This is a genomic window from Caballeronia sp. J97 (assembly GCF_905220305.1).
Lineage (GTDB): Bacteria > Pseudomonadota > Gammaproteobacteria > Burkholderiales > Burkholderiaceae > Caballeronia.
In genome coordinates this window covers 114806-338741 of sequence record NZ_CAJMZL010000002.1, presented here as the reverse complement: position 1 = coordinate 338741, position 223936 = coordinate 114806, and the positions used below count along the sequence as shown (strand labels likewise).

At 64.3% G+C, this 223936-nt stretch carries 216 protein-coding genes and 9 pseudogenes (2 of these 225 cut by a window edge); 94 read left to right on the top strand and 131 right to left on the bottom strand.

Translation table 11 applies throughout. From position 1 onward, the window contains the following. Positions 1–915: the 5' portion of a LysR family transcriptional regulator gene (locus U4Y90_RS05995; protein WP_321793200.1), read on the bottom strand. It extends 45 nt beyond the left edge of the window; only the first 915 of its 960 coding nucleotides appear in the window; the start codon lies at positions 913–915; its stop codon lies off the left edge, out of view. Between the two features lie 160 nt (positions 916–1075). Here U4Y90_RS05995 and U4Y90_RS05990 point away from each other — a divergent pair, with 160 nt between their 5' ends. From U4Y90_RS05990 to U4Y90_RS05980, 3 genes are all read left to right on the top strand, one after another. Next, complete coding sequence (locus tag U4Y90_RS05990; protein ID WP_321793198.1) at positions 1076–3163, top strand: FUSC family protein; 2088 nt, start codon at positions 1076–1078, stop codon at positions 3161–3163. A gap of 269 nt (positions 3164–3432) precedes the next feature. After that, positions 3433–4929 (top strand): acetyl-CoA hydrolase/transferase family protein, encoded by a 1497-nt coding sequence (locus U4Y90_RS05985; RefSeq protein ID WP_321793196.1) that lies wholly within the window; start codon positions 3433–3435, stop codon positions 4927–4929. Positions 4930–5052: 123 nt separating this feature from the next. Next, on the top strand, positions 5053–5409 hold the full coding sequence (locus U4Y90_RS05980; RefSeq protein ID WP_321793194.1) for a host attachment protein: 357 nt from the start codon (positions 5053–5055) through the stop codon (positions 5407–5409). Between the two features lie 51 nt (positions 5410–5460). On the opposite strand, the gene U4Y90_RS05975 is transcribed toward U4Y90_RS05980, so the two are convergent. The 5 genes from U4Y90_RS05975 to U4Y90_RS05955 form a co-directional block, all read right to left on the bottom strand. Then, complete coding sequence (locus U4Y90_RS05975) at positions 5461–6849, bottom strand: FAD-binding oxidoreductase (protein ID WP_321793192.1); 1389 nt, start codon at positions 6847–6849, stop codon at positions 5461–5463. Between the two features lie 410 nt (positions 6850–7259). Continuing rightward, positions 7260–7934 carry a DUF799 domain-containing protein gene (locus U4Y90_RS05970; RefSeq protein WP_321793191.1) on the bottom strand — a complete coding sequence of 225 codons (675 nt, stop codon included), beginning with the start codon at positions 7932–7934 and terminating at the stop codon, positions 7260–7262. Between the two features lie 9 nt (positions 7935–7943). Further along, entirely contained in the window at positions 7944–8306 is a 363-nt protein-coding gene (locus U4Y90_RS05965; protein WP_321793189.1) for a DUF4810 domain-containing protein, read from the bottom strand. A gap of 25 nt (positions 8307–8331) precedes the next feature. Further along, on the bottom strand, positions 8332–9006 hold the full coding sequence (locus tag U4Y90_RS05960) for a CsgG/HfaB family protein (protein ID WP_321793453.1): 675 nt from the start codon (positions 9004–9006) through the stop codon (positions 8332–8334). Positions 9007–9180: 174 nt separating this feature from the next. Then, positions 9181–14034 carry an NAD-glutamate dehydrogenase gene (locus U4Y90_RS05955; protein WP_321793187.1) on the bottom strand — a complete coding sequence of 1618 codons (4854 nt, stop codon included), beginning with the start codon at positions 14032–14034 and terminating at the stop codon, positions 9181–9183. A 219-nt stretch (positions 14035–14253) separates the two neighbouring features. On the opposite strand from U4Y90_RS05955, the gene U4Y90_RS05950 reads away from it, so the two are divergent. Continuing rightward, positions 14254–14679, top strand: coding sequence for a cupin domain-containing protein (locus U4Y90_RS05950; RefSeq protein WP_321793186.1), 426 nt, complete (start codon positions 14254–14256; stop codon positions 14677–14679). Here U4Y90_RS05950 and U4Y90_RS05945 read toward each other — a convergent pair. Then, on the bottom strand, positions 14676–15167 hold the full coding sequence (locus tag U4Y90_RS05945) for an LEA type 2 family protein (protein WP_321793184.1): 492 nt from the start codon (positions 15165–15167) through the stop codon (positions 14676–14678). The two genes, U4Y90_RS05950 and U4Y90_RS05945, sit on opposite strands and share 4 nt — an antisense overlap. Positions 15168–15194: 27 nt before the next feature. Further along, positions 15195–15710 (bottom strand): metal-dependent hydrolase, encoded by a 516-nt coding sequence (locus U4Y90_RS05940; protein WP_321793182.1) that lies wholly within the window; start codon positions 15708–15710, stop codon positions 15195–15197. A gap of 257 nt (positions 15711–15967) precedes the next feature. Here U4Y90_RS05940 and U4Y90_RS05935 point away from each other — a divergent pair, with 257 nt between their 5' ends. After that, the gene (locus U4Y90_RS05935; RefSeq protein ID WP_321793180.1) at positions 15968–16474 is read left to right on the top strand and encodes a M48 family metallopeptidase; all 507 of its coding nucleotides are present in this window, start codon (positions 15968–15970) and stop codon (positions 16472–16474) included. 16 nt (positions 16475–16490) lie between these two features. Here the strand turns inward: U4Y90_RS05935 and U4Y90_RS05930 are convergent, their stop codons facing one another. The 5 genes from U4Y90_RS05930 to nthA are packed head-to-tail and all read right to left on the bottom strand — an operon-like array spanning position 16491 to position 19739. Further along, positions 16491–17192, bottom strand: coding sequence for a 4'-phosphopantetheinyl transferase family protein (locus U4Y90_RS05930; RefSeq protein ID WP_321793178.1), 702 nt, complete (start codon positions 17190–17192; stop codon positions 16491–16493). Further along, positions 17189–17575: a tautomerase family protein gene (locus U4Y90_RS05925; RefSeq protein WP_321793176.1), complete on the bottom strand. Its 387-nt coding sequence runs from the start codon at positions 17573–17575 to the stop codon at positions 17189–17191. Before U4Y90_RS05925 ends, U4Y90_RS05930 begins: the two co-directional genes overlap by 4 nt. 22 nt (positions 17576–17597) lie before the next feature. Beyond that, positions 17598–18419 (bottom strand): nitrile hydratase accessory protein, encoded by an 822-nt coding sequence (locus tag U4Y90_RS05920; protein WP_321793174.1) that lies wholly within the window; start codon positions 18417–18419, stop codon positions 17598–17600. After that, positions 18403–19077 (bottom strand): nitrile hydratase subunit beta, encoded by a 675-nt coding sequence (nthB, locus tag U4Y90_RS05915; protein ID WP_321793172.1) that lies wholly within the window; start codon positions 19075–19077, stop codon positions 18403–18405. Before nthB ends, U4Y90_RS05920 begins: the two co-directional genes overlap by 17 nt. Further along, the gene (gene nthA / locus U4Y90_RS05910) at positions 19074–19739 is read right to left on the bottom strand and encodes a nitrile hydratase subunit alpha (protein ID WP_321793170.1); all 666 of its coding nucleotides are present in this window, start codon (positions 19737–19739) and stop codon (positions 19074–19076) included. The genes nthB and nthA overlap by 4 nt, the downstream gene beginning before the upstream one ends. 124 nt (positions 19740–19863) lie before the next feature. On the opposite strand from nthA, the gene U4Y90_RS05905 reads away from it, so the two are divergent. Further along, positions 19864–20058, top strand: a complete 195-nt coding sequence (locus tag U4Y90_RS05905) for a DUF1059 domain-containing protein (RefSeq protein WP_321793168.1) — start codon at positions 19864–19866, stop codon at positions 20056–20058. 16 nt (positions 20059–20074) lie between these two features. Here U4Y90_RS05905 and U4Y90_RS05900 read toward each other — a convergent pair whose 3' ends face one another. The 5 genes from U4Y90_RS05900 to U4Y90_RS05880 form a co-directional block, all read right to left on the bottom strand. Next, positions 20075–20905: a GNAT family N-acetyltransferase gene (locus U4Y90_RS05900; protein ID WP_321793166.1), complete on the bottom strand. Its 831-nt coding sequence runs from the start codon at positions 20903–20905 to the stop codon at positions 20075–20077. A gap of 202 nt (positions 20906–21107) precedes the next feature. Beyond that, positions 21108–21347, bottom strand: coding sequence for a hypothetical protein (locus U4Y90_RS05895; protein ID WP_321793164.1), 240 nt, complete (start codon positions 21345–21347; stop codon positions 21108–21110). A 297-nt stretch (positions 21348–21644) separates the two neighbouring features. Beyond that, positions 21645–22151, bottom strand: a complete 507-nt coding sequence (locus U4Y90_RS05890; protein WP_321793162.1) for a cupin domain-containing protein — start codon at positions 22149–22151, stop codon at positions 21645–21647. Between the two features lie 20 nt (positions 22152–22171). Then, on the bottom strand, positions 22172–22966 hold the full coding sequence (locus U4Y90_RS05885) for an alpha/beta hydrolase (RefSeq protein ID WP_321793160.1): 795 nt from the start codon (positions 22964–22966) through the stop codon (positions 22172–22174). Then, the gene (locus tag U4Y90_RS05880; RefSeq protein ID WP_415749298.1) at positions 22966–24000 is read right to left on the bottom strand and encodes a M14 family zinc carboxypeptidase; all 1035 of its coding nucleotides are present in this window, start codon (positions 23998–24000) and stop codon (positions 22966–22968) included. The genes U4Y90_RS05885 and U4Y90_RS05880 overlap by 1 nt, the downstream gene beginning before the upstream one ends. 231 nt (positions 24001–24231) lie before the next feature. Here U4Y90_RS05880 and U4Y90_RS05875 point away from each other — a divergent pair, with 231 nt between their 5' ends. Further along, positions 24232–24483 (top strand): DUF4148 domain-containing protein, encoded by a 252-nt coding sequence (locus tag U4Y90_RS05875; protein WP_321793156.1) that lies wholly within the window; start codon positions 24232–24234, stop codon positions 24481–24483. An 11-nt stretch (positions 24484–24494) separates the two neighbouring features. Here U4Y90_RS05875 and U4Y90_RS05870 read toward each other — a convergent pair whose 3' ends face one another. Together U4Y90_RS05870 and U4Y90_RS05865 are read right to left on the bottom strand one after the other, a co-directional pair. Then, positions 24495–25676, bottom strand: coding sequence for an acyl-CoA dehydrogenase family protein (locus tag U4Y90_RS05870; RefSeq protein ID WP_321793154.1), 1182 nt, complete (start codon positions 25674–25676; stop codon positions 24495–24497). A gap of 82 nt (positions 25677–25758) precedes the next feature. Next, positions 25759–26139 (bottom strand): nucleotide pyrophosphohydrolase, encoded by a 381-nt coding sequence (locus U4Y90_RS05865; RefSeq protein WP_321793152.1) that lies wholly within the window; start codon positions 26137–26139, stop codon positions 25759–25761. A 280-nt stretch (positions 26140–26419) separates the two neighbouring features. On the opposite strand from U4Y90_RS05865, the gene U4Y90_RS05860 reads away from it, so the two are divergent. After that, positions 26420–27625, top strand: coding sequence for an NAD(P)/FAD-dependent oxidoreductase (locus tag U4Y90_RS05860; protein ID WP_321793150.1), 1206 nt, complete (start codon positions 26420–26422; stop codon positions 27623–27625). 7 nt (positions 27626–27632) lie between these two features. On the opposite strand, the gene U4Y90_RS05855 is transcribed toward U4Y90_RS05860, so the two are convergent. Further along, a complete protein-coding gene (locus U4Y90_RS05855) occupies positions 27633–28616 on the bottom strand; it encodes a 2-dehydropantoate 2-reductase (protein WP_321793148.1) in 984 nt (327 codons plus the stop codon). 292 nt (positions 28617–28908) lie between these two features. Here U4Y90_RS05855 and U4Y90_RS05850 point away from each other — a divergent pair, with 292 nt between their 5' ends. From U4Y90_RS05850 to U4Y90_RS05820, 7 genes are all read left to right on the top strand, one after another. Further along, entirely contained in the window at positions 28909–29343 is a 435-nt protein-coding gene (locus tag U4Y90_RS05850) for an Hsp20/alpha crystallin family protein (RefSeq protein WP_321793147.1), read from the top strand. Between the two features lie 13 nt (positions 29344–29356). Beyond that, positions 29357–29761 carry an Hsp20/alpha crystallin family protein gene (locus tag U4Y90_RS05845; protein ID WP_321793145.1) on the top strand — a complete coding sequence of 135 codons (405 nt, stop codon included), beginning with the start codon at positions 29357–29359 and terminating at the stop codon, positions 29759–29761. 146 nt (positions 29762–29907) lie between these two features. Continuing rightward, positions 29908–30687, top strand: coding sequence for an ABC transporter substrate-binding protein (locus U4Y90_RS05840; RefSeq protein ID WP_321793143.1), 780 nt, complete (start codon positions 29908–29910; stop codon positions 30685–30687). Between the two features lie 232 nt (positions 30688–30919). Continuing rightward, complete coding sequence (locus U4Y90_RS05835) at positions 30920–31126, top strand: hypothetical protein (RefSeq protein WP_321793141.1); 207 nt, start codon at positions 30920–30922, stop codon at positions 31124–31126. Between the two features lie 41 nt (positions 31127–31167). Then, complete coding sequence (locus U4Y90_RS05830) at positions 31168–31833, top strand: H-NS histone family protein (RefSeq protein ID WP_321793139.1); 666 nt, start codon at positions 31168–31170, stop codon at positions 31831–31833. 3 nt (positions 31834–31836) lie between these two features. Next, positions 31837–32262 carry a hypothetical protein gene (locus U4Y90_RS05825; protein ID WP_321793137.1) on the top strand — a complete coding sequence of 142 codons (426 nt, stop codon included), beginning with the start codon at positions 31837–31839 and terminating at the stop codon, positions 32260–32262. A gap of 192 nt (positions 32263–32454) precedes the next feature. Then, a complete protein-coding gene (locus U4Y90_RS05820; RefSeq protein ID WP_321793135.1) occupies positions 32455–32715 on the top strand; it encodes a hypothetical protein in 261 nt (86 codons plus the stop codon). A 48-nt stretch (positions 32716–32763) separates the two neighbouring features. On the opposite strand, the gene U4Y90_RS05815 is transcribed toward U4Y90_RS05820, so the two are convergent. Next, positions 32764–34179 (bottom strand): PLP-dependent aminotransferase family protein, encoded by a 1416-nt coding sequence (locus U4Y90_RS05815; protein WP_321793134.1) that lies wholly within the window; start codon positions 34177–34179, stop codon positions 32764–32766. Positions 34180–34326: 147 nt separating this feature from the next. Here U4Y90_RS05815 and U4Y90_RS05810 point away from each other — a divergent pair, with 147 nt between their 5' ends. After that, the gene (locus U4Y90_RS05810) at positions 34327–35655 is read left to right on the top strand and encodes an aspartate aminotransferase family protein (protein WP_321793132.1); all 1329 of its coding nucleotides are present in this window, start codon (positions 34327–34329) and stop codon (positions 35653–35655) included. 54 nt (positions 35656–35709) lie between these two features. Here the strand turns inward: U4Y90_RS05810 and U4Y90_RS05805 are convergent, their stop codons facing one another. From U4Y90_RS05805 to U4Y90_RS05785, 5 genes are all read right to left on the bottom strand, one after another. Beyond that, on the bottom strand, positions 35710–36159 hold the full coding sequence (locus U4Y90_RS05805) for a PaaI family thioesterase (RefSeq protein WP_321793130.1): 450 nt from the start codon (positions 36157–36159) through the stop codon (positions 35710–35712). Further along, the gene (locus U4Y90_RS05800; protein ID WP_321793128.1) at positions 36156–37619 is read right to left on the bottom strand and encodes an efflux transporter outer membrane subunit; all 1464 of its coding nucleotides are present in this window, start codon (positions 37617–37619) and stop codon (positions 36156–36158) included. The genes U4Y90_RS05805 and U4Y90_RS05800 overlap by 4 nt, the downstream gene beginning before the upstream one ends. A 27-nt stretch (positions 37620–37646) precedes the next feature. Then, positions 37647–39221: a DHA2 family efflux MFS transporter permease subunit gene (locus U4Y90_RS05795; RefSeq protein WP_321793126.1), complete on the bottom strand. Its 1575-nt coding sequence runs from the start codon at positions 39219–39221 to the stop codon at positions 37647–37649. 11 nt (positions 39222–39232) lie between these two features. Then, positions 39233–40324 carry an HlyD family secretion protein gene (locus U4Y90_RS05790; RefSeq protein ID WP_321793124.1) on the bottom strand — a complete coding sequence of 364 codons (1092 nt, stop codon included), beginning with the start codon at positions 40322–40324 and terminating at the stop codon, positions 39233–39235. A gap of 158 nt (positions 40325–40482) precedes the next feature. Beyond that, complete coding sequence (locus U4Y90_RS05785) at positions 40483–41418, bottom strand: LysR family transcriptional regulator (RefSeq protein WP_321793122.1); 936 nt, start codon at positions 41416–41418, stop codon at positions 40483–40485. A 176-nt stretch (positions 41419–41594) separates the two neighbouring features. Here U4Y90_RS05785 and U4Y90_RS05780 point away from each other — a divergent pair, with 176 nt between their 5' ends. Continuing rightward, positions 41595–42131 carry a carboxymuconolactone decarboxylase family protein gene (locus U4Y90_RS05780; protein ID WP_321793120.1) on the top strand — a complete coding sequence of 179 codons (537 nt, stop codon included), beginning with the start codon at positions 41595–41597 and terminating at the stop codon, positions 42129–42131. Here U4Y90_RS05780 and U4Y90_RS05775 read toward each other — a convergent pair. The 3 genes from U4Y90_RS05775 to U4Y90_RS05765 form a co-directional block, all read right to left on the bottom strand. Next, positions 42128–42901 (bottom strand): slipin family protein, encoded by a 774-nt coding sequence (locus U4Y90_RS05775; RefSeq protein ID WP_321793118.1) that lies wholly within the window; start codon positions 42899–42901, stop codon positions 42128–42130. The two genes, U4Y90_RS05780 and U4Y90_RS05775, sit on opposite strands and share 4 nt — an antisense overlap. A gap of 26 nt (positions 42902–42927) precedes the next feature. Further along, positions 42928–44340 carry an NfeD family protein gene (locus U4Y90_RS05770; protein ID WP_415749297.1) on the bottom strand — a complete coding sequence of 471 codons (1413 nt, stop codon included), beginning with the start codon at positions 44338–44340 and terminating at the stop codon, positions 42928–42930. A 76-nt stretch (positions 44341–44416) separates the two neighbouring features. Beyond that, the gene (locus tag U4Y90_RS05765; RefSeq protein WP_415749296.1) at positions 44417–44998 is read right to left on the bottom strand and encodes a BON domain-containing protein; all 582 of its coding nucleotides are present in this window, start codon (positions 44996–44998) and stop codon (positions 44417–44419) included. A 26-nt stretch (positions 44999–45024) separates the two neighbouring features. On the opposite strand from U4Y90_RS05765, the gene U4Y90_RS05760 reads away from it, so the two are divergent. From U4Y90_RS05760 to U4Y90_RS05750, 3 genes are all read left to right on the top strand, one after another. Further along, the gene (locus tag U4Y90_RS05760; RefSeq protein ID WP_321793117.1) at positions 45025–45444 is read left to right on the top strand and encodes a secondary thiamine-phosphate synthase enzyme YjbQ; all 420 of its coding nucleotides are present in this window, start codon (positions 45025–45027) and stop codon (positions 45442–45444) included. A 33-nt stretch (positions 45445–45477) separates the two neighbouring features. Beyond that, on the top strand, positions 45478–46767 hold the full coding sequence (locus U4Y90_RS05755; protein ID WP_321793115.1) for an aspartate carbamoyltransferase: 1290 nt from the start codon (positions 45478–45480) through the stop codon (positions 46765–46767). Between the two features lie 94 nt (positions 46768–46861). After that, entirely contained in the window at positions 46862–47194 is a 333-nt protein-coding gene (locus tag U4Y90_RS05750) for a hypothetical protein (protein ID WP_321793113.1), read from the top strand. Between the two features lie 4 nt (positions 47195–47198). Here U4Y90_RS05750 and U4Y90_RS05745 read toward each other — a convergent pair whose 3' ends face one another. From U4Y90_RS05745 to U4Y90_RS05710, 8 genes and pseudogenes are all read right to left on the bottom strand, one after another. Then, positions 47199–47447 carry a hypothetical protein gene (locus U4Y90_RS05745; protein WP_321793469.1) on the bottom strand — a complete coding sequence of 83 codons (249 nt, stop codon included), beginning with the start codon at positions 47445–47447 and terminating at the stop codon, positions 47199–47201. 5 nt (positions 47448–47452) lie between these two features. Then, positions 47453–47641 (bottom strand): annotated as a pseudogene (locus tag U4Y90_RS05740) (BrnT family toxin); the annotation flags it as partial. 109 nt (positions 47642–47750) lie between these two features. After that, a complete protein-coding gene (locus U4Y90_RS05735) occupies positions 47751–48515 on the bottom strand; it encodes a CDP-diacylglycerol diphosphatase (protein ID WP_321793111.1) in 765 nt (254 codons plus the stop codon). A 135-nt stretch (positions 48516–48650) separates the two neighbouring features. After that, positions 48651–50114, bottom strand: a complete 1464-nt coding sequence (gene hydA / locus U4Y90_RS05730; protein WP_321793109.1) for a dihydropyrimidinase — start codon at positions 50112–50114, stop codon at positions 48651–48653. 33 nt (positions 50115–50147) lie between these two features. Continuing rightward, positions 50148–51635 carry an NCS1 family nucleobase:cation symporter-1 gene (locus tag U4Y90_RS05725; RefSeq protein ID WP_321793107.1) on the bottom strand — a complete coding sequence of 496 codons (1488 nt, stop codon included), beginning with the start codon at positions 51633–51635 and terminating at the stop codon, positions 50148–50150. Between the two features lie 67 nt (positions 51636–51702). Further along, positions 51703–52989 carry an NAD-dependent dihydropyrimidine dehydrogenase subunit PreA gene (preA, locus tag U4Y90_RS05720; protein ID WP_321793105.1) on the bottom strand — a complete coding sequence of 429 codons (1287 nt, stop codon included), beginning with the start codon at positions 52987–52989 and terminating at the stop codon, positions 51703–51705. Positions 52990–53011: 22 nt separating this feature from the next. After that, complete coding sequence (locus U4Y90_RS05715) at positions 53012–54346, bottom strand: NAD(P)-dependent oxidoreductase (protein ID WP_321793103.1); 1335 nt, start codon at positions 54344–54346, stop codon at positions 53012–53014. 85 nt (positions 54347–54431) lie between these two features. Beyond that, entirely contained in the window at positions 54432–55712 is a 1281-nt protein-coding gene (locus tag U4Y90_RS05710; RefSeq protein WP_321793101.1) for a Zn-dependent hydrolase, read from the bottom strand. Positions 55713–56096: 384 nt separating this feature from the next. Between U4Y90_RS05710 and U4Y90_RS05705 the strand changes: the two genes are divergently transcribed. Beyond that, a complete protein-coding gene (locus U4Y90_RS05705) occupies positions 56097–56804 on the top strand; it encodes a TetR/AcrR family transcriptional regulator (protein ID WP_415749295.1) in 708 nt (235 codons plus the stop codon). 179 nt (positions 56805–56983) lie between these two features. On the opposite strand, the gene U4Y90_RS05700 is transcribed toward U4Y90_RS05705, so the two are convergent. The 17 genes from U4Y90_RS05700 to U4Y90_RS05620 form a co-directional block, all read right to left on the bottom strand. Beyond that, positions 56984–57307 (bottom strand): DUF4148 domain-containing protein, encoded by a 324-nt coding sequence (locus tag U4Y90_RS05700; protein ID WP_321793447.1) that lies wholly within the window; start codon positions 57305–57307, stop codon positions 56984–56986. 332 nt (positions 57308–57639) lie between these two features. Beyond that, on the bottom strand, positions 57640–58446 hold the full coding sequence (gene hutG, locus U4Y90_RS05695; protein WP_321793097.1) for an N-formylglutamate deformylase: 807 nt from the start codon (positions 58444–58446) through the stop codon (positions 57640–57642). Between the two features lie 8 nt (positions 58447–58454). Then, complete coding sequence (locus U4Y90_RS05690; protein ID WP_321793095.1) at positions 58455–59834, bottom strand: formimidoylglutamate deiminase; 1380 nt, start codon at positions 59832–59834, stop codon at positions 58455–58457. A 31-nt stretch (positions 59835–59865) separates the two neighbouring features. Continuing rightward, positions 59866–60459, bottom strand: coding sequence for a HutD family protein (locus U4Y90_RS05685; RefSeq protein WP_321793445.1), 594 nt, complete (start codon positions 60457–60459; stop codon positions 59866–59868). 5 nt (positions 60460–60464) lie between these two features. Continuing rightward, a complete protein-coding gene (gene hutC / locus U4Y90_RS05680) occupies positions 60465–61160 on the bottom strand; it encodes a histidine utilization repressor (RefSeq protein WP_321793093.1) in 696 nt (231 codons plus the stop codon). Beyond that, entirely contained in the window at positions 61157–62686 is a 1530-nt protein-coding gene (gene hutH, locus U4Y90_RS05675) for a histidine ammonia-lyase (protein ID WP_321793091.1), read from the bottom strand. The genes hutC and hutH overlap by 4 nt, the downstream gene beginning before the upstream one ends. Before the next feature lie 125 nt (positions 62687–62811). Then, positions 62812–63285 carry a GNAT family N-acetyltransferase gene (locus tag U4Y90_RS05670; RefSeq protein WP_321793089.1) on the bottom strand — a complete coding sequence of 158 codons (474 nt, stop codon included), beginning with the start codon at positions 63283–63285 and terminating at the stop codon, positions 62812–62814. A gap of 174 nt (positions 63286–63459) precedes the next feature. Then, the gene (gene crcB / locus U4Y90_RS05665) at positions 63460–63837 is read right to left on the bottom strand and encodes a fluoride efflux transporter CrcB (RefSeq protein ID WP_321793087.1); all 378 of its coding nucleotides are present in this window, start codon (positions 63835–63837) and stop codon (positions 63460–63462) included. Between the two features lie 33 nt (positions 63838–63870). After that, on the bottom strand, positions 63871–64089 hold the full coding sequence (locus tag U4Y90_RS05660) for a hypothetical protein (protein ID WP_321793086.1): 219 nt from the start codon (positions 64087–64089) through the stop codon (positions 63871–63873). An 89-nt stretch (positions 64090–64178) separates the two neighbouring features. Then, entirely contained in the window at positions 64179–65003 is an 825-nt protein-coding gene (locus U4Y90_RS05655; protein ID WP_321793084.1) for a M55 family metallopeptidase, read from the bottom strand. Continuing rightward, positions 65000–66016, bottom strand: coding sequence for a P1 family peptidase (locus U4Y90_RS05650; protein WP_321793082.1), 1017 nt, complete (start codon positions 66014–66016; stop codon positions 65000–65002). The genes U4Y90_RS05655 and U4Y90_RS05650 overlap by 4 nt, the downstream gene beginning before the upstream one ends. Beyond that, positions 66013–66903 carry a glutathione ABC transporter permease GsiD gene (gene gsiD / locus U4Y90_RS05645; protein WP_321793080.1) on the bottom strand — a complete coding sequence of 297 codons (891 nt, stop codon included), beginning with the start codon at positions 66901–66903 and terminating at the stop codon, positions 66013–66015. The genes U4Y90_RS05650 and gsiD overlap by 4 nt, the downstream gene beginning before the upstream one ends. A gap of 7 nt (positions 66904–66910) precedes the next feature. Further along, the gene (gene gsiC, locus U4Y90_RS05640) at positions 66911–67831 is read right to left on the bottom strand and encodes a glutathione ABC transporter permease GsiC (RefSeq protein ID WP_321793078.1); all 921 of its coding nucleotides are present in this window, start codon (positions 67829–67831) and stop codon (positions 66911–66913) included. Positions 67832–67879: 48 nt separating this feature from the next. Beyond that, positions 67880–69427 (bottom strand): glutathione ABC transporter substrate-binding protein GsiB, encoded by a 1548-nt coding sequence (gene gsiB / locus U4Y90_RS05635; RefSeq protein ID WP_321793076.1) that lies wholly within the window; start codon positions 69425–69427, stop codon positions 67880–67882. 25 nt (positions 69428–69452) lie between these two features. Then, the gene (locus U4Y90_RS05630) at positions 69453–71351 is read right to left on the bottom strand and encodes a dipeptide ABC transporter ATP-binding protein (RefSeq protein ID WP_321793075.1); all 1899 of its coding nucleotides are present in this window, start codon (positions 71349–71351) and stop codon (positions 69453–69455) included. After that, entirely contained in the window at positions 71348–72322 is a 975-nt protein-coding gene (locus U4Y90_RS05625; RefSeq protein WP_321793072.1) for an isoaspartyl peptidase/L-asparaginase, read from the bottom strand. Before U4Y90_RS05625 ends, U4Y90_RS05630 begins: the two co-directional genes overlap by 4 nt. Further along, positions 72319–73308, bottom strand: a complete 990-nt coding sequence (locus U4Y90_RS05620) for a MurR/RpiR family transcriptional regulator (RefSeq protein WP_321793070.1) — start codon at positions 73306–73308, stop codon at positions 72319–72321. The genes U4Y90_RS05625 and U4Y90_RS05620 overlap by 4 nt, the downstream gene beginning before the upstream one ends. 208 nt (positions 73309–73516) lie before the next feature. Between U4Y90_RS05620 and U4Y90_RS05615 the strand changes: the two genes are divergently transcribed. Beyond that, a complete protein-coding gene (locus tag U4Y90_RS05615) occupies positions 73517–74782 on the top strand; it encodes a mechanosensitive ion channel family protein (protein WP_321793068.1) in 1266 nt (421 codons plus the stop codon). 187 nt (positions 74783–74969) lie between these two features. Continuing rightward, entirely contained in the window at positions 74970–75962 is a 993-nt protein-coding gene (locus U4Y90_RS05610) for a LysR family transcriptional regulator (RefSeq protein ID WP_321793067.1), read from the top strand. Positions 75963–75975: 13 nt separating this feature from the next. Here U4Y90_RS05610 and U4Y90_RS05605 read toward each other — a convergent pair whose 3' ends face one another. Continuing rightward, positions 75976–76272, bottom strand: coding sequence for a YciI-like protein (locus tag U4Y90_RS05605; protein ID WP_321793065.1), 297 nt, complete (start codon positions 76270–76272; stop codon positions 75976–75978). A 150-nt stretch (positions 76273–76422) separates the two neighbouring features. On the opposite strand from U4Y90_RS05605, the gene U4Y90_RS05600 reads away from it, so the two are divergent. Both U4Y90_RS05600 and U4Y90_RS05595 read left to right on the top strand, forming a co-directional pair. Next, complete coding sequence (locus U4Y90_RS05600; RefSeq protein WP_321793063.1) at positions 76423–76659, top strand: hypothetical protein; 237 nt, start codon at positions 76423–76425, stop codon at positions 76657–76659. A gap of 141 nt (positions 76660–76800) precedes the next feature. After that, positions 76801–78609 (top strand): OmpA family protein, encoded by a 1809-nt coding sequence (locus U4Y90_RS05595; protein ID WP_321793061.1) that lies wholly within the window; start codon positions 76801–76803, stop codon positions 78607–78609. A gap of 99 nt (positions 78610–78708) precedes the next feature. Here the strand turns inward: U4Y90_RS05595 and U4Y90_RS05590 are convergent, their stop codons facing one another. After that, entirely contained in the window at positions 78709–79197 is a 489-nt protein-coding gene (locus U4Y90_RS05590; protein WP_321793059.1) for a hypothetical protein, read from the bottom strand. Positions 79198–79401: 204 nt separating this feature from the next. On the opposite strand from U4Y90_RS05590, the gene U4Y90_RS05585 reads away from it, so the two are divergent. Next, positions 79402–79653: a GlsB/YeaQ/YmgE family stress response membrane protein gene (locus U4Y90_RS05585; protein ID WP_321793057.1), complete on the top strand. Its 252-nt coding sequence runs from the start codon at positions 79402–79404 to the stop codon at positions 79651–79653. 65 nt (positions 79654–79718) lie between these two features. On the opposite strand, the gene hutI is transcribed toward U4Y90_RS05585, so the two are convergent. From hutI to U4Y90_RS05570, 3 genes are all read right to left on the bottom strand, one after another. Next, a complete protein-coding gene (gene hutI, locus U4Y90_RS05580) occupies positions 79719–80939 on the bottom strand; it encodes an imidazolonepropionase (protein WP_321793055.1) in 1221 nt (406 codons plus the stop codon). After that, positions 80936–82609, bottom strand: coding sequence for a urocanate hydratase (gene hutU / locus U4Y90_RS05575; RefSeq protein WP_321793053.1), 1674 nt, complete (start codon positions 82607–82609; stop codon positions 80936–80938). Before hutU ends, hutI begins: the two co-directional genes overlap by 4 nt. Before the next feature lie 157 nt (positions 82610–82766). After that, a complete protein-coding gene (locus U4Y90_RS05570; RefSeq protein WP_321793051.1) occupies positions 82767–83231 on the bottom strand; it encodes an Lrp/AsnC family transcriptional regulator in 465 nt (154 codons plus the stop codon). A 129-nt stretch (positions 83232–83360) separates the two neighbouring features. On the opposite strand from U4Y90_RS05570, the gene U4Y90_RS05565 reads away from it, so the two are divergent. Next, positions 83361–83987 carry a LysE family translocator gene (locus U4Y90_RS05565; protein ID WP_321793049.1) on the top strand — a complete coding sequence of 209 codons (627 nt, stop codon included), beginning with the start codon at positions 83361–83363 and terminating at the stop codon, positions 83985–83987. 2 nt (positions 83988–83989) lie between these two features. On the opposite strand, the gene U4Y90_RS05560 is transcribed toward U4Y90_RS05565, so the two are convergent. Then, on the bottom strand, positions 83990–85213 hold the full coding sequence (locus tag U4Y90_RS05560; RefSeq protein ID WP_321793046.1) for an ROK family transcriptional regulator: 1224 nt from the start codon (positions 85211–85213) through the stop codon (positions 83990–83992). Between the two features lie 83 nt (positions 85214–85296). Next, on the bottom strand, positions 85297–85422 hold the full coding sequence (locus tag U4Y90_RS05555; RefSeq protein WP_321793044.1) for a hypothetical protein: 126 nt from the start codon (positions 85420–85422) through the stop codon (positions 85297–85299). Here U4Y90_RS05555 and U4Y90_RS05550 point away from each other — a divergent pair. Beyond that, positions 85421–85630: a hypothetical protein gene (locus U4Y90_RS05550; protein ID WP_321793042.1), complete on the top strand. Its 210-nt coding sequence runs from the start codon at positions 85421–85423 to the stop codon at positions 85628–85630. The two genes, U4Y90_RS05555 and U4Y90_RS05550, sit on opposite strands and share 2 nt — an antisense overlap. A 12-nt stretch (positions 85631–85642) precedes the next feature. On the opposite strand, the gene U4Y90_RS05545 is transcribed toward U4Y90_RS05550, so the two are convergent. The 3 genes from U4Y90_RS05545 to U4Y90_RS05535 all read right to left on the bottom strand — a co-directional run bounded on the left by U4Y90_RS05545 (position 85643) and on the right by U4Y90_RS05535 (position 90519). Next, complete coding sequence (locus tag U4Y90_RS05545; protein WP_321793040.1) at positions 85643–88612, bottom strand: putative bifunctional diguanylate cyclase/phosphodiesterase; 2970 nt, start codon at positions 88610–88612, stop codon at positions 85643–85645. Between the two features lie 154 nt (positions 88613–88766). After that, positions 88767–89543: an N-acyl amino acid synthase FeeM domain-containing protein gene (locus tag U4Y90_RS05540; protein ID WP_321793038.1), complete on the bottom strand. Its 777-nt coding sequence runs from the start codon at positions 89541–89543 to the stop codon at positions 88767–88769. Positions 89544–90096: 553 nt separating this feature from the next. Further along, entirely contained in the window at positions 90097–90519 is a 423-nt protein-coding gene (locus U4Y90_RS05535; RefSeq protein ID WP_321793036.1) for a hypothetical protein, read from the bottom strand. Between the two features lie 246 nt (positions 90520–90765). On the opposite strand from U4Y90_RS05535, the gene U4Y90_RS05530 reads away from it, so the two are divergent. Then, a complete protein-coding gene (locus U4Y90_RS05530) occupies positions 90766–92067 on the top strand; it encodes an EAL domain-containing protein (protein WP_321793034.1) in 1302 nt (433 codons plus the stop codon). A 3-nt stretch (positions 92068–92070) separates the two neighbouring features. Here the strand turns inward: U4Y90_RS05530 and pip are convergent, their stop codons facing one another. Beyond that, the gene (pip, locus tag U4Y90_RS05525) at positions 92071–93060 is read right to left on the bottom strand and encodes a prolyl aminopeptidase (protein ID WP_321793032.1); all 990 of its coding nucleotides are present in this window, start codon (positions 93058–93060) and stop codon (positions 92071–92073) included. Positions 93061–93219: 159 nt separating this feature from the next. Here pip and U4Y90_RS05520 point away from each other — a divergent pair, with 159 nt between their 5' ends. Further along, the gene (locus tag U4Y90_RS05520; protein ID WP_321793031.1) at positions 93220–93933 is read left to right on the top strand and encodes a lysophospholipid acyltransferase family protein; all 714 of its coding nucleotides are present in this window, start codon (positions 93220–93222) and stop codon (positions 93931–93933) included. 7 nt (positions 93934–93940) lie between these two features. Here the strand turns inward: U4Y90_RS05520 and U4Y90_RS05515 are convergent, their stop codons facing one another. Further along, complete coding sequence (locus U4Y90_RS05515) at positions 93941–94309, bottom strand: response regulator transcription factor (RefSeq protein ID WP_321793029.1); 369 nt, start codon at positions 94307–94309, stop codon at positions 93941–93943. Between the two features lie 203 nt (positions 94310–94512). Then, entirely contained in the window at positions 94513–95451 is a 939-nt protein-coding gene (pcaQ, locus tag U4Y90_RS05510; RefSeq protein WP_321793027.1) for a pca operon transcription factor PcaQ, read from the bottom strand. Between the two features lie 115 nt (positions 95452–95566). Here pcaQ and pcaH point away from each other — a divergent pair, with 115 nt between their 5' ends. From pcaH to U4Y90_RS05495, 3 genes are all read left to right on the top strand, one after another. Beyond that, the gene (pcaH, locus tag U4Y90_RS05505; RefSeq protein WP_321793025.1) at positions 95567–96268 is read left to right on the top strand and encodes a protocatechuate 3,4-dioxygenase subunit beta; all 702 of its coding nucleotides are present in this window, start codon (positions 95567–95569) and stop codon (positions 96266–96268) included. Between the two features lie 6 nt (positions 96269–96274). Next, positions 96275–96883 (top strand): protocatechuate 3,4-dioxygenase subunit alpha, encoded by a 609-nt coding sequence (gene pcaG, locus U4Y90_RS05500; protein WP_321793022.1) that lies wholly within the window; start codon positions 96275–96277, stop codon positions 96881–96883. Between the two features lie 86 nt (positions 96884–96969). Further along, positions 96970–97275: a DUF2288 domain-containing protein gene (locus tag U4Y90_RS05495; RefSeq protein ID WP_321793020.1), complete on the top strand. Its 306-nt coding sequence runs from the start codon at positions 96970–96972 to the stop codon at positions 97273–97275. 60 nt (positions 97276–97335) lie between these two features. Here U4Y90_RS05495 and U4Y90_RS05490 read toward each other — a convergent pair whose 3' ends face one another. After that, positions 97336–98424 carry an AI-2E family transporter gene (locus U4Y90_RS05490; RefSeq protein ID WP_321793018.1) on the bottom strand — a complete coding sequence of 363 codons (1089 nt, stop codon included), beginning with the start codon at positions 98422–98424 and terminating at the stop codon, positions 97336–97338. A 204-nt stretch (positions 98425–98628) separates the two neighbouring features. Between U4Y90_RS05490 and U4Y90_RS05485 the strand changes: the two genes are divergently transcribed. Continuing rightward, on the top strand, positions 98629–99129 hold the full coding sequence (locus U4Y90_RS05485; protein ID WP_321793016.1) for an OmpA family protein: 501 nt from the start codon (positions 98629–98631) through the stop codon (positions 99127–99129). On the opposite strand, the gene U4Y90_RS05480 is transcribed toward U4Y90_RS05485, so the two are convergent. Genes U4Y90_RS05480 through U4Y90_RS05470 form a run of 3 tightly spaced genes read right to left on the bottom strand, consistent with a single transcriptional unit; the run spans position 99119 to position 103926 of the window. After that, the gene (locus U4Y90_RS05480; RefSeq protein WP_321793014.1) at positions 99119–101122 is read right to left on the bottom strand and encodes an acetyl/propionyl/methylcrotonyl-CoA carboxylase subunit alpha; all 2004 of its coding nucleotides are present in this window, start codon (positions 101120–101122) and stop codon (positions 99119–99121) included. The two genes, U4Y90_RS05485 and U4Y90_RS05480, sit on opposite strands and share 11 nt — an antisense overlap. A 4-nt stretch (positions 101123–101126) precedes the next feature. Beyond that, positions 101127–102734, bottom strand: coding sequence for a carboxyl transferase domain-containing protein (locus tag U4Y90_RS05475; protein WP_321793012.1), 1608 nt, complete (start codon positions 102732–102734; stop codon positions 101127–101129). A gap of 10 nt (positions 102735–102744) precedes the next feature. Then, complete coding sequence (locus U4Y90_RS05470) at positions 102745–103926, bottom strand: isovaleryl-CoA dehydrogenase (RefSeq protein ID WP_321793010.1); 1182 nt, start codon at positions 103924–103926, stop codon at positions 102745–102747. 164 nt (positions 103927–104090) lie between these two features. Between U4Y90_RS05470 and U4Y90_RS05465 the strand changes: the two genes are divergently transcribed. Next, positions 104091–104825 carry a TetR/AcrR family transcriptional regulator gene (locus tag U4Y90_RS05465; protein ID WP_321793008.1) on the top strand — a complete coding sequence of 245 codons (735 nt, stop codon included), beginning with the start codon at positions 104091–104093 and terminating at the stop codon, positions 104823–104825. Here the strand turns inward: U4Y90_RS05465 and U4Y90_RS05460 are convergent. The 3 genes from U4Y90_RS05460 to U4Y90_RS05450 all read right to left on the bottom strand — a co-directional run bounded on the left by U4Y90_RS05460 (position 104815) and on the right by U4Y90_RS05450 (position 108041). Further along, on the bottom strand, positions 104815–105711 hold the full coding sequence (locus tag U4Y90_RS05460; protein WP_321793006.1) for a ferritin-like domain-containing protein: 897 nt from the start codon (positions 105709–105711) through the stop codon (positions 104815–104817). The two genes, U4Y90_RS05465 and U4Y90_RS05460, sit on opposite strands and share 11 nt — an antisense overlap. 85 nt (positions 105712–105796) lie before the next feature. Beyond that, complete coding sequence (locus U4Y90_RS05455; RefSeq protein ID WP_321793004.1) at positions 105797–107209, bottom strand: MFS transporter; 1413 nt, start codon at positions 107207–107209, stop codon at positions 105797–105799. A gap of 142 nt (positions 107210–107351) precedes the next feature. Further along, complete coding sequence (locus U4Y90_RS05450) at positions 107352–108041, bottom strand: TetR/AcrR family transcriptional regulator (RefSeq protein ID WP_321793002.1); 690 nt, start codon at positions 108039–108041, stop codon at positions 107352–107354. Positions 108042–108184: 143 nt separating this feature from the next. On the opposite strand from U4Y90_RS05450, the gene U4Y90_RS05445 reads away from it, so the two are divergent. From U4Y90_RS05445 to U4Y90_RS05435, 3 genes are all read left to right on the top strand, one after another. Then, on the top strand, positions 108185–109711 hold the full coding sequence (locus U4Y90_RS05445) for an MDR family MFS transporter (RefSeq protein ID WP_321793000.1): 1527 nt from the start codon (positions 108185–108187) through the stop codon (positions 109709–109711). 204 nt (positions 109712–109915) lie between these two features. Continuing rightward, entirely contained in the window at positions 109916–110710 is a 795-nt protein-coding gene (locus U4Y90_RS05440; RefSeq protein ID WP_061159973.1) for an ABC transporter substrate-binding protein, read from the top strand. Between the two features lie 220 nt (positions 110711–110930). After that, positions 110931–112046 (top strand): succinylglutamate desuccinylase/aspartoacylase family protein, encoded by a 1116-nt coding sequence (locus U4Y90_RS05435; RefSeq protein ID WP_321792995.1) that lies wholly within the window; start codon positions 110931–110933, stop codon positions 112044–112046. Between the two features lie 10 nt (positions 112047–112056). Here U4Y90_RS05435 and U4Y90_RS05430 read toward each other — a convergent pair whose 3' ends face one another. After that, the gene (locus U4Y90_RS05430; RefSeq protein ID WP_321792993.1) at positions 112057–112425 is read right to left on the bottom strand and encodes a nuclear transport factor 2 family protein; all 369 of its coding nucleotides are present in this window, start codon (positions 112423–112425) and stop codon (positions 112057–112059) included. A 238-nt stretch (positions 112426–112663) separates the two neighbouring features. On the opposite strand from U4Y90_RS05430, the gene U4Y90_RS05425 reads away from it, so the two are divergent. Further along, complete coding sequence (locus U4Y90_RS05425) at positions 112664–113860, top strand: porin (RefSeq protein ID WP_321792991.1); 1197 nt, start codon at positions 112664–112666, stop codon at positions 113858–113860. Positions 113861–114029: 169 nt separating this feature from the next. Here U4Y90_RS05425 and U4Y90_RS05420 read toward each other — a convergent pair whose 3' ends face one another. Both U4Y90_RS05420 and U4Y90_RS05415 read right to left on the bottom strand, forming a co-directional pair. After that, positions 114030–115091: an alkene reductase gene (locus tag U4Y90_RS05420; protein WP_321792989.1), complete on the bottom strand. Its 1062-nt coding sequence runs from the start codon at positions 115089–115091 to the stop codon at positions 114030–114032. 54 nt (positions 115092–115145) lie between these two features. Next, positions 115146–115451 (bottom strand): metalloregulator ArsR/SmtB family transcription factor, encoded by a 306-nt coding sequence (locus U4Y90_RS05415; RefSeq protein WP_321792987.1) that lies wholly within the window; start codon positions 115449–115451, stop codon positions 115146–115148. Positions 115452–115635: 184 nt separating this feature from the next. Here U4Y90_RS05415 and U4Y90_RS05410 point away from each other — a divergent pair, with 184 nt between their 5' ends. After that, positions 115636–116040 carry a DUF6232 family protein gene (locus U4Y90_RS05410; RefSeq protein ID WP_321792985.1) on the top strand — a complete coding sequence of 135 codons (405 nt, stop codon included), beginning with the start codon at positions 115636–115638 and terminating at the stop codon, positions 116038–116040. A gap of 110 nt (positions 116041–116150) precedes the next feature. Continuing rightward, positions 116151–116477 (top strand): hypothetical protein, encoded by a 327-nt coding sequence (locus tag U4Y90_RS05405; protein ID WP_321792983.1) that lies wholly within the window; start codon positions 116151–116153, stop codon positions 116475–116477. Positions 116478–116485: 8 nt separating this feature from the next. Here U4Y90_RS05405 and U4Y90_RS05400 read toward each other — a convergent pair whose 3' ends face one another. The 6 genes from U4Y90_RS05400 to U4Y90_RS05375 all read right to left on the bottom strand — a co-directional run bounded on the left by U4Y90_RS05400 (position 116486) and on the right by U4Y90_RS05375 (position 124649). Next, complete coding sequence (locus U4Y90_RS05400) at positions 116486–118939, bottom strand: glycogen/starch/alpha-glucan phosphorylase (RefSeq protein ID WP_321792981.1); 2454 nt, start codon at positions 118937–118939, stop codon at positions 116486–116488. Positions 118940–119194: 255 nt separating this feature from the next. Further along, positions 119195–120010, bottom strand: a complete 816-nt coding sequence (gene phnV / locus U4Y90_RS05395) for a 2-aminoethylphosphonate ABC transport system, membrane component PhnV (RefSeq protein WP_321792979.1) — start codon at positions 120008–120010, stop codon at positions 119195–119197. A 1-nt stretch (position 120011) separates the two neighbouring features. Further along, a complete protein-coding gene (phnU, locus tag U4Y90_RS05390) occupies positions 120012–120953 on the bottom strand; it encodes a 2-aminoethylphosphonate ABC transporter permease subunit (protein ID WP_321792977.1) in 942 nt (313 codons plus the stop codon). Further along, positions 120931–121992, bottom strand: coding sequence for a 2-aminoethylphosphonate ABC transport system ATP-binding subunit PhnT (phnT, locus tag U4Y90_RS05385; protein ID WP_321792975.1), 1062 nt, complete (start codon positions 121990–121992; stop codon positions 120931–120933). Before phnT ends, phnU begins: the two co-directional genes overlap by 23 nt. Before the next feature lie 11 nt (positions 121993–122003). Beyond that, entirely contained in the window at positions 122004–123077 is a 1074-nt protein-coding gene (phnS, locus tag U4Y90_RS05380) for a 2-aminoethylphosphonate ABC transporter substrate-binding protein (protein ID WP_321792973.1), read from the bottom strand. A gap of 813 nt (positions 123078–123890) precedes the next feature. Continuing rightward, complete coding sequence (locus U4Y90_RS05375; protein ID WP_321793443.1) at positions 123891–124649, bottom strand: DeoR/GlpR family DNA-binding transcription regulator; 759 nt, start codon at positions 124647–124649, stop codon at positions 123891–123893. 185 nt (positions 124650–124834) lie between these two features. Here U4Y90_RS05375 and U4Y90_RS05370 point away from each other — a divergent pair, with 185 nt between their 5' ends. Together U4Y90_RS05370 and U4Y90_RS05365 are read left to right on the top strand one after the other, a co-directional pair. Further along, complete coding sequence (locus U4Y90_RS05370) at positions 124835–125020, top strand: hypothetical protein (RefSeq protein WP_321792971.1); 186 nt, start codon at positions 124835–124837, stop codon at positions 125018–125020. 85 nt (positions 125021–125105) lie between these two features. Next, a complete protein-coding gene (locus U4Y90_RS05365) occupies positions 125106–125990 on the top strand; it encodes a DMT family transporter (RefSeq protein WP_321793441.1) in 885 nt (294 codons plus the stop codon). A gap of 31 nt (positions 125991–126021) precedes the next feature. On the opposite strand, the gene U4Y90_RS05360 is transcribed toward U4Y90_RS05365, so the two are convergent. The 5 genes from U4Y90_RS05360 to katE all read right to left on the bottom strand — a co-directional run bounded on the left by U4Y90_RS05360 (position 126022) and on the right by katE (position 134130). Next, complete coding sequence (locus U4Y90_RS05360) at positions 126022–127233, bottom strand: hypothetical protein (protein ID WP_321792969.1); 1212 nt, start codon at positions 127231–127233, stop codon at positions 126022–126024. 193 nt (positions 127234–127426) lie between these two features. Continuing rightward, positions 127427–127693 carry an RNA-binding protein gene (locus U4Y90_RS05355; protein ID WP_321792967.1) on the bottom strand — a complete coding sequence of 89 codons (267 nt, stop codon included), beginning with the start codon at positions 127691–127693 and terminating at the stop codon, positions 127427–127429. A gap of 227 nt (positions 127694–127920) precedes the next feature. Continuing rightward, entirely contained in the window at positions 127921–128454 is a 534-nt protein-coding gene (locus U4Y90_RS05350; protein ID WP_321792965.1) for a hypothetical protein, read from the bottom strand. Between the two features lie 124 nt (positions 128455–128578). Then, positions 128579–131821 carry an ATP-binding protein gene (locus U4Y90_RS05345; RefSeq protein ID WP_321792963.1) on the bottom strand — a complete coding sequence of 1081 codons (3243 nt, stop codon included), beginning with the start codon at positions 131819–131821 and terminating at the stop codon, positions 128579–128581. Positions 131822–131973: 152 nt separating this feature from the next. Further along, the gene (gene katE / locus U4Y90_RS05340; RefSeq protein ID WP_321793439.1) at positions 131974–134130 is read right to left on the bottom strand and encodes a catalase HPII; all 2157 of its coding nucleotides are present in this window, start codon (positions 134128–134130) and stop codon (positions 131974–131976) included. 633 nt (positions 134131–134763) lie between these two features. Here katE and U4Y90_RS05335 point away from each other — a divergent pair. Continuing rightward, positions 134764–135003, top strand: coding sequence for a hypothetical protein (locus U4Y90_RS05335; RefSeq protein ID WP_321792961.1), 240 nt, complete (start codon positions 134764–134766; stop codon positions 135001–135003). A gap of 130 nt (positions 135004–135133) precedes the next feature. Here U4Y90_RS05335 and U4Y90_RS05330 read toward each other — a convergent pair whose 3' ends face one another. The 3 genes from U4Y90_RS05330 to U4Y90_RS05320 form a co-directional block, all read right to left on the bottom strand. After that, positions 135134–136780 (bottom strand): S10 family peptidase, encoded by a 1647-nt coding sequence (locus tag U4Y90_RS05330; protein WP_415749303.1) that lies wholly within the window; start codon positions 136778–136780, stop codon positions 135134–135136. A 110-nt stretch (positions 136781–136890) separates the two neighbouring features. Beyond that, a complete protein-coding gene (locus U4Y90_RS05325; protein ID WP_321792957.1) occupies positions 136891–138465 on the bottom strand; it encodes a S53 family peptidase in 1575 nt (524 codons plus the stop codon). Positions 138466–138670: 205 nt separating this feature from the next. Beyond that, positions 138671–139093 carry a GFA family protein gene (locus tag U4Y90_RS05320; RefSeq protein ID WP_321792956.1) on the bottom strand — a complete coding sequence of 141 codons (423 nt, stop codon included), beginning with the start codon at positions 139091–139093 and terminating at the stop codon, positions 138671–138673. Between the two features lie 62 nt (positions 139094–139155). Here U4Y90_RS05320 and U4Y90_RS05315 point away from each other — a divergent pair, with 62 nt between their 5' ends. Both U4Y90_RS05315 and U4Y90_RS05310 read left to right on the top strand, forming a co-directional pair. Next, positions 139156–140487, top strand: a complete 1332-nt coding sequence (locus U4Y90_RS05315; RefSeq protein WP_321792954.1) for an inositol monophosphatase — start codon at positions 139156–139158, stop codon at positions 140485–140487. Positions 140488–140491: 4 nt separating this feature from the next. Further along, positions 140492–141007: an isochorismatase family protein gene (locus U4Y90_RS05310; RefSeq protein WP_321792952.1), complete on the top strand. Its 516-nt coding sequence runs from the start codon at positions 140492–140494 to the stop codon at positions 141005–141007. A gap of 25 nt (positions 141008–141032) precedes the next feature. Here the strand turns inward: U4Y90_RS05310 and U4Y90_RS05305 are convergent, their stop codons facing one another. Further along, a complete protein-coding gene (locus U4Y90_RS05305) occupies positions 141033–143069 on the bottom strand; it encodes a tetratricopeptide repeat protein (RefSeq protein WP_321792950.1) in 2037 nt (678 codons plus the stop codon). A 379-nt stretch (positions 143070–143448) separates the two neighbouring features. On the opposite strand from U4Y90_RS05305, the gene U4Y90_RS05300 reads away from it, so the two are divergent. The 4 genes from U4Y90_RS05300 (at position 143449) to U4Y90_RS05285 (ending at position 148042) form a co-directional block, all read left to right on the top strand. Then, positions 143449–144126: a 2Fe-2S iron-sulfur cluster-binding protein gene (locus U4Y90_RS05300; protein WP_321792947.1), complete on the top strand. Its 678-nt coding sequence runs from the start codon at positions 143449–143451 to the stop codon at positions 144124–144126. Positions 144127–144137: 11 nt separating this feature from the next. After that, positions 144138–145127 carry a xanthine dehydrogenase family protein subunit M gene (locus U4Y90_RS05295; RefSeq protein WP_321792945.1) on the top strand — a complete coding sequence of 330 codons (990 nt, stop codon included), beginning with the start codon at positions 144138–144140 and terminating at the stop codon, positions 145125–145127. Beyond that, the gene (locus U4Y90_RS05290) at positions 145124–147346 is read left to right on the top strand and encodes a xanthine dehydrogenase family protein molybdopterin-binding subunit (protein ID WP_321792943.1); all 2223 of its coding nucleotides are present in this window, start codon (positions 145124–145126) and stop codon (positions 147344–147346) included. Before U4Y90_RS05295 ends, U4Y90_RS05290 begins: the two co-directional genes overlap by 4 nt. A gap of 108 nt (positions 147347–147454) precedes the next feature. Beyond that, complete coding sequence (locus tag U4Y90_RS05285; protein ID WP_321792941.1) at positions 147455–148042, top strand: nucleotidyltransferase family protein; 588 nt, start codon at positions 147455–147457, stop codon at positions 148040–148042. Between the two features lie 16 nt (positions 148043–148058). Here U4Y90_RS05285 and U4Y90_RS05280 read toward each other — a convergent pair whose 3' ends face one another. Continuing rightward, positions 148059–148769, bottom strand: coding sequence for a glycosyltransferase (locus tag U4Y90_RS05280; protein ID WP_321792939.1), 711 nt, complete (start codon positions 148767–148769; stop codon positions 148059–148061). A gap of 188 nt (positions 148770–148957) precedes the next feature. Here U4Y90_RS05280 and U4Y90_RS05275 point away from each other — a divergent pair, with 188 nt between their 5' ends. The 5 genes from U4Y90_RS05275 to U4Y90_RS05255 all read left to right on the top strand — a co-directional run bounded on the left by U4Y90_RS05275 (position 148958) and on the right by U4Y90_RS05255 (position 153835). Next, positions 148958–150457, top strand: coding sequence for a UdgX family uracil-DNA binding protein (locus U4Y90_RS05275; RefSeq protein ID WP_321792937.1), 1500 nt, complete (start codon positions 148958–148960; stop codon positions 150455–150457). 120 nt (positions 150458–150577) lie between these two features. Then, entirely contained in the window at positions 150578–151066 is a 489-nt protein-coding gene (locus U4Y90_RS05270; protein WP_321792935.1) for a hypothetical protein, read from the top strand. 303 nt (positions 151067–151369) lie between these two features. Further along, positions 151370–151978 (top strand): glycosyltransferase family 9 protein, encoded by a 609-nt coding sequence (locus U4Y90_RS05265; protein ID WP_321792933.1) that lies wholly within the window; start codon positions 151370–151372, stop codon positions 151976–151978. A gap of 26 nt (positions 151979–152004) precedes the next feature. Then, a complete protein-coding gene (locus U4Y90_RS05260; protein WP_321792931.1) occupies positions 152005–152166 on the top strand; it encodes a hypothetical protein in 162 nt (53 codons plus the stop codon). A 127-nt stretch (positions 152167–152293) separates the two neighbouring features. Continuing rightward, positions 152294–153835 carry a methyl-accepting chemotaxis protein gene (locus U4Y90_RS05255; protein ID WP_321793437.1) on the top strand — a complete coding sequence of 514 codons (1542 nt, stop codon included), beginning with the start codon at positions 152294–152296 and terminating at the stop codon, positions 153833–153835. 25 nt (positions 153836–153860) lie between these two features. Here U4Y90_RS05255 and U4Y90_RS05250 read toward each other — a convergent pair whose 3' ends face one another. Beyond that, complete coding sequence (locus U4Y90_RS05250; RefSeq protein ID WP_321792929.1) at positions 153861–155057, bottom strand: M20 aminoacylase family protein; 1197 nt, start codon at positions 155055–155057, stop codon at positions 153861–153863. 122 nt (positions 155058–155179) lie between these two features. After that, the gene (locus tag U4Y90_RS05245; RefSeq protein WP_321792927.1) at positions 155180–156667 is read right to left on the bottom strand and encodes a PLP-dependent aminotransferase family protein; all 1488 of its coding nucleotides are present in this window, start codon (positions 156665–156667) and stop codon (positions 155180–155182) included. Positions 156668–156796: 129 nt separating this feature from the next. Between U4Y90_RS05245 and gabT the strand changes: the two genes are divergently transcribed. From gabT to U4Y90_RS05230, 3 genes are all read left to right on the top strand, one after another. Further along, positions 156797–158092 carry a 4-aminobutyrate--2-oxoglutarate transaminase gene (gene gabT / locus U4Y90_RS05240; protein ID WP_321792925.1) on the top strand — a complete coding sequence of 432 codons (1296 nt, stop codon included), beginning with the start codon at positions 156797–156799 and terminating at the stop codon, positions 158090–158092. 774 nt (positions 158093–158866) lie between these two features. Continuing rightward, a complete protein-coding gene (locus tag U4Y90_RS05235) occupies positions 158867–160327 on the top strand; it encodes an NAD-dependent succinate-semialdehyde dehydrogenase (protein ID WP_321792923.1) in 1461 nt (486 codons plus the stop codon). A 267-nt stretch (positions 160328–160594) separates the two neighbouring features. Next, positions 160595–161758 (top strand): metallophosphoesterase, encoded by a 1164-nt coding sequence (locus U4Y90_RS05230; RefSeq protein ID WP_321792921.1) that lies wholly within the window; start codon positions 160595–160597, stop codon positions 161756–161758. A gap of 179 nt (positions 161759–161937) precedes the next feature. Here U4Y90_RS05230 and U4Y90_RS05225 read toward each other — a convergent pair whose 3' ends face one another. The 6 genes from U4Y90_RS05225 to U4Y90_RS05200 all read right to left on the bottom strand — a co-directional run bounded on the left by U4Y90_RS05225 (position 161938) and on the right by U4Y90_RS05200 (position 166565). Continuing rightward, entirely contained in the window at positions 161938–162588 is a 651-nt protein-coding gene (locus tag U4Y90_RS05225) for a hypothetical protein (RefSeq protein WP_321792919.1), read from the bottom strand. Between the two features lie 40 nt (positions 162589–162628). Continuing rightward, the gene (locus U4Y90_RS05220; RefSeq protein ID WP_321792917.1) at positions 162629–163675 is read right to left on the bottom strand and encodes a patatin-like phospholipase family protein; all 1047 of its coding nucleotides are present in this window, start codon (positions 163673–163675) and stop codon (positions 162629–162631) included. 61 nt (positions 163676–163736) lie between these two features. Continuing rightward, positions 163737–164318, bottom strand: a complete 582-nt coding sequence (locus U4Y90_RS05215) for a hydrolase (RefSeq protein ID WP_321792915.1) — start codon at positions 164316–164318, stop codon at positions 163737–163739. A gap of 36 nt (positions 164319–164354) precedes the next feature. After that, positions 164355–164837: a peptide-methionine (R)-S-oxide reductase MsrB gene (gene msrB, locus U4Y90_RS05210; protein ID WP_321792913.1), complete on the bottom strand. Its 483-nt coding sequence runs from the start codon at positions 164835–164837 to the stop codon at positions 164355–164357. A 43-nt stretch (positions 164838–164880) separates the two neighbouring features. Next, positions 164881–165642, bottom strand: coding sequence for an ABC transporter permease (locus tag U4Y90_RS05205; RefSeq protein ID WP_321792911.1), 762 nt, complete (start codon positions 165640–165642; stop codon positions 164881–164883). Continuing rightward, the gene (locus U4Y90_RS05200; RefSeq protein WP_321792909.1) at positions 165639–166565 is read right to left on the bottom strand and encodes an ABC transporter ATP-binding protein; all 927 of its coding nucleotides are present in this window, start codon (positions 166563–166565) and stop codon (positions 165639–165641) included. The genes U4Y90_RS05205 and U4Y90_RS05200 overlap by 4 nt, the downstream gene beginning before the upstream one ends. 120 nt (positions 166566–166685) lie before the next feature. Between U4Y90_RS05200 and U4Y90_RS05195 the strand changes: the two genes are divergently transcribed. Beyond that, the gene (locus U4Y90_RS05195; RefSeq protein WP_321792907.1) at positions 166686–167165 is read left to right on the top strand and encodes a 2,4'-dihydroxyacetophenone dioxygenase family protein; all 480 of its coding nucleotides are present in this window, start codon (positions 166686–166688) and stop codon (positions 167163–167165) included. 114 nt (positions 167166–167279) lie between these two features. After that, positions 167280–168131 (top strand): 3-hydroxybutyryl-CoA dehydrogenase, encoded by an 852-nt coding sequence (locus U4Y90_RS05190; protein ID WP_321792906.1) that lies wholly within the window; start codon positions 167280–167282, stop codon positions 168129–168131. Here U4Y90_RS05190 and U4Y90_RS05185 read toward each other — a convergent pair. Together U4Y90_RS05185 and U4Y90_RS05180 are read right to left on the bottom strand one after the other, a co-directional pair. Further along, positions 168119–169087, bottom strand: coding sequence for a glutathione S-transferase family protein (locus U4Y90_RS05185; RefSeq protein ID WP_321792904.1), 969 nt, complete (start codon positions 169085–169087; stop codon positions 168119–168121). The genes U4Y90_RS05190 and U4Y90_RS05185 overlap by 13 nt on opposite strands. 55 nt (positions 169088–169142) lie before the next feature. Further along, positions 169143–170114: an alpha/beta hydrolase gene (locus tag U4Y90_RS05180; protein ID WP_321792902.1), complete on the bottom strand. Its 972-nt coding sequence runs from the start codon at positions 170112–170114 to the stop codon at positions 169143–169145. 107 nt (positions 170115–170221) lie between these two features. On the opposite strand from U4Y90_RS05180, the gene U4Y90_RS05175 reads away from it, so the two are divergent. From U4Y90_RS05175 to U4Y90_RS05145, 7 genes are all read left to right on the top strand, one after another. Further along, positions 170222–171136 (top strand): LysR family transcriptional regulator, encoded by a 915-nt coding sequence (locus U4Y90_RS05175; RefSeq protein ID WP_321792900.1) that lies wholly within the window; start codon positions 170222–170224, stop codon positions 171134–171136. A 108-nt stretch (positions 171137–171244) separates the two neighbouring features. Then, complete coding sequence (locus U4Y90_RS05170) at positions 171245–171577, top strand: YXWGXW repeat-containing protein (protein ID WP_321792898.1); 333 nt, start codon at positions 171245–171247, stop codon at positions 171575–171577. A gap of 191 nt (positions 171578–171768) precedes the next feature. Then, entirely contained in the window at positions 171769–172326 is a 558-nt protein-coding gene (locus tag U4Y90_RS05165; protein WP_415749294.1) for an RNA polymerase sigma factor, read from the top strand. Beyond that, the gene (locus tag U4Y90_RS05160) at positions 172323–172763 is read left to right on the top strand and encodes a hypothetical protein (RefSeq protein WP_321792897.1); all 441 of its coding nucleotides are present in this window, start codon (positions 172323–172325) and stop codon (positions 172761–172763) included. Before U4Y90_RS05165 ends, U4Y90_RS05160 begins: the two co-directional genes overlap by 4 nt. After that, on the top strand, positions 172760–173233 hold the full coding sequence (locus U4Y90_RS05155) for a periplasmic heavy metal sensor (protein WP_321792896.1): 474 nt from the start codon (positions 172760–172762) through the stop codon (positions 173231–173233). Before U4Y90_RS05160 ends, U4Y90_RS05155 begins: the two co-directional genes overlap by 4 nt. Positions 173234–173292: 59 nt before the next feature. Continuing rightward, positions 173293–174723 (top strand): DUF1800 domain-containing protein, encoded by a 1431-nt coding sequence (locus tag U4Y90_RS05150; protein ID WP_321792895.1) that lies wholly within the window; start codon positions 173293–173295, stop codon positions 174721–174723. 4 nt (positions 174724–174727) lie between these two features. Next, positions 174728–175876, top strand: a complete 1149-nt coding sequence (locus U4Y90_RS05145; RefSeq protein ID WP_321792893.1) for a DUF1501 domain-containing protein — start codon at positions 174728–174730, stop codon at positions 175874–175876. 3 nt (positions 175877–175879) lie between these two features. On the opposite strand, the gene U4Y90_RS05140 is transcribed toward U4Y90_RS05145, so the two are convergent. Continuing rightward, on the bottom strand, positions 175880–176236 hold the full coding sequence (locus U4Y90_RS05140; protein ID WP_321792892.1) for an ankyrin repeat domain-containing protein: 357 nt from the start codon (positions 176234–176236) through the stop codon (positions 175880–175882). 79 nt (positions 176237–176315) lie between these two features. Beyond that, positions 176316–177014, bottom strand: a pseudogene (locus tag U4Y90_RS05135) (PQQ-binding-like beta-propeller repeat protein); the annotation flags it as partial. A gap of 342 nt (positions 177015–177356) precedes the next feature. Here U4Y90_RS05135 and ydiK point away from each other — a divergent pair. Together ydiK and U4Y90_RS05125 are read left to right on the top strand one after the other, a co-directional pair. Continuing rightward, the gene (gene ydiK, locus U4Y90_RS05130) at positions 177357–178529 is read left to right on the top strand and encodes an AI-2E family transporter YdiK (RefSeq protein WP_321792890.1); all 1173 of its coding nucleotides are present in this window, start codon (positions 177357–177359) and stop codon (positions 178527–178529) included. Between the two features lie 191 nt (positions 178530–178720). After that, positions 178721–179263, top strand: a complete 543-nt coding sequence (locus tag U4Y90_RS05125; RefSeq protein ID WP_321792888.1) for a DUF6572 domain-containing protein — start codon at positions 178721–178723, stop codon at positions 179261–179263. A 92-nt stretch (positions 179264–179355) separates the two neighbouring features. On the opposite strand, the gene U4Y90_RS05120 is transcribed toward U4Y90_RS05125, so the two are convergent. From U4Y90_RS05120 to U4Y90_RS05100, 5 genes are all read right to left on the bottom strand, one after another. Continuing rightward, on the bottom strand, positions 179356–180063 hold the full coding sequence (locus tag U4Y90_RS05120) for a hypothetical protein (RefSeq protein WP_321792886.1): 708 nt from the start codon (positions 180061–180063) through the stop codon (positions 179356–179358). 115 nt (positions 180064–180178) lie between these two features. Next, on the bottom strand, positions 180179–181291 hold the full coding sequence (locus U4Y90_RS05115) for an enoyl-CoA hydratase/isomerase family protein (protein ID WP_321792884.1): 1113 nt from the start codon (positions 181289–181291) through the stop codon (positions 180179–180181). Continuing rightward, positions 181288–182058 carry an enoyl-CoA hydratase gene (locus tag U4Y90_RS05110; protein ID WP_321792882.1) on the bottom strand — a complete coding sequence of 257 codons (771 nt, stop codon included), beginning with the start codon at positions 182056–182058 and terminating at the stop codon, positions 181288–181290. The genes U4Y90_RS05115 and U4Y90_RS05110 overlap by 4 nt, the downstream gene beginning before the upstream one ends. A gap of 17 nt (positions 182059–182075) precedes the next feature. After that, positions 182076–183782, bottom strand: coding sequence for an AMP-binding protein (locus U4Y90_RS05105; protein ID WP_321792880.1), 1707 nt, complete (start codon positions 183780–183782; stop codon positions 182076–182078). A 29-nt stretch (positions 183783–183811) separates the two neighbouring features. Beyond that, the gene (locus U4Y90_RS05100) at positions 183812–184945 is read right to left on the bottom strand and encodes an acyl-CoA dehydrogenase family protein (protein WP_321793434.1); all 1134 of its coding nucleotides are present in this window, start codon (positions 184943–184945) and stop codon (positions 183812–183814) included. Positions 184946–185126: 181 nt separating this feature from the next. Here U4Y90_RS05100 and U4Y90_RS05095 point away from each other — a divergent pair, with 181 nt between their 5' ends. Together U4Y90_RS05095 and U4Y90_RS05090 are read left to right on the top strand one after the other, a co-directional pair. After that, positions 185127–186149: an AraC family transcriptional regulator gene (locus tag U4Y90_RS05095; RefSeq protein WP_321792878.1), complete on the top strand. Its 1023-nt coding sequence runs from the start codon at positions 185127–185129 to the stop codon at positions 186147–186149. Positions 186150–186212: 63 nt separating this feature from the next. Next, positions 186213–186374, top strand: coding sequence for a hypothetical protein (locus U4Y90_RS05090; RefSeq protein ID WP_321792876.1), 162 nt, complete (start codon positions 186213–186215; stop codon positions 186372–186374). On the opposite strand, the gene U4Y90_RS05085 is transcribed toward U4Y90_RS05090, so the two are convergent. Both U4Y90_RS05085 and U4Y90_RS05080 read right to left on the bottom strand, forming a co-directional pair. Further along, positions 186375–187046: a hypothetical protein gene (locus U4Y90_RS05085; RefSeq protein WP_321792874.1), complete on the bottom strand. Its 672-nt coding sequence runs from the start codon at positions 187044–187046 to the stop codon at positions 186375–186377. A gap of 250 nt (positions 187047–187296) precedes the next feature. Further along, the gene (locus U4Y90_RS05080) at positions 187297–188592 is read right to left on the bottom strand and encodes an MFS family transporter (protein ID WP_321792873.1); all 1296 of its coding nucleotides are present in this window, start codon (positions 188590–188592) and stop codon (positions 187297–187299) included. A gap of 382 nt (positions 188593–188974) precedes the next feature. Between U4Y90_RS05080 and U4Y90_RS05075 the strand changes: the two genes are divergently transcribed. Continuing rightward, positions 188975–189997: a DUF2891 domain-containing protein gene (locus U4Y90_RS05075; RefSeq protein ID WP_321792871.1), complete on the top strand. Its 1023-nt coding sequence runs from the start codon at positions 188975–188977 to the stop codon at positions 189995–189997. 6 nt (positions 189998–190003) lie between these two features. On the opposite strand, the gene U4Y90_RS05070 is transcribed toward U4Y90_RS05075, so the two are convergent. Next, complete coding sequence (locus U4Y90_RS05070) at positions 190004–190324, bottom strand: YnfA family protein (RefSeq protein ID WP_321792869.1); 321 nt, start codon at positions 190322–190324, stop codon at positions 190004–190006. A 90-nt stretch (positions 190325–190414) separates the two neighbouring features. Here U4Y90_RS05070 and U4Y90_RS05065 point away from each other — a divergent pair, with 90 nt between their 5' ends. Beyond that, entirely contained in the window at positions 190415–191779 is a 1365-nt protein-coding gene (locus tag U4Y90_RS05065; RefSeq protein WP_321792867.1) for an MATE family efflux transporter, read from the top strand. 1 nt (position 191780) lies between these two features. On the opposite strand, the gene U4Y90_RS05060 is transcribed toward U4Y90_RS05065, so the two are convergent. Then, a complete protein-coding gene (locus tag U4Y90_RS05060) occupies positions 191781–192788 on the bottom strand; it encodes an alpha/beta hydrolase (protein WP_321793432.1) in 1008 nt (335 codons plus the stop codon). Positions 192789–192984: 196 nt separating this feature from the next. On the opposite strand from U4Y90_RS05060, the gene U4Y90_RS05055 reads away from it, so the two are divergent. The 3 genes from U4Y90_RS05055 to U4Y90_RS05045 are packed head-to-tail and all read left to right on the top strand — an operon-like array spanning position 192985 to position 194547. Beyond that, positions 192985–193743 carry a DNA/RNA non-specific endonuclease gene (locus tag U4Y90_RS05055; RefSeq protein WP_321792865.1) on the top strand — a complete coding sequence of 253 codons (759 nt, stop codon included), beginning with the start codon at positions 192985–192987 and terminating at the stop codon, positions 193741–193743. A gap of 25 nt (positions 193744–193768) precedes the next feature. Further along, on the top strand, positions 193769–193996 hold the full coding sequence (locus U4Y90_RS05050) for a hypothetical protein (protein ID WP_415749302.1): 228 nt from the start codon (positions 193769–193771) through the stop codon (positions 193994–193996). A gap of 35 nt (positions 193997–194031) precedes the next feature. Further along, positions 194032–194547, top strand: coding sequence for a methylated-DNA--[protein]-cysteine S-methyltransferase (locus U4Y90_RS05045; RefSeq protein ID WP_321792861.1), 516 nt, complete (start codon positions 194032–194034; stop codon positions 194545–194547). Between the two features lie 80 nt (positions 194548–194627). Here the strand turns inward: U4Y90_RS05045 and U4Y90_RS05040 are convergent, their stop codons facing one another. Together U4Y90_RS05040 and U4Y90_RS05035 are read right to left on the bottom strand one after the other, a co-directional pair. After that, entirely contained in the window at positions 194628–195431 is an 804-nt protein-coding gene (locus tag U4Y90_RS05040) for an OmpA family protein (protein ID WP_321792860.1), read from the bottom strand. A gap of 109 nt (positions 195432–195540) precedes the next feature. After that, positions 195541–196158, bottom strand: coding sequence for a DUF2968 domain-containing protein (locus U4Y90_RS05035; protein ID WP_321792858.1), 618 nt, complete (start codon positions 196156–196158; stop codon positions 195541–195543). Here U4Y90_RS05035 and U4Y90_RS05030 point away from each other — a divergent pair. Next, positions 196158–196562, top strand: a complete 405-nt coding sequence (locus U4Y90_RS05030; RefSeq protein ID WP_321792856.1) for a hypothetical protein — start codon at positions 196158–196160, stop codon at positions 196560–196562. The genes U4Y90_RS05035 and U4Y90_RS05030 overlap by 1 nt on opposite strands. 139 nt (positions 196563–196701) lie before the next feature. Here U4Y90_RS05030 and U4Y90_RS05025 read toward each other — a convergent pair whose 3' ends face one another. Beyond that, positions 196702–196935, bottom strand: coding sequence for a hypothetical protein (locus U4Y90_RS05025; RefSeq protein WP_321792855.1), 234 nt, complete (start codon positions 196933–196935; stop codon positions 196702–196704). Here U4Y90_RS05025 and U4Y90_RS05020 point away from each other — a divergent pair. The 3 genes from U4Y90_RS05020 (at position 196927) to U4Y90_RS05010 (ending at position 199130) form a co-directional block, all read left to right on the top strand. After that, positions 196927–198438, top strand: coding sequence for an ATPase domain-containing protein (locus U4Y90_RS05020; RefSeq protein WP_321792853.1), 1512 nt, complete (start codon positions 196927–196929; stop codon positions 198436–198438). The two genes, U4Y90_RS05025 and U4Y90_RS05020, sit on opposite strands and share 9 nt — an antisense overlap. Then, the gene (locus U4Y90_RS05015; protein WP_321792851.1) at positions 198435–198791 is read left to right on the top strand and encodes a response regulator; all 357 of its coding nucleotides are present in this window, start codon (positions 198435–198437) and stop codon (positions 198789–198791) included. The genes U4Y90_RS05020 and U4Y90_RS05015 overlap by 4 nt, the downstream gene beginning before the upstream one ends. Before the next feature lie 84 nt (positions 198792–198875). Next, positions 198876–199130: a CsbD family protein gene (locus U4Y90_RS05010; RefSeq protein WP_321792849.1), complete on the top strand. Its 255-nt coding sequence runs from the start codon at positions 198876–198878 to the stop codon at positions 199128–199130. 69 nt (positions 199131–199199) lie between these two features. Here U4Y90_RS05010 and U4Y90_RS05005 read toward each other — a convergent pair whose 3' ends face one another. The 3 genes from U4Y90_RS05005 to frc form a co-directional block, all read right to left on the bottom strand. Further along, on the bottom strand, positions 199200–199877 hold the full coding sequence (locus U4Y90_RS05005) for a hypothetical protein (RefSeq protein ID WP_321792847.1): 678 nt from the start codon (positions 199875–199877) through the stop codon (positions 199200–199202). 11 nt (positions 199878–199888) lie between these two features. After that, positions 199889–200677, bottom strand: a complete 789-nt coding sequence (locus U4Y90_RS05000; RefSeq protein ID WP_321792846.1) for a fumarylacetoacetate hydrolase family protein — start codon at positions 200675–200677, stop codon at positions 199889–199891. A gap of 207 nt (positions 200678–200884) precedes the next feature. After that, positions 200885–202147, bottom strand: coding sequence for a formyl-CoA transferase (gene frc / locus U4Y90_RS04995; RefSeq protein ID WP_321792843.1), 1263 nt, complete (start codon positions 202145–202147; stop codon positions 200885–200887). A 457-nt stretch (positions 202148–202604) separates the two neighbouring features. Between frc and sucC the strand changes: the two genes are divergently transcribed. The 4 genes from sucC (at position 202605) to U4Y90_RS04975 (ending at position 205189) form a co-directional block, all read left to right on the top strand. Next, complete coding sequence (gene sucC, locus U4Y90_RS04990) at positions 202605–203798, top strand: ADP-forming succinate--CoA ligase subunit beta (protein WP_321792841.1); 1194 nt, start codon at positions 202605–202607, stop codon at positions 203796–203798. 10 nt (positions 203799–203808) lie between these two features. Then, positions 203809–204681 (top strand): succinate--CoA ligase subunit alpha, encoded by an 873-nt coding sequence (sucD, locus tag U4Y90_RS04985; protein ID WP_321792839.1) that lies wholly within the window; start codon positions 203809–203811, stop codon positions 204679–204681. A 115-nt stretch (positions 204682–204796) separates the two neighbouring features. After that, positions 204797–204979, top strand: a complete 183-nt coding sequence (locus U4Y90_RS04980) for a hypothetical protein (protein ID WP_321792837.1) — start codon at positions 204797–204799, stop codon at positions 204977–204979. Beyond that, positions 204980–205189 (top strand): hypothetical protein, encoded by a 210-nt coding sequence (locus U4Y90_RS04975; RefSeq protein WP_321792835.1) that lies wholly within the window; start codon positions 204980–204982, stop codon positions 205187–205189. Between the two features lie 74 nt (positions 205190–205263). On the opposite strand, the gene U4Y90_RS04970 is transcribed toward U4Y90_RS04975, so the two are convergent. The 5 genes from U4Y90_RS04970 to oxlT form a co-directional block, all read right to left on the bottom strand. Continuing rightward, entirely contained in the window at positions 205264–205995 is a 732-nt protein-coding gene (locus U4Y90_RS04970; protein ID WP_321793430.1) for a GntR family transcriptional regulator, read from the bottom strand. Next, on the bottom strand, positions 205985–206206 hold the full coding sequence (locus tag U4Y90_RS04965; RefSeq protein WP_321792833.1) for a hypothetical protein: 222 nt from the start codon (positions 206204–206206) through the stop codon (positions 205985–205987). The genes U4Y90_RS04970 and U4Y90_RS04965 overlap by 11 nt, the downstream gene beginning before the upstream one ends. A gap of 114 nt (positions 206207–206320) precedes the next feature. Continuing rightward, positions 206321–207334, bottom strand: a complete 1014-nt coding sequence (locus U4Y90_RS04960; protein ID WP_321792831.1) for a 2-dehydropantoate 2-reductase — start codon at positions 207332–207334, stop codon at positions 206321–206323. Between the two features lie 171 nt (positions 207335–207505). After that, entirely contained in the window at positions 207506–208441 is a 936-nt protein-coding gene (locus tag U4Y90_RS04955; RefSeq protein WP_321792829.1) for a LysR family transcriptional regulator, read from the bottom strand. Continuing rightward, the gene (gene oxlT, locus U4Y90_RS04950) at positions 208441–209787 is read right to left on the bottom strand and encodes an oxalate/formate MFS antiporter (RefSeq protein ID WP_321792827.1); all 1347 of its coding nucleotides are present in this window, start codon (positions 209785–209787) and stop codon (positions 208441–208443) included. The genes U4Y90_RS04955 and oxlT overlap by 1 nt, the downstream gene beginning before the upstream one ends. A gap of 475 nt (positions 209788–210262) precedes the next feature. Here oxlT and U4Y90_RS04945 point away from each other — a divergent pair, with 475 nt between their 5' ends. Together U4Y90_RS04945 and U4Y90_RS04940 are read left to right on the top strand one after the other, a co-directional pair. Beyond that, positions 210263–211207: a LysR family transcriptional regulator gene (locus U4Y90_RS04945; RefSeq protein WP_321793428.1), complete on the top strand. Its 945-nt coding sequence runs from the start codon at positions 210263–210265 to the stop codon at positions 211205–211207. Positions 211208–211304: 97 nt separating this feature from the next. Continuing rightward, complete coding sequence (locus tag U4Y90_RS04940; protein WP_321792825.1) at positions 211305–211643, top strand: hypothetical protein; 339 nt, start codon at positions 211305–211307, stop codon at positions 211641–211643. 105 nt (positions 211644–211748) lie between these two features. Here the strand turns inward: U4Y90_RS04940 and U4Y90_RS04935 are convergent, their stop codons facing one another. From U4Y90_RS04935 to U4Y90_RS04920, 4 genes and pseudogenes are all read right to left on the bottom strand, one after another. Next, positions 211749–213200 carry an aldehyde dehydrogenase family protein gene (locus U4Y90_RS04935; protein ID WP_321792823.1) on the bottom strand — a complete coding sequence of 484 codons (1452 nt, stop codon included), beginning with the start codon at positions 213198–213200 and terminating at the stop codon, positions 211749–211751. 214 nt (positions 213201–213414) lie between these two features. Continuing rightward, complete coding sequence (locus tag U4Y90_RS04930; protein WP_321792821.1) at positions 213415–213930, bottom strand: OmpA family protein; 516 nt, start codon at positions 213928–213930, stop codon at positions 213415–213417. Between the two features lie 32 nt (positions 213931–213962). Then, positions 213963–214112, bottom strand: coding sequence for a hypothetical protein (locus tag U4Y90_RS04925; RefSeq protein ID WP_321792819.1), 150 nt, complete (start codon positions 214110–214112; stop codon positions 213963–213965). Between the two features lie 109 nt (positions 214113–214221). After that, positions 214222–214518: pseudogene (locus U4Y90_RS04920) on the bottom strand (type VI secretion system baseplate subunit TssG); the annotation flags it as partial. 177 nt (positions 214519–214695) lie between these two features. Here U4Y90_RS04920 and tssK point away from each other — a divergent pair. The 6 genes and pseudogenes from tssK to tssC form a co-directional block, all read left to right on the top strand. After that, positions 214696–215655, top strand: a pseudogene (tssK, locus tag U4Y90_RS04915) (type VI secretion system baseplate subunit TssK); the annotation flags it as partial. A 5-nt stretch (positions 215656–215660) separates the two neighbouring features. Continuing rightward, on the top strand, positions 215661–216449 hold the full coding sequence (locus tag U4Y90_RS04910) for a DotU/TssL family secretion system protein (RefSeq protein ID WP_321792817.1): 789 nt from the start codon (positions 215661–215663) through the stop codon (positions 216447–216449). Between the two features lie 4 nt (positions 216450–216453). Then, positions 216454–217146, top strand: a pseudogene (locus tag U4Y90_RS04905) (EscU/YscU/HrcU family type III secretion system export apparatus switch protein); the annotation flags it as partial. Between the two features lie 9 nt (positions 217147–217155). Further along, positions 217156–217740, top strand: a pseudogene (locus U4Y90_RS04900) (type VI secretion system ATPase TssH); the annotation flags it as partial. Positions 217741–217799: 59 nt separating this feature from the next. After that, complete coding sequence (gene tssB, locus U4Y90_RS04895; RefSeq protein WP_321792816.1) at positions 217800–218333, top strand: type VI secretion system contractile sheath small subunit; 534 nt, start codon at positions 217800–217802, stop codon at positions 218331–218333. A gap of 27 nt (positions 218334–218360) precedes the next feature. Beyond that, positions 218361–219173: pseudogene (tssC, locus tag U4Y90_RS04890) on the top strand (type VI secretion system contractile sheath large subunit); the annotation flags it as partial. On the opposite strand, the pseudogene tssH reads toward tssC, so the two are convergent. Beyond that, a pseudogene (gene tssH, locus U4Y90_RS04885) lies at positions 219172–221319 on the bottom strand (type VI secretion system ATPase TssH); the annotation flags it as partial. The pseudogenes tssC and tssH overlap by 2 nt on opposite strands. 384 nt (positions 221320–221703) lie before the next feature. Here tssH and U4Y90_RS04880 point away from each other — a divergent pair. Continuing rightward, positions 221704–222423 carry a TagK domain-containing protein gene (locus U4Y90_RS04880; protein WP_321792814.1) on the top strand — a complete coding sequence of 240 codons (720 nt, stop codon included), beginning with the start codon at positions 221704–221706 and terminating at the stop codon, positions 222421–222423. A 42-nt stretch (positions 222424–222465) separates the two neighbouring features. Beyond that, a pseudogene (gene tssM, locus U4Y90_RS04875) lies at positions 222466–223936 on the top strand (type VI secretion system membrane subunit TssM); its annotated part runs 1982 nt beyond the window's last position; the annotation flags it as partial.

The following is a 223936-nucleotide window of genomic DNA, read 5'->3' as shown; positions in this document are numbered from 1 at the left end:
GAGCAGCGCTTCGTCGCGCGCGATCACGCCGGGCAAATGCTCGCGCAGAAACTCGACCCACGTGCGCGTCTTCGCATCGACGAACTTGCGCGACGCGTAGAGTGCGTAGAGATTCGTGCGCTGCAGCGTATGACGCGGCAGCACGCGCACGAGCGAGCCGTTGCGCAAGCCTTCGATCGCCGCATAGAGCGGCAACATGCCGATGCCCATGCCTTCGCGGATCGCCACGACGAGCGACTCGGCGATATTCACCTGCACCGTGCCGCTGATCTGCAAGGTCTCGCGGCCCTCGGGCCCTTCGAGCGTCCATTCGCGCGCGGGAAACGCGGGCGTCTGCAAGGTGAGGCAATCGTGCTGCGCGAGGTCGACGGGCTCCGCGGGCGCGCCGCGCGAGCGGATATATTCCGGCGATGCGCACAGAATGCTGAAGGTCGCGCCCAGTTTGTGCGAGATGACTTCCGAATCCGACAACGCACTCGCCGACACCACGGCCACGTCGCTGCTGCCCTCGAAAAGATCGGGCATGCGCTGCGACAAGGTCAGCTCGACTTTCACATCGGGATATAGCGCGCGATAACGTGCGATGGCCGGCAGGATGTAATGCTGTCCGACGCTCGCGAAGCTGGACATGCGCAAGGTGCCCGACGGATGTTCGTGTGCACAGCTCGCCTCTTCTTCCGCGCCGTCGATGTCGGCGAGAATCTGCCGCACGCGCTTCAGATAGCGCTCGCCCGCGGATGTCAGCGCGAGACGCCGTGTCGAGCGGTTCATCAGGCGCGTGCGCAAATGCGCTTCGAGTTCGGAGACGGCGCGCGACATCGCGCCGGTCGTCGAGTTCATCGACTGTGCCGCAGCCGTGAAGCTGCCGGCTTCGATCACGCGGGTGAAGACCCGCATGTTCTGTAGGGTATCCATCAAACTGTCACGATCGCTTCGGAAGCGCTATTGTCCGCCTTTGCGCGCGATCGATTGTTGTTGAATCAGGAAAGAATGTTCCCGGATTCCCACATTAATCCGGAAAGACGGCTTGCCTACAATCAGCGCCTTCATGACGAGAGGGTGATCGGCGGACCGCATGTCGTTCCTGGAAGCACGCCTGTCGATGCGCGACTGGGTCGCCACCGATGGCCACGTCTGGCTGCATCTCGCGAAGACGCTCTTCGCCGCGTTCATCGCGATGAGCATCGCGATGCGCCTGGAATTGCCGCAGCCGCGCGTCGCAATGACGACCACCTTCGTGCTGATGCAGCCCCTTTCCGGCATGGTGCTCGCAAAAAGCGTCTATCGCTTCGCGGGCACGGCGCTCGGCATGCTGGCCGCGCTCGTGCTCGGCGCCGTGTTCGTGCAACAGGCCGAGCTGTATGTGCTCGCGCTGACGACATGGGTTGCCGCCTGCACCGCGCTCGCGGTGCGTTATCGTCAGTTCCGCTGGTATGGTTTCGTGCTCGCGGGATATACGGCCGCGCTGATCGGCATTCCCGCCGTCAACGATCCGAACAGCCTGCTCATCGCAACGCTCACGCGCGGCGCCGAAGTGATGCTCGGCATCGTATGCTCCAGCGTGGTGAGCGCGCTGGTTTTTCCGCGTCATGCGAGCGCGACGCTCGCGCAGGCGCTCGATGCGCGTCAGGCACGGTTCGCCGCGTTCGCCGCCGATGTCTTGCGTGGCCGTCTTTCGCGCATCGCGCGTGAACGACGTTTCGCCGATTTCGTCGATGAGATCGTCGGCTTCGAAGCGACGCGCGGCTTCGCTGCATACGAGTCGCCCGCAATGCGACGGGGCAATGGCACACTCGCGCGACTGAACAGCGCGTTCATGGACGCCTGCGCACGCCTGCACGCGCTCGATCAGTCGATGAAGCGCCTGCGCATGAACGGCGATGCCCGCTCCGCACACGAAGCACTCATGCCGTTCCTCGACGAACTCGCTTGCATCTTCGAGCGCGAATCGCTGAAGGTGCATCTGGAACGCTGCAAGGCGACGTTGCCCCGGCGCCTGCGCAACGCGCAACGCGGGCTCGCTCACGCCGATCACGCGACGCAGCTCGATTTCACGACATCGGCGGAACTGCTCTATCGCTTCATCGCCGATACGATCCGCTATGTATCGATTCCGGTCGATGCGCCTTCGGGCGACCGCGCCTCCGCGCGCTACGAAGCGAAAACGAGCCGCTTCGTTCTCGTGGCGACCTTCGTACGCACGGCCATCGTCATCGGCGCGACCGCGTGGTTCTGGATCGTGACGGCGTGGCCGAGCGGCGGCTATGCGGTGATCGGCGCGACACTCGCGTGCGCGCTGTCGTCGGCATCGGCGCGGCCGTCGAAATTCATCGCGCAGATGGCCGCCGGCGCCGCGCTCGCGGTCGTCGTCGGCTATACGTATCTGTGTCACGTGTACCCGATCATCGACGGCATCGCGCTGCTGTGCGCGATGCTCGCGCCACCGCTCGCGGCCGGCGCGTTCCTGGCGATGCGCCCCGCGCGCGCGGGCTACGGCATCGGCTTTTGCGTGTTCTTCTGCCTGCTCGCCGCGCCCGATAACCGTATCGTCTACGATCCCGGCCTGCTGCTGAACAACGGCGTAGCCGTGCTCGTCGCGATGCTCGGCGCGGCCATCGCCTGCGCGGTCATCGTGCCGCCGCACACGTCATGGCTCGTCAGCAAGACGCTCGGCGAATTGCGCGCGCAAGCCGCGCTCGCGTGCGAAGGCAGGCTCGCGGGTCTCGGCGAGCGCTTTCATTCAGGCGCGCACGATTTGATGTCGCAACTGCGCGGCTTGCTCACGCGACGTTCGCGCGAACATCGTCATGCGCTTTCGTGGATGCTCGTCACGCTCGAAGTGGGACAGGCGATGATCGACCTGCGCCACGAAGCGCGCGCGCTGCATACACAGTGCTATCCCGATGCTTTGCGCATCGCATGGAGCACGGCGCTCGCGCGCGTACTGCGCGATGTCGCCGTGCTGTTTCGCGCGCCGGATAGCGAGACGCTGCGCCGCGCGATCGGTTCGGTCGTGGGTTCGATCCTGATCGCGCAGGACATGCTCGCGCTGGCGCGCGGCGAGCGCGATGCGCTGCACGACATGCAACGCGTGCTCGCGTGCCTGCACTTCGTCCGCACCGCGCTCGTCGATACCGATGCGCCGTTCGACGCACACGACTGAACGCATCCTTGCTTCGACTGGAAGGATCCCTTCCCGTTGCGGCGATTAATTCATGGCGACGCGCGCCTTATAGTGGATTCGCTTCATCGCCGGCGCGCTCTTTTGCCGCAGCTTCATGGCGAGCGGCAACGCTCGTATGCGCATCGAATTGGACGAATCGCAATGTCGCACGGCATTGGAACAATGTCTTTCAACGTTGCGATTTCGACGGCAAACCGCGCTACCTATAATCGCCTTCGGTTAAACGAAGCTCTTGAAGATAGACGTCGATGTACGAAGACCGTATTCGCTGTGCCGCGTTGCGCGGAAAAATCACCTCGGCCGCCGAAGCGGCTCAACTCGTGCGCGACGGAATGATCGTCGGCGCAAGCGGCTTCACGCGTGCAGGCGACGCGAAGGCCGTGCCGATGGAAATCGCGCGCCGCGCCCGCGAGGAAAACGATCCGTTGCGCATCACGCTCATGACGGGCGCATCGCTCGGGCATGACACCGACCGCATCCTGACCGAAGCCGGCGCGATCGCGCGGCGCCTGCCGTTTCAGGTCGATACGACCTTGCGCCGCGCGATCAATCGCGGCGACGTGATGTTCGTCGACCAGCACCTGTCCGAAACGGTGGAACTGCTGCGCGCGAATCGCCTCGGCAAGCTCGATCTCGCGATCATCGAGGCCGCCGCGATCACCGAGACGGGCGGCATCGTGCCGACGACATCGGTCGGCAATTCCGCGAGCTTCGCGATCCTCGCCGAACGTGTGATCGTCGAAATCAATCTGGCGCAGTCGGCCGCGCTCGAAGGCCTGCACGACATCTGGATTCCCGAGCGGCGCCCCACTCGCGAACCGCTTCCGATCGTGCGCCCGCACGACCGGATCGGCGCCGCGGCCATCGAGATTCCGGTCGAGAAGATCGCCGCGATCGTCATCACCGATACGCCGGACAGCGCATCCACCGTATTGCCTGCCGACGAAGACACGGCGTTGATCGCCGGCCATCTGATCGAATTTTTCCAGCATGAAGTTTCGCGCGGCCGTCTGCCGAAGCAGTTGCCGCCGTTGCAGGCGGGCATCGGCACGATTGCGAATGCGGTGCTGTCGGGATTCGCCGCGTCGCCGTTCGAAGCGCTGACGATCTATTCCGAAGTGCTGCAGGACTCGACCTTCGATCTGCTCGATTCCGGCAAGGCGACGTTCGCATCGGGTGCGTCTATTACGCTGTCGGCGCAACGGCAGGAGAAGGTGTTCAACGAGATCGAACGCTATCGCGACCGGCTCGTCTTGCGGCCGCAGGAAGTGAGCAACCATCCCGAAGTGATTCGCCGTCTCGGTCTCATCGCGATCAACACGGCGCTCGAAGCCGACATCTACGGCAACGTGAATTCGACGCACGTCGGCGGCACGCACATGATGAACGGCATCGGCGGCTCGGGCGATTTCGCGCGCAATGCGGCGTATGCGGTGTTCGCCACGAAATCCGTCGCGAAGGACGGCCGCATTTCCAGCATTGTGCCGATGGTGCCCCATTGCGATCACAACGAGCACGATGTCGATATTGTCGTGACCGAGCGCGGCCTCGCCAATCTCACCGGCCTCGCGCCACGCGAACGCGCGATGAGCGTGATTCGGCACTGCGCGCATCCGTCGTACCGCGATCTTTTGCGCGACTATTACCGCGATGCAGCAGCGCACGGCGGGCACACACCGCATCGTCTCGATCAGGCGTTCTCGTTCCACACGCGCTTTGCGGCGAGCGGCTCGATGCTGCCCTGAAGCGTATTCGCGCGTGTCATGCTGCGCCGCGAAAGCGAATCCGGCGCGAGAACAAGGCCGTTATCCGGCGATTAGGCGCACAATGGCGGGAGCCTGCTTGGGCTGGCGAACAGGAGGAGCACCATGACCGCCATCACCTGGGTTCTTGCCGCCGACGGCAGCCGCGCCCGGATCTTCGAGACGCAAGGACTGAAGCTGGATCTGCGGCAGGTCGAGGACTTCAGGAATCCGGCGCCGCGCACGGCGGAAACGGCGGAGAAAGATCGTGAGAGGTTCGCGCGGACCGTCGCCGATTTTCTCGAACGAAGCCGCTTGCATCAACGATTCGATCGCTTGCGCCTCGCGGTCGAACCCAGGTTTCTGGGCCTGTTGCGCGAACATCTGAGCAGCGAGACGCGCAAGCTGGTCTATGAGGAAGTCGACCGCGACGTGTCGAACATGGACGCGCGCGATATCGGCCGTCATCTGGACCGGCCTTGAACAACGTTACAGGCGCACCGTGTTCGAGCACGATACACGGCGCGCCGCGCCTCACGCCGCGGGCGTGATGTTCTGATTACTGCGGAACAGGTTGTCCGGATCGTAACGCCGCTTCACTTCGGCGAGCCGCTCGTAGTTCGGGCCATACGCCGCCCTCACGCGATCGCCTTCCTCACCCGTCATGAAGTTCACGTAGACGCTGCCGATTGCATGGGGCGTCATCGCGGCGAACATGTCGCGTGCCCACTTCGTGCATTTCTCGTCGTCCGCGGCTTCGCTCCATCGACCGTGAATGTTGATCGTGTAGATCGAATCGCGATTCGCGTAGGCAGTGGCATCGACGGGTACGCGGTTCGTCTGCCCGCCCATCGCGCCGATGAAGACCTCGCATTGCGTCGATGGAAGCGACTTCACTGCATTAGTCAGGATATCGAACGTTTCGTCGTTCAGGCTCGCGAAGTTGTGCGACTTCCAGTAGTTGCGCTCGCCCGGCGTGAGCAGCGGATCGAATGCCTTCTGCCATGCGGCGAAGGGCATCGGCCCGAGATGCTCGCCGTAAGGCGTGCCGAAACTCCGCACCGGCGCGATCGCTCTTTCACCGTTTTCGACGGGCCCGACATAGCAGCTCGCCAGTACCACGACCGGCTTGCCGTGCGCATCTTCGGGCAGAAACGGCAGCGGCGGCGCAAGGCGCAGCACGGCCCACACGGTGAGATCATCGGGGCTTTGCGCGACGAATTCGCGATACTTCGGCAGCACCTGGTCCGCCTGTTCGAGCGGGTAGACGACGAGGCCGCCGTAGATCTGCGGACCGACGTCGTGCAACCGATACTCGAACAGCGTCACGACGCCGAAGTTGCCGCCGCCGCCGCGCAATGCCCAGAAGAGTTCGGGCTCGCTGTCGGCGCTCACGCGGCGCCACGTGCCGTCCGCCGTGACGATCTCCGCCGCGACGAGATTGTCGACCGTCACGCCGAACTTGCGGCTGATCCAGCCGAAACCGCCGCCGAGCGTGAGACCGGCGACGCCCGTCGTCGAGTTGATGCCGAGCGGCGTCGCGAGACCGAATGCCTGCGCTTCGTGGTCGAAGTCCGAGAGCAGCGCGCCGGGCTCGACATAGGCGCGCTTCGCTTGCGGATCGATGCGCACGGACTTCAGCGCGGAGAGATCGATCATCAGGGCGTCGTCGCTGACTGCGCTGCCCGCGATGTTATGCGAGCCGCCGCGAATGGAAACGAGCACGCCGTGCTTGCGCGCGAACGCGAGCGCCGCGATCACGTCAGCCGCGCCCGCGCAACGCAAGATGAGCGCCGGACGCCTGTCGATGGTCGCGTTCCAGACCTTGCGTGCTTCGTCGTAGTCGGCATCCGACGGTGAGATGATCCTGCCTCTCACCGACGCCTTGAGAGTGTCGATCGCTTCGCCTGAGATATTCATCATTGTGAGACCTCGCTGCCAATTAAAGCGCTGCGACGTTTCCGACCCTGCCAGTTGGTACGCGAAAGCGCAAGGAACCCGCCATCGGATCGTGCGTGGCATGTCGATCGAATGCGCACCGGAGAGACCACGAGAACGGGAATGAAATGCGACGCGCGGAGGCTCCGCTCCGCCTCTTGATTTAATGCCTTGGATTACGCGATGTAAAGTGCCCGACCAGTTAAATCGTGCATGTGATCTAGCATGTATCGGACAAAGTTGCCGATGTGAATGGGGAGCGAATTCAGTGCTTCATGAGTTTCTTGTGTATTCCTTAATTAATGATGATCTATTAAAGAAGCGACGGCTTAACAGCACTAAAAAAAAGCGCGCCGATGATTCGGCGCGCTCACGCGTCTTGCGATCGTTACCGCTCAATCCGTTCCGAATTTAGGCGAGTGCGGACCATAGAGAAGACCGTTCGGTCCGCCGGTCGCCAGCAACCGTTGACTGGTCAGTCCCGCAACGGCCCAGGACTTGTCGCGGGTGACGTCGACAACATGCTGCGCGGCCGTTTGCACGAGTGCGCCGATGAGTCCCGAACCGACGCTGAAGTTAGCGCCTACTTCGTTGCCGTTCGCTGTTGCCGTCCCGCTCCACAGCGTCTCACCCGAGCGCAGATCGACGAGCTTCGCTTCCGCTGCCACGGTCGTCTTACTCGCGATGACCCGATACGAAGAGCCGTACTCTTTGATTTTGGTGTACAGCGCCGCGTCCGCGCCGAAGATGCTACGAAGCTTTTCGGCCGAAACGTTCTGGATGTCGTTGGCCGTCGTCAGTCCGTTGTACCGGAAGGTCTCTTCCATCTCGGCGACCGGCACCACGTAGTAGCCGGCTTCGGCGATCGGCATCGTCATCTGCGACAGCATGCCGTATGTAGCGCCAACTTCGTTCGTGTCGTTTGTCGGCGGCAGGACAAGAATCGAGCGTGGCTTGCTGTTGCGAAACGCCGTGTAGTCCATCTGGCTCGGCGAGCGCGAGGCGCATGCCGTCAACGACAGGAGAATCGACAACGCCGCGATGAGTTTGCGAGAGATAGTGAAGTTCATGGTCGGCTCTTACTGAAGCTTGCTCAACAAAAAGTCCATATAGGCGGAGGACTCGGGAAAACGCTCCTTCTCTTCCGTCAATTGCTGGCGAGCCTCGGCGCCCTTTCCGACGCTTGCGTACAAGATGCCCAGATGAGCCCGGAAGCCCGGCGGCAGCGTCTTGTCGTTCGCATAGACTTTCTCGCGCGCCGCTTCGAGCGCCGCGATTTGCCCGGGCACGCCCTCTTGCCCCTTGAAATACTCGTAGACCTGCGGCTGATAGCCGTCCCATTGATAGAGCGATGCGGTTTTCGTCGCACACCCCGTCAGCAGCGCGCACGCGACCGCGCCCGGCAGCGCGAGGCCGGCCAGCTTCTGAATCTTCATGATCATGTTGTTCGAATGAAACCGAGTGGAGTTACTTTTTTGCCTGCAACGCGCCCGCGTCGACTTGTTCGGCCAGGTGGTTGACCGCTTCACTGATCGCGAGATCGAGAACCTTGCCGTTGAGCGTGGAGTCGTAGCTCGACGTTCCGCCGAAGCCGATCACCTCCCGGTTCGACAAGCTATATTCGCCCGCGCCCTGGCTCGACGTCACGACTTCGGACGTGGCTGTGTCCACGATGTTCAGGCTGACCTTCGCATAGGCCACCTGGGTCTTTCCGCGCCCGAGAATGCCGAACAACTGGTGGTCACCGACTTCCTTGCGGCCGAACTCCGTCACGTCGCCGGTGATCACATAATTCGCGCCCCGGATCGACTGGGCCTTGTTCGCGAAGCCGGCCTCCTGTTTGGTTTCGCCGAGATTGTCGCGATCCAGCACGGTGAAACGCTGACTCTGCTGCAGCGCCGTCATGAGAATCGTCTTGGCCTGAGTGCCGACGCGATCGACACCATCCGAAAACACGCCGCGCATGTAACTCGAACGATTATCGAACTTGCCGATGGCCACCGGCACGGGTTTGCCGGCAAACGGCTTTTCAGCGCTGGCGACCGCTGGGACCGCCAATGTACGCGACGCTTCGGTCGCGCACCCGCTGAGCAGTGCCAACGATGCGACGACGATCGTCGCACGCCTTTTAGTAACGTTCATTGATTGCCTCCTATCCATCGATGTCCCGAAATCAACTGTCTTTGATCAGATGATTTCAGAAAACCGACGATTATTTGGCAATTCCGAACTTTCGAAAAGAAAGATAATTCCTAAAAGCGGGCTGGCGATGACCGGACCGTAGCGCCCGCGCCATCGCCATCGGGAGCCGCGAAGTCAGGCCCGCTCCAGCACCGCCATCTCCCTCACCACCACCAGCAGCATCGACAAACTCGCCCCGCCGCTCGCCCGCAGCTCCGCCAGCAGCCTCGTATAGCGATCCAGCGCGTCCTGGCGCTTCGCGCGCCAGCTCTCGACGATCACATCCGGCGCATCGATGCCGCGCGATTGCTCGAGCGCGCTCACCGTCAGCGCACGCTTCAGTCGCGCGAGTTCTTCCAGTGCCGCGGCGCGCGCAAGCAGATCCCAATGCGTCGTGATCGGCAGGGCCATCGCCCGTTCGGCGATGCCGCGATAGTCGAGCAAGGTGCCGATGCCAAAGTACACGCCCGCGACGAGTTCCAGACTGCGCCCCGAGCACGCCGCCACCTCCGCGCTATCGAGCACGGCAGTCGCGATCTCGCCGCTCGCGACGCGCGCCGCGAGACTGCTTTCGACGCCCGCATCCTCGAACTCGCGCCGGCGCGCGTACCACGCGTCGAGCTGCGTCGCGGGAAGCAACGCCGGCAATTGCGGCGCGAGACGCTGCGCGGCCTCGCGGCAACGCGCGAGCACGCCCCGCGCCTCTTGCGCGCCGGTGCCGTTGTGCTTCAGATGACGCAGGAACCAGAGCGACGTGTCGTCGAGCAGACGCACGACATCGACGAACATGCGCGCCTGCACCTCATCCGCGACGATATTGTCGAGACCGTCGATGCTGCGCCACAGATCGTCGAGATCGAAGACATCGCGCGACATCAGCGCCGCGCGCACGATGTCGCTCGGGCGTGCATCGGTCTCCTCCATCAGCCGATGCACGAACGTGCAGCCCACGCGATTCACAAGTGCATTCGTCAGATGCGTGGCGAGAATTTCACGCTTCAGCGGATGACGCTGCATCGTCTCGCTATAGCGCTGCTGCAAGGGCTTCGGGAAATACTCGGGCAGCAGGTCCGCGACGAGCGCGTCTTCCGGCACGTCCGATTCGAGCAGCTCGTCGTAGAGCCACATCTTGCCGTACGCGAGCAGCACCGCGCGCTCCGGCGAGGTCAGCCCCGACTTCGCCGCGGCGCGCTCGGTGATCTCGTCATCGTTCGGCAGGAACTCGATCCTTCGCTTCAGGCGCCCCGCGCGTTCGAGAAAGCGCATCATGCGCGCTTCGGCGTCGAGGGTCTCGGCTTCATGGCGCTTCGCGATCGACAGCGCCTGCGTCTGCGCATAATTGTCCTTCAGCACGAGCAGGCCGACTTCATCCGTCATTTCGGCGAGCAGCGCATTGCGTTGCTTCTCGGTCATCTCGCCATCCGCGACGACGAGGCCGAGCAGAATCTTGATGTTGACCTCGTGGTCCGAGCAATCGACGCCCGCGGAGTTATCGATCGCATCGGTATTGATGCGCCCGCCCTTCTGCGCGAACTCGATGCGCCCCAGTTGCGTCAGCCCGAGATTGCCGCCTTCCGCGACGACCTTCACGCGCAGTTCCGCGCCGTTCACGCGCACGGCGTCATTGGTGCGATCGCCGACCTGCTGATGCGTCTCCACGCTCGATTTCACATACGTGCCCACGCCGCCGTTATAGAGCAGGTCCGCTTCGGCAAGCAGGATCGCGCGAATCAGTTCGTTCGGTGCGAGCACCGATGCGCCGATGCCGAGCGCCGCCTGCACCTGCGGCGAAATCGGAATCGACTTCGCCGTGCGCGGATATATGCCGCCGCCCGTCGAGATCAGCGCGGCATCGTAGTCGGCCCAACTGGAACGCGGCAGCGCGAACAGGCGCGCGCGTTCCTCGAAGCTTGTCGCCGAATCGGGCGTCGGATCGAGAAACACATGCCGATGATCGAACGCCGCGATCAGCCGGATATGGCGCGACAGCAGCATGCCGTTGCCGAACACGTCGCCCGACATGTCGCCGATGCCGACGACGGTGAAATCGGTCGTCTGCGTATCGAAGTTCATCTCGCGAAAATGACGCTTCACCGATTCCCATGCGCCGCGCGCGGTGATGCCCATCTTCTTGTGGTCGTAGCCGACCGAGCCGCCGGACGCGAAGGCGTCGTCGAGCCAGAATCCGTACTCGTGCGCGATCGCGTTCGCGTAGTCGGAGAACGTCGCGGTGCCCTTGTCCGCCGCGACGACGAGGTACGGATCGTCGGGATCGTGGCGCACGACATCGGGCGGCGGCACGATGCCGTCGGGCGTGCGGTTGTCGGTCACGTCGAGCAGTCCGCGCAGGAACATCTGATAGCACGCGACGCCTTCGTTGAGGAACGCTTCCCGATCGGATATCGGCGGCGGATTCTTCACGACGAAACCGCCCTTCGATCCCACCGGCACGATCACCGTGTTCTTCACCATCTGCGCTTTCATCAGGCCTAGCACTTCGGTGCGGAAATCCTCGCGTCTGTCCGACCAGCGCAGCCCGCCTCGCGCGACGCGCCCGCCGCGCAAATGCACGCCCTCGACGCGCGGCGCATAGACCCAGATTTCGAACATCGGCTTCGGCTCGGGCAGTCCCGGCACCTTCGACGGATCGAGCTTGAACGACACATACGGGCGCGGCTGGCCTTGCGCATCGCGATGAAAATGATTCGTGCGCACCGTCGCCGTGATGACGCCGAGGAACTGGCGCAGAATGCGGTCTTCGTCGAGGTTGGGCACTTTGTCGAGCGCCGCTTCGATATCGGCGAGCACGCGTTCGGCAGCCTTGTCGCGATCTTCCGCCGATCCGCCGCGCGCCGGATCGAAGCGCACCATGAAAAGCTGCAGCAGCTTCTTCGCGATCAGCGGATTGCCGATCAGCGCACGCTCGACATACGCATCGCTGAAGGTCGATCCGACCTGTCGCAGATATTTCGCATAGGCGCGCATGATCGTCACGTCGCGCGCGGCGAACTCCGCGCGCAGCACGAGGCGGTTGTAGTCGTCGTTCTCGATCTCGCCCGACCACACGCTCGCGAACGCATTCTCGAAGAGCGGCTTCACGCGGTCGATATCGAATTCGACATCGTCCTGCAATTCGAGGCCGAAATCGTGAATCCACGCATTCGGCGCGCCGGTCGGCTCGATCAGGTACGGACGCTCTTCATCGACGCGCACGCCGAGATGTTCCAGCATCGGCAGGCTGTGGGACAGCGCGATCGGATCGCCGACGCGATACACCTTGAAGCGAAACGCGCGGCGTCCGGCTTCGATCGGCCGGTACAGGCTCATCGACAGACCGCCCGAGCGCGTATGCGTCGCCTCGATCAACTCGATGTCGCGCACCGCCGTGCGCGCCGGATAGTCCTCGCGATAACCGGCGGGGAACGAATCGGCGTAACGTTGCAGCAGACGATTGCCCGCTTCCTCGCCGTGACTGTCGATGAGCGCATCGGCGAGGTCGTCCTGCCAGCGGCGCGCGACCTGCACGATGCGCGCTTCGAGCTCGCGCGTATCGACTTCGGGCATCGCGCCCCGGTCGGCGCGCACGACGATATGAATCCGCGCAAGCGGCGATTCGGAAAGCAGCGGCGTGAACTCGATGCTCCTGCCGTTGAACGCCTCCATCAGCACCTTGCTGATGCGGCGGCGCAGGTCGGTGTTGAACTTGTCGCGCGGCACGAACACGAGACACGACACGAAGCGGTCGAAGCGGTCGCGCCGCACGAACAGGCGCGTGCGCTGATGTTCCTGCAGGCGCAGCACGCCGATCGCGATATCGAAGAGCACGTCTTCGTCGGCCTGAAACAGCTCGTCGCGCGGATACTGCTCCAGCACCGTGATGAGCGACTTCGCCAGATGCCCTTTCGCCAGAAAGCCCGCGCGCCGCACGATGTTCGCGCACTTGCGGCGCACGATCGGAATCTCGGAGGTGGGCACGAGATACGCCGTCGATGTATAGAGGCCGAGAAAGCGCCGCTCGCCGGTCACCTTGCCATCGGGCGACGTGCGCTTCACGCCGACATAGTCGAGATAGCCGGGACGATGCACGGTCGCGCGCGAATTCGCCTTGGTCAGAAAGATCGGCGCCGCGCCTTCGATGATCGCGGCCGCGCCCGGCGGCAGCGGCGTCACATCGCCCGCAGACGGCGCGCGCAAGGTTTCGCGCAGAATGCCCAGGCCTGAGCCCGGCACGCCGCGCAACGCGAAGCCTCCTTCGTGCTCGACCAGTTCGTAATCGCGGCAGCCGAGGAAGGTGAAATGATCCGCGACCATCCATTCGAGGAACGCACGGGACTCGATGCCGTCGGGCGTCGTGTCGCGCGCCTTCAGATCGCCGATCGCGACGCGGGCCGCCTCGGTGACCTTCGGCCAGTCCTCGACCGCCGCGCGCACGTCGCCGAGCACGCGCGCGATGTTGTCGCGCACTTCTTCCAGACGCTCGCCGTCGCCGCAGCGGTCCACTTCGAAATGAATGAACGATTCGAGCTCGGAATTGCCGTCGCCCGCTTCGGCATGACCTTGACCGATGCGTTCGATCTCGCCCTTGCCGCCGAGCCAGACGCGAAACACCGGATGAATCGCCGAATGCAGCGCGAGGCCGAGACGATTCAGCTCCATCGTCACCGAGTCGACGAGAAACGGCATGTCGTCGTTGACGATCTCGACGATCGTGTGATCCGAGTGCCAGCCGTGCTGCTCCAGATTCGGGTTGTAGACGCGCAGCACTTCGCGCCCGGGCACGAACTTCTGCGCCGTCTGCCAGTGCGCCATCGCGGCGCCGTAGAGATCGGCGACATCGCGGCTCGCGATATCCTCGACATCGACCTGCTCGTAGTAATAGCGAAGAAACGGCTCGATGATCTTGAAGGTGGGTTCCGGCAGTCGTCCTCTCGCGAACTCGAGAAGATCGTTGATGAGGTGTTCGACCCGCGCTTCGTTCTTGACCAGCATGGTGTCCTCCCGAGGCTTTCGGTTGCGGTGCGGTTGCGGCACGCTCTTCGAATCAAGGAGATTATGCGCCGGCCCGGGCCTTTGCTCGTCGGTCGGGCATGTGCGGTTGCACAAAGACGGTGCGCATGTCGGCTACGTTAGCCGCGCCGCGTGACCTTTGCGCGACACCGGCTTTCGGCTATTGTCGATAGCGGCGCATCGGCCGACGGAGGAATCGCCATGCAGGACATCACGCAGGAGTCTTCGCAGCAGACGGTTGTCACGGTGCGGCCTCGGGAGAAGCTCGCGTCGGTGCAGCATCTGCCCTATTTCATCGGGCTCTCGGCGGCGACGGCGGGCACGCGCGGCCTCGCGATGCATCTCGTCGTCGTACCGCCGGGCGGGCATGGCGAGCCGCACGTGCATGTCGGCTACGAGACGGGCATCTACATACTGGAAGGGCGCATCGAGACGCGCTACGGGCCGGGGCTGGCGGAATCGGTCATCAACGAGCCGGGCGACTTCGTGTTCATTCCGCCCGGCGTGCCGCATCAGCCGGTCAATCTGAGCGCGACCGAACCGGCTCGCGCGGTAATCGCCCGCAACGACGCCAACGAGGCGGATCGCGTCGTGCCCTACGATCCGAACGAAGCGCGCGCACCCTAGTCGCCGGAAGCGCCCAGTCCCGGAAGATCGACGTAGCCGCTGTCGCTGAAGCGCGCGCCGCCGAACGCGCCGCCCGCGAGCTTGCCGCGCGCGGTGTACGAGACCTTGCTGACGGTGTTGCCGCTCGCGAAGCCGAACGCCTGACGCGCGACGGAGAACGCCGACACCGTCACCGGCACGGACACCACCGTCTCGCCGAAACGCGGCACCGTCCCGCGCTGGTCGCTCACGCCGCTCGCGAATGCGCGGCCGTTGAGGTCGAGATCGAGCGCGACGCCGTCGAAGTCGACAGGCGCGTCGTTCGGATTCTGCACGCGCAGCTTCACGGCGAAGCGCATTTCCAGCCCCTGCCCTTCGAGCGGCTCGATGCCCGCGACGCTCACGCGCATCGCATCGCGGTTGAAGACCGCGCAGCCGCCGAGCGCGAGCATCGCGAAGCAAGTGACGAAGAAGAGGACGAGGCGATTGTGCATGTGGTTCGTTTGCATGAGAGAACGTGACTCCTTGCGATGTCGTCAGATGCGCAGCGCATTCAGCAGCATGCGGCCATAGGCATGATGAAACCAGACATCGTCGACGACGAAAAGCGCCGCGGCCCACGCAGCCGCCACGATGATCAGATCGCAATGCCCGCTCGTCCAAAGATTGAGTGAGTGGCGCGCGGCGATCCACGGCACGCCGAGCGGATTCGGCCAGTCCGCGAAGAGATGCATGAGACCGCCGCACGCGAAGCCGAACGCGACGGGCGCCGCCGGATGCCGCCCGAGAAAATGATACGAAAGCGCGAGCAGCGCGGCCCAGCCGATGCCCCAGTGCGTGAGCGTGCGATGCGTGATCCAGAGCCTGCGCGCGCGCGTCCACCACGCGACTTCGAGCCAGTCGGGCGCGGTCGCGCCGGCCACGCCCGCGAGCAGCGCGAGCACGCCGGAAAGCATGTTCGCGCTTCCCGCCGTTGCAGGGTGCGCCACGACCGCCGCCGCGATGATGCCTGCCGCCCACCCTGTCGCATGATGAGCCCTGCTCGATGCCATGAAGAAACCCGCTTTGTCGCCCTTGCCCGGAAAGCGCGCATGTTCGCACGGCGTCCGGGGCAGCAACCGGTCTGAAACATAAACTTACGCAATTGCGCACGGCGAAACACGCCTGTGCTCACTGTAGCGGCGAGGCGGCGCTGCGTTGACTAAAATGATTCGTAGAACGCGCACTCCACGCTGCGGACGCCGACCGATGCGCCCCACGCCCGCCTGCGCATACAGGCATCGAACATATTTATTTGAATCCGGCCGTCATGCAACACCTGAAATACCTGAGCGCCTACCCGAACGTGCTACAGGACAAGGTACGCCGACTGATCGCCCAGCAACAACTGGGTTCTTATCTCGACGCGCGCTATCCGAACAAGCACGCCGTCCAGTCGGACCGCGCGCTTTATGCATATTGCTCAGATCTGAAGCAGGAATTCCTGCGCGTCGCACCCGCGATCGACAAGGTCTTCTACGACAGCAAACTCGATGTGCTGCGTCACGCGCTCGGCCTGCACACGGCGATCTCGCGTGTGCAGGGCGCGAAGCTCAAGGCGAAGAAGGAAATCCGCATCGCGTCGCTCTTCAGGGACACCGCGCCCGAGTTTCTGCGGATGATCGTCGTGCACGAACTCGCGCATCTGAAGGAGAGCGATCACAACAAGGCGTTCTATCGGCTGTGCGAGTTGATGCAACCGGGCTACCACCAGATCGAATTCGACCTGCGGCTTTATCTCACCCAGCGCGACCTGCTGCGCACGAAGGTCGCCTGAACCTCGCTGCAATGCATCAATATGACCAGGCGAGCGCGGCAGCGTAGTCCCGAGGCGCGGTGAGCGAAACCGCGTCGAACTCGCCGGCGTTGCGCGTGACCGCATAGCGTGCGCCCTCGCGCGGAAGAACCGCGAAGCCGTGCATCGGAATCGCCGTGCTGCCGATGCCGTCGCCATGTGCTTTCAAGACAGCCTCTTTCGCGGTCCAGCAGTCGAAGAACGCGTGGCTTCTCGCCGTATCGTCGGGCAATGCCTCGATTGCGCGGAGTTCGCTGTCCGTGAGCACGGCGGGCGCCAGATCGCGCCACTGAAACGTCGCGCGCGCTTCCTCGATATCGACGCCCACGCGCCTCTCGCGCGATAGTGCGATCAATCCATACGCGCCCGAATGCGACACGTTGAAATCCGGCGCGTCGGGATGCACGAGAAACGGCCGGCCCCGCTCGCCGGCATCGAACGCGAGACGCGCGGGATCGTCGGCCGTTTCGGCGGCCAGCAGATAACGCAGCGCGCAACGCACGGCGGCGAAGCGCGCGGCGTCCGCATGACGCAGAAAGCGCGCGGCGCGGGCGCGCTCGCTCGCGATCATCACGCCGTAGATGGCGCTGTCGAGCGGCGCCGAAAAGTCGATATGGAGCAGCCACACGCGCACGTCGGCCGGCGCGTTGTCCGGAAGCAGCGTCGGCCGGATATCGAACGGAATCGTTGCTGCGGTCATTTGGGTGCGTACTGCGCCTCGCCGTTGCCGAAGGACCAGTTCTCCTTCTTCACTTCGACGAGACTGATGAACACGTCCTCGCGCCGCAGCTTCAGCCTTTCGTGCAGACCTTCGGCGACGGCCTTGTAGAACGCGCTTTTCTTCGCGAGGTCGCGGCCTTCGTTGAGCGTGACCTGAATCACGACGCAATCGTCGGTGCGGCTGATGCCGAGATAGGTGCGATCGACGATGAAATCCGTCGCGCCATGCTCCGCGACGATCTGAAAGCGATCGTTCTCGGGCACGTCGAGCGTCGAGCGCATCGCGTCGTACACGACATCGCCGATGGCCGTGCGATACGCGCTGTCCTTGCCCTTCTGCAGATCGATGCGAACGAGCGGCATGAGTTTCTCCTTGTGAATGATTTCAGCAATGGTCCGGATGCAGGAGCAAGCGCGGCACGCCCGCACGATCGACGTGCACGACGGCGTTCTGTTCGAACTCAATCATCAGCGCATCGGCGGTTTCGCGCGTCGCGCCGAGCACGAAGAGGCTCGCTTCGGCCACCCAGCCGTTCATCGGATCGATGCCCTCGCCCGGCAGCGCGCGCAAGCCCATCTGCCCGACATGCTCGACCAGCGCGCGCTGGCGAACCGCGTTCTCCTCGCGCGTGAGCACACGGCCGAACGGGTTGAACGCCGTGACGAACACCGCGCTTTCGACGCCGTGCTTATCGAGCAAGGACACGGCATCGGGATTCGCGACGCCGATCTTCATGGCGACATCCGGCTGCGCATCGATGCGATAGATCGCCGCGCGATACGCGTCGAGCGTTGCGGCGGCCAACGTCTGCGCGCGTTTCAGGACGATCGGCTGGCCATGCGGCGTGACGCGCGCAGCCTCGTCCCATTCGACGCGCCGGCGCGCGAGCAGCGCCGCGCTCACGCAACCTTTCTCGGCCGCGACGCGCTCCAGCGCGCTCAGCCAGTGGGCGTAGTAGGTATCGCCGTGATCGGGATCGCCCGCTGCCTGCGCGTCCTTGATCGCGACGCTCAACGCGTGTGCCCACTCCCTCCACGTGAACACGCCGCGCTCGTACAACGCGAGCGTCATCGCGAATGCCTGCGCTTCCCAGGGTGCGCGAAACACCGGACCGTCGTCGTCGAAAGGCAACTCGGGCAATGCGGCTCGCAGTTCATGCAGCTTCGGTTTCTGATCGTTCGATGTCATGTCATGCGCTTGCTGCATCGAGATAAGGCTCCCAGCAATCGACACACACCGACGACGCGGTCGTGTCCGATCCCCACAGTTCCTTCGCATCGAAACGCACGGTGTAGAGCCATTGCGGATGCTCGCCGCGGCCGAGCGCGTTTTCATCCGGAAACACATGCGTGCCGCGCACGGCGACGATGCGCCCGGGCTTGCCCCGGCAATAGCGCGGCAGACGCGTGTGCGTCGGCGGATTCATCAGCTTCGTGCGCACTTCGTCGCCGACGGCAAAGCGCGCCGCCGACGTCGCCGGCCGATCGACCGGCGCGCCGCGCAGAAGCGCCGCGCTCACGTCCGCCGCCTTCAGCACGCGCACGTTCGGCTTCGCGGCGGCTTGCGAACGGCCGCTCGCGATTTCCTCGGCGTTCGCGAGCCCTTTGGCCATCAGCAGCTTCTTCAAGCCTTCGAACCAGATTTCGTAATAGCTGCTGCCGAGATATCGCGCGGGCGGCAGGCTTTCGCGCGCCGCGCGCGACGTGTCGATGTTCCATTGGCCGGTCGCGCCCATCGCGAGCGTGACGGCCAGCACGCGGCGCTCCCATTGCGCATGAAAGGGCGATGCACCCGGCGCGTCGCAGGCGTCGATTTCGATGGGGCCGAAGGCCTGCATGCCGCCCATGTCGTGCGCCGCGTTCATGCCGTTGCTCCCGCCGTCTGCGATGGCGCCAGCGCGACACCCGTGCCGATCATCGAATCGCGCGTGACGAGGTCGGCGAGCGCGTCTTCGTCGAGATGATCCGTGCCGGCGGGACGCATCGGCACGACGAGATAGCGCACTTCGGCGGTCGAATCCCACACGCGCAAGTCGACATGTTGCGGCAACTCGACGCCGAACTCCTGCAGCACGCCGCGCGGATCGATCACCGCGCGCGAACGGTACGGCGCCGACTTGTACCAGACAGGCGGCAGCCCGAGCACCGACCACGGATAGCACGAGCACAGCGTGCAGACGACCATGTTATGTACGTCCTCCGTGTTCTCGAGCGCGACCATGTGCTCGCCTTGCCGCCCGGTGAAGCCGAGCGATGCGATGGCGGCGGTGGCGTCGTCGAAGAGCCACTTGCGAAACACCGGGTCGCGCCAGGCCTTCGCGACGACGCGCGCGCCGTTGCGCGGGCCGACCTTGTGCTCGTAGGTCTGAACGAAGACATCGAGCGCTTGCGGATCGATATAGCCTTTTTCGACCAGCAGCGATTCCAGCGCGCGCACGCGCAGGTCCATTTCCGGCAACGCGCCGCCGGCGTGATCGTGGTCGTGGTCGTGGTCGTGGTCGTGATGATCTGAATGATCGTGGCTCATGAGCGGGCTCGCGAGTGGCGCAGAGGTCACACGTTACCGGAGTGAGCGCGCGCGTGCAAACGACGCCCCGGCCACGCGGCGCGCCGCCTATACTGGAATGAGGGTCTCATGCAAGGAGGATGTCATGACACGCAAGTACATCGATTGCCGCGAGTGCCCGAGCGACGTGAAATGCAGCGTCGCCTTGTCCGCCGATACCGAGGACGAACTGATGGAAGCGGCCGTCCAGCACGCCGTCGCCGTTCATCAGCACACGGACTCGCCCGAGTTGCGCTCGCAACTGAAGACCTTCTTCCACGACGGGACGCCGCCCGCCTGATCGAGTCTTCCGGCCTTCAGCCGAGCTCGAAGGTCGTCACGCCGAATACCTTCGCGAGCGGCACGTCCGGCGCCGCCCGCGTGTACATGCGCGCCGTTTCGAATACGCTCTGCATGTCGTGCTCGACGGCGAGCGCGAGCGCCGCCGCGTTGCTTTCCGGCACGTCCAGAAACACGGTCTCGCCCGGCAGGACCGACACGAGTGCGCGATAGAGCGCCCGCGCGGTGGCCAGATCGTCGGCGAAGAGCGGACCGATCTTGTGGCCCGTGCCGCAACGGCGGATGACGGCGAGGCCGCGCACCGCGTCGCCATCGAGCGCGGCGAGTGCGCGTGCATGCGGCCGCGGCTGTGACAACCATGCACGCAGGAACGCGGCGCGCTCGCAGGCGAAGATGCGGCTGTCGTAGTCGAGGAGGCGATCGAAGGGAACGTTGATCGCATCGGTGACGGTGACGCCATCGACACTATCCCCGCCCGCCGATGCGACGCCCTCATAGCGCACGTTGCGATACGCGAGCACGAAGCCGGATTTCCGATAGTTGGGCTGCTGCGCGAGCACGCCGTCGAGCCCGATGTTGCGCGCGCCGAGATACGCCATGGCTTCGTTCCACAGACGCATGCCGAAGCCCTTGCCGCGCCACTCCGGACACACGATATAGAGGCCGATGAAACCGAACGCATCGCCGTATGCGACCGCGGAGATGCAGCCGACCGGCGCGCCGTCCCACGCGCCGACAAAAAATCCTTGTTCGTCGGCGGCGAAGAACGAACGGGCATCGTCGAGGCCCGGGTTCCATCCTTCGGTCGCGGCCCAGTCTAGCGCCAGGCCGACGTCGCGCTGCGTCATGCGGCGTATCGTGAAACGGGGATCGTCGGGCGTTGCGTGAGGCGGACAGGGAACGGGCGACATGGGGCGCGCCTTGTCGAAATGCAGGGATGTCCAGTGTCGCGCGTTTTCGGTGCAGGGGAAAGATACAGCGAGGAGTGGGTACGACCGGGAGATGAAAAGAACCGCTGGACTACATCGAGGCGAACCTGCGTCGCCCCGATCAGGAATACCCCTGGCGCCGCTCGCTGCGGCTGAAGCTTTGGCGCGAGCGCCAGTCCTCGGAGCGCAGGACATGCTCGCCGTCCTCGCGCGCCTCTTCCTCGGAACCGAAGCCTTCGTCGCTATACGCGACGACCTTCATTCCGCCTCCCGCTGCTCGCTCGACGGTGATGCCCCAATGCCACGCGCCTTCCTGATTGAAGATGTGAAGCGTCGGTTTCGACGATGTGGTCAGTTCCATATGTGCGGCTCCCTCAAGCGGACACCCTTAATGCTCATCGGCCCGCCCGATGAAACGCTCTGTGCTTGCCGGCGTTTGATTATTCGTGTCGATACTGTTCGATGCATGAAACGGCAGCCTCTACGGCCTGCGAGAAACAGCATACGCAATGCGATGCTGCGTTGCAACACGAGGTTTCCCTAGGCGTGGTGCGAACGGCACGGGATTAACAAGAATTAACAGGAAAGTCGTAACTGTTACGCGCAATAACCGGCGAGATGTCAACGACGATGGATTTTCGTCATCTTTGCGCCCGCTTCATTCGCCGTCCCAGTACCCCAGGGAATCGCTGGCGCGAAACACGGCGCGAAGCCCTTTCACGCCGGGTTCGTCGGCGACGAGCACGGCCTGGCGGCCCGTATCGGGGTACTCCACCACTTCGGGCGATTGCATCGTGCTGATCGCGAGATAGCGCAAGGCCTGCATCCCCGTGTTGACGATCTGATGCGCCGTGCCGGAATCGCCAGGCGGACACGCGATGACATCCCCCGCGCGAATCGCATGCTTTTCCTGGCCGATACGCACCTCGCCCTCGCCTTCGACGACGAAGAACATCTCCTCGTTCACGCGATGATGATGAAACGGAAACGCGCGCTTGCCCGGATCGAGCACGATCAGGCTATAGCCGAGCTTTTTTGCGCCGACAAGGCCGCCGATACGCGCGATCCGCGGCGCGTAGCGTTCCGCGGCGGCGCCCGTCGGGGCGAATTCGGGCGGCAGCGGTTGCGGATCGAGTGTATCGAGATTGACGATGGGCGGTTTCATGTTGCCTTCGAATGTGGATGTCACGGGTTTGCCACGCGAATGTCACGCGTGCGTTCATGTGCGTCGAGCCATGCAGCGATGGCTTCGCACGTCCAGTTTGCATCGTCGTGCGGCAAATCGTGGCCCGCCCACGGATGCACCGAATGCGACGCGCGCCACTGCTTCGCGATGCGCGTGGAGCATGCCGGATCGACCAGCCGATCGGCCGCCGACGATAGCAGCAAAACGGGACAGCGCGGCGCGTCGCGGCCCGCGCGAAAGCGTGCCGCAGCCGCGAGTTGCCGCAGCGCGTTCGCCGCGCTCGCGCCGTGCGTGCGCCGTAGATCCGCCCAGTGCGCGATGTCCGCATCGCGCGTGTCGTCGCGATTGCACGTGAGCGTGTGGATCAGCGCTTCGCATCGGTCGGGTCGCGTCCATCCCGTCGCGATGCGCGCGAGCATCGGCCATGCCGCGGGACGCAGGCGCTCGGTCACGCGTGCGAACGGACGCATGCTGGTGTTGATCAACACGAGCCGCTCGATCTCGTCGGGATGACGTTCGGCCCACGCGGTGGCGACCATCGCGCCGAGCGACATCGCGAGCACGCGGCACGGCATGCGCACGTTCAGCGACATGGCGCGTTCGCGCACGAAGTCCATCATCTCGATGACCGAAAGCGGCGCGGCATGCGCATGTTCGACGCCATTGCCCGGCAGATCGATGCACGCCGCGCGCTCGCCCGCGCCGACGAGCCCGTGCGCGACGAGCGCCGCATCGAATGCGCCCCAGTGGCGCGCTTCCCGCGTGAGTCCGCGCAACAGGATCCACTGGCTCATTACATGCCCGCGCGTTGCCAGTGTTCGCGCGCGCGCCGCAACACGTCCTCGCGGAATTCGCCGCTCGGCAGCCAGCGGCGCGACGAGAACGCGGCGCGCGTGAGGAAATCGAAAAAGTTCGGATGACGCCGAAGCACGCGTCGCGTGCGGTGCGCCTTGATCGGATTGAAGATGCCGAGGCGCGAGAACAGTTGCATCGGATTCTTTCGGATCCAGCGCCACGAGCCGAGTTCGAGTGTCATCGGCAAGAAGATGTTCGGCGCGCGCGAGCGGTCATACGCGAAATCCCACAGGTCGCCATGCAGGAGATATTGATGACTCTGCGGCTCGAACGCGTAGCCGTGATGCGGATACGACTCCTCGAACATGGTCTTCAACAGATACATTTCCGGCAGATGCGCCATCTGCCGCTCGGTGCACGCATATGGAAACCAGATGCTGTCGTCCCAGCCGAAGCCCGAATGACAATCGAGCGCGAAGCTGAGCGGCCGCGACATCAACTGTTCTTCGACGACCGACAGCAGCGCCGCGCTCTCCACTTCCATGCGGCCATCCACAGGCCCGCGATACCACGGCAGCCATGGCCCGATGCGCTGTCCGCCGGCGAGGAACGGCACGCGTCCCTCGGCGCTTTGCGGCGCGTTGCGCATCAGATCGACGCCGTTCGGATTCGCGCGGGTGCGCGCGAACATGCCGCCGGGATTGACGATCGGCATGAAGATGAGCCGGATCGCGCGCAATTGCTGATGCAGCGTGTCGTCCCATTCGAGCCGGTGCAACAGTGCGCGCATATATTCGAGCACGAGTTGCGTGCCGATGCATTCGAGCCCATGCACGCCGCCGAAAAAGCCGATGGCGGGCGCGTGCGGATCGTCCGATCCGATCGACGCGGTCAGGATCGGAAACGAATGCTGGCGCGCACGCACCTCTCCGATGGTGCGCCACGCGAAACGCTCGCCGCCCGCGACGCGAATCGCCTTCAGCTCGTCCATCTCCGGAAAACTGCTGGTGACGGCTACGCTCGACATGCTCATGACTGCGGCCTGTTTGTCGTATTTTCGTTGGCTCAGGCTGTGGCTCGGTGCTGCGCCGGAATTCCCCGCCCGAAACGATCGAGTATAGGGCGATTGGTCGATACACGGCATATCGAATATCACGCGGCGCGCATGGAATGCGATGCGGAAGTACGCGCAAACGTCTTCTGCGCGTTTGCGTTCTGTCACCTAGAATGAAATGACCGTGCTGCACGGTATGAGGCAACCGTCATGACATCCATCCCCCGCATCATTCTCGGCGCGCTCGCTCTTTGCTGCGCAGCGTCCGCGCTCGCGCAACCGCAGGCGCAAACCAGCGACCCGAACGCGCCGAAAACGCGCGCACAGGTCAAGCAGGAGTTCCTGCTATGGCGCTCGGTCGGCTACGATCCCAACGACTGGCTGAACTATCCCGACAACGCGATGCGCGCGAGCCGCATCATCGCGCAACGGCAGGCTCGTGGCGAAATCACCGTGCAGTGAAACGGCATTCGTCATGCAGGTTCGGCGCGCGGTTTCGGCCCGCGCAGAATGCGGCGCGCAATGCTCCAGCGATGCACTTCCGACGGACCGTCGTAGATCCGGAACGCGCGCATGTCCGCGAAAATCCGCGCGACGACGGTTTCATGCGTGACGCCCTGGCCGCCCAGCACCTGCACCGAGCGATCGACGACGCGCCATAGCGCCTCCGATGACACCACCTTCGCGACGCTCGATTCGTGCTTGCCGAGCACGCCCTGATCGAGCACCCATGCGCAGTGCCAGATGGCAAGGCGCGTCACGTGCAGATCCATTTCGTTGTCAGCGAGCATGAAGCCGACGCCTTCGTGCTCGCCCAGCGCACGGCCGAACGCCTGACGTTCACGCGCGTGCGCCGTCGCGACATCGTGCGCGCGCCGTGCGGCGCCGAGCCAGCGCATGCAGTGCGTGAGACGCGCCGGCGACAGCCGCACCTGCGCATAGCGAAAGCCTTCGCCCGGCTCGCCCAGCACGTTCTCCTTCGGCACGCGCAAACCTTCGAAGCGCACGACGCCGTGACCGCCCGGAAAGCACGTGTCGAGAGAATCCATCGCGCGTTCGATCACGATGCCGGAGCTCGACATGTCGGCGAGGAACATCGTCGCGGGGCCGTCGGCGAGCTTCGCCATGATGATCGCGACCGACGCGCCCTCCGCGCCCGTGATGAACCACTTGCGCCCATCGATCACGTATTCGTCGCCGTCCGGCACGGCGATGGTCTGCAGCATCGCCGGGTCCGCGCCCGCACCCGGCGGCGGCTCGGTCATGCAAAAGCACGAGCGGATCTCGCCCGCCGCGAGCGGACGCAGCCAGCGCTCCTTCTGCTGCGGCGTCGCGATGGCTTCGAGCATATGCATGTTCCCTTCGTCGGGCGCGGCAATGTTCAGCGCAACGGGACCGAGCGGCGAATAGCCCGCCTCTTCGAACAGAATGGCCTTGGCGACATGGTTCAGGCCGAGGCCGCCGAACTCGGGCGATACGTGACTCGACAACAACCGCGCCTCGCGCCCCTTCGCGATCAGTTCGGCGCGCAGCGCCTCGTTCGGGCCATGCGGCGTGCAACGCGGATCGCGCTCGAAGGGCATGATTTCTTCTGCAATGAAAGCACGCACGCGCGCCTGCAGATCGGTCAACTCCGGAGAAAGCGAAAAGTCCATCGGCAATCCTCTAAGGGAACGGGCTGAACGCCAAGCTTAACCGCGCGGGCGCATCGTGCGCCAGTGGCTTTCCCGCGTGGGCTCATTCGTCGTATTCGGTGTACTTGCGCGCGTCGCCCTTGACTCTGTGCGCCGGATATTTCGACCGGTTCAGCGCCATCTTCTCGATCAGCGCGCGATGCAGATCGACGTCGAGCGAATCGGCCAGCATCACGAGATACGCGAGCACGTCGGCCATCTCGTGCCGGATCGCTCGCAGGCGCGCTTCATCCAGTTCGTTCTTGTCGCCGGTGGCAAGCCACGTGAACGGTTCGAGCAACTCGCTTGCCTCGACGGACAGCGCCGCGGCCAGATTCTTCGGCGAATGAAACCGGCTCCAGTCCCGCTCCCGGACGAACTCGCGCAGCATGTCGCGCATTTGAACGAGTTCGCTCGGGCTTCCCTGCTGATTCGTTTGCTCCATGGACTTCCTCTGATGTTTCGTTGCGTGCAGTGCGTAGCTTAACGCGACCGCCTTTTTCTGATCCATACATCGTAACTACGACTTTATCAATCTCAGATTCGCATTTCGATGTCCGAAAGTCGCATCGATCCGGGCCGTTTAAGCTAGTTCAAGACAATCTGTGTCATGTCACGTAATTTTCTTGCCCAATTTAACTACGACTCATAGAATCGCAGTTATGCAATCAACACGACGCCTGTTCGCCGGGCGGCCTCAAAGTCGAATTTCAAGGAGCATCGAAATGTCAAAGCGCATTCTGGTAGTCGGAGCCGGCTTTGCCGGCATGTGGAGCGCCCTGTCCGCGGCGCGTCTCATCGATCAGCACGGCAGGACCGATATCGAAGTCGCGCTGATCGCGCCCGAGCCGCATCTGCACGTCCGTCCGCGCCTGTATGAAGAAAACGCCGCGGGCATGAAGGCGCCGCTGCTGGACATCTTCGCGTCCACGGGCGTGAGGTTCATTCAGGGCACGGTGGAACGCATTCATGTCGAACGCAACGAGGTCGAGATGCTCGGCGCGGACGGCACGCCGTCCACGCTGAACTACGACCGTCTCGTTCTGGCGACCGGCAGCCGCCTGTTCCGCCCGCAAATCCAGGGTCTCGCGGAACACACGTTCAGCGTCGATCAGGTCGATGAAGCCGCCGCGCTCGAAGCGCATATCGGCAAGCTCGCGACGCAGCCCGATACCCTTGCGCGCAACACGGTGGTCGTCGCGGGCGGCGGATTCACGGGCATCGAAACGGCGGCGGAGATGCCGGCGCGTCTGCGCGCGGCCTTGGGAGAGAACGCGGATGTGCGCGTCGTCATTGTCGAGCGCAACAAGGAGATCGGGCCGGACCTCGGCGCGGGTCCGCGTCCGGTCATCATCGAAGCGCTCGAATCGCTCGGCGTGCAATGGCGGCTCGGCGCGGCGGTGACCTCCGTCGATGCGAACGGACTCACCACGTCCGACGGCGAGCGCATCGAAGCGAGCACCGTAATCTGGACCGCCGGCGTGCGCGCGAGCGCGCTGACCGCGCAGATTCCCGCCGAGCGCGACGCATTCGGCCGCCTGCATGTGGATCGCAATCTGCGCGTGGCGGGCGTCGACACGGTCTATGCAACCGGCGACGTCGCCTACGCCGCCACCGACGACGAGGGCAACCACGCAATGATGTCCTGCCAGCACGCGATGAACCTGGGCCGCTCGGCGGGCCACAATGTCGCGGCGGACTTGCTGGGCGATGCGCCCATTCCGTATAGCCAGCCGAAATACGTGACGTGTCTCGATCTCGGCCCTTGGGGCGCGGTCTATACGGAAGGCTGGGAGCGCGAGGTGAAGATGTCGGGCGCGCAGGCGAAGGCCCTGAAGACGCGCATCAACACCGAATGGATTTATCCGCCGGGCGCGGAGCGGGCCGAGGCGTTCGCGGCCGCGGACCCGCTGCGTATTGTTGTGGCGTGATGCAGGTTCATGCCGCCGGATAAAGCCCCAGTGTTCGCGCGTGCAGGCGCGCGAGTCCGAGCAAGGCATCGGTGAACGGCGTCGGCACGCCGGTCATCGTGCCCAGTTCGCGCACCGACGCGACGAGCGCATCGAGCTCGACCGCCTTGCCCGCCTGCACGTCCTGCAACATCGACGTTTTCATCGCACCGAGCTTGAGCGTGACGGCATGGCGGTCTTCGGGTTCCTGTTCGATAGGGATGCCGAAGCGCGCGCCGATTTCCTTCGCTTCGAGCATCACGTTCGTAACGAAGCCGCGCACGAGATCGTCGCTCAGAATGCGGTCGGTGGTCGCGCCGGTGATCGCGCTGATGGGGTTCATCGTCATGTTGCCCCACAGCTTGAACCAGACGTCGCGTTGAATCTGCCGGGAGAGCGTGGCGTCGAAGCCCGCCTTCGAGAACAGCGATACCAGCGCTTCGGTGCGGGCGGTCGGCGCGCCCGTCGCCTCGCCGAGAATCAGGCCCTTGCCCTGATGATGCCGGATGAGGCCCGGCGTGTCGACGAAGCAGCTCGCATGCACGACGCAGCCGACCGTCTGCGCGCCCGCAATCGCAGCGGCGATGTTGCCGTACGGATCGACGGACGAAAGGCGCTTGCCCGTGAACGGCTCGCCCAGGCCATCGCAGAACCACCAGGGCACGCCGTTCATCGCGGTCAGCACGACGGTTTCATTCGACAGCAGCGGCGCGACATGCGCGGCGACCGATTCCATCGCGGGCGCCTTCACCGCCACGACGACGAGATCCTGCACACCGAGATCGGCGGGTTCGGCGCTCGCCGCGACCTTCACGGCATGTGTCGCATCTTTTTCGACGAGCCGCAGCCCATCCTTCTTCAGTGCATCGAGCGTCGCGCCGCGCGCGACCACGCTGACATCGCAGCCCGCCTGCGCGAGCTTCACGCCGATCCATCCGCCGATAGCGCCCGCGCCATATACGCATACTTTCATCGTCCCGGTCCTCGTTCGTGGCAATCATTCGGTCACCATTGTAAGAGCGAGAGGCCGCGCGCGCCGGCAAGCATCACGCGATAACCGGCAACGACGGGCGCAAATAGGAGCGCTTCGACGCCTTTCAAGAGTCGCCGAACAAAAATAAATCGCACTGGAAAGATAGCGCTCCGGTATTGAAACGATAGCCTTCGCACCTACCTTGGATGCAAGGGCAGCGACGCACAACCCGCGCTGCCGATTCAACTTCCTGCTGCCGGCCTAGTCGGGCCGCACTATCGGAGACTGGACCATGAGTGACTTTTATTTTGGCGGCGATGTTTTCTCGGACCTGGACCGCATGCAACGGCAGATGTCCTCGCTCTTCGGCAATCTTCCTTCGAGCATTCGTTCGAGCCGCGCGGATGCCTTCCCTCGCCTGAACATCGGCAGCACTGATGATGCGATTCAAATCGTCGCGTTCGCGCCGGGCGTCGAGCCCGCTTCGCTCGACGTGACCGTCGACAAGGGCACGCTCACGATCAGCGGCGAGCGCAAGGCGCAAGCGCCGGTCGAAGGCGCGCGCACGTATGCGAAAGAGCGCTTCACAGGGAGCTTCCGCCGTGTCATCGAACTGCCGCAGAACGCGGACACGGACAAGGTCGAAGCGCGCTATGAGAACGGCACGCTGTCCATCACCATCGGCAAGCGCGAAGCGTCGAAGCCGCGCGCGATCAACATTCAGTAAGAGGAAGCACATCATGACCGAGAACACGCAAGTCTCCGCGCAAAACACGAACGAAGTGGCGCGCAAGAACGAAGACACCGTGCGTCGCGCGACGGTGACGCCCGCTGTCGATATCGTCGAGGATAGCCACGGCATCACGCTGTGGGCCGATCTGCCCGGCGTGTCGCGCGAGAAGCTCGACGTGAAGGTGCACGATGCGCGCCTCACCATCGAAGCCGAAGCGGAACTGCCGGTGCAAGGCGCGGTGCGCGTGCATCACGCCGAATTGCGCGCGCCGCGTTTCGCACGCGCCTTCACGGTGAGCGACGACTTCGACACCGCGAAGATCGACGCCAATCTGAGCAACGGCGTGCTCAAGCTCACGATTCCGCGTCGCGAGGAAGCGCGTCCGCGCCGCGTCGAAGTGCGTGCGGGCTGAGCACCGGCGACATCGACAGCAGGTACGCCCGGAACGGCCGCGATTTTTCGCGGCCGTTTTCCTTTTTGCGCCGCGCGCACGCCTCTATAATCTTCAACGGCGGCTTAAATCGCCTACACTCAAACTCATGGAATGAAGGGACTATCGTGAAGAGGCTGTTGACGGTGTTATTGGGTTCGATGCTGGCCGTATCGATCGGAGCGCATGCAAAAGAGTGGTCGACTATCCGCTTCGGTGTCGATGCGAGTTATCCGCCTTTCGAATCGAAGGCACCCGATGGCACGCTCGTCGGCTTCGACATCGATGTCGGCAATGAACTGTGCCGGCGTCTCAATGCGAAGTGCGTGTGGGTCGAGAACGCATTCGACGGCATGATTCCGGGCCTCAAATCGCGCAAGTTCGACGGCGTGCTTTCCACGATGTCGATGACGCCCGCGCGCGTCAAGCAGATCGCATTCTCCAGCAAGCTCTTTCACGTGCCCACGCGCCTCGTCGCCAAGCGCGATTCGAACATCCAGCCGACCGCCGAATCGCTCGCGGGCAAGACGGTCGGCGTCGAGCAAGGCTCGATGCAAGAGACCTATGCGAAGGCGCATTGGGGCGCGAAGGGCGTAAAGGTCGTGTCCTACGCGGATCAGGATCAGGTTTATCAGGATCTGCTCGCCGGACGTCTCGACGCGTCGCTGCAAAATGCCGTGCAGGCCGAGCGCGGCTTTCTCGAAACGCCGCGCGGCAAGCCTTACGGCTTCGCGGGCGGCGCGCTCGAAGACAGCGCGATCTTCGGGCCGGGCACGGCAATCGGCTTGCGCAAGGAAGACACCGACCTGAAGGACAAGCTCGACGGCGCCATCGCCGCGATGATCAAGGACGGCACTTACAAGCGTATCGAACAGAAGTATTTCGATTTCGATATCTACGGCGAGTAAGAGCCATGGCGCAGCCCGCGAACTTCGATCCAAGGCAGATCGCTAAGTGCGCGGGCGGCCCGATCATCCGTCGAAGCGATGAAGCCGATGCGTTCGCCGCGCTCGTCGCGATCACGCAATGAGCATCGATGCGCAATGGCAAAGTAGAATGAACGCGGCCGACATCGACAGAGGCCGCGCACGATTGGAGATGTGATCCGCACGATATAGTGCTTTCCCGCGAGGAGAGTCCATGAAAGTGCTCGCCGTTCACCCCAGCGGCCTGATGTATGCCCGCGTAGTTCTCCGACATCCGCAGATCGAAACGCATCCGCCCGCGCCGGATGCTTCGGCGAACGCCAAGGCCGTCTATGTGCATGGACCCGCGGGACGCGAGTCGCGCCGAACCGACGATGCAAGCAAGAAATTCGTCGACGAAACGAGAATGGGCGCCGATTAGCGCCTTCACCAGAACGCAAACCGACAAGAAAGGAGACGGCGATGGCAACGCTCAAGCAGATGCAGGCAAAGCTGAAGAAGCTTCAGGCGCAGACCGAGCAGTTGATCGCGAAGCGTGCGCAAGCCGTGCTCGACGACATTCGCGCGCTGATGGAAAGGCACGGCCTCACGAGCGCGGATATCGACCGGCACGGCAAGAAGGTCAGACGCGCGGCAAAACCACAAGTCACCCTCCCCGCGCCGGCCGGTCGCCATGAAGCGATGGCCAAGCTCGCGAAAAAGGGCAAGCTGCCCGCGAAGTATCGCAATCCGAAGACGGGTGAAACGTGGAGCGGTTGGGCGCGGCCGCCCGCGTGGATCGCCAACGTCAAGGATCGAAGCAAGTTTCTGATCGACGCGGAAGCCGCGGAAAAGCCGAAGGCGCCGGCCAAAAAAGCCGCCGCCAGGAAGACTCCCGCGAAGAAGGCCAAAGCAACGCCGACGAGCGCGCCGGCGGCAAAGAAGAAAGCGACGGAGGCGGCCGCAAAAAAGAAGGCGGCGGCGCCTGCGGCAAAGAAAGCGGCAGCGGCCAAGCCGGCGGCGAAGCGCAGTGCGCCGCGCCAGCGCACCGCGAAGACCGAATCGGGCGCGACCGCCGCGCCTCGACAAGACGAAGCAGGTGCGCCGAACGTACCGCCATCGGTGCCGACGGGCGATGTATCCGCGTGACGCGTGCGTCGCTTCGCTTTAGCGTTTTTGCAGGCAAGCGCGGAAAAAATCGACGTGGGGTGCATGGCGAACGCCATGCTTCCGCGCGGCTCGTTGGCATCGGCATGTTGTTTGCATGAGGGTGATGCACCTGTCGAGCTTGCCGAGGGCATCATGCATCATTCGATCGAACCGCACGAGTTGACCAGAATCGATCTGGCGCGCTTTCAGATCGTGCAGGTTTCCGATGGCACCTTCACCGTTGTGCTGTGGGAAGCGCCTGAACGCGATACCGACGATCCGCCCGCGACGCATATGGAGATGTCCACGCTCACGATTCGTCTGTGCGATCCGCTCAATCCGGTACGCAGAAAAGATGTCTGCGAGCATTTACGGGCGCATCTGGCGGCATCGCGCATGAGGCGCATAAGAAGTGAAGCCATCGCGTGATCCCATTGTTTGAGATCGGCGAAAACTCAATTGGCTTTTCGTGCGATTAAAAAACGTTTCAGTCCTTCTACACTGCGTTCACATGTCGGGGGCGATTCGTTACTTTGCAACAAACAAACGAATCGCTCTTCCGACTGCGGTTGCTACTCCCTGCCAAACCGCATCTCCTCAATTCCTCGTCGGAGCATTTTCGTGAACAAGCGACTCGTAGTGGGCTTTGCTATTGCATTGAGTTCTCTTTTCGCCAGTTCGGCATTTGCGAGCGGCTATGGTCCGGCGCCGCATTATCGTCCCGATACCGGAGCGCCCGCCTCGCAACATGGCGTCAGCGCACAAACCTTCGCGGCGGAAGAAGCCGCGCAAGGACGCGGTGATTTCGGCAATACGGAACGCACCGCGCAGGTTCAGCGCGGACAGGTTTCGGCTTCCGCTTCTTCTCAGGTCGCGCAATAAAATAAATATCCACTGCAGGACACGATGATTCGACTCATCGTGTCCGCTTTAAAACCCCTTGATCGTTCTTTCGAGAAAAGTCCAAAGCGCATCGTCCGCTGAATAGGGGACGTTGAATCGGAAGCAGGCGCTTTCTGCATCGTTCGGCCGAAAATACGAACCGGGCGCGAGCCATATGCCGTGCTGCAATGCGCGCGTCGCGACCGCGCTTCCATCGGCCGGATCGACAGGCAGCGCGCCCCACAGGAACAATCCCGCGCGCGGACGACGAAACAGCTCGATGCCCAGCGCGTCCATGCGCTCTTCGACGAGCGCATGCGCGTCCTTCAGCTTCTCCACGACGAATTCGACATGCCGCGCGTAGCGCCCTTCCGTCAGCACTTTCTCGACGATGCGCTCGGTCGCCTCCGACGACGTCAATCCGACAGCCATCTTCGTGCGCGCCAGTTCACGCAACACATCGCGCTCCGCGACGACATAGCCGCAACGCAGCGCGGGCGTGATCGTCTTCGCGAAGCCGCCGACGTACAGCACGCGGTTAAGCCCCTCCATCGATGCGAGCAAGGGCGCGCCCGGCGCGGCGAGCTCGCGGTTCACATCGTCCTCGACGACCCACAGGCCGTGACGCTCGGCGATCTGCATCAGACGAAACGCCGACGCCATGCCGAAAGTCGCGCCGGTCGGATTCTGCAAGGTCGTGTTGAGAAACACCGCCTTCGGCCGATGCTCGATGACGATGCGCTCGAACACATCCGTATCGATGCCCGCGGCGGTGCGCGGCACGCCATGCACCTGGAGTCCGGCGAGCCGCAGAATCTGCAGCAGATTGCAGTAGCCCGGATCTTCGACGACGACCGCATCGCCGGGGCGCAGCAAGGTGCGCACGACGAGATCGAGCGCCTGCGTGGCGCCCGCCGTCAACAGCACGTTCGATGCGGCGTCGACCGGCAAGCCGTGACGATCCATCTGCTCCGCGATCCGCTCGCGCAGCGGCGCGAAGCCATACGGATGCCCGTAGTCCGCGATGCGCGCCGCCGGCACGCGGCTCACCGCGCGCAGCGCGTGTTGCAGCCCGCTCTCGTTAACCCATTCGTTCGGCAACCAGCCGCAGCCCGATTTGATCGGCACCGAATGATCGGCGAATACGTCGGACAGAAGCCAGGTCGCGGTGAGGCTCGGCGGCTGCCATTCGACCGCGCGCGCGCGCTCGCTGCGCCCGCGCACGGCCACGCGATAACCCGAGCCGCGCCGCGCGGTGACGAGGCCCATCGAAACGAGCCGGCCATAGGCTTCCGTCACCGTGAACGTGCTGAGACCTTCCGCCTCGGCGAGACGCCGCACCGAAGGCAGCAGCGCGCCCGCGCGCAGCGTCTGCTCCTCGATCGCCGTGGAGAACGCGCGGACCAGTTGTTCGACGAGCGTCGGCGCCTGCCGCGTGCCGCGCTCCAGCTTGAGTTCGATCATGGATTCGAGAATAGCGCGGCGAGCACGCATCAACCAATACAGTTTGCAGGATTTTGCCACTACAGTTAGCAGCGCAGTGAAGCAACTGTCTATGCCGTGCAATTTTGCCGAGGAATACAGTGGCCGTACTTCTTCAGGAGACCCGTTATGAATGCTCGCCCCGTGATCGAAGATCTCTCGTCGTTCTGGATGCCGTTCACCGCCAATCGCCAGTTCAAGGCCGCGCCCCGCATGCTGGAGAGCGCCAAAGGCATGTACTACCGCTCGACCGATGGCCGTGAAGTGCTCGACGGCACCGCCGGTCTCTGGTGCGTGAACGCAGGCCATTGCCGGGACGAGATCGTCGACGCGGTGCAGAAGGCGCTTTCGACGCTCGATTTCGCGCCGACCTTCCAGATGGGGCATCCGCTCGCGTTCGAAGCCGCGACCAAGGTCGCCAACCTGATGCCGGAAGGCCTCGACCGCATCTTCTTCACGAACTCGGGCTCGGAGTCGGTCGATACCGCGCTGAAGATCGCGCTCGCCTATCATCGCGCACGGGGCGAAGGCCAGCGCACGCGTCTCATCGGCCGCGAGCGCGGCTATCACGGCGTCGGCTTCGGCGGTATCTCGGTCGGCGGCATCGCGCCGAATCGCAAGACGTTTTCGGGCGCGCTGCTGCCGTCGGTCGATCACCTGCCGCATACGCACGATCTCGGGCACAACGCGTTCACGAAGGGCCAGCCCGCGTGGGGCGATCATCTCGCCGATGATCTCGAGCGCATCGTCGCGCTGCACGATCCGTCGACGATCGCCGCCGTGATCGTCGAGCCGCTCGCCGGTTCCACGGGCGTGCTCGTGCCGCCGCAAGGCTATCTGCAGAAGCTGCGCGAGATCTGCACGAAGTACGGCATTCTTCTGATTTTCGATGAGGTCATCACCGGCTTCGGGCGTCTGGGCAAAGCGACGGCGAGCGAGTACTTCGGCGTGACGCCCGACCTCATCACGATGGCCAAGGCGATCAACAACGCGACCATCCCGATGGGCGCCGTCGCCGCGCATCGCAACGTGCACGACACGGTCGTCAACGCGGGCGCGGCCAACGCGATCGAGCTGTTCCACGGCTATACGTATTCGGCTCACCCGGTCGCGGCCGCCGCCACCATCGCAACGCTCGATCTGTATCGGCGCGACAAGCTCTTCGAGCGCGCCGCGTCGAAGGCCGAGAAGTTCGAAAGCGCCGCGCACGCGCTGCGCGATGCGCCTTTCGTGAAGGACATCCGCAATCTCGGGCTCGTGGCCGGCATCGAGCTCGATTCGCGCGACGGCGCGCCGGGCGCACGTGCGTACGAAGTGTTCGTGAAGTGCTTCGAAGCAGGCGTGCTCGTGCGTTACACCGGCGATATCCTCGCGTTCTCGCCGCCGCTCATCATCGAAGACGATCAGATCGATCAGATCTTCGGCACGGTGAGGAAGGCGCTCGAAAGCGTGAAATAAGCGGCTTCGAAGCGCCATCCGGTCGCCCGGTTCCCGCGCAAGGAACCGGGTCTTTCAACGCTCCATGACGAGCAACGTCGATGTTGCCGATGCGAACAATCGGCCGCTCGCATCCTTGAGCGTCGCTTCGGCGAATGCGGCGCGACGTCCGATCGACAGCACGCGCCCCTCTGCGCGCAAGAATCCCGAATCGCGCGTGAGCGCCTTGTGATACGCGACTTTCAGTTCGAGCGTCGTATAGGCCTGCGTCGCCGTCAGGCATGAATGGACCGAGCAGCCGCACGCCGAATCGAGCAGCGTCGCCGCATAGCCGCCGTGCACGGTGCCGATCGGGTTGTAGGCGTGATCGCCGGGTATGCCCGCGAACACCGCCCTGCCCGCTTCCACTTCGATGAACTCGAAATCCAGCGATACCAGAATGCCCGGCTTGCGCCCGCTCGCGATCAGCTTGCGCAGTTGCGCGAGACCATCGAGGCCGGCGGCCGTTTCTTCGATCAGGCTCATTTCGTCGTCTCCGTTTTATCGCTGGCGGTCTTGATCACGTCCGCATCGCTGCTCACGCTCCAGCCGCCGCCGAGCGAACGATAAAGCGCCACCGCCGCGAGCGCGTGTTCGCGCTTCGATTGATTCAGCGCATCGGCGTCGCGCAGATAGGATTGCTGCGCGTCGAGCACATCGAGAAAGCTTGCGGCGCCGCCCTTGTACAACTGCGTCGACAGCGTGAGCGATTGGCCGGACGCAGAGAGCGCATCGGTCAGGCGCGCGGTCGACTCGGTCGTGCTGACGAGATCGCTGCGCGTGTCCTCGACATCCTTCAGCGCTTCGAGCATCGTCTGTCGCAGACGCAGTTCCGACTCGCGCATCTTGCTCTCGTTCTGCTCGATCTCCGCCGTGATGCGCCCCGCGTTGAAGATCGGGCTCGTCGCGTTGAGTGCTGCGGAGAAGAGATTGTCGGTGAGCGTCGGCAGGCCGAGATACGACGACGCCAGCAAGCCGTCCGACAATCGCAGCGAAAACTTCGGATAGCGCTCCGCGCGCGCAACGCCCACTTCCGCCGCGCGCTGCTGCACGGTCGCATAGGCAACGAGCACGTCGGGGCGGCGCAACAAGGCGTCGGACGGCAGCATCTGCGGCGCGCCGTTCGCGGGCACGGGAATCGCGGGCGCGTCACCCGGGTTGGCCAGCATCAGCTTGTCGATGGATTCCGGCGTGCGGCCCGAATACACTGCGATCAGACTCAACTGATGCTGAATCGTCGACTGTGTGCGCGGAATGCGCGATTGCAGATCGCTCAGCTGATTCTGCGCACGCGCGACATCGAGCTTCGTCGACAGGCCGTATTGCAGACGTCGTTGCGTCAGCCTCAATGCGCGTTCGCGAATTTCTTCGTTATCCTTAAGTATTTTCAATTCGGCTTGCGCCCAGCGCAGATCGACATATGCGCCGGCCGTATCGGCGGCGAGCGCGAGCCTGATCTGATCGGCCGCATGCTCGCGCCCGACGAGCTGCGCCTGCGCCGCCAGCAATTCCAGCCGCTCGCCGCCGAACACGTCCGGCGTCCAGCTCAACGCAAGGCCGAAGCCCGCCTGCTTCACATAGCCGAGCGGCGGCGGTGTGTTCTGACGCGTATAGGCGCCTCCCGCGTTCGCATCCAGTTGAGGCAGCAAGGCCGCGCGACGTTGCGTCGTGAGCGCCTGAGCCTGCTTCACGCGCTCGACGGCCGCCTGAACATCGAGGTTGTCGTTCAGCACTGAAGCGACCAGTTCATGCATCACCGGGTCGTTGAACTGACTCCACCATAGAGCGGGATCGACGGCCTCTTTCGGCACATCGACGCTCCAGTCCGCGGGCGCGGTCGCGTTGACCGTCGCCGGAAGTTCGGCGTGCGTCGCGGGCTGCACCGCACACGCGGCGAGCGTGAGACCTGTCACGCCCGCAAGTATTGCCACGAGAAGTTTCTTCATGATCGAAGTATCCGGATAAGGCTCGGTTCAATGCGCATCGGACGAAGGCGGCGCGGTCGTAATCGGCTTGGCGAAGAGCACCGTCGTCAGGCCGACGAGGAAGCACAGCGCGAGCACGTAGAAGCAATCGGCGAAAGTGAGCACGAGCGCTTCGCGCATCACGAGCGCATGCAGCGATGCAAGCCCCGCCTGCGACGCGTTCAACGCATCGCCCGCGACCGACGCGAGATGCGCCGAGTTGCGCGCGATCACGTCGTCGATGACCGGCCGGCCGATCGTCACGTTCTCGTTCAGATGCAGATAGTGCAGATTGAGTCGATCGTTGAGCATCGTCGCGCTCACCGCGATGCCGATCGCGCCGCCCAGATTGCGCATCAAATTGAAGAGCCCGCTCGCCGATTTCAGCCGCGACGGAGGCAGCGAGCCGAGCGCCATCGTCACGATCGGCGGCACCGCGAATTGCTGACCGATGCCGCGCAATGCTTGCGGCAACAGGAACTGCTGCCAGCCCCAGTCGTGCGTCAGGGGCGTGTAGAAGTAACAGCCCGCGCCGAAGCAGATCAGACCGAACGCGAGCAGAACGCGCATGTCGATGAAGCGCGACGCGAAGCCGTACACGCCGATGGAAAGCAACTGGAAACAGCCGACGGAAAGCAGCGCGAGACCCGTATGCAACGAATCGAAGCCGCGCACGCGAGCGAGGAACACCGGCGTCAGAAACACCGACACGAAGATCCCGATGCCCGTCACGAACGACAGCAGACTGCCGATCGCGAAGTTGCGCACCGCGAGCGCGCGCAGATCGACGACCGGGTCCTTCGCCGTGAACGCATGCACGAGGAACAGGAAGCCGCAAATCCCCGAAATCCACGCACACGCGATGATCACGTCGTCGCCGAACCAGTTCTTGCGCGGTCCTTCTTCGAGCACGTATTCCAGACAGCCGAGAAAGCCCGACATCAACGCGATGCCGATGTAATCGCCTTTTTTCAGCAGCGGCAGATTGGGCTCGTCCACATGCACGTATTTCGGCACGAGCAGCGCGACGACCAGACCCGGCACCACGTTCAGATAAAAGAGCCAGTGCCATGACCATTGATCGGTGATCCACCCGCCGATCACCGGCCCGACCGCGGGCGCGAGCGACGCCAGCGCGCCGATCGTCGTCGATGCAATCAATCGCTGCTTGCCGGGGAACAGCACGAAGGCGGTCGTGAACACGGTCGGGATCATCGCGGCGCCGAGCGCGCCTTGCAGGCCACGAAACAGGATCATCGAATTGATGTCCCATGCCATGCCGCAAAGCATGCTCGTGATCGTGAAACCCACCGCCGATGCGACGAAGAGCCAGCGTGTCGAAAACACTTTGGAAAGCCAGCCCGACATTGGAATGACGAGAATCTCGGCGATCAGATACGAGGTCTGCACCCAGGACAACTCATCCTGGCTCGCGGACAATCCGCCGCCGATATCCTTCAGCGACGATGCGACGATCTGGATATCGAGCGTCGCCATGAAGAAGCCGAGGCACATCAGCGCGAACGCGAACACGCGCTGCCTGATCGGCTGGCTCGCGGGATCGGAAGGAACGGTATGAGTCATCGCCGCGCTCCTCAACCGTTCGCGTGTCTGGCGAGGTGCACCTTGACCGTCGCGGACAGGCCCGGACGCAGCACCGATTCCATGCCCTTCGGCACATCGAGCCGAATGCGCACGGGCACGCGCTGCACGATCTTCGTGAAGTTGCCGGTCGCGTTCTCGGCGGGCAGCACGCTGAAGGTCGCGCCGGTCGCGGGCGCGAGACTGTCGACGTGGCCGGTGAGCGGCACGCTCGATGCATCGAGCTCGACATCGGCTTCGTCGCCCGCGCGCATCTTCTTCAGTTGATCTTCCTTGAAGTTCGCGTCGACCCAAAGTCCCGTCGACGGAACGATGGTCAGCAACGACGTGCCCACGTTCGCAAGCACGCCCACCCGCGCCGTGCGGTTGCCGACATAGCCATCGACGGGCGAGCGGATCGTCGTGTACTCGACGTTCAGCTCCGCGACGCGGCGCGCCGCCGCGGCCGTCGCGACCCGCGCCTGCGCATCCGCGATCTGCGCTTCGATCACGCCCAATTGACGCTTCGCCGCGATGAGCGACGCGCCGCTGCGATCCACCGCCGCCTGCGCCTTCGTGTAGTCGGCGTCGGCGCGCTCGACGATCTGGTTCGACACCGCGTCGTCCTTCACCAGCTCGCGATAGCGCGAACGGTCTTGCCCGGTGCGCGTCAGCTCCGCCGACGATGCGCGCACTTCTGCCTGCTGCTGATTGATGACGGCCGCCTGCAGCGCGTCTTTCGCCTGCAGCTCGACCACCGCCGCGCGCGCGCCCGACAATTCGGCGTCGGCCTGTGCGAGGCGTGCATCGTAGTCGCGCGAATCGAGGCGAATCAGCACCTGCCCCGCCTTCACGCGCTGATTGTCCCGCACGAGCACATCGGTGACGAAACCGTTGACCTTCGGCGCGAGCACCGTGACGTCGCCGCCGACATAGGCATCGTCGGTCGTCTGAATGAACCGCAGCACCAGCGCCCAGTATGTTGCCGCGGCGACCAGCACGAGCCCGACCAGTCCGAGCGCCAGCAGCATCCAGGGAATCCTGCGCGCCGGCCGCGCGAGAGCCGGCGCCGCGACCGATGGAATATTTGTCGTAGGTGTCGTCATTTGCGATTATAGTGCATATGCACAATTAAGGTTGAGAGAAGGGGCGCATCCTCTGCCCGTCATAGGCCGGAAGACTAGTTGTGCATATGCACCAAGTCAACCGTCACGGCGCGCATGAATCAATACCGTTCGCGGAAAGAATCGCTCCGAGCCTTGCACTACAAGGCTCGGAGCCGGCCAGGCATGCCGGGCAGCGTGGCTTCATCGGCGCAAAAGCGCACCGCATGCTCGACGAACGCGCGCACCTTGGCCGGCAAAAGCGCGCGCGTGCTGTACGCGATACGGATTTCGATCGCGGAGTCGACGCGCTCGTAGGCGTCGAGCAGCGTGACGAGCCGCCCCGCCGCGACCTCGTCCGCGACGAGCGCCGTCGGCAAAACGCCGATGCCGAAGCCCTGCAGCGCCATGTCCCGATTGAACACCGCGCTGTTCGACGCGATGTCGTAATTGAGCGGCACGCGCAGTTCCTCGCCGCCAATGCGAAACGTGAGCGCCGGCTTGCGGATCGACGGAGACATCGGCACGAACACATGATCGACGAGTTCGGACGGATGGCGTGGCGCGGGCCGTTGCGCGAGATACGCGGGGCTCGCGACCAGCACGAGCGGAATGGTTTCGAGCAGGCGCGTGACGGCCGTGTCGGTAGACAGCATGAAAGGCAGCACGATCGCGAGATCGTAGCCTTCGCCGACGAGATCGACGGGCCGCTCGGTCAGCGTCACATCGAGGCGCACATGTGGATGCGCGCGCCTGAAGCTCGCGACGAGCGGCGCATAGCGGCTCGTCATCACGGTCGTGTGCGAGACGAGCCGCAACAGGCCGGTCGCTTCGCTCGCGCGGTTCGACACGCGCTCTTCCATCGCCTGCAGTTCGTCGAGCAGACGCGAGCAGTCGGCGAAGAAGCGCTCGGCGGTTTCGGTCAGCGAGATCTGCCGTGTCGTGCGATTGAAGAGGCGGCTGCCGAGGCGCTCTTCCAGCCCCGCGATCGCACGCGAAACGACGGGCGGCGACAAGCCGAGTATGTCGGCCGCACGCGCGAAGCTCTTCGCTTCGACGACCGTGCAAAACACCTTCAGGCTCGTCAGATAGTCCATGTGCGGGTTCGTGATGCGTGCGCGGAGCTTCGATCATGGCACGAAGCCGATGCATTCGCACGATGAGACGATCGCGCGGTTTTACGAGCCGCGCGAGCATTCACGCGAACGACGCACGCGCCTAAAGTTCAACCCATGCCATCCACATGGCCAACCACCGAACGAAGGAGCACACCATGTCACGTCTTTCCCAAATCAATGTCAACGAAGCCACGGGCGCAACCGCCGATCTTTTCGCCGCGATCAAGAAGGCCGCGGGCAAGGTGCCGAATGCGTATGCGACCATCGGCACGCACAGCCCCGCCGCACTCGGCGCAACGCTCAACGGCGACGCCATTCTCGCGAAAAGCAGCCTCGACAAGGCCGACGTCGAAGCGATCAAGCTCGCTGTCAGTGAACTCGTGGGGTGTGACTACTGTGCGGCCGCGCATACCTTGGTCGGCAAGATGGTCGGACTGTCGCAAAAGGAAACGCAGCAGATCCGCGCGGGCGAAGCGACCGGCAACGCGAAGCGCGACGCGCTCGTGCGCTTCGTGCGGCATGTCGCCAGCTCCACGGGCACGGTCGATGCGGCGCGTCTGAGCGAAGTGCGCGAAGCGGGCTATTCGGAGGCGCAAGTCATCGACACGCTGTTCGCGATGAGCGTCATCAACTTCACGAACCTCGTGAATCGCGTGAACGACACGACGCTCGATTTCCCCGCGCTCGTCTAACTGTGCGTTGAGCCCTTGGTGAACCGGTCGATGACGGCACTCACGATATCGACCGGCACCGGGAACACGATCGTCGAATTCTTGTCCCCGGCGATCGACGTCAGCGTTTGCAGATAACGCAGTTGCATTGCCTGCGGTTGCTGCGCGAGCATCTGCGCCGCCTGCAACAGCTTCTCCGATGCCTGCAACTCGCCTTCCGCATGAATGATCTTCGCGCGTCGCTCGCGCTCGGCTTCGGCCTGCCGGGCGATGGCGCGGATCATCGTCTCGTTGATATCGACGTCCTTGATCTCGACGTTCGATACCTTGATGCCCCACGCGTCCGTCTGCGAATCGAGCACGCGCTGGATGTCGGTGTTGAGGCGTTCCCGCTCCGACAGAAGTTCATCCAGTTCGTGCTTGCCGAGGATCGCGCGCAACGTGGTTTGTGCGAGCTGGCTCGTCGCTTCGAGAAAGCGCGCGACCTGGATCACCGCCTTCTCCGGATCGACGACACGAAAGTACACGACCGCATTCACCTTCACCGACACGTTGTCGCGCGTGATGACGTCCTGCGGCGGCACGTCGAACACCACCGTGCGCAAGTCCATGCGCACGACTTGCTGAACGACCGGAATGATCAGCACGAGCCCCGGTCCCTTCACTTTCCAGAAGCGCCCGAGCATGAACACGACGCCGCGTTCGTACTCGCGGAAAATGCGCACCGCGGACGCGACGAGGAAGATGACGAGCGCGATCAGAATGCCGCTGAAACCGAAAGTGAGCCCCATTTTTTCAAGCCTCGTTGTCGATGTGTTCAGGAATGGCCCGTCTCGCGTTCGCCTTCGAGCGGCTCGACCGTCAGCGTGAGACCGTGACGCGAGACCACACGCACGCGCGCGCCTTCGGCGGGCAATGCTTCCGGCGCCGTCGATCGCACGCGCCAGCGTTCGCCCCGCACGCGCGCCCAGCCGCTGCCGGCATCGGGCGCGGCGCCGTCGCCCGTCAACATCACGCCGATGCTGCCGAGCATCGCTTCGCTCCCGCTCACGACAGGACGCCTGCGCGCCTTCAGTGCGACGCCCGACACGGTGAACACGAACAGCGCCGTGAAGAGCGCGAGCCCGACGACGACACCGACGGGAATGCCGAAGCCAGGCACATCGGTATCGATCAACATGAGCGCGCCGATCGCAAACGCAATGATCCCGCCGATGCCGAGCGAGCCGAACGTCGGCAGGAACATTTCCCCGACCAGAAAGCCCATGCCGAGCACGATCAGTCCCAGTCCGACGAAATTGATCGGCAATAGTTGCAGAGCAAACAATCCGACCAGCAGGCAGATCGCGCCGGCGACGCCCGGCAGCACCATGCCGGGATTCGCGAATTCGAAGAAGAGCCCGTACATGCCGATCATCATCAGGATCAGCGCGACGCTCGGGTCCGTGATCGTCGCGAGGAAACGGCTGCGCCAGTCCGGTTGCAGCACGACGAGCGGCGCCTGTTTCGTCGCGAGCACGTGATCGCCGCTCGCGGTCTTGATATGCCTTCCGTCAAGTCTTGCGAGCAGATCGGGCACATCGCCGGCGATCAGGTCGATGACTTTCTGCTCCAGCGCTTCCGTCGCCGATAGCGCGACCGCCTCGCGCACCGCGCGCTCCGCCCATTGCACGTTGCGTCCGCGCAGTTGCGCGAGGCCGCGTATGTAGGCGGCGGCGTCCTGCATCTGCTTGCGCGTTTCGGTCGATTGCTCCGCGGGCTCACCGCGCGCGCCCGATGCGGCCTTGCCCGAATCCGACGGCTCGCGCTCCCGTCCGCCCAGGCCGAGTTGCACCGGCGAAGCCGCGCCGAGATTGGTGCCGGGCGCCATCGCCGCGACATGGCTCGCGTAGGTGATGTAGGTGCCCGCGCTCGCGGCGCGCGCACCGCTCGGCGCGATGAATGCGGCCACCGGCACCGGCGAAGCGAGAATCGCCTGGATGATCGAGCGCATCGAGAGATCGAGGCCGCCGGGCGTATCGAGTTCGAGCACGGCGAGTTGCGCGTGTTCGTCGGCGGCACGGGCGAGCGAACGCACGACGAAATCGGCGCTCGCCGGGCCGATCGCGCCCTTCAGCGGGATCACGACGACGGGCGCGGCCGACGCGCTTATCGGCATGAGCGCGCACGCGATCAGCAGAAGCGTGTCGCGCACGCGCCTCCACAGCCAGTCAGCGAGATTCGTTCTCATCGGCGAAAACCGTGCGCGCGGGCGCGGGCCGGTTCCTCGTGTTCGGTCTCTCTTTTAGCTTAGGTCAATTGCAAGATCACGGCCGACGCGTCGTGCGGTCGATGACCTTTTCGACATCCGCCGTCTCGCCGAGTGCCGAAACGAAGCGCGCCTTGTCGAAATCGCGCGACACGCAGCCGTCGAGATAGATGAAGCGGCGCTGCAGCGTGAGCCACAGGCTGGTTTTCTCGCGCCATTGCAGCGACGCGTTCAACGAGTTCAGACGTCGCGTCACGCTCTCCGCGATCTCCTTGTCGTAAGCGTAGCTATTCGACAGCCGGCAGCGGCCCGCGATCCAGCAGCTATTGCCGCGTTCGATGCGGTAATGCGCTTCGTCGAGCCATTCCTGATCCGTTTCGAGCGGGCCGTGCGGCACGGCGCAATCCGCGATGGCGCTCGATACGTGCAGGAAGGGATCGTTGCCGTGGTTTTCCCGCTTTTCGTCGGCGCGTGTCATGTGGGGAGCCGCGGCGAGCACCGCCGCGAGCGCCAGCATTGCGTGTGCGGCGTTTCCTGTCATCGTGCGAGCCCTTCTTCTAGCGGTCGTCCAGACAGCATAGTCCATCGCATCGGAACGAATCGGTGCGCGGGAAGCCGGTAAACTCAAGATGTGGCGCACCGCCCATTCCTCGCACCGAGACCGACATGAAACAGGCACTCCACCATCTGACGGTCGCGACAGGCTCGCGCGGCCTGCACGAAGTCACCCGCGACATCGATCACTGGATCGATCTTCAGGACATCCGCACCGGTTTGCTCACGCTGTTTTGCCGGCATACGTCGGCGTCGCTGTTGATTCAGGAAAACGCCGATCCCGACGTGCGCACGGACCTCGAACGATATTTCGAAGCGGTGGCGCCGGAAGCGCCCGGCCGCTACGTGCACGACACCGAAGGCCCCGACGACATGCCCGCGCATCTGCGCACCGCGCTCACCACGGTGCAGCTTTCGATTCCCGTCGAAGCCGGCCGCATGGTGCTCGGCACCTGGCAAGGCATCTACGTTTTCGAGCACCGGACGGCGCAGCATCAGCGCGAACTCGTCTTGCATCTGATCGGCGAGTGACCTAATATACGCACCGCGTATATTCCGGGAGCGATGACGGTGACTCAAGAACTTCAGCAGCAGACAATACTTCGCGACGCCATGCGGCGTCTGAACATGACGCGCGATTCCTTCGCATCGCGCATCGGTGTGTCGCGGCGGGCATTGGATACCTGGCTGCTGCCGGACGAATCGCCGGAATCGCGCGCGATGCCGGAAATCGCCGCGCGCTACGTCGGCGAAATTCTGGGCGGCATGCCGGAAACCGGCGCATATACGCAAAGCGCATATTCAACAATCGAATTCGAGGGCAGGCCGCAACTGCTCTCGATCGACCAGTTCTCGCGCGAATCGGCGGAAGCGTTGTTCCGCACCGCCGACATGATGCAGCCCATCGCACGTCGCAAGAAGATCACGCGCGTGCTCGAAGGCGCGGTGCTCGCGAATCTGTTTTTCGAGGCGAGCACGCGCACGCGCGTGAGCTTCGGCGCAGCGTTCGCGCGGCTCGGCGGCTCGGTCTGCGACACGACTGGCTTTACGTTTTCGTCGATGGCGAAGGGCGAGTCGATTTACGACACGAGCCGCGTCATCAGCGGTTATGCCGATGCGATCGTCGTGCGGCATCCGGAGCAAGGCTCGGTCGCGGAATTCGCGCGCGCGACGAACATTCCCGTCATCAATGCGGGCGACGGCCCCGGCGAGCATCCGAGTCAGGCGTTGCTCGACCTCTACACGATCCAGCGCGAATTCTCGCGTCTCGGGAAAATCGTCGATGGCGCGCATATCGCGATGGTCGGCGACCTCAAGTACGGCCGCACCGTGCACTCGCTCGCCAAGCTGCTATCGCTTTACAAAGGACTGAAGTTCACGCTCGTGTCGCCGCGCTCGCTGGAGATGCCGGCGCATATCATCGAGCGCATCGCGCGCGGCGATCATGTGATCGAGCAGACCAGCGACCTGCGCGCGGGTCTCGCGGGCGCGGACGTCGTGTATGCGACGCGCATTCAGAAGGAGCGTTTCGCGGACGAGTCCATCGAAGGCTACACGCCGGATTTCCAGATCAACCAGGCGCTCGTCGACGATGTGTGCGGACGCGACACGCTCATCATGCATCCGCTGCCGCGCGACAGCCGCCCCGGCGCGAACGATCTCGCCACCGATCTGAACCATGACTCGCGCCTCGCGATCTTCCGACAGACCGACAACGGCATCGCGGTGCGCATGGCGATTTTCGCGGTGCTCCTCGGCGTCGAGCACCAGGTGCGCCATTCGATGCGCGACGCGGCGTGGAAATCGCCCGCTTCCATCGGTCCGGACGATGCCGTTTTCCAGGGCTTCGATTGATACGTTTTTTACATGTCGCGCATGCATCTTTGCGCGACGTTGACGCATGGCGGCCTATGCTTCTACATAAGGAAAACGTGATGGAGCAATGGTCATGGATATGTCGCTTGCGTGGGTGGCCAGCCGCAAGACCTTACGCGATGAAGGCTTCGGAGCATGTCAGCGCGTGCGCATTGTGGCGCTCGCGCATTTCACGGATGGTGACGCGTCGCGGGCACGCATACGCGCACTGTTTCATTCGCCGCTCGGCATTTATGTGAGTCAGGCACAGCGCGAAGGCTGTGAATTGCGGCTCGAATTCGATACAGCCAGCGAAGACCTTGCGTTCACCTTGCGAACGTTGAAGCGGGTGCTGCCGGAAGCGCGTGTGGAGGGCATTGCGCCGCGCGTGTTTGCACATAGAGCAAGCATGCGCGGCGTGAGCTGACAACTCATTTTTTCGACGGCTCGATCAGATCCGGATGATGTTCACGCATGAATTCGGCGTACGGTTTCATCCGGGCGATCTCTTCGTCGGAAAGCTCCCATGTGTCCGGATCCAACGCTATTCCTCGGTTGATCTCAGCATCCTCCTCAGGCGTGGGAAGAATGAGTCCTTTGAATGTTCTTTGCATATTGATCTGATCTCTCTGTGGTTTGCGCGGCGCAGACTGATGATGCGCCGCGTCTCGTTTCTCCACGTGAACACCACGCAGAAAGTACGTCCGCGAATAGGCGTATAGCCCACTAGACGGACCTCTCCATAATCGCGACGGTCGTCTGTCTCGAACACAGCGCCGTCCCAGTCGATCTCCTTTGCAAGATCGAGCGACACGCCGTGCTGAAGCCGATTGATCGCGTCCTTCAACGGGTCAAACGTAATGTCGAAGTGCATTCATTGTGGTTTCCAAAAGTAGAAGTGACAAGGCACGAAACTTCTGATTTGCGGATTGCGTTTAATCCGAAGTCCGAACGATTTCCGTCACTTCATTCTTCTGAAAACCTCACGGCTTTTCTATAGACCGATCGGCCAGCGAGCACGTGTGATCCTGAAGCTCTTCCGACGATGCCCAGTTGCCAGGCTGGACATGATCGTTGAGGAGAAAGAATGCCGGCGCGCCGTCGCTGCGCACGGCGCCCGCCAGCAGGAGCGTCTGTTCGCCCATCGTCTGACCGCGGCGCGCGGCGTAAGGCGCGAGGAGCTTGAAGGGATCGGTATGCGCGAGATCCGCGTCGTCGATGCGCATCGCGCTGTACACATGACCGCGCAACTTCACCGGCAGCGCCTTCCACTCCGTGCCGATGTCCGGCCCCACTTCGCGCAGCGCCTGCGCGACATCGGACGCGAGGCAATCGATATGAATGTGCAACTGATTCTGCGTGCGCCCGCTCGCCGAATTGATCGCGAGCGACACTTCATCGCGCGGCAACGTTCGACGCAACGCGCGATTCACATAGCCACGCGCATTCCACGCATCGCGAAAGTAGTTCGGCGCATCGGGGTCGAGCAGCGCCGGACTCTCGATGCCGCTCACGCGTGCGGTCGGAATCAGCAGATATTGCGCGACGCCGACGATATCCTTCAGGACGGCATAGCCGCCCGGAAGATTCACGTCGGCGCACTTCTGCCGAACGTGCGCGCCCTCGGCGGCTGGCTCGCAGTAGTCGTGGACGATCTCCCACAGCGCGTTCGGATTGGCCGCGCACGCAAGCGGCAGACATAGAATGCCGAGCGCGGCGAGGCGGCGAAGTTTCTTCGAAATTTTCATCGGCATGATCCGGCAGCGCAAAAAATAGACAGCCTGACGGATTATGCTTGCAAGCGCGTGACGAGATCGCAAAACGCGACCGAACCCCGCGTCGCGCGGACGCGGGGCTCGGTCATCGACGGCATCGAGGGCGAATCAGGCCGCTTCCGCGCGATTCACCGGATGCGGTTCTTTCAGCTTGTTCGCGACGCGCGCCGCCTCGAAGTACGACGCGTTCGGCGGACGCTTCAGATACTGGCCCGCGCCCCGTTCCGCGCGCAGATCGCCGTTCGCCCACGCGAGCGCACCGCGCGTCAGCGTATGCGTCGCGACGCCCTTCACCTCCATGCCTTCGAAGACGTTGAAATCGACCTTCTGATGATGCGTCTTCACCGAGATCGTGCGCGTCGCTTCCGGATCCCACACGACGATGTCCGCATCCGCGCCCACCTGCACCGCGCCCTTTCGCGGATAGAGATTGAAGATCTGCGCCGCGTTCGTCGACGTCACGCGCACGAACTCGTTCGGCGTGAGACGTCCCATGTTGACGCCGTGATGCCACAGCACCGACATGCGATCCTCGACGCCGCCGCAACCGTTCGGGATCCGGGTGAAGTCCTCGCGGCCCATCGCCTTTTGCGACGCGCAGAACACGCAGTGATCGGTCGCCGTCGTGTGAAGCTGGCCCGATTGCAGGCCGCGCCACAGCGCCTCGCGATGCTCGCTCGTGCGAAACGGCGGGCTCATCACGTGCGCGGCGGCGCGCGTCCAGTCGGGATCGCGATACACCGATTCATCGATCACGAGATGGCCTGGCAGCACCTCGCCGAACACGCGCAATCCTTCGTTGCGCGCCTTCGCGATCACGTCGACGGCATCTTTCGCCGACACGTGCACGATGTACAGCGGCACGCCGAGCACCTGCGCAATGCGGATCGCGCGATTGGCCGCCTCGCCTTCGACCTCGGGCGGCCGCGACAACGGATGCGCCTCCGGTCCCCTGAAGCCTTTCGCGAGCAGTTGCTTCTGCAACTGAAAGACGAGCTCGCCGTTCTCCGCGTGCACGGTCGGCAGCGCGCCGAGTTCGAGCGAGCGCGTGAAGCTGTTCACGAGCACTTCGTCGTCGGCCATGATCGCGTTCTTGTAGGCCATGAAGTGCTTGAAGCTCGACACGCCGTGCTCGTGCACGAGCAATCCCATGTCGCGATGCACGGACTCGTCCCACCACGTCACCGCGACGTGAAAGCCGTAGTCCGCCGATGCCTTCTCGGCCCAGCCGCGCCACTCCCTGAACGCCTCCATGAGCGGCTGCTTCGGGCTCGGGATCACGAAGTCGATGATGCTCGTCGTGCCGCCCGATAATCCCGCCGCGGTGCCGGTGTAGAAGTCGTCGCTCGCGGTCGTGCCCATGAAGGGCAGCTCCATGTGCGTATGCGGATCGATGCCGCCCGGCATCACGTACTGTCCGCCGGCGTCGACGATTTGCGTATCGGCGGGTACGTCGAGATCGGTGCCGATGGCGAGTATCGTTCCGCCCGCTTGCGGGTCGGCGCATAGCACGTCGGCGCGATAAGTGCGGTCCGCGTCGATGACGGTGCCGCCGCGAATCAGGATAGGCATGAGTCGTCCTCCATGTGTTCAGTCATGTTCGAATCAGGCGCTCAGCACGCCGGCGCGCGGGCTGCCGCGCAGCTTCATCCACGATCCGTAGACGATCGCGGCGAGCACGAGGCCCACGAACCATGCGTACGTGTAGAGCGTATTGAAGAAAGCCGGCACGTCCGGGAACGATGCGGGAAACGCCGTGTGCAGGAAGCCCGGCAGGTTCGGCAGCACGCCGACCAGGAGCGCGACGACCGCCGCCATGTTCCAGCCGCCGCTGTACGAATACTCGCCGTCCTCATCGAAGAGCTCGCGCTGATCGAGGCGAGTGCCGCGAATGAAAAAGTAGTCGACCATCAGAATGCCCGCGACCGGCCCGAGCAGCGCCGAATAGCCGACGAGCCACGTGAAGATGTAGCCCTGCGTCGTCGCGAGAATCTTCCACGGCATCATGACGATGGCGATCGTCGCCGTGATCATGCCGCCCGCGCGATACGAAATGCCCTTCGGCCACAGGCTCGAAAAATCGTAGGCCGGTCCGACGAGATTGGCCGCGAGATTGCAGCACATCGTATCGAGCGTGAGGATGACGAGCGCGACGCCGACGCCGATGCCCGTCATGCGGCTCGTGAGATCGATCGGATCCCAGATGGCCTTGCCGTAGATCACGACCGTCGCCGAGGTGACGACGACCGAAATCACCGAGAGCAGCGCCATCGGCAGGGGCAGGCCGATCGATTGCCCGATCATCTGATCGCGCTGCGTGCGCGCGAACCGCGTGAAGTCGGGAATATTGAGCGCGAGCGTCGCCCAGAAGCCGACCATCGCCGTGAGACCCGGCCAGAACGTCGCCCAGAAAAGCCCTTCCTTCTTGCCGCCCGCGACGAACTGCGAAGGCGCCGAGAGCATCGAACCGATGCCGCCCGCCTTGCTCGTCGCCCACCAGACGAGCGCGATGCACATCACGACCTTGATCGGCGCGGACCAGCTTTCGAGCCAGCGGATCGAATCCGTGCCGTGCCAGATGAAATAGAGCTGCAATGCCCAGAAGACCAGAAAGCATGCGAGCTGCCCGAGCGAAATGTCGATCAGAGGCAGCGCCGCGCCGTGCAACGCATTGCCCGTGAGGATATTCAACAGCGTATAGATCGCGCTGCCGCCCAGCCATGTTTGAATGCCGTACCAGCCGCACGCGACGATCGCGCGCAGCAGCGCGGGCAGCTTCGCGCCCTGCGTGCCGAACGACGAGCGCACGAGCACCGCATACGGAATGCCGTGCTTCGCGCCCGCGTGGCCGATCAACAGCATCGGCACGAGCACGATCATGTTGCCGAGCAGGACCGTCAATACCGCCTGCCACGGCGACATGCCCTGATCCGTGAGACCCGCCGCCAGCATGTACGAGGCGATGTTCATCACCATGCCGACCCACAACGCCGCGAAGTGATACCACTTCCACGTGCGTTGCGCGGGGCCGGTCGGTGCGAGGTCGTCGTTGTACAGACTGCTCGTCTCGACGTCATGCGCTGTCTGATTCATCGGGTGCACTCCGGTTGAGTGTGCGGTTGATCATGGGGATGCAACGAAGACGAGCGCTACGTCACCTTTATGCCGCTTTCGCGGGTTCTTCCGCATCGGCGCGCGCGGGATTGTTCGGATGCGTGGTCCAGTTCGCGTATTCGCCCGCATCGACGCGTTCCATCGTGATGCACTGTTCGACGGGACACACGTGCATGCACAGATTGCAGCCGACGCATTCCGAATCCACCACTTCGAAATGACGCTTGCCGTCCTTCTCCTTCAGGATCGCCTGATGCGAGGTGTCTTCGCACGCGATATGACACAGCCCGCACTGGATGCACTTGTCCTGATCGATGCGCGCCTTGATGTCGTACTTGAGATTGAGGTATTTCCAGTCGGTGACGTTCGGCACGGCGCGGCCGCGGATGTCGTCGAGCGTCGCATAGCCTTTCTCGTCCATCCAGTTCGAGAGGCCGTCCGCGAGATCGGACACGATGCGAAAGCCGTAATGCATGGCCGCCGTGCACACCTGCACGCTGCCCGCGCCGAGCACCATGAACTCGGCGGCATCGCGCCACGATGAAATGCCGCCGATGCCGGAGATCGGCAGATTCGGCGTCTGCGGATCGCGCGCGATTTCAGCGACCATGTTCAATGCGATCGGCTTCACGGCGGGACCGCAATAGCCGCCGTGCGTGCCCTTGCCGTCGACGGTGGGCATCGGCGCCATCTCGTCGAGATCGACGGCGACGATCGAGTTGATCGTATTGATCAGCGAAACGCCATCCGCGCCGCCCTTGAACGCCGCGCGCGATCCCATGCGGATATCGCTGATGTTCGGCGTGAGCTTAACGAGACACGGCAGCTTCGTGCCTTCCTTCACCCAGCGCGTGACCATCTCCACATATTCGGGCACTTGCCCCACGGCCGCGCCCATGCCGCGTTCGCTCATGCCATGCGGACACCCGAAGTTCAGCTCGACCGCATCCGCGCCCGTGTCTTCCACTTGCGTGAGGATCCACTTCCAGTCCTTCTCGTTGCACGGAACCATCAGCGAGACGATCAGCGCGCGATCGGGCCAGTCGCGCTTCACCTGCTCGATCTCGCGCAGGTTCACGTCGAGTGGACGATCCGTGATCAGTTCGATGTTGTTCAGACCCGCGATACGCTGTCCGTTCCATTGCACCGCGCCGTAGCGCGAACTCACGTTCACGACATGCGGATCGAGCCCGAGCGTCTTCCACACGACGCCGCCCCAGCCCGCCTCGAAAGCGCGGTTGACGTTATAGGCCTTGTCGGTCGGCGGCGCGGACGCGAGCCAGAAAGGATTCGGCGAGGTGATGCCGGCGATGTTGCAAGTCAGATCGGCCATGTTCGTAGTTCTCCTTGTATGCTCAGGCGGCTTTGATCGCAGTCAGCTCGAACGACGCGTCGATGGACGCCGCCGCCAGCTTGCCGTCCTGCACGGCCTGCACGGTGAGATCGAGTCCTTCATGGGTCGCGCAGTCGCCGCCGGCCCACACTTTCGCGAGCGTCGTCTGACGGTTCTCGTCGGTGACGATGCGCCCGCCGTCGAGCGTCAGCAATTCGCGCTCGAGTCCGACCGGCACGAGCGTCTGACCGATCGCCTTCAGCACCATGTCCGCTTCGATCACGAAGCGCTCGCCCTCGCGTTCGAACTCCACGCCGGTCACCAGACCGTTCTCGCCCATCAGTCGCATCGGCTTCGCGTGCGTGACGATGGCTACGCCGTTGGTCTGCGCGAACTCGCGCTCGGCCCACGTCGCGCTCATGTTCTCGACGCCGCGCCGATACGCCATCGTCACGTTGGTCGCGCCGAGCTTGGCGGCCTGCACGCACGCATCGACCGCGGTGTTGCCGCCGCCGATCACGACGACGCGCCGCCCGACCGGCACGCTCGCGAGATCATCGGCCTGACGCACCTGTTCGATGAAATCGACCGCGTTCATCACGCCGTCGAGCGCTTCGCCTTCGAGCGCGAGTTCACGCACGCCCGCGAGACCGAACGCGATGAACACCGCGTCGTATTGCTTGCGCAACTCGTCCAGCGTGAAATCGCGCCCGAGCGACTTGCCTGTTTCGATCTCGATGCCGCCGATCGAATGCAGCCATTCGATCTCGCGCTGCGCGTAGTCTTCGACGGTCTTGTACGCAGCGATGCCGTATTCGTTGAGGCCGCCGGGCTTCTCGCGCGCATCGAAGATCACCGCGCGATGTCCCGCCAGCGCGAGCCGATAGGCGCATGCAAGCCCGGCCGGTCCGCCGCCGACGATCGCGATGCGTCGTCCGGTTTCCGCCGCGCGCTCGAACAACGCGACGCCCTTGTCCATCGCCCAGTCTGTCGCGTGACGCTGCAACGCGCCGATCTTCACCGGCTCGTCGCCCGGATGGTTGCGCACGCAACTACCTTCGCAAAGAATCTCCGTCGGGCATACGCGCGCGCACATGCCGCCGAGCGGATTGGCCGACAGGATGTCGACGGCGGCGCCCTTCAGATTGCCATTGCCGATCTTGCGGATGAAGCCGGGAATATCGATGCTCGTCGGACACGCCTGCACGCACGGTGCGTCGTAGCAGTAGTGGCAGCGGCTCGCGGCGGCAGCGGCGGCGGTGGCGTCGAGCAGCGGCGCGACGTCCGAGAATTCGCATGCGAGCTGTTCCTGCGTGAGGCGATGGCTCGCGATATCGCCGGTCGGTTTTATGGTCATGCGCGTTCCTTTTTTCAGGCGTGACGGTGCCTTCCGTCCGCGTGTGGGTCGCGGACGGCGGGAAGTTAAAACGGATGAGCGTGGCTTACGACGCCGGTTCCGACGCGCGCTCCAGCATCGCGTGCAGCAGCACGTTCGCGCCCGCCTCGATCCACTCCAGCGTCGCGTCTTCGATTTCGTTATGGCTGATGCCGTCGACGCACGGCACGAACACCATCGAAGTCGGCGCGACTTGCGAGAGATAGCAGGCATCGTGGCCCGCGCCCGACACCATGTCGCGATGCGAGTAGCCGAAACGCTGCGCCGCCGCGCGCACGGACGCGACACAGGCGGCATCGAATTTGACGGGCTCGTAGTAGAAGATCTGTTCGAGCTCGGTCTGCAAGCCGATCTCGCCGGCGATGCGCGCAACACCCTCGCGCAACGCGGCATCCATGCGGGCGAGCACGGCATCGTCGGGATGACGGAAATCGACGGTGAAGAACACGCGGCCCGGAATCACGTTGCGCGAGTTCGGATGCACCTGCATCATGCCGACCGTCGCGCAGGCGAGCGGCGCATTGTCCAGACCGATGCGGTTGACGAGATCGACCACGCGCGATGCGCCGAGCAGCGCATCCTTGCGGCGCGGCATCGGCGTCGGGCCCGCGTGCGCTTCCTGGCCCGTCAGCGTGATTTCGTACCAGCGCTGACCCTGCGCATCGGTGACGACGCCGATCGTCTTGTCCTCGGCTTCGAGAATCGGACCTTGCTCGATATGCAGTTCGAACGCCGCATGCAGCTTGCGGCCGCCGCACGGCAGGTCGCCTGCATAGCCGATGCGCTTCAGTTCTTCGCCGATCGTCTTGCCGTCGACGTCCTTGCGCGAAAGGCCGTAGTCGAGCGAGAACACGCCCGCGAACACACCCGATGCAACCATGGCGGGGGCGAAGCGCGAGCCTTCCTCGTTGGTCCAGATGACGACTTCGATCGGATGCTCCGTCTCGATGCCGCGATCGTTGAGCGAGCGGATCACTTCGAGTCCGCCGAGCACGCCGTAGATGCCGTCGAAACGCCCGCCGGTCGGCTGCGAATCGGCGTGCGAGCCGGTCATCACCGGCAGCGCGTCGGGGTTGCGTCCTGCGCGGCGCATGAACACGTTGCCCATTTGATCGACGCTCACCGTGCAGCCGGCTTCCTTCGCCCAGCTCACGATGAGATCGCGCCCTTCCTTGTCGAGATCGGTCAGCGCGAGTCGGCACACGCCGCCCTTCGGTGTTGCGCCGATCCTGGCCATCGTCATGAGACTGTCCCATAGACGCTTGCCGTTCACGTTGATGGACGTATCGAGACCCGCCTCTCTGATTGCATCCGTTACGACATTCATTCGCCTCGCTCCTTACGATCGGACTTCGTATGTGAGTGACTTCGCTTCGTGCATGCCGGGCGTTTGCGGTGCGATGCTGCACGCGCCCGGTGCATGATTTCTGTTATGCGATGAGTGATGCAAACCACGCGCTTCTTCGGCGTTTCGAGCGCTTCTCAAATCCTGTCCAGTTGGACAGGTTGTAGCCGATTAAAATAATCAAATCAACGTCTTTCGTGTGCGGGCAAACACGGAGCAAACAAAGCGATAAGCGTGCCATTGCGCTGCAGCATCGGCCGGCATTGAGCGCGGAGGCTTTTTCGACGCGATGCAGCGCAAATTGCACGAATGGCGCTAAAGGCGCGAATGAGGCACGATGCGGCCACGAGACGAAAGAATTCGACGATGAGACACGACGACGCGGCTGACGGCATCACCACCGGACAACAGGAGACCGCGCCTTTGCGGCGACGCAAGGCGCAGATTCGAGAAAGCAACGAAGCGCAACTGCTGGCGTGCGCCGAGGAAGTGTTCGCGGAGAAAGGACTGGAAGGCGCGAGCACGGCGATGATCGCCGAGCGTGCCGGCTTGCCGAAGGCCAACCTGCACTACTACTTCCCGACGAAGCTCGCGCTCTATCGGCGGGTGCTGGAAGATCTGTTCGAGGACTGGCATCGCGCGGCGGATACCTTCGAATGCAGCGACGATCCGGTGGAGGCGATCGGCGGTTATGTGCGCGCGAAGATGGAACTGTCGAGAAGAAGGCCGCTCGGCTCGAAGGTGTGGGCGAGCGAGATCATCCATGGCGCGCACCACATGCAGGACATTCTCAACGAACGCGTAAAACCGTGGCTCGATACGCGCGTGATCGTGATCGAAAGCTGGATCGCACGCGGCCTGCTCGCGCCGGTCGAGGCGGACACGTTCATGTTCATGATCTGGGCGATCACGCAGCATTACGCCGATTTCGATGCGCAGATCCGCGCGCTGAAAGGCAAGCGCGCGCTCACGCGCAAGGCCTTCGAAGAACAGACCGAAGAAGTCGTGCGCCTCGTGATTCGCGCATGCGGGGCGGTGTCGCCGCGTGTCGAACAAAATCAGGACGCGCAATGAAAAACGCCGGTCGCTCGATAGCGGCCGGCGTTCGCTGCTTTACTGCTTTACTGCGGTACTACCTGCTGCTTACTGCATTTCTCGCGAATACTGCACTTTCTGACGCTTGACTCTACTTCAACCGCTACTGCTCACTGCCTCTACTGCCCTGCTTCGCGAAGCTCTGAAACGAGCTCCGATTAATGACCGAAGTAGACCGAGTTGCGATCCGACATCGACACGTTGGCGCGTGCGGACGAGGAAGCTACGCCCGATTGCGAAGTGCCGGCCGTCGAAGGACCGTAAGCGCTCGCGCCGTTTTCAGCGTTCACACGCGCTTGCGCGGCTTGCAGATTCTGCGGATAGTTCACGCGATCTTCCGACGGGTTATAGCCTGCCTTCTCGAGTTGAACCAGTTCTGCGCGGACCTGAGCGCGGGTCACCGGCGCATTGCTTTGCGCGAACGCGAAAGTCGGAGCGGCCAGAGCAGTGGCGATGACGAGTGCGGGAACGAATGCCTTGATCATGATGAACCTCCAGTAGTCTTGTTTTGAAATCGAAACTCAATCGGAAGCTTTTTAAGTAATTTCTGATTTCGTTTCGCTTGAAGACAAGTGTAGGAGGCAGTAGCCTTAGGGGAAACCCCAATTTCCACGAAACATAATTGTCGACGTCGCAATAATCCGTTTCGCGGATCGATTCGCACCGGGCGTCCGGCCAGTCGGCACAACCACGCTTAAATCATTGTTTTTGTTTAACAAATAGCCCGACAAGCCGCTTGAGCCCGGCGCGCGTAATCGATTGCAACACTCCCCGTCATTACGCGCGTGCCAGCCAATTGCCATTCACGCGTCAGTCAGGGCGCACGCTTCACATAGGCCAGCGCGGCCGTCACGAGCGCCCGCAACAGCGGCTGGATCGCGCGCGCCTTCGCTTCGTCGTAAGCAAAGGGCGACGATTCTTCCATGTAGCTGACCTGCGTAAGCTCCAGTTGAACCGCGTGCACGCCCTCGGCGGGCTGTCCATAGCGGCGCGTGATATAGCCGCCCTTGAAGCGACCGTTGGCCACCGTCGAAAAGCGTCCGTCGCGCTCGACGATGCCCGCGAGATTCTCGGCCAGCCCCGGCGCCGCCGACGTGCCGTCCGCCGTGCCGAAGTTGAAATCGGTGAGGCGACCCTCGAAAAAGCGCGGCACGACCGAGCGGATCGAATGCGCTTCCCACAGCAGCACGCGGCCGTGCGCCTGCCGCAGCGCATCGAGTTCGCCGGCGAGCGCATCGTGATAAGGCTGCCAGTACATCGCGCGACGCGCATCGATCTGCTCGCGCGACGGCTCGTGGCCCGGCTTGTAGAGCGGCGCCTTGTCGAAGGTGTCGACCGGACAGAGTCCCGTCGTGTCGCGGCCGGGATAGAGATTCGCGTCGTCGGGAGGACGGTTCAGATCGACGACATAGCGCGCGTATTCCGGCGTCAGGATCGATGCGCCCAGCTCGCGCGCAAACGCGTAAAGGCGTTCGAGATGCCAGTCGCAATCCTCGGTGCGTTTTGCGACGGGCGTCATTTCGTCCGCGAGCGCGCAGGGAATTTGCGTGCCCCGGTGCGGAATCGAAATCAGGAGCGGCGCGTCGCCGCGTTCCAGCGTGAAGATCGAAGAGTCGTTCATGGCTGACCTCAATCCAGCAAGCCGCGCAAGGCGGCGCGATACCGCGCGAGCGATTCGTCGTCCTGCGCGTGACGGCGCGCGTCGATCACCTTGCGGCCGGCGACGAAGACATCGCGGATCGGCGACTCGCCGTGTTCGCAGAAGACGGCGCTCGAGAGCCATGTGTCGGGCGCATGCCCGCCGATGCCCGGATGCGCGTCGTCGAGCACGAGCCAGTCCGCTCGCATGCCTTGCGCGAGCGCGCCGACCGGTCGTCCCGTCGCGTGCGCGCCGCCGTCGAGCGCGGCATCGAAGAGACGATCGGCCGGGCGGCTCTGCGTCGGCGACGCGAGCACGTTTCGCTGCTGGCGGCATAGGCGCTGGCCGTATTCGAGCAAACGCAACTCCGAGCGCCAGTCGACGCCGACATGACTATCCGAGCCGACGCCGATGCGCCCGCCCGCATCGAGATATTCGCGCGACGGGAAGACGCCGTCGCCGAGATTCGCCTCGGTCGTGAGACACAGGCCCGCGATCGCGCCGCTCGACGCGAGGCGCGCGCACTCGTTAGCATCGACGTGCGTCGCGTGCACGAGGCACCAGCGCTCATCGACATTGAAGCGCTCCAGCAGCCACTCGACCGGACGCTGCCCCGTGGCCGCGACGCACGCGTCCACTTCGGCGGTCTGCTCCGCGATATGGATGTGCACCGGCGCGCGCGCGAAACGCGCATCGAGCCCTTCGATGACCGCCGCGAGCGATTCGCCCGACACCGCCCGCAGCGAATGCGGCGCGACGCCGTAACGCCGCGCGCCGTTTTCGGGCCGCGAACGCGCGAGCGCGTCGATGAGTGAGAGCAGCGTGTCGGGCGTATTGAGAAAGCGCCGTTGATCGTCGCGCGGCGCGCTCTTGCCGAAGCCGCTGTATTCGTACAGCACCGGCAACATCGTCATGCCGATACCCGCGCGCTCGGCTGCATCGACCACGCGCTCGGCCAGTTCCGCGCGATTCGCGTAAGGCGCGCCATTGGGTGCGTGATGCACGTAATGAAACTCGCACACCGACGTGTAGCCCGCCTTGAGCATCTCGATGTAAAGCCAGTGCGCGATATCCGCGAGCGATTCAGGTCCGATCCGCGCGGCAAAGCGATACATGAGATCGCGCCAGCTCCAGAACGTATCGGCGACGCTCGCGCGATATTCGGTGAGGCCCGCCATCGCGCGCTGGAACGCGTGCGAATGCAGGTTCGGCATGCCGGGCACGATCGGCCCCTTCGCCCGCTCGACGCCCGCCGGCGCCACGCTGTCGGGCGCTGCGCGCACGAGCGTGCCGGCGTCGTCCCATTCGAGCAGCACGTCGCGTCGCCAGCCCCCGGCGAGGCGCGCGTGCTCCGCGAAGAATGCGTTCATGTCCTGTCTCCCTTGCTATGTCGATGCGCGGCTACTCGCGAGCCGTCCGCCTGTCCTGCACCATGTCGATGCCGATGTGCAGCCACGATGCGCCTTCCCGCACGGTGCATTCCAGCGCGCCTGCGCGCTCGACACGCAAGGTGTCTCCTGCTTCGAGCGTATGGCGCGTGTCATCGGCGAGTTTGATATCGATACGGCCTTGCGCGCAGAACAGAAACGTCAGGTCGTGGTCGAGCGTCAGCGCGCATGATGTGCGCCCGGCGTTGACCGTCGCGCGGGCGCGATCACGGCGCAGCATCACGTTGAAATCGCGCGTCGGGCCATCGAGCAGCGCCGCTTGAATCGGTGTCTCCCCGGCGAAGCGCGCCATCGTGAGCGGCGCATCGAGCACGTGCACGCCGCCGCCCGCTTCTGTCAGACGCATGCCCGCGCCACCGAGCAGCACGAGCACGCGATCGACGCCCGCGAAATTGGAGAATGCGCCATCGGCGGCCACGTCGGCGAGCGACAGACGCCACGCGAACGCATCGAGCGACGCGCCTTGCGGCCCCGCCGCGATCTCGCGCGTGATCCCGCCGCCGTTCTTCCACGGCGTGGGCGTGAGCGAATCGGCACGAATGATCATCACGTTCAGAAGTGTCCGGTGAATTGGTAGCGATCGCCCGGATGCCAGAGATTCGCCACCGACGCCACCGCATCGCGCGACCACGTGCGCCGATGCAGCAGCAGACACGGCTCGTGCTCCGCCATCGCGAGCGCGAGCCGGATCTCCGCCGATGGCACCGACGCCTCGATCCGATACTCGACGCGCTGCAGCGGCGCGGCCGTCATCAGGTACTGGTTCGGCGTGATCGTCGTGAAATCCTGGCGCGCGTATTCCGGCGCGAGCGCGGGATTCACGTAACGCTCTTCCACCTGCACCGGCTCGTCGTTCTCGAAGTGCAGCACGCGCGAATGAAACACCGGGCTGCCGAGCGTGAGATGCATTTCGGCGGCGAGCGATTCATCGACGATCGACGCGCCGAGATGCAGCACTTGCGCGCTATATGCGTGGCCGCGCGCGACGATTTCATCGGAAATGCTGCGGATCTCGACCAGCGTCGATGCGTATTTCGGCTGCGCGACGAAGGTGCCCGCGCCCTGCACGCGCGTCAGCACCTGATCGGCGGTCAGCTCGCGCAGCGCGCGGTTCACCGTCATGCGCGCGACCTTGAACTCGCGCGCGAGCTCGTTCTCGGAGGGCACCTGATCGCCCTCCTTCCACTCGCCGATATGAATGCGCTGGAGAATGTAGTCCTTGATCTCCTGATACGCGGGCGTGTTCATGCAGGCTGTTCCGACGCGAACGAGAGCGGGCTGTGCTGCGCGATCGCGCCGTCCTGCACGAGCGTCGCGATTGCGGCGATGTCGGGCGCGAAGTAATGGTCGAGATCGTAGTGCGGGACGTGCGCGCGCAGCGTCTTCATTACTTCGAGGAGCGGCGCGCTCGTCTGATGCGGCGCGCGCAGATCGACGCCTTGCGCCGCCGCGAGCAGCTCGATCGCGAGGATGTTCGCGGTGTTGCTGGCGATGTCGCCGAGCTTGCGCGCGGCGAACGTCGCCATCGAAACGTGATCTTCCTGGTTGGCCGAAGTCGGCAGCGAATCGACCGATGCCGGATGCGCGAGCGTCTTGTTCTCCGATGCAAGCGCGGCCGCCGTCACGTGCGCGATCATGAAGCCCGAGTTGACGCCGCCGTCGCGCACCAGGAAAGGCGGCAGGCCCGAAAGCGTCGCGTCGATCAGCAGCGCGATGCGGCGCTCCGCGAGCGCGCCGATTTCGGCCGCGGCGAGCGCGAGGTTGTCGGCGGCGAATGCAACCGGCTCCGCGTGGAAGTTGCCGCCCGACAGCACCTCGCCGGTGTCGGGGAAGATCAGCGGATTGTCGGACACGGCGTTCGATTCGACGAGCAGGATGTCGGCGGCATGACGCATCTGGTCGAGGCACGCGCCCATCACCTGCGGCTGGCAGCGCAGGCTGTACGGGTCCTGCACCTTCTCGCAGTCGGCGTGCGACAGATTGATGCCCGAGCCCTTCAGCAGCGTGCGGTACGCCGCCGCGGACTCCATCTGCCCGCGATGACCGCGCAGTTCATGGATGCGCGCGTCGAACGGAACGACCGAGCCCGCGGCCGCATCGACCGACAATGCGCCCGCGACGAGTCCGGTGCGGAACAGGTCCTCGATCGCGAAGAGGTTGTAGAGCGCGAGCGCCGCCGACGCCTGCGTGCCGTTCAGCAACGCGAGACCTTCCTTCGCCTGCAGTGTCAGCGGCTTGAGACCCGCGACCGCGAGACCGTCGAGCGCACTCGCGCGCTCGCCGCGAATCGTCACTTCGCCGATGCCGAGCAGCACCGTCGACATATGCGCGAGCGGCGCGAGATCGCCCGAGGCGCCGACCGAGCCCTTGATCGGTATGATCGGCAGCACGTCGGCGTTGAAGAGCGTGATGAGCGCGTCGATGACTTCGCGGCGGATGCCCGAATGGCCGCGCCCGAGACTCGACAGCTTGAGCGCCATCAGGAGGCGCACGACCGGACGCGACATCGGCTCGCCGACGCCCACCGCATGCGACAGCACGAGATTCTTCTGCAGCAGTTCCAGTTGATCGGCCGGAATGTGCGTATTGGCGAGCCGCCCGAAGCCCGTATTGATGCCGTAAGCCGGATCGCCCTTTGCGGCAATCGCGGCGACGGCGTGGGCGCTGGCGTCGATGGCGTCGAAGCTGGCCGGATCGAGCCGAAGCGGGTCCGAGCCTCGCGCGATGCGGCGCAGTTGCGGCAGAGTCAGTTTTCCGGGCGTGAGCGTGATCATGGTTCGTCCTGTCTATACAAGTTAGACTCAAGTCTAAACGGGCTGAAAGGACGAAACAAGGGGTTATCCGGGATTTCACTAGGTCCATCCCGGGTAATTCGCCAAACTTGTCTATACAGATTTGATTACAGCACTTTTTCCATCACGAACTGGACGAAGCGCTGCTGACGCACGACGACCGCGCGCGCCAGCAACATCGTGAAGCCGCAATATTCGAAGAACGGCCGCCCGGTGACGCTCGAATACGTATGCAGCGTGGTCAGGCCGGCTTCGTCGGCTTCGGCCTCGATGCGCGCGAGCAGCGACGTCGCCACGCTTTTGCGCTGATGCTTCGGGTCGACGAACATCATGTCGATGAGACCGTTTTTTCCGAGATCGGCGAAACCCGCCAATGCGCCATCGACAAGTCCGACCCATGTCGGGCGGCTCGCGCGCGCGAGTTCCCATTCGTCGCGGTCGGCCTGCGCCCAGGCTTCGATCTGCGCTTCGGTGTAGTCGGCCGAAGCGGTTTCGCGAATGGCGCGTTGGAACAGATCGATCACACCGTCGAGATCGCTTGCACGATACGGTCTGACTTCGATGAGCGGCAGCCCTGGCATTTCATCACCTTCGTTACTGTAAAAAATAAAAAAACGCTGCAGAGGCAGCGAGGGTCTAGCGTTGAAAACGCGGAAAAAATCTGTATGGGAATGAGTTGGAATCGGGTGCGCGCAAACGTTCAAATCGCCGGGAACAGGATGTCGAAGCGTGCCGATCAAGAGTCCTTCAGGAATTCAGGAAGCCACCGCCACGGTCGCGATTCCGAGCGCGGTCATCAGCAGCGACGCGGAAACGTGGATCGCGATTTCGGCGAACGCCCAGCCGAGCCGCCCTTGCTGCAGATGCGCGACCACTTCGGCGGAGAACGTGGAAAACGTGGAAAGGCCGCCCATCAATCCGGTGATGATGAAGAGCCGCCATTCCACCGGGATATCCGGAACGCGCGCGAAAAACGCGACCGCCACGCCGATGATGTAACCCGCGATGACGTTCGCCGCGAACGTACCGAGCGGCAGATTCGGAAAAATCGCATTCAGGCGCAGGCCGAGGGCCCATCTGAGCAACGATCCCAGTCCGCCTCCGAGCCCCACGGCGATGATCGACAGATACATGAAGTGTGTGAAATCGGTTCGAAATTAACTGCGTTATGCGTCGCGGGCGAGCCGGTCGATCAGCGCGCCGCGGCTCGTCTCGACGATCCAGCCGCTTTTGTGCCGCACATGCGCCGCCCAGGTTCCGTCGCGCCGTTGCTCCCAGCAGCCGGCTTCATGGCCGTCGATGAAGAGCGAGCCGCGCACGACGAGTTGAGGGTCGGCGGGGTCGAGCACTTCGTCATCGTTGTGTTGGAGCTTCACGGTGTGCATGAGCGTCGTCTGCAAAAACACGTCAAAACCAGCGCGGGTCTCGCACGTAACGCCATTCTAACGATACTCAAAGCGCGTGGTTCAAACTCTCACCGTATCATGAAGGACATTGCCGAAAGGCAATTGAGTGTCCGCACGACATGCTCGACCGATGACGCATCGAAAGCGAGCGTCACGGCATCGATGCGCTCGAGCGTCGGCCATTGGCAAAAGAGATCGGTGAATGCCGTCGTCTGCACGCGCAATTCGCAGCGGTGTCCGGTGAGCGCCGCGCGTTTCGGATGGCCTGAAGACTGAGCCGCTTCGATGGTTTCGCGCGCGGCGAGCCGAATCGCCTCGCATGCCGCGGCGGGCGTTTCGGTCACGCCGCTCGAATAGCCGTGCGCGGTCTTCACGCACACGAAGCGCGCGCCGGGAAACGCGAGCAGTGTCTCGGCGCCGAACACGTCATCGCCCGTGAGCAACGCGACGCGCGCGCCGTGTTCCTCGGCGAGCCTGCCGTAAAGCCCTGCCTCGCCGACTTCCTCGCCATCGAGCATCACGCGCGCGAAGGCGCCGCTGTTGATCGTATGCGCGAGAATGCCGCGGCTTTGCGCGCGCGCGTGATAGCCGATCATGAACACCACATCCGGCGATGCTTCCAGCCCCGCCATCATGCCGAAGGTACGCGGCTTGCCGAGTATGAGGCGCGTGCGTTGATCGAGCAGATCGGGCAGCAGATTGCGAAAGCCGCCGTGCGAATCGTTGATCCACACTTGCGTCGCGCCGCCGTCGAACGCGCCCTGCGCGGCCGCGTTCGCTTCGCGCGTCATCCAGCGGCGCGCCTGCTCGTATTCGGCGTTGCCGGCGCGCGTCTGCTCCGGATGAAATACGCCCGCGATGCCTTCGATGTCCACCGAGATCAGCACTTTCATGATCGTGTTTTCAATGCGTCCCTGAGCGAGATGCGCCGATGACCCTCGCGCCCGGCGACCGTTTCCGCGCTGAAGAGCGCATCGAGGATCGCCTGTTCGACGCTGTCGGCCGCAGCCTGAAAGAGGGGATCGAGCCGCGCGTCGCTAACGAGCGGCGGCACGACGATGAAGTCCGCATCGTGCTGCACCGTGTACGCGGTCGTGAAGGCGAGCGCGATGTCGCCGCTGCCGTGACCGTAGACCGATCCGGTGCGCGCGAGTCCGACGGCGGCGCGCATCGCGAGACGGCGCAATTGGCGCGCATCGAGCGGCGCATCGGTTGCGATGAGCATGATGATCGAGCCTTGCTCGGGTTTCATCGGCGCCCGGCTTTCGGCGTGCAAAGTACGCCCGAGCGCCTCGCCTGCAATCGTGAGTTGCGGCAGGCGGCCGAAGTTCGCGAGCACGAGCGCGCCTGTCGTGTACGTGTGCTCGTCGATGTCCACGATGCGCGAGGCCGAGCCGATGCCGCCCTTCAACTCGAAGCACGACATGCCGCGCCCCGCCCCCACCGCGCCGCGCTCGAAATCGACGTTGCACGCAGCGAGCGCGCTCAGGTAGTGCGCTTCGTGAATCGCGAGCGCCTGCATGTCGTTGAGATAGCCGTCGTTGCATTCGAACACGAGCGGATTCACGCTAGGGTCCTCGCGGCCGATGCGCGGATTCGCAGCGACCGCCGCGCGAATCTGCGCATTGGCCACCGTGCCGACGCCGAAAGTATTGGTCAATGCGATCGGTGTTTCGATGACGCCGAGCTCTTCGACCTGCACGAGCCCCACGCTCTTGCCGAAGCCGTTGATCACGCACGCCGCGGCCGGCACCTTGTCGCGATAGACGTCGCCGTCATGCGGACGCATCACCGTGACGCCGGTTTGCACCGCGCCTTGCGCAAGCGTGCAATGACCGACCGACACGCCCGCGACATCGGCGATCGTGCCGCGCGGCCCGGCTCGCAGCGAACCGATATGCATCATGGCCGGTCGAGCTTCGGATCGAGCGCGTCGCGCAGGCCGTCGCCGAGCAGATTGAACGCGAGCACCGTGAAGAAGATCGCGAGGCTCGGGAAGATGGCGACGTGCGGGGCTATCGCCATGTCGGCGCGCGCTTCGTTGAGCATCGCGCCCCACTCGGGCGTCGGCGGTTGCGCGCCGAGTCCGAGGAACGAGAGACTCGCCGCCGTGATGATCGACGTGCCGATGCGCATCGTGAAGTACACGACCACCGATGAAATCGTGCCGGGAAAAATATGCCGCGCGAGTATCGTCCAGTCCGATGCGCCGATGCTCTTCGCCGCCTCGATATACGTGAGGTGCTTCAGCGCGAGCGTGTTGCCGCGCACGAGCCGCGCGAACGCGGGAATGCTGAAGATCGCGACCGCGCAGACCACGTTCACCATGCCGTTGCCAAGAATCGCGACGACGCCGATCGCGAGCAGAATGCCCGGAAACGCGAACAGCACGTCCGCGATGCGCATCACGATGCGGTCCCACCATCCTTCGTAATAGCCCGCGAGCAATCCGAAGAACGTGCCGATGACCGCGCCGAGCACGACGGAGAGCAGGCCCGCCGTCAACGATATGCGGCTGCCGACCAGTATGCGGCTGAGAATGTCGCGGCCCAACGAGTCGACACCGAACCAGTGCGCCGCCGACGGACCGGCATTGAGCGCGTCGTAGTCGAAGTAGTTCTCGGGATCGTAAGGCGCGATATACGGTGCGATGATCGCGATCACGATCAACAGCAACACGAACACGGCGGCGATCATCGCGACGTGTTGCTGTCTGAACTTGCGCCAGAACTCGGTCCACGGCGTGCGAATCTCTTGCGGCGCATTCGCCGCGCTTTCGGCTGTCACGCTCATCGCGTCCTCACTTGAAACGGATGGTCGGATTGATGATCGCGTACAGCACGTCCACGATCAGATTGATCACGATGAACTCCAGCGAGAACAGGAGCACCTCCGCCTGAATCACGGGATAGTCGCGCATCTCGACGGCATCGACGAGCAGGCGGCCCAGGCCCGGCCAGTTGAACACCTTCTCGACGACGATCGAGCCTCCGAGCAGAAAGCCGAATTGCAGGCCCATCATCGTGACGACGGGGATCATCGCGTTGCGCAGGCAGTGCTTCACGATGACCATAGGTTCGTGCACGCCTTTCGCGCGCGCGGTGCGTACGAAGTCTTCGCCGAGCACTTCCACGAACGACGCGCGCGTGAAGCGCGCCATCACGGCGGCCACCGCCGCGCCCAACGTGATCGACGGAAGCACGTAGCCCTTCCATGTGCCGTCATCGACGATCGGCAGCCAGCCGAGCTTCACCGAGAAGATTTCCATCAGCAGCATGCCGAGCGCGAACGCCGGAAACGAAATGCCCGAGACCGCGAGCGTCATGCCCAATCGATCCGGCCAGCGATTGCGCCACACCGCCGACACGATGCCGATCGCCATGCCGAAGATCACCGCCCACACCATGCTCGCGAGCGTGAGCCACAGGGTCGGCATGAAGCGCTCGGCGATTTCCGTCGACACCGGCCGCTTGCTGCGCGTCGACATGCCGAAATCGAAATGCACGACCTTGCCGAAGAAGTTCACGAGCTGCTGCGGCAGCGGCTTGTCGAGGCCGAGATCGGCGCGCACGAGCGCGACGGTCGCTTCGTCGGCTTCCGCGCCCGCGGCGAGCCGTGCGGGATCGCCCGGCAGCATGTGTACGAAGAAGAATACGAGCACCGCGACGATGAAGAGCGTCGGCAGCAGACCCAGCAGGCGTTTGGCGATGAAGTTGAGCATCGTGTGCGACTCGAAAGGACCGGGCCGCGCGGGCCCGGTCATCGTGCATCATTTGATTGCGATTTCGTCGAAGTTGAACGAACCGTCCGGCATCACATACGCGCCCGACAGACGCTTGCTGCGCGCATACACGACCTTTTCCGTGACGAGGAAGATCCACGGCGCATCGGCCCAGATGCGTTTTTGCGCATCGGCGTAGAGCTTGGCTTTCTCGCCGCGGTCGGTCGTCGCCAGCGCTTTCGACAGATCGTCATCGACCTGATCGTTCTTGTAGTACGCGGTGTTGAAGAGCTTCGGCGGGAACGAGGAACCGCCGAGCAGCGGCGAGATCGCCCAGTCTGCTTCGCCCGTCGACGACGACCAGCCGATGTAGAGCATGCGCACCGGCGCCGTCTTCGGATCGGGCGCGCTCTCGATGCGCTGCACGCGCTGCCCCGCTTCGAGCGCTTCGACCGAAGCCTTCACGCCCACTTGCGCGAGTTGCTGCTGCACGAACTGGATGATCTTCTGCGCGGTCGTGTGGTTATAGCCCGACCACAGCACGGTTTCGAAGCCGTTCGGATAGCCCGCTTCCTTCAGCAGCTCGCGCGCCTTCGCGGGATCGTATTTCCACGGCCCGAGCTTCGTCGCGTAGTCGACGCCCGGCGGCACGACGCCTTCGGCCGGCACGGCATATCCCGCGAACGCGACCTTGACGAGCGCTTCCTTGTTGATCGCGTAGTTCATCGCCTCGCGCACCTTCGGATTGTCGAAGGGCTTCTGCAGCGTGTTCATGCTGACGTAGCGCTGGATGATCGACGGCGCCGCGATCAGATCGACCTTCGGGCTCGACTTGAGCGTCGCGGCCTGCTCGAAGGGGATCGAGAACGCGAAATCCGCTTCGCCCGTCTGCATCAGGGCCGCGCGCGTGTTGTTGTCGACCACGGGCTTCCAGTCGATCATGTCGATCTTCGGCAAGCCCTTCTGCCAGTAGCCGGCGAACTTCTTCACCTTCAGGTCGTCGGTCTGCTTCCATTCGACGAACTCGAACGGGCCCGTGCCGACCGGATGAAACGCGATGTCCTTGCCGTACTTCTTCAGCGCGGCAGGCGAGATCATCACCGCCGACGGATGCGCGAGCACGTTGATGAACGCCGAGAACGGAATCTTCAGCGTGATCTTCACCGTGTACGGGTCGACCACTTCTGTCTTCTCGATCTTGTTGAAAAGGTTGTAGCGCTTGAGCTTGTTATCCGGGTTCGTCACGCGGTCGAACACGGCCTTCACCGCGTCCGCGTTGAAATCGGTGCCGTCCTGGAACTTCACGTCACGGCGCAGATGGATCGTGTAGACCTTCGCGTCCGGGCTCGCCTCGTAGCTCGTCGCGAGCACGTTGCGAATCTTCATGTCCTTGTCGAAACCGAAGAGGCCCTCGTAGAACGACTTCGCCACCGCTTGCGAGAGCGTGTCGTTGGCATCGTACGGGTCCATCGTCGTGAAGGTCGAGGCGACGGCCATCACGGCCGTGCTCTGCGCATGCGCGGCGGCCGGCGCGAGAACGGTCAGTGTGGCGAACGCGCTTGCTGCGAGCATCGCGCGCAATCTGAAGGACGGCATCGTTGGACTCCTTGTTGAAGTGCTTCTAGTAAGCGCCGCCAACGTGATGCTCGGCGACAAAGTGATCTGGTCCGACGGCAACCAGTCTTGCGACGATCGGCTCATCGCCGAGCTTGCGGATCGGGCTCGGAATCTCGTCGGCGGCGAGCATGCGCTTCGCATGTCTGCGTGCCGGATCGGCCACCGGCACCGCGCTCATCAGCTTGCGCGTGTACGGATGACGCGGCGCTTCGAACACCGCCGCGCGCGGCCCGATCTCGACGATCTGCCCGAGATACATCACCGCCACGCGATGGCTCACGCGCTCCACCACCGCCATGTCGTGCGAGATGAAGAGATACGCGACGCCGAGTTCGCGCTGCAGATCGAGCATCAGATTGACGATCTGGGCCCGCACCGAGACATCGAGCGCGGACACGGATTCGTCGGCGATCACGACCTTCGGGTTCAGCGCGAGCGCACGCGCGATCGCGATGCGCTGCCTCTGACCGCCCGAGAATTCATGCGGATACCGTTGCGCGGCTTCCGGCGGCAAGCCGACCTTTTCGAGTAGCCAGTCGACGCGCGCCTGCGCCTCCTTGCCGCTCGCGACACCATGCACTAGGAGCGGCTCCATCACGGAGAAGCCGACCGTCAGACGCGGATTGAGCGACGCGAACGGGTCCTGAAAAATGAACTGGATATTGCGCCGCAGCGCCTGTAACGCGTGGCCTTCGAGCTTGCTGATGTCGCGCCCGTCGAACTCGATGGAACCGCTCTGGCTCTCGACGAGCTTCAGCAGCGAGCGCCCCGTCGTGGACTTGCCGCAACCCGATTCGCCGACGAGCGCGAGCGTTTCGCCCGCGCGCAGATCGAAGCTCACGCGCTCGACCGCATGGACCGCCGCCGTCGTGCGGCCGAACAAGCCGCTCTTCACCGGAAAGCGGGTGACGAGATCGCGCACGCGCAGTATCGGCTCGACGGTTTCATCGACGGCGGGCTGCTGCTCCTTCTCGACCGCTTCCGACGGACGCAGTGCGCTCGCGTCGTCGGGCGCGATTTCGGCCGGCTCGATTTCGAGGATCGGGAATTTCGCGGGACGATCGGTGCCACGCATTGCGCCGAGCGTCGGCACGGCGGCGAGCAGCGCCTTCGTGTACGGATGTTTCGGCGCATGAAACAGCACGTCCGATGGCGCCTCTTCCACCTTCTCGCCGCGATACATCACGAGCACGCGATCCGCCACTTCGGCGACCACGCCCATGTCGTGCGTGATGAAGATCACGCCCATGTTCATCTCGTCCTGCAGGCCGCGCACGAGTTGCAGGATCTGCGCCTGGATGGTCACGTCGAGCGCGGTGGTGGGCTCGTCGGCGATCAGGAGCGCGGGCTTGCACGAAAGCGCCATCGCGATCATCACGCGCTGGCGCATGCCGCCCGACAACTGATGCGGATAGCGCGCGAACACGCGCTTCGCTTCGGGAATGCGCACGAGATCGAGCAGACGCAACGCTTCGGCGCGTGCATCCGCGCGGCTCTTGCCCTGATGCAGCGCAATGGCTTCCGCGATCTGGTCGCCGACCGTGAACACCGGATTGAGCGATGTCATCGGCTCCTGAAAGATCATCGCGATGTCCGCGCCGCGCACGCTGCGCATCGTCGCGGACGACGCTTTCGCGAGATCGTGAACCTGCCCGTTGCGCCGGCGAAACGCGATGCTGCCCGACACGATCCGGCCGCCGCCGTGCTCGACGAGACGCATCAGCGCGAGCGATGTCACCGATTTGCCCGAGCCCGATTCGCCGACGATCGCGAGTGTCTCGCCGCGATCCACGGTGAACGAGATGTTGCGCACGGCCTCGACGGTGCGCGAACGCGAGCGGAACGACACCGACAGATCGCGCACGTCGATGACGCGGGAATCGGGCAAGGTCGCGTTCATCATCGATAGATCGCCGTGACGGGCGCTTCGCCCACGCGCGCGAAGCCGCGATACATGCCTTCCGTGTTGAACGGCAGCACGACGTTGCCTTTCGCATCGATGGCCACGAGGCCACCGCGCCCTTCGATGCGCGGCAGCTTGTTCATCACGACATCGTTCGATGCTTCCTCCAGCGACACGCCGCGATATTCCATCTGCGCCGATACGTCATATGCCGCGAGCATGCGGATGAACATCTCGCCCGTGCCCGTGGTCGAGACCGCGCAAGTCGCGTCGTTCGCATAGCAGCCCGCGCCGATCAGCGGCGCATCGCCGACGCGCCCCGCCTGCTTGTTCGTGATGCCGCCCGTCGATGTCGCCGCGGCGAGATGACCGTTCGCGTCGAGCGCGACCGCGCCGACCGTGCCGAACTTCTTGTCCGGATCGATGGGATCGACGGCGTCGTTCGTGAAAGCGAACTTCGTCGCGGCGTCGTGATCGAGCATCGTGCCCGATGTGCCGCGCGCCTTCTGCCATTGCTGATAACGCGCCTCCGTGTAGAAGTACGACGGATCGACGAATTCGAGACCTTGCGCCCCGGCGAACGCCTCCGCGCCCGCCCCCGTGAACATCACGTGATCGCTCACGTCGAGCACGCGGCGCGCGGCGAGCACCGGATTCTTCACGCGCGTCACGCAACTGATCGCGCCGGCTTCGAGCGTCGCGCCGTCCATCACCGACGCATCGAGCTCGTGCGTGCCGGCTGCCGTGAACACCGCGCCATGACCCGCGTTGAAGAGCGGACAGTCTTCCAGCAGACGCACGGCTTCGGTAACGGCGTCGAGCGCGCTGCCGCCATCGGCGAGCACGCGCTGGCCCGCGCCGAGGATGTCGGTGAGCGCCGCGTGATAGCGCTCTTCCGTTTCGGCATTCATCGCGCTGCGCAGGATCGTGCCTGCGCCGCCGTGGATCGCAATGACTGGTGTGGCATTCATGATTCGCGCGGTTCCGTGTGAGTGTGTCGTTTCGCAACGGTGCGGCGCGTGGCCTGAACGGCCTGTTGCGCCCCTGTCTGCGCCTTCTTTGGAATCGACGGCGCGACGAGCCACGGCAAAACGAATTCGGTCAATCCCGATGCAGCCTCGACCGAGCGCTTGGCCCGATGCGCGACCGCGTCGCACAGCGCTTCGATGACGGCGAGCACCGCGGTATCGCAATTCGCCGCGAGCCTGCGCTCGGCGTGAATCGCGAGCAGGAGATCCGCGACCTGCGCGAGCGGCGAAGCGACGCTGTCCGTCAACGCGACGACACGCAAGCCATGATCGTGCGCGAGCCGCGCCAGCGTGATGGTGTCATCGACATAACGCGGAAACGCGATCGCGACGAGCACGTCGCCGCGCGACGCCGTGAACAGCCTGCGCGCCGCGTGCGACGGTCCGCCCATCAGCGCGAGCGACTGCACGTTCGCGCAATACGGCGTGAGGCCGTGCTCCATCAGTCCGGCGAGAAACGCGCTCGCGCCATAGCCGACCACGAAGACGCGCGGCGCGGCGAGGATCGTGTCGACGATCGCCTCCGCCTTCGCGCCATCGACCGATGTTTGCGCGAGACGCAGATTCGCCGCCGCCTGTGCGAGCGATGCGTCGAATACTTCCGGGCCGCTCGCCGGCGATTCCAGCGCGGTGCGCAAACGCTCGACCGGCGCGATGGTCGCCTCGAAGCCGCGCACGAGCGCCTCTCGAAACGCCGGATAACCGGAGAAACCGAGCGCGCGCGCGAAACGGTTCGCCGTCGCCACCGACGCGCCCACCGCGCCCGCCAGCTCGTCGATGCGCATCGTCGCCGAACGGAACAGGTTCGCCAGCACGAACGCCCCCATGCGCCGATGAATCGGCGTGAGCGTCGGCATGGCCGCCGCGATGCGCGCGGAAATCAGATCGTCGGCGCTCGCCGGCGCACGGACCGATAGTGAACGGGACATGGAATGCGCTGCGCTCTCATGGCGATGGCACGCGATGAAACTATATTTACTCGAAAAACCGGCCAAAAAAAATTCATTTTCATCGAACTCGGGTTTTCGATAAGGCGCGCGAGTGGGCCGCGTCCGATGCATCGAACGTGCACGATCATGCACAATACGGAGCGCGTCGCGATGCAAAAGCGCGCGTCTCCAGTCTCCTACGGCCCTTATGAATTTCGATTTCCTTCCCGATCCGCTGCCGCATCTGCTCGCCGTTCATCCTTGGGCGCAAACGGTCGCGGGCCTCGTCGCGCTCGCGCTGATCGCGATCTTCCTGCAATGGGTGGTGGCGCGCATCGTGCTGTATGTGGCGCATCGCCTGCTCGTGCTCGCGGGGCATCAGAAGTGGGACCGCGCGTTCATCAAGCATCGCGCTTATCACCGGCTCTGGTACGCGGTGCCGTTCGCCACCGTCGCGCTCGGCATCGAAGACGTCCCGCGCATCGGCCACTGGGCGACGATCATCGGCCGCGTCGCGCACGGCGGTGCGTGGGTCTGCATGTTTTTCGCGGCGGGCAGCGCGCTGTCCGCGTGGCAGGATGTCTATGCGGAGAGCAAGGAAGCGCAGACCCGCTCGATCAAGGGCTATATCCAGATCGGCAAGCTCGCGCTCGCGCTCGTATGCGGCGTGCTCGTCCTGTCGATATTGATCGACCGTTCGCCACTCTGGATGCTCTCCGGTCTCGGCGCGCTGTCCGCCGTGCTGTTGCTCGTGTTCAAGGACACGCTGCTGTCGCTCGTCGCGAGCACGCAGTTGACGTCGAACGACATGCTGCGCATCGGCGACTGGATCGAAATGCCGCAAGCCGCCGCCGATGGCTTCGTGAAAGACATCGCGCTGCATACGGTCAAGGTGCAGAACTGGGACAACACCGTGACCACGGTGCCGACCTACAAGCTCTTTTCCGAGAGCTATCGCAACTATCGGCACATGTTCGAATCGGGCGGGCGTCGCATCAAGCGCACCATGCGCATCGATGCGCAATGCGTGCGCTTTCTCACCGACGAAGAAACCGCGCGCCTGAAGCGATTTCGCCTGCTCCACGATTATCTCGAACAGAAGCAGACCGAGGTCGAGCAGGCCAACCGCAATCTCGGCGAACTGGCGAACGAGCCCGCGAACCGGCGGCGGCTCACCAATATCGGCACGTTTCGCGCGTATGGGCTCGCCTATCTGCAGCGCCATCCCGAGATCCGTCAGGACATGGCGATCATGGTGCGCATGATGGAGCCCGAATCGCAGGGCATTCCGGTCGAGGTCTACTGTTTCACCGCGACGACCGCGTGGACGCAGTACGAGCGCATTCAGGGCGATGTGTTCGACCATCTGCTGTCGATCCTTCCGGAGATGGGCCTGCGGCTCTACCAGTCGCCGTCAGGCGCGGACATGAGCGGTTTCGCGGGCCGCCTGCGCGGCGAAATGCCTACGCTCTGAGTTGCGCGATTCTCGCCGTCGAAAAGAATCAGGCAAGAATCCTCCAGTTTTGTGTATTCACGTTGGCGCTTTCCGTCCGTACGATTCAACCAACGCCGGTGCGCCTTTTTTCCGCAGCTTTTCAGCCGCGGTGGCGTCGTTTTTTTGCGCGCATCGCCACTCAATCGTCATAAAAGGAAAACTCAACGTGATCGATCGCGTCCATGCCATGCGTGTCTTTACGCGTGTCGTCGATACGAACAGCTTCACGCGCGCGGCCGAGTCGCTCGGCATGCCGCGCGCGAGTGTTTCGACGACCGTACAACAACTCGAAGCGCTCGTCGGCGTGCAGCTCCTCGCACGCACGACGCGGCGTCTGAATCTCACCGTCGACGGCGCCGCCTATTACGAACGCTGCGCGCAAATCCTCGCCGACATCGACGAACTCGAGTCCGGTTTCGGCGCGGGCGAGGAGCGGCTGCGCGGGCGGCTGCGCGTCGAAATGCCGGACACCGTCGCGACGTCGATCGTCGTGCCCGCGTTGCCGGAGTTTCACGCGCGCTATCCGCAGATCGAATTGTCGATCGGTATCGGCAATCGCAATGTCGATCTCGTCGGCGAAGGCGTCGATTGCAGCGTGCAGCTCGGTGAATTGCCCGATTCGGGCCTGATCGCGCGCCGGCTCGGGATGCTCGAACAGGTGACTTGCGCGAGCCCCGCGTATCTCGAAAAGCACGGCATGCCGGAAACGCTCGACGAGCTCGCGCAGCATGTCGCGGTGAATTGCCTGTCGGAGAAGAGCGGACGACCGGCCGACTTCGATTTCGATGTCGGCGGCGAAGCCGTGACGCTGAAAATGCGCGGTTTCGTGCAGGTCGCCGACGAGCACGCGTACCTCGCGTGCGGCGTCGAAGGGCTCGGGCTGATCCAGCCGCTGCGCATCGCGGCGCAACCCTATCTGCGCTCGGGACAACTGCGCGAAGTGCTGCCGCAATGGAAGTCGCCGCCGCTCAAGGTGTCGGTGGCGTTCCTGAAGAGCCGTCAGGCGACGCCGCGCGTGTCCGTGTTCGTCGACTGGCTGGCGGCGCTCTTCGAGCGTTCGCAGCAAATCGACGATACGCTGACGAGCCTCTATCGCTCGGCGCAACGTCGCGGGCCCGCGCGCCGCGATCGTCCCGCGGAAGAAACCGCCGACGCGTGATGTTCGTGTCGCGCTATCGCACGGGCGTGGCCGCGTTCGCGCCCACGACCGTGTTCCACTTGCGCACTTCCCAACGCTCGACCAGCCCGTTCGTCACATACGGATCGCTTTTCGCGAAGTCCTCCGCGGCGGCGGGCGAATCGCTGTGGAACAACAGCATCGCGCGATCGGTGGGCGCATCGAGCGCGCCCGCAAGCACGATGTCGCCCCGCTCCACCGACGCCCACGCGAGGGCCAGATGCGCGTCGCGAAACTGCGCGCGGCGCTCCAGATAGTCTGAACAAAGTTCGTAGATCAACAGGTAGTGCATCGCCGCCTCCTTTCTGTGAAACAGTGTCACTTACATCGCGTTAGTTTGTCCTATTTTTGAGACTAAAACTAAGAGTTCAATCGGAACCCTCTGATCGCCTTACGATAGCGTTTCGAAGATCATGTGCGGGTACTTGTTAAGGACTCTGCCATGCACCGCGATCAACCTCCCTGCAATATGTGCGCAAAGCACGATTGCCGCAATTGCGCGTGGACGTCGCCGCTCGACGCCTCGTACCGCACGCTCATCCGCTCCCATTCGATGCTGTCGCTCGTCGCGCTTTCCGTGAGAAACCCGGAGCCCACGCCCGCCGAGCCGTCGTGGCTTGCCCTCGCGTGCAAGCGCATTCTCAAATTTTTCTCAGACGTGACGCCGCGCGCACGTTGAAAGCACGCCACGCGCGTCGCATCGAAGCACCGTTTTCGTAAAGAAGTTTGCACCCACCTTTTTAGGATGACTGTGCAATATAGAATCCCCTGCACACTTGCGCTTGCGTCAAGCGTTCATGCAGAAAGGGATATTTAGTCGATGAGCATCAATCTGGTCCAGGCAGTCAACGCCGCGATCTCTGAAAGCATCGCGGAGCAGTTGTCGCAACAGTTTGGCATTCCTGGGCAGATCGTCCGTCAACTCGTGACACGTATCGCGCCGGGACTCGTCGCGTCGCTGATGGACCGGGCGACGCTCGTGCCAGGCTCGCAGTCGGTGTACTCCGTCATCATGCAGCCGGAGACCAACGCCTACATCGCGGATCAGTTGCCCAAGCTGATCGCGACCACCGGCGGGCTCAAGCAACTCGAAGCGACCGGTCACTCGCTCGCCGCGCTCGCGACCGGCCAGCGTATCGATGCGCTGACCGACGCCGTCTCGACCGAAACCGGTGTTCCCACGCAAGCCACATCGGCGCTTGCCGGCATCGTCGCCGCCGTGCTGTTCGGTGTGATGAAGCGGCACTTCCTGCTCGCGCAATGGGGGCTGCCACATGTGCCGCGACTGTTGCGCGATCAGGTCGGCGAAGTCAATTCTTCGATGTCGAACGCGGTCGCGACGGCCATCGGCGTCGGCAACACCGAAGGCTTCACCAGTTGCATCACGCCGCGGCTCGATACGGTCGCGTCGAGCCTGGAGCCGCGCACCGATGGCGACGTCGCCTTGGCGGTCGCACCGGAGCCGGTCGTCAAAGCCGCCACACAGACCGTACCCGCTCCGCAGGCCACGCCGCCCGCGCCGCAGCCGCCATTGCGCGCGCCCGTGCGCCGACCCGCGCCGAAGCGTTCGAACAAGTGGATCTGGCTGCTCTTCGCGGTGCTGGCCGCCGTTCTCGCGCTGGTCTATTACCGTGGCTTCACGCACAACGACAGCGTCGATCTGAGCGCCGCGTCCGCCACGCAGCAGGTCGCCAATGTGTCGACGCCGGCTTCGTCCGCGTTGCCATCGACCCAGCCGGTCACCAATGACGCGCCGGTAGCCACGTCCGTCGATGCAGCGGTGACAACCGCGGCGACGCCGCAGGCCGATCCGGCATCGAAGGATGCCCCCTCCTCCTGGAAAGACGCGCAATTGCTGTTCAGCGTCAACGCGTCGGGCGTCCCCGCGATCGAGGCGACTGTCGGCACCGAGGCGGAGAAAAAGCATCTGATCGACACGTTGACGGCTCGCTTCGGAAACGCCTATACCGCGGTCGTTTCCGTCGTTCCGGAAACCCGTCCGGCGACCTGGCTTTCTCGCCTGAACGACTTCTTCCCGCTCATGACCGTGCCCGGGGCGGAAGCGAAGGTCAACGGCTCGAAAGTCGAGTTGAGCGGCACGGCCGCGAATGCGAAGCTCGGCTGGGCCGATCGTCTGCGCGGCACGCTCGGCGGCATGTTCCAGGTCGCGGCGTTCGATGTCGACGGAGCAGTCGCCACCGCGACGCAATCCTTTCGCAGCGCGATGAAGAGCCTGCTCGCCACTGAAACCCCGTGCTCCGGCGACAAGCTGACTCGCGTGCTCGACCTCCAGGTGGTCAATTTCGCGCGCTCGAGCGCGCAGGTGCCGGACAGCGCATACGCCACGCTCGGCGAGACGGCGCAATTGCTCAAGAGCTGCGCGGCCAAGGGTTCGATCGTGAATATCGAAATCGCGGGTTACTCGGATTCCCAGGGCATGGCATCGGCGAATCTGGAGGTGTCGAAGGAGCGCGCCCAAGCGGTCCGCGGCTACCTGGTGCGAAACGGCGTGCCGCCGCAATCGCTCACGGCCAAGGGTTATGGCGACGCCAATCCGATCGCCGACAACGACACAGCCAGTGGACGTTTCGCGAATCGCCGGATTGAGTTCGTCGTCAGAAAAGGCTGAAATCCGTTACGGTTCGCTTGATCTTTTTCAGAACGCCGTCGCATGAAAGTGCGACGGCGTTTTCGTTCATGCACGCGCTATGAGCGCCTTACAGCCGGCTCAGTTCGGCTTCGCAAACTCATTCTCGGCCCAGCGCTCGGCGCTCGCCTTGCTGAGCTTGAATGCAGGCGAGACGCGCACATGCGCGAGCTGCGCGCCGTACGCATCGAAGGCTTTGAGATGCGCGTAAGGATCGTCCTCATCGGGAACGATCTCCAAGGTCACGGTGATGTCCTCGCCCTGCACGTCGATGGTGACGTTCTTGTTCAGCATCGCATGACGCTGCTGCTCATGCCGGCGCAAGACTTCCGACGCCGTCTTGACCAGCGTGCGGAACGCGGCCGCATCGAGCGGCTTCGGGTTTTTCTTGTCGCGGCCCATCGTCCACGGACCAACGAGCGCGGGCTCCGCCTCGCCCGTCTGGATCATTTCGACAGCCCAGCCGTCGTCGTCCTCGTTCTTGATCACGCGCGCGGTCCAGCCATCGTCGCGCCAAAGGCGGTCTTCGTGGATCGCTTCGTCGGTGGAGGGAAATTCGGAATCGGTCATATCGTAGCAAGGCAGGCAGTGAGGCAATGCGAAGAATTTTACCTTGGGGCGGCACGCGGCATCGTTCGTGCTCGAAGGACTGGCCAAACGGCCAGTGTCATACCCAAACGCATTGCGCCGTGCTACTTTGGATATACCGGAACTATCCGGAATCCATCTGCTACGCAGTCAAGAAGCCGTCAAACTCAGCCAAGGAGCAACCGCATGCTTGCATTCATCGGTACTTTGATCGTCGGACTCGTCGTCGGCCTCATCGCGCGGGCACTCAAGCCGGGCGACGACAGCATGGGCTGGATCATGACCATCGTTCTCGGCATCGCCGGCTCGCTCATCGCGGGTTACGTCGGCCGGGCGCTCGGCTGGTATCAGCCGGGACAGCCAGCGGGATGGATCGCCTCGGTGATCGGCGCGATCATACTGCTCGTCGTCTGGGGCTTGATCCGCAAGCGCACGTAACGCCACGCCCCACCGTTTCTGTTTTTGACAAAACGCCTCGCCCGGGTCCGGACGAGGCGTTTGTTTCATCGGGCGATGCGCTCGATATCGACCTGCGCTCCGCCATGCACGACGCGATTCGGCAGCGAGCCGCCCAGCCAGTACGAAAGCTCAGCAGGCCTGCCGATTCGCCAGGCGACGAAGTCCGCGGCCTTTCCCGCTTCGAGCGAGCCGTGCGTCGCTTGCATTCCGAGCGCCTTCGCCGCATGAATCGTCACGCCGGCGAGCGCTTCTTCCGGCGTCAGGCGAAACAGCGTGCAGCCCATGTTGAGCATCATTCGCAAAGAAAGCGCCGGCGACGTGCCCGGATTCAGATCGCTCGCGAGCGCCATCGGCACGCGATGCCGCCGCAGCGCGTCGATAGGCGGCAACTGCGTTTCGCGCAACATATAGAACGCGCCCGGCAGCAGCACGGCGACCGTGCCCGACTGCGCCATCGCGAGGGCATCGTCCTCCGTCATATATTCGAGATGGTCGGCGGACAGCGCCCGATAACGCGCCGCGAGCGACGATCCGTGCAACGACGACAGTTGCTCCGCGTGCAGTTTCACCGGAACGCCGAGATCGCGCGCGCATCGGAACACGCGCTCGACTTGCTGCGTCGAGAACGCGATATGCTCGCAAAACGCATCGACGGCATCGACGAGACCTTGCTCGACGAGCGCGGGCAGCATCTCGTCGCAGACATAGTCGATGTAATCGTCCGCGCGATTCGCGAATTCAGGCGGCAACGCATGCGCGGCGAGGCAGGTCGCGCGCACGGTCAGCGGCAGCGCTTGCCCGAGACGCCGCGCCACGGCGAGCATCTTGCGTTCGTTCGCGAAGTCGAGCCCGTAGCCGGATTTCACTTCGAGCGCAGTCACGCCCTCGCGAATCAAGCCGAGCGCGCGCGTTTTCGCGGCTTCGAACAATGCGTCCTCGCTCGCTTCGCGCGTCGCGCGCACGGTGCTCGCGATGCCCCCGCCACGCGCCGCGATCTGCGCATAGCTCACGCCTTCGAGCCGTTCTTCGAACTCGCCGCTGCGATCGCCGCCGAACACGAGATGCGTGTGACAGTCGATCAAACCCGGCGTCACCCATGCGTTTTCGAGATCGACACGCTCGCAGTCGCCGATATCCGGCGTCGCCGCGCGCGGCCCGATCCATTCGATGCGCGCGCCGTCGGTCAGGATCGCCGCGTCTTCGATGACCGAATACTTGCCGTCGGCCATCGTCGCGGCGTGGCAGTGTTGCCAGAGCTTTTTCATCGCTTGTCGATCATCGGCAGGTCGAGGCCCTGCTCGCGGGCGCAATCGATGGCGATGTCGTAGCCGGCATCCGCGTGACGCATGACGCCCGTCGCCGGATCGTTTTGCAGCACGCGCGCGATGCGTGCGTCGGCATCGCGGCTGCCGTCGCACACGATCACGACCCCCGAATGCTGCGAGAAGCCCATGCCGACGCCGCCGCCGTGGTGGATCGACACCCACGTCGCGCCGCTTGCCGTGTTCAGGAGCGCGTTGAGCAGCGGCCAGTCGGACACGGCGTCCGAGCCGTCGCGCATTGCTTCGGTTTCGCGGTTAGGGCTCGCGACCGAGCCGGAGTCGAGATGATCGCGGCCGATCACGACCGGCGCCGACAATTCGCCGTTACGGACCATCTCGTTGAATGCGAGGCCGAGTTTCGCCCGCAGGCCGAGCCCGACCCAGCAGATACGCGCCGGCAAACCCTGAAAGCTGATGCGCTCGCGCGCCATGTCGAGCCAGCGATGCAGATGCGCGTCGTCCGCGATCAGCTCCTTCACTTTCGCGTCCGTCTTGTAGATGTCCTCCGGATTGCCCGACAGCGCCGCCCAGCGGAACGGCCCGACGCCGCGGCAAAAGAGCGGCCGGATATACGCCGGCACGAAGCCCGGAAAATCGAACGCGTTCTCGACGCCCTCTTCCTTGGCCATCTGGCGAATATTGTTGCCGTAGTCGAAGGTCGGCACGCCTTGTTCGCGGAACGCAAGCATTGCGCGCACGTGCTCGGCCATCGATTGTTTCGCGGCCTTCACCGTGGCCGCCGGTTCGCTTTGCGCGCGGTCGCGATACTGCGCCCACGTCCAGCCCTTCGGCAAATAGCCGTTGAGCGGATCGTGCGCGCTCGTCTGATCGGTGACCATGTCGGGACGCACGCCACGGCGCACGAGTTCGGGCAGCACGTCCGCCGCGTTGGCGCACAGCGCGATGGAGATCGCGCGGCCTTCGGAGGTATAGCGCTGGATGCGCGCGAGGGCGTCGTCGAGATCGGTCGCCTGCTCGTCGACATAACGCGTCTTCAGACGGAAATCGATTCGGCTCTGCTGGCATTCGATGTTCAGCGAACACGCGCCCGCGAGCGTCGCCGCGAGCGGCTGCGCGCCGCCCATGCCGCCGAGACCCGCGGTGAGCACCCAGCGGCCCTTGAGGTCGCCGCCGTAGTGCTGCCGGCCGGCTTCGACGAAGGTTTCGTACGTGCCCTGCACGATGCCCTGACTGCCGATGTAGATCCAGCTTCCGGCCGTCATCTGGCCGTACATCGCGAGACCCTTCGCGTCGAGTTCGTTGAAGTGCTCCCAGTTCGCCCAATGCGGCACGAGATTCGAATTTGCGATCAGCACGCGCGGCGCGTTTTCATGCGTCTTGAACACGCCAACCGGCTTGCCCGACTGGACGAGCAACGTCTCATCCGCTTCGAGGCGCTTCAACGTTTCGACGATTTTGTCGTAGCACGCCCAGTCGCGCGCCGCCCGGCCGATGCCGCCGTACACGACGAGCTCCTTCGGATTCTCGGCCACCTCGGGGTCGAGATTGTTCATCAGCATGCGCAGCGGCGCTTCGGTGAGCCAGCTCTTGGCGTTGAGTTGCGTGCCGCGCGGCGCGCGGATCTCGGTGTCGCGAAAACGGGAGGAAGTCACGGATTGCTCCTGCGCATCAAGAAAAGAGAGTGTCGACGGACGCGGAAACCTCCCCGCGTCGAATTGGCTTCATCTTCTTGTATATACAACTTTGGTTGTATTGGGGAAATCCCGAGGCCATCCATTGGTATCACGGCATTTCTTGTATAGACAATCGTCAAGGCATGGGCAAGCCGCTGTCACGTTTGACTTCCCGCAACGAAAGCATGGATTCGACCGCCGTCACACCCGGCAAGGTCCGCAACACGTCACGCATGAAAATGCCGTATTCGTCGAGATCGCGCGCGATGATCTGAAGCAGATAGTCCGCCGTTCCCGAAATGTTGTGGCACGACACGATGCGCGGAATACCCTGGATCTCGCGCTCGAAGCGATCGGACAGCGCGCGGTCATGCACGCTGAAGCGCACCTGCGCGAATGCGACGACCCCCAGTCCCAGCGCCTTGCGCGACAGCACCGCGCGATAGCCGTCGATGTATCCGTCGCTTTCCAGCCGCTTGAGACGGCGTGCGCACGGCGTCTCGCTCAGTCCGACGCGCTCGGCCAGTCTGGCGACGGACAAGCGGCCGTCCTGTTGAAGTGCGGCGAGCATCGCCCGGTCGATGCGGTCGATTTCGATCATGGCGCTTTCCCCTTTGTTTTCCTTCGATGTTAGTGGAAAGACGCTTGATCGAGTCATAAGACAGATCAAAAGACCATAAAACACTCCATGCGAGGTGGCACGATGTAGCCATCGAAACGGGAGCGCATCATGGTATCGGCACATTTGCTTTGGGTTTTCATCGGCGCACTCGCGCTCGTCTATGCACTGCCGGGACCGGACATGGCGCTCGTGCTCCAGACAAGCGGCACGCGCGGCTTCCGGCATGGCCTTGCCGTGGCCGCAGGACTCGCCACGGCGCGCGCGACGCATGTGACGCTCTCGGCGCTCGGCGTCGCCGCACTCTTGCGCAGCGCGCCGTGGCTCTACGACGGCGTGCGCATCGCGGGCGGCCTGTATCTGTCTTATGTAGCGATTCAGATTTTCCGTTCGCCCGCATTCGGCCTCGACGCCACGCCGGGGCAAACGGCAGCACCCACCTTGCGCGCGGGCTACGCGAAAGGGATTTTGAGCAGCATCCTCAATCCGAAGGCGCTGCTGTTCTGCTCCGTGCTGTTGCCGCAATTCGTGCGTCCGGAGGCCGGCCCGGTCTGGTCGCAGGTTCTGGAACTGGGCGTCGTGCTGGTCGCAGTCGGCGTGCTGTTCGACCTCTCGCTCGCTGCAGGCGCGGTGCGGATTTCCGGCTGGCTGCGCCGTCATCCGAAAGCGCAGACGGTGCAGCGCTGGACGTTCTCCGCCGCATTGCTCGCGTTCGCCGCGCGGCTCTCGCTCGACTGAATTCAGTCTTCGAGCGGCTTCAGAAAAAGCTCGTGCTTCGGCGCGAAATGCGCGTAGAGCGGCAGGATCGCGCCGCCCATCGCGCGGGCGTCGGGGCCGATCTGCCCTTCGACGAGACGCGGCCGCGTCATGCCTTGCCAATCGAACGCGGCGAGCGCGTCGTCGGTGCGGCCGATCACTTCGCGCAGCAAGGTCCGGTCGATTTCGCCATCGATCACGACGGCTTCGAGATCGAGCAAAGCCGACGACGACGCGATGCCCGTCGCGATCGCGGGACACGTCTCGCGCATCCACGCTTCCGATAACGGGCGCAGCGCCGCGGACCACGCGCGCTCGTCGTGCGCGGCCGCCGCCGGCGCACCCGCCGCGGCGAACGCCTTTTCCAGCACGTACACCGACGCCGTATTGAGCAGTTGCCCCGCGCGCTTGCCTTTCCCGCGCCCGACAAGCGGCAGCGAACCGATCGCACCCGCGTTGCCACCCGGGCCCGCGTGCAATCGACCGTCGATCACGAGCCCGCCGCCGATGAACGTCCCGATGAACACATAGAGGAAGTTGCGCAGCCCGCGCCCCTGGCCCATCACGAGCTCGGCGGCGCAAGCGGCGGTCGTGTCCTTCGCGAACTCGACGGGCAGCGCGGTCATCGCCTGAATTCGTTCGCGGATGTCGATGTCGTTCCACGCCGCGAGCACGTCGGGCGGCGTGTCGAAGAAGTCGCGCCAGCCGCCGAGCCACAACGGCGCGGCGACGCCGATGCCCGCGATCTTTCGCGCGTCGTCGCCGAGCGCGGCGGTGACACGCGCGAGCCGCTCCTCCAGCGCCGGAAAGAGCGTATGCGGATCGGGATACGGATACTCGAGCGTCTCGCGGGTGCGCACGTTGCCGGCGAAGTCCATCGACAGCACGTCGAGACTGCGCCGCCCCACTTTCACGCCGATGGAAAACGCGCCGTCCGCGCGCAGCGAGATCGGCACCGACGGCTGACCGATACGGCCGCGCACACGAGCGCGCGGCTCTTTCGCCAGCAGGCCGTCCTGGATCAGATGATCGACGATCAGCGAGACCGTCTGCATCGACAGCCGCGTCATGCGCGCGACATCGGCCTTGGGCAATGCACCATGAAGCCGGATCGCCTGCAGAACGATGCGCTCATTGAACTGGCGCATGCCCGACTGATTCGAACCGACGGGTTGTACCGGGGCTTTGCGCACTGGCCGCTCAGACATCGGCCCGGGCCTTTCGGCGCAGACGCGCGCACCAGACATCGTTCATGTGTTCGTCCCCGTTCGATTAATTCCAGTGCTTTTATTTAAAGCATCTGCGCCGATTTTAGCAAGCGCGGCCCTGCACGCCGTTCGGCAATTTTTTTCGCGATTTTTAGTCGGTTATGTTCGGCGGGAGCGTCATCGCCGATCAACTCCGCATCCGCAAACATGAGCACACTCGAAGCCCTTCACGCGATCGTCAACGACGAAAGCGCGCCGCAGATCATTCGCGATCACATCGTCGATTCGCTGCAGTTCGCGTTGCGCAATCATCCCGGCTATTTCACGCGCAAGGAGATTCAATGGCTCGCGCAATGGGAAGACTCGCGCATTCCCATTGCAGCGGCGAAGGTCCTGAACGAGATGAAGACGGCTTGAAGCGTGCGGCGCTCAATGCGTGCCTGACGCGCGCGCGTGCCATTCATAGTCGAACACGGTCGCCTGTGCCGGCTCCGACAGGCCTTCGACAAAGCTGATCACTTCCGGATCCTTCACGAAACTCGCGGCCGAGCTCGCCGCGAGAATCGCCGAGCTTTCCTGCGGCCGCGCGACGAGGAAGCCCTGCACATAATCCACGCCGATTTCCTGCAACGCGCGCAAGGTATCGACGTCCTCGACCCACTCCGCGACGCTGCGCATGCCGAGATTGCGCGCGAGCGCGACGATCGCCTCGACGATTGCGATATCGGCCGGGTGCGCGCACATCGAGCGGACGAATTCGCCGTCGATCTTCAGCGCATCGGCGGAAAGCGCCTTCAGGTATTTGAACGACGTGTAGCCGGCGCCGAAGTCGTCGAGCGCGATCTTGCCGCCCATGTCGTGCACGCGTGCGATGAAGCGCTGCGTATTCTCCAGATCGTGCAGCGCGACGCTCTCCGTGATCTCGAGGCAGAGGTAATGCACGATCGACTGATAACGCGCGAAGAGCGCGAAGATGTCCTCCATGAACTGCTCGTCGTTCAGTGAGCCGCCGGAGAGGTTCACGCAAATGAACTGCGTGTTGCCGAGCTGATGCTGATGCGTTTCGATCCAGTCGAGCAAGGTCGAGATGACCCAGCGATCGATCGCGGCGATATTGCCCGACTCTTCGGCCGCGACGATCACCTTGCCCGCGGGCAGCGTCGCGCCGTCGGGCGAGCGCATGCGCAGCAGGACTTCGAAGTTGAGCGATTCGGTCGGCGCGGAGAGCGACATGATCGGCTGCATCACGAGGAAAAGCCCCGGCGGCAGGCGATTGCGCCCGAGCGTCTCGACGAGCTTCAGTTCCTCCGCGCGCTCCTCGAATGCCGCCGCGCCCTTGCGATAGGTGACGAGATGAGTGTGCGCGACCTTCTTCGCTTCCCGGCACGCGCGATCCGCGTGCGAGAGCGCGTCCTGCACGCGCACGCCCCGCGAACATTCGACGAGACCGATCGACGCCTTCACCTGAAACGCGCGATTGCCCACCTGATACGGCGCGTCGGAAAGAATGGAGATGAGCTCGCGGCATTGCGCGATGGCGTCTTCGATCGACGTGTCGTGCATCACGCAGACGAACTCGTCGCCGCCGATGCGCCCGACCGGATAATTGCGCGCGAAGTGCGCACGCGTGCGCGCCGCGACCTGGCGCAGCACTTCGTCGCCGCTGCGATGGCCGAAGAGATCGTTGACGAGCTTGAAGCGGTCGAGATCGACGTAGGCGAGCGCCCACGGCAGCGTCTCTTCGCTCTGCACGGAGATGGCCTTCTCGACGCCGCGGCGATTCAGCGAGCCGGTCAGCGAATCGTGCTCCGCGAGAAAACGCAGGCGCTCGACGGCCTTCGAACGTTCGGTCGTGTCCTGCAGCGAGCCTTCTATCCAGCCGTTCGAGCGGATTGCCTTCAACAGATAGCGACGCTCGCCGGTGCCGCGCTCGGGCGAGCCGCCCATTTCGAGTTCGCCGTCACTGCCCTTCGATGCCAGCGCCTGCAGCGCGCCCCACGCGCCCGCCTCGAAGTAGTCGTTCCAGTGCCGCGCCTTGTAGTCGGCCTTTTGCAGATCGAGCATTGCGCGCAACGCGGGATTGGCGCGCACGAAGTGGCCGTCGGCGTCGAGCGTGAAGAGGCCGATCGGCGTGACTTCGTAGGTGTTGCGCAATTCCATTTGCGCCTGGCGGCGAAAATCGCGCTCGGCGCGCATCTGCTCGGCGATCGCGAAGGCCGCCATCATGCTGGACGACAGCGCGGCCATCACCGTGTTGACGCCGCCGACGAGCACCTTCAGCCCGAAGGCCGCGCCGAGCACTTCCGAGAACGTCGAGAACAGCACGACGCCGAGCGACGCGACGTACCACAGCACGGTGCGCGAGCGCGCCATCCACACGAGCCGCGCGAGGAAGAACAGCAGCACGCAGATGCCGAAGCCCGCGATGACCCAGAGCGTCGGAATGAAAAGCGCATACGGCAACGCGAACGCGGCGGCGAGCAGCACGATGCCGACATACTGGATCAAGCGCAGCAGCCAGCGATAGCCCACCACGCGCAACTCGCGCCTGAAAAGCTGCTGAAAGAGCGCGGCGGTCAGCAAGTAATAGGCGGCGAATGTGAACTGCCGCAGCGGTTGCATGAAATCGGACGGCAGCAGACGGCCGAGCCATTGCATGTCCCAGCCCATCGCATTTGCGCAAAGACGCAAATTGCCGACGAGCCACACCGCGAAAATAACGTAAGTCCACTCGTGATTGATCAGCGCCGTCACGAATACGAATACCGCGAGCGTCAGCAAACCGCCCGCGATCAATCCCGAACTTTCCTGAAAATCAAGCGCCGAATTACGCAAACCTTGCCATTCCCATGCATAAGCATTGATTTGCGCCGGTCCTGAAAATGTGCCGCGGCAAAGTATGTTTTCGGGTTTTTTCAGACGGCCAACCTGAATCGAGAAGCCCGCCTTGACTGCGCGCATTTCGCCGCTCAATCCGTCGCGACTCGCCTCGCCGAGCGGCGCGAGCGTATTTGCGTCCCAGCAGGCAAGCGTTTGCGCATGACGCGACGGCAATTCGACGACCGTCGACGAAACCGCGCTCATGCTGGGCGTCGTAAAACTGAACCAGATCGGCTTTTCGGAAAGACGCGTGCTGTAACGGGAAACGGGCGCCGCGCCTTGCAGCGCCTCGAGCGCATCGGCGGGATTCATGATGCCGCGTTTATCGGCGGCGACTCGCAGTTCAAGCGGAACCGCGCCGCGCGTTTCGTATTGGCGCGGCAGAAAATAAAGCGTCGCGATCGTACCGAGCAGAATCAGAAAGGGCACCGCGTATACGGCGACCGCGTACAGCGCGTCGTCGATCCACGAGCCCGTGCGTCTGAATCTCGATAAGGAAGCTGGAATAACCGACGCCATACCTGGAAAAACCCCCGTTTGCGCCCGGCGCGAAATGCGCCTGCGCAGGCAGCGGCGGAGAACGAGATCCCCGCGCGCCACCGCTTTTTGGCCAACCGGACCGCTCCGTGGCCCGGTTATTCGCTATTACCTTCCTGGATACGATCGTGCCTTTTTACCTGCCATAGGCCATCAACGGAGCCTCCGGGCATCGTACCGGTTCCCAGTCAAAAGATAAATCTACAGAATGCAAATCGATGTCGGGGTGATGCGTGTGCACCATGTAATTGAAGAGCGGATGACGCGCCTCTTCCCAGCGCTGGCGCGCCGCGGCGACATCCTTCGCCAGCACGCGGTGCGGCAGGCCGCCCACATGCGACATCGGCAGGAATTCGTTGACGCCGAAAACATCCTTGAAGAGCATCGCCTCATACTCCCGATCGAGCGGCGTACGCGCCGTGATCACCATGTAATCGATCTCGTGCAGTTCGCAGAACATCCACAGCGCCTTGCACAACGCCACCTTCACCACCCGTCCCACCATCCCGCCCGCGACGCCGAGACGCGTCGCTTCCGCGAGTCGGCTCGTCGCCAGATGCTCGGGCAGACGCACCGACTGCTCGACGGCGAGCGGACCATACGCATTGGTCTGAATGCGCATGGTGCCGAGCGGTGCGCCGTCCAGCTTGGATTCCGCCAAAAGCACGGCTGTGCCGCGATCGCGATCCGAAGGCTCGATCGTCATTTTTTCGGCGAATTCGGGCAGGTGCCGCCCATAGGCCGAACGTCTGATGCTCACGGCTTTCTGCAATCCGCCGTCGTCCTGGACGATACGGATAGTAAACGGCATGCGCTCCGTTTTCTGAAGTGCGGGTACGACCGTGAGAGTCGGGCGAACCGCCGGTTCGGTTTGGTTAGCGGCGGCGTTGTTGGCAAGGTTCAGACGTTCCATTTGTAAACCCCATTTTTTCTTGGCGATTGGAAAGGTGCCGCGTGCTGAGGACGTTTATTGGTCGGTCCCTCAGACGGGCGAATCGAGCCTCTCACGAAGTCAAATAACGGGGTGCGCGCTTGCCGCTGTTTCTCAGCAAATTTCAGGCTAATACAGTGGAAGAAAGCTTCTAATCGGTGCAAAGCCGGGCGCCGGGTAGCCGCTGCAAACCAATATATGCATATGCCATGGAGGAATATACGAGCCCGATCGGATGAAAGAACGAGGGCGAGCAGCCACCAATCGACGCGAGAGGCATTTAGGAGAATAGCGTTCGGCGAAGCGTCGCGGAGCATCGCGTAAACGCTGGAAAACACATAAAAAAAGGGGTTCGGTAACGTTTGCTTACACTTTTTCTTCGCAGAATCTGCGAACTGCCTGGCGCGCAAAGTCTGGGATTTTGAACGGCCCGCGGAGGCCTCAAGAAAAAGCGGGCCTCCCTTGAAAAGAGAGGCCCGCTCTATCACGACATAATCATGTCGGGAGTATGAATTTCGCCGAAGAGAATTAAAAATCAGTCGTCTTCGTCGAGCCACGGGATATCAACATCGGTAATGAAAGCGACCATCGCGAGCGGACGGCCTTCCTGCCGCCCGATATTGCCGTCGGCGCGTTGCCACTCGCAGCGGAAAATTGTCGAAGGCGTGTCGGCAAGCAGCGTGATGGTGCGAATCTCGTCCGGATCGTTGTCTTCGACGGGGCCGTCGAGCGACACGAGCAACTGTTGCGGCCAGACGCCGTCGGCGGGATCGTAAATCTTGTCGCCGTCGTGGATGACGACATGCGCCTCGACGCCGATCGTCGCCGACGCCTCGACGATCATTTTTCCAAGGGCGCGCAGGACCGCGGTGGCGCGGCCCGAGTTGGCCTGACGGATCGCGAGATCGCCGCGCGTCAGCGCCTGCTCGAGTTTGGGGTTGGTTTTCTGTTGCGCCATCTATCTCTCTCTAGGGTTCGTTGCAACTTTCGACGAGCGCGGCCCGGCTTAAGTTGCAGGCGGATCGTAGCATCGCACCAACAAAGATAGGTCGCGCAGGCCCCGCCGGCAAACCGGAGGCGATGAAAGCGCTCTCGACGCAAGAACGGCTGCGGCGCTCAAGTTTGCGCACGACCCGCCGATATTGCGCTCATCCCCACCGAAAAGCGTGACTGCCGTGCCGTTCATCGAACTGACTGCTCCTGCGTGCGCTCGACTGCCGGCGCTCGCTTCGTACAGGCCGTCGCCGGGCGCCGTGCAGCGCACGCCGGTTACCTGCGTCTGAACGTGCTGAGCGCACACACGGAGATCGTCGACGGCATCACGCTGCGCACGCATCTGCAACCGATCTACAGCCTGCCGCACCAGCGCGAAGTGGGCTACGAGGCGCTGTTGCGCGGCGACGCGGGCGGCGGCGCGCTCGTCGGGCCGTTCGATCTCTTCGGCAAGGCGATCGTCGCAGGCAGGCTGACCGAGCTCGACCGCATGAGCCACCTCACCCATCTGCGCAACGCGGCGCCCATTTTGCCTGCCGCGCACTGGCTCTTCCTCAATATCAATCCGGCGACTTTCACCGATCCCGGCTACGCCGCGCGGCTCGCGTCGGCGACGCGCGAAGCGGGCCTCGCGCCCGAGCAACTGGTCATCGAAGTGCTCGAATCCGGTGGCACGGACGTCGCGGAAATCGCGCGCGCGACGCATGCGTTTCGCGCGCAGGGCTTTCTCGTCGCGGTGGACGATTTCGGCGCGGGGCATTCCAACATCGACCGGCTGCTCACGCTGCGGCCGGACATCGTCAAGCTCGATCGCAGTCTCGTGCGCACGAAAAGCGCCCACATGAGCGACGCGCTGATGCCGAAGCTCGTCGACCTGCTGCACGAGTCGGGCATGTTCGTGGTCGCCGAAGGCATCGAGACGGGCGAGGATCTGATCCTCGCCGCTCGCTCGAACGTCGATTTCGTGCAGGGCTATCTGCTCGGCATGCCCTCGGCGCAGCTCGCCGGGCACGGCGCGGCCACGCCGCTCTTCGAAGACGTCTTCGATACGCTCGCGCAAATGCGGCGCAGCGAGCGCGTCACGAGCGATCTGCTTCTGCTGCCCTATCGCACGGGACTCACTTACGCGGCGCGGCGTCTGGCGTCGGGCGCGACGACCGAAGCCGCGTGCGCCGACCTGCTCGCGCTGCCCTGCACGCTCAGTTGCTTTTTCCTCGATCAGGGTGGCCGCGAGTGCATGCCCGGTTTGGCGGGCACGGCCGCGAAAGCTCCGAGCGAGCGATTTGCGCCGATCGCCGATCCGTCGACCGGGCGCTGGGACAATCGCCCATATTTCGTCGATGCGCACGCGAAGCCGCAGCAGGTGATCACGAGTGCGCCCTACCTCTCGGTGACGGGCACGTCGCTGTGTGTGACGCTCACGATCGCGACGCAGCGCGCCGCGCAGCCGGTCGTGATCGGCGCGGATCTCGACTGGCGCAGCCTGACCGACGCCGCGCCCGCGATCGTCTGAATGTCAGGCGGTCGCGGGTCTGGTCTGCGCGATCGCGTTCGCGAGCGCCGCCGCGCCGGCACGCAATGCCGCGAGATTGCCCGGCTCGAAGGTCCAGTGGCCCGACGCATTCACGACCGCCAGTTCCGCACCCGGCCAGCGCGCCGCCAGATCCAGCGCCTGATCGGCCGGGCACACCATGTCGAAGCGGCCGTGCACGATCCGGCAGGGCAGATGCGCGATGCGCGCGACGAGCGGCAAGAGCGGCATCGGCGGCAGTTCGTTCGCCATGTAGTGACGTTCGAGCAGCGCCATCGATATCGCGGCCGCGTTCGCCTCCGCGTTCGGGCGCTTCTCTTCCTCGGCCGGTTCCTTCTCCGGCTTGTTGACGACGGAAAGCGTCGTCTCGTACTGCGTCCACGCGCGCGCGAGCCGCGTGCCGGCCTCGTCGAAGCGCGCGAGCGGCGCTTCGGTCATCCGCAAGATTTCCTGCGCATTCGCGGGACGCTTGCCGCACGCTGCCTCGATCGCGTCGAGAAACGCGCGATGCGCTTCGGGGAACACGCGCCGCACGTCCCACAGAAACCAGTCGATATCCTCGCGGCGCGCGAGAAAAACGCCGCGCAGCAGAAAGCCCGTGCAGCGCTCCGGATGCGCGACGCCATACGCGAGCCCGAGCGTCGTGCCCCACGAGCCGCCGAAAAGCGCCCATTGTTCGATGTTCAACGCGACGCGCAGCTTTTCCATGTCGCCGACGAGCGCATCGATGCCGTTCGCCTCCAGCTTGCCGAAGGGCGTGGACTTGCCGCAGCCGCGCTGATCGAAGAACACGACGCGCCAGCGGTCTTCTTCGAGCACGTCGGCCCATTTCACGTTCATCGCGCCGCCGGGGCCGCCGTGCACGACGAGCATCACGGGCGCGTCGCGCGGACCTTGCGCGCGCCAGTAGATCGAGTGTCCGTCGCCTACGTCGAGCATGCCTTCGTCGAACTGCACCGGCGATTGATTTTCCATTGCGGCTGTTCCTTTCCGAGGGTGTTCCGTCGGGGTCCATTGTTGCATCGCTTCGATGACGCCGCATGGTGTGCAATGCCGGTCCGGCGTGTTTCGCCCGATAGGCTATGCTTGCGGATTCCCGCCGTTCGTCACCTTTCCGTCATCTTACGAATCCCGATGCGTCGCACCCTCGTCAAGTGGCTCTTTGCAACCTATCTGCTCGGCAGCGGCATCGTCTGGTCGATTCTGATCCTGCCGCTGTTTCCGTTCGTCGGCCGCAACGGGCGCTACCGTCTCGCGACGCTCTGGTGCCGCGCGATGGTCGCGATGATGCGCGCGCTCACCGGCGTCACCTGTTCGATAGAAGGCCTGGAGCATCTGCCCGACGGGCCATGCATCATCCTTTCGCGCCATGAGTCGACGTGGGAAACGCTTTCGTTCATGGCGCTGTTTCCGCGGCGCATCAGCTTCGTGTTCAAGCACGAACTCATGAACATCCCGTTTTTCGGCTGGGTGCTGCGCGGCCTCGACATGGTGAGCCTCGATCGCGGCTCGATCCGGCAAGCGCACACGGCCGTCACGCGCGAATGCGCCGCGCGGCTGAAAAAAGGCGATTCGGTCGTGATCTTTCCTGAAGGCACGCGCGTCGCGCACGATGCGCCGCTCAAGCTGGCGTCGGGCGGCGTGCGTCTCGCTTGCGCGACGAAAGTGCCGGTGGTGCCGGTCGTGCATGACGCGGGCAAGGTCTGGCCGGCGAAAGGCTGGCCCGATCGCGGCGGGCATATCCGCGTGATCGTCACGCCCTGCCTGCCGCTCGAGTGTCAGATTCCGCAGGAGCTGAACCGCCTCGCGCAGCGGCAGATGGACGAGGCGCTGGCGGCGCTGCGCTAGGCGGCGCTCAGTAAAGCGGGCGCTTTTTCGCGGCGCACAACCGGTTCACCGCCGCGATCAGCGTCCCCATGTCGACGGGCTTGCGCAAGTATCCGTCGTAGCTCACGAAGGCCGGCGGGTTCGGATGCCCCGAGATCATCAGAAAAGGAATGTGCGCGAGCGCCGCGTCGTTTTTCATCGTCTGACACAGCAACGCGCCGCCCAGGCCGGGCATCATCCAGTCCGAAACGACGATGTCCACGCGCTGCTCGCCGAGTATCGTCAGTGCTCCGTTGCCGTCGAACGCGCATAAGACATTGCAATCCTCGCCCTGCATGCACAGGGTCCAGGCTTCGATGGTGGCGGGATCGTCGTCGACGAGCAGTACAGTCTTCATCTTGCGAACATGTTCGAGTGCGGCGCGTGCGTGCGGCGGGACGTCTACGACAAAGGCTGTGGCCAACCCCGGATGTGACTGCCGCCAGCGGCGTTCGTTGCAGTCATCTCGTCCTCGCGGCCTTTCGTCATAGTATTTCTTTCCCGCGAAATCTGCGCGGTAAATGCTGCTTTAGCAACTTGCGCGCCGCCCACCCCCACCGGTCATTTGCTCCCGGCGCGCGAGCGGCCCGCCTCGCGCAGCGCGTCGACGAGCGTTTCTTCCACCGGCGTGCGCGCCGCGTCATTGCGGCGTATCAGGCCGATGGGCTCATCGGTGCCGGCGAAGGGCATCGGCAGCGCGCTGAGCAGCCCGAGCCCGATGTCCTGCTCGACCGCGCCGGCCGGCACGAACCACACGGCGTCGTTGTTCATCGCGAGCGAGCGCCCGAGCGACACCGACAGGGTTTCGACGAGCGCGGTCAACGCGTGTGCGCCGAACGCGGTCAGCACACTTTCCGCCGATTGACGGATCAGCGTGCCGAACGGCGGCACGACGATCACGAAGCGCGCGAGGAGCGCGGGCGTGAGCGGCGTCTCGAGCGTCAGCGGATGCTCGCGGCGCACGACCACCGCGAGCGGCTCGCGATAGATCTGCTCGAAGGACAGACCGTGCATCGCTTCCGGCTCCGACAGCCGTCCGACGACAAGATCGACTTCGCCGTCCTTCAACTTTTCCAGCAAGAGCGCGTTGGAGTCTGTCCGGACAGACAGCGACACCGCCGGCCACTGCTGCCGGAACGAGGTCAGCGCGGGTGACAGGAGCACCGGCGCGACCGTGGGCAGGATGCCGACCGCGATGGAGCCCGGCACGTCGCCGCGCTCGCGCAGAAGCATGTCGACGCCCTCGCGCAAGGACGCCACGCACGCGCTCGCATGCGGCGCGAAAAGCCGCCCCTCTCGGGTCGGCACTGCCCCACGCCGCCCGCGCTCGAACAGCCGGACGCCTAGAATGGATTCGAGCTCGCCGATTGTCTTGGAAACCGCGGGCTGCGTGATCGACAAGCTATCGGCGGCGCGCTGCACGCTGCCGAGCTGCGTGACGGCCAGAAAACACTGCAGATGCCGGAACTTGACCCGGGTGTTGGTGAAGTCGGTATCCATGAAGATCCGTTATGCAAGATGGCACAAAACGTCATTTTCCATAACTTGCGTCGTTCTATAAAGTAGCCGTCAGAAACATCCTATTCAACTTCCACAAATACAGGAGACAGTCGACATGACCTCCCCCATCCTCACACCGCGCGATTGGGAATCCCATCCCGCGTATCTGTCGCCCGGCTACCGGTCGTCGATTCTGCGCAGCCCGGGTTTGCCGCTGATTCCGCTGAAGGAAAACCTGCGCAATCGCCGCGTGCCGGTCTATGGTGCTGACGATCTGGGCGTGCTCGACAACGATCTCACGCGCAACGCCGCGAAAAACGGCGAACCGCTCGGCGAGCGCATCATCGTGACGGGGCGCGTGCTCGACGAAGGCGGCCGTCCGGTGCGCAACACGCTCGTGGAAGTGTGGCAGGCGAACGCCGCGGGCCGCTACGTGCACAAAGCAGACCAGCACGATGCGCCGCTCGATCCGAACTTCCTCGGCGCGGGCCGCTGCCTGACCGACGACGAAGGCCGGTATCGCTTCATGACGATCAAGCCGGGCGCGTATCCGTGGGGCAATCACCCGAATGCATGGCGTCCGCAGCACATCCACTTCTCGCTCTTCGGCGAATATTTCGGCTCGCGCCTCGTCACGCAGATGTACTTCCCCGGCGATCCGCTGCTCGATCTCGATCCGATCTATCAAGGCATTCCGGAGCACGCAAGAAAGCGTCTGGTGTCGGCCTTCTCGATCGACACGACGCAGGAAAACTACGCGCTCGGCTACGAATTCGACATCGTGCTGCGCGGCCCGGACCAAACGCCGACGGAGTAACCGAACATGACCACGCTGAAACAGACCCCTTCGCAGACCGTCGGACCGTACTTCGCCTACGGCCTGGTTCCCGAGCAGTACAACTTCGATCTGAAGAGCCTCTTCACCGCATCGGCGGCGGATCGTGAGACGCCGGGCGAGCATATCGCCATCGTCGGCAATGTGTTCGACGCCGAAGGCAAGCCCGTCAACGACGCGCTGATCGAAATCGCTCAGGCCGATGCGAGCGGCCGCTATGTGCAGAACGTGCAGGAAGCGCGCGAGTCGGGCTTTCGCGGCTTCGCGCGCTGCGGCACCGGCACGGACCCGAAGCTGCGCTTCATCTTCGATACGGTAAAGCCGGGCGCGACCGCCGACGATTCCGCGCCGCATATCGACGTCATCGTGCTGATGCGCGGCATGTTGCTGCACACCTACACGCGCATCTACTTCGACGACGAAACCGAAGCCAACGCGAAGGACACCGTGTTGCAGAGCGTGCCGGCCGAGCGCCGCCACACGCTGGTCGCGAAGCGCGAGGCGGGCGCGTCCGCCAATCCGGGTTCGTCGGGCACGATCTATCGCTTCGACGTTCATCTGCGCGGCCCGAACGAGACGGTTTTCTTCGATCTGTAAAGTTTCTCGCGGCAGTTGTTTGAAACGAAGGCGTCCGGCACTGCGCTATAGTGTCGGACGCCTTTCGTTTTTCTTCGCTTTCGCCCATGTCCGACGCCCCTACGCCCAGCCCGCTCTATGTCAAGCTCCTCGCCGAAACCGCCCAGATCGGCTGGTCCGAACTGGAGCGCTTTTTCGCGCAGGGCAAGCTCATCTGGGTGAAGGGCGATCTCGACCTCGTGAGCGTGGCGGAAGCCGTCGCCAACGACGACAAGCAACAGGTCGCGCAATGGCTCTCCGCCGGTCTGGTCGAACGCATGCAGGCCGAGACCGCCGCCGACGTCGCCGCGCGCGATCCGCAATTGTGGGCGGTCGTCCTGTCGCCGTGGGTATGCGTGCAGGAACGCGGCTGATCGGGCTTCGATCACGCTCCCTCGCGTAACCGCGATGCGTTACGCCCACCTTCGAAAGCGCTAGCTGCGGTTGCCGACGTAGTCCGTCCATAGCACGACGAGAATCGTCATCAGCGCCGGGCCGATGAACAGCCCGACCAGCCCGAACGTCTCCGCGCCGCCGAGAATGCCGAACAGCACGAGCAGAAATGGCAGCCGCGTCGATCCGCCGATCAGCACCGGCCGCACGAAGTGCTCCGCCACGAACACGACGATCAACCCTGACACGGCGACGCACGCCGCCGCGATCATCGAGCCTTGCGCGAGCAGCCATAGCGCCGCGGCGAGAAACACGATCGGCGCGCAGAACGGCAGCATCGCCGCGACGGCGGTCAGCATGCCGAGCAAGGTGGCGTGCGGCACGCCCGTCACCGCATAGGCGATGCCGAGCAGCGCGCCCTCGCCCAAGCCGACGACCACGAGCCCCACCACCGTGCTGCGCACCGATTCCGCCATGCGCCGAACGAGCGCGGCGCCGTCCGGACCGAACGCCCGGCGCGATCCCGCGAGCAGTTGCTCGCCGAGCTTCGAGCCCGCCAGAAACACGAAAAAGAGCGTCATCAGCATGAAGCCGAAGATGACGAATCCATGTACCACGCGAGCGCCGAAGTGCCGCGTCATCGCGACTACCGTCGCGCCATGCAGACCCTTCACCGCCGGCGAAGCTTCGAGCGGCGTCGACAGATTCTCCTGCCACCAGCGCCCCACTTGCTGCGAGCCCATCGGCAAATGCTCGATGAACGCCGGCACAGGAATGCCGGTGCGCAGCACCTCGTGGAACCAGTGGAGCATGTCGCGCGCCTCGGCCACCGTCTGCGCCGCGACGATGAAAAACGGCACGACGAACAGCAGCCCGATCGCCGCCGTCAGCGCGACCGCGAGCAGGTTGTGATGCCGCCGGAACATCGACCGACGTTCGAGCCAGCCGAACGCCGGCCATAGCGCGATCGCGATCACGCTCGCCCATACGACCGCGGGAATGAAAGTGCGCGCCGTGTACAGCGCGACCAGCACGAGCACGGCATAGAGCACAGCGGAAGCCGTGCGCTGCATCTTGCGCGTGCGCCCGGATTCATCCGGCGTCGGGTCGTTGCGCGGCTGGATCGGCATGAGTGAGTGGCTCCCGTTTGCGACATTCGATGATGGGCGAAACATAAAACGTTCGCCCGCATTGTAATCACGCACGAATCATTCCACTCGATGCGAATCGTCACGCAACCTTATTTACAGAAGGCACGTTTCGCGCTCCCTATAATCGAGGCTCGAAATCGACGCAGGAATCATGCAATGAGGGAGAAAGCTTCACGAGCGACCATGGGCGCGTGCTTGTTGATCGCGCTGCTCACCGGATGTTCCACCGGGCTCAACCGCTCGAAGGAAGAGCAGTTGAACGCGCAATACGGCATCACCATGTTGCCGGTCAAGGGCGGCGTGGAGATGCGGCTGCCCGAGGCGCCGCTCTTCGATACCGATCAGTCGACCATTCGTGACACTCAGTCACCCGTGCTCGATCGAGCGGCCCAGGTGTTGAAGCGCAGCATGCGGCCCGTGCTGATCGAAGGCCACACCGACAACGAAGGCTCGCTCTCGTATAACCGCGCGCTTTCCGCGGCACGCGCCGACGCCGTCGCGAAAGCGTTGATCGCGCGCGGCGTGCCCGCCGAACGCATCACGACAAAAGGCATGGCGTATCTGCGCCCGATCACGACCAATGGCACGCGCGAAGGGCGCGCGCTGAATCGCCGCGTGGAGATTCTCGTGCGCGCCGAGAGCGAAGAGACGCTGCTCGGCGCGCCCGCCAAGGTCAAGCGCTAGCGGTCTGTTCGACCTCCAGCACGAGCAGTTGCGAGCCGTCGGCCACCTGATCGCCGACCTCGAACAGAATCTCGCCGATCTTGCCGGTCGCCGGCGCGACGATCGTGTGCTCCATCTTCATCGCTTCCATCACCATCAGCGGCGCGCCCTTCGCAACCGATGCGCCCGGCTCGACGAGCACAGCGATCACCTTGCCGGGCATAGGGGCCGTGAGACGGCCTTCGTGCTCGGCATCGGCCGCATGCGCCATCAGGTTCTGCCACTCGAACTGGAACGCCGCGCCTTCGTGGAAGACATGGAAGACGTCGCCGTCGGTGAAGACGTGGCCTTTGATCAGCGCATCGTCGAGCTGGACCGCGAACGACGTCTCGCCGCTATGCGTCCAGTCGAAGCGCGCGCTCGCATCGTCGAGACGCAGGCGCTTCTCGCCGTTCTTCGTGAACACGACCTTCAACGCTTCGTCGGTATCGAGCGCGCGCCAGTTCAGATCCTGGCTATAGCCGCCCGCCATCCGCCAGTGCGACAACGCATCCCACGGCGAGTGCCCGTGCGCCTCGCCGCCCTCGCGCGTGAGCAGCGCCGCGCATGCGAGCGCGAGCCCCTTCTTGCGTGAAACGTGAGTCGGCGCGAAGAGCGCATCGTGATGACGCTCTATCAGGCCCGTGTCGAGATCGCCCGCGCTGAACGGCTCGCTCTTCACGATGCGCTGAAGGAACTCGACATTCGTCGACAGCCCGACGATCTCGCATTCCGCCAGCGCACGCGCCATGCGAGCAAGCGCATCGCGACGGTCCCGGCCATGCACGATCAGCTTCGCGATCATCGGATCGTAGAACGGCGTGATCGCATCGCCCTGACGCACGCCGCTGTCGACGCGCACGTCGCCGTCGATCGAAAACTCCACCGCATGCGGCATGCGCACGTGCTTGAGCGTGCCCGTCGACGGCAGGAAGCCGCGCGACGGATTCTCCGCATAGATACGCGCCTCGATCGCGTGGCCCTGCACCTTCAGCTCGTCCTGCTTCAGCGGCAGCGGCTCGCCCGCCGCCACGCGCAGTTGCCATTCGACGAGATCGAGCCCGGTCACCATCTCCGTCACCGGATGCTCGACCTGCAAGCGCGTGTTCATCTCCATGAAATAGAACTGGCCGTCCTGCGTCATGATGAACTCGACCGTGCCCGCGCCGACGTAGTTCACCGCGCGCGCCGCCGCCACCGCGGCTTCGCCCATCGCGCGACGCGTTTCATCGGCGAGTCCCGGTGCGGGCGCTTCTTCCAGCACCTTCTGATGACGGCGCTGCACGGAACAGTCGCGATCGAACAGATAGACCGCATTGCCGTGCTTGTCCGCGAACACCTGTACTTCGACGTGACGCGGACGCAGCAGGTACTTTTCGATCAGCACGCGATCGTTGCCGAAGCTCGACGCCGCCTCGCGCTTGCACGACGCGAGCGCGGCCGCGAAATCCTCGCTCTTTTCCACGACGCGCATGCCCTTGCCGCCGCCACCCGCGCTCGCTTTCAGCAGCACCGGATAGCCGATGCGGTCTGCTTCGCGCTGAAGCAGCGAGGGATCCTGATCGTCGCCGTGATAGCCCGGCACGAGCGGCACCGATGCGGACTGCATCAGCGCTTTTGCAGCGGCTTTCGAGCCCATCGCGCTGATCGCCTCGACGGGCGGCCCGATGAAAACCAGACCGGCTTTCTCGCATGCGTTGGCGAACGTTTCGTTTTCCGAAAGAAATCCATAGCCCGGATGAATCGCCTGCGCGCCGGTTTTCTTCGCCGCATCGACGATACGCTCGATACGCAGATAACTCTCCGACGCGGCCGATCCGCCGACATGCACCGCTTCATCGCAGACATCGACATGCTTGGCTTTGGCATCGGCATCCGAGTACACGGCGACGCTGCCGACGTTCAGGCGCTTCGCCGTCGCCGCGACGCGGCACGCGATCTCGCCGCGGTTCGCAATCAGTATTTTGTTGAACATGGCATTACATCCGGAATACGCCGAAGCGCGTGTCTTCGATAGGTGCGTTCATCGTCGCGGCGAGGCCCAGGCCCAGCACGTCGCGCGTCTGCGCGGGATCGATCACGCCGTCGTCCCACAGACGCGCGCTCGCGTAATACGGATGCCCCTGCACCTCGTACTGATCGCGAATCGGCGCTTTGAACGCTTCCTCTTCTTCCCTCGACCACGTGCCGCCCTTCTTTTCGATGCCGTCGCGGCGCACCGTCGCGAGCACGGACGCGGCCTGCTCGCCGCCCATCACCGAGATGCGCGCGTTCGGCCACATCCAGAGGAAGCGCGGCGAATACGCGCGGCCGCACATGCCGTAATTGCCCGCGCCGAACGAACCGCCGATGATCACCGTGAACTTCGGCACCTTCGCCGTCGCGACCGCCGTCACCATCTTCGCGCCGTTGCGCGCAATGCCTTCGTTCTCGTACTTGCGCCCGACCATGAAGCCCGTGATGTTCTGCAGGAACACGAGCGGAATCTTGCGTTGAGCGCACAGCTCGATGAAATGCGCGCCCTTCAACGCGGACTCGCTGAACAGAATGCCGTTGTTCGCGACGATGCCGACCGGATGTCCCCAGATATGCGCGAAGCCGCACACCAGCGTCGTGCCGTAGCGCGCCTTGAATTCGTCGAAGGCGGAATCGTCGACGATGCGCGCGATCACTTCGCGCACGTCGAAAGGCTTGCGCGTATCGACCGGAATCACGCCGTACACGCTTTGCGGGTCGTAGCGCGGCGGCAGCGGTTCTTTGAGTGCGAGCGCCGGCGTCTTCACGCGATTCAGGTTGCCGACGATGCTGCGCGCGATGCCGAGCGCATGCGCGTCGTTCTGCGCGAGATGATCGGCGACGCCTGAGAGACGCGTGTGCACGTCGCCGCCACCGAGATCTTCGGCGCTGACTTCCTCACCGGTCGCCGCCTTGACCAGCGGCGGGCCGCCGAGAAAGATCGTCCCTTGATTCTTGACGATGATCGATTCGTCGCTCATCGCGGGCACATAGGCACCGCCCGCGGTGCACGAACCCATCACCACCGCGATCTGCGCGATGCCTTGCGCCGACATGTTCGCCTGGTTGTAGAAGATGCGGCCGAAGTGATCGCGGTCGGGAAATACATCGTCCTGATTGGGCAGGTTCGCGCCGCCCGAATCGACGAGATACACGCACGGCAGGCGGTTCTGCTCGGCGATTTCCTGCGCGCGCAAGTGCTTCTTCACGGTGACCGGATAGTATGTGCCGCCCTTCACGGTCGCGTCGTTGCACACGACGACGCACTCCTGCCCCGCGATGCGCCCGATGCCGGTGATGATCCCCGCGCCCGGCGCGTCGTCGTTATACATGCCGTAGGCGGCGAGTTGCGACAGTTCGAGAAACGGCGTGCCCGGATCGAGCAATTGCGCGATGCGATCGCGCGGCAGCAGCTTGTTGCGCGACACGTGCTTGTCGCGCGCGGCCTCGCCGCCGCCTTCCGCGATCTTGGCGACCTTCGCCTTGAGATCGGCGACGAGCGCCTCGAGCGCGGCCGCGTTCGTGCGGAACTCCTCGCCGCGCGGATTCAGTTTCGATTCGATGATCGTCATGACGCGCGCCTCAAGCCGTCTCGGCGAACAATTCGCGGCCGATCAGCATGCGGCGAATCTCGCTCGTGCCCGCGCCGATTTCGTAAAGCTTCGCGTCGCGCCACAGACGGCCGACCGGATACTCGTTGATATAGCCGTTGCCGCCGAGCACCTGGATCGCTTCGCCGGCCATCCATGTCGCCTTTTCGGCGGTGTAGAGAATGACGCCCGCGCAGTCCTTGCGCACCTGGCGCACGTGGTCCGAGCCGAGCGTGTCGAGCTGACGGCCGACCGCGTAGAGATACGCGCGGCAGGCCTGCAGCGTCGAATACATGTCGGCGACCTTGCCCTGGATGAGCTGAAATTCGCCGATCGCCTGACCGAACTGCTTGCGATCGTGGATATACGGCACGACCGCGTCCATGCACGCGAGCATGATGCCGGTCGGGCCGCCCGCGAGCACGGCGCGCTCGTAATCGAGGCCGCTCATCAGCACCTTCGTGCCGCCGTTCAACTGACCGAGGATGTTCTCCTTCGGCACTTCGACGTTCTCGAACACGAGCTCGCCCGTATGCGAGCCGCGCATGCCGAGCTTGTCCAGCTTCTGCGCGACGGAAAAGCCCTTCATGCCCTTCTCGACGATGAACGCCGTGATGCCGCGCGGGCCGGCCTCGATGTTGGTCTTCGCGTACACCACGAGCGTGTCGCAATCCGGGCCGTTGGTGATCCACATCTTCGTGCCGTTGAGCACGTAATGATCGCCCTTTTCCTCGGCGCGCAGCTTCATGCTGACGACGTCGGAGCCGGCGTTCGGCTCGCTCATCGCGAGCGCGCCGATATGTTCGCCGGATACGAGCTTCGGCAGATACTTGCGCTTTTGCGCTTCCGTGCCGTTGCGATGGATCTGGTTCACGCACAAGTTCGAATGCGCGCCGTACGACAGCCCGACCGATGCCGACGCCCGTGAAATCTCCTCCATCGCGACCATGTGCGCGGTGTAGCCCATGTTCGCGCCGCCGTATTCTTCCGAGACAGTCATGCCGAGCACGCCGAGATCGCCGAATTTTTTCCAGAGATCCATCGGGAACTGGTCGCTGTGGTCGATTTCGCCCGCGCGCGGCGCGATTTCCTTCGCCGCGAAATTGGCGAGCGAGTCGCGCAGCATGTCGATGTCTTCGCCCAATGCGAAATTCAGGCCGGGTACGTTGCTCATGGGTCGTCTCCTCCAGATGCGATGTTTTCGGTGCGCCCTGAAAATTTGAGTTTCACTCACACAGGGCGGCAAACCACGGGATGGGGGAATTTCACGCTCAAATGCGCTGGTCGTCAATAGTTTTTTGAGCTACGCTCACATTTATTTCCCCACGTTCCCCGCCAATGTCGACGCAAACCACCGCCACCGGCCGCCGCGCGCCCGCCGGAGTCAAATCGCAGCAGCGCGTGAAGGACATCTTGCAGGCGGGCCGCGACGTCTTCGCCGAAAAAGGCTACGACGCCGCGACGAGCGCCGAGATCGCACAGCGCGCGGGCATCTCGGAAGCGACAGTGTTCAGCTATTTCAGCGGCAAGCGCGAGTTGTGCGCCCGCGTGATCGCCGATTGGTACGACGAAATCATCGATGCGTTCGAGACGGGCCTGCCGCGCGACGGCTCCGTGCGCCAGCAGTTTGCGTTCATCGTCAGGACGCACATGCGGCTGATGCTGATGAACGGCACGGGGCTGTGCGCGCTCGTGCTGTCGGAAGGCCGCACCAAGCAGCACGACCTGTCGGACACGCTGACGGAACTGCAACGCCGCTACACCGCGCCGCTGATGGACGTGCTCGCTCGCGGTCAGGCGCTCGGCCACGTGCGCGCCGACATGCCCTTGCGCCTGTTGCGCTCGCTCGTCTTCGGGCCGATGGAGCACGTGCTGTGGGACGCGACGCTCGCGAAGCGTCGCCTGAGTCAGACTCAGATCGAGACGACGGCGAACGAACTCGTGGAAGTGTTGTGGACGGCGCTGCAGCCGCCGAATGCGCAACTGGCGGCGCTGGCGCAGTTCCGGCAGGACGTCGAGGAAGCCTCGCGGCGCTTCGATGCGCGCGCCGCGCGCGAGAACCCTACTTCCTGATGAAACGCAGCACGAGACGCGCGAGTCTGGGCACGGTGACGGGACGCAGCAGGCGCGCATCGTAACCGCCCATGCGGCGATCGTTTTCGGCGAGACACAGTTCGATCAACGAGCGAACCGATACATCGCCCGCGACCGAATCGCCGACGTTCGCCGGAAAATTCGCGTCCTGCGCCGCGCCGCTCTTGTCGAAGCCGCGCGCGAGCGAGATGCGGTCGCGAATCAGCGAAAACCACACGCTCGCGGTCTTCGCGAGAAACCACGGCTTGCGGTACCACGGCAGGCTGCGCCGATACCACGCAACCCAGTTCGCGAAGAACAGAATGTGCCGCGCCTCTTCCTGAATGACCGGCTCGAAGGTCTCGACGAGCGCCTCAGGAAAGTATCCCGACTGGCGCGCCGCCTCGAACAGGCCGAACGCGAAGAAACTGTCGATGCACTCGCTGTAGCCCGTGAGCATCCATGCGCGCAAGGCGTCGTCGGGCGCGGGATACGGCGGCTCCGGCGCGAGCGCGATGCCGTACGCCTCGACCAGCTTCGAAAGCACCAGCTTGTGCCGCGCTTCCTCGCCGCCGTTCATGCGCAAGGCCTCGCGCAGTTGCGGATCGTCGACGAGGCTGGCATAGGTCGCGACGCGTATCGACGCCCGCCCCTCCGTCTGCACCGCGATGTCCCAGATCGGCAGCGAGGTCACGCGCTTCAACGCGGCGGGATCGAGCTCCGGCCAGTCGATGACGGCGGGCTTGTACGGGTTGTGCGTCGTCAGCAGCATTTCGCAGAACATGCGCTTGTGCAGGTCCGAACCGATCGGAATTTTCCCCGTCGACCGGTACGTCCAGTTGCGCATCGCATGATCTGCTTCGACTGTGTTGAGCGTATCGGACATATTCGAATATTGGCCGCCGATGAGGTATGTCCTGCGGATTCTGGCATACAGGACGCCAACCCGCAGCATCGTGCGCTTATTTTCGCTAGCGGGAGATTTTCTCCAGCGCGAGATCGCGCGTTCGCGGCCCCATGAAGCCGATCGCCGCCATCACGATCAGCATGGCCGACGCGATGAACACGAACACGCCCGTCGTGCCGAATCCCTTCAGCACGCCCGCGATGATGAACGACGTGAAAATCGCCGAAAAGCGGCTCCACGAATAGACGAAACCTACGGCGCGCGCGCGGATGCTCGTCGGGAACAGTTCGGTCTGGTACGCGTGGTAGCTGTACGACATGATGTTGGCGGAGAGCGTGAGGCCGACGCCCATCGCGATCAGGAAGGCCGCGTCGCCCGACTGGCTGAAGGCGAGCCCGCAGACGATATTCACCGCGGCCATCGCGACGATCGCCGTCTTGCGCTCGATCCTGTCGGCGATGGCGAGCCCGATGATCGGGCCGATCGGCGCCGCGATCGCGATGATGCTCGAATACATGAGACTGGAGGTCGTCGTGATGCCCTGCTTCACGAGCAGCGTCGGCACCCAGTTCGCGAAGCCGTAGAAACCGACGGTCTGGAACACGTTGAAGATAATCATCATCGCGGCGCGCTTGCCGTAGGGCGGCGTCCACATCTCGGCGAAGGCGCCGCGTTTTTCCGCGGTTTCGACGGCGGGTTCCGGCGGCGGCAGCGGCTTGCCGTATTCCCGGGCGACTTTGTCTTCGAGCGCGCGCAGCACGCGATCGGCTTCGTCGAGGCGACCCTTCTGCGCAAGCCAGCGCGGGCTCTCCGGCAGCGTGCGGCGAATCCACCAGACGAACAGCGCACCGTGCGCGCCGATGATGACGACCCAGCGCCAGCCGTCGATGCCGAAAGGCGCGCGCGGCACGAGCAGATACGCGAGAAAGGCGACCACCGGGACGGCGGTGAAGCCGACCGCCTGCTCGCACGCGAATGCGCGGCCGCGGATGTGCTTCGGGGCCAGCTCGGAGATATACGTGCCGATCGTCACCAGTTCCACGCCGATGCCCACGCCCGCGACGAAGCGCCAGATATTCAGACCCGTCGCCGTGTCCTGGAACGCCATGATGAGATTGGCGCCGGTGTACCACAGCAGCGAATAGGTGAAGATCGCGCGCCGGCCGAAGCGGTCGGCGAGAAAACCGCAGGCGATCGTGCCGATGAAGAGCCCCGCGAAGAGCGAAGCGATGAAGCTCGCGACGCCCGTCATGCCGAAGAGGCCCGCGGTTGTCGGCGTCAGAATGCCGCTTTTGACGAGACCGGGCGCGACGTAGCCGGAATACAGCAGATCGTAGAGCTCGAAGAAGAAACCGAGGCTCAGCAGAATGATGAGCGTCCAGACGGCGCGGGTGGCCGGCAGCCGATCGAGCCGGGCGGAGATGCTGCCGGCGGTGACGGGGAGCGCCTGTGCGTGCGCTGCTCGGGATGTGGCCATCGGGATGTCTCCTCTGAGGCGGTCTGCGAATGAGGGACGGATTTTAACCGGATGGGTAAATCGGATTCGAAACAGCCGCGCGCGGCGCTTATGGCGTCACTGCGCGAGGTCGCTGGCTGCGTCACGCCGCCCCCCGCCACGCTCAATACGGCCGAATCCCGTTCATCAGCAGCGCGACGACGTGCCGTGCGACTTGCTCCGCGCTGACGGCCCGGTCTCCTTCGCCGCGCCCGCGCGCCGTCGCGAGGGGAAAAACCGTCAAACCGAACAACGAGGCGAACACGAGCGACGGCTCCAGCGCCGGATTCAGTTTCCCTTCCTTCTGCCAGCCGGCTATGCGCTCGACCGCGCGATCCTTGTGCGCGTCGCCGAAGCGCTCCGCCATGCGCTGGCGCAGCAGACCGCCCTCGCTGATCATCTCGCGCACCCATAGAGCGGCGAACCACGGATACTTGTCGACGGTCGCGACCAGCGTCTCCACGAAGGCGCGCAGCGTCTCGACGGGTTCGGAATGCGGATCGTTGAATACGCGCGCGAGTTCGGCGCGCAACGGCACGAAGCGCTCGTCGATCAACACGTCGAGCAACTGATCGCGCGTCTTGAAGTAATAGTGCACCATCGCCGGCGTCACGCCCGCTTCCCGCGCGATCGCCCCGAGCGTCGTTTCGCCGATGCCCTGCCGCGCGAACATTTCGAGCGCGATCGCCAGCAATTGCGTGCGCGCCTGCTCGCCGTGCGCTCCGCTCGGCCGCCCGGGCCGGCGGCCGGCCCTCTTCTGCGGCGCCGGGTTGTCGGACCCGGCCGCGTCGCTGTCCAGCACATCGTTTGCCATAAGAATTTGACGAGAACTGTTCCGTCGTCTATATTAATCTACAAGTTAATTAATTACAATCCGATGCGCCGCCCACCGGCGCGTGGATTCGTAATGCCCACCATAATTCTGATCGCGGCGTCGCGCGCGCCGACCTAGCCGACATGACATCTTTGCATCAAACCGCCGTCGTGGGCGCGAAAGCGTCCGATGAAACCGGCCTCGCACCGAAACCGCCCATCTGGCTGCTGTTCACGGCGCTCATGCTCGTGATGCTGCTCGGCGCGCTCGACCAGACGATCGTATCGACCGCGCTGCCGACCATCGTCGGCGACCTCGGCGGGCTCGAAAACCTCTCGTGGGTGGTCACGTCCTACCTGCTCAGCTCGACGATCGTCGTGCCGCTCTACGGCAAATTCGGCGATCAGTTCGGGCGCAAGATCGTGCTTCAGGCGTCGATTCTGATCTTTCTCGCCGGCTCGATCCTTTGCGGCGTCGCGCAGAACATGACGCAGCTGATCGCGCTGCGCGCGCTGCAGGGCCTGGGCGGCGGCGGCCTCATGGTCATCACGATGGCCGCGATCGCCGACGTCATTCCGCCGGCCGAGCGCGGCCGCTTCCAGGGCCTCTTCGGCGGCGTGTACGGTCTCGCGACGGTCGTCGGCCCGCTGCTCGGCGGCTTCCTCGTCGAACATCTGTCGTGGCGCTGGATCTTCTACATCAACCTGCCGCTCGGCCTGATCGCGCTCGCCGTGATCCAGCTCGTGTTCAGACCGCACACCGCGCACGTGAATCATCGCGTGGACTATATGGGTGCCGGATTTCTCGCCACCGCGCTCACCTGCATCATCCTGTTCACGAGCGAAGGCGGCACCGTGATGCCGTGGAGCTCGCCGCAACTCTGGTGCACGCTGCTGCTCGGGCTCGTGTGCATCGGCGGCTTTGTCTACGAAGAACGCCTCGCCGCCGAGCCGATCATGCCGCTCTCCCTTTTCAAGGAGCGTACTTTCGTGCTCGCGGGGCTGATCGGCTTCATCGTCGGTTGCGCGCTATTCGGCGCGGTCACGTTCCTGCCGCTCTATCTGCAGGTCGTGAAAGGCTCGACGCCGTCGCAGGCAGGCCTGCAGATCACGCCGATGATGGCCGGCGTGCTGCTGTCGTCGATCGTGAGCGGGCGCATCATCAGCAAGATCGGCAAGTATCGCTTCTTCCCGATCATGGGCACGGCGCTCGTCGCCACCGGGATGCTGCTGCTGTCGACCCTCGACCTCGACACATCGCTCGCGACCATGCAGTTCTACATGGCGCTGCTCGGCCTCGGGCTCGGCATGGTGATGCAGGTGCTCGTGCTCGCGGTGCAGAACGTCGTCGAATTCCGGCTGATGGGCGTGGCGACCTCCAGCGCGACGCTGTTCCGCTCGATCGGCGGTTCGGTCGGCGTGGCGGCGTTCGGCGCGATCTTTTCAAACGGCTTGCGCACGCGCCTCGAAGCGCTCGTTGCGCCCGGCACGGAACTGCCGCAATCGCTCGGGCCGCAGACGGTCGCGCAGTTGCCGCCCGCACTGCACGACGAATATCTGCACGCGTTCGCGGGCTCGATGCACACGGTCTATCTGGTTGCCGCGTGCGTCGCGCTCGTCGCGTTCGGGCTGTCGTGGTTTCTGAAAGACCATCCGCTGCGCACACGCTGAGGTCCGAACGGACGCGAGGAAAGGCTCTAAAGCCCCGGCTATCGGGGCTTTTACTAGCTCCCGAACTATTTTGGCTTGGTAACCTTCTGCCGATTCCGAGCGGACACGATCCGCGGGATATCATGCTCCGGCGCCCAACGACGCGCCGGACGCCCGGATACGAGACCTATCGGGCTGAACTGACCACCTTCTGGAGTTAAAACAGTGAAGAAACTGCTCGCGGCACTGACGATGTCCCTCCTCGCCGCCACGTCGCTCACCGCCGTCACCCCGGCGCTGGCGAAGGACTATTCGACGATCCGTTTCGGCGTCGACGCAAGCTATCCCCCGTTCGAATCGAAGGGTTCCGACGGCAAGCTGGTCGGTTTCGACATCGATCTCGGCAACGAGATCTGCGCGCGCCTGAAGGCGAAGTGCGTCTGGGTGGAAAACGACTTCGACGGCATGATTCCCGCGCTGAAGGCGAAGAAGTTCGACGGCGTGCTCTCGTCGATGTCGATGACGCCGCAACGCGCCGAACAGATCGCCTTCTCGAGCAAGCTCTTCAACACGCCGACGCGGCTCGTCGCGAAAAAGGGCAGCAACATTCTGCCGACGGCTGACAGCCTGAAGGGCAAGAATGTGGGCGTCGAACAAGGCACGATCCAGGAAACCTACGCGAAGACCTACTGGGCGCCGAAGGGCGTGACGGTCACGCCGTACCAGAACCAGGACCAGGTCTACGCCGACCTGACCTCGGGCCGTCTGGACGCCGCGCTGCAGGACGCCGTGCAGGCCGAAATCGGCTTTCTGAAGACGCCGCGCGGCGCGGGCTATGACTTCGCCGGCCAGAACATCGACGATCCGAAGACGCTCGGCAACGGCGCGGGCATCGGGCTGCGCAAGGAAGACACGGATCTGAAGGCGAAGATCGACAAGGCGATCGCCGACATCATCAAGGACGGCACTTACAAGAAGATCGAGAAGAAGTACTTCGACTTCGACGTGTACGGCGGCTAAGCCGCTCGTCACGAGCCGCACCGGCTGACGAACGGGCTCCGCGCTCAAGGGCGCGGAGCCCGTTTTCTTTTTTGCGCACCCGGTGCGCGGGCTTTCGGCCGCCCGCCGCGCCGATTTCAGCTAAGATCGAACGTCCGGTAGGACGCCGACGGACGGAGACACCGCGGCGCCCGGCAATTCCCAGAGGCAAGACCCGCGCGGTCAAACGCGCGCGACCATTATGCAAACCAAAACCCATTCTCTTATTTCGCCGACGCTCGGCACGTCCCGCAACATCACCAGCTTTCACTACGGCCCGGGCGGCGGCCAGAAAATCTATATCCAGTCCTCACTGCACGCGGACGAATTGCCCGGCATGCTCGTCGCGTGGCGTCTGCGCCGCCGGCTCGCCGAATTCGAAGCGGCCGGCAAGCTGCGCGGCGAAGTGGTGATCGTGCCGGTGCCGAATCCGATCGGCCTCTCGCAGCATCTGCACGGCACGCTGATGGGCCGTTTCGAAACTAACAGCGGCCACAACTTCAACCGCAATTTCTACGATCTCGCCGCGCTGATCGCGCCGCGCATCGAAGCGCGGCTCGGCAAGGACGCGGACGCGAACAAGCTCGCCGTGCGCGCCGCGATGAGAGAGGCCCTCGACGAGCAGACGCCGCACACGGAACTCGAATCGCAGCGACTCTCGTTGCAAAAGCTGTCGTTCGATGCCGATGTCGTCCTCGACCTGCACTGCGATCTCGACGCCGCGCTGCATCTCTACACCAACCCGGACATCTGGGACGAAGTGGAGCCGCTCGCGCGCTATCTCGATGCGAAAGCGTCGCTGCTCGCGCTGAATTCGGTCGGCAATCCATTCGACGAGATTCACAGCTTCTGCTGGTCGGATTTGCGCCAGCGTTTCGGCGAGCGTTTCCCGATCCCGAACGGCGGCATTTCGGTGACGGTCGAATTGCGCAGCCAGCACGACGTGTCCTATGAGCTCGCGGAAAAAGACGCGCAGGCGATCGTCGACTATCTGATCCATCGCGGCGTGATCGACGCACCCGTGCCGCAGCTGCCGCCGCTCGCGTATCCGGCGACGCCGCTCGCGGGCGCGGAGCCGATCGTCGCGCCGGCGTCGGGCGTGCTCGTGTTTCGCGCGCAGGTGGGCGCGTTCATCGAAGCGGGCGAGCCGATCGCCGATATCGTCGATCCGCTCACCGATGTCGTCACTACGCTCAAATGCACGACCTCCGGCGTGATGTACGCGCGGCATATCACACGCTTCGCGACCGCCGGGCTGGAAGTGGCGCGCATCGCAGGCGCGAAGGCTTATCGCACGGGATCGCTGTTGTCGGCGTGAGCGTTTCTCGTCAGAACGGCGCGAGACAGCATTGCGCCGCGACGACCTTCCACGCACCGCCGATCTCGCCCCACGTTCGCGTGTAGCGCAAGCTGCCCGCGAACGGCGCGCCCGCGAATGTCCCGGAAAGCGCCACGCGCGTCACCGTGACCGCAAAGCCGCCATAGACACGCACGCTCTGATCCTCGACATCCAGCTTCTCGATGCGCTGCATGCCGTAGCGATGCCCGTTGAGATCGTCGGCCTTCGTCCAGACCTTGCCGGTCGCATCGACGAAGCTCAGGTCGTCGGCCAATAGCGCATCGAGCGCGTCCACGTCCGACGCCACCATCGCCTTCTTCAGGCGCTCCTCCAGTTCGCGGATTCCTTGCTCGTCCATGATCTCGCTCGCGGTGACAGAACCGAGAGCATGGCATCGCACCGGCCGAATGCACAAGCGGTGATATTTCACCAGCCCTGTTGCACGGGCGACACACGCAAGGCTTCTGAAAGCACTGTCACATTTCTTTCTTCGGCGCCCGCTACATTTGCGCCCGTCGACGCCACGCGCCATCAGAGCGCGACGCACTGCAGACACCGTCAACAACCACACAGCGAACCAACACACGGAGCTTGTTTTGAAGAAGAATCTCTTGGCGACCGCCGCGCTCGCCGCCTTTGCCGCCCTCGCCGCCACGTCCGCGCACGCGCAAAGCAGCGTCACGCTGTACGGCATCATCGATGCCGGCATCAGCTACGTGAACAACAGCACGCAAACCGCGACCCGCGCGGGCGATAAGCTCTTCAAGTACGACGACGGCGTCGCGCAAGGCAGCCGCTGGGGCATGAGGGGTTCGGAAGACCTGGGCGGCGGCCTGAAGGCGATCTTCACGTTGGAAGGCGGCTTCAACAGCGGCACCGGCACGCTCGGCCAGGGCGGCGCGCTGTTCGGCCGTCAGGCTTTCGTCGGTCTCGCGAAGAACGACGTCGGCTCGCTGACCTTCGGCCGTCAATACTCGTTCTCGACCGATTACCTCGGCAGCAACTACTCGATCGGCGGACAGACCCTCGCGGGCAACTACGCGTACCACATGAACGACGTCGACCAGCTGACGTCGAGCCGCATCAACAACGCGGTCAAGTTCAGCAGCGCGAGCTTCTACGGCGTGACCTTCGGCGCGATGTACGGCTTCTCGAACCAGGCGGGCGCGTTCGCGGGCACGCCGAACACGACCGTCGGCACGACCACGACGGCAGGTTCGTCGCGCGCGTACAGCTTCGGCCTGAACTACAAGGCGGGTCCGTTCGGCCTCGGCGCCGCGTACACGGACATCCGCTATCCGGCGGCGGCATCGCCCGCATTCAGCACGGCCGTGGCGAACATCCAGACGATGGGCACCGCGAACGCCGGCAAGGATCTGCGCACGTTCGGCGTCGGCGCGAACTATGCGTTCGGCGCGGCGACCGTGTTCGGCCTCTGGACCAACACGCTGTTCGAGCCGATCAACGGCGCGAGCTCCAAGCTCAACGCCTTCGATATCGGCGGCAAGTACGCGTTCACGTCGGCGCTGTCGGCTGGCCTCGGCTACTCGTACCTGAACATGACGGGCAACTCGAGCGGCCACTGGAACCAGATCGACGCGAGCGTCGACTATGCGCTCTCGAAGCGCACCGATGTGTACGTCCTCGGCATCTATCAGAAGGCTTCGGGCTCGAACCGCGGCGTCGAGAATCAGGCGTCGATCGGCTCGTCGTCGTCGAGCTACTTCGGCACCTCGGGTCTGGGTGAAGACGATCAACTTGCGTTCCGCGTCGGCATCCGCCACAAGTTCTAAGCGCTTGCGTCCGGGCTGAAACGGAATCGGGCCGCGTCGAGCGGCCCGATTTTTTTTGCTTGAAGCGCTCTGCCTGACGTTGTCGGACTGCTTGCCTTTCACGGACAACAAATGAAAACAGCCGCCTTCGGCCGCTGCTTTCACGTTGATTCGCAGACTGCGGAGCGACTTACTCCGTCGTCTCGAGCAGCGGGTAGTCCGTGTAGCCCTTCGAGCCGGGCGCATAGAATGTCGACGTATCCCAATCGTTGAGCGACGCATCGACTTCGAAGCGGCGCACGAGATCCGCGTTCGCGATGAAAGGCTTGCCCCATGCGACCGCGTCGGCGTCGCCGCGCGCGATGATCGCTTCGGCGCTCTCTTTCGAGAAGCCCTCGTTCGCGATATACACGCCGCCGAACGCCTTCTTCAGTTGCGGCCCGAGGCTGTCCGCCGCTTCATGCTCGCGCGCCGCGATGAACGCGATCTTGCGCCGACCCAGTTCACGCGCGACGTAGCCGAAGGTCGCGGCACGATCGCTGTCGCCCATCGTGTGCGAGTCCGCGCGCGGCGCGAGATGTACGCCGACACGATCCGCGCCCCACACGTCGACACATTGATCGACGATTTCGAGCAGCAGACGCGCGCGATTTTCGATGGAACCGCCGTATGCGTCGGTGCGCGCATTGGTGCTGTCCTGCAGGAACTGGTCGAGCAGATAGCCGTTCGCGCCATGCACTTCGACCCCGTCGAAGCCCGCGCGCTTCGCGTTTTCCGCGCCCTTGCGGAACGCCGCGACGACACCGGCGATTTCATCGAGTTCGAGCGCGCGCGGCGTCACGTACGGGCGCTGCGGCCGCACGAGGCTCACGTGTCCGGCCGCCGCGATCGCGCTGGGCGCCACGGGCAACTCGCCGTTCAGAAACACCGGATCCGAAACACGGCCCACGTGCCACAGTTGCAGGAAGATCTTGCCGCCCGCATCGTGCACGGCCTTCGTCACGAGCTTCCAGCCTTCCACCTGTTCGTCGGACCAGATGCCCGGCGTATCCGCATAGCCGACGCCTTGCGGCGTCACCGAGGTCGCTTCGCTCAGGATCAGCCCGGCCGATGCGCGGTCCGCGTAGTACTGCGCCATGAGTGTGTTCGGCACGCGTTCGACGCCCGCGCGCTGCCGCGTGAGCGGCGCCATGATGATGCGGTTCTTGAGCGTCAGTGCGCCTACCTTGAGCGGATCGAAGAGAGTCGACATGAATTGGAATCCTAATGAAATTGAAAGCAGCCTTTCACCGTGCGGAGAACAAGTTCAGAGATTCCCGATGGAATCGCGGAACGCCTGAATGACCGCTTCGTCGCGCTTGAAGAACACCCACTGTCCAACGCGCTTCGTGGTGACGAGCCCGGCTTTGTGCAAGGTCGCGAGATGCGCCGAAACGGTGGACTGCGACATGCCGCAGCGCCCATCGATCTGACCCGCGCAGACGCCATGCGAGAGCGGCAGTTCCTGACTCGGGAAATGCAGCTCCGGCTCCTTCAGCCATTCGAGAATCTCACGGCGAAGGGGGTTGGCGAGGGCCTTGTGAATTGCGTCGATATCCATTTCGTTGCTCATGCGTCTGACGGACGGAAACGTCAAACCCTTCCGAATCGTCTTGAGGCGAAGTATATATCGTAAATCCACGATATGCAAATTCCGCGGCAAATACGTCATGCGTCATCTTGCGAGATGCCGCCCCCTTGCGGCGTCTGGTACGCTCCCCGGTTTCAGCGGCCGTAACAGAAACCACGAAACCCTTATGGATACACCTTTCAACGAACGCGGCGTCACGCTCTCGCGCGCCGGGCTGTCGGCATCGGGTCAGATGATTCCGCTGCGCGATCTGCGCGCGGCGCGCGTCGTGATGATTCCTCGTCAGAAGCCGTTGCCCGTCATCATCGCGCTGATCGGCCTGGTCGTGCTCGGCGCGGGTATTGTCACCGGCTCGGGCGCGGCGCTCGTGATCGGCGCGATGATCGTCGTGGTCGGATACCTCACATGGATCACGCAGGACGTGATCTATCAACTGATGGTCGCGACGCCCGACGGCGAGCGCGAAGTGCTCATCACGAAGGATCAGGAATTCGCGGATAAAGTCGCGGCGCTCGTCGGCGAGGCGGTCGCAAAGCATGCGGCGGGCGCGGCGGCGAAGCCGCAGGCGTGATCTTGATGCGCCGTTTATACGGCGGCACCACTCTTTAACCCGGCCTTTACACGCGCGGCGCTAGAGTTCAGGCGTTGCCACTACGCGCCGTCATCGGACGGCTTGCCTCGATGGACATCCGCACATCCGATCCGTCCGCTCTTTCCCACGCGTTCAACGGCGGCTCGCCGCGCCGCCGCGAAACGCGTCACTGCGTGGCATTCGATCTGACCGTCCCAGGGCTGGATTCGTCGGCTGCGCGCGCAATGCTCTCGCATGCGTTCGGCGCGGGCACGCAGTCATATATCGTGGAGACGAGCCGCCTGCACGATCGCACTACGCTCTTTGTCGAGACCGACAACGTAGACATCAACGATGTCATCGGCACGCTCACCGCGCACTTTCCCAATGCGATGCTCGGCCGCGTGACGCGCATCGCTCGCGTCACGCGGCACTGAACGCATCGTCAGGTCAACTGCAAGGGCTCGACGTGCCAGATGTCGCGCGCGTACTCCGCGATCGTGCGGTCCGACGAAAAGATCCCCATGCCCGCGACATTCTCGATCGCGCTCCTCGTCCACGCGTCCTTGTCGCGGAACTTGAGATCGACTTCGGTCTGCGTCTTGTCGAAGCTGTCGAAGTCGGCGAGCACCATGTAGTGATCGCCCCAGTCCACGAGCGTATGGAAGATGTCGTAGAACCGATGCGGCTCTTCCGGCGAGAAATGCCCGAGGCGAATCTGGTCGAGCGCGAGCTTCAGTTCCGCGTTCTCCTCGTAGATCTGCCGCGGCCGATAACCCGCCGCGCGCAGCGACTCGATCTCGTCGGTCGTGTTGCCGAAGATGAAGATGTTCTCGCGCCCCACGGCATCGCAGATTTCGATGTTCGCGCCATCGAGCGTGCCGATGGTCAGCGCGCCGTTCAACGCGAGCTTCATGTTGCCGGTACCCGACGCCTCGGTGCCGGCCATCGATATCTGCTCCGAAAGGTCCGCCGCCGGAATGATGAGCTCGGCAACGGAAACGCCGTAGTTCGGAATGAAGCCGACCTTCAGCCGGTCGCCGACGAGCGGATCGGTGTTGACCTTCCGTGAGACATCGTTGATGAGCTTGATGATGTTCTTCGCCATCTTGTAGGCGGAAGCCGCCTTGCCCGCGAACATCACCACGCGCGGCGTCCAGTCCTGCTGCGGATTCTCGCGAATGCGGTTGTAGCGCACGATCACGTAAAGGATGTTGAGCAGTTGCCGCTTGTATTCGTGAATGCGCTTCACCTGCAAGTCGAACAGCGCCTCCGGATTGATGATCGCGTTGGCGTCGCGTTTCGCGCGCTCCACCAGCCGGAGCTTGTTCTGGAACTTCGCATCGTGGAAGGCCTTGCAGAACTCGGGGTCATCGCGCCATTCGCGCAGACGGCCGAGCTCGAAGAGATCGGTGCGCCAGCGCGGCCCGAGCCGCTTGTCGATCAGCGCGGATAGCGACGGACTCGCCTGCGCGAGCCATCGGCGCGGCGTGATGCCGTTCGTCACGTTGGTGAAGCGCTCCGGATACATGCGCGCGAAATCGGAGAAGATGTTCTGCACCATCAGTTGCGAGTGCAGCTTCGACACGCCATTCACCTTGTGGCTCGCGACGATCGCGAGATGCGCCATGCGCACGCGCCGTTGACCGTATTCGTCGACGAGCGAGATGCGGCGAATCAGATCGACATCGCGGCCGAACTTCTCGGTGACCTGCTTCAGGAATTGCGCGTTGATCTCGAAGATGATCTCCAGATGCCGCGGCAACAAACGCGCGAGCATCTCGACGTCCCATGTTTCGAGCGCTTCGGGCATCAACGTGTGGTTCGTGTAGGAGAACATCTGCTGCACGAGCTTCCACGCCTTGTCCCACGGCAGATGATGCCGGTCCACGAGAAGGCGCATCAGTTCCGGAATCGCGAGCACCGGATGCGTGTCGTTCAGATGCACCGCGACCTTCTCGGCGAGCCGCCCGAAATGCGTATGCGTGCGCTGATAGCGGCGAATCAGATCCTGCATCGTCGCGGAGACGAAGAAGTATTCCTGGCGCAGACGCAGCTCGCGTCCGGCTTGCGTCGAGTCGTCGGGATACAGGAGGCGCGACACATGCTCGGATGTGTTCTTCGCCTCCACCGCGCGGCGATAGTCCCCCTGATTGAACGCGGAAAGATCGAACTCGTCGGTCGCGCGCGCGGACCACAGGCGCAGCGTGTTGGTCGCCGTCGTTGCGAAGCCGGGGATGACCGTGTCGTAGGCCATCGCGTTGACGTGCTCGGTGTCGATCCAGTCGGTGCGGTCATCGTGCTGCACGGTGCGTCCGCCGAAATGCACGGTGTACACCACCTCGGGCCGCGGGAACTCCCACGGATTGCCGGCGCGCAGCCAGTAGTCGGGCATTTCGACCTGATTGCCATCGACGACCGTCTGCCGGAACATCCCGTATTCGTAACGGATGCCGTAACCGAAGCCCGGCACGCCGACGGTCGCCATCGAATCGAGGAAGCAGGCCGCGAGGCGGCCGAGGCCGCCGTTGCCGAGCGCGGCGTCGGGCTCCAGTTCCTCGAGCGCCGCCAGATCGACGCCAAGCCCCGCCAGCGCGTCGCGCACCTCGTCATAGATGCCGAGCGCGAGCAGCGCATTGCTGAAGGTTCTGCCGATGAGAAACTCCATCGACAGGTAATAGACGCGTTTCACGTCCTGTTCGTATTGCAGCCGCGTGGTGCGCATCCAGCGTGCGACGAGCCGATCGCGCACGGCCAGTTCGGCGGCATGGAGCCAGTCCCGCGGCTGCGCGGTGACGGCATCTTTGCCGACGCCGTACATCAGGCGGTTCGAGATGGAGCGCCTGAGCGCATCGACGGTGCTGTTGAGCTGGTCGAATTCCAGGTCGACGGATGTCATCGGAACCTCCGGTTTTTGCGACATATGCAACGACCGCGAAAGCACGACGGGAGTTCACATCGGCGCACCGAAATGGCGCTTTGCCCCCGGTCGGGCGGGTGCGGACGTGCCTGAACGTGCAGGTTACGCCAGTTTTATTTTTTTTGGTATGACAGACCCGCAACGGAAGCGAGGCCCGCGAATTGCTCGCGACGGCCTCGCACGCCTTTCATGAAGGCGATATTTGCTTCGGTATCCAGATGTTTAGCGCGCGATTCAGCGACGCGGCGCGCGTGCGGCGATCAGCAGAAGCGCGGCGAGCGACACCGCCAGCAACATCAGCGAGAGCGCCGACGCGGGCAGATAGTAGCCGCGATTCACCTGCCCCACGACGACGATCGGCACTGTCGCGAAGCCGGGCGGATAAACGGTGAGCGTGGCCCCCAGTTCGCCGAGCGAGAGCGCGAAGCCGAGCGCGAGGCTCGCCCGGATCGCGGGCACGAGTTGCGGCAGCACCACGCGCGCGAGCACCATGCGCGGCGGCGCACCGAGACTCGCGGCAGCTTCGCGCAAGACCGTGAGCTCGGGGCGCAGCGCTGCGGCGGCGCATCGATAACAGAACGGCAGCACGAGCGCGAGCTGCACGAGCACGACGATCGCGGCCGACCCGGACAGATCGAGCGGACGCTTGTGATACGCGATCAGCACCGCGAGCCCGAGCACGACGCTCGGCACGCCGCTGCCCATCATCGCGACGGCATCCACGAGCGCGCCGAGCCCGCGCCGGTCGCGCCCTTCCAGCGCGAGCGCGAGCCAGAGCCCCAGCGCGGTGCCGAGAAACGCGACGCCCAGACCGACTTCGAGACTCGTGGTGAGCGCATCGAGATCGCTCGATGAAAGCCGTGCGAACCAGCGTGTGCTGAAGCCATCGGGGAGGATCGTGCCGGACCAGTGCGACGCGACGCTCGACAGCGCGACGACGACCACCGGCAGCACGAACAGCCAGAAACACAGCAGCGCGACGAAACAAGTGAATGCCACGCGCAGGAACGCTCCGGGCGTGAAGCGCGACGATGAAACCGAAAGCTGCATGTCAGCGGCCTCCCGAGCGGCGGCTCGTTTGTCGATTGACGCGCCTGTATGGCGCATAGAGCGACAGCGACATCAGCAGCATCACGACCGAGCCCGCGGCCGCGGCGGGCAGATCGAGATCGACGGTCGCGGCGCTGTAGATCGCGATGGGCAGCGTGATCAGATGAGCGCTGCCGAGCACGAGCAGAATGCCGAACTCGTTCAGCGTGAGCAGGAAGCAGAGGATCGTGCCCGCGGCGATGCCGGGCCACGCGAGCGGCAACACGACCCGGGTCGCGACCATCCAGCCGCCGGCGCCGAGACTCTTCGCGGCTTCGACGAGCCGCATGTCGAGCGTCGCATACGATGCGAGCGTCGGGCGCACGACGAACGGCGCATAGAACACGACTTCCGCGAGAATCACGCCGCCGATGCCGAAGAGGAAATCGAGCGGCGGCGCATCGAGAGAAAACATGCGCTGCAAGCCGATGCTGACCGAGCCTTGCGAGCCGTACAGAAAGATCAGCGTGAACGCGACCAGAAAGGACGGAAACGCGACGAACAACTCCAGAAAGCGCGTGAGCAATCGCGCGCCCGCGAACGGTCTGAAGAACAACATCGACGCGAGCGCGACGCCGAGCAACGATGCGATGCTCGCGCTCGCGAAGAGAATGCCGAGCGTCGTGCCGATCATCCCGCGCGTTTCCGGATTGCCGAAGAACGCGCTGTATGCATGCAGCGTGAAGCCTTGCGGCCCGCTCACGCTGAGCATGATGAGCCGTGCGAGCGGATAGACGACGAGCGGCCCGAGCACGAACACGAGGATCAAGAGCAGATGCCATTGCGCTTTGCGCTCGCGGCGTTTCGCTTGTGCTGCGTGCGCGGCGAATTGCGCGGAGAGATCCGCGTCGCTGATGCCGCCTTCGTCGCGCGCGACGCTGTCAGGGACGAACAAGGACGACATCGTCAGCCTCGAAGCGAAGGGAAACGCGTGTGCCTTTCTCCGGCATGCGCGTATGGCCGCGCTGCGTCGTCACGAGCACGGGCTCGCCGGGCAACGCATCGAGCGCGACGGAAATGGAAAGCGCCGCGCCATACCATTCGACGGACGCGATCGCGCCGTGCAGCGGACCGTCGCCCAGCGGCACGATCGCGAAGCGCTCCGGACGGATGCACGCGAGACGCTCGCGCTCGTCGTGCCGCGCGTCGCCCACGGGGTACACCACGCGCGGCGGCAGCAGATTCGCCGCGCCGAGATAGCGCGCGACGAACGCATCGTTGGGCGCGTCGTACAGTTCGCGCGGTGCGCCGAGTTGCGCGATGCGGCCATCGCGCATCAGCAGCGTGCGATCCGAGAGCACGAGCGCGTCGTCCTGATCGTGCGTCACGCAGACGATCGTCAGATTCGGCAAGCGCTCATGCAGCGCCTTCAACTCGCTGCGCACGGACGCGCGCAGGTTTGCATCGAGCGCGGAAAGCGGTTCGTCGAGCAACAGCACATCCGGTTCGATGACGAGCGCGCGCGCCAGTGCGACGCGCTGTTGCATGCCGCCGGAAAGCTGCGCGGGCATGACGTGGCCGGCATCGGAAAGCTGCACGAGCTTGAGCGCATCGGCGACGCGTCGTGCGATCTCGCCCGTCTTCAGCTTGCGTGCGCGCAGGCCGAACGCGACGTTATCGAACACGGACAGATGCGGGAACAGCGCGTAGCTCTGAAACAGCAGCCCGAGATTGCGTTGATGCGGCGGCACGTGCGTCAGATCGTGGCCCGCGACCGAGAGCGTGCCCGCGAGCGCATCGGCCTTCACGAAGCCCGCGATGAAGCGCAGCAGCGTGGTCTTGCCGCAGCCGCTGCGGCCGAGCACGGTGAGGAATTCGCCGCGCTCGATCCGTAGCGACAGATCGTCGAGCACGGTGCGCGCACCGAAGCGCACCGTCAGACGATCGATATGCACGCCCGGCGTCTGTCTGACGCCGAGGGCTTCCTTGGGAATGGCGTTCATCGGGACGTCGATCAGGACTTCGGCTTGACGACGTCGGTTTGCTTGCCGGTGTTGCCGATCACCTCGGTCTTCCAGCGTTCGGTCCAGCCCGCCTTCTTCTGCATGACTTCATTCCAGTCGACCGGAATCAGCTTCACGCCCGAGATCGCCTGTTTGACGGCTTCGCCGTTCTTGCCGGCGAGCGGCACGTCGGTGCGGCCAGGAATGCCGTAGATGTCCGGCACTCTCGATTGCACGTCCGACGACATCAGATAGTCGATCAGCTTTTTGCCCGCCGCCTGATTCGGTCCGCTCTTGACGAGGCCGATCGCGTACGGCAACTGGAACGTGGTCGGCGCTTCGCCCGCCTTATGCGACAGGAAGAGCGGCTTGATCGAGAGGCCGCCGTTCGCGGCATCGTCGAGGTCCATTTGCAGGTCGCCGTTCGCGAAGGCGATCTCGTTACGCGAGAGCAGCACGTCGAGATAGCCCGTGCCCTTCGTATGGAACTTCGCGCTCTGTTCGAGCGATTTGAGATACTCGAAGGCCTTGTCCTCGCCCATCAGCGCGGAGGTCAGGATGATGACGGCCATGCCATCGCCCGCGGTTGCCGGATTCGAATAGGCGATCTTGCCCGCGTAGTTCGGATGCAGGAGGTCTGTGAAGGTCTTCGGCGTGGTCTTCGTGACTTCGGGATTGATCGCGAAGGAGAAATAGTTGTTCACGAACGTGGCCCATGCGCCGTCTTTTTCTTTCGCGATCGCGGGGACGTTCTTGTAGTTCACGCTCTGGTACGGCTGCAGGAGGCCGCCTTGCTGCGCTTGCTGGATGAACGGCGGCAACGTGACGAGCACGTCGGCCTTGGGCGAATCCTTTTCGACGGTCGCGCGGTTCACCACTTCGCCGCTGCCTGCCGTGACGATGTTGACCTTGACGCCTTCCTTCTTTTCGAATGCGGGGAGCACGTCCTTGTACAGATTCTCGAGGCCATCGGCCGTGTACAGGACGACGGCGTCGGCGGCGTGAGCGGGCATCGCGGCAAGCAGGGTGAAGGCGGCGGCGAACGCCGGCAGCACGTTGCGCGCGAAGTGGAAATCGCGGGTCATGGTGGTCTCTCGTGTCGGGAATGGTGAAGGGTCGGGTGGGACCTTCGACCCGAAGGATTGCAGAGATCTGTGACATCGACGTGAATGCGCCACGGGGCGCCAAGGATCTGCACATTTTGCCAACGGGGTGTTTGCGTTCGCTTTCGCTTGCGCTTGCGCTTGCGTAAAAGCCTCATTTCGCGTCGGTCTATTAGCTCTGCCCCTGTGCGGGGCGGCAGTCACTTTCTTTGCTGCTGCAAAGAAAGTAACCAAAGAAAGCAGCTTCTCCCATCCAAAGTACTTCACACCGGCCCCGGCACAGGCGATTGGCCTAATGGTCCGCCTGTAGCAAGTGCCCTCAAAACGCAACCGGGCTTGGCTCGCGCACGGTCTGGTGCGCCAGCGTTCGGAGGTCACTGGTTCAGCACCAAACAGCTTCGGCACAGCGCTACGCGCTGCCGCCTGGTCTACAAGGGAAACCAACTAGGGGCAATTGCAGTGAGATGGAAGCGTTAGCAAAGAAGCACACGCACACCCGATGGACCGGTCGGCCGCGTAGCGGGCCGGAGCTATTTCGTGCTGAACCCGCAAGCATCGCGGTGCGATGGCGCGGACCGTGCGCGATCCAAGCCGTGCTCTGCTTGTGAGGGCACTCGCTACAGGCGGACCATTAGGCCAATCGCCTGTGCCGCGGCCGGTGTGAGGTACTTTGGATGGGGATAGCTGCTTTCTTTGGTTACTTTCTTTGCAGCAGCAAAGAAAGTGACTGCCGCCCCGCACAGGGGCAACGCGAATAGACCACTAAAAAATCGGGATCCGGCGACAACCAAACCCCTAAGAAGCCACAACCACCTCCGGCCCCCGATCCGCCAGCGCCCGCCGCAATCCCCCCTCCGGCGCAGCCTCACAAACCACATACCTCACCACCTCGAACCCGGCGATCCGAACCGGCGTAACCAGACCGAACTTGGAACAATCAGCCACAACGACCGGACAAGCAGCAGACGCAATCATCCTTCCCCTCACCTCCGCGGCGAGCCGCGAATAATCCGTCAGATGCGCCTCGTTCGTAATCCCCCCCGCTCCGACGAAAGCAAACTCCGCGTAATACTGCGCAAGCTGCTGAACCGTATCGAGCCCGAACGTCGCATCTTCGAGATCGGCGATCTCGCCCCCGAGCAAGGTCACGCGATTGCCATTGCGCCGCGCGAGCAGCATCGCGATACGCCAGTCGTTCGTATAGACCGTCAGCCGATGCCGCTCCGCGAGCGCACGCGCAACCGCTTGTGTCGTGCTGCCCGAATCGATGATGAGCGACGCCCCGTCCGGCACGAACGCCGCCGCACGCACGCCGATCGCGTGCTTGGCCGACGCGTTCTCCGCTTCGCGCACGTCGACGTGCGGCTCGCTCCTGTCGACCGACAGCGCGCCGCCATGCGTCGTCGTCACGAGACCGCGACCGGCGAGTATGTTGAGATCACGCCGCACCGTCTCACGCGACACGGACAGCGCACGCACGAGATCCGCCACCGCGAGCGCGCCATGCTTGGCCAATTCAGCGAGGATGTACTGGTGACGTTGTTCGGCGAGCATCGTTCGATGAAGGAAAAGAATGCGAGGCGGCGTGTGGAGTTTAGCGGCCTCGTGTGGCATTTCTTTGGCAAAACGCATCCCGTCAAGCCGAAGCGCGCAACGCATTCTTTCCGCCGGGTGCGCAATCCGTGCGCGCTCCTCCGCTAGACTTCGTCGTTCCGCACGGGCTTTAACGAGGTAATCCGATGTACAAGAAGGGCGTGGTGATCGAGATCCAGTTTCCTCCCGAGCGTCTGAACGATGCAGCCGGCGACCCGTACTGGATCGATCTCACGCTGGACGAAGCGAAGCGGTTGCATGCGCAACTTTCGCGGCGCTTCGAGAGCGACGCGCGCGCCAACCAACCGCTCGACACCTTCACGATCGAATGACACGCCGCGCGAAAATGCACGGTTAGACAAGACGAACACGGGCCATCGGCCGATACTGCGGCATCTCGATTGCTGCATGCCTCACATGGTCTCGATTCTCGCCGCGCCCGTCTTCGTGTTCCTCTGGTCGACGGGCTTCATCGTCGCTCGCGCGATCACGCCTTACGTCGACCCGAATCTGTATCTGCTCGCGCGCTTCGCCGGCACGACGCTGCTGTTTATCGCGGTCGCCCTGATCGCGCGCGCGCCGTGGCCGAAAGGCCGCGATATCGGCCGGCATCTGTTCGCCGGCGCACTGCTGCAAGGCGTCTATCTCGGGGCGGGCTACTGGGCCGTCGCGCAAGGCATGAGCGCGGGCATCATGGCGCTGCTCGGCGCGCTGCAGCCGCTTCTGACCGGCGCCGTCGCGGCGCGGCTCTTCGGTGAACGTCTCTCGCGGCGCGCCTGGGGCGGGCTCGTGCTCGGCCTGATCGGTGTCGCGCTCGTGCTTGCGCCGAAGATCGCGGCGAGCGGCGCACACGTCGGACAGGCATCCGCCGGACACGCGCCGCAATGGCTCGTCGTGACGATCGCGGTGCTCGCCGTCGTCGCGATCACCGCAGGCACGCTGTATCAGAAGACATCGCTCGCGCACGCCGATCTGCGCAGCGCCAGTGCGTTGCAGAACGCGGGGGCGTCCATCGTCGCGCTCGCGCTCGTGCTGGCGCTCGGCGAGCATCGCTTCATTCCATCGGCGACGACGTGGCTCTCGCTCGCATGGGGCATCGCGATGCTCTCGGGCGTCGCGACGACGCTGCTCGTGTGGATGGTCCGCCGCGGCGACGCATCGCGCGCGACCGCCCTGCTCTTTCTCGCGCCGCCGCTCGCCGCACTCGAAAGCTATGTCGCTTTCGGCGAGACGCTCGACGCCGTGCAGCTCGCGGGCTTCGGCGTAGCGCTTGCCGGCGTGCTGCTCGCGCGCGCGAAATAACGAACCAGCGAAATAGCGCCGCAGACGCAACTCAGTCGACCGTATCCGCGCCCGCCGGAATGTGCGCGCGCACCGCCTTGCCCGGACCCGGCGACCATGCGGGCCGCGCCTTCCGGCCCGTATCGACCACGACGAGATAATGTCCCGCCCACGGCGTCGTCTTGCGCGTCGCCTTCAGCACCCACATCGACTGGCCTTCGGCGGCGCGCGCCTCGTATTGCGCGTCGAGGATGCCGTGATGATCGAAGAATGTGTTGAGCGTCGACGGAATGCGCACGCAGCCCTTCGAGTGCCACATGCCGAGCAGCGGCTCCAGCTTCTCGGGATCGGTGGCGTGCATCTGAAAGCGCATCGGCGACCTGCCGCCCTTGCCCCAGCCGCGCTCGCCATCGGCCCAGCCGAAATCGTAGATCCGCATGTCGCGCGCGCCGTAGCCGCGAATCTTGAATTCGTTCAGCGTGCCCTCGGCGCGGAAGTCCATATTGCCCGGCACGTGCTGGAACACGCCAAGCGGCGTGACGAAGTGATCGTACGTGCCCGGGCGTCCCGTCGAGACCGGCGCTGCGCCGATCATCGACCATGCATCGTCCGCCTTCGCGCGGAAGTAGACGAAGACCGCCTGCACGTTCGCGCTGCGATCGACCAGCACGACGAATTCGTTCGCGAGGTCGCCGTGGCCGTCCTGCTCGAGCGTCCGCTGCAACAGACGGCCGTAGCCCTGCTGATCCGCAACGGGCACGTTGAGCCGCCGATCCACTTCTTTTGCGAAGATCTGCCGCATCGCATAGGCGCCGGCCGGCGGCAGGCCATCGCGCTGCGCGAGATTCGGCTCGGGCGGCTCCGGCGGCAAGGGCACTTCCGGCGCCTGTGCCTCCGATGCCGCACTCGCGGCGCTCGCCGCTTCAGCCGCGCTCGCCGCCGACGCAGCGGAAGCCGCAGCCGCCGAGGCTTCCGGGGCCGGCTGCGCGGGCATCGGCACGGGCATCGCGGGCAGCGCGCGCTCGGGCGCGCTCGCGCCGTGCGGAATGCTCGCGCCCTGCGGCATCGGCGGCACGGGCGCGGCGCGCGGGACGGGCGCGACGGGCATCGCCGTCACGTGTCCCTGCGCGACCGCCCCCGAGGCGGCCTGAGACTGCGCGTGAGCCGCTGTCGTGATCGAAAGGAGCGCGCCCGTCGCCGCGCCCACGAGAAATCTTGCGCCGTTCGGCGTCTTGTTCGTCTTGCTCTTTCCTGCCTGATGCATCGATTTGATTGATCCGCTTTGCCATATGTCGACGGTCGATCCACATGATCGCCAGGATGCGCGAGATGACGCGCATCGACAAAAAAGCCGGTGCGCACGAGGCACCGGCTTCGCCGCTACATAACGTTCGTCGAGGGAGATGCAGCAAAGTTCATTCCGCGTACGCGAGCCACGCGGCGCGCGCACGGAATCGTCAATGCAGGCGAATGGACGCGTCGCCGGAAGCGGAAGCGCGGGCGCGCAAGGGTTCGTCGAGCAGACGCTGATGACATAGCTTTTGCGCGATCGCTTCGCCGATGTAAGGCACATCGGTCGCGAGCGTGGCGGTCGCGTAGGCGTGAGCGGTGCCCGCGTCGTGGACCTCGATATCGCTCGCGTACTCGCCGAGCTCATGCTCGAGAAAGCGCCGCACGTCGCGCGCGGCACAGCGCTGAGGAAGATTCCAGACGAGCAGGTTCATCGCCGTCACCTTCTTGCGCGCGCAGGCACGGGCTTGCTGTACTGCCGGGCCAACATCCGCGCTGCGAGCGTGCCGACAACGAAAAGGGACACATAAGCGAGCATCATCGCGACTCCACGGCTAATTTCGAGATAGCTCCATACTAATCCCGTAGACTCGGCGCGTGCTGCGACATTCCGCCTTTTTCAATAAATGTTCTAAATCGGACGGATGCAGGGAACCAATCGTCAAAAGCCCGAGCATGACATGCTGGAAAGATTCGGATAGCGGTTCGGCCAGTCGCCCGCCATCGCGGACTGCGCTTCTTTCAGCGTGATGTCGCCGGTGCAGACGCAGCGCTTCAGATACACCGCGAGCCGTTCCTTGCGGCGCTGCCCCTCGCGCCCTTCCCAGCGGCGCAGATCGAGGTTCGCGGGCGAATTGGGCGAACCGCCGAGCAGCACCGGCATGCGGTGATCGAGCGCGTATTCCGACGCGAACGACGCATCGATGCTGCGCTGCTTGAGCAGCCGCTCCTTCTGGCGCATCTGGATTTCAAACGACGGCAGCACGCGGTCGACGTAACCCGGGATGCAGATCGTATCGACGATGGTCGCCTGCGTGACGCGCGTATCGAGCCATTCGGCGCGCTGGGCGCGCGGTGCGCCCGATACGAACGCGAGCATCGCGCAGCAGCACGCCAGCGCCGCGCGTGCGTTCCGGCCGGGGCGGCCGGCGCCTGACTTCGGTTCCTCGGTGAACCCGGTATCCCTTCGACTCATGCCTTTCGTGCGCCATCTATCGCGGCCGCGGATCGCCGCTCGTTTTCGAGATGATCGGAGGTTCAATTAAAACACACGAAAGGCGCGCTGCACGCTAAGAGTTGATCCCGATGGTCGACGGGCGTCATGCCGACGCATCGGAAGCGGGCGAGGCACAGGCGGTCCGGGCGGCAAGCGCCGCATCGAGCGCCTCGGCCGCCGCGACGAAAGCCGCGAACGATGCCGCGATGCGCGCATCGTCTTCGCCGTTGCGATCCTCGTCGATCGCGAGTTCGCAGTTGCGCTGCAACGCCACGCACGCGCGCATGAAAGGCGCCGCGCCGATCACCGCCGCCGCGCCCTTCATGCGATGGGCGATATCGCGCAGATACGCGTGGTCGTTGTCGGCGAACACGGCGTGCGCGTCGGCGAGGTCGGTCGCGTTGGCGGACCTCAGCGTGTCGACGAGCGTAGCCGCCTGATCGCCGAAGCCGTCGAGCAAGGCGTGATCGAAATGCGGCTCGGCGGCACCGGGCATGGCCTCGCGCGGCGTCGGCGCGACCGGCGGCACGACCGGCGGCGCGGCAGAGATGCGGCCGTCACGGGTCGCGGCGAGCAATGCCTCACGCAGCGCGTCGAGGCCGAGCGGCTTCACGAGACAGGCCGTCATGCCCGATGCGACCGCGCGCATCGCCGCGTCGGGTTGCGCGTTCGCCGTCAGGCCGACGATCGGCACCGCGCGCGGCGTCGATGCATCCCTCGCTTCGTCTTCCCGAATCGTGCTCGCCAGTTCCTCGCCGCTCATTTCGGGCATCGAGCAGTCGGTCAGGATGACGTCGAACGCACGCGGTTCGGCGCGCCAGCGTGCGAGCGCGCTCTTGCCGTCGACGGCCATCTGCGCGGCGCCGCCGAGCAGCCTGATCTGCCCGTCCAGCACGATGCGGTTGGCCGGATGATCGTCGACGACGAGCACGCGCAAGCCCGCGAGCGATCCGGCCGGTGCGCTCGCCTGCGCCGGCCGCGTGTCGACGGCGGAGGCGCACGCTTGCGCCTCGGGCAAATCGAGCCGCACCGTGAAACGCGTGCCGCGCCCGGGCTCGCTCGACAGCTCGATCACGCCGCCCATCATCGTAACCAGCCGCTTGCTGATCGTGAGGCCGAGGCCGGTGCCGCCCACGCTGCGCGCGCGGCCATCGTGTGCCTGCACGAACGGCGTGAAGAGCATCGCCTGCTTGTCCGGCGCAATGCCGATGCCCGTATCCGACACCGCGAACAGCACGGCGCGCTTGCCGTCGTGCGCCGGCGCGACTTCGTATTCGAGCGTGACCGCGCCGCTATCGGTGAACTTGATCGCGTTCGAGAGCAGATTGCCGACGATCTGCCGCAGACGCTGGCCGTCGGCGAAGATCCACGCGGGGCCGTCGCCCGAACGCCGCTTGACGACGAGCGCGATACCCTTTGCGCGCGCGGCGGGCTCGTAAATGGCCGCGACGCCCGCAATCCACGCTTCGATTTCGAGCGGCCCCGGCGCGAGCACGAGGCGCTCGGCTTCGATCTTCGCGACGTCCAGCAGATCGTCGATCATGCCGAGCAGGTCGCGCGCGGCGTGGTGCGCGGTGGACAGCGCGCGCTCGGTCGCGGCGCGCTCGCCGGGCGCGCGCAGCTCCATTTCGAGCAGGCCGAGCACGGCGTTCATCGGCGTACGGATTTCATGGCTCATCGTCGCGAGAAAGGTCGACTTGGCGCGGTTAGCGGTTTCGGCTTCCTCCTTCGCGGCGCGCATCGCCTTTTCGGCGGCGATCCGGCGCGCGATCTGTGCGCGTAACGTCAGCGCCCAGCCCACCAGCGCGAGCAACAGCGCGACGCCGAAGAGCGCGCCGAATTCGACTTGCGGGCGGCGGCGCTCCCACAACATCTCGGGATGCTCGGTCAGCCTCCAGCGCCTGCGGATCGTCTCGAGCTCCGCCGGCGGCAAGCTCCGGATCGCGCGATTGACGATGCCGAGCAGCACCGGCTCGCTGGCCGCGACGGTGAGCCCATGCGGAACGGGCTGCGTCGACAGCACGCCGCTCATCACGAGCGTATCGCGATACGGATTGCCCAACGCGTAATTCGCCACGGTGAGATCGACGACGGTCGCGTCGGCTTCGTCCTTCGCCACGGTCGCGAATTGCCCGTCGAGCGGACGCGTGGAAACGAAGCGGACATCGGGGACTTGCTGCCGCACGACATTGCGCAGCAGCGAAAACTCGGGCAGCGCGACGCGCTTGCCCGCGAGCGCGGCGGCATCGCGCAGCGGCGGCCGCCCGGCCGGCGTCACGATGGCGAGCAGACCCTCGCCGGTCGGCTCGGTCGCCACGCCGCCGGAGAATATCGACGCATCGCCCGCGCCGTACGGCAGCAGCGTGGACGCGCCGCTGCGCAGGTCGGCCGCGAGCTGTCCGGCGGCATTGCGCACGCGGGCTTCGAAGCGCAGGCCGGTCATGCGCGCGATCGCATCGAGCAAATCGACGGAGGCGCCCGCCGGCCGGCCGCGCGAATCGACGAAGGTCAGCGGCGCGCCCTGCGCGATCATCGAATAGTGCACCACGGGATGCGCGCGCACCCACTCGCGCTCGTCGGCCGAAAGATCGACCGGCTTCTCAAGGGCGGTCGCGGACACACCCGGATTCCAGCGTGCGTACTCGACCAGCACGAACACCGGCGGCAGCGCATGGAGCGCATCGTCCACGCGTCGCCGGAGCGCGCCGCCATCGGGACGGTTTGCGGCGAACGCGAAGCGATAACCGTCCGCGCCCGTTTCCGCGGCGGTGGCGACGGCGACGGTCAGGTTTGGCAGATCGAAATACGCGATCGTGTAGCCCGCGGCCGTCATGTCGCCGACGAAAGCGTCCGCGGCGCCGAGCGAAACAGCCAGCAACGCGTCGATCAGATGCGGATAGGCAACGGGCTGCATCGACGGATACGCGGACCGCAGCCGCGCCGGCGACGTCTGTGCATCGACGTAAGCGAGCCGATGCGTCGGCGGGCGCTTTTCGAGCGGCTCGACGAACGCCTGCTTGATCGGCAGGTACTCACCGCTGTAGGCGAGCGCCGCGCCACGGTCCTCGCCGGTCGCGCCCGTCGCCATGTCGATGTCGCCGCGTTCGAGCGCCGCGATCAGCGCAGCGCGGGACGGATAGAGACGCCATTGCGTGTCGGCGTCGAGCGCATCGGCGACGGCCTTCGCGTAGTCGACCGAGATGCCGCGCGGTGCGGCCGCGTGCGAAAAGGCCATGTCGAGCGGCGGCGTCACGCCCGGCGCCGCGCCGATGACGATGCGCTCGCGGGCGTCCGCCGAGAAGCACGACACGAACGTCAGCGCGACCCACAAGATGCCCGTGCGCATGGCCCGCGCCGCGCCGCCACGATGTCTCGCATGATCGAACAAGCCGCACCCCCGGAATGAGCGGTGCGGCTAGTGTCTCAAAAAGGCTCGGGCGCGTATATCACCGCGGCGACGCATCGACCTGCGCTTCGTTGCGCGGCGCGAAACGCGCGTCAGGCCGGAACCGACTCCGCTTTTTTCGCACGCGCCCACACGCGATGCCTGCCCATCGCTTCGATGAAGCTCTTGAGCACCGTCTTCGCGTCGCTGCCCACGGCGATGCCTTCCTCGCCGCTCGGCAGATGCGCTGCCGCGAGCACGTCCTCGCCGTCTCCGATCGCGCCGATCGCCTTCAGGTGCTTGAACGCCTCGAGCACGAAGTGGCGCGCGTCGCCGGATTCCGAGAGCGTCTTCGCGCTTTGCTTGCCGCCCGCGACGATCACGCCATCGAACATGATGGACGGCATGCCGAGAAGGGTGGCATCGGCCTCGATGCCCTGGGCGGGCGAGCCGAGCGTCGGCGAGATGACTTTCGCGTGCGCGCCCTCGGCCTTCAGCGCGTCCTGCACGGCCTTGATGCTCGCGGCATCGGCGCCCGGCGCGGCGAGTATCGCGACCTTGCGCGTCTTGATCGACGGTTTCGTCTTCGCGACGATCGACAGCGCCGGCGATTCCTTCACCGACGACTTGCCGAGCTCCTCGGCGTCCGCGTTCTTTTTCGGCGCGGACAATCCGAGGTTGGCGGCGACACGCGCGGCCAGCGTCTCGTCGATATTGGCGAGAATGCCGAGCTGGCGCTCGCGGATGTTCTTGCGCTCGACCTTGCTCAACTCGAACGAATAGCCGCCCACGATGTGATCCTTTTCCGGATCGGTCATGCTGTTCCAGAAGAGCGTCGCCTGCGAGTAGTGATCCTTGAACGACGGGCTGCGCACGCGAATCTTCGCGCCCTCGACGCGCTCCGTATAACTCTCGAAGCCGCCGCCCGCCGCGGCCGGCTCCGTTTCCTTCGGCCATCCGCCGTCGATCGAATTCGGCTCGTAAGCCGCCTGGCCCCGGTCGATCGTCTGCCGATGCATCGCGTCGCGCTGGCCGTTGTGCAGCGGCGCGAGCGGACGGTTGATCGGAATTTCGTGGAAGTTCGGGCCGCCGAGACGGCTGATCTGCGTATCGGTGTACGAGAACAGGCGCCCTTGCAGAAGCGGATCGTTCGTGAAGTCGAGGCCCGGCACGATATGCCCCGGACAGAACGCGACCTGCTCGGTCTCGGCAAAGAAGTTGTCGGGATTGCGATTCAACGTGAGCTTGCCGATCATCTTCAACGGCACCAGTTCTTCGGGGATGATCTTGGTCGGGTCCAGCAGATCGAAGTCGAACTTGTGTTCGTCCTTTTCCTCGACGATCTGCACGCCGAGCTCCCACTCGGGGTAATCGCCGTTGTCGATCGCTTCCCACAGATCCCGCCGATGGAAGTCGGGGTCCTTGCCCGCGAGCTTCTGGGCTTCGTCCCACAGCACCGACGCCGAACCGATCGTCGGCCGCCAGTGAAATTTCACGAAACGGCCTTTGCCTTGCGCGTTGATGAAGCGGAACGTGTGGATGCCGAACCCTTCCATCGTGCGCAGGCTGCGGGGAAGCGCGCGGTCGGACATGGTCCACAGCACCATGTGCGCGGATTCGGGTACGAGCGAAACGAAATCCCAGAAAGTGTCGTGCGCCGAGCCGCCCTGCGGCATTTCGTTGTGCGGCTCCGGTTTGACGGCGTGGACGAAGTCGGGGAACTTGATCGCGTCCTGGATGAAGAACACCGGCATGTTGTTGCCGACGAGATCGAAGTTGCCTTCGTCGGTGTAGAACTTGACGGCGAAGCCGCGCACGTCGCGCACGGTATCGGCCGAGCCTCGCGAGCCTTGCACGGTCGAGAAGCGCACGTAGACAGGCGTTTCCTTCGACGGGTCTTGCAGGAACGCGGCCTTGGTGAGTTCGGCCTGCGATTCGTACACCTTGAAGATGCCGTGCGCCGCCGATCCGCGGGCATGGACGATGCGTTCCGGAATGCGCTCGTGATCGAAGTGCGTGATTTTTTCACGCATGATGAAATCTTCGAGCAGCGAAGGGCCGCGCTCGCCGGCGCGCAGGGAGTTCTGGTTGTCGGCGATCTTGACGCCCTGGTTTGTCGTCAGGGCCTGATTCGTCGCGTCGGTGCGGAAGATTTCGAGGGCCTCGGCTTTCTTGTTCGTGTTGCTGTGCGATGGGGTGCGGGCGACGCCGCTCGCGGGCGGCTGTTGCTTCTTTGTTGCCATTTGTGCGGACTCCGGTTGGGTGGGGATTTGCGGTCGATGCCGCAATTGATGTACCCGGGGGCTTTTTAGGGCTTCGCTTCCGGTTTTTTCGCCGGATCCCGTGATCGTGCTGGTCTATTCGCGTTGCCCCTGTGCGGGGCGGCAGTCACTTTCTTTGCTGCTGCAAAGAAAGTAACCAAAGAAAGCAGCTATCCCCATCCAAAGTACTTCACGCCGGCCCCGGCACAGGCGATTGGCCTAATGGCCCGCCCGTAGCGAGTGCCCTCACAAGCAGAACACAGCTTGGATCGCGCACGGTCCGTTCCATCGCACCGCGATGCTTGCTGGTTCAGCACGAAATAGCGCCGGCCCGCTTCGCGGCCGTTGGGTCGTTCGGGTCCGCGCGCGCTTCTTCGCTAACATCGTCATCTCATCGCCCATGCTGCAGTCCCAGAGACGCTCGCAACTATTGAGATACCTCCCCACCCACTCGCCTGCCTCCCGATAGGATTGGCAGTCCTGTTGGGTTATCAAGGTGAGATGTCCAAATTTTGCGAGTATCGCGTCGGGACATGCCCGCGACGGCGATGGCATCACGCGCGTTCTCCGTCGTGCAGTGCAATTGCGCGCAATCGGTCTATGTCGCCATTACCAAGACACTCGGCGCGTATCCGTCTTTTCATGTTTCAGCCGCGCATCCTTTTTCGTGGCGACGAATTTCTGATAACAATCAAGTTGCTGTACATCAAAGCGCGAAACATCGATATCAACGCAATGCTCCAGAAAGCATGGATCAGAGACATCACTTTGATCCCTGAACCCGGCCTGATCGCGTTTGACCTCGATCCCGATATCGGACTCGACGCTGTTCTGATTTGCAAAGCGATCATCGCCGACTCGATCAGGCCGCGTTATCGCTAACACGTCACGTTGAACACGAAGCTCAAACCCGCGACGCCCGCGAAATACAGGCCGCCGACTAACGCCGCGCACCGGCTTTCGCTACGGTGCGCGGCGCAGCGTCCCGCCCAAACAACAAAACCCCTTACCCTCACCCCCCATCCACCGGCGACAACGCCCCCAGCTTATCCGCCGTAACCTTCTGCAGCGCGATAATCCGCCCCATCGCCGCATGATTCGCCGTGGCTTCGTCGTACATCTTCGCAAGATCCGCCTTGAGCTGCGTCCGCGAACCGCCATCGAGATAAACCATGTGCCCCGACGGATAAAACGTCGCCGACAGATTCTGCCGCACCGTCTTGTCGATCAGCGGCATCTGCTGCAAGTCGATGATCGTCTGGTAGAACGGCGTCACGAAGTCATACATGCCGTTGGCGGACAGCACCCTCAGATCGACGTTCAATGCCATCACCGCGGCGAGATCGCCCGCCGTGTAAAGGATGACATTGCCCTTCGCATCCAGGCCCTTCTGCGCGCCCGTCGGGTCCGTGTGCTTAAAGTCCCAGTTGAGGAACGCCTGGTCGTTCAGATCCGTGAACGATGAGGTCGACGTGAACTTCAACTGCTCGTTCAGATAGCTGTTCCACATCGTCGTGTAGACGCCGCTCACCGCCGTCATCGTCGGATCGTTGCCGCCGGAGTTCGGGTCGATCTTGCCGGCGATGCCCGTCGATATCGCCGTCACGCGGCCATCGTAAGCGCCCAGCGATTCGCCCTTCGACTTCAGCAGCGTCGTGAGAAAAAGCGAATTGCCACGGCTGTCGTACGCGGCGATGTCGAGGCTCCACGCAAGCAGCGTCGCGCGGTCGATGCCCGTGTACTCGGACAGCTTCTCGACCACTTCGTCATCCGTCTGCGGAAATTTGCGCAGCGCGTTCAGATAGTCCGTGCGTGAGAATTCGGCGACTTCCTCCGCGAAGGTCAGCAGGCTGGTCGGGGTCGGATGCACGCCCAGCTTCTTGTGATACCACGCATCCGCGGCCGCGGTCGGCAGCGCGCCGACCGGATTGCCCGCCTGCCGGTAATCGAGAATCGACGATTGCAGCGTCACGCCGTTCAGATCGATACCGTCCTCATGCAGCTTGTACGCGAGCACGCAACTGCGGGCCGTGCCGTACGACTCGCCGAACAGAAACTTCGGCGAATTCCAGCGGTTGTTCTTCGTCAGATAGCGTTTGATGAACTGCGCGATCGAGGCCGCGTCCTGATCGACGCCCCAGAAATCACGATTCTTGTTCGGCGCGATCGCGGCGGAATAGCCGGTGCCGACCGGATTGATAAAGATCAGGTCGCTGCGGTCGAGCAGGCTGTCCGGGTTGTCCTCCATCTGATACGGCGCGGGCGGCGTGAAGCTCGGCATCGCCGTTTTGATGCGGCGCGGCGCGAACGAGCCGAGTAACACGAACACCGACGACGACCCCGGCCCGCCGTTATAAAAGAACGTGAGCGGACGCGCCTCTTCCTTCGCGCCGTCCTTCGTGAACGCGACATAGAACATCTTCGCGCTCGGCTTCGAACTGCTCGGGTCGACCGTCACGAGATGGCCGACCGTCGCCGTATAGGCGATCTTCGCGCCGCCGATCGTCACGCTGTGATGCGTGACGGCCGCGTTCTCGTCGGCCTCGGTCGCGGCGACCGCGTCGTCGGGGCCGTTGCCGTATGCGACCGGATCGAAGTACGGCCGGTCCTTCTTCGCCGTGGTGGTCTTCTTCGGCGTTTTTTTCGCGGCGGGGGCCATGGCCGGTTCTTCCGCGCCCGAAGGCTTGTCGCTCGCTGCCAGTGGATCGGAGTTCATCGTCGTCGCTCCAGAATCGTCATCGTGGTTGTTGTTCACTGTCTTACGCCTGCTCAACTTTTCGCGGGCACAAGCGCCCCCGCGATCTTCGCGCCGTCGGGGCTGCCCATGCCGGTGCATGCATCCCAGCCGGCCGCCGCCGAGAAACTGCCGTTATCGCCTTCCGTGATGTCGCGGAACGCCGTCTTCGCCCGATAGAGCTTCGGATTGACGAAGCCCGAAGGCGACCCGTTGATCGAATTGATGCGCGCGATCAGCGCAGCCCACAGCGGCGCGACCGCGCTCGTGCCGCCGACGACCGTATCCTCGCCGTCGATCAGCACCTCGTAGCCGGTTTGCGGCGAGGCGTCGCCCGCGACGTCCGGCACGCCGCGCTTCGCGAGCGCCGCGCGCTTGCCGTTGCGCGTGACGGAAAGGCCGTTCTGCCACACCGGCAGCGCGAACACGCCGGAAACCCCGCCGCCGCCCGCGCCGCCCTGATCGCCGTCGTTCCAGACGACTTCCTTCGCGATGCCCGTTCCGGACGCCGTGAGGTTCGTGCCGCCGCAGCCGAGCACATACGGGCTCGACGCCGGAAAGTCGACGTGATCCGTGCCGTCGCCGGCGCCGTCGGACGAGCCGCTGTCGCCCGACGCCGCGCAGACCGTCACGCCGAGCGCCGCCGCGCTTTGCAGCACGTCGTTGAACGCGCCGATCGACTGCGACGACCAGTTCGATTCAGGTCCGCCCCAGCTGATCGAAATCACCGAAGGCTTGTTCGCGGAGTCGTGCAGCGCGCGATTGACGGCATCGACGAAACCGGCGTCGCTGTTCGGCGCGAAATACACAGCGATGCTCGCGCCCGGCGCGATGGCGCCCGCGATCTCGATGTCGAGCGTCACCTCGCCGTCCGGCCCGTTCGGGTTGCCCGTGGGCGCGTTCTTCGCGTTGTCGACGCCGACCGAAACGACCTTCGGCGCCTTCACGCCGAGCTTCGAGAAGTACGCGGCGAGATCGGCATCGCGATAGCCGCCGCCCAGTTCGATGATCGCGATGCACTCGCCGGCGCCGTCGCCATCGGGGAAATCGTAGAGACGCGCGAGATCGACCGGCGTGAACGATGCGTTCGCCGCGCCGCGCGCCGGCTTGAACGGCGGCCGGAAACGAAAATGCGGACGCGCCTGCGGCTTGCTGTCGAGACCGAGCACGGCGGTGACGGCGTCGTGCATGTCGTCGGGCACCTTCACCGGACCCGTGCGGCCGCGATATTCCCCGATGTTGTGATGTTGAAAGCGTTCGAGCGTGACGTCGAAAGCCTTCTGGAATTGTTCGATGGTGCCCTTCAGCACGACGCTGCGCGTTTCGGTTTGCGCGCGCACGACCGTCAGACCGTACTGTTGCGCGAAGGCTTCGACCTTCGCGACGTCTTCGCCGGACGCGGTGAAACGTTTGTCGAACTCCTCGCGCGACACGGCTTGCGCGGGCGCCTCGCCCGAATCGATGCGCGCCATCATCTGCCTGAAGCCCGCCTCGTCCTTGCGCCGCAGCATGACGATCACTTCGATCTGCTCGGATGGATCACAGGCGCCGATGCATTGCGCGCCTTCGGGATGAATCTTGTCGCTGCCGCTGACCGGTTGCTTCGTCATGGTATCGATGCTCCTCGCTGGCCATGAGGTTCAAAGGTTCTCGATCCTGCCGCTGCCGCGCTTTTCGGCGCTCGTGGCAGCTCGCACGGCGCACGCCGCTTATCGTCTTATTTTCTGAGCGCGAATGCAATTGCTCGGACCGTTGACGAAAGGATGCGGTTCCGGCGGGACAAAACCTGTCCCGGTCTTCGGCCATCGCGCCCGCCTAATGCTGGCGTTCCTCCTCATACTCCGGACGCGCGCCCTGCGGCAGCCACGGCTCGCGATGCTTGACCCACAACTCGTAGTCCGGCGCGAAGAGGCCGGTTTCGTCGAATGCGCCGATGGGCAGCGCGACTTCATCGCGCGTCGTGTACTCCATGTATGCGACCGAGCCGCACACCGGGCAGAAATGCCGTCGCCCGTATTCGGAACTGCGCCAGGTCGACAGGCTGCCGCTCATCATCACGTCGGCACGCGCGTAAATCGCATAAGCTCCAAAGGCGGAGCCGTGCACCTGCCGGCACGTCATGCAGTGGCACATGCCGACGCGCATGGGCTTGCCCATCGCGCGAAAGCGGAACGCGCCGCATGCGCATCCTCCTTCATGAACCGTAGTCGCCAGCTCATCGTCCTTTTGCACGTTCATCGATCTCTCCCGTAAATACGGCGGTTTGTTACGATAACCCTTCACGATCGGAGATGGCACTCATGAGCACAACGAGCATGACCGGCACCACGAGCACCGCGAGTACCTTGTCCCTGCTGAAGCTGCTTCCCGGCGCCGGATCCGAGTTCGGTCCCGCCGCCTCCGACCTCGTCGCCCACGTGCTGTCCCATGACCGTTTCGATGCGGCCGCCAATGTGAGCGCGCCGCGCGAAACCTTCCGCGGCGTCACCGTCGACGACGCCATGAACGACGAATACGTGTTCCCGCTCGGCCGCACCGGCCAGTCGATCGTGCTGACGGGCTATCGCATCGCGGCGGGCTTCATCGCCGAACGCGCCGCCGACGAATGGCTCGAGCTCGCTCACAAGGAACGCGTCGCAAGAGGCTTGCCCGCCGCGCCGCAGGACAGCGAGCCGCATCTGTCGCCCGATCCCGCCGAAGCGGATCAGTTGCTCGACCGCGCTTACGAATGCGCGCAGCGCATCCTCGACCCGGTCGCGGGCGAGCCCGTGCTCTCGCTCTTCGAGACGCACTATCGCGGCGGCCGCGAGTTTTTGCGCCTGACATGGGAAGGCCTCCCGGAAGATCTCGTGCCCGAGTCGCGCCGCCCGCTCGCGGCGCTGGCCGCGGCCGCGCAAAACGGCGAGCGGCGCGAGAAGCGCGATTACGATCCCTACGGCCTCGACGGCGTGGACGATTACGACGTCGACAGGCCGCTCGCCTATCGCGAGAAGATCGGGCCGTTTCTTTTCACGATGACCTATCGGCACGAATATCCGCAAGTCGATGACGAGCGCCTCGGCACCGCGTTCGCCGTGTTTCACGAGGCCGGCAGCGACATCGTCGCGGCGGCGGTGCGGCTGCAGCTCGTCAAGGTGCCGCCGCTCACGAGCAGCGCCGATCTCGTCTATACGCTCGACACGTATTCGGGCGAAATGCTTTCGCTCGCGCTGGCCTCGACCGAGGCGCTCGGCCCGGAAAAGCTGTGCGAGGTCTTCAACGCGCACCGCGTGATCTACATCAGCCTGTGGGAAGTGCGCAAGCCGTGGCGCGGCGAAGGCCTGGGCGTCGCGCTGCTGCATCAGGCGCTGGAACGGCTTCCCGTCGATGTCGACGGGCGGCCCAACGCGCTCTGCGTCGCGCCCGAGCCGTATCAGACCGACATGCGTCACTTCGAGAAACTGCCCGGCGTGCTGCGCGAAGAACTGAAGACGCCGGCGAAGCGACTCGCCGCGCATCTGACCAACTGGCTCGAACGCTCGAAGCTGCCGATCGCGACGCACTTCTTCGTGCCGATGGCCAAGCACGCGGGCATCGGCTCCGCGGGCGAGAATGCGCGGCTCATCGACCGCATCATGGAGAGCGAGGCGTAGCGCGATGCTCGTCATCGTCGACATGCAGGCGCGGCTGCTGCCGCATCTGGATGGCGCCGAACGTCTGACGGAGCGCGCCGGCACGCTGTTGCGGGCGGCGAATCTGCTCGACGTGCCGGTGGTCTTCACGGAGCAGAATCCACAGCGGCTCGGCGGGACCGCGGATGCGTTGCTGCGCGATCTCCAGTCCGCCAAGGGCATCGAGAAGCACACGTTCGATGCGACGCTCGAACCCGCCTTCGTCGACGCACTGCCGCCCGCGCCCGCGACTGTATGGGTTGCCGGCGCGGAAGCGCATGTGTGCGTCCTGCTGACGACGCTCGGGCTGCTGCGGCTCGGCTATCGCGTGGAATACGTGGCGGACGCGGTCGCGTCCCGCCGCGCCGCCGATCGCACCATCGCGCTCGAACGGGCGCAACAGGACGGCGCGCGGCTCACGACCGTCGAAACGGCGATTTTTGGATGGCTCGGCAGTTTTCGGCATCCGCGCTTCAGAGATGCGCTCGCGCTCATCAAATAATCGCGGCGTCGGCGCCGAAAGACGGTTAGTTGCGGGCCTGCGCCGCACGCCAGATCGATAGCTCCGACGTCACGCGATCGATCACGTCGTCCCAGCGGCCCGGCTGCGACTGCCGGAACAAGCGCATCGACGGATACCACGGCGAGTCGTCGCGATCTTCCAGCCAGCGCCAGCACGCGTTCGAGCACAGAAGGATCCACGCGGGCTTGCCGAGCGCGCCCGCCAGATGTGCGACCGACGTGTCTACCGTGATGACGAGATCCAGCGACTCGATGATCGCCGCCGTATCGGCGAAATCGGCGACGTCGTCCATCAGGTCCAATGGACGCAAACGCGCGGGCAGTCCGCCCGCCTGCGCGCGCGCCACCGGTCCTTGCTGAAGACTGACGAAGGCGATGCCGGGCGATTCGAGCACGGGCGCGAGAAACCGGGCATCGACATGACGCCGGGTGAAGTGCGCGGTGGACTCGATCGCCCAGGCGCGCGGCTCGCCGCCCCAGACCACGCCGACCTTCGGCAAGTCCGCGGGCAAGCGCGCGCGCCACGCGTCGACGCGCTCCGGGCGCGCCTCGATATAGGGAACCGATGCAGGAATGGTTTCGAGCGTCGTGCCGGTAAGGAAAGGAAGGCTCAGCAAAAGACACCAGTAGTCCGCATGCAACGCCCCCTCCAGATCGGCGGGCGTGACGCATGCATCGACGCCTGCGACGGTTTCGAGGAGCGGCTTCAGCGCGGGCGGGCAGATCATCGTCAGTTTGCTGAGTCCGCGCTGCTTGAGCATCGGCAGATAGCGGCAAAACTGAAGGTTGTCGCCGTAACCTTGCTCGGCCAGAACGAACAGCGTCTTGCCCTGCAAGGACTCGCCCCGCCATCGCGGGAGCGGCCAATGAAGCGCGCCGAGGGGAACGCTTTCCGGGTTCGCGTCGTAGCGGGCCTCCAGCAACGGCCAGCCTTCCTCGTATCGGCCCGTGCGCAGCAGGACAGCCGCGAGATTCACTTTGGAAGAAGCCGAATGCGGATCGAAACGCAGCGCCTCGCGAAATATGGCTTCTGCCTCCGCGAGACGTCCACGCTGCTCTTTCAGGACCAGCCCGAGATTGCCGTGCGCGCCGATGAGATCCGGCCGCAAGGAAAGCGCCTGCCGAAAAGCATGTTCGGCTTCATCGAATCGGGGGCGCGGTCCGAAAATGCTCGCGTGATAAATAGCGAAGCCGAGGTTCATGTGCTTGTCCGCGTTCGACGGATCGCGGGCGAGCGCCTCGCGATAGCACGCTTCGGCCTCCTCGCCGCGGCCGAGCCGCATGAGCAGGCCGCCGAGATTGTCGAGCGCGCCGGCATGTCCGGGATGCAGCGCAAGCGCCTCGCGATAGGCGCTTTCGGCTTCCGGCAGGCGATCGCCTTCACGCAACGCGTTGCCGAGGTTGTAATAGCCGTCGCCCCACTCGGGCCGAGCCGCGACGACCAGGCGCAAATGAGCCTCCGCCTCGTCGGCGCGCCCGAGGCTCACCAGCAGATTGCCGAGGTTGTTGTGCGCCTCCGCGTAATCGGGCCGCGCGGCGAGCGCACGGCGATAGGCCGATTCGGCTTCCGTCAGACGGTCCAGCCGGTTCAGCAGAGCGGCCAAGTTGAAATGCGCTTGCGCGAAATCCGGCTCGATATCGAGTGCGCGGCGAAATGCCTGCTCTGCTTCGCCGGTGCGTCCGAGCTGGTCCAGTACGTTCGCGAGGTTGTAGTGCGCCTGCGCGAAGTCCGGGCGAAGGTCGAGCGCCTGCCGATAGGCCGTTTGCGCCTCGTCGAGCCGGTCGAGCTCCGTGAACAGATTGCCGAGATTGCTGTACGGTCCCGCTTCCCGCGGATGCTCGTCGATCGCGCGCCGCCAGTAGTCTTCCGCGAGATCCTTCCGGTTCGAACCGTAGGCGCAGGCGGCGGCGAGATTCAGCGCTTCGACATCGGCGGGAACGCGAGACAGAAGCGGGGCCAGGCGCGCCAGCGCTCCGGCGTTGTCGCCCTTCGAGTAGCAGGCCACGGCGAGGTGATAGCAATCAATTTCCGAAGGCGTCATGCGAGGCGGGAAACTCGTGTCGAGTAATGGCGAATCCGACATTTTGAAGCGCCGCGCACTGGCGAGACATCACAAACTGTGTTTTTGATCGGTACGGCAATCGAAACGATCAGGATAGCCCGGGGAAACTTGCCGCATGCCCCGATGCGAATCGTGTACCTGGCACCCGATTTGCTCGCTTCGAACATTGTGCGCACGCGAACATACGGCCGTCTTACAGTCCGCCGGGGTTCACGTGCCCGCGCCTTCCCATGCACCGGACCGGACTCGGGCAATCGGGCGCTCGCGCATCGACGTCGCAATCGGTCGCGGGCGAATGCCCCATGGAGACTGGAGCCTGCCGGCGCCCTTTCGAACGAGCGAGGAGCCTTCGATCGCCATGTCCCCAGTCAATGTGCCCACAACCGACGCCAGCGAGGCCGTGAAAAAACCGTCGCGCCGGCGCTTTCTGCAATCGGCGGCGGCCGCCGCCGCCGTGACCGCCGCGCCGCTCGCGCGTGCTCAGCAGCCGGCCGCGGCGCCCGCGCCCGCCGCCTTGCCGATGATGCCCGTGAAGCTCACCATCAACGGCCATCCGTACGAACTACAGGTCGAGGCGCGCACGACGCTGCTCGACGCGCTGCGCGAATATGCGAATCTCACCGGCACCAAAAAAGGCTGCGATCGCGGCCAGTGCGGCGCGTGCACGGTGATCGTGTCCGGCCGGCGCATCAACTCGTGCCTGACGCTCGCGGTGATGCACGACGGCGAATCCGTCACGACCGTCGAAGGCCTCGCGCCCGACGGCGATACGCTCGCGCCGATCCAGCGCGCGTTCATCGAGAAGGACGCCTTTCAGTGCGGCTACTGTACGCCCGGGCAGTTGTGCTCGGCCACCGCGCTCATCGCCGAATATCGCGCCGGCGACGCGAGCGCGGTCACGGCCGACGTGCGTTTTCGCCCGGCGCAGCTATCCGACGACGAAATCCGCGAGCGCATGAGCGGCAACATCTGCCGCTGCGGCGCATATCCGAACATCGTCGCGGCGGTGAAAGCCGTCGCGTCGGGCACCGCCTGAAGGAGACGCACATGGACGCGATCTCCTATCAACGCGCCGCCGATATCGGCGCTGCGCTCTCGGCGGCGAGCCAGCCTGGCACGATGTTCATCGGCGGCGGCACGAACCTGCTCGACCTGATGAAAGGCGGCGTGATGCGGCCGATGAAGCTCGTCGACATCACGCACATCGATGCCTTGAACGGCATCACCGCGCTGCCTGACGGCGGCCTGCGCCTGGGCGCGCTCGTGCGCAACAGCGATGCCGCGAATCACGCGTGGGTGCGCGAGCGCTATCCGCTCCTGTCGCAGGCGCTGCTCGCGGGCGCGTCGGCGCAATTGCGCAACATGGCCACCGTCGGCGGCAATCTGATGCAACGCACGCGCTGCCCGTATTTCTACGACGTGGGCTTTCCTCAATGTAACAAGCGCGCGCCGGGCAGCGGCTGCGCGGCGATCGACGGCCACACCCGCATGCACGCGATTCTCGGCGCGAGCCGTCAATGCATCGCGACGAATCCGTCCGACATGAGCGTCGCGCTCGCCGCGCTCGATGCTGTCGTGCGCGTCACCGGCCCGAACGGCGAGCGGGCCATTCCGTTCGCGGAATTTCATCGGCTGCCGGGCGACAGGCCTGATCTCGACACGACCCTGCAGGCGGGCGAGCTCATCGTGTCGGTCGATCTGCCGCCGCCGCTTTTCGCGGAACACTCGAAGTATCTGAAGGTGCGCGACCGCGCGAGCTATGCGTTCGCGCTCGTGTCCGTCGCGGCCGCGTTGCAGATGGACGGCAACACCGTGAAGAACGCGCGCATCGCGCTGGGCGGCGTCGCGCACAAACCGTGGCGCGCGAACGCGACCGAACGCGCGCTCGTCGGCCAGCCGCTCGACAAGCTGACGCTGCAAAGCGCCGCCGCGCTCGCCGTGCAAGGCGCGCAACCGCAGCGCGACAACGCGTTCAAGGTGGCGCTCGCGCAGCGCGCGATCGTGCGCGCGGTTCAACAGGCCGGAGGTGTCGCATGACTGTCATCGGAAAACCACTCGATCGCACCGACGGCGTGCTGAAGGTCACCGGCCAGGCGCGCTATTCGGCCGACAACACCGACGCGAAGCTCGCGCATGCGGTGCTCGTCACGAGCACGGTCGCGAAGGGGCGTATTGCGTCGATCGACACGAGCCGCGCGCAATCGATGCCCGGCGTGCTGCTCGTCATGACGTATCAGAACGCGATGCGTCTGCCCAACAACGGCGTCCCCGACGCGCAGCCGCCCGCCGTGCGCAAGCTCACCCTGCTGCAGACCGGCGAGGTGCGCTACAGCAACGAGCCGGTGGCGGTGGTCGTCGCCGACACGCTGGAGCACGCGCAAGGCGCGGCGCGTCATGTCGACGTGCGCTACGAAGCCGCGGTGCCCAACGCCGATTTCGAGCGCGCGAAGCCTTCCGCCTATCAGCCGGAAAAGATGATGGGGCGCGCGATCGCGACGCGGCGCGGCGATGTCGACGCCGGCTTGAGGCAAGGCCCGGCGCGCCTCTCCGCCGTCTACACGACACCCTACGAGCATCACAATCCGATGGAGCCGCACGCGACGGTCGCCCGCTGGGACGGCCCCGATCTGACGCTCTACGATGCGACGCAAGGCGTGTCGGGTGCGAAAAGCGCGGTCGCGAAGTTCTTCGGCATCTCCGACGATCACGTGCGCGTGATCTGCCCGTTCGTCGGCGGCGGATTCGGCTGCAAGGGCTCGGTGTGGTCGCACGTCGTGCTGGCGGCGATGGCGGCGAAGCAGACCGGCCGGCCCGTCAAGCTCGTGCTCGAACGTCCGCAGATGTTCGGCATGATCGGCAACCGGCCGTACACGGAGCAGCGCATCCAGATCGGCGCGCGCGACGACGGCATCATGACCGGCATGCGTCACGATGTGATTTCGACCACGTCGACGTTCGAAGACTGGACCGAAAGCTCCGCGATCGTCACGCGCATGCTGTACGCGGTGCCGAACCAGTCGACCTCGCACAAGCTCGTGAAGCTCGACATCGGCACCCCGACGTTCACGCGCGCGCCCGGCGAGACGAGCGGCTCGTTCGCGCTCGAATCGGCAATGGACGAGATGGCTTACCAGTTGAAGATGGACCCGCTCGCGTTCCGCATCAGGAATCACGCGAACATGGAGCCGCAGGAGAAGAAGCCCTGGTCGGAGAAGTCGCTGCTCGAATGCTATCGGCGCGGCGCCGAGAAGTTCGGCTGGTCGCGCCGCAGCGCCGCGCCGCGTTCGATGCGCGAGGGCAATACGCTCATCGGCTGGGGCATGGGCACGGCGACGTATCCGGCGAACCGCAGCGAGGCGTCGGCGGTGGCGCGCATCCTGCCCGACGGCACCGCGATGGTCGCCTCCGGCACGCAGGATCTCGGCACCGGCACCTACACGATCATGACGCAGGTCGCCGCCGACGCGCTCGGCTTTCCGCTCGATTACGTGCGCTTCGCGCTCGGCGATTCGTCCTTGCCGAAGGCGCCGGTGTCGGGCGGCTCGCAGTCCGCTGCGAGCGTATCGCCGGCGGTGCGGGCGGCATCGTTGCAGGCGCGCGATCAGCTCATTGCGATGGCGCTCGCGGATCGTGGATCGCCCGTCGCCGGTCTCGCGCGCGAGGACGTGACCGTGTCCAACGGCTGGGTCGTGAGTCTGTCGAGCCCGGACAGGCGCGATCCGGCTGCGGCAATCATCGCGCGCAACGGCGGCCGCGCAATCGAAGCGGTGGCGACGACGCGCCCCGGCGACGAGAAGAAGCAGTACGCGTTCCACTCCTTCGGCGCGGTGTTCGCGGAAGTGCATGTCGACGCGGACCTCGGGATCATTCGCGTGCCGCGCATCGTCGCGGTCTACGACGTCGGCACGCTCTTCAACGAAAAGACCGCGCATAGCCAGTTGATGGGCGGCATCGTGTGGGGCGTCGGCTCGGCGCTCTTCGAGAAAAGCGAGCTGGATGCGCGCTACGGCCGCTACACGAACGCGAATCTCGCGGAGTATCACGTGCCGGTGAACGCGGATATCGGCATGCTGGATATCTCGTTCGTCGGCGAGCCCGATCCGTATATCAATCCGCACGGCGCGCGGGGAATCGGCGAGATCGGCATCACGGGCGTGGCGGGCGCGCTCGGCAACGCGGTCTATCACGCGACGGGCGCGCGCGTGCGCGATCTGCCGATCACGCTGGACAAAGTATTGCCGCCGATGATGACGTGATGTGAAACGGCACATCCGGCGGCCGTCGTGGCCGCCGGCTTTTTTGTGCTTGCGACGTTTTTCGATGCGCCGCACAATCCCGATTCAACCCCCATACGAGCAGCCGCGATGACTTATTCGTCTAACGCGACCGGCATCCTGTTGGCAGCGGGTCTCGGCACCCGCTTCGACCCGTCCGGACTCCACAACAAGCTGCTCGCCACCTTGCCCGGCGGCACGCCCATGGTGTTCCAGTCGGCGCGCAGGCTGCTCGCGGTGTCCGCCGAAGTGATCGCGGTCGTGCGGCCCGGCGCCGAAAAGCTGGCCGATGTCCTCAACGAAGCGGGCTGCAACGTCATCTTCAGCGTCGACGCCGAGCGCGGCATGGGTGCGACGCTCGCCGCCGCCGTGCGGGCGACGCCGGAAGCCGATGGCTGGCTCGTCGCGCTGGGCGACATGCCGTGGATCGAGCCGTCGACCTATGAAGCGGTCGCCCGTGCGCTCGATGGCGGCGAACCGCTGACCGCGCCTTTTTATCGCGGCAAGCGCGGACATCCGGTGGGCTTCGGCATCGTGCATCGCGAGGGGCTCGCCACGCTCGACGGCGATGCGGGCGCGCGCGGCATCTTCACGACGCACAAGCCGTTCGTCGTCGAAGTGGAAGATTCGAACGTGCTGCGCGATGTGGATTTGCCGAGCGATCTCGGGCAGGGTTGAAAGCGATCGCTCATCGTCAGGCCGCGATCGGCACGGCGTCCGCTGAACCGGCGGCGTCCGCGCCGATCGGCAGATAGCGCTTGCCGACTTCGACGAGCGTCGCGCCGAATCCCTGCTTCGCCCGAAAATCCGTCCGCGCGCTCGTCACCACGCGCGGCGACGCGCTCCACTCGATTCGCGCGCCGGTCGCCAGCAGCGCCTCGACGAGCGCCACGTCCTCGCTCGACTCCAGCGGCGCGAATCCGCCCGCCCGCACGTACGCCTTCGCCGACACGCCCAGATTCGCGCCGTGAATATGCCGATGCCCGTCCGCGTCGGTGTAAGTGCGCCCGAAGTGCTCGCGCACCGCGCCGATGTGCGGCGACCAGTCATGCACGCCGATCACGCCGCACACCGCGTCCGCGCAGCAGTCGAGCTGGCGCACGAGCCAGTCTTCCGCGACGGTCGTGTCGGCGTCGGTGAACGCGAGCCAGCGCGCGCCCAGCGCCAGCGCCCGCTGTGCGCCATGCGCGCGCGCGATGCCGACGTTGCGCGCGTCGATGCACGACACCTCCGCACCCAGCGCACGCGCGATGTCGGCGGTTTGGTCGACGCAGGCATCGGCCACGACGATCACGCGCGCCGCCTCGCCGAACAACTGATGATGATCCGCCGCGCGACGCGCAGCCGCCACGCACGCGCCGATATGCGCGGCTTCATTGTGAGCGGGAATGACGATGGCAAGCATGGAGGCTCCGTGTCGAATATCTACGCAGGCAATCGAACGCCGCGATGGATGAATTTCAGCAATGGCCGTTCCCTGCCCGCCGCATCGTGCTCAAAGGGCACGATCGTCTCTAAATAGTTGCCGAGAGGCAGCTTACATCGCTAGAATTACTGTATGGATATACAGTACTTTTCTGATTCCGCTCGCCGATGAAAAGCGTCACCATCGATCCGTCGTTTGCTGCCTGGCGTACCGAAGCGCGCAATCTGCTCATGCAGGACGCGCGTCCGGAAAACGTGCAGTGGCTCGAAACCGATGCATCGGCAACCGTGTTCGGCACCATCGACCCGCCTGCGCCCGGCTCGCTGGATCCGAACGCCAAAAAGCCGGTCAAGGTCGCGCGCGAATTCCTCGCGATGCTCGAAACGGCTGCGTGCTATCGCGCGCCGGACCGCTGGCCGTTCCTCTACAAGGCGCTGTGGCGCTGGACCCAGGGCGACCGCGCGATCGCCTCGCCGGCGGACGCGGACGGGCATCGGCTGCGCCGGATGATCGAATCGGTCGAGGCCGAGGAGCGTGAGATGCGCAAGGTGCTGCGCTTCCGGCATCGCGATTCGTCGCTCGGGCCGCCCGAGTTCATCAGCTGGTTCGAGCCGGTGCACGACCTGCTGGAGCACGCCGCGATGCATTTCGCTGCGCGCATGGGCAACGCCACGTGGATGATCGCCACGCCGCACGGCGCCGCGTTCTGGGACGGCGCACTCCTGCGCGTGGACCGCACGAGCGAACCGGAGGAAAAGCCGATGGACTTCGGCGACACGGCGATGAGCGGCGAGGCCGTGAGCGGCGACGCCATCGAGGCGCTCTGGCTCGCGTATTACGAGAGCACCTTCGCGCCCGCGCAGGCGAACGCCGCCGAAATGGCGTCGCATATGCCGGTGCGCTACTGGAAAAGCCCGAAGAACGCGCGCACCGATCCCGCGCTGATCTCCCGCGCCGATCCCTACTCACGGCGCGACCGCCATCCGCGCAACGTGCCGCCCGAGATGGAAGTGGCCATTAACACGGATCTGGAGCCGATCAAGGGCACGATGCTGACCGAGCCGGCGTCGCTCGACGCGTGCAGGCGCTGCGCGCTCTGGCGCAACGCGACGCAGGCCGTGCCGGGCGTCGGTCCCGGCGATGCGCGCGTGATGCTGGTCGGCGAGCAGCCAGGCGATCAGGAAGATCGCGAGGGCAAGCCGTTCGTCGGTCCGTCCGGCAAGCTGCTCGACGAAGCGCTCGACGAGGCGCAGATCGCGCGCGAATCGCTCTATCTGACGAACGCCGTGAAGCATTTCAAATGGGAAGCGCAAGGCGAGGAGCGCGCGCATCTGGCGCCCGCGCAACGCGAACGCGAGGCCTGCCGCTACTGGCTCGAGGAAGAACTGAAGCGCATCGCGCCAAAAGTCGTCGTCGCGCTCGGGGCGACGGCGCTGAAGGCGCTCACCGGGCATCGCACGGCGCTGTCCGAGTATCTCGGCAAGACCATCGAGCACAAGGGGCACATCATCGTGCCGACCTATCACCCGTCGTATCTGATGCGCCTGACCGACGACAAAGTGCGCGCGGAAGTGTTCGGGACGATCGTCGAGGCGCTCGTCTTCGCGCAGCAGATTGCGGACGGCACCGCGACGATCCGCACGCCCGTCAGGGACCGGACGACATAAGTGCAACAGGACGAAACAGGACGCAACAAGACGAAAGCGCCGTCAACGCTCCTGTAAGCCGCGCGTTATACCGGTGTCGCGCCGCTCTGGCGCTTTCCGATGGTCTCGACAACAACCTCCATGGCCGCTCTCCCGCTCGAAGAACTCCGCCGTCAACAATCGCTCATCGCGCTCGTGCCGAAGTCGGCCGGGCAACTGAAGACCGAACGCGAGCGCATCGTCGCGCGTCTGCAATTGCTGCTCAATATCACCATCGCGGTGGCGCTCGCGGGCGTGGCGCTCATCGCGTGGCTGCCGTTCTCGCCGGTGCCGCACGAATTCCGCTTCGGCGTGCAGGAAGTGCTCGGCGTCGCGGTGTTCGCGTCGTGCCTGTTCATCCTGCACGAGCGCGCCGAGCTGGAGCTCGGCCTGTACGACTACGAGCCCGTCGAGCAGACGACTCAGGGCGAATTGCGCGCGCTGCTGCATCGCGTGCCGGAAGGCGTGTCGTATCAGGAAGCGCTCGCCGCCGACAAGCGCACCTTCGTGACCGGCGAAGTCGACGGCATCCGCCGCCGCGCCGAAGCCTTCACGCCCAAGACGCTGCCCGCCGACGACGGCAACGCTTGAAACCCCGCGCGCCGCGCAAGCCGATCCAGGCCGCCGCCTCGTCCTCGCGAGGCGGCGGCTTTTTTACATCGGCGCTGCAAATCTCACGCCTTGACGAGCGCCGCGGCGCCTCCTTCAATACGTGACAGATGCTGCAACCGGCGCTCAGACTGTCACGATTCCAGGACGCAATCTGTGTCCGCGGCGCGCGCTTTCGGGCACGGCGCGCCAAAAACGCCCCGGGCATGGCGGGTGCTTGCCAAGCGCCGGCCCCGGGCGAATTTGCGAACATCGAACGAGGCCACGCCACTTGCAGGAGCCAAGATGCGAGCCAAGCTGCTTTCCACGTCGAACAACAACCTCACGACCGCTCTCGTCCCCGACGCGCCGGGCGCGATGCCGTGCGCGGACGCCGTTGCGCCCGCCGCCGAGCGCGCCCGGAGCGACGATTACGATGAACTCGCCGCATTCCACGGCATCGAGCGCGACCGCCTGGTACTGATCCATCCGGGCAGCCATCATGCCGCGCCCGCCTGGCCCGCCGAACGTTATGCCGATGTCGCCGACCAGCTCGCCGCCGAGGGCTGGCAGATCGCCATCGTCGGCGACGCGCCCGATCCCGAGCGCACCGCCGGCGTTCTCGGCGCGATGCAGACGGCTGCGCTCTTTCTCGCGGGCGCCGTCGCGCCGGATGCGCTTGCGCGCCTGATCGCCAACGCGCGCCTGCTCCTGTCCGACGACGCCGAAGCGTCCTCGCCCGTCGCCGCGGCCCGCGCGCTCGGCACGCCGCATATCGTGCTCGACGAGCAACCGCGCGATACTGGCAGCGATGCGATCGCCGCGCGCGCCCGCGCCGCGCTCTCGAACACCGGCGACGCGCATCCGGGCCAGCCGTTCACGCTGCACATGCCGGCGGCGCACGAGTCCGCCTAGCGCCGCACCACCTTTCGGGGTACATCATGAAATTCGACCTGCAGACCAGTCCCGTTCCGGATCCCGTCGCGGACCCGAACCGCGATCCCGAAGCCGATCCGCTCACGCCGCCTTCGCCGGGTCATCGGCCGGAGGAGCCGCAGCATCCCGACGCACCGCCGGACAAGGACCCGATCCGGCGACTCTGACCCGGCGCCTCTCCTACGGGATTCCCCGCCCTACATCCGCCGCCGCTGCCTGCCGTAAAGCGGGCATGCGGCGGCATGCGCCGTCGCAACGACAACGCAAAGGGGCGACGGGCGCAACATGAACAGAATGACGTTGAACAGAAAGCTCGGCTCGCTGATCGCCGTGCTGTGGATCGGCTTGATCGCAATCGGGATCATCGGGGCGTGGCAAAACCGGACGTCGATGATCGACGACCGCAAGGAGCAACTGAAGACCCTCGTCAACGAGGCGTACGCGGTCACGGCGCACTACGCGGCGCTCGCCGCGAACAAGACGCTCACCGAAGAGGAAGCGAAGAAGCGCGCGCTCGACGTGGTCGGCGCGATCCGCTACGGCACGGACGGCTATCTTTCGATCAACGATTCGCATCCGAAAATGGTGATGCATCCGATCAAGGCCGCCATGAACGGCCAGGATCTGTCGTCCTATACCGATCCGGCGGGCAATCACCTGTTCGTCGACATCGTCAAGGCAGGCGATCAGCCCGGCGGCGGGTTCGTCAGCTATCTGTGGCCGAAGCCTGGCAGCGACAAGCCGGTCGGCAAGCTCTCCTACTCGCAGCGCTTCGCGCAGTGGGACTGGTATCTCGTCACCGGCATGTACATGGACGACGTGCAGAGCGCGTTCTGGGCGAGCGCGCTGCGCTGGCTCGCGATCACGGCGGTGCTCGGCGGCATCGCGACGGCCGCGATGCTCGTCGTTCTCTCCAGCATCAGGCGCAATCTGGGCGGCGAGCTGGAGCTGGCGGTCGGCGCGGCGCATCGCATCGCGCGCGGCGATCTGACGGGCGCCGTCGACGTGCATCCGAACGACACGACGAGCCTCTTGCACGCGCTCAGCACGATGCAGCGCGGACTCGTCGAGACGGTTTCGCGCGTGCGCAGCGGCACGGACAACATCAACGTCGGCGCATCGGAGATCGCGGCGGGCAATACCGATCTGTCTCAGCGCACCGAGGAGCAGGCCGCGGCACTCGTGCAGACCGCGTCGAGTATGGATCAGATGACCGCCAACGTGAAGAACAACGCGGAAAGCGCGGCGCAGGCCGCGCGTCTCGCCGAGCAGGCGGCGGACGTGGCGACGCGCGGCAGCGGCGTCGTCGACGACGTGATCGACACGATGACGCGCATCACCGCGAGCTCGCAGCAGATCGGCGACATCATCGGCGTGATCGACGGCATCGCGTTCCAGACCAACATTCTCGCGCTCAACGCGGCCGTCGAAGCGGCGCGCGCCGGCGAACAGGGACGCGGCTTTGCGGTCGTCGCCGCCGAAGTGCGCAGCCTCGCGCAGCGCTCGGCGACGGCGGCGAAGGAGATCAAGGCGCTCATCGAGACGTCGACGCAAACGGTGGAGCAAGGCGCGTCGCTCGTGACGAACGCGGGCGCGACGATGACCGAGATCGTGCAGTCGGTGCGCCGCGTGAACGAGATTCTCGACGAGATCAGCCACGCGTCGCGCGAGCAGAGCGCGGGCATCGAGCAGGTGAATCGCGCGGTCGTCGAGATGGATCAGGTGACGCAGCAGAACGCCGCGCTGGTCGAGGAAGCGGCCGCCGCCGCGCATTCGCTGAAGGATCAGGTGGATGTGCTGCGCGAGGCGATCGGGAGTTTCAGGCTGCCGGCGTGACGCCCCGCGCGTGGAGCGTTTTCTGTCACGACGCCAGATAACGCTCCACCAGCCGCGCCCAGTAAGCCGCGCCGACCGGCAGATTCTTGTCGTTGAAGTCGTAATGCGGGTTGTGGACCATGCAGCCGTCCTCGCCCGCGCCGTTGCCGATGCGCAGGAACGAACCCGGCCGCTTCTGCAGCATGAACGCGAAATCCTCGCTGCCCATGAGCAAATCCGCGTGCGCGACGACGTTCTGCTCGCCGACCAGCTCGCGCGCGACCTGAATCGCGAACTCCGTCTCGGCGTCCGAATTCACGACGACCGGATAGCCTTCCAGATACTTCACCGTCGCCGTCGCGCCGTAGCTCGCGGCCTGCGACTCGACCAGATCCTTGATGCGGCGCTTCAGCAACTCGCGCACTTGCGGATCGAACGAGCGCACGGACAGTTCGAGCGTTGCGCGATTCGGGATGACGTTGTTCACCGTGCCCGCGTGCATCGAGCCGACGGTGACGACGGCCGGCTGCGCCGGATCGACGTTGCGCGCGACGACCGTCTGCAGCGCCATCACGATACTCGCCGTCACGACGACCGGGTCGACGGACAGATGCGGCCGTGCCGCGTGGCCGCCGACGCCCTCGATCACGATCGAAACCTGATCGCCCGCCGCCATGAACGGCCCCTTGCGGAACAGGAACGTGCCGGGCTGCGCGCCCGGATGGTTGTGCACGCCGAACACGGCATCGCAATGGAAGCGCTCGAAGAGACCCTCCTCGATCATCTTTTGCGCGCCGCTCGGGACGCCGTGCTCCTCCGCCGGCTGGAAGTACAGATGCACCGTGCCGTTGAAGCGCCGCGTGCGCGCGAGATGGCGCGCGGCGCCCAGCAGCATCGTCGTGTGGCCGTCGTGGCCGCACGCGTGCATCTTGCCGTGCGTCTCGCTCGCGTAGGGCTTGCCGCTCTGCTCGATGATCGGCAGCGCATCCATGTCGGCGCGCAGGCCGATGCGCTTCGCGCCGTCGCCCGCCTTCAACGTGCCGACGACACCCGTGCCGCCCACGCCGCGCGTCACCTGCCAGCCCCACTCTTCCAGCCGTTCGGCGACGAGCGCCGCGGTGCGCGTCTCCTCGTACGAAAGCTCCGGATGACGATGAATATCGTGGCGAATCTCGCGCAGCGACGGCGCGTCGTCGGAGAGATCGGCGATGACGGTGTAGTGTTGGTCGGACGAAGTCGTCATGGAAAAGCCCTTGCTGAAAGACGGAAAACGGCGCACATCATCCTCCACATGCGCGCCGCGTGCCAGTTCTTGCGCGAGATTTTTTCGACGGCAGTAAGCAAATCGTGAAGTTTCGGCCACTTTCAGCGCAGAAACCGGTCGATGACGCCGGCGAGTCTTGCGAAAGCCGGCGCGATCTCCTCGTCCGGCACGCATGCATAGCCGATCAGCAATCCCGATTCCGCATCGGGCCTCACCGCGTAATACCCCGACAACGGCCGCACGACGATGTCTTGCGCGAGCGCGGCGGCGGCGAGCGCGCGGTCGTCGACATGGCTGGGCAGTTTCAGCACCAGATGCAGCCCGGCATCGCCGCCGACGATGGCGAGCGTGTCGCCGTAGCGCCCGGCGATGGTCGCGAGCATCGCGTCGCGGCGCTGGCCGTAGAGCGCGCGCATCCGCCGGATATGCGACGTGAAATGGCCCTGCTCGATGAATTCCGCGAGCACCGCCTGCTGCAATAGCTGCCCCTCGCGATACAGCTCGGCGCTCGCCGTGGCGAAGCTCTCCGCGAGCGCCTCCGGCACCACGACATAACCGATGCGCAGTCCCGGAAACAGCGTCTTGCCGAAGCTGCCGACATAGATCACCTGCCCGGCCGTGTCCATGCCCTGCAGCGATGCGAGCGGGCGGCTGCCGTAGCGAAACTCGCTGTCGTAATCGTCCTCGATGATCCAGCAGCGATGTTGGCGCGCATATTCGAGCAGCATGCGCCGCCGCGCGAGGCTCATCACCATGCCGAGCGGATATTGATGCGACGGCGTGACGAGCATCAGCTTCGGCGGCGAAGCGAGATCGGCGGGCGTCGGCGCGATGCCTTCCGCGTCGACGGGAATCGCCTTCAGATCGAGCCCCGACACCTGCAACACGCTGCGCACGCCCCAGTAGCACGGATCTTCGGTCCAGATCGTGTCGCCCGGATCGGCGAGCAGCCGCGCGGCGAGGTCGATCGATTGATGAATGCCCGTCGTCACGACGATCTGCTCCGGCGTGCAGCGCACCGAGCGCGACGTGCGCAGATAGTGCGCGAGCGCGTGGCGCAGCCCCGCGTGGCCGCCGCCGGGCGCGTACGTGAGCAGATCGGGCAGCGGCTTGCGCCAGTATTTCGCCTGCAGCCGGTTCCATACGCGCGACGGAAACCGCGACACGTCCGGCACGCCCGGCATGAACGCGCCGCCCTGACGCTTCGAGACGCCCGCGGCCGAAATGAGGCGCGCGCCGCGCGTGGAAAGCGTCGAATGCGTATCGGATGGCGCGATGGCCGCGGGCGGCGCATCGTCGAAAACGATCTCGTCGGGCGTGCTGTCCGCGACGAAGGTGCCACGCCCCGTCGCCGACGACACGTAGCCTTCCAGCGCGAGCTGCTCGTAGACCTGCGTCACCGTGTTGCGCCCGACGCCCAGTTCCGCCGCGAGCAGCCGCGACGACGGCACTTTCGCCCCCGCCGCGAGCTCGCGCGTGAGGATCGCCTGCTGCAAGAGCCGGTGCAATTGACGATAGATCGGCTGGCCGTTCGTGCGGTCGATGCGCTGCGCCAGCCAGTCGGAAAGCACGCTTGCACGCGTCGACATCGAATTGGCTCCTATAGATTTATTGAAATGGCTCTGAACTTAAGGGCCAAATCTTACTATAGTCGACTCTAAATTCAGTCGGCCGATGCGGCCACCACCGACATGCGCTCTCGCGCGAAGGAGATATCTGTGAGCACGACCCTCAAGAACGCCGATCTGCAAGCCCGCAAGAACGCCGCGACCCCGCGCGGCGTCGGCGTGATGTGCGATTTTTACGCGGCGCGCGCCGAAAACGCGGAATTGTGGGACGTCGAGGGCCGCCGCTTCATCGATTTCGCGGCGGGCATCGCGGTGTGCAACACGGGGCATCGCCATCCGAAGATCGTCGAGGCGATCCGCGCGCAGCTCGACTGCTTCACGCACACCGCGTATCAGATCGTGCCGTACGAGTCGTATGTGTCGCTCGCGGAAAAGATCAGCGCCCGCGCGCCGGGCTCGCACGCGAAGAAGACCGCGTTTTTCACGACCGGTGCGGAGGCCGTCGAGAACGCGGTGAAGATCGCGCGCGCCGCGACGGGCCGGCCGGGCGTGATCGCGTTCACGGGCGGCTTTCACGGCCGCACGCTGATGGGCATGGCGCTCACCGGCAAGGTCGCGCCGTACAAGATCGGCTTCGGGCCGTTCCCGTCGGACGTTTATCACGCGCCGTTCCCGAATCCGCTGCACGGCGTGTCGGTTGCGGATTCACTGCGCGCGATCGAGCATCTGTTCAAGGCGGACATCGAGGCGACGCGCGTCGCCGCGATCATCTTCGAACCGGTGCAGGGCGAAGGCGGCTTCAATCCCGCGCCGGCGGACTTCGTGCGCGGCCTGCGCAAGATCTGCGACGAGCACGGCATCCTGCTCATCGCCGATGAAGTGCAGACCGGCTTCGCGCGCACCGGCAAGCTTTTCGCGATGGAGCACTACGACGTCGTGCCCGACCTGATGACGATCGCGAAGTCGCTCGCGGGCGGCATGCCGCTCTCGGGCGTCGTCGGACGCGCGGAGGTCATGGACGCGGCCGCGCCCGGCGGGCTCGGCGGCACGTATGCGGGCAATCCGCTCGCGGTGGCGGCGGCGCATGCGGTGCTCGACATCATCGACGATGAAAAGCTCTGCGAGCGCGCGACCGTGTTCGGTGACAAGCTCAAGGCGAAGCTCGAAGCGCTCAAGGGCGACGTGCCCCAAATCGCCGATGTGCGCGGTCCTGGCGCGATGATCGCCGTCGAGTTTTGCAAGCCCGGTTCGCACGATGCGGATGCGGCCTTCGCCAAGCGCGTGCAGACGCGGGCACTGGAGCGCGGTTTGCTGCTGCTCGTGTGTGGGGTTTATTCGAACGTTGTTCGGTTCCTGTTTCCGCTCACCATTCAGGAGCAGGTTTTCGATGAGGCTTTGGCTATTCTCGAAGATGTGCTGACGGAGACTGTGGGCGTTGCTGCCTGATTTGTAGTTGTTCTCTCTTCGCGAGGCGCGGTGTTTTTTCTCGTGCCTCGTGTGGTGTTGTTTGTTTTGGGTGCTTTGGGGTTTGTTGCCGGATCCCGTATTCGTGGTGGTCTATTAGCACTGCCCCTGTGCGGGGCGGCAGTCACTTTCTTTGCTGCTGCAAAGAAAGTAACCAAAGAAAGCAGCTATCCCCATCCAAAGTACCTCACACCGGCCCCGGCACAGGCGATTGGCCTAATGGTCCGCCTGTAGCGAGTGCCCTCACAAGCAGAACACAGCTTGGATCGCGCACGGTCTGACGAGCCAGTACCTTGAGGACGCTGGTTCAGCACGAAACAGCTTCGGCACAGCGCTACGCGCTGCCGCCGGGCCCACAAGGGAAACCATCGGTTTGCAATTGCAGTGAGATGGAAGTGTTAGCAAAGAAGCACGCGCAGACCCGATTAACCCATCGGCCACGAAGTGGGCCGGAGCAGTCTTGTGCCGTACCAGTTGTTTGTGTGGTGCGATGGGACAGACCGTGCGCTATCCAAGCCCTGTTCTGCTTGCGGGGGCACTCGCTACGGGCGGACCATTAGGCCAATCGCCTGTGCCGCGGCCGGTGTGAAGTACTTTGGATGGGAGAAGCTGCTTTCTTTGGTTACTTTCTTTGCAGCAGCAAAGAAAGTGACTGCCGCCCCGCACAGGGGCAACGCCAATAGACCACTAAAAAATCGGGATCCGCCGACAAGCAACCCAAAAGCGCCCCCAAACCCAACCAGGACTCGCAGAGAAATGAGCTTGAAAGACCACCTGAAGGACCCGACGCTCCTGCGTCACGATGCCTACATCGACGGTGAATGGCAGCAAGCCGACAACGGCGAGACCTTCGACGTCGTCAACCCGGCAACAGGCGAATCCCTCGGCGCAGTGCCGAAGATGGGCACGAGCGAAACGCGCCGCGCCGTCAACGCCGCCAACGCTGCCTGGCCGGCATGGCGCAAGAAAACCGCGAAGGAACGCGCAATCATCCTGCGCCGCTGGTTCGACCTGATGATGGCGAACGCAGACGATCTCGCGCTCATCCTCACGACCGAGCAAGGCAAGCCGCTCGCCGAAGCGAAGGGCGAAATCACCTACGCGGCCTCCTTCATCGAATGGTTCGCGGAGGAAGGCAAGCGCGTCGCCGGCGATACGCTCGCGACACCCGCCGCCGACAAGCGCATCGTCGTGACGAAGGAACCGATCGGCGTGTGCGCCGCGATCACGCCGTGGAACTTCCCCGCCGCAATGATCACGCGCAAGGTCGGACCGGCGCTCGCGGCCGGCTGCCCGATCGTCGTGAAGCCCGCCGAAGCCACACCCTTCTCCGCGTTCGCGCTCGCCGTGCTCGCGGAGCGCGCGGGCCTGCCCAAGGGCGTCCTCAGCATCCTCACCGGCGACCCGAAAGCGATCGGCGGCGAAATGACGGGCAATCCGATCGTGCGCAAGCTGTCGTTCACCGGTTCCACCGCCGTCGGCCGTCTGCTGATGGCGCAAAGCGCGCCGACCGTCAAGAAGGTGACGCTGGAACTCGGCGGCAACGCACCGTTCATCGTGTTCGACGACGCCGATCTCGACTCGGCCGTTGAAGGCGCGATCGCATCGAAGTATCGCAATAGCGGACAGACTTGCGTGTGCACGAACCGTTTCTACGTGCACGAGCGCGTCTACGATGCGTTCGCGCAAAAGCTGGCGGCGGCGGTCGGCAAGCTCAAGGTCGGGCGCGGCACCGAAAGCGGCGTGGCGCTCGGGCCGCTGATCAACGAAGCAGCCGTGCAGAAGGTCGAGTCGCATATCGAAGACGCGCTCGCCAAAGGCGCGGCGCTCGCTTCGGGCGGCAAGCGTCACGCGCTCGGCCACGGCTTCTTCGAGCCGACCGTGCTGACGGGCGTCACGCCCGACATGAAGGTCGCGAAGGAAGAAACCTTCGGCCCGCTCGCGCCGATCTTCAAGTTCGCATCCGACGATGAAGTCGTGCACCTCGCCAACGACACCGAGTTCGGTCTCGCCGCGTACTTCTACAGCCGCGACATCGGCCGCATCTGGCGCGTGGCCGAAGCGCTCGAGTACGGCATGGTGGGCATCAACACCGGCCTGATCTCGAACGAAGTGGCGCCGTTCGGCGGCGTCAAGCAATCAGGGCTCGGGCGCGAAGGCTCGCATTACGGAATCGACGACTATGTCGTCATCAAGTATCTCTGCATGGCCGTCTGAACGCGCGTGATCGCGCGTGCAATGCAGAAGCCTCGGCGCCGCGAACGCCGAGGCTTTTTCTTTTGACGCCTCGTGCCGGTCAGTCCGCCTATGGCTCGCCCGCGTCGCGCCCGCGTCTTTCTGACGATAAATTTCGATCGGCCCTCCTTCATCGCCGCGCGCCATCGAAGGCATGACCGGCGTCTAACCGGTAAAATCGGCGCCATATCCGGCACGGGCGCGCGCCGCCCGTCTCCTTGCCGCTTCTTCGATCCCTCCAGGAGCGCTATGCGACGCTCGGCATTCTTTCTCCGCTTCATCGGCATCGGCGTTCTGTTTCACATCTATGTCGGCGTGCGGCTCATTCCGGACGCGCCCGTCGGCCTGCCGCTCAAGGTATTGGCGGCGATCCTGCTCGCGGCATCGGTCATCGTCATTCCGCTCGGCATGGCGGCGCGACAGATCGAACCGCAGTCGCTCGCCGACCGCCTCGCCTGGTTCGGGCTCACCGCGCTGGGGTTTTTCTCGTCGCTCCTGCTTCTGACCTTTGCGCGCGACGTGTTGCTGTTCTTCGTGCATCTCGTCGACTGGATGCGCGGCGGGCCGATCGGCTCGCCGGTGCTGGTCGCGTATAGCGCGCTAGTCGTGCCGATCCTCGCCGTGCTCTTCTCCGCGATCGGTTTCTACAACGCGCGGCGGCGCGCGCCGGTCGTGAGCGTGGACGTGCCTATCGATAATCTGCCGGCCGCGCTCGATGGCTTCACGATCGCGCAGATCAGTGACATCCACGTCGGGCCGACGATCAAGCGCCACTATGTGGAGCGGATCGTCGCGGCCGTCAATGGGCTCGAGCCGGATCTGATCGCCGTGACGGGCGATGTCGTCGACGGCACCGTGCCGAATCTCGCCGAACACACGCGCCCGCTCGCGAGCCTCAGCGCGCGGCATGGCGCTTTTCTCGTCACCGGGAACCACGAGTACTATTCCGGCGCCGACAAGTGGATCGCCGAATTCCGACGCCTAGGGCTGACCGTGCTGCTCAATCAGCATGTCGTCCTGAATCACGACGGCGCGCAGGCCGTGGTCGCGGGCGTCACCGACTTCAGTGCAGGCAGTTTCGATCCGGCGCATCGCAGCGATCCCGCGAAGGCGATCAGCGGCGCGCCCGACGATGCCGGCGTGCGCGTCCTGCTCGCGCACCAGCCGCGCAGCGCGACGGCCGCCGCCGAAGCAGGCTTTACGCTGCAGCTTTCAGGTCACACGCATGGCGGTCAGTTTCTGCCGTGGAATTTCTTCGTGCGCCTGCAGCAGCCGTTCGTCGCCGGACTCGTGAAGTTCAACGGACTTTGGGTCTATACGAGCCGGGGCACCGGCTATTGGGGACCGCCCAAACGGCTGGGCGCGCCATCAGAGATCACCTTGGTTCGACTGGTCGCGTCGGCGTCTGCATGAAAAAAAGGACGTGCTGCGTATCAACGCAGCACGTCCAGCGCTCGGGGACAAGCGCAGCGCACGAACACGGGGATGAACGGGCGCTCCCGACTGGCGGGCGGGGCCCCGCCAGTGAGTAATTAAACATACGGGCGCGGGAAAACTTAAGCCACAAGAGATTTCCTAAAGGGGCGCGCCGCTCAATGTTTTTTTGGCGAAGTGCTCGAGCGATCGCTCACGACGTCGACTCTGACCGTTTCTCCGTTCGAGAGCGCGCCTGCTTCGCCCGAATTGCGCGTGCGCACCTCGATCGGCAGGCCGTCCGCATCCTTCAGCATGACCACGCCCGACGCAGCGTCGATGCTCGTCACTCGCGCCACGAAGCGCTTGTCGCCGGGAAGCGCCTCCTGCAGCTTCGCTTGTCTCACCGGCGTCAGGGTGACGGGTTGCAGCGCGCCGCTCTTGACGCGAGTGCCGAGCGGCAACTTGTCGAGATCATGCATCCCGGAACTCACGTTGAGTTGCCTCTCGTTCCCCTGCGCATCCACCACCGTGACACGATGCGCAGCGACGTCGACCGCCTTCACTTCGCCGATGACCTGCACGAGCATGCGACCTTCGATATGCAATGGAGCCCGCTGCGCCATCGCAGACCCATCGCCCACCGCAATCAACGAAGCCGCAACCACCATTCCGAGCTTTCTTGTTTTCATAGCCATTTCCTTTGTCGCGGGGGTTGCCGGCGCCGCGCGCAATCGTTTGCGTCTGCATCCGCCCTTTACAACTCCCGCGGCCGATTTTGCCGTCGATCGACCGATCCATGTACGGCGGATCGCGAAATTTTGTGTCAAACGGCACGATGCTATTCGCGCGAACTCATCTGCGACGACGCTACGGCTTTCCCGATACCGCCGCCGGCATCGACGTATAAACGCTCTTGTGCGGCGCCGTGCCTTCCCTCGGCCAGTCCGAACGCTCATCGAAAAACCATTCCGCGCGCTCCCGCCCCTTGCGGATCAGCGCGTGAATCAGCGCCGGATTGCGATCGAGTTTCGACGCATAATCGAGCGGCCCGGGATAGTCCTTTGCATCGAGGTGCATCTGCACGACGCGAACCTTGATCGGCTTGTAGCGCTTCGCGAGCGATGTGTCCGCCGCGAGCCACTCGTTCACGCGCGTCGTGAAGTAAAGCTCCTGCCCCAACGCGAGATTGCCGGAAAGCTCGTTGCGCCGGTCGATGATCTCGTTCATCGATTCGGGCAGTTCGCGACGATATTGTGGATTGATCTGCACGACCCAGATCTCGTCGGGCCGCAGGTCGAGCGCGAAGTCGGTGAACTCGCGCACCGGGGGATTGCTGCTGAAGAGTCCGTCCCAGCACATGCGGCCATCGGCCGCGACCGCGCGATACAGCGGCGGCACCGCGGCCGATGCGACCAGTTGATCCTGATTCAGCGTGTCGCCGGGAAAAATCACGCGATCGCCGGTGCGCACGTCGGTCGCGCCGACGAGGAGCGTGGGCTGCGCGCGCCGCTTCGGATCGGCCGGCAGCGACGCGAACGGCAGATGCTCCCCTAGCAGTTCGCGCAGGCGCTCCTCCGCGACCGGCGGATAGAGATACGGGCTGATTTCGGCATTGATCGGCAGCCGCGCGTACCACGTGCCGATCGCATTGGCGACGATATCCGGCCCGTCGCGCGCTTCCAGATCCTTCCAGAAGCCGGCGAGGCGACGCCTCGCGTCGGGCGGGCCGCCCAGGAGCAGGCCGGCCCAGACGAGCGCGCTGCACATCGCGCCGCCCGATGTTCCGGACAGCGCCACGAGTTCGAACCGGTTGATGAATTCACCGCTCAGCAGCCGGTCGAACACGCCCGCGGCGAACGCCGCATGGCTGCCGCCGCCCTGACACGCGATCGCAACTTTCGGAATGTCCGCCATCACCGCACCTCTGGCGTCCGTCGATATCGGACGTACGCTACAGGATAGGCGACGCGCGCCGCTATGCCAGCGCCGCCAGCACCTGCTGCGTCGAACGGACCCGGCCGATGCGCGGAAAGATGTAACGGCAGGTCGATTCGTGCGTGTCGGCGTTCAGATCGCTCATCGCGTCCTCGACGAAAACCTGCTGATAGCCGCGCTCATGCGCGCCGCGCGCGGTCGAATCCACGCCGATCGCCGTCGCGATGCCGCCCAGCACGATCGTGCCGACGCCGCGCCGGCGCAAATGCGAATCGAGATCCGTGTTGTAGAACGCGCCCCACTGCCGCTTGATGACGACGATGTCCGACGCCTGCATGCCCAACTCCGCGCATAGCTCGCTCCAGCCCGCAGGCTCCGGCGCTTCCTGCGCCTGACCCGCGTCGGTGACCGGGCGCAGCCCGCCGGGGGCGTTCGGAAACGCCACCTTGACGAGCACGACCGGAGCGCCCAGCGCCCGAAAGCGATCGGCGAGCGCACGCGCGTTGGCGAGCACGCTCGCGGCATCGTGAGGCTGCACGGGCAAGGCGGCGATTCCTGCCTGCAAATCGATCAGCACGAGCGCCGTTTTCGCGGGATCGAGCTTGAGTTCGGGTGCGTTCATGGGACGGTCGCGAAAATGGTGGTTGAGTGCGCGATGTCAGGCTTCGTCGTGCAGAAAGTCGAGCGCCGCGCCGTTCATGCAGTAGCGCAGGCCGGTGGGCTTCGGGCCATCGTCGAAGACGTGACCGAGATGCCCGCCGCAGCGCCGGCAATGCACCTCGTTGCGCATGTGGCCGGTCGCGTCCGCGTGCATCGCGACCGCGCCATCGACGGGCTTCCAGAAGCTCGGCCAGCCGGTGCCGCTGTCGAATTTCGTCGCCGACGAGAACAGCGCGAGCCCACATCCCGCGCACGCGTATGTGCCGTCACGGCGCTCCTTGAGCAGCGGACTCGCGAACGGCGGCTCGGTGCCGCCGCGCCTGAGCACGCGGAATTGCTCGGAGGACAGACGGCGGCGCCAGTCGGCGCTGCTGTGGTCGATCTCGTACGATCTGGCGGGCGCCGGATGGCCCGCGCCGCCCGCGAACGCAGCGGCCATCGCACCGAGCAAATTGCGCTTCGTGCGTTTCATGATTTTCATCCGCTGAACGCTCTCATGTCCTTATCCGCGCCATCGGGCGACGCTACGATTTGAGTCGGTATCCGGTCTTGAAGATCCACGCGACGATCCCGATGAATACCGCCAGAAACACCAGCGTCATGCCGAAACTCACGCCGACCTGGACATCGGCGAGTCCGTAGAAGCTCCACCGGAAGCCGCTGATCAGATAGACGACCGGATTGAACAGCGCGACGGTCTTCCAGAACGGCGGCAGGATATTGATCGAATAGAAGCTGCCGCCGAGAAACGTGAGCGGCGTGACAATCAGCAGTGGAATGATCTGCAGTTTCTCGAAGCCGTCCGCCCAGATGCCGATGATGAACCCGAGCAGACTGAACGTCACCGACGTGAGCAGCAGGAAGACGATCATCCAGACGGGGTGATCGATTCTCAGCGGCACGAACAGGCGCGCGGTCAGAAGAATGATCAGGCCGAGGATGACGGATTTGGTCGCGGCCGCGCCCACGTAGCTCACGACGAGCTCGAAGTACGACACCGGCGCGGACAACAGTTCGTAGATCGTGCCCGTGAACTTAGGGAAATAGATGCCGAACGACGCATTCGCGATGCTCTGCGTGAGCAGCGACAACATCACGAGGCCCGGCACGATGAACGCGCCGTAGCTGATGCCGTCGACTTCCGGAATGCGCGAGCCGATGGCCGCGCCGAACACGACGAAATACAGCGACGTGGAAATGACGGGCGACACGATGCTCTGCATCAGCGTGCGCCCGGCGCGCGCCATCTCGAAACGATAGATCGCGCGAACGGCGTATAGATTCATTTGGCTTCCCTGACGAGGCTCACGAAGATGTCTTCGAGCGAGCTTTGCGTCGTTTGCAGATCCTTGAAACGCACGCCGGCTTCGTCGACGTGGCGCAACAGCGCGATGATGCGGCCCGGCTCGTCGTGCGCGTCATACGTGTAGGTGAGCTCGCCGCCGTCCGCCGAGCGCGCGAGGCCGTAAGGCTCGAGCGGCGCGGGAACTTCCGCGAGCGGATGCTCGAGCTGCAGCGTGAGCTTCTTCTGCCCGAGCTTGCGCATCAACTCGTGCTTTTCCTCGACGAGCACGATCTCGCCGTGATTGATGACGCCGATGCGGTCTGCCATCTCCTCCGCTTCCTCGATGTAATGCGTCGTCAGGATGATGGTCACGCCGCCGGACTGCAACTCGCGCACGAGGTTCCACATGTCGCGGCGCAGTTCGACGTCGACGCCCGCGGTGGGCTCGTCGAGAAAGAGAATCTCGGGCTCGTGCGCGAGCGCCTTCGCGATCAGCACGCGCCGTTTCATGCCGCCCGAGAGCGTCATGATCTTGTTGTCCTTCTTGGCCCAGAGCGAGAGGGATTTCAGCACCTTCTCGACGTACGCCGGATTCTTCGGCCGGCCGAAGAGACCTCGGCTGAACGATACGGTCGCCCAGACGGTTTCGAAGGCGTCGGTGGTGAGTTCCTGCGGCACGAGGCCGATCATCGCGCGCGCGGCGCGATAGTCCGAGACGATATCGTGACCGGCGACGGTCACTTTGCCCTCGCTCGGATTGACAATGCCGCAAACGGTGCTGATCAACGTCGTCTTGCCCGCCCCGTTGGGCCCGAGCAGCGCGAAAATTTCACCGCGCCGGATCTCCAGATTCACGTTCCGGAGCGCGCGGAAGCCCGACCCGTAGGTCTTGGACAGATTGGAAACGGTAATGATGGTCGGCATGGCGGGACGATAGCAGATACCGCGCGATCCGGCTTGGACGACAGGGGTCGTCCGTTCGGCCAATGTTCGTCGCGCGCCGCGCTGCTTACAATGCACTGCTGAATGCCAGGAGGCGACACCATGCTGTTCGAACAGATCCAGACTACATGCCTCAACGACGCCGACCTGCCGTGGGTGCCGTTCACGCCGTACAGCGAGCGCGTGCTCGTCAAGTATTTCAAGCTCGACCCGATTCGCGGCGAGGTCATCGCGCTCATGAAGGCGCCGGCGAAAGGCCAGATGCCGCGCCATCGTCATACGGGAACCGTGATCGTCTACACGGTCGCGGGGCGGTGGAAATATCAGGAGCACGACTGGATCGCGGAGCCGGGCAGCATCGTGTACGAGACGGCGGGGTCGAGCCACACGCCGGAGGCGCTGCCATCGGATGCCGGCGGCGCGGACATCGTCACGCTCAATATCATTCAGGGCGAACTGCTTTTCGTGAACGACGACGGCCGCGTGCTCGCCGCCGAAAACTGGAAGAGCGGCTGGGACCGTTATGCTGCTTTCTGTCATGCAAACGGCATCGCCCCGAAGGATTTGACGGCTTTCGGGTAACGCCGCGGCCTGCGCCGCTGGTTAGAATCGATCCCTGGACGCGCCTCGCGCGCTTTCGACCATTTCCGGTTTGCCGGCCGCACGCGCCGGCGCAGATTGAGGAGGAGCAAAAGCATGAAGATTCAGACCGTCGGCATCGTCGGTGCGGGAACCATGGGCAACGGCATCGCGCAGGTCGCGGCCGTCGCGGGCTTCAAGGTCGTGCTGATCGACGTCACCGACGCCGCGCTCGCGAAGGGCATCGCCACCCTCACGGGCAGCCTCGAGCGGCTCGTGTCAAAGGACAAGCTGGAAGCATCGGCGCGCGATGCGGCATTGAAACGCATCGAAACGTCGACCGATTACGCGCGTCTCACCGAAGCCGACATCGTGATCGAAGCCGCGACCGAGAACGCCGAGCTCAAGAACCGCATCCTGAAACAGATCGAGGGCGCGGCGCGCGCCGATGCGATCATCGCGTCGAACACGTCGTCGATCTCCATCACCGCGCTCGCCGCGACGCTCGCCACGCCCGAGCGCTTCATCGGCATGCATTTCTTCAATCCGGTGCCGCTGCTGCAACTCGTCGAAGTGATTCGCGGCGTGCAGACGAGCGACGAGACCGCCTCCGCCGTGCGCGAGCTCACCGAGAAGCTCGACAAATCGCCGATCGGCGTGCGCAACTCGCCGGGCTTCGTCGTCAACCGCATTCTCGTGCCGATGATCAACGAAGCGTTCTTCGTGCTCTATGAAGGCGTCGCGAGCCCGGAGGAAATCGACGCGGGCATGAAGCTCGGCGCCAATCATCCGATCGGACCGCTCGCGCTCGCGGACCTGATCGGTCTCGACGTGTGCCTCTCGGTAATGGACGTGTTCCTCAAGGACTTCGGCGATTCGAAGTACCGCGCCTGCCCGCTCCTGCGCGAACTCGTCTCGGCGGGACGGCTCGGCCGCAAGACGAAGCGCGGCGTGTATCAATACGACTGAGCCGCATCGAAATCGAGCAGCGGTCCGGCGGGCACGATGCCCGTCGGATTGATCGTCCGATGGCTCTCGTAGTAATGCCGCTTGATGTGCCCGAAGTTCACCGTCGCGGCGACGCCCGGCATCCGGTAGATCTCGCGCGTGAACTTCGAGAGATTCGGATAATCCACGATGCGCCGCAGGTTGCATTTGAAGTGGCCGACATACACCGCGTCAAATCGCACGAGCGTGGTGAAGAGGCGGATGTCGGCTTCGGTGAATCCATCGCCCGTGAGATAGCGGCGCGTGTCGAGGCGCGCTTCGAGGAAGTCGAGCGTGTCGAAGAGCGGCGTCACCGCTTCCTCGTACGCGGCTTGCGTCGTCGCGAAGCCCGCCTTGTAGACGCCGTTGTTGACCGCGTCGTAGATGCGCGCGTTGAGCGCGTCGATCTCGTCGCGCAGCGCGCGCGGATAGTAATCGCCCGCTTTCGCGCCGATGCCGTCGAACGCGGAGTTCAGCATCCGGATGATTTCCGACGATTCGTTGTTGACGATCGTCCCGCGCTGCTTGTCCCAGAGAATCGGCACGGTCACGCGGCCGGAATAATGCGGATCGGCGGCGGTGTAGACCTGATGCAGATAGCGCGCGCCGTTGACCTTGTCGGGCACGACGCCCGGAGCGTCATCGAAGGTCCAGCCGTTTTCGAGCATCAGCCAGTTCACGACCGATACGTCGATCATCCCTTCCAGCCCCTTCAGCGCGCGCATGATGAGCGTGCGATGCGCCCACGGGCACGCGAGGCTCACATAGAGGTGATAGCGCCCTGCCTCGGCCTTGAAGCCGCCCGCTCCGCTCGGTCCCGGCGCGCCGTCCGGCGTCACCCAGTTGCGAAACGCAGCGTCCTTTCGCACGAAGCGTCCGCCCGTGGATGAAGTGTCGTACCACTTGTCCTGCCATTTTCCGTCGACGAGAAGTCCCATTTCGATTCTCCTTGAATGCCGCCGCGCAAGGCCCGCGCCACGGCATCGCTTCATGTCAGTTCGATGAAGGCGCGTCGATGAAGCGCACGAGTTGCGCCATCGTCGCATCCGGCGCTTCTTCCATCAGCCAGTGACCCGCGCCCGGGACGACCACGCCCTGCACGTTCGTCGCGACGAGTTTCGCCTGATCGATCAGGAACGTGCCCGACGCGCGCTCCCCGGCGAGGACGAGCATCGGCATCGGCAGCGGCGTTTTTGCGAAGACGGCGAAATCGTCCGCGTCCTGCGTGAACGTGTGGAAATATTCGAAGCCCGCGCGCATGCGGCCATCGCGTGCGTATTGCGCCGAATAGTAGCGGCGATCGGCTTCGCTCACCGAATGCGCGGCATCGGCGGCGAAGTCGTTCCAGAAGTGCTCGAAGAAGATACGCTCGCGACCGCGCACGAGCTTCTCCGGCGTGTCGCCGTAGAAGTTGAAATGCCACTTGTCGCGCAACAGCCAGACCTTCTGCCAGTCGCCGACGCCGGGCAGAAACGCATCCATCAGCACGACGCTTTCGACTTCGTCGGGATATTGGGCCGCATACGCATACGCGACCATCAATCCGATGTCATGCCCGACGAGCTTCACCTTGCGATAGCCGAGCGCGCGCACCATTGCGTGTATGTCTTGCGCGAGCGTTTTCTTGTCGTAGCCTGAAACGGGCATCGCCGAGCCGCCCGCGCCCGGCAGGTCGGGCGCGATCACGACGCGCTCGCCCGCGAGACGCGTCATCAGCGGTTGCCACATGCGGCTCGTTTCCGTGTAGCCGTGCAGCAGGACGACGGGCGTCGCGTCGCCATGTCCGGCTTGCAGATAGTGCAGCGCGACGCCGTTCGCATCGATCGTGCGGGACTGGATCGCGCTCGCGGCGGCGGCCGGTTGCGGCGCGCGCGGCGCGTTCGCGGCATGCGCGGCCGGTTGCAGCGCGGCGGCGGCAAGAAGCACGCCGGCGACGCGGCGAAGGGTATGCAGGACGGGTTTCATCGTTCAGCTCCATCGAAGGTTTGGTTTGTCCGATGACCCTCATGTTGGACCGCCGCAGCGCTTTTGCCGTACGATCCGGACGATGAACTCGTTCGATGGAGTCGAACATGTTGTCAGAGGAAGAACTCGCGCTGCTCGACGCAATCCGCGAAACGGGCAGCCTGTCGCGCGCGGCGGCGCGCCTCAACAAGGCGCCGTCCACCGTGTCGCATGCCGCGCGGCAACTGGAAACGCGCTTCGACGCGCTGCTCTTCGACCGGCGGCGCTATCGATTGCAACTGACGCCCGCCGGGCATCTTCTCGCCGACGAAGCGTCGCGCCTGATGCTCGACGTCTCGCGGCTCGCGCAGCGCGTGAAGCAGATCGCGAGCGGCTGGGAAGACCGGCTATGGGTCGTCTGCGACGAAATCCTCGAATTCGAGACGTTGCTGCCGGTCGTGCAGGCGTTCGATGCGCTCGATTCCGGGGTCGCGCTGCGCATCACGCACGAAGTGCTGAGCGGCACGTGGGAAGCGTTGCGCGACGGCCGCGCGGATCTGATCGTCGGCGCCACCAACGAGCCGCCCGCGATTCCCGGCCTGCGCTGGTTCGAGCTCGGCGTGATGCAATGGGTATTCGCCGTGTCGCCGCGCCATCCGCTCGCGAACGTGAGCGGGCCGCTGAAGCGCGAGCAGATCGCAGCGCATCGGGCGGTCGTCGTCGCGGATTCCTCGCGCTCGGCGGGGCGTGCCTACGGCGTGCTCGGCGGCCAGGCCGCGTTCGCCGTGCCGACGATGCGCGCGAAAATCCTCGCGCAGCGCCAGGGGCTCGGCACGGGCTGGGTGCCGCGGCATCGCGTGCAGGCGCTGCTCGCGCGCGGCGAGCTCGTCGAGAAAGACACCGCCGATCCGCGCGAACCGAATGTGCTGTATGTCGCGTGGCGCGGCGATCACGAAGGCCGCGCGCTGCAATGGTGGACAGAACAGCTGCGGCAGCCGCGCCTCGCCAAACGGCTCGTCGACGGCATCGATGCGTTCGCCTGAAGACATCGGCGTAAAACCTCGTTACAAAATCCGCATCCGCGCAGCGACGGAAATGCGCCCGTCACCCCGTTCAAGTTCTCGTCGCAACCTGAATCGACGGGACACATCATGAGAAAAACACATTCGCCGCTGCGCGCGGCGCTTTCGGCCGCCGTGCTCGCGCCGGTCCTCGCGGTTTCGTTCGCCGCGTTGCACAGCGGCCCTGCAAACGCACAGGCGATCATCGTCGCGCCGTCCGCGCCGCCGCCGCCGCGCGTCGAGCCGCCGCCGCCGCCGCGCGCGGGCTATGCGTGGGATCCGGGTCACTGGCGCTACGGCCACGGCGGCTATGTCTGGGCGCCGGGCCACTGGCGTCCGGTGCATGCAGGGTACCGCTGGATTCCGGGCCACTGGGTGCAGCACGGGCCGAACTGGCGCTGGGTCGAAGGCCACTGGGCGTAAGCGCGCGCCGCGCCACGGTCGAACCGAAGTGGCCCATCATGCCGAGGGCGTCGCTCGCCGGATGCGTCGTGCATCCGGCGCATCCGGTCCACCATCGCGGGCCGGTCGCCGTTTACCGAGGATGCGGACCAGAGCGAGAATGCGCCCGTCGCCCGGGCAGTCCGGCATGCGCCACGAAACCCGACATCACATTGAACGAAGAAGAAGATCCGGATACCGCGCTCGTTGCCCGCGTCGGCAATCGGGAACCGGGGGCCGTCCGCGAGATCGTCGCGCGCAAGCTCCCGCGCATCGTCGCGCTCGCGTCGCGTATGCTCGGCGATCGCGACGAGGCCGACGACGTGGCTCAGGAAGCCTTTCTGCGCATCTGGAAGATCGCGCCCAAATGGCGGCGCGGCGAGGCGCGCTTCGATACGTGGCTGCATCGTGTGACGCTCAATCTGTGCTATGACCGCCTGCGCCGCCATCGTGAGACGACGATGTCCGACGAACTGCCCGAGCAGCCCGATCTCGCCCCGCTTCCCGACGAGCGACTCGCGGCGGCTCACGCCAGCGAGCGGATTCAGAAGGCGCTCGCGACGCTGCCCGCGCGCCAGCGCGAAGCGCTCGTGCTGCAGTACTACCAGGAATTGCCGAACGCGGAAGCGGCGGCGTTGATGGGCATCAGTGTAGAAGCGCTCGAAAGCCTGCTCGCCCGCGCGCGCCGCAATCTCAGAGCCGCGCTCGACGCCCCGAAGGATGATCGATGACACCCGAACGATTCCGCCAGATCACCGAGGCCTACGGCGCGTCGCCGGCGCGCTGGCCCGCGCACGAACGCGACGCGGCGCTCGCGCTCGTCGACGCGCAAGACGCCGGGGCGCTCGCCGCGCTCGCCGAAGCCCGCGCGCTCGACGGCCTGCTCGACGCCCACGCCGTCGCCGCGCCGGGCCCGGCGCTCGTGCGGCGCATCGTCGATTCGGCGCCGACGCATCCCGCCCGCGCCTTCTGGCGACGCCCGCGCATCTGGTTTTCGGGCGTGGGCTTCGTCGGCGCGGGCGCGGCGGGCGTCGCGGCGGGCGTGCTGCTGGTTTCGCTGCTTGCACCCGCGCCCGCGCCGGGCGACAACGCGCACGGCGGCTGGTTCGAGCAATCCTATTCGGGCACGGCTTTCGGCGGCGCCCCTTCCGACTGGAGCGATCAATGAGTCCACGCACGCTGAAGACGCTCGCGGCGGTGTCGCTCGTGCTGAATGTGTTTCTGATCGGATCGATCGCCGGCGGCGCTTATCGCCTGTTCGCGCATCAGCGCGCGGACGCCGCGCAGCAACGCGGCATTCGCTTCGCCGCCGCCGATCTCTCCGCCGAGCGCCAGCGCCAGCTGCGCGACGCATTGCGGCAGACGCGGCGCCAAAGCCTGCCGCTGATCCGCGACGCGCGCGACGGGCGCATCGATCTCGCGCATATCCTCGCGGCGCGAGACTTCGACCGCAAGGCGCTCGACGATGCGCTCGCCCGCACGCGCGAAGCCGATGTCGCCTTGCGGGCGCGCATCGAAGGCACGGTCGCGGACTTTGCGTCGACGCTCACGTCCGACGAGCGGCTCAAGCTCGTCGGCGCGATGGAGCGCTACGGTCCGCTGCGCGCCGTGCCGCCCGACGAGCGCCCACAGCGATGAGAGCGACGGATTTCCCGGCCGCGCACGTTTAACCCGCATCGAGCATTCCGGAGCATGTCATGGCCATCGCGCCGCAACTTTCGCCTGCCGCCATCGCGGTGAATCGCTTCGGGCTCGGCGCACGTCCCGGCGAGCCGTTGCCCGCCGATCCGCGCGGCTGGCTCATCGAGCAAGCCGACCCGCGCGGGAGTGCGTATCGGCCGGTGCCGCCCGCGCTCGGCGGCCAGCCTTCGAGCGCCGCGCTGGCCGCACGCTTCGCCGAGCGCCAGCGCGCACTGCGCGACGCGAGCGATGCCGACAAGCCCGCCGTGCGCAAGCAATACGGCGAGCAGATTCGCGACGCGTACCGCGATGCCGTCGATGCGCGCGTGACGAGCGCGCTCACGACGAGCACGCCTTTCATCGAACGCCTCGTGCATTTCTGGGCGAACCATTTCGCCGTGTCGATCGAAAAGCCGCCCGTCGCGATGCTCGCGGGCTCGTTCGAGAACGAGGCGATCCGCCCGCATGTGCTCGGGCGCTTCGAGGACATGCTGATCGCGGCCGAGCGGCATCCGGCGATGCAGATCTTTCTGGATCAGGCGCGCTCGGTCGGCCCCGACAGTCCCGCGGCCGCGCGCGCCGCGATGAAAAATCCCGACAACAAGCGCGGCCTCAACGAGAACCTCGCGCGCGAGATCATGGAACTGCATACGCTCGGCGTGCGCAGCGGCTACACGCAGGCCGACGTGACCGAGTTCGCGCGCGCCCTCACCGGCTGGAGTCTCGGCGCGATGACGGCGAACGCGGCAAGCAATCCGAATGATCCGACGCCGCCCGGCGCGTTCGTCTTTCGTCCGCGTCTGCACGAACCGGGCACGCGCACCGTGATGGGCAAGCAGTACGCGCAGGCGGACGAAGCCCAGCCGCTCGCCGTGCTGCACGATCTGGCGGCGTCGCGCGCGACCGCGCGTCATGTGGCGGACAAGCTCGCGCGCCACTTCGTCGCGGATGCGCCGCCGCCCGCGCTCGTCGACCGGCTCGCGAACGTTTTCGCCGATACGGGCGGCGATCTGCCTTCGATGTATCGCGCGCTCGTCGAAGCACCCGAAGCGTGGCAAAGCGCGCCCGCCAAGTTCAAGACGCCGTGGGACTGGACGGTGTCGTCGCTGCGCGGGCTCGGCCGCACCGACCTGCAAGGCATGCGCGCCGCGCCGCTCATGACGCAACTCGGCCAGCAAGTGTGGCGACCCGGCTCGCCCGCCGGTTACGACGACGTCGCCGCGAGCTGGGCCGCGCCCGATGCGCTCGTGCGCCGCGTCGAGCTCGCCCAGCGCTTCGCGTCCCGCTTCGGTCAATCCGCCGGCGACACGCTCGACGCCCGCGCGCTCGGCCCGCAACTGCTCGCAGGCTCGTTGTCCGAAGCGACCGCGAGCGCCGTCGCCCGCGCGGAAAGCGCACCGACCGCGCTCGCGCTGCTGCTCGTGTCGCCCGATTTCCTGAGGAGATGAATCCATGCTGACGCGTCGCCGATTCCTATGGTGCGCGGGCGCGAGCGCCGGCGCGATGCTCGTCGCGCCGCAACTCGTGTTCGCCTCCGCCGAAACCGACCGCCGCTTCGTCTTCGTGATTCAGCGCGGGGCGGCGGACGGGCTGAACATCGTCGTGCCTTACGGCGATCCCGCTTACGCGGCGCTGCGCGGCCCGCTCGCGATCGATGCATCGGCGGCGACCCGGCTCGACGGCACATTCGCGCTGCATCCGTCGATGCAACAAGTCGCGCAAATGTATGCCGGCAAGGAGGCGCTCTTCGTGCACGCAGTGGCGTCGCCGTATCGCGAGCGTTCGCACTTCGACGGCCAGAACGTGCTCGAAACCGGCGGCAACGCGCCGTATCGGCTAAAGGACGGCTGGATGAACCGGCTTCTGTCGATGCTGCCGTCACCGCGCGCCGATGCTGTCGCGTTCGCGCCGACCGTGCCGCTCGCGCTGCGCGGCTCGGCCGAGGTGACGTCGTACGCGCCGTCGTCATTGCCGCAGGCGCCCGACGATCTGATCACGCGCGTGTCGCAGCTCTATGCGGGCGATGCGCAGCTTCATCCGCTCTGGGACGCCGCGATGCAGGCGCGCGGCCTCGCCGCCGACGCGCGCGCGCGTCAGGACCCGGCGAGCCTCGGCAAGCTCGCGGCGGGGTTTCTCGCGAGGCCCGACGGACCGCGCATCGCGATGATCGAAACCGGCGGCTGGGACACCCACAGCGCGCAGAATCCGCGCCTCGCCACGCAACTGAAGGCGCTCGACACGATGCTCGCCGCGCTGCGCGACGGACTGGGCGCTCACTGGTCGAACACCACGGTGCTCGTCGCCACCGAGTTCGGCCGGACCGCCGCGGCGAACGGCACGGGCGGCACGGATCACGGGACCGCCTCGGCGGCGATGATCGTCGGCGGCGCGGTGGCGGGCGGGCGCGTGCTCGCGGACTGGCCGGGGCTCGCGAAGGCGTCGCTGTATCAGGCGCGCGATCTGAAGCCGACGATCGGGCTCGATGCCGTCATCGCGAGCGCGGCGGGCGAGACCTTCGGCATCGATCCGCAGCGCGTCGGCGCGACGCTCTTCCCGGATGGCGGCGCGCAACGCTTCGGATCGCGAATACTGAGAGCGTGAGACTCAGCCTTTCGACAGCAACGCCACGACGCGCATCGAATGCGTCTGCTCGGCGATATCCTTCGCCGTCATGCCGCGATCGTCGCGCAGATCGCGCTTCGCGCCGCGTGCAAGCAGCATCGACGCGGTCGCTTCCTGATCGTAGCCCGCCGCCCACATCAGCGCCGTCAGGTGATTGCGATAGGCCGCGTTCACGTCGACGCCCGCGTCGAGCAGGCGCGTGACCGCCGCCTGATCGCCTTCGCGCGTGGCCAAAAGCAGGCGCTCGTTGAGCGTGTAGGCATCCTGCTGCGCATCAGCGATCGCGCTCGCGCACGTCAGCGACACGGTGAAAGCCAGCAAGCGAAGGGTTTTTGTCATCGTTATCGGCGCCTTCGTGCGTTATTGCAGGTTCGCGATGTAGTTCGCCAGATTCTCGATGTCCGCGTCCGTCAGATTCGGAGTTCGCGTCGAACGCCTTCACGAAGCCGCGTATGCCGTACTCGCCGCCGTTCGTGCCGATCAGCACCTTGTCTTCGACGACGACGGGCGCCATCGTCTCCGAATAGCCTTCCTCCGGATCGGCGATCTGCGTCGACCACAACACGTTGCCGGTCTTCGCGTCGAGCGCGACGAGCTTCGAATCCAGCGTGCCCATGAAAAGCCGGTTGCCCGAAATCGCCACGCCGCGATTGTTCGGACCGCAGCAGAAGGTCGTGACCGGACCCATCTTGTCCTTGTAATGCCAGAATTCCTTGCCGGTCACGGCGTCGATCGCGTAGACATGGATGTAGGACGTGGTGAGGAACATCACGCCGTTCGAGACGATCGGCGCGGTCTCCATCGACTCCATCACCGCAGTCTGGAAGATGAAAGCGGGCTTGAGCTTCGCAACGTTCGACGTGTTGATCTGCGTCGCGCTCGCGTAGCGCGTTTCGGCGTACGATCCGTTCGAGTGCTGCCAGGACGCGCTGTCGCCCGCGGCGCCGTCGAGTTGTTGTTGCGAGACGGGTCGCAACGAACTCGGAACCGGCGCGGCCTGCGTCGTGTTGGCGTTCTGGATTTCCTCGGCGGCTTCGATTCCCGGCGATGTCACGATCCCGAAAGCACCGAAGGCAACAATGAGCGGAACGAGCGAGGTACGGGAAAAACCGGCCATGTCAGTCGCCCAAATCGTTCTTGTATGGTCCTCGTTATGCGCGGCGGAACATTGCGTGCTCTCTTCTGCGCCCGCAAAAAAGAATGGGCGATTTAAATACGCATTGCCAGAATTCGTGAAGTTACTTCGCCCGATCCGCGATGCATCCGGCGAGCCGCGTTTCAGCCAGAGGCATGCGACGGAATTTAGTAGTATGGATTGGCGTGCCGTTATGATTACGCCCCGTCGCGACGGAAGCGGCTTGCAGGATCGCGGGCTTTCGCTTATCGCTCGTTCATTGCTCGTTGCGCGCCATGCCCGGACCCGGGCACCGCTTCGGCCATCACCTTTATCGGACGCATCATGCCAATCCCATCCAACGGGCAACCGAATCCGAATCCCCGCCAGCCGGTGGATATCGCCCGCATTCTGCTCGTCATCACGATCCTGGCCGCGCTCACGGTAGGCAGTCTCTACGTGTTGCGCCCGTTCCTGCCGGGCCTCATCTGGGCCACGACGATCGTCGTCGCGACCTGGCCGCTGATGCTCGGCGTGCAGCGCCGCTGCGGCAACCGCCGATGGATCGCGACGACCGTGATGCTGCTGATGCTCCTCGTCGTCATCGTGCTGCCGCTCTACGAAGCGATCTCGACGCTCGCATTGCATGGCGGCGAGATCATGGCCGCGATCAAGAGCCTGCCGAGCTACGCGCTGCCGCCGCCGCCGGGATGGGTGCACGACGTGCCGGTCGCGGGCGCGCGTGTCGCGCGGGAATGGCAGTCGCTTTCCGACGCCGGCCCCGGCGGCCTGCTCGCGAAACTCGAGCCCTATGTAACGATCGCCGCGCGCTGGATGCTTTCGCACGCGGCGGTCGTCGGCGTATTCGTCATGCACATGGTGATCACCATCATCATCTCGGGCATTCTGTACATGAACGGCGAGGCGGCGGGCCGCTTCGTCGTGCGTTTCGGCACGCGCATCGCTGCGCAGCGCGGCGCCGAAGCCGTCAAGCTCGCCGGCCTCGCGATCCGCGCGGTGGCGCTCGGCATCGTCGTGACGGCGGTGACGCAATCGGCGCTCGGCGGCATCGGGCTCGCGCTCGCGGGCGTGCCCGCCGCGGGCATCATCACCGCGGTCATGCTGATGCTGTGCCTCGCGCAGATCGGCCCGCTGCTGCCGCTGCTCGGCGGCGTCGCATGGCTTTTCTGGCACGGCTCGCAGGTCGCCGCATCGCTGCTGCTGGTCTGGTCGATCATGATCGCGATGCTCGACAATTTCCTTCGGCCGATCCTCATCAAACGCGGCGTGAATCTCTCGATGCTGCTGATTCTCTCCGGCGTGCTCGGCGGCATGTTCGCGTTCGGAATAGTCGGATTGTTCATTGGTCCGGTGATCCTCGCGGTGACGTCGACGGTTTTGAACGCGTGGATCAACGAGCAGCCGCCGCTTCCGCAAGTCGAAGCGATGAGCAACGAAGAACTCGCGAAAGCCACCTCCACACGGGATCTCGCGGATGCATCGAGAAGGCAGACCTGATCGATAAATATATTCAAGTTTTGTTGTATTTTTTAGCGCCAATCAGATTGCGCTTAAAGAGCGAATTAAGATTCTTACGAAAATGAGATTTTATCCCAGTTAATACGGTGTTTCACGATAATCCGGCGAGACATATCCGCTACAATGCAATCCTTTGTTATTTGCCCGTTTGAGGGCGTAGGGGATTGACCATGTCTTTGCGTGACGTGGACGCCATCGATTACATCGGAGTGAATATTCTCTTCAGACGCGTTTATGTCGGGCTCTTCGATGATCTCGACTGGCGCGATGAACGAGAGCATCAGAATTTGCTCACGAAAAAAATCGACCGCTACATCGGCTATGTTCGTTCAGGCAAATTGCTTTTGAATTATCCAAAGGTTCGGGGCTATGAGATCGTGATCGAATATGTATCGATGCATCCCATGACGCCGTCCGGGGTCGAGTTCTGGAAATCCCGCGAGCGCCTGCTGGCCGATGCCGGATACAAGGTGCACTTCCGCGGCGTCGACGTGCGCCACTCGCTCGGCATTTGCGTCGATACACCGGAGCACGTCGAAGCGGAGCCGGTCGAACCGCCCGCGCTCGAAGTGTTCGACGCGGACCCGGACATGGAACAACTCGTCGACGTCGCCGATATCTCGTTCCTCCCGCCGTCGTCGCCCCGGTCGCGCCCGCGGCAATCGCTGCCCGTGCTCAAGCGTCTCGCGATGCGCCAGGCAGCCGGCTATTGAACCCAATAATCCGCATTAAAAAAATGCGGCGCGGCTCGATCGTGAGCCGCGCCGCTTTGTTTTTGCGTGCGTGATCGCCGCTTCACATCACATCACTGCGCGCTGCCGAGCGCCGCTGCCGCGATCGATGGCACCGAAATTCCATTGGTCTTCGCGTATTGCACGGCTTGCGTGAGCGTCTGCACGAGGGACTGCATCTGTCCCGGCGCCGATTGCGCGATATAGCTCGCCGCCTGCGCGGTCGCCGGGTTTGAACCGGCCTGCATCAGCGACGACATGTTCATCGAATTCGTCACCGAGCCGAGATTCGATTGCAGGCCGGCGTACTGCTTCACGCCCTGCCCGAGCGATGCGAGACCCTCGCTGAAGGTTTTCTTACTCGCGGCCGTCGCCGGCGCGGCAGAGCCGTTCGAGAACGCATGCATCAACGATTGCGACACGCTCTGCTGCGTGCCGCCGAGTTGCGACAGCACGCTCGTGCTCGGCACGCCGCTGCCGCCCGATGCGCCCGACAGCAAACCCGCCGCCGATCGCGCCTGGCTCGCGACACTCGACATGCCCATTGCCGAGGCGAGGCTCGATTGCCCCGAGAGCACCTGCTGGTTTGCGCCGACATAGCTCTGCACGACCGACGAAAGCGCCGAAGGTTGTGCGTTGTTCGAGCCGCTCGCAACGTCTGCCTTGCCGCTGCCGAAGCCGAACTGCTGAAGATTGAGTTGTGCGTACGATGCAGCCGGCGCGACCAACGCGAATGCGATGCCGGCCGACAGAAGCGCGATCCGTGTCTTACGGTTCGGCATGGTCGGTTCCTCCTCTTGAATTGTCCGATGATCGATAAGGCCCCATTCGACCAGCGGACAATTCGACGGTTCGCCGCAGAAACATTTTCTTGCGAATTCCGTCAGGAGAGCATGCTCACAAGTCCGCGAGCGGATGCATCTCCCTGCGCCACGGAGAACACAGGAAGTGCTGCACGCGCTCGGCTCGAACCTGCGCGAGCGTCGTCGGCGCGAAACGCGGCCGCTCGTCCTTGTCGATGATGAGCGCACGCACGCCCTCGATGAAATCGCCGTCGTCGATCGCGCGATACACGACGCCCAGCTCCATGCGGAAACAGTCCGCCAGCGACATCTGGCGGCCGCGCGCCAGCGCGTGCCAGGTCACTTCGAGCATCGTCGGCGAGTGGCTTTCGAGCAAAGCGAGCGTCGTGCGCGCCCAGTCCGATTCGTCCGTCGCGAGCGATGCGGCGATGCGCTCCACGCCGCCCGTCGCGCATACGGCGAAGTGGCGCCTGATCTGCGCGCGGATATCGTCGAGCGGCGCGTGACGTTCGAGGTTCGCGCTCGGCACGAATACACGCTTCAGTTGGGTCATCGCATCCTGCGTATCGTCCCAGCGGATCTTTTCGAGACGTTCGACGAAACCGCGCAGCCACGCCGACGGCACGCATTCGTCCGCGAGGCGGGCGCTTTTCGCATCCGCGCCCGAAAGACGCGCCCCGGTCAGCCCGATGTAGAGCGCGAGTTCGCGCGGCAGCACGCGCAAAAAGTGGGTCGCGCCGACATCGGGCAGGAGTCCGATGCGCGTCTCCGGCATCGCCATGCGTGTGCGCTCGGTCGCGATGCGCAGCGCGGCGCCTTGCGCGAGCCCCATGCCGCCGCCCATCACGATGCCGTCCATCAGCGCGATCACCGGCTTCGCAAAGCGATGCACCGTGAAATCGAGCCGATATTCGTCGATAAAAAAATTCAGCCACGGCGTCTCGTGACGCGGATCGTTGCGCGCCGCGTGATAGAGCTCGCGCACATCGCCGCCCGCGCAGAACGCCTTGTCGCCCGCGCCGCGCAAGACGACCGCGGCGATGGAAACGTCTTCCGCGCACCGCGCGAGGATATCGGCGAGCAGCGCGATCATGCCGTGCGACAGCGCGTTCAATGCTTGCGGCCGGTCGAGCGTGACGATCGCCACGCGGTTCACGACCTCGAAGGCGACTTCCGGCGCTTCACGGCAATGTCCTTGCGTGCTCATGACGCGCTCCATCGCGGCTTGCGCTTTTCGAGAAACGCGGCGACGCCTTCGCGCTGATTCGCGCCATCGAAGAGATCGACGAAACGCTCGCGCTCCAGCGCCAGCGCCGCGCGGCGCGGCATGCCCTCGCGCGCGGCGTGGATCAGCGGCTTCGAATGGGCGACCGCATCCGGGCTCATCGATGCGACGCGCGCCGCGATCTTCAGCGCGGCGTCATACGCGCCGCCGCTCGCGACCACTTCCTCGACCAGACCGATGCGCAACGCGGTCTGCGCATCCACGCGCTCGCCCGTCAGGATGATGCGCTTCGCCCAGCCCTCGCCGACGAGCCACGGCAGCGTCTGCGTGCCGCATCCGCACGGCAGCAGTCCGACCGACGCCTCCGGCAGCGCCATCTGCGCGTGTTCCTCGGCGATGCGGATATCGCAGGCGAGCGCGCATTCGAGTCCGCCGCCCATCGCATAGCCGTTGATCGCCGCGATGGTCACGGCGCGCGCGTTCTGCAGCGCCTCGAACGCCGCGCCGAAGCGCTGCGCCGCGACGCGCGCGTGAGCCTTGTCGCCATCGGCGAACTGGTTGAGATCCGCGCCCGCGCTGAAGAACTTCGGCCCCGTGCCCGTCACGACGATCGCGCGCACTTGCGCATCGCGGTTCAGGGCGTCGACGGTTTCCTGCAACGCCGCGAGACCCTCGGCGGTGAACGCGTTGGCTGGCGGACGGGCGAGACGAATCGTGACGGTCGCGCCGTCGCGGGTGATTTCGATCATCGTGGGGATTCCTTGATTTAGTCGGGCTTGCCGGCCTGGCGCAGCTCCGGGAAATCCTCTTCCCAGAACTCGAACTCGCCGCGTGCGCCGTCCTGCGTGCGCGCGATTTCCTGTCTGCGCAGATCGACGCGGCGAATCTTGCCGGAGATCGTCTTCGGCAATTCCGCGAATTCGAGACGCCGGATGCGCTTGTACGGCGCGAGCCGTTCGCGCGAAAACGCGAACACGCTCTTTGCGAGTTCCGGTCCGACCGAATAGCCGTGGCGCAGCATGACGAACGCCTTCGGCACCGACAGCCGCAGCGGGTCGGGACTCGGCACGACGGCCGCTTCCGCGATCGCCTCGTGCTCGATCAACACGCTCTCCAGCTCGAACGGGCTCAATCGATAGTCCGACGACTTGAATACGTCGTCCGCGCGGCCGACGTAGACAAAATAGCCGTCCGCGCCGCGCGCCGCGACGTCGGACGTGCGATAGAAGCCGCCGCGCATCGCGTTCTCGGTGGCCTTGGGATTATCGGCGTAACCGGTCATCAGGCCGAGCGGCGGCGGATCGAGCGCGAGCGCGATCTCGCCCTCTTGCGCGGGATTGCCGTCCGGATCGAGCAAGGCCACGCGATAACCCGGCAGCGGACGGCCCATCGAACCCGGCACGAGCCGCTGGCCCGGCGTGTTGGCGATCTGCGCGGTGGTTTCGGTCTGGCCGTAGCCGTCGCGAATCGGCAAGCCCCACGCATGCTGCACGCGTTCGATGATTTCCGGATTCAGCGGCTCGCCCGCGCCGACGATCTCGCGCAGCTTCACCTCGTACGACGCGAGCGGCTCCTGCACGAGCATGCGCCATACGGTGGGCGGCGCGCACAGCGTCGTGACTTCGTGCTTCACGAGCACATCGAGCGCGCGGGCCGCATCGAAGCGGCTGAAGTTGTAGATGAACACGCACGCCTGCGCATTCCACGGCGCGAAGAAGCAACTCCACGCATGTTTTGCCCAGCCGGGCGAACTGATGTTCCAGTGGACGTCGCCGGGCTGCAGGCCGATCCAGTACATCGTCGAGAGATGCCCGACCGGATAGCTCTGATGCGTATGCGCGACGAGCTTCGGTTTCGACGTCGTGCCCGAAGTGAAGTACAGCAGATACGGATCGCTCGCATTCGTTTCGGCATCCTTAGCAAATTCGTGCGATGCCTCGTACGCGGCGTCATACGCGAGCCAGCCGTCCTTCGCGCCGCCCACGGCGATGCGCAAGCCCGGCACGTCGATGCCGTCGAACTTTTGCGTCTCGGCTGCATCGACGATCACGTGCTGCACGCCGCCGAGCGCCACGCGGTCGCGCAGGTCGGCGGGCGCGAGCTGCGTCGTCGCGGGCAGGACGATCGCACCGAGCTTCATCGCGGCGAGCATCGTTTCCCATAGCTCGACGCGGTTCGGCAGCATCAGCAAAATGCGCTCGCCGCGCTTCACGTTCAACGCGCGCAGATGATTCGCGACGCGTGCCGAACGCTCGCTCATCTGCGCGAACGACAGACGCGTCTCGTCGCCGCTTTCGTTCACGATATGCAGCGCCGGCGCGTCATTGCCGCGCGCCATCGGATCGAAATAATCGAGCGCCCAGTTGAAGCGGTCGAGCGACGGCCATGTGAAATCGCGATACGCGGTGTCGTAATCGGTCCGATGGGCGAACAGGAGGTCTCGTGCTTCGAGGAAGGCTCTGGCTTCGTTCATTGCGTCTCCGGTCGTTTTTTTAACACCTGTCAAACGTTGCGCGCGATCACCATCCGCTGCACTTCGCTCGTGCCTTCATAGATCTGCGTGATGCGCGCATCGCGATAATGCCGCTCCACCGGATAATCCTGCAGATAGCCGTAGCCGCCGTGAATCTGGATCGCGTTCGAACACACGCGCTCCGCCATCTCCGATGCATACAGCTTCGCCTGCGACGCCTCGGACAGACACGGCACGCCTTCCGTGCGCATGCGCGCCGCGTGATGGATCAAGAGGCGCGCGGCGTTGATCTGCGTCTGCATGTCGGCGAGCATGTTCGCGACCGATTGATGTTCCTGGATCGGCTTGCCGAACTGCACGCGCTCCTTCGCATAGGCGCGCGCCGCGTCGAAGGCCGCGCGCGCGATGCCGAGCGCCTGCGCCGCGATGCCTATGCGTCCGCCCTCCAGATTCGACAACGCGATCTTCAACCCCTCGCCGCGCTTGCCGAGCAGATTGCCGGCGGGAATCGCGCAATCGTCGAAGGTGATCGGACACGTATCCGACGCGCGGATGCCGAGCTTGTGCTCCGGCGCGCCCACATTGAAGCCGGGCGTGCTCGCCGGCACGATGAACGCGGAGATGCCGCGCTTGCCCTGATCGGGATCGGTCACGGCGAAGACGATCGCGACGCCCGCGCGCTTGCCGTTGGTCACGAACTGCTTGCTGCCCGATAGCACCCACTGGCCGTCCTTCTCGATGGCGCGCACGCGCAGGTTGTTCGCTTCGGAGCCCGCCTGCGGTTCCGTCAAACAAAAAGCGCCGATGATCTCGCCGCTCGCGAGCTTCGGCAGCCATTCGGATTTCTGTGCGTCGGTGCCGTAGGCGAGGATCGGACCGCAGCCGACGGAGTTGTGCACGCTCATCATCGTCGCGCACGACGCGCAGCCGGCCGCGATCTCTTCCATGGCGAGCGCGTAGGCGGTGTAGTCGCTGAAGGTGCCGCCGAGGTCCGCCGGCACGATCATGCCGAGCAGGCCGAGTTCCCCCAGTTGCCGCACGACCGCGTCGGGGATGGCGCCGTCCTTGTCCCACTGGCCCGCGTTCGGCGCAAGGACTTCGGTGGCGAACTGGCGAGCCGCGTCGCGGATCATGCGTTGCTCTTCGGTGAGGAATGCGTCGATCATGTTCTGAATTCGGTGAATGGGGCTGGAGCGGCGCGCCGTATCGATCGGATACACTTTCTGGCCGCCGCTCGCCCGGTCGATGAGGGGCGGATGGGCCGTCTGAGCACGAGTCTAGGCAATCGCCGGACGTTAGCCGATGCCCAAAACGATCACGCTAACTGAGCGCTTTGGCCACCTAGTGACAACCCCAAGTCCCAAAAAGAAGATCGAGCGCGACTCGATTTCCGTGAGTCTCGTCGAAGCGGCGCTGCAATGCGCCGAGATGCGGGGCGTCGCGCGCGAGCATTTGCTGGACGCGGCCGGCATCGCGCCGGCGACGCTCGATTCGCCGCGCGCGCGCGTGTCGCCGATGCAGTACGGCAAGCTGTGGAACGCCATCGCCGACGCGCTCGACGACGAGTTCTTCGGCCAGGATGCCCACCCGATGCGGCGCGGCAGCTTCGTGCTGCTGTGTCACGCGGCGCTTTCCTCGCGCGACGGCGCGCAGGCGCTCGCGCGCATCGCGAATTTCATGCGCCTCGTGCTCGACGAACTGCGCTTCGAGCCCGACATCGACGGCACGCGCGTGCGCATCTGGCTCGCGGACAAGGGCGCGCCCAAGACGATGTTCGCCTACGCGACGGGCTTCATTCTCGTCTACGGGTTGCTGTGCTGGCTGGTCGGGCGGCGCGTTCCGGTGCTCGCCGCGCACATGCGCTGCCCCGAGCCCGCCGACAGCGACGAATATCGCCTCATGTTCTGCAACGACCTGCGATTTCACGCGACGCGCTCGTTCGTGGACCTCGCGGCCGACTGCGCCGCGCTTCCGGTCGTGCAGACGCCCGCGACGCTCAAGCGCTTCCTGCGCGATGCACCGGCGAATTTCATCGTGAAGTACCGCAATCCGGATTCGCTCGCGGCGCGCATCAGGACGCGCCTCAGGCAAACCGCGCCGACGGACTGGCCGGAAGCCGAAAGTATCGCGGCCGCGCTGCACATGGCCGAAGCCACGCTGCGGCGGCGGCTGAAACAGGAAGGGCTGACCTATCAGACGATCAAGGACGCATTGCGACGCGATCTCGCGATCGCGCGTCTCGCGCATACGCGGGAGACGATCCCGCAGATCGCCGATGCGCTGGGCTTCGCGGAGCCGAGCGCATTCCGGCGCGCATTCAGAAAGTGGACGGGCGTGCGCCCCGCGGATTACCGCCGGGACGGCTGACTGCGAGCGAACATCGAGGCTGCTATATTGGATCGACCATGACCCAGCATCACGGAGCGCGCCATGACCAAAGCCAGCCGAGATGAGCGTTCGAAGCAGGATCAGCCGAAGCCGGACAACGAAGAGGACCTGCTCGACGAGGCGCTCGAGGAAACCTTCCCCGCGAGCGATCCGATCGCCGTGCATCCGGAGCCGGAAGCGCCGAAGGACGGCAAAAAGAAGTAGTTATTCGCCCGCTTCGGGTTCGTCCGGGCTCGACAGCAGCACCACGAGCTTCTCGACATGCTGATGTAAAAGCTTCACATGTTTGTCGATCTGTTCGAGGCGCCCGGTCAGGTCGGCTTTCGCAGCCTCGCTCATGCGATCCGACGCAATGAGTTCGTCGACCTTGGGCTGCATGCCTTCGACCTGCAACAGGCCGAGCTGGCGCTCCAGGCGGCGCAAATCCTGTGACAGCAGCTCGCGATTCTTGCGGAAAAGCAGGTCGCGACGGTTTGCCTCGGCCTGTTGCTGCGCCTGATCGGCGACGCGGCGCGTCGCCTCTGTCTGGGAGAGCAGCGGCTCCGGGCCGCGCAGCACCGAACGCTTCGGCGCGGGATGCGCCGTGCCGCGAAACACGGCCATCGGCGTTTCCTCGTCGATTGCGCGCAGGACGTCGCGCGGAACCTCGTCCAGCGTGCGGCGCTCGTCCATCCAGTGCGGCGGCAGGCCGGTGACGAGCTCGATGCCGCGCACGAATTCCTCGTTGAAATCGCGTTGACCGGCGACGATCAGCTTCATGAACGTCGGCGAGAAGTTCATCATTCGCGCGAGGCGCCCGGCGCCTCCGGGCGAACCGACCAGAACGTTCAGGTTGGCTCGCCAGACTATGAACAGCGTTTCGTCGAAATCTTCCATGAACAGGCTCCAGGCAGACCGACGCACCCGAATGTGCACATCGGATTTGCGCGCGGCGGCGCTGCGCGCATACGTATCCGGTTCCCGCACTTTTTGCTCAACATCGCGCACCGTGGCCGGTGCGTCATCCACATACCGCATAAAACACCATAGTACCTTCATCGGCAAGCCCGGCGGACAACGGCGTTCCGCGCGGGTGGCGAGCGTGCGACACGACGGACTTGGCCGCCCGCGCACGCCGCCCGCCGGCTTACGGCTCGTTACGGAGATACCCTTCCTTGCTCGGATCGAGCATGCGCCAGGACACGACGAGCGAAATCGCGCACATCACTGTGACATACCAGAAGAACGTCGATTCGCTGCCCACCGATTTCAGCCACAGCGCCACGTACTCCGCCGAGCCGCCGAACACCGCGTTGGCGACCGCATACGACAGGCCGACGCCCAGCGCGCGCACTTCCGGCGGAAACATTTCGGCCTTGATGAGACCGCTGATCGACGTATAGAAGCTCACGATCGCGAGCGCGATCACGACCAGCACGAACGCCATGACCGGGCTCGCCACCGTTGAGAGCGCGTGCAGCAACGGCACCGTGCCGATGGTCGCGAGCGCGCCGAACCACAGCATCGATGCGCGGCGGCCGATCCGGTCCGACAGCGCGCCGAACAGCGGCTGCAACAGCATGTAGACGAAGAGCGCGGCGGTCATCACGTTGCTGGCGGTCTTCGCATGCATGCCGGCCGTGTTGACCAGATACTTCTGCATGTAGGTCGTGAACGTGTAGAAAATCAGCGAGCCGCCCGCCGTGAAGCCGACCACCGTCATGAACGCGGCCTTGTGCTGCATCAGGCCCGCGAGCGTGCCTGCCTCCTTGCGGTCGCGCGTTTCGGCGGTCGAGGTTTCGTCGAGCGAACGGCGCAGGTACAGCGAGACCAGCGCCGCGCACGCGCCGATGAAAAACGGAATGCGCCAGCCCCACGCCTTCAGCTCTTCCGTCGACAGGAACATCTGCAGGATCACGAGCACGAGCAGCGCGGCGAGCTGGCCGCCGATCAGCGTCACGTACTGGAACGACGCGAAGAAGCCGCGCCGGCCGCGCAGCGCGACTTCACTCATGTAGGTCGCGCTGGTGCCGTATTCGCCGCCGACCGACAGCCCCTGGAACAGGCGCGCGATCAGCAACAGGAACGGCGCCCACGCGCCGATCGACGCGTAAGTCGGCAGGAACGTGATGACGAGCGAGCCGCCGCACATCATCAGCACGGAGATCATCATTGCGTTGCGGCGGCCGTGCTTGTCGGCGATGCGGCCGAAGAGCCAGCCGCCGATCGGACGCATCAGGAAGCCCGCGGCGAACACGCCCGCAGTGTTCAGCAACTGAACCGTGGGATTGCCGCCGGGAAAGAATGCCGCGGAGAAGTACAGCGCAAGAAACGAGTAGATGTAGAAGTCGAACCACTCGACGAGGTTGCCCGACGAGGCGCCGACGATTGCGAAAACGCGGCGCCGCGTGTCCTCTGCGGTATAAGCGGGAAGGTCGGTCATATTGTTTCTGATCTCTTGGTCACTGTCTGGATGGCGTTTGCCGGGGCTCGTGACCCCGGTCCGGACGCTCTTGGCGGCGTTCGGGCGCAAGTTTATACGCGCTTCGTGCGAAAGCGCGCGATCGTGGCGCGCGAAAGACGGCCGGATGTAATCAGAAAATTCGCCCGGAGCGCGCTCGCGTCGCGTTCACAACTGACATACGCCCGCCCGCTCAGGCTTGCCGCGAAAGCATTCGCCGCGCGTGCGACGGCTCCGCGCAACGCTCGCGCCCCGAACGGTCGATGGCTCGTCCGCATGTCATAGGTAATTACCCTAAACAAAGATTTTGACGACTATTTATCGATAAAGTCCCGGGAACACGATCCGCATCGACGAGGACTGCATGAATCCGCATCAACCGATCACGCTCGACGCCACGCTCGCGTCGAAATTCGCGCAAGTCGCGCTCGGGCACCTGACGCGCGAGTACCCGAACAAGCTCGATCACGTGATGGCAGGCGCTGCCGACGTGCAGAGCCCGCGCGCGTTGCATCCGATCTTCTACGGCAGCTTCGACTGGCATTCGTGCGTGCACGGGTATTGGCTGATCGCGCGGCTTCATGACCGTTTTCCGGATTTGCCGGAAGCGCCGCGCATCCGCGCCGTGATCGACGCGCATTTCACCGACGCCAACGTCGCGGCCGAAGTCGATTATTTGGAGCGCCCTGCCGCGCGGGGCTTCGAGCGTCCTTACGGGTGGGCGTGGCTGCTCGCGCTCGCGGGCCAGCTCCGCTCGATGCGTTCCGGCGACGGCGTGCGCTGGGCCCGCACGCTTGCACCGCTCGCGGATGCGTTCGTCGCGCGCTTCGAGGAATTCCTGCCGAAGTCGACGTATCCGCTTCGGGTCGGCACGCACTTCAACATGGCGTTCGCACTGACGCTCGCGATGGGTTACGCGCGCGCCGCGCAAAACGCCGGTTTCGAGCGCCTGTTGAGCGAGACGGCGTTGCGCTGGTTCGAAAAGGACGAGGGCTGTCAGGCATGGGAGCCGGCGGGCGACGAGTTTCTGTCGCCGTCGCTGATGGAAGCCGTGTTGATGCGCCATGTGCTGCAGGGCGAGCGTTTCGTCGGCTGGTTCGACCGGTTTTTGCCGCGCATCGCCGCGCGAGAACCCGCGACGCTCTTCACGCCCGCCACCGTCACCGATCGCAGCGACGGCAAACTCGCGCACCTCGACGGCCTGAACCTTTCCCGCGCGTGGTGCCAGCGCACGATCGCGCGGGCGCTGCCGGCGGGCGATGCGCGCATCGCCGTGCTCGAAGCGGCCGCGCATGAGCATCTGGCGTCGGGCATCGCGCACGTCGCGGGCGATTACATGGGCGAGCACTGGCTCGCGACATTCGCGCTGCTGGCACTGGAAGCGTGAGCGGCTCTAGACGCGCGGCTGAAACGCGATCACGCCCATGCCGATGAGCGCGATTGCCGCGCCCGCGACATCCCACGCCGTCGGCCGGATGCGGTCGACGGCCCATAGCCACGCGATCGCCACGCCGATATACACGCCGCCGTACGCCGCGTAGACGCGCCCCGCCGCTGCCGCGTGCAGCGTGAGGAGCCATGCGAACAGCGCGAGCGACAGCGCGCCGGGCACGACGAGCCACGGCGAGCCGCCCTCCTTGAGCCATCGATAAGGAAAGTAGCAGCCGGCGATTTCCGCGATGGCCGTGACGACATAGAGCGCGAATGTTTTCATGACGCGCATTATCGACGTTCGCCGGAAGTTGCGCGGTCCGCGTTCGCTCGGGACAATGACGCCCTTGCCACGAACGCCCGCCCGAACATCTTGCAGACGACCCCGCCCGACGCTTCCACCGACGACCACGCGCTGCCCGTGCACTGGCACAAGCGCGTGCTGACGCTCGCGTTTCCCATCGTCCTCGCGAATCTCACGCAGCCGATTCTCGGCGCGGTCGACACGGCCGTCGCCGGCCATCTCGACGGACCGCAGTATCTCGGCGGCGTCGCGCTCGGCGGGCTCGTGTTCAGTTTCGTGTTCTGGGGCTTCGGGTTTCTGCGCATGGGCACGACGGGCCTCGTCGCGCAGGCGTTCGGCGCGCGCAACGACGACGCCTTGCGCGCCAGCGTGCTGCGCGCGCTGCTGCTCGCGCTCGCGATCGGCGCGGCGGTGCTGGCGCTGCAAGTGCCGATCATCCGCTATGGGCTCGTCGCGCTGGGCGGCAGCGCCGCCGTGCAGGACACGGCACGCGCCTATTGTCACGCGCGCATCTGGGCCGCGCCGTTCGCGCTCGGCAATTACGTCGTGCTCGGGTTTTTGCTCGGCTGCCAGCGCGTGCGGCTCGCGCTCGTCACGCAAATCTTCATCAATCTGGTGAACATCGTCGCGGTGCTGCTCTTCGTCTATCGCTTCGATTGGGGCATCGCGGGCATCGGGGCGGCGACCGCGTTCGCGGATGTCTGCGGCTTCGCGCTCGGTCTCGCGATACTCTGGCATCTGCGTCCGCGCGGCCTCGCCCCGCTCGCGCCGCGTGCGCTGTTCGATACACACGCGCTCAGGCGACTCATCGCGATCAACCGCGATATCTTCATTCGCACGATCTGCCTGCTCGGCTCGTACGCCTGGTTCGCCCATCTCGGCGCGCGCCAGGGCGATGCGATCCTCGCCGCCAACGCCGTCCTGCTGAACTTTCAGACCTTCATGTCCTTCGGGCTCGACGGCTTCGCGCACGCGGCCGAAGCGCTCGTCGGCGCGGCGGCGGGCGCGCGCGACCGGTACGCGTTCCGTCAGGCCGTGAAAGTGACGCTGCTGTGGTCGGTGATCGGCGCGGCGGGCTTTTCCATCGTCTACTGGATCAGCGGCGAATGGATCATCGGCAGGCTCACGGATCAGGCCGTCGTGCAGGCGGCGGCGATGCGCTATCTGCCGTGGGCGTCGATTCTGCCGCTCGCGTCGGTCGCGGGCTTTCAACTCGACGGCGTGTTCATCGGCGCGACGCGCACGCACGAGCTCATGAAGGCGATGGCCGTCTCGCTCGCCGTGTTCTTGCTGGCGGCGTGGGCGCTCGCGGGATCGCTCGGCAATCACGGGCTGTGGCTCGCGCTCACCCTCTTCATGGTCGCGCGCGGCATCACGCTGGCGATTCAGGTGCCGGCGATCGAGCGCGCTTCGTGCGCGCCCCGGACAAGCTGAGTCACTGCGCGATTGGCTTCAGCGCGGCGAGGCCATCGAGCAGCGCCTTATGGAACGCCGCCGGATCCTGCATCTGCGGCGCGTGACCCAGCTCGGGAAACTCGACGAGCTTCGCACCCTCGATGCGCTCCTTCGCCAGCTTCGCGAGATCCGGATATCGGCCGAGCATCGGGCGAATCTCCGGCGGCGCGAAGTCCTTGCCGATCGCGGTCGTGTCCTTGTCGCCGATGAGCAAGAGCGTCGGCGTTTTCAGTTGATCGAACTCGTAGACGACGGGCTGCGTGTAGATCATGTCGTAGAGCAGCGCCGAGTTCCACGCGACGATGTCCCTGCCCGGCCCGCGATACATGCCCGCGAGCATTTGCACCCACGGTTCGTAGTCGGCGCGCCAATGGCCCGAGTAGTAGGTGCTCGTCTCGTAGCGACGAATGCCGTCGGCGCTCGTCTTCAGTTCGCGCGCGTACCAGTCGTCGACGGAAATCGACGGCACGCCCTTGGCCTTCCAGTCTTCGAGACCGATCGGATTGACGAGCACGAGTTGCTCGGTCTCGCGCGGATACATGAGCGCATAGCGCACGGCGAGCATGCCGCCCGTCGAATGCGCGATGAGTGTCGCCTTCGATACGCCGAGCGCCGTGAGCAGCGCGTGCGTGTTGCGGGCAAGCTGCTGAAAACTGTACTGATATCGCGCGGGCTTGGTCGATTTGCAGAAGCCGATCTGGTCCGGCGCGATCACGCGATAGCCCGCGTCGGTCAAGGTCTCGATGGTCTGCTTCCAGGTCGCCGAACAGAAATTCTTGCCGTGCAGGAGTACCGCGGTGCGCCCGTTCGGATGCGGCGGATGCACGTCCATATACGCCATGCGCACGACCTGCCGTTGCGACGTGAGCGCGAAGCTCGCAACCGGATACGGATAGTCGAAGCCTTGCAACTCGGGGCCATAAGCGGGGCCGTCGTTGCCGACCGGTTGCGCGGCATCCTCCGCATGCGCGTGACAAGCGAAGGACATCGCGAGAGACAAAATCAAGGATCGAACGAGGGACGGCTTGCTGCGCACTGGATTCATTTTTCGATTTCGCTATGACGTCGGCCGACGCATTCTAGCGCGCCTGAATTTGACACGCGCCCGCGGGCTCGCCCGCCCCGCGCGCTGTCTTCAGCGCTTATACTTTGCGGCCCCGATCGTCGCCAGGACCTTCTCAAGCATGCAATTCCGCCTCAAGGCGTTCACCACTGCGCTCCTCGCATTCGTGTGTGTCGGCGCATCCGCGAACGACTGCCCGCAGTTCAGCCCGAACGGCCGCGCGCCGGTCGTCGTCAATGCGAAGATGCGCGCGGCGACGCAGGAAATCTGCTATACGGATTTCGCGCTGCTTCATTCCGGTGTCACCAAGGGGCCGCTCTGGTCCGCGGAACATCTGACCGCGGACGGCGTCGAGAAGGCGAAGGACAATACGCGCACCAATCGCTTCTTTGCCGAGAAGCGCCTTCCGCCCAATGAAAGCGCTCAACTCGCCGATTACAAGAGGAGTGGATACGACCGCGGCCACATGAGCCCCGCGGGCGATCGCGCGAGCAAGAAAGGCATGGCCGAATCGTTTTCGCTCGCGAACATCGTGCCGCAGGATCCGTCGAACAACCGGCGCATCTGGTCGCGTATCGAGGAAGCGGTGCGCAGGCTGACGGAGGAATCGGGCGAGGCGTATGTCGTCACTGGCCCGCTCTTCGCGGGACGCCAGTTGCAGACGATCGGCGAATCGCGCGTATTCGTGCCGACGCAACTGTATAAAGTGGTCTATCTGCCGCAGCGCAAGATCGCATTCGCGGTGGTTGTCGAGAACACGGCCACGAACACGTACACGATGAAAACCGTGCGCGAGCTGGAAGCGATGAGCGGGCTCGCGTTTCCCGGCATACCCGACGAACTGAAGGACAAGCGACTTGGAGGATTGCGCGGTGTTTAAGCCATTTGCAAACGATACTGACGTGATGAACATCGCGGGCGACGCGATCAACATCGAGAACGGCGTGAAGCGCCTGACCATCAGCGGCGATTTGACGATCGCCCGCGACAAGATCGGGCTCGCGAATGCGCTGGCGCTTCAGAAGGCGATCGGTGCGATCGTCGAAGCGTTGCAGAGCGATGCATCGCTGCCGGCGAAGCTGCCCGACGAACCGGGCGCGCCATCCGGCACCGCCGACAATCCGTTTATCTGAAGCGGCGGGCAAAGACCGCCGCGCGGGGAATAGAAGTGATCGAATGCCACGTCGGCCCGAGCCCGCTCGGGCACATCCTGTATCGAGCCGAAAACGACTGCCTGACGGGACTCTACTTCGTCGGACAAAAGCACTTTCCCAATGGTCTGCCGGAACCGGTCCTGTCGGACGCGGCCCCTGGATCACGCGTGATCGCCCTGGCGTGCGAGCAGATCGGCGAGTATTTCGCCGGCGCGCGCAGGGATTTTTCGATCGCGCTGCAACTTCACGGCACACCGTTTCAGCGGCAGGTCTGGGATGTACTGCGGCAGATTCCGTTCGGCGACGCATGGACCTACGGCGATCTCGCGCGCCGTCTCGGCTTGCCCGCGGGCGCATCGCGGGCAGTGGGCGGCGCGAACGGGCGCAATCCTGTGTCGATCATCGTGCCGTGTCATCGCGTGATCGGCGGCGACGGCGACTTGACCGGCTACGCGGGCGGCGTGGAGCGCAAGCGTCACCTGCTTACGCTGGAGGGCGGGCCGGGGCGCGAGCAACTCGCGCTCTTCTGAACCGTCGCCCGTTCGCTGCAAAATAAAAAGCCCGCGAACCATCGGTTCGCGGGCTTTTTTCGACGCCGTACCTCGGCAAATTACGGCGTGAGCGTGATTTCCACGCGACGATTTTCCGCACGTCCGATGCTCGTTGCGTTCGACGCGACCGGATTGGCCTTGCCGAAACCCTTCATCGCGTAGTTATCGGCGCTCAAGCCATGTCCCTTCAGGTACTCGAGAACCGCCTGCGCGCGGCGCTGGGACAGACCGATGTTATAGGCATCGGAACCCATCGAGTCCGTATAGCCCTCGACCGCGACGGACGAAAGCTTCATGCCTCGCGATTCCGCAACGAGCTTGTCCAGCGAGCCCTGGGCCTTCGGCGTCAATACCGCACTGTCGAAAGCGAAGTTCGTCTTCGCATCCAGCACGATCTTGCGCGGCGCGGGGGCCGGCGCGGGCGCGGGCTGTGGTGCAGGCGCGGCCGGAACGGGAGCCGGTTGCGCCGGCGTTCCGCAGTTGAAGATTACGTTACGCGCATCGCCGGATGCCTGCGTGCCGGCGAGCGTCTGGAGGACATTCACCTGCTGATTACCGCACATCTTCTGTGCTGCGGTCATACAGGCGCTGCCGCTCTCGAAAAGGCCGTAGCATTCGGCGCGAAAGGCCTTCTGCCCATTCGAGGTTTGAATTTCGCTGATATTGAAAGCCGGACCGGTGGTCGACGAGCAACCCGCAAGTACGGCAGCGGCGACAAGACTAACGGCAACGGTTTTCGTGAGCATCTTGGAGTTCATGCGTTTCATTTTCAAAGCGCGAGCCGCTAGAGCGCAACTCATTTTCGGACGAGAATTCATGCCCGAAGGGCCGCAGGCAGATTCGTGGATCGATTTCGGATGCATTCAGTGATCGAAAAGCAATCCAAAAGCTGCCGGATTGTAGCGTGGCGATTCGCGGCGCTTAAGCGGACAACTCCCAAATCGAGGAGATCTGTCACGCGTTTCGGAAACACTATTTAGGCAAAGCGGGCAGATCGCCATCGGACTGCTTTTGCAACTCCTGCACCCGGATCTGTAGCGCGCGAAGCTGTGCCTGCGCGGCGGCCTGCTCCGTGCGCAGTTCGCGGATTGCGTTCTGCTGCTCCAGCTGGTAGGTCGCCGCTTGGCTCTGCTGCGCGCGAGCAATGTCGAGATCAGCTTGCAGCCGGACGGCGCGGTCCTGCTGGGCGGCAATCTGGCGGTCGGCATAGGCCTTTTCTCCCTCGAGCTTGATGCGCTTGATTTCGGCTTCGGCGAGCGTGCCCGAAGTCTTGGCGAAATCGGAATAAATCGCTTCGGCGCGCCCTTCGTTTTGCGTCTTGAATACGCGCCAAACATTGTTTTGTTGAAACAGTGCGGCGTAGTAAGTCATCTGTTCGGAATAATACGAGAGACTCGCGCCGTAACTGCCGTTGAATGTCTTTCGTAATTCCGTGATTTTTCCGGCGGAAGTCAGATTTTCGAGTTCCGCGACATCGCCATTCTTTGATGCCGCCGCGTCAGGCCTGGTCAATACAGGATCCGCAGCCCACGCAAATCCGGACAAGCCGGCGGCGATCAGCACGATTTTCGCAATCAACCAATGTTTCATTGCGATTTTCCGTAACGGCGAAGCACGTCGCTCGGAAGGGATTATGCCGCTACAAAGCCGCCAATTCCAGACGATTTATTATCTCGTTCAATCAAAATAAAACCGCGCGGATTCAAATCGTCGACGGGCGCTTGAAAGAGTCTTGCGGCAAGCGCGGCTCGCTCGCGTCGCGAATCGTTCCGATCGGCTTGAAGATGCGGGAGTCCGAGGGATCGACAGGCATGCGCGAGAGAATGCCGCGGTCGCTCTGGAATACGAAGGGCACCGCCGACAAGATGCGCGCGTCGGGCAATGCTTCGCCGGCGTGGACCGGGACGGCGGCGGCAAAAAATGCGAAAAGACTGGCGACGAGCGCAAGAGCGCCCGGAATCGAGTGCGAACGGTGCATGGCAAAGGAGAAGTAACGAGGGCGCGCGAGCGCCGGAGTGGAGCGGCCGGAACAACTCGGCGTCCGTGTACGACATGGTTCGTTATTTCACCAGTGGTTTTGCCATCTGCCTATGAGAGTGTTCTCAAAGAATTCCTTTCGATGGGCAGCCACTCTCATTCGTCGCGTCGATCAGGCGTGAAAAATGCGTGCAAGAAGCGTTCGTTCACGTGCACGAGCGCGTCTGGCGCGCGCCGCGAGGCTTGCAGCAACACAGAAAACCCTGCACGGAAAGGCACGGCGGCGGGGGCGACCGTCACGGCACGCGGACACAGCTTGCCGATAGTCAGCCATAATGCGCCTTCGCAAAAAGCGTTACGCCAAGTAAAAACGAAAATGCCATGAATCAAGACGACAACCACTCCAGCGATCAACCCAGGCAGCACGCCGCCAACGACGGCAACGTGACGACCGGTGTGACGGGCCTGGACGACATACTGGGCGGCGGCCTCGTCGAAGGGGGCTTGTATCTGATCGAAGGGATGGCGGGCGCGGGCAAGACGATTCTTTCGTCGCAAATCGGCTTTCACCGGGTCGCGCAGGGCGACATGGTGCTCTACATCACGCTGATCGCCGAATCGCACACCAAACTCCTGTCCCATCTGCGTGGGCTCTCGTTCTACAACGCCGACGCCATCTCCGACCGGATGCTCTTCGTCTCCGGCTATCACGAGCTGATGCGCGACGGCCTGTCCGGCTTTCTCGCGCTGATCGCGGCGACCATCAAGACGAGCCGGCCGCGCTTCATGGTGATCGACGGCTTTCGCAGCGCGCGCGAATTCAGCTCGACCGAGCTCGAACTCTCGCAGTTCATCCACGAGCTTTCGGCGTTCGTGAGCGCCGCGCGCTGCACCACGCTGATCCTCGCACCGCTTTCCGGCAACGAGCCGCATCCGGAACACACGCTCGTCGACGGCCTCATCGAGCTGAACCGCTACAACACCGGCATGCGGCGCGCCCGCGAGATCGAGGTCCACAAGCTGCGCGCCCGCGATCATCTGCTCGGCAAGCACTTTTTCAAGATCACGGAAAGCGGTCTCGTGACCTTTCCGCGCATCGAGGCGTCGCCCGCCAACGATCGGGGCACGCCGGACTTCGCAAGCAAACTGGGCTTCGGATTTCCCGATTTCGATCAGATGCTCGGCGGCGGCGTCGTGCGCGGTTCGACGACCACGCTGATCGGCCCATCTGGTATCGGCAAGACCCTTCTGTCGCTCAAGTTCCTGCAGGCGGGCGTCGAGCGCGGCGAGCCCTGCGTCTACTTCGGTCTCTACGAATCGCCCGAGCGGCTGCTCGCGAAGGCGCTGTCGGTCGGCATCGATCTCAGGCCGGCCGTGCAGGACGGACGCCTCACGATCCACTGGCACCCGGCTGTCGAACTCGCGATCGACGAGCTCGCCGTCGAGCTGATGAATGCGGTCCGGAACTCGAATGCGTCGCGGCTGGTGGTCGACGGCATCGACGGATTTTTTCAGTCCGCGAACCGCACCGAGCGTTTCGGCCTCTTTCTCAACGCGCTGACGCACCGCCTGCGCGACGCCGGCGTGACGACCATCCTCACCGAGGAACTCCCGCTCTACGGCGATTCGGCGGCGCCCGCGACGTTGCGCGCCTCCGCGATGACGGAGAACATCGTGCTCATGCGATATGTCGAGGCGAATTCCGCGCTGTATCGCATGGTGTCGATCGTCAAGCAGCGCGAAGGCCCGCATGATTCGGCGATCCGCCGTCTCACGATCGACTCGCGCGGCCTTCATATCAGCGAAGGCTTCATTGGCCCGACGGGTCTGCTGTCCGGACATCCGTCGATCGCGCCCGCGCTCTCTGTGTCGGACCCCGGCGCGCGCGCATGAAAAAGATCCTCGTCGTCGACGATGAATTCGACATTCTGACCACCTGGCGGCTCGTGCTCGAAATGGAGGGCTACGAGGTGTCGACCGCGTCCAACGGGCGCATCGCGCTCGACGCCGCGCGGTCGAACCCGCCCGCCCTCGTCATCACCGACTGGATGATGCCGCACATGGACGGCGTCGAACTAATCCGGCAAATGGCCGCGAACGACGGGCTCGCACGCGTGCCCGTGGTTCTCACGAGCGCGGCGGCGAACGCGCCGGCGCTCGCGCATCCGCACGCGCAGTTCCGCCGCAAGCCGCTTTCGATCGACGACCTGCTGGACACCGTTAAAAAAGCGATCGGCCCGGCCTGAGCCGATCTGGGCACGCCGCGTGCTGTGAAGGTGCGTTCCGGCAATCCGGACTCACGAAAAACCGCTCAACCGAAGGGAGGCACCATGGTGCAGGATCAAGTGGAAGGCGCGGCACAAAAGGTCGTCGGCAAGGTGCAGGACGTGGTCGGCGCAGTCACGGGCGATGAAAGCATTCAAGCCGAGGGCAAGGTGCGGCAGGCGTACGGCAACCTGCAGCAAAGCTACGGTCAGACCGTGGACAACGTGCGTCTCGCGGTCGCCAGCCAGCCGATTCAGGGTGTGCTGATCGCGGCAGCCGTCGGCTTCGTGCTCGGCGCGCTATGGAATCGCGATCGTTGATGCGCGGCTGATTTCACGTATGACGAACGGAGACGGAGCCGGCGCGGGCAACCGCGCCGGCTCCGTCGTTTATCGCGTCTCGCGCACGATGCCGGCGAGCGCCGCGGAGCGCGCGCAACCGATGGCGATCGCGACCGCCGCGACGGCGAGCGCACTCTGCGCGCCGCCGAGCGCCGCCGCGAGCGCGAGTCCGCCCGCCGCCGCCGCGCTCATGACGCTCGCGGCCGGAGCCGCCGCGTTGCCGCCCATCGCGAGCGACAGATGCGCGCCGATGAGCGCGATCATCGCAATGACCGGCAACACGGCGAGCGCGCCCGATTGCGCGCCGAACGCATAGGCGAGCGCCGCGCACGCGCCTGCGCAGGCGAGATGCATCGGTTGAACGCCGATGCTTTCGCGGCTCGTCCCGAGGCCCAGGACAAGGCCCAAGGCCGCAATCGCGCCGCCCGCCAGCACCGCGTACGCGCTGCCCGAGCCCGGCAGCATCCATGCGACGAACGCGAGCGTGGCAAGCAGCGCCTGCGTCGATGCGCCCGATCCGCCGCGACCGGACCGATACCCGACGCATCCCGCGACAGCAGCGAGCACGAGCCCGACGACACCCTGTGCGCCGCCCGCGCAGCATGCGGCGACGAGCAGCGCGCCCGCCTCCCACATCCCGCGCGAACGCGCGATGCCCACGCGCATCGACGAACCCGCCGACAGCGCCGCGAGCACGCAAAGCGCGCCGGCCAGAAAGTCGGACATGCGTCGCTCCTTCAGGCGTCCAGCACGTTCGACAGCGTGCCAATGCCCGCAATCGACACATCCACGCGCGCGCCGTCCTTGATCGAACCGACGCCGATCGACGTGCCGCACGCGATCACATCGCCGGGCACGAGCGTCATGTCCTGCGACAGCATGCTCACCTGCTCGGCGGGCGAGAAGATCATGTCGTCGAGCGGATAATTCTGGCGCTCGACGCCTTCGAGCGTCGTGACGACGTTCGAGGTGCGCCAGTCGAAGCCGTTGCCCGGCGTGACGATCGCGGGGCCGAGGCACGTGAACGTGTCGAAGCCCTTCGAGCGGCACCATTGCGCGAAGTTGGGGTCCTCCTGCAGCAGTTCGATGGCCGTTACGTCATTCACGCAGGTATAGCCGAAGATCGCCGCCTCGGCCTCCTCCACCGACGCCCCACTCACCGTCCTGCCGATCACGATGCCCAGCTCGCCCTCATAAGCGATCTTGCCTTGGTAGCTCTTCGGCCGGCGAATCGACTCGCCCGGTCCGATCACCGACATCGGCGGCTTGATGAGAAAGAGCGGATGCTGCGGCGGCGCCTTGTCGAGCTTCTGCGACAGCGCGTAGTAGTTGTTCCACAGCGCAATGACCTTGCTCGGCTGGCACGGCGCGAGCAGCGTCAGGTCGTCCACGGCGAACGAAACGTCGGTCGGGCGCGGGCGGTCGAACATCGCGCCGTCATGCTGCACGACGCGGCCCGAGTGCTGATCGAGCGTGCCGAAGCCGATACTGCCGCCGGCATCGCGAAAACGAATCCAATGTGTCATATGTGTGTCTCCCTTATAAGGAGCGCGGGCTGCATTTGGGTTCAAATGGCCCGCGCTCTCGTCTCCTCCTACTCACTTCAGATCAAACCTGCGCCGCGCCCCGCTCGCACAACCGTGCGGTTCATTTGGACGTATCTCCGGCTTTTTTCGCGCAGGGGCCCGCGCCGCCTCGTTCGAGGCGGCGGCAAAGCATTCAGTCAGTGCAACTCAGATCGCGCCGAGGCTTTTCAGCGTGGCGACCTGATCGGGCGTGTAGCCGAGTTCGGCCATGACTTCATCGGTGTGTTCGCCGAGCAGCGGCGAGCGCATGACTTCGGTCGGGCTGTCGGACAATTTGATCGGATTGCCGACCGTGAGGTATTTGCCGCGCACCGGATGATCCACTTCGACGACCGTTCCGGTCTTGCGCAGCGACGGGTCCTCGGCGATCTCCTTCATCGAGAGAATCGGGCCGCAGGGAATGTCGTGCTTGTTGAGGATTTCCATCGCCTGAAACTTGGTCTTCGACATCGTCCAGCGCTCGATCTCGGCGAAGATATCCTTCAGATGCGGCAGCCGCGCGTTCGGTGTCTTGTAGTCCGGATGGTCGATCCATTCCTCCTTGCCGATCACCTTGCAGATCTCGCCCCACACCGGCGCCTGCGTGATGAAATAGATGTACGCGTTCGGGTCTGTTTCCCAGCCCTTGCACTTCAGGATCCAGCCCGGCTGGCCGCCGCCCGATGCGTTGCCCGCGCGCGGCACCGCTTCGCCGAAGGTGCCGTTCGGATATTGCGGGTACTCCTTCATCACGCCGGTGCGCTCGAGGCGCTGCTGGTCGCGCAACTTCACGCGGCAGAGATTGAGCACGCCGTCCTGCATCGCGGCGAGCACTTTCTGGCCGCGTCCGCTCGTGTTGCGCTGATACAGCGCCGTGACGATGCCGAGCGCGAGATGAAGGCCCGTGCCCGAATCGCCGATCTGCGCGCCGGAAACCGTCGGCGGGCCGTCCTCGAAGCCGGTGGTCGAGGCTGCGCCGCCCGCGCATTGCGCGACGTTTTCGTAAACCTTGCAGTCTTCGTACGGTCCCGGCCCAAAGCCTTTCACCGACGCGACGATCATCCGCGGATTCAGCTCCTGGATGCGCTCCCACGTAAATCCCATGCGATCCAGCGCGCCCGGCGCGAAATTTTCGACCAGTACGTCGCACTTCTTCACGAGCGTTTCGAGCACCTTCTTCCCTTCGGGATTCTTCGTGTCGATGGTGATCGAGCGCTTGTTGTGGTTGAGCATCGTGAAATAGAGGCTGTCGGCGTCGGGAATATCGCGCAACTGCTCCCGGGTGATGTCGCCCGCGCCCGCACGCTCGACCTTGATGACATCCGCGCCGAACCACGCGAGCAACTGCGTGCAGGTCGGCCCCGACTGAACGTGCGTGAAATCCAGGATGCGCACGCCGTGCAGCGCCTTGCCCGAAGTGTTTACCGTCATGGCTTGTCTCCCAATCTCTTTCGACGTTTATAGGTTCACATTTATTCGTACATCGTCTGCGCCATCTTGGCGGGCGCATAGACAGTCGGATCGACCCGGATCTCGATGATCGCGCTCACCCCTCTCGGCGATCGTCGCGCTTCGTTCCGGTCGTTGTGATATACAATATTCCACACACAGTATTAGTCAACTCCCAGGCCGATCGATAAAAACCCTGTGATGCAGCGCATCATCGTCTAAAAGCCTCTTGCTGTCTGCGTCACCGGATTCATAACGCTGCAGCGCATCAATCCCTGATTTCCGTTCTCTTCCGTTAAGCGCTCATTTAGTTCAACACGCGTCGCGTCTCGAAATGTTTTTGTACGGCGTGAAATCTGATATACAGTATTTCAGCGCGCTCATCGACGACGCGTTTTTCGGCCGCGCCCATTCCCATCAGAGGACATCAGGAGACGCAATGAACATCCACGAATATCAGGCGAAAACGCTGCTACGAAAGTACGGCGTCGCCGTGCCGGAGGGCCGTGTCGCCTTCTCCGCGCAGGAAGCCGCCGACGCCGCGAGCGCGATGCCCGGGCCGGTCTGGGTCTTGAAATCGCAAATTCACGCAGGCGGTCGCGGCGCGGGACGCTTTTCCAACGATCCCGAAGGCAAGGGCGGCGTGCGCGTCGTCAAATCCGTGAACGAGGTGCGCGAACACGCGCAGAAGATGCTCGGGTCCGTGCTCGTGACCAAGCAGACCGGGCCGGCAGGCAAGGAAGTGAAGCGTCTCTACGTCGAGGAAGGCTGCGACATCGCGCGCGAACTGTATCTCGGCATGCTGGTCGATCGCGCCACGTCGCGCATCACGATCATGGCGTCGACCGAAGGGGGCATGGAGATCGAGGACGTCGCGCATCGCACGCCGGAGAAGATCCTCAAGGTCGCGATCGATCCGGCGACCGGCCTTCAGCCCTTTCGTACGCGACAGATCGCGTTCGGCCTCGGTCTCGCCGGCAAGCAGGTCGGCGCGGCATCGAAATTCATCAGCGCGCTGTATCAGGCATTCGTCGAACTCGATGCGTCGATCGTCGAAGTGAATCCGCTCGTCGTCACCGGCTCGGGCGACGTCATGGCGCTCGACGCCAAGCTCAATTTCGACGACAACGCGCTCTACCGCCATCCCGATATCGAAAAGCTGCGCGACGAGGACGAGGAAGATCCCGCCGAAATCGAAGCGGCGAAGCACGGGCTCAATTACGTGAAGCTCGACGGCAACATCGGCTGCATGGTGAACGGCGCCGGCCTCGCGATGGCCACGATGGACATCATCAAGCTCTATGGCGGCGAGCCAGCGAACTTCCTCGACGTCGGCGGCGGCGCGACGCAGGAACGCGTCGCGACCGCGTTCAAGCTGATCCTGCACGATCCGAAAGTGCAAGGGATTCTCGTCAACATCTTCGGCGGCATCATGCGCTGCGACGTGATCGCGCAAGGCGTCGTTGCGGCGGCGCGGGAAATCGAACTCGGCGTGCCGCTCGTGGTGCGCCTCGCCGGAACGAATGTCGATGCGGGCCGCGAGATTCTGCGCACTTCCGGCCTCACGATCATCGCCGCCGACAATCTCGCCGACGCCGCCGACAAGATCGTCAGCGCTCTGCACCGTTCCTGAGGACACCAAGATGAGCGTTCTGATCGACAGCAACACCAAAGTGATCTGCCAGGGTTTCACCGGCGCGCAAGGCACCTTTCATTCGGAGCAGGCGATCGCCTACGGCACGCAGATGGTCGGCGGCGTCACGCCGGGCAAAGGCGGCACGACGCATCTGGACTTGCCCGTGTTCGACACCGTCGCCGATGCGGTCGCGAAGACCGGCGCTGACGCCTCGGTCATCTACGTGCCGCCGCCCTTCGCCGCCGATGCGATTCTCGAAGCCATCGACGCGCACGTGCCGTTCATCGTCTGCATCACGGAAGGCATTCCGGTGCTCGACATGCTGCGCGTGAAGCGCGCGCTTTCCGGCTCGGCAAGCCGGCTCGTCGGGCCGAACTGTCCGGGCGTCATCACGCCGGGGCAATGCAAGATCGGCATCATGCCGGGGCATATTCATCTGCCGGGGAAAATCGGCATCGTGTCGCGCTCGGGTACGCTGACCTATGAAGCCGTCGCGCAGACGACCGCTGCCGGGCTCGGGCAGACGACATGCATCGGCATCGGCGGCGATCCGGTGAACGGGACGAATTTCATCGATTGCCTGTCGCTCTTTCTGGAAGACGACGCGACCGAAGGCATCATCATGATCGGCGAGATCGGCGGATCGGCGGAGGAGGAAGCCGCGCAATTCCTGAAGGACGCGAAGACGAAGAAGCCCGTTGTCGGCTTCATCGCCGGGACGACCGCGCCGCCGGGACGTCGCATGGGCCACGCGGGCGCCATCATCTCGGGCGGCTCGGGCACCGCGAGCGCGAAGATCGACGCGATGAAATCCGCCGGCATCCACGTCGCGGACTCGCCCGCGGCGCTCGGCGAGACGATGCTTCACGCGATGCGGTGACGCGCCGTGCCGCGACGCAATGGCACGAATATGCTTCGCGGCACACACTTTGACGATTCAACAGCGCAGTGCAGTAGAGTTCGACTTCTGAACAAACCGAACTCCAGTTGCCCTGATGATCCGTCTTTTCTATACCGCCGTCGCGGCCCTGTTGCTTTCCGTCTGTCTCGAACAGGCGCTCGCTCAGAACGTTGCGCGCACGGCGGGCATCGCGGGCGCGGCGTCGTCATCGCGCTATGCGAGTCCGCTCACCGGCAATATCGAGCGCGCGCCCGGCCCTTCGGCCGCCGACCGGTAATTGCAAAGCGAACGCTGTGCGTCGCTGGCCGCGTCGATCGACCGGGGAAAGGACAATCCGATCGCGCAGCACGATCGCGGCAACGATGGTTACCAGAACTTCGTGAGCAACGCATGGGGCGGCGCGGACAGCCAGCGTTCCACAGACCGACAGCGCGAACTCGAACGGCAGTCGTCGCTGCTCGGTTGCCCGAAAAGCACGCAGCGCTAGCAAAAGATAAAAAGGCCGCGTGGCATCGCGCCACGCGGCCTTCAATACTCGCGCGGACTCGCGTCCGGTCAGACTCAGTCGAGGAAGTCGCAGTTCGCCTCGACGAACGCCGCCAGATCGAGCGAATGCTGCTTCACGAGCCGCTCGACCAGCTCCGTATCGCGCTTTTCCAGCGCCTCGATGATGCGCATGTGATCGACGATCGAGCGCGACGCACGGTCGCTCTGCGAGATCGTCATCTTGCGGATCGCACGTACGTGCACAAAGATATTCTTGATGGTGTCGAAGATGATTTCCGACTTCGACAACCGGACGATCGCGGAATGGAACGCGATGTTCGCTTCCGAATACTCGTCGATATGCTCGGCGGGCGTCGAATCGCGGAAATTGTCGAACATGTGGCGCAGATGGGCGATTTCCTCGTCCGTTGCGCGCTGCGTCGCGAGCCGCGCCGCCATGCTCTCCAGCGCCGCCCACATATGGATCATCTCGACAATCTCGCGCTTGGTCTTGCGCAAGATGTAGACACCCCGGCGCGGCACCGTGCGCAGAAACCCTTCCTGCTCCAGCAGCGTCATGGCCTCGCGGATAGGCGTGCGGGACACGCCGAGCGCTTCGGTCAGCTCTTTCTCGTCGAGACGGATTTCTTCCCGCGAGCGGTAAATGTCCGCGTCGGCGATCGCCTGCCGCAGTTTCGCGTACGCCTGGTCGCGCAGCGAAACCGTGGCATTGATTGGCTCCAGCGTAAGCGTCAGTCCTGACGGACGAACTTCCGGCCTATCTACAGATTGAGTATCAGATGGCATTGATGGCTTGATTTCCCAAGTGCGGACGGCCTGCGACGACACGCTTGCCCGAACCGCCGTTCTGGTCATCCGCCGCGAGTCCGGCGAAGCGACCGTGATCCTGTGCGCGCTGCAGCATGCTCTGCGGCACCGCCGACGCAATCATAAACGTAACACCCACACCAACGGCAACCAGCGCGAATCCGACAACAACCAACAGGGCGATGCTCATTTCAGGCTCCGGTTAAATCACTCAAGAGCCCTCAGTATATGCTGCATCGCAACAGCGCGCAATATATTTTGCATCTTGTATATCAGAAACAACGCTGGTGCCTTTTTCTGCAGTTTAGGCGGCTTTTTGAGATTGCGGGAGCGGCAGAGCCTTCGCCGTGCCCTGGTTTACCCCTTCGCGCAGCTTGATCAATGCGAGGACCGCATCAAGCATCGGCGTCTCGACATGCACCAGCCGGCCGATTTCCTGCACGACTGTCATCAGCGGATCGATTTCCATCGGGCGCCCGGATTCGCAGTCCATCAGCATCGAGGTCTTGTGCGCGCCGACCGCGCCCGCGCCGTTGATGCGCCGCTCCACGTCGACCCGGAAGTTCACGCCGATCCTGTCGCCGATGGCCTTCGCCTCCAGCATCATCGCCTTCGAAAGCGCGCGCGTGCCCGGATCGCTCGTGAGCACGTCGAGCGTCGCGCCAGTCAGCGCACTGATCGGGTTGAAGCACAGATTGCCCCAGAGCTTCAGCCAGATTTCGTCGCGGATGTTGTCGCGCATCGGCGCTTCCATGTCGGCCTTGGCCATCATGTCGTGCAGCGCCTGCAGCCGCGGTGTGATTTCGCCGCTCGGCTCGCCGATCGGGAATTTCTTGCCGTAGTGATGCTCGATGACACCCGGCTCCGCGATCTCCGCCGCCGGCAGCAGCACGCAGCCGATCGCACGTTCAGGACCGAATACATCCCACTGACGGCCGCCCGGATCGACGCTCTGCAGCTTCGTGCCTTCGAGTTCGCCGCCGTGCTTGTAGAAGTACCAGTAAGGCAGGCCGTTGACGGCTGTGACGATCGCGGTCTCCGGGCCGAGCAGCGGTGGAATGAGGTCGACGACGCCGGGAATCGAATGCGCCTTGAGCGCGATGATCACGTAATCCTGCGGGCCGAGTTCGGCGGGGTTATTGGTGCAACGCACCTTGACGACGTGCTCTTCGCCGTCGATACGAAGCTTGACGCCGTTCGCCTGCATCGCCGCGAGATGCGGCCCGCGCGCGACGAAACTGACGTCCGCACCCGCGCGCGCCAGTTGCGCACCCATATAGCCGCCGATCGCACCGGCGCCGTACACGCAGATTTTCATGGTTCGTCTCCTGAGGGTAGTAGCCTTATAGCTTTCTGATATACAAGATACTACATTCCGTGTGCATCGAGGACAAGGCGAATCGTACGTTCGCAGACGAGCGAAAACCCGCATGTCCGAGGCTCGTTGCGGGTTCGAAGGAAAAGGGAGAAGGAAAAGGAAACGCTTCGGTCAGGCCTCGACAGCCTGACCCGAGATGAGAGTATGCGACGACGACGCGACGGCGTGTGACCAGACACTCGCCGCGCTCGCGCGCAATGCGCGGTTCTTGCGCCGCACGAGCATTATCGTGCGCGAGCTGTCCGGCACGAGGGGGATGAAGCGCGCGTGCGCGCTGTCGCACGCGAGACGTGCGTGCATCGGCAGGATGCCGAGGCCGAGTCCCGCTTCGGCCATGCGCGCGACGGCGGACGGTTGCGTGAGTTTCTGACGCACCGCGCCGCTCACGCCATATCGCGCGAGCTCGGTTTCGATGACGCCGAGGCTGCCAGTGTCGTCATCGAGAAGAAGGAGTGGCGTGCCGCGCAGTTCGCGCCAGTCGATCCGCGCCGCCGCGCTCAGCCGATGCTGCCCGCCGACCACGGCCGCGAGTCCATCGGTGAAAATATGTTCTGCCGCGAGTTCGTCGAGATTGTCCGGCGCGATGACGACGCCCAGTTCCGCCTCGCCCGAGCGCACGAGTTGCAGCACCGCGTTCTGCGGGCGATCCATCACGACGACCGTGATATCCGGCAAACGCTCTCGACACGATGCGAGCATCGCCGGAAGCACGCTTGCCGTGAGACCGCAACTGCTCGCGAGATTCACGACGCCAGGCTCACCGCCCTCCTGCGCGCGCGGCCTCAGCGTCGCTTCCAGTTCCTCGACGAGCGGCGCGATGCGCGCAAGCAGTTTGCGGCCGGTTTCGGTGAGCGCGACCTGGCGCGTGGTGCGATCGAAGAGCCGCAGCGCGATTTCGTCTTCGAGTTCTCGAATGCTGCGGCTGACCGCCGATTGCGTGATGCCGAATTCGTCGCCCGCGCGCGTGAAGCTGCGATGCCGCGCGAGGGTGACGAACAGTCTCAGTTGATGCAGCGATACGCTCAACGCCGACGCGCCGTTTTTCATCACTGCGCGGTGTTGCGCGACGCGTCCCAGCCCGACTGGTACGACGCGTTGATCGACGATTCGGCGGACGTTTCCGCGACCGTGTTTTCGATCCAGCGCTTGCGCATCGGCGCCAGGACGAACTTCGCGCACAGTCCCGCCGCGATCGACGTCACCGCTGCCGTGATGAACACCGCGTTCCACGAACCGATCGACGCGAGCACCGATGCGAGCGGCACCAGCATCGAGGCCGTGCCTTTCGCCGTGTAGAGCGTGCCGGCATTGGCGGCGGCGTACTTGCTGCCGAAGGTGTCGGCGCAGGTCGCCGGGAAGATCGAGAAGATCTCGCCCCAGCAGAGGAAGGTCATTGCCGCGAACAGCATGAAGAGATACGGGTTGTGTCCGAACTCCATCAGCCCGAGCAGCGCGATGCCTTCGCCGATAAAGATGAAGAACATCGTGTTCTCGCGGCCGATCTTGTCGGAGATGAAGCCGCACAGCGGACGCGTGAAGCCGTTGCACAGATTGTCGATGGACAAGGTCATCGCGAGCAGCGGCAGCGTCACGCCGAGGAGATTGACCGGCATCTTGGCGAAGCCATATTCCTTCGCGATCGGCCCGAACTGCGCGGTCGCGATCACGCCGCCGGCCGCGACGAACACGAACATCAGATACAGCACCCAGAAGAGCGGCGAGCGCACCATCTGTCCGGTCGTGTAGTCGATTTTCGTCGACACGATGCGCTTGGCCTGCACGATTCCCACCGGCGGATTCGGGCGCACCAGCATCAGCGCGAGCACGAAGATGCACGCGCCCTGCAGGATGCCGAAGAACATGAACGCTTGCTCGTAACCGGCGCTCTGGATCATGTTGGAGATCGGAATCACGGTGACGGCGGCGCCCGCGCCGAAGCCCGCCGCGGTCAGACCGGCCGCGAGACCGCGCTTGTCCGGGAACCACTTGAGCGCCGTGCCGACGCAGGTGCCGTACACGCAGCCCGCGCCAATACCCGCGACCACCGCCCCGATGTAGAGATGAATGAGACTCGTCGCGTGCGCGTCGATGATCCAGCCGAGCGCCGCGCAGATCGAGCCGCCGATGACGACCGGACGCGGACCGAACTTGTCGACGAGCCAGCCCTCGACGGGCACGAGCCACGTCTCAGTGACGATGAAAATGGTGAAAGCCGTTTGAATCGCCGCTTGACCCCAATGGTGCTTCGCATCCATCGGAACGACGAAAAGCGTCCATGCGTACTGCAGGTTGGCGACCAGTCCCATGCATACGATGCCAATGAATAGCTGGAACCATCGGTTGTGATGACGCCCGTGCGATTGCCCGGACACAATCGTGTCTGCGCTTGCCATGTCTGTCTCCGTTATGTGTCTTAGCGCTCGTGCGGCGCTTGATGTGCTGCGAGAAACCGGCGCGGTGCGTCGGCGGCGAGCGGTCGGTCAGGGGAAATGCTCGGTCCAGGCGGCATGGGCGTGAGGCCGCCGGTCGCAGGTATTGCGTATGTCGCGCTTTTTGACGTGGACGATCGATACACACATCGTGCAAGCATCCGCGTCAGGCGATCGAAGAATCATTTCAAGCGATTCCCAAGAGGGTCCGGATGGTTGAGGCGGCCTTTACGGGCTTCGTCTGTTGCGACGTGCTCGTGCTGCTGTGCAACATCGGCCGTTGCTCGGGGTTAAGCATGGCCGTTCGTGCTATCCACGACTGCTTGCCTTACAACAATCGGGGACGTGAAAGCATCGTGGGGGAGAAAAACGATTAAGGAAAGTTAGAAAAAATTATTGTATAAATTAGCTATCGTTAATGGATGAAGGATTTGCCGTGCTGCGCAACGCCACTCTGCGTCAGTTGAAGATCTTCGAAACCGTTGCCCGTCGATTGAGTTTTTCTCGCGCAGCCGAGGAGCTCTACCTTACGCAGCCGGCGGTTTCGACGCAGGTGAAGCAACTGGAGGAGCATGCCGGTCTGCCGCTTTTCGAGCAGTTGGGCAAGAAAATCTACCTGACGCCTGCCGGAAATGAAATGCTCCATTACAGCCGGGCGATCCTGGAGCAGTTCCGCGAGGCCGACGATGCGATGGCGCGGCTCAAGGGTATTGCCGGAGGTACGCTCAACGTCGCGGTAATCAGTGCGGGCGACTACTTCTTTCCCCGCTTGCTCGCCGCTTTCACGCAGCGCAACACCGATGTCAGGCTCAATCTCGCGGTGCACAATCGCGAAGAGCTGCTGCGTCAGCTTTCCGACAATCTCACCGATCTCGCCGTCATGGTGCGGCCGCCGCGCGATATGGATACGGTCAACGTTTCCTTCGCGCCCCATCCGTATGTGATCGTCGCGCCGCCGGATCATCCGCTGGTGGGCCGCAGGAACATGCCGCTCGAAGCGCTGGCCGATGAACCGTTCATCGTCCGCGAGCGCGGCTCGGACACCTGGAATTCGATGGAAGAAGGATTCGCCGGGCGCCTCTCGAACCTGAATGTCGCGATGGAGATCACCAGCACTGAAACGATCAAGCAGGCCGTCATCGCCGGCATGGGTCTGAGCTTTCTGTCCGCGCACACGATCAGCATGGAATTGCAGATGGGAAAACTGGCGGTGCTGGATATCGAAGGCTTTCCCGTGATGCTGAACTGGTTCGTCGTGCATCGGAACAACAAGCGCCTGCCGCCGGTGGCGCTCGCGTTCAAGCAGTTTCTGATCGAGGAAGGCGCCGCGCAGATCGAGGCGATCACGCAAATCGTCGCCAAGACGGGCAAGCCGAATGCATAACGCTTTCTGAATAATTAAACGAAAAAACTTTAACTATCGTATATGGATCGGCTTCCCTATCCTGCATTCATGCCCTACGGCCATCCAGGAGACGATCATGATCCATGCAACGTTCAACGACGACCGCGAAGTTCAGGCGCAAGTCTGCGCGTTCAATACCGCGTTCGAAGAACTCGACCTGATGTTCCGCTGGGATGCGCAAACCTATCGCGCGCTCGCGTCGGCGGATAGCGATTACGGCAAGATCGCGCTGTACATCGAATCCCATTCTCCGCACCTCTTGAAGGCGTACAGCGCGGAGTTTCTCTGCCAGGTGATCGTCGAGCGTAAGAATTCGACGATCGAAGCGTGCCGGCAGAACACGGTTCAGTACGAAGACAGCACGCAGCGGGCGCGGCTTTGGCGAGCGCGCAACCAGGAAACGGCGCTCGCCTGAGGATTTTTCCTTGTCGGTACGGGCGGTCCGGAAGAACTCCGGACCGCTCTTTTGCGTTCAGGCGACGCACTCAATCCACCGCGATTGCCCGCGGCGGCTTCGGCGTCAGGGCGTCAGGGCGACCCAGACCGCCTTTGGCTCGGTGAAATTTTCGATGGCGGCATCGCCATGTTCGCGGCCGAAACCCGAGTCGCCGCCGCCGCCCCACGGCAGCCGCACGTCCGTGAATCCGTAGGTATTGACCCAGACCGTTCCGGCCTTCAGTTCCGCGGCCATCCGATGCACGCGGCCGATATCCGCGCTCCAGACGCCCGCGGCGAGACTGTACGCGGTGCCATTGGCGATGCGCAGCGCATCGGCTTCGTCTTCGAAGGGAATCACGCTCGCGACCGGCCCGAAGATCTCTTCCTGCGAGATGCGCATCTCGTGCCCGACGTTCGCGAACACCGTCGGCTCGACGAAATAGCCGCGCTCGCCCGAACGCTTGCCGCCCGTCACGAGCGCCGCGCCCTCGCCTCTGCCGATGTCTACATAATCCAGCACGCTTTTCATCTGCTTGGCGGAGATGAGCGGGCCCATATTGGTATCGGGCTTCGACGGGTCGCCGAGCTTGATCGTCTGCGCGCGTTGCGCGAGGCGCTCGACGACTTCGTCATAAACGGCGCGCTGGGCGAGAATGCGCGAACCCGCCGAGCAGACCTGACCGGCGTTGAAGAAAATGCCGGAGGCCGCCGCGCGCACGGCGCCATCGATATTCGCGTCCGCGAAAATCACATTGGCCGACTTGCCGCCGAGTTCCAGCGTGACACGCTTGAAATTGCCCGCCGCGCCTTGCAGGATGCCGCGTCCGACAGATGGCGAGCCGGTAAACGTCACCTTGTCGACGCCCGGATGCGCGACGAGCGAATCGCCGACGACCGCGCCCTTGCCGGTGACAATATTGAGCACGCCCGGCGGCACGCCTGCTTCCAGCGCGAGCCGTCCGACCATCAGCGCGGAGAGCGGCGTGATCTCGGCCGGCTTCACGATCAGCGTGCAGCCGCACGCAAGCGCGGGCGCGATCTTCCACATGCCGATCATCAACGGGAAATTCCAAGGGACGATCGCCGCGACGACGCCGACCGGCTCGCGCACCGTATAGGTCAACGCGTCGGGGCGCGCGGGCACGACCTGACCGTTGATCTTGTCGCACCAGCCCGCGTAGTAGGCGAGTGTATCGATGGCGGCGGGCACGTCCTGGCGCTGCACGCCGGCGATCGGCTTGCCCGCATCGAGGCTTTCGAGCGCCGCGAGTTCTGCCTGGTTTTCGCGCAGCAGATCGGCGAGCTTCATCAGGATTCGGCCGCGCTCGGCGGCACGGATCGCGTTCCACGGTTTGAGCGCGGCGCGCGCGGCCTGCACCGCGCGATCGACATCCGCGGACGTACCTTGTGCCACGTAAGCGATCGGATTTTCGGTGGACGGATCGAGGTTCGTCGAGTATTCGCCGCCACTCGGCGGAACGAACTCCCCGTTGATCAGCAATTCGTAGCGCTTCAGGTCCGTGTCGCTTTCCATGTCTCGCTCCATGTGCTTTTCATAGTCATCTCATGTTGGAACAGAAAATCCATCCACGAAAGCAAAAGATTTTTATTATTTATATTTGACGGAATGTATGGAGAAATATAACGCGTGTGCGGCCTGACCGAGGTCTTTCGACCGCTTCCGGTCTCGGCGAGGCGCCACCCGCCTGCGGCGGCGGCCTCGCACATGGTCGCTGCAGTGCTTGTTATCAGCGCTTTGCCGGCTTGCCCATGATCGCATCGAGCGACTCGCCGACCACGACGATTTCCGTACGGCGGTTCTGCGCCTGACCCTGCGGCGTGTCGTTGTTCGCCGCCGGGCGATCGTAGGCGAATCCCTTGGCCGTGACGCGGGAGGCCGCGATGCCGCGCAGCTCCAACGCGCTCGCCACGGTCTGCGCACGCTCTTCGGACAGCGCCTGGTTGTACTCGTGCGTGCCGGTGTTATCGGTATGTCCCTCGACAATCACCGATTTCTTGCTGCGATTGAGCAGTACGACCGCGCGCTGGATCGCCGGAGTGGAATCGCTGCGCAGGGCCGACTTGTCGAAATCGAACAGCACGCGATCGGGCAAGCGCACCTGCACACCCTGCCTGGTCTGCGTCACCTCGATGCCGACTTGCTGATTCAACGCGACTTCCTGATCGCGGTTCGGACCGGCGGCACAGGCCGCCAGCAAGGATACGGAGAGCGCGCAGACGGTGAGGGAAAGATAATTCTTCATGTATTCAAGCTCGGTTGATAAAGATGGTGTGGTCAATGAGACAGCAGCCCAGCGGCGCTTTTCGAGAGCGCGTTTGCGCTCGCCTTGGCGCTCGTGAGCGTATCGGCGGCGGTGCTGACGTTTTGCGCGGCCGCCTTGCCTGCGGCGGCCGCGCCCGAAACGCTCGATGCCGCCGAGGCCATCGAAGCGCCGGAGTTCGGCGTGGACTGCTGCGGCGCTTCATGTCGAACCGGCTTCGGATCGGCGCCCTCCAGGGCGAGCAGATTGCTTCGCACGCTGATCGTCACCGGGGTCCAGGAACGCCGCCAGCGGCTCCGCGCCGTCGCGGTTCTGCGCGACTTCATCGACGAAGTACGACGGCATGCGCGCATCCACGCCGTACAGGCCGAGAAAGGTCGTGCGCACGGTCGGCGGCGCATCCGGGTTGTCGTCGTCGTATTCGACACGGTCGGTTTCGCGGCCCGGAAAACCGAGTCGTCCGCGCGAACGAAAGCGCACCGGCTCCGTACCCGGCGAATCGACGGTGCCGATCGGCGCGGCATCGGGCGCGGCGAGTTCGATCAGTTCGCAGAAGCGATAGAAGTTCATCCGCGGAGCCTGATCGAGCAGCGTTTCACAGATGCGTCTACTTTGGGACCGTACCTTATCGCATAACGCCTTGCGCCATAAGGCATAAAATTCCTAAACGAGTTTATTTATCCGCATTCCTGATCTTTCGCAATGCCCAAGTTCAGGCAATAAACGCGTTCAACCTGTCGAGAGGACGAATACCTGCACGTCGCCGATCTGTACGGCGAAGGGAAGGAAGAAATCAGCGTCGAACGGAATGCCGTCGCGCTGCTGTTCGAATTCGAGGCGAGCGGTGACTATGTGACATGCCCGGTCGCGCGGTTCGTCCGCAATGCGCAAGGACAGTTCGAGCTGGACGCCGCATTCGTGCCGCCGTGCCTGTTTCTCTCGGCCAATGCGATACTGACCGCGCGCATGAAGCGTCTCTCGGAAATCCTGAGCGCCAAGAGCGCTAGCCTCGCGGTGCGCCGACGCGAGCGTTCGGATCAGATCGCCGACTACGCAGTGGCCGACGTATCGCTCTTCTGGCTGCTGCACAGCGTGAACTCCTCCTGGCCGGAACTCGCACGGCTGGTTCAGGCGCCGAATCAACATCCGGAGCGGCTCTATGTGCTGCTCTCGCGTCTGGCGGGGTCGCTTCTGACTTTCTCCACCACCGAAACGCTGCAGGCGCTTCCGCCATACGATCACCGCGCGCCGGACCCCGTCTTCGCGGAACTGGAGTCGCTGATCCGAAATCTGCTCGATACCGTGATCCCGTCGCGCGTGGTGCCGATCGCGCTCGAACGTCTGCGTGGCACCGTGTGGACCGGCCAGATCAACGACGAACGGCTCGTCGAGAACGCCGACTATTACCTCTCCGTGCAAGCCGCGCTGCCCGCACACGCGCTCATCGAGCAGTTCCCGCGTCTGTGCAAGGCGGGCGCGCCCGATGAAGTCGAGCAGATCGTCAATTCGGCGCTCTCCGGCATTCCGATCAAGCCGATGTCCCGTCTGCCCGCGGCGATTCCGGTGCGCATCGAGAATCAATATTTCGCGCTCGACGCATCGCACCCGGCATTCAAACGCATGATCGATGCACGCGCCTGCCAGTTCTACGTGCCGGCCTCGATCCCCGATGTCTCGCTCGAACTCTATGCGGTATTGCCGACGTGAGAAACATGACATCGAACCTCGATGCGGATCTGCTACCCGTGGCGCTACGCGGTACGGCGCTTATGGTGGCGGATCTTGCTGACGACAGCAAAGAGAAGTCCGCAACTGATCTGAAAGTGACGTGCAAAGCCCAGATCATGGCCCTGACCGCGGAACTGAAAGCAAAGCGATATCCGCCGGACGTGATCGAGGACGCGCGCTACGCCCAATGCGCGCTGCTCGACGAGGCGGCTTTAAACAGCTTCAAAGGCGACGACCGCGACGACTGGGAACGCCAACCGCTGCAACTGGATGAATTCAAAACCAACGATGCCGGCGAGGACCTCGTGCGGCGAATCCAGGAGCGGCTGCGAGACCCGAGGCCCGTGCGTCCCCTGCTCGCGATCTTCGGCGCGGTGCTGGACCTCGGTTTCACGGGACGACTCGCGCTCGACGGCAGTGAAGCGAAGCTCCGGCTCCGACAGGCCATCGACGCTCGGCTCGGCATCGTGCAGGGGCAGAATGACGACACTTCTGTCGTCATCAAAGCGCCGGTCGCACATTCATGGACACAGAGAATTTCGCCGCTCGCCTTCAGTGCGCTCGCCTGCGCGACGATCCTGATGCTGTTTCTGGTGGACATCGCGATTGCCTTTCTCGCGCGCGCTCTGCCGCAAATGAACGCGCTCATGCTCGGACTGCAAGTCAAGACGATCGTCACTTTGAGCGTCGCATCCTTGTCGGTGGGACTCGTGGCGTCAGCCACCTTGCGCCTGCTCGACTACGCCCTGCGCTTCGCCGCGTCGCTGGAGTAACAAGGTGTCCGCAGACGAGCAGAACAAGTCCGAGCAAGCGACCGCATACAAGCTCGACCAGGCACGAAAGAAGGGAATGGTTCCCCGCAGCGCCGATGCAGGCATGGTCGTGAGTCTCGCTGCTTGCGCGGGTTATCTTTGGATCCGCGGCGATCAGCTTGTCGGGCAGATCTCGGCGCTCGACGCGCGCGCGCTTCAACAGGCGGCCTATCTTGTGATCGACAGCCAGGCCGTCCTGTCGTTGTTCGGATCACTCGTCACACGGACGGCGGCCGCCATCGCGCCGCTGATCGCCATAGCGGTCGGCGCCGCCGTCGTCGGTTCTGTTCTGCAGACGGGACTCTTGTTCGCCCCTGCCGCGCTGAAGGCGGACATGGCTCGCCTGAACCCCGCCGAGGGATTCAAGCGTGTCTTTTCCGTGCAGACCTTGATCGAGGCCGTGAAGGCCTGCATCAAGATGGTTGTGTATGGCGTAATCATCTGGCGCTCCGTCGCTGCGATCGTCAAAAGCGCCGTTCATGCGCCTCTGTCTGCCTCGGCCTTGGGGACGGCTTTGCTCCACCACGGTCTAAAACTGATCACCACGCTGCTAGCGGCCGCTCTCGTGTTCGCGCTGATCGACCAGGTCATCGTCCGTCGCGCATTCGCGAAAAAGATGCGCATGAGCCGTCATGAAATCCGGCAAGAGCACAAGCAACGAGAAGGCGACGGTGACGGGCGGTATATCGACTTCCGCAACACCACGATTCTTCTTACCAGCAACGTGGGCTCGGAGCTGACGGCGAGTCTGTGCGCGGACCCCGCGCTTGCGCCGGATGCCGAAGGCCTGCGCGATGCGCTCGCCCCCGAACTGCTCAAGGTTTTCCCGGCCGCGTTCCTCGGTCGCGTCACCGTTGTCCCATACCGGCCACTGGCCAGCCTGTCACTCGCGCGCATTGTGTGCCTGCACCTGGATCGCGTCGTGCACCGCATGGCTGAAACGCATCAGATCACACTAACCTACGACGAGCCTGTCGTCGATTACATCGTCGGTCGATGCCTCGTGCAAGAAACAGGCGCCCGCGTGCTGATCGGCTTTATCGAGCAGCACGTCCTGCCGCGCCTTTCGACCTTGTGGCTCGATGCGTTCTCGTCGAAGCAGCCACTTTCAAGCATCGATATTGTCTTGGGCGATCGTGACGCTCCGCCGGCCACTGCGCTCATCTTCCGGTTCCCGGCTACGACGCAGGGCAGACTGACCGATGGCGTCAACGCTGACGCCGAGGAATCCCTCGTCGGACAGGCTCTCTGACGCTGCCGCCCCTACCACCCCTTTACCACACCCACCACCGCTCACGGGAGTTTCCCCCCATGTCTTCCACCAGTTCGCAGAAGTTCATTGCACGCAACCGCGCGCCGCGTGTGCAGATCGAGTATGACGTCGAGGTCTACGGTTCCGAAAAGAAGGTCGAACTTCCGTTCGTGATGGGCGTGCTCGCCGATCTGTCGGGCAAACCGGTCGAGCCGCTGCCGGCCGTGGCAGACCGCCGCTTCCTCGATATTGATATCGACAATTTTGATGAGCGCATGAAAGCCATCCGGCCGCGCGTCGCGTTTGCCGTGCCGAACACGCTCACGGACGAAGGCCAGATGATGGTCGACATGACCTTCGAAAGCATCGAGGACTTCTCGCCCGCGGCCATCGCCAGCAAGGTCGAGCCGCTGCGACAACTGCTTCTCGCGCGCACACAGCTCGCGAACCTGCAGACGTACATGGACGGCAAGTCGGGCGCGGAATCGCTCGTGAACCAGCTTCTCCAGGACCCGTCGCTTCTGAAATCGCTGGCTGCTGCACCGAAGCCGCAGGTGGCAGACGATGCCGCTGAAGCCGGCAACGCGAACTGATCGACAGGATACCTTTAGAGACAAGTCATGGCAAAACAGCAAGCACAGACAGCGGTTGCCGGCGTTACAACCGGTTCGGACTTTACGCAACTGCTCAATCAGGAATTCCGACCGAAGACCGAGCAGGCCCGCGAAGCCGTCGAGCTCGCCGTCCAGACGCTCGCCGAGCAAGCGCTCCGGCAATCGGCCACCATCAGCGACGATGCGTACAAGAGCATCGCGGCCATCATCGCGCAGATCGATCACAAGCTCTCCGAGCAGATCAACCTGATCCTGCACCACGACGATTACCAGAAGCTGGAATCGGCCTGGCGTGGCCTGCATCACCTCGTCTCCAACACGGAAACGGATGAGCGCCTGAAGATTCGTTTCATGGATATCTCGAAGGACGAGCTGCGCCGTACGATGAAGCGCTACAAGGGCCTCGCGTGGGACCAGAGCCCGCTCTTCAAGCAGATCTACGAAGAAGAGTATGGTCAGCTCGGTGGCGAGCCGTACGGCTGCCTCGTCGCGGACTACTACTTCGACCACACCCCGCCGGACGTCGATCTGCTCGGGTCGATCGCCAAGATCTCGGCCGCCGCTCACACGCCGTTCATCTCGGGCGCATCGCCCGCCGTGCTGCAGATGGAATCGTGGCAGGAGCTCGCCAATCCGCGCGACCTCACGAAGATCTTCACCCAGAACCTCGAATATGCCCCGTGGAACTCGCTGCGCAACACCGAGGACGCACGCTACATCGGTCTTGCGATGCCGCGGTTCCTCGCGCGCCTGCCGTACGGCGCAAAGACCAATCCGGTTGACGAATTCGACTTCGAGGAAGACACGGCAGGCTCGGATCTTCCATGTAGCCCTTGTCGAACACCTGGAAGAACATCTCGTGGACGTCGCGATGCGCCTTTTCGATTTCATCGAGCAGCACCACCGAGTAGGGGCGGCGGCGCACAGCTTCGGTGAGCACACCGCCCTCGCCGTAGCCGACATAGCCCGGTGGCGCGCCCTTGAGGCCCGAGACGGTGTGGGCCTCCTGATACTCGCTCATGTTGACAGTAATCAGGTTCTGTTCGCCGCCATACAGCGCTTCGACCAGGGCCAGTGCCGTCTCGGTCTTGCCAATGCCAGACGGGCCCGCAAGCAGGAACACCCCAAGGGGCTTCTTCGGATCCGTGAGGCCGGCACGCGCGGTCTGCACGCGCTCGCCGATCTGGTGCAGCGCATCAGGCTGACCGATGACCCGTACCTCGAGCGTTGCGGGCAGCGTGCGAACGGCCGTGATCTCGTCAGTCACCATGCGGCCTACCGGAACACCAGTCCAGTCAGACACGATCTCCGCGACGATGGCTTCGTCGACCTCCGGGAACACGTAGGGTGTGTCGCCCCGCAGATCTGCAAGCCGGGCCTCGAGGTGCCACAATGAGTCGCGCGAGGAACCCGCCGTCTCCTGGTCGCCGGCGAGAACTGCCTCACGCGCGCTCGCGAGCGCCTGCATGGCGTCGAGCTGGGCGCGCCAATGTCCTTCGACAACGGCGATGTCGCGTGTCAGGACTTCAATGCGCGAGTTCGCCGAGGCGATGGCTCGATCCGCATCCAGACCGATGAGTGCTTCTTGCTGGAGCAGGTCGCGTTCCACGGTAGCAGCGCGTAGACGTTCGGAGAGGTTTTGCAGTTCACGCGGTGGCGTGTGCTGTGAGAGTGCCACGCGAGCGCAGGCCGTATCGAGCAGGCTGATCGCCTTGTCCGGCAACTGCCGTGAGGGAATATAGCGATGCGAAAGCTTCACCGCCGCGCGGATCGCCTCGTCGAGAACGACAACACCATGATGTTGCGCGAACGTTTGCGCAAGGCCGCGCACCATGTCGATAGCGGCCACTTCCTCCGGTTCCGTAACCTGGAGGACCTGGAAGCGGCGGGTGAGCGCTGGATCCTTCTCGATATGTCGCTTGTACTCGGCCCACGTTGTCGCGCCGATGGTGCGAATCGTACCGCGCGCAAGCGCCGGCTTGAGCAGGTTGGCAGCGTCCCCCGTTCCTGCCTGACCACCGGCACCGATCAGCGTATGGATTTCGTCAACGAAAAGAATCACCGAAACCGGCGACTTTGCAGCCGCTTCGAGTATGCCTTTCAGGCGCGCCTCGAACTCGCCCTTCATGCTGGCGCCAGCGAGGAGCGCGCCGACGTCGAGGCTGAGCAGTCTCACGCTGGCGAGTTTGGGCGGCACTTCACCGTTGGCAATCGCCAGTGCGAGCCCTTCCACCACGGCGGTCTTGCCAACGCCGGCCTCACCCGTGAGCAGCGGATTGTTCTGGCGACGTCGCAGCAGCACGTCGATCATCGTGCGGATTTCGAGTTCGCGCCCCACCACGGGATCGATCTCGCCAGCACGCGCACATGCCGTCAGGTCGGTGCAGTACTGCTCGAGCGTCGAGCCTTTCGACGCGCCCGGCATCGCCTGGGAGGCTTCTCCCGGAAGAGCAAGAGAGTAGTCGCTATCGTCGTGCGGGACTTCACCGGCTTCAGGCGAGCCGTCAATCCACGCCGGCAACACATCGCTCAATCCGTCTACGGGAATCTTGGCGAAGTCCGGTGAAATGGACATCAGCACACGCCGCAGTTCGGGTGTCGTCAGAAGGGCGGCCAGCAACCAGGCGCCGCGAATACGCCGTTCGTTTCTGTCGAGCGACGTGATGAGCCAGGCGCGCTCGATGGAGTGATCGACATGATGTGAAAAATCGATGATGGAACTGGCCCCTGCCGGTAACCCCGCAAGTGCGCGTGCCATGTCGCGATCCAGCGTGTCCTGATCAATTCCGCAATGACGCAGCACACGATGCAGGTCGGAATCAGGCTGCTGCATGAGCTGATGCAGCCAGTGCACGAGTTCGACGTAGGGGTTGCCTCTGAGTTTGCAGTACGCCGTTGCAGATTCTGCACTCCTGAACAACGTGACTCCCAGTTTTCTGAACAGGGAATGACGGGAAATCGCCATGTGGTTCTTCCAGGATTGTCGTTATCTTCTTTCTTGGTGTGCTTCGCCGCTGTGGGAGCACACGGGCCCGAAGCGCAGTACTTTAATTGCAGATGTCCATACTCGTCAACGTTAGGAATGCAGAGGGCGTACTAACTTTTCAAGTTCATGCATTTGTCGTCTATTTTTTTAGGCGCGGTTGTTCAATCAAATCGCTGAATATCAGAAAAGTCTTAATATTGATTGAAAAATCCCGATTCGCTGATCTGTGCGCGATATGCTTCGGATGCCGAGCCATTATTCATGACTATTTTTATCGGCGTGATTGAGTTTGTAAGCAATTGGTATGCAATGCTGATGAGATCGTAGTATAAAGTAGACGAATTATAGTTCGTTGTGTTTAAAATGCAGCCTCTTCAAGCGGATTCAGATCGCCGTCTCATGCACTTCTTCCGGATGCTTCACCGTCGCGAATTGCCCACGACGCGCGTTGAACCTAAAGTGTTCGCTGCCGAGCATGTCCTTGGCCGGCAAGATACGGGCATGCCGGAGGTGAATTGTGATCCGCTTGCGATGTTTGATGAAAAGCAACAAGAAGACGATCTGCGAGGCAGTGCGGCCATCTTTGGTCTTATCGGCTCACGTCCAGCGCTGGAGAAGGGCGCAGTGCCCCAGGTGTCTGAAAATGTTGCCCCGGACGATCTGATCTCCAGTTTGCATAGACAGTACTATCTGGCACTGGACAACCCCCTTGAGCCCGTGTCAGGGGCTGATTGGGAATCCTCATCGGAGTGGTCCGATCGGTACGTGCAAGGCGAGCCCGGTTTGCCCGTCGATTCACCGCTTCACCATGCGGGCCATGATTCCATCGAAGCGCTGCTCTCGGGTGCACAGCAGTTGGACCATGCATTTGGTCCTCTCCGGGAGAGCGACCTTGGGTCATTGCCGGAGTCCGAGCCGGTGCCGGAGATCCTGCGTCTCTTTGCTCCACCGGAATATCTCGCCTCGGCCTTCCGTTCGATATCGGCACTGCTGCCCACGCTTGCGCGTCGCGAACACCATGCACTCGGCATTGACAGTCCGCTACCTATGCCAGAAGTCAGCCAGACCGGGGATGCATCATGACGATGTTGCGCGTATCGCTCGCCACGCGCCTGGATGACATGCAGGGCAAGCGCCCTGCTGAACGCGGGTCTCGCCTTCCCCGTTGCCGAACAGATGCAGCGTGCCGCAGGCGCCGCGCAGAAGCCAACTGCCAACATTGACTGGTGGCTGACCAACGATGCGGTGCTGATCGACACGGCTGGCCACTATACCCGTCACGGCACATCCGGACACGCGTTGCCGCTGCCTCCGGAAAACAGCAATCCCGCGGAGCGCAGGGCTACCGACACAAAGAATGGGAACGGGAAGTCTGGCGATGGGAAAGCCCTCGACGCGACGCAAGCATCGACCACATCAACTACGTGGGCCGATCCGGCGCAGGCTCGCCAGCGGATGGACTCGGAAGAATGGCTCGGCTTTCTCGGCATGCTTCGGACGCACCGGCCGCGCGCACCCATCAACGGTGCGCTGCTCGCGGTCAACCTCGCCGAACTGACGAGCCAGGACGATAGCCAACGCATGGCCGAAGCGGCCGCATTGCGTGCGCGCCTGGCCGAACTGCGCGGCGAGCTCGGCATCCGGTTTCCGGTCTATCTAGTCGTGACCGGCATGGACCAACTCACCGGGTTTACCGAATATTTCTCCTCGCTGACGGCCGAGGGTCGCGCCCAGACGTGGGGTTTTACACTCCCCTACGGCAAGGAAACCATCGCGAAAGAAGGGGTGGCCGCTCGGTGCCGCTCGGAGCTGTGCCAGCTCGGGCAGCGGCTCGACAACGGCGTCAATACCCGTCTTCAGGACGAGTACGACCCGATCCACCGCCGCAAGCTCGACGCGCTGTCGCAGGAGTTTGCCGCCCTGAGCGCGCCGCTCATCGAACTGATCGAGCGTGTGTTTCTCGATTCACGCTACGATGACACGCAGTTGTACTCGACGCTACGCGGCGTGTACTTCACGAGCGCGGAGCAGGCCGGCAGCGAGACGGTGGCCGAACGGCGCACCATCGTGCAGCGGGTGATCGCAGGTATGAAGTCGCCGGCAAAATCGCTGCGGGAGGCGACCAGCGAAAGCTTCTTTCTGCACGACCTCTTCACGAAGGTCGTCATTCCCGAGGCACATCTCGTCCGCCCGAACCTGCGCTGGGAGTTCCGCTTCCGTCTGCTGCGCCTGATTGGCCACGCGCTCGCCCTGCTGCTCTTCGTCTGGCTCGCCATTGGTCTGCGCGTGAGCTTCGGCAATAACAGTGATTACCTTGGTGCCATCGCGCGCAAGGCGCAGGCGCTCGCCGCGCGCGTGACGCAGCTCTATCACGACCCGAAGCCGGAAGCCGTGCCCGATACGCTGAGCGCCGCGCGCTATCTGCCGACGTACCAGGGGCTCGACCTCTCGGACCCCGACAGCACCTTCCGCTACGGTCTCTATACGGCCCCCGACATCATCACGGAAAGCCGCCATACCTATGACGCGCTCAAGGACAACCTGCTGGTGCCGCAGATCGTCCACCGGATGGAAGACGTGATTCCGCAGTCGATCG

Excerpts from the sequence above, each read along its gene's own strand:
- pip (WP_321793032.1), bottom strand. The coding sequence starts at position 93,060 with ATGGAAAATCAATCGCCGGTGCAGTTCGACGAAGGCATGCTCGACGTA.
- U4Y90_RS05185 (WP_321792904.1), bottom strand. The coding sequence starts at position 169,087 with ATGGGACTTCTCGTCGACGGAAAATGGCAGGACAAGTGGTACGACACT.
- U4Y90_RS05445 (WP_321793000.1), top strand. The coding sequence starts at position 108,185 with ATGACATCTTTGCATCAAACCGCCGTCGTGGGCGCGAAAGCGTCCGAT.
- hutG (WP_321793097.1), bottom strand. The coding sequence starts at position 58,446 with ATGAACGACTCTTCGATCTTCACGCTGGAACGCGGCGACGCGCCGCTC.
- phnS (WP_321792973.1), bottom strand. The coding sequence starts at position 123,077 with ATGACCCGCGATTTCCACTTCGCGCGCAACGTGCTGCCGGCGTTCGCC.
- U4Y90_RS05115 (WP_321792884.1), bottom strand. The coding sequence starts at position 181,291 with ATGAGCACGCAAGGACATTGCCGTGAAGCGCCGGAAGTCGCCTTCGAG.
- U4Y90_RS05220 (WP_321792917.1), bottom strand. The coding sequence starts at position 163,675 with ATGGCGGACATTCCGAAAGTTGCGATCGCGTGTCAGGGCGGCGGCAGC.
- U4Y90_RS05975 (WP_321793192.1), bottom strand. The coding sequence starts at position 6,849 with ATGATGAATATCTCAGGCGAAGCGATCGACACTCTCAAGGCGTCGGTG.
- U4Y90_RS05125 (WP_321792888.1), top strand. The coding sequence starts at position 178,721 with ATGTCTTTGCGTGACGTGGACGCCATCGATTACATCGGAGTGAATATT.
- U4Y90_RS05660 (WP_321793086.1), bottom strand. The coding sequence starts at position 64,089 with ATGCACACCGTGAAGCTCCAACACAACGATGACGAAGTGCTCGACCCC.
- U4Y90_RS05295 (WP_321792945.1), top strand. The coding sequence starts at position 144,138 with ATGGACGCGATCTCCTATCAACGCGCCGCCGATATCGGCGCTGCGCTC.
- U4Y90_RS05625 (WP_321793072.1), bottom strand. The coding sequence starts at position 72,322 with ATGAATGCCACACCAGTCATTGCGATCCACGGCGGCGCAGGCACGATC.
- U4Y90_RS05545 (WP_321793040.1), bottom strand. The coding sequence starts at position 88,612 with ATGGCGTCGGTTATTCCAGCTTCCTTATCGAGATTCAGACGCACGGGC.
- U4Y90_RS05855 (WP_321793148.1), bottom strand. The coding sequence starts at position 28,616 with ATGAAAGTATGCGTATATGGCGCGGGCGCTATCGGCGGATGGATCGGC.
- U4Y90_RS05260 (WP_321792931.1), top strand. The coding sequence starts at position 152,005 with ATGAAATTCGACCTGCAGACCAGTCCCGTTCCGGATCCCGTCGCGGAC.
- U4Y90_RS05270 (WP_321792935.1), top strand. The coding sequence starts at position 150,578 with ATGGCCGCTCTCCCGCTCGAAGAACTCCGCCGTCAACAATCGCTCATC.
- U4Y90_RS05255 (WP_321793437.1), top strand. The coding sequence starts at position 152,294 with ATGACGTTGAACAGAAAGCTCGGCTCGCTGATCGCCGTGCTGTGGATC.
- U4Y90_RS05405 (WP_321792983.1), top strand. The coding sequence starts at position 116,151 with ATGGACATCCGCACATCCGATCCGTCCGCTCTTTCCCACGCGTTCAAC.
- sucC (WP_321792841.1), top strand. The coding sequence starts at position 202,605 with ATGAACATCCACGAATATCAGGCGAAAACGCTGCTACGAAAGTACGGC.
- U4Y90_RS05120 (WP_321792886.1), bottom strand. The coding sequence starts at position 180,063 with ATGCCGAACCGTAAGACACGGATCGCGCTTCTGTCGGCCGGCATCGCA.
- U4Y90_RS05650 (WP_321793082.1), bottom strand. The coding sequence starts at position 66,016 with ATGATGCATATCGGTTCGCTGCGAGCCGGGCCGCGCGGCACGATCGCC.
- U4Y90_RS05235 (WP_321792923.1), top strand. The coding sequence starts at position 158,867 with ATGAGCTTGAAAGACCACCTGAAGGACCCGACGCTCCTGCGTCACGAT.
- U4Y90_RS05110 (WP_321792882.1), bottom strand. The coding sequence starts at position 182,058 with ATGATCGAAATCACCCGCGACGGCGCGACCGTCACGATTCGTCTCGCC.
- U4Y90_RS05815 (WP_321793134.1), bottom strand. The coding sequence starts at position 34,179 with ATGATCGAACTCAAGCTGGAGCGCGGCACGCGGCAGGCGCCGACGCTC.
- U4Y90_RS05515 (WP_321793029.1), bottom strand. The coding sequence starts at position 94,309 with ATGAAGACTGTACTGCTCGTCGACGACGATCCCGCCACCATCGAAGCC.
- preA (WP_321793105.1), bottom strand. The coding sequence starts at position 52,989 with ATGGCCGATCTGACTTGCAACATCGCCGGCATCACCTCGCCGAATCCT.
- sucD (WP_321792839.1), top strand. The coding sequence starts at position 203,809 with ATGAGCGTTCTGATCGACAGCAACACCAAAGTGATCTGCCAGGGTTTC.
- U4Y90_RS04940 (WP_321792825.1), top strand. The coding sequence starts at position 211,305 with ATGATCCATGCAACGTTCAACGACGACCGCGAAGTTCAGGCGCAAGTC.
- U4Y90_RS05435 (WP_321792995.1), top strand. The coding sequence starts at position 110,931 with ATGCAAACCAAAACCCATTCTCTTATTTCGCCGACGCTCGGCACGTCC.
- phnV (WP_321792979.1), bottom strand. The coding sequence starts at position 120,010 with ATGCAGCTTTCGGTTTCATCGTCGCGCTTCACGCCCGGAGCGTTCCTG.
- U4Y90_RS05620 (WP_321793070.1), bottom strand. The coding sequence starts at position 73,308 with ATGTCCCGTTCACTATCGGTCCGTGCGCCGGCGAGCGCCGACGATCTG.
- U4Y90_RS05495 (WP_321793020.1), top strand. The coding sequence starts at position 96,970 with ATGTCCGACGCCCCTACGCCCAGCCCGCTCTATGTCAAGCTCCTCGCC.
- U4Y90_RS05985 (WP_321793196.1), top strand. The coding sequence starts at position 3,433 with ATGTACGAAGACCGTATTCGCTGTGCCGCGTTGCGCGGAAAAATCACC.
- U4Y90_RS05230 (WP_321792921.1), top strand. The coding sequence starts at position 160,595 with ATGCGACGCTCGGCATTCTTTCTCCGCTTCATCGGCATCGGCGTTCTG.
- U4Y90_RS05520 (WP_321793031.1), top strand. The coding sequence starts at position 93,220 with ATGCGTCGCACCCTCGTCAAGTGGCTCTTTGCAACCTATCTGCTCGGC.
- pcaG (WP_321793022.1), top strand. The coding sequence starts at position 96,275 with ATGACCACGCTGAAACAGACCCCTTCGCAGACCGTCGGACCGTACTTC.
- U4Y90_RS05085 (WP_321792874.1), bottom strand. The coding sequence starts at position 187,046 with ATGGAAGATTTCGACGAAACGCTGTTCATAGTCTGGCGAGCCAACCTG.
- U4Y90_RS05950 (WP_321793186.1), top strand. The coding sequence starts at position 14,254 with ATGCAGGACATCACGCAGGAGTCTTCGCAGCAGACGGTTGTCACGGTG.
- U4Y90_RS05930 (WP_321793178.1), bottom strand. The coding sequence starts at position 17,192 with ATGACCGCAGCAACGATTCCGTTCGATATCCGGCCGACGCTGCTTCCG.
- U4Y90_RS05550 (WP_321793042.1), top strand. The coding sequence starts at position 85,421 with ATGAGCACACTCGAAGCCCTTCACGCGATCGTCAACGACGAAAGCGCG.
- nthA (WP_321793170.1), bottom strand. The coding sequence starts at position 19,739 with ATGAGCCACGATCATTCAGATCATCACGACCACGACCACGACCACGAC.
- U4Y90_RS05170 (WP_321792898.1), top strand. The coding sequence starts at position 171,245 with ATGAGAAAAACACATTCGCCGCTGCGCGCGGCGCTTTCGGCCGCCGTG.
- U4Y90_RS05105 (WP_321792880.1), bottom strand. The coding sequence starts at position 183,782 with ATGAACGAAGCCAGAGCCTTCCTCGAAGCACGAGACCTCCTGTTCGCC.
- U4Y90_RS05355 (WP_321792967.1), bottom strand. The coding sequence starts at position 127,693 with ATGAACCTGCTCGTCTGGAATCTTCCTCAGCGCTGTGCCGCGCGCGAC.
- U4Y90_RS05370 (WP_321792971.1), top strand. The coding sequence starts at position 124,835 with ATGTACAAGAAGGGCGTGGTGATCGAGATCCAGTTTCCTCCCGAGCGT.
- U4Y90_RS05345 (WP_321792963.1), bottom strand. The coding sequence starts at position 131,821 with ATGCGCACGGGCATCTTGTGGGTCGCGCTGACGTTCGTGTCGTGCTTC.
- U4Y90_RS05935 (WP_321793180.1), top strand. The coding sequence starts at position 15,968 with ATGCAACACCTGAAATACCTGAGCGCCTACCCGAACGTGCTACAGGAC.
- U4Y90_RS05595 (WP_321793061.1), top strand. The coding sequence starts at position 76,801 with ATGAGCATCAATCTGGTCCAGGCAGTCAACGCCGCGATCTCTGAAAGC.
- U4Y90_RS05900 (WP_321793166.1), bottom strand. The coding sequence starts at position 20,905 with ATGACGCAGCGCGACGTCGGCCTGGCGCTAGACTGGGCCGCGACCGAA.
- phnU (WP_321792977.1), bottom strand. The coding sequence starts at position 120,953 with ATGTCGTCCTTGTTCGTCCCTGACAGCGTCGCGCGCGACGAAGGCGGC.
- pcaH (WP_321793025.1), top strand. The coding sequence starts at position 95,567 with ATGACCTCCCCCATCCTCACACCGCGCGATTGGGAATCCCATCCCGCG.
- U4Y90_RS05565 (WP_321793049.1), top strand. The coding sequence starts at position 83,361 with ATGGTATCGGCACATTTGCTTTGGGTTTTCATCGGCGCACTCGCGCTC.
- U4Y90_RS05265 (WP_321792933.1), top strand. The coding sequence starts at position 151,370 with ATGCGAGCCAAGCTGCTTTCCACGTCGAACAACAACCTCACGACCGCT.
- U4Y90_RS05250 (WP_321792929.1), bottom strand. The coding sequence starts at position 155,057 with ATGACGACTTCGTCCGACCAACACTACACCGTCATCGCCGATCTCTCC.
- U4Y90_RS05290 (WP_321792943.1), top strand. The coding sequence starts at position 145,124 with ATGACTGTCATCGGAAAACCACTCGATCGCACCGACGGCGTGCTGAAG.
- U4Y90_RS05750 (WP_321793113.1), top strand. The coding sequence starts at position 46,862 with ATGGATATGTCGCTTGCGTGGGTGGCCAGCCGCAAGACCTTACGCGAT.
- U4Y90_RS05795 (WP_321793126.1), bottom strand. The coding sequence starts at position 39,221 with ATGACTCATACCGTTCCTTCCGATCCCGCGAGCCAGCCGATCAGGCAG.
- U4Y90_RS05150 (WP_321792895.1), top strand. The coding sequence starts at position 173,293 with ATGGCCATCGCGCCGCAACTTTCGCCTGCCGCCATCGCGGTGAATCGC.
- U4Y90_RS05200 (WP_321792909.1), bottom strand. The coding sequence starts at position 166,565 with ATGCCGACCATCATTACCGTTTCCAATCTGTCCAAGACCTACGGGTCG.
- U4Y90_RS05450 (WP_321793002.1), bottom strand. The coding sequence starts at position 108,041 with ATGGCAAACGATGTGCTGGACAGCGACGCGGCCGGGTCCGACAACCCG.
- U4Y90_RS04955 (WP_321792829.1), bottom strand. The coding sequence starts at position 208,441 with ATGAAAAACGGCGCGTCGGCGTTGAGCGTATCGCTGCATCAACTGAGA.
- gsiC (WP_321793078.1), bottom strand. The coding sequence starts at position 67,831 with ATGCTCAACTTCATCGCCAAACGCCTGCTGGGTCTGCTGCCGACGCTC.
- U4Y90_RS04965 (WP_321792833.1), bottom strand. The coding sequence starts at position 206,206 with ATGAGCATCGCCCTGTTGGTTGTTGTCGGATTCGCGCTGGTTGCCGTT.
- U4Y90_RS05010 (WP_321792849.1), top strand. The coding sequence starts at position 198,876 with ATGGTGCAGGATCAAGTGGAAGGCGCGGCACAAAAGGTCGTCGGCAAG.
- U4Y90_RS05090 (WP_321792876.1), top strand. The coding sequence starts at position 186,213 with ATGACCAAAGCCAGCCGAGATGAGCGTTCGAAGCAGGATCAGCCGAAG.
- U4Y90_RS05590 (WP_321793059.1), bottom strand. The coding sequence starts at position 79,197 with ATGACCGATTCCGAATTTCCCTCCACCGACGAAGCGATCCACGAAGAC.
- U4Y90_RS05330 (WP_415749303.1), bottom strand. The coding sequence starts at position 136,780 with ATGGCCCCCGCCGCGAAAAAAACGCCGAAGAAGACCACCACGGCGAAG.
- U4Y90_RS05275 (WP_321792937.1), top strand. The coding sequence starts at position 148,958 with ATGAAAAGCGTCACCATCGATCCGTCGTTTGCTGCCTGGCGTACCGAA.
- hutI (WP_321793055.1), bottom strand. The coding sequence starts at position 80,939 with ATGAAAAAGCTCTGGCAACACTGCCACGCCGCGACGATGGCCGACGGC.
- U4Y90_RS05280 (WP_321792939.1), bottom strand. The coding sequence starts at position 148,769 with ATGCTTGCCATCGTCATTCCCGCTCACAATGAAGCCGCGCATATCGGC.
- U4Y90_RS05585 (WP_321793057.1), top strand. The coding sequence starts at position 79,402 with ATGCTTGCATTCATCGGTACTTTGATCGTCGGACTCGTCGTCGGCCTC.
- U4Y90_RS05875 (WP_321793156.1), top strand. The coding sequence starts at position 24,232 with ATGACATCCATCCCCCGCATCATTCTCGGCGCGCTCGCTCTTTGCTGC.
- U4Y90_RS05845 (WP_321793145.1), top strand. The coding sequence starts at position 29,357 with ATGACCGAGAACACGCAAGTCTCCGCGCAAAACACGAACGAAGTGGCG.
- U4Y90_RS05080 (WP_321792873.1), bottom strand. The coding sequence starts at position 188,592 with ATGACCGACCTTCCCGCTTATACCGCAGAGGACACGCGGCGCCGCGTT.
- U4Y90_RS05670 (WP_321793089.1), bottom strand. The coding sequence starts at position 63,285 with ATGCCAGGGCTGCCGCTCATCGAAGTCAGACCGTATCGTGCAAGCGAT.
- U4Y90_RS05940 (WP_321793182.1), bottom strand. The coding sequence starts at position 15,710 with ATGGCATCGAGCAGGGCTCATCATGCGACAGGGTGGGCGGCAGGCATC.
- U4Y90_RS05490 (WP_321793018.1), bottom strand. The coding sequence starts at position 98,424 with ATGCCGATCCAGCCGCGCAACGACCCGACGCCGGATGAATCCGGGCGC.
- U4Y90_RS05780 (WP_321793120.1), top strand. The coding sequence starts at position 41,595 with ATGTCACGTCTTTCCCAAATCAATGTCAACGAAGCCACGGGCGCAACC.
- U4Y90_RS05865 (WP_321793152.1), bottom strand. The coding sequence starts at position 26,139 with ATGGAGCAAACGAATCAGCAGGGAAGCCCGAGCGAACTCGTTCAAATG.
- U4Y90_RS04910 (WP_321792817.1), top strand. The coding sequence starts at position 215,661 with ATGACATCGAACCTCGATGCGGATCTGCTACCCGTGGCGCTACGCGGT.
- U4Y90_RS04880 (WP_321792814.1), top strand. The coding sequence starts at position 221,704 with ATGCAGCCTCTTCAAGCGGATTCAGATCGCCGTCTCATGCACTTCTTC.
- U4Y90_RS05885 (WP_321793160.1), bottom strand. The coding sequence starts at position 22,966 with ATGAGCCAGTGGATCCTGTTGCGCGGACTCACGCGGGAAGCGCGCCAC.
- gsiB (WP_321793076.1), bottom strand. The coding sequence starts at position 69,427 with ATGCCGTCCTTCAGATTGCGCGCGATGCTCGCAGCAAGCGCGTTCGCC.
- U4Y90_RS05600 (WP_321793063.1), top strand. The coding sequence starts at position 76,423 with ATGCACCGCGATCAACCTCCCTGCAATATGTGCGCAAAGCACGATTGC.
- U4Y90_RS05035 (WP_321792858.1), bottom strand. The coding sequence starts at position 196,158 with ATGAAACATTGGTTGATTGCGAAAATCGTGCTGATCGCCGCCGGCTTG.
- U4Y90_RS05870 (WP_321793154.1), bottom strand. The coding sequence starts at position 25,676 with ATGGACTTTTCGCTTTCTCCGGAGTTGACCGATCTGCAGGCGCGCGTG.
- U4Y90_RS05365 (WP_321793441.1), top strand. The coding sequence starts at position 125,106 with ATGGTCTCGATTCTCGCCGCGCCCGTCTTCGTGTTCCTCTGGTCGACG.
- U4Y90_RS05375 (WP_321793443.1), bottom strand. The coding sequence starts at position 124,649 with ATGCTCGCCGAACAACGTCACCAGTACATCCTCGCTGAATTGGCCAAG.
- U4Y90_RS05605 (WP_321793065.1), bottom strand. The coding sequence starts at position 76,272 with ATGCACTACCTGTTGATCTACGAACTTTGTTCAGACTATCTGGAGCGC.
- U4Y90_RS05715 (WP_321793103.1), bottom strand. The coding sequence starts at position 54,346 with ATGACCATAAAACCGACCGGCGATATCGCGAGCCATCGCCTCACGCAG.
- crcB (WP_321793087.1), bottom strand. The coding sequence starts at position 63,837 with ATGTATCTGTCGATCATCGCCGTGGGGCTCGGAGGCGGACTGGGATCG.
- U4Y90_RS05835 (WP_321793141.1), top strand. The coding sequence starts at position 30,920 with ATGAAAGTGCTCGCCGTTCACCCCAGCGGCCTGATGTATGCCCGCGTA.
- U4Y90_RS05015 (WP_321792851.1), top strand. The coding sequence starts at position 198,435 with ATGAAAAAGATCCTCGTCGTCGACGATGAATTCGACATTCTGACCACC.
- U4Y90_RS04970 (WP_321793430.1), bottom strand. The coding sequence starts at position 205,995 with ATGCCATCTGATACTCAATCTGTAGATAGGCCGGAAGTTCGTCCGTCA.
- msrB (WP_321792913.1), bottom strand. The coding sequence starts at position 164,837 with ATGAAAATCATGAAACGCACGAAGCGCAATTTGCTCGGTGCGATGGCC.
- U4Y90_RS05420 (WP_321792989.1), bottom strand. The coding sequence starts at position 115,091 with ATGTCGACTCTCTTCGATCCGCTCAAGGTAGGCGCACTGACGCTCAAG.
- U4Y90_RS05000 (WP_321792846.1), bottom strand. The coding sequence starts at position 200,677 with ATGACACATTGGATTCGTTTTCGCGATGCCGGCGGCAGTATCGGCTTC.
- frc (WP_321792843.1), bottom strand. The coding sequence starts at position 202,147 with ATGACGGTAAACACTTCGGGCAAGGCGCTGCACGGCGTGCGCATCCTG.
- U4Y90_RS05350 (WP_321792965.1), bottom strand. The coding sequence starts at position 128,454 with ATGAGTCGAAGGGATACCGGGTTCACCGAGGAACCGAAGTCAGGCGCC.
- U4Y90_RS05325 (WP_321792957.1), bottom strand. The coding sequence starts at position 138,465 with ATGACGAAGCAACCGGTCAGCGGCAGCGACAAGATTCATCCCGAAGGC.
- U4Y90_RS05415 (WP_321792987.1), bottom strand. The coding sequence starts at position 115,451 with ATGAGCAACGAAATGGATATCGACGCAATTCACAAGGCCCTCGCCAAC.
- U4Y90_RS05560 (WP_321793046.1), bottom strand. The coding sequence starts at position 85,213 with ATGTCTGAGCGGCCAGTGCGCAAAGCCCCGGTACAACCCGTCGGTTCG.
- U4Y90_RS05905 (WP_321793168.1), top strand. The coding sequence starts at position 19,864 with ATGACACGCAAGTACATCGATTGCCGCGAGTGCCCGAGCGACGTGAAA.
- U4Y90_RS05965 (WP_321793189.1), bottom strand. The coding sequence starts at position 8,306 with ATGATCATGAAGATTCAGAAGCTGGCCGGCCTCGCGCTGCCGGGCGCG.
- U4Y90_RS05485 (WP_321793016.1), top strand. The coding sequence starts at position 98,629 with ATGGGCGCGTGCTTGTTGATCGCGCTGCTCACCGGATGTTCCACCGGG.
- U4Y90_RS05310 (WP_321792952.1), top strand. The coding sequence starts at position 140,492 with ATGCTCGTCATCGTCGACATGCAGGCGCGGCTGCTGCCGCATCTGGAT.
- U4Y90_RS05535 (WP_321793036.1), bottom strand. The coding sequence starts at position 90,519 with ATGGCGCAACAGAAAACCAACCCCAAACTCGAGCAGGCGCTGACGCGC.
- gsiD (WP_321793080.1), bottom strand. The coding sequence starts at position 66,903 with ATGAGCGTGACAGCCGAAAGCGCGGCGAATGCGCCGCAAGAGATTCGC.
- U4Y90_RS05400 (WP_321792981.1), bottom strand. The coding sequence starts at position 118,939 with ATGACATCCGTCGACCTGGAATTCGACCAGCTCAACAGCACCGTCGAT.
- U4Y90_RS05305 (WP_321792950.1), bottom strand. The coding sequence starts at position 143,069 with ATGACGCCTTCGGAAATTGATTGCTATCACCTCGCCGTGGCCTGCTAC.
- U4Y90_RS05920 (WP_321793174.1), bottom strand. The coding sequence starts at position 18,419 with ATGCAGCAAGCGCATGACATGACATCGAACGATCAGAAACCGAAGCTG.
- U4Y90_RS05955 (WP_321793187.1), bottom strand. The coding sequence starts at position 14,034 with ATGCTGGTCAAGAACGAAGCGCGGGTCGAACACCTCATCAACGATCTT.
- U4Y90_RS05895 (WP_321793164.1), bottom strand. The coding sequence starts at position 21,347 with ATGGAACTGACCACATCGTCGAAACCGACGCTTCACATCTTCAATCAG.
- U4Y90_RS05860 (WP_321793150.1), top strand. The coding sequence starts at position 26,420 with ATGTCAAAGCGCATTCTGGTAGTCGGAGCCGGCTTTGCCGGCATGTGG.
- U4Y90_RS05465 (WP_321793008.1), top strand. The coding sequence starts at position 104,091 with ATGTCGACGCAAACCACCGCCACCGGCCGCCGCGCGCCCGCCGGAGTC.
- U4Y90_RS05970 (WP_321793191.1), bottom strand. The coding sequence starts at position 7,934 with ATGAACTTCACTATCTCTCGCAAACTCATCGCGGCGTTGTCGATTCTC.
- U4Y90_RS05760 (WP_321793117.1), top strand. The coding sequence starts at position 45,025 with ATGAAACAGGCACTCCACCATCTGACGGTCGCGACAGGCTCGCGCGGC.
- U4Y90_RS05055 (WP_321792865.1), top strand. The coding sequence starts at position 192,985 with ATGCAATTCCGCCTCAAGGCGTTCACCACTGCGCTCCTCGCATTCGTG.
- U4Y90_RS05705 (WP_415749295.1), top strand. The coding sequence starts at position 56,097 with ATGAGACACGACGACGCGGCTGACGGCATCACCACCGGACAACAGGAG.
- U4Y90_RS05285 (WP_321792941.1), top strand. The coding sequence starts at position 147,455 with ATGACTTATTCGTCTAACGCGACCGGCATCCTGTTGGCAGCGGGTCTC.
- U4Y90_RS05140 (WP_321792892.1), bottom strand. The coding sequence starts at position 176,236 with ATGACAAAAACCCTTCGCTTGCTGGCTTTCACCGTGTCGCTGACGTGC.
- U4Y90_RS05160 (WP_321792897.1), top strand. The coding sequence starts at position 172,323 with ATGACACCCGAACGATTCCGCCAGATCACCGAGGCCTACGGCGCGTCG.
- U4Y90_RS05005 (WP_321792847.1), bottom strand. The coding sequence starts at position 199,877 with ATGTCCGACTTTCTGGCCGGCGCGCTTTGCGTGCTCGCGGCGCTGTCG.
- hutC (WP_321793093.1), bottom strand. The coding sequence starts at position 61,160 with ATGAACACGCCCGCGTATCAGGAGATCAAGGACTACATTCTCCAGCGC.
- U4Y90_RS05830 (WP_321793139.1), top strand. The coding sequence starts at position 31,168 with ATGGCAACGCTCAAGCAGATGCAGGCAAAGCTGAAGAAGCTTCAGGCG.
- U4Y90_RS05980 (WP_321793194.1), top strand. The coding sequence starts at position 5,053 with ATGACCGCCATCACCTGGGTTCTTGCCGCCGACGGCAGCCGCGCCCGG.
- hutH (WP_321793091.1), bottom strand. The coding sequence starts at position 62,686 with ATGATCACGCTCACGCCCGGAAAACTGACTCTGCCGCAACTGCGCCGC.
- U4Y90_RS05335 (WP_321792961.1), top strand. The coding sequence starts at position 134,764 with ATGTTTCAGCCGCGCATCCTTTTTCGTGGCGACGAATTTCTGATAACA.
- U4Y90_RS05990 (WP_321793198.1), top strand. The coding sequence starts at position 1,076 with ATGTCGTTCCTGGAAGCACGCCTGTCGATGCGCGACTGGGTCGCCACC.
- U4Y90_RS05890 (WP_321793162.1), bottom strand. The coding sequence starts at position 22,151 with ATGAAACCGCCCATCGTCAATCTCGATACACTCGATCCGCAACCGCTG.
- U4Y90_RS05655 (WP_321793084.1), bottom strand. The coding sequence starts at position 65,003 with ATGAAAGTGCTGATCTCGGTGGACATCGAAGGCATCGCGGGCGTATTT.
- U4Y90_RS05075 (WP_321792871.1), top strand. The coding sequence starts at position 188,975 with ATGAATCCGCATCAACCGATCACGCTCGACGCCACGCTCGCGTCGAAA.
- U4Y90_RS05475 (WP_321793012.1), bottom strand. The coding sequence starts at position 102,734 with ATGACGATCATCGAATCGAAACTGAATCCGCGCGGCGAGGAGTTCCGC.
- U4Y90_RS05630 (WP_321793075.1), bottom strand. The coding sequence starts at position 71,351 with ATGATGAACGCGACCTTGCCCGATTCCCGCGTCATCGACGTGCGCGAT.
- U4Y90_RS05060 (WP_321793432.1), bottom strand. The coding sequence starts at position 192,788 with ATGTCCTTCGCTTGTCACGCGCATGCGGAGGATGCCGCGCAACCGGTC.
- U4Y90_RS05070 (WP_321792869.1), bottom strand. The coding sequence starts at position 190,324 with ATGAAAACATTCGCGCTCTATGTCGTCACGGCCATCGCGGAAATCGCC.
- phnT (WP_321792975.1), bottom strand. The coding sequence starts at position 121,992 with ATGAACGCCATTCCCAAGGAAGCCCTCGGCGTCAGACAGACGCCGGGC.
- U4Y90_RS05205 (WP_321792911.1), bottom strand. The coding sequence starts at position 165,642 with ATGAATCTATACGCCGTTCGCGCGATCTATCGTTTCGAGATGGCGCGC.
- U4Y90_RS04930 (WP_321792821.1), bottom strand. The coding sequence starts at position 213,930 with ATGAAGAATTATCTTTCCCTCACCGTCTGCGCGCTCTCCGTATCCTTG.
- U4Y90_RS05460 (WP_321793006.1), bottom strand. The coding sequence starts at position 105,711 with ATGTCCGATACGCTCAACACAGTCGAAGCAGATCATGCGATGCGCAAC.
- U4Y90_RS04935 (WP_321792823.1), bottom strand. The coding sequence starts at position 213,200 with ATGGAAAGCGACACGGACCTGAAGCGCTACGAATTGCTGATCAACGGG.
- U4Y90_RS05430 (WP_321792993.1), bottom strand. The coding sequence starts at position 112,425 with ATGGACGAGCAAGGAATCCGCGAACTGGAGGAGCGCCTGAAGAAGGCG.
- U4Y90_RS05040 (WP_321792860.1), bottom strand. The coding sequence starts at position 195,431 with ATGCATCCGAAATCGATCCACGAATCTGCCTGCGGCCCTTCGGGCATG.
- U4Y90_RS05540 (WP_321793038.1), bottom strand. The coding sequence starts at position 89,543 with ATGGAACGTCTGAACCTTGCCAACAACGCCGCCGCTAACCAAACCGAA.
- U4Y90_RS05245 (WP_321792927.1), bottom strand. The coding sequence starts at position 156,667 with ATGTCGACGCGTGCAAGCGTGCTTTCCGACTGGCTGGCGCAGCGCATC.
- U4Y90_RS05880 (WP_415749298.1), bottom strand. The coding sequence starts at position 24,000 with ATGAGCATGTCGAGCGTAGCCGTCACCAGCAGTTTTCCGGAGATGGAC.
- U4Y90_RS05810 (WP_321793132.1), top strand. The coding sequence starts at position 34,327 with ATGAATGCTCGCCCCGTGATCGAAGATCTCTCGTCGTTCTGGATGCCG.
- U4Y90_RS05925 (WP_321793176.1), bottom strand. The coding sequence starts at position 17,575 with ATGCCGCTCGTTCGCATCGATCTGCAGAAGGGCAAGGACAGCGCGTAT.
- U4Y90_RS05690 (WP_321793095.1), bottom strand. The coding sequence starts at position 59,834 with ATGAACGCATTCTTCGCGGAGCACGCGCGCCTCGCCGGGGGCTGGCGA.
- U4Y90_RS05775 (WP_321793118.1), bottom strand. The coding sequence starts at position 42,901 with ATGGGGCTCACTTTCGGTTTCAGCGGCATTCTGATCGCGCTCGTCATC.
- U4Y90_RS05195 (WP_321792907.1), top strand. The coding sequence starts at position 166,686 with ATGCTGTTCGAACAGATCCAGACTACATGCCTCAACGACGCCGACCTG.
- U4Y90_RS05480 (WP_321793014.1), bottom strand. The coding sequence starts at position 101,122 with ATGTTCAACAAAATACTGATTGCGAACCGCGGCGAGATCGCGTGCCGC.
- U4Y90_RS05615 (WP_321793068.1), top strand. The coding sequence starts at position 73,517 with ATGAATTTCGATTTCCTTCCCGATCCGCTGCCGCATCTGCTCGCCGTT.
- U4Y90_RS05320 (WP_321792956.1), bottom strand. The coding sequence starts at position 139,093 with ATGAACGTGCAAAAGGACGATGAGCTGGCGACTACGGTTCATGAAGGA.
- U4Y90_RS05360 (WP_321792969.1), bottom strand. The coding sequence starts at position 127,233 with ATGCATCAGGCAGGAAAGAGCAAGACGAACAAGACGCCGAACGGCGCA.
- U4Y90_RS04960 (WP_321792831.1), bottom strand. The coding sequence starts at position 207,334 with ATGAAAATCTGCGTGTACGGCGCCGGTGCGATCGGCGGCTATATGGGT.
- U4Y90_RS05050 (WP_415749302.1), top strand. The coding sequence starts at position 193,769 with ATGAACATCGCGGGCGACGCGATCAACATCGAGAACGGCGTGAAGCGC.
- nthB (WP_321793172.1), bottom strand. The coding sequence starts at position 19,077 with ATGAACGCGGCGCACGACATGGGCGGCATGCAGGCCTTCGGCCCCATC.
- hydA (WP_321793109.1), bottom strand. The coding sequence starts at position 50,114 with ATGCCTATCCTGATTCGCGGCGGCACCGTCATCGACGCGGACCGCACT.
- U4Y90_RS05770 (WP_415749297.1), bottom strand. The coding sequence starts at position 44,340 with ATGAGAACGAATCTCGCTGACTGGCTGTGGAGGCGCGTGCGCGACACG.
- U4Y90_RS05755 (WP_321793115.1), top strand. The coding sequence starts at position 45,478 with ATGACGGTGACTCAAGAACTTCAGCAGCAGACAATACTTCGCGACGCC.
- U4Y90_RS05145 (WP_321792893.1), top strand. The coding sequence starts at position 174,728 with ATGCTGACGCGTCGCCGATTCCTATGGTGCGCGGGCGCGAGCGCCGGC.
- U4Y90_RS05175 (WP_321792900.1), top strand. The coding sequence starts at position 170,222 with ATGTTGTCAGAGGAAGAACTCGCGCTGCTCGACGCAATCCGCGAAACG.
- U4Y90_RS05790 (WP_321793124.1), bottom strand. The coding sequence starts at position 40,324 with ATGACGACACCTACGACAAATATTCCATCGGTCGCGGCGCCGGCTCTC.
- U4Y90_RS05455 (WP_321793004.1), bottom strand. The coding sequence starts at position 107,209 with ATGGCCACATCCCGAGCAGCGCACGCACAGGCGCTCCCCGTCACCGCC.
- ydiK (WP_321792890.1), top strand. The coding sequence starts at position 177,357 with ATGCCAATCCCATCCAACGGGCAACCGAATCCGAATCCCCGCCAGCCG.
- U4Y90_RS05410 (WP_321792985.1), top strand. The coding sequence starts at position 115,636 with ATGGATACACCTTTCAACGAACGCGGCGTCACGCTCTCGCGCGCCGGG.
- U4Y90_RS05960 (WP_321793453.1), bottom strand. The coding sequence starts at position 9,006 with ATGAACGTTACTAAAAGGCGTGCGACGATCGTCGTCGCATCGTTGGCA.
- U4Y90_RS05300 (WP_321792947.1), top strand. The coding sequence starts at position 143,449 with ATGTCCCCAGTCAATGTGCCCACAACCGACGCCAGCGAGGCCGTGAAA.
- U4Y90_RS05315 (WP_321792954.1), top strand. The coding sequence starts at position 139,156 with ATGAGCACAACGAGCATGACCGGCACCACGAGCACCGCGAGTACCTTG.
- U4Y90_RS05735 (WP_321793111.1), bottom strand. The coding sequence starts at position 48,515 with ATGAAAATTTCGAAGAAACTTCGCCGCCTCGCCGCGCTCGGCATTCTA.
- tssB (WP_321792816.1), top strand. The coding sequence starts at position 217,800 with ATGTCTTCCACCAGTTCGCAGAAGTTCATTGCACGCAACCGCGCGCCG.
- U4Y90_RS05190 (WP_321792906.1), top strand. The coding sequence starts at position 167,280 with ATGAAGATTCAGACCGTCGGCATCGTCGGTGCGGGAACCATGGGCAAC.
- U4Y90_RS04980 (WP_321792837.1), top strand. The coding sequence starts at position 204,797 with ATGATCCGTCTTTTCTATACCGCCGTCGCGGCCCTGTTGCTTTCCGTC.
- U4Y90_RS05020 (WP_321792853.1), top strand. The coding sequence starts at position 196,927 with ATGAATCAAGACGACAACCACTCCAGCGATCAACCCAGGCAGCACGCC.
- U4Y90_RS05785 (WP_321793122.1), bottom strand. The coding sequence starts at position 41,418 with ATGGACTATCTGACGAGCCTGAAGGTGTTTTGCACGGTCGTCGAAGCG.
- U4Y90_RS05805 (WP_321793130.1), bottom strand. The coding sequence starts at position 36,159 with ATGAGCCTGATCGAAGAAACGGCCGCCGGCCTCGATGGTCTCGCGCAA.
- U4Y90_RS05155 (WP_321792896.1), top strand. The coding sequence starts at position 172,760 with ATGAGTCCACGCACGCTGAAGACGCTCGCGGCGGTGTCGCTCGTGCTG.
- U4Y90_RS05685 (WP_321793445.1), bottom strand. The coding sequence starts at position 60,459 with ATGATCATTCGTGCCGATTCGCTCACGCCCACGCCGTGGAAGAACGGC.
- U4Y90_RS05555 (WP_321793044.1), bottom strand. The coding sequence starts at position 85,422 with ATGTTTGCGGATGCGGAGTTGATCGGCGATGACGCTCCCGCCGAACAT.
- U4Y90_RS05725 (WP_321793107.1), bottom strand. The coding sequence starts at position 51,635 with ATGAATCAGACAGCGCATGACGTCGAGACGAGCAGTCTGTACAACGAC.
- U4Y90_RS05180 (WP_321792902.1), bottom strand. The coding sequence starts at position 170,114 with ATGAAACCCGTCCTGCATACCCTTCGCCGCGTCGCCGGCGTGCTTCTT.
- U4Y90_RS05570 (WP_321793051.1), bottom strand. The coding sequence starts at position 83,231 with ATGATCGAAATCGACCGCATCGACCGGGCGATGCTCGCCGCACTTCAA.
- U4Y90_RS04925 (WP_321792819.1), bottom strand. The coding sequence starts at position 214,112 with ATGGCCTCGGCGGCATCGAGCGTTTCGGGCGCGGCCGCCGCAGGCAAG.
- U4Y90_RS05800 (WP_321793128.1), bottom strand. The coding sequence starts at position 37,619 with ATGAAGAAACTTCTCGTGGCAATACTTGCGGGCGTGACAGGTCTCACG.
- U4Y90_RS05850 (WP_321793147.1), top strand. The coding sequence starts at position 28,909 with ATGAGTGACTTTTATTTTGGCGGCGATGTTTTCTCGGACCTGGACCGC.
- oxlT (WP_321792827.1), bottom strand. The coding sequence starts at position 209,787 with ATGGCAAGCGCAGACACGATTGTGTCCGGGCAATCGCACGGGCGTCAT.
- pcaQ (WP_321793027.1), bottom strand. The coding sequence starts at position 95,451 with ATGGATACCGACTTCACCAACACCCGGGTCAAGTTCCGGCATCTGCAG.
- U4Y90_RS05215 (WP_321792915.1), bottom strand. The coding sequence starts at position 164,318 with ATGAACGCACCCGAACTCAAGCTCGATCCCGCGAAAACGGCGCTCGTG.
- U4Y90_RS05945 (WP_321793184.1), bottom strand. The coding sequence starts at position 15,167 with ATGCAAACGAACCACATGCACAATCGCCTCGTCCTCTTCTTCGTCACT.
- U4Y90_RS05470 (WP_321793010.1), bottom strand. The coding sequence starts at position 103,926 with ATGAGCAACGTACCCGGCCTGAATTTCGCATTGGGCGAAGACATCGAC.
- U4Y90_RS05710 (WP_321793101.1), bottom strand. The coding sequence starts at position 55,712 with ATGAATGTCGTAACGGATGCAATCAGAGAGGCGGGTCTCGATACGTCC.